165 protein-coding genes, 26 tRNA genes and 1 pseudogene (1 of these 192 cut by a window edge) are annotated in these 230,686 nt (G+C 69.2%); 115 read left to right on the top strand and 77 right to left on the bottom strand.

The genetic code is table 11. From position 1 onward, the window contains the following. Window positions 1-2,292 carry the 5' portion of an alpha/beta hydrolase-fold protein gene (locus tag QHF83_RS07465; protein WP_282417062.1) on the bottom strand. 687 nt of this gene lie to the left of the window's left edge, so only the first 2,292 of its 2,979 coding nucleotides appear in the window; it begins with the start codon at window positions 2,290-2,292; its stop codon lies off the left edge, out of view. 324 nt (window positions 2,293-2,616) lie between these two features. Between QHF83_RS07465 and QHF83_RS07460 the strand changes: the two genes are divergently transcribed. From QHF83_RS07460 to QHF83_RS07450, 3 genes are all read left to right on the top strand, one after another. Then, a complete protein-coding gene (locus QHF83_RS07460; RefSeq protein WP_282417061.1) occupies window positions 2,617-3,237 on the top strand; it encodes a hypothetical protein in 621 nt (206 codons plus the stop codon). Window positions 3,238-3,365: 128 nt separating this feature from the next. Continuing rightward, on the top strand, window positions 3,366-3,749 hold the full coding sequence (locus tag QHF83_RS07455; RefSeq protein WP_282417060.1) for a hypothetical protein: 384 nt from the start codon (window positions 3,366-3,368) through the stop codon (window positions 3,747-3,749). A gap of 92 nt (window positions 3,750-3,841) precedes the next feature. Further along, the gene (locus tag QHF83_RS07450; protein WP_282417059.1) at window positions 3,842-5,563 is read left to right on the top strand and encodes a hypothetical protein; all 1,722 of its coding nucleotides are present in this window, start codon (window positions 3,842-3,844) and stop codon (window positions 5,561-5,563) included. 6 nt (window positions 5,564-5,569) lie between these two features. Here QHF83_RS07450 and der read toward each other — a convergent pair whose 3' ends face one another. Together der and era are read right to left on the bottom strand one after the other, a co-directional pair. Then, window positions 5,570-6,970, bottom strand: coding sequence for a ribosome biogenesis GTPase Der (gene der / locus QHF83_RS07445; RefSeq protein ID WP_282417058.1), 1,401 nt, complete (start codon window positions 6,968-6,970; stop codon window positions 5,570-5,572). 2 nt (window positions 6,971-6,972) lie between these two features. Continuing rightward, window positions 6,973-8,580: a GTPase Era gene (era, locus tag QHF83_RS07440; protein ID WP_282417057.1), complete on the bottom strand. Its 1,608-nt coding sequence runs from the start codon at window positions 8,578-8,580 to the stop codon at window positions 6,973-6,975. A gap of 141 nt (window positions 8,581-8,721) precedes the next feature. Between era and QHF83_RS07435 the strand changes: the two genes are divergently transcribed. Both QHF83_RS07435 and QHF83_RS07430 read left to right on the top strand, forming a co-directional pair. Then, window positions 8,722-11,316: a glycosyltransferase family 39 protein gene (locus tag QHF83_RS07435; RefSeq protein ID WP_282417056.1), complete on the top strand. Its 2,595-nt coding sequence runs from the start codon at window positions 8,722-8,724 to the stop codon at window positions 11,314-11,316. Window positions 11,317-11,376: 60 nt separating this feature from the next. Further along, window positions 11,377-11,859, top strand: a complete 483-nt coding sequence (locus QHF83_RS07430; protein WP_282417055.1) for a TIGR02266 family protein — start codon at window positions 11,377-11,379, stop codon at window positions 11,857-11,859. Window positions 11,860-12,212: 353 nt separating this feature from the next. On the opposite strand, the gene QHF83_RS07425 is transcribed toward QHF83_RS07430, so the two are convergent. The 3 genes from QHF83_RS07425 to QHF83_RS07415 are packed head-to-tail and all read right to left on the bottom strand — an operon-like array spanning window position 12,213 to window position 15,749. Further along, window positions 12,213-13,985, bottom strand: coding sequence for a hypothetical protein (locus tag QHF83_RS07425; RefSeq protein ID WP_282417054.1), 1,773 nt, complete (start codon window positions 13,983-13,985; stop codon window positions 12,213-12,215). 53 nt (window positions 13,986-14,038) lie between these two features. After that, window positions 14,039-15,103 carry a tetratricopeptide repeat protein gene (locus tag QHF83_RS07420; RefSeq protein WP_282417053.1) on the bottom strand — a complete coding sequence of 355 codons (1,065 nt, stop codon included), beginning with the start codon at window positions 15,101-15,103 and terminating at the stop codon, window positions 14,039-14,041. 19 nt (window positions 15,104-15,122) lie between these two features. Then, window positions 15,123-15,749 carry an RNA polymerase sigma factor gene (locus tag QHF83_RS07415; RefSeq protein WP_272425093.1) on the bottom strand — a complete coding sequence of 209 codons (627 nt, stop codon included), beginning with the start codon at window positions 15,747-15,749 and terminating at the stop codon, window positions 15,123-15,125. A gap of 485 nt (window positions 15,750-16,234) precedes the next feature. Here QHF83_RS07415 and QHF83_RS07410 point away from each other — a divergent pair, with 485 nt between their 5' ends. The 10 genes from QHF83_RS07410 (at window position 16,235) to QHF83_RS07365 (ending at window position 30,878) form a co-directional block, all read left to right on the top strand. Then, entirely contained in the window at window positions 16,235-17,149 is a 915-nt protein-coding gene (locus QHF83_RS07410; protein WP_282417052.1) for a hypothetical protein, read from the top strand. A 22-nt stretch (window positions 17,150-17,171) separates the two neighbouring features. Continuing rightward, a complete protein-coding gene (locus QHF83_RS07405; RefSeq protein ID WP_282417051.1) occupies window positions 17,172-19,580 on the top strand; it encodes a tetratricopeptide repeat protein in 2,409 nt (802 codons plus the stop codon). Beyond that, window positions 19,577-23,971, top strand: coding sequence for a hypothetical protein (locus QHF83_RS07400; RefSeq protein ID WP_282417050.1), 4,395 nt, complete (start codon window positions 19,577-19,579; stop codon window positions 23,969-23,971). The genes QHF83_RS07405 and QHF83_RS07400 overlap by 4 nt, the downstream gene beginning before the upstream one ends. Then, complete coding sequence (locus tag QHF83_RS07395; RefSeq protein ID WP_282417049.1) at window positions 23,968-25,605, top strand: tetratricopeptide repeat protein; 1,638 nt, start codon at window positions 23,968-23,970, stop codon at window positions 25,603-25,605. Before QHF83_RS07400 ends, QHF83_RS07395 begins: the two co-directional genes overlap by 4 nt. 64 nt (window positions 25,606-25,669) lie before the next feature. Further along, complete coding sequence (locus tag QHF83_RS07390) at window positions 25,670-25,909, top strand: hypothetical protein (RefSeq protein ID WP_282417048.1); 240 nt, start codon at window positions 25,670-25,672, stop codon at window positions 25,907-25,909. Between the two features lie 22 nt (window positions 25,910-25,931). Continuing rightward, a complete protein-coding gene (locus QHF83_RS07385; RefSeq protein ID WP_282417047.1) occupies window positions 25,932-26,513 on the top strand; it encodes a hypothetical protein in 582 nt (193 codons plus the stop codon). A 97-nt stretch (window positions 26,514-26,610) separates the two neighbouring features. Beyond that, window positions 26,611-28,041, top strand: a complete 1,431-nt coding sequence (locus QHF83_RS07380; RefSeq protein WP_282417046.1) for an AgmX/PglI C-terminal domain-containing protein — start codon at window positions 26,611-26,613, stop codon at window positions 28,039-28,041. Window positions 28,042-28,235: 194 nt separating this feature from the next. Further along, window positions 28,236-28,814, top strand: a complete 579-nt coding sequence (locus QHF83_RS07375; RefSeq protein WP_282417045.1) for a hypothetical protein — start codon at window positions 28,236-28,238, stop codon at window positions 28,812-28,814. 37 nt (window positions 28,815-28,851) lie between these two features. Next, the gene (locus tag QHF83_RS07370) at window positions 28,852-30,288 is read left to right on the top strand and encodes a hypothetical protein (RefSeq protein WP_282417044.1); all 1,437 of its coding nucleotides are present in this window, start codon (window positions 28,852-28,854) and stop codon (window positions 30,286-30,288) included. After that, entirely contained in the window at window positions 30,288-30,878 is a 591-nt protein-coding gene (locus tag QHF83_RS07365; RefSeq protein ID WP_282417043.1) for a polysaccharide biosynthesis/export family protein, read from the top strand. Before QHF83_RS07370 ends, QHF83_RS07365 begins: the two co-directional genes overlap by 1 nt. Window positions 30,879-30,981: 103 nt before the next feature. Here QHF83_RS07365 and QHF83_RS07360 read toward each other — a convergent pair whose 3' ends face one another. Together QHF83_RS07360 and QHF83_RS07355 are read right to left on the bottom strand one after the other, a co-directional pair. Then, a complete protein-coding gene (locus tag QHF83_RS07360; RefSeq protein ID WP_282417042.1) occupies window positions 30,982-31,824 on the bottom strand; it encodes a DUF296 domain-containing protein in 843 nt (280 codons plus the stop codon). Continuing rightward, window positions 31,821-33,815, bottom strand: coding sequence for an OmpA family protein (locus QHF83_RS07355; RefSeq protein ID WP_282417041.1), 1,995 nt, complete (start codon window positions 33,813-33,815; stop codon window positions 31,821-31,823). Before QHF83_RS07355 ends, QHF83_RS07360 begins: the two co-directional genes overlap by 4 nt. A gap of 183 nt (window positions 33,816-33,998) precedes the next feature. On the opposite strand from QHF83_RS07355, the gene QHF83_RS07350 reads away from it, so the two are divergent. Beyond that, complete coding sequence (locus QHF83_RS07350) at window positions 33,999-34,616, top strand: Maf family protein (protein ID WP_282417040.1); 618 nt, start codon at window positions 33,999-34,001, stop codon at window positions 34,614-34,616. Further along, window positions 34,613-36,013: a hypothetical protein gene (locus QHF83_RS07345; protein WP_282417039.1), complete on the top strand. Its 1,401-nt coding sequence runs from the start codon at window positions 34,613-34,615 to the stop codon at window positions 36,011-36,013. The genes QHF83_RS07350 and QHF83_RS07345 overlap by 4 nt, the downstream gene beginning before the upstream one ends. On the opposite strand, the gene QHF83_RS07340 is transcribed toward QHF83_RS07345, so the two are convergent. From QHF83_RS07340 to QHF83_RS07330, 3 genes are all read right to left on the bottom strand, one after another. After that, window positions 35,997-36,308: a type II toxin-antitoxin system RelE/ParE family toxin gene (locus QHF83_RS07340; protein ID WP_282417038.1), complete on the bottom strand. Its 312-nt coding sequence runs from the start codon at window positions 36,306-36,308 to the stop codon at window positions 35,997-35,999. The two genes, QHF83_RS07345 and QHF83_RS07340, sit on opposite strands and share 17 nt — an antisense overlap. After that, window positions 36,286-36,537, bottom strand: coding sequence for an addiction module protein (locus QHF83_RS07335; protein ID WP_282417037.1), 252 nt, complete (start codon window positions 36,535-36,537; stop codon window positions 36,286-36,288). The genes QHF83_RS07340 and QHF83_RS07335 overlap by 23 nt, the downstream gene beginning before the upstream one ends. Window positions 36,538-36,638: 101 nt before the next feature. Next, window positions 36,639-37,334 (bottom strand): hypothetical protein, encoded by a 696-nt coding sequence (locus tag QHF83_RS07330; RefSeq protein WP_282417036.1) that lies wholly within the window; start codon window positions 37,332-37,334, stop codon window positions 36,639-36,641. A 483-nt stretch (window positions 37,335-37,817) separates the two neighbouring features. Between QHF83_RS07330 and QHF83_RS07325 the strand changes: the two genes are divergently transcribed. After that, on the top strand, window positions 37,818-38,081 hold the full coding sequence (locus QHF83_RS07325; protein WP_136931342.1) for a hypothetical protein: 264 nt from the start codon (window positions 37,818-37,820) through the stop codon (window positions 38,079-38,081). Window positions 38,082-38,205: 124 nt separating this feature from the next. On the opposite strand, the gene QHF83_RS07320 is transcribed toward QHF83_RS07325, so the two are convergent. Genes QHF83_RS07320 through QHF83_RS07305 form a run of 4 tightly spaced genes read right to left on the bottom strand, consistent with a single transcriptional unit; the run spans window position 38,206 to window position 41,037 of the window. Further along, complete coding sequence (locus QHF83_RS07320; RefSeq protein ID WP_282417067.1) at window positions 38,206-39,195, bottom strand: RluA family pseudouridine synthase; 990 nt, start codon at window positions 39,193-39,195, stop codon at window positions 38,206-38,208. Between the two features lie 13 nt (window positions 39,196-39,208). Next, a complete protein-coding gene (locus QHF83_RS07315; RefSeq protein ID WP_282417035.1) occupies window positions 39,209-39,808 on the bottom strand; it encodes an SMI1/KNR4 family protein in 600 nt (199 codons plus the stop codon). Between the two features lie 19 nt (window positions 39,809-39,827). After that, entirely contained in the window at window positions 39,828-40,853 is a 1,026-nt protein-coding gene (locus QHF83_RS07310; protein ID WP_282417034.1) for a lysylphosphatidylglycerol synthase transmembrane domain-containing protein, read from the bottom strand. Between the two features lie 13 nt (window positions 40,854-40,866). Continuing rightward, a complete protein-coding gene (locus tag QHF83_RS07305; RefSeq protein ID WP_282417033.1) occupies window positions 40,867-41,037 on the bottom strand; it encodes a hypothetical protein in 171 nt (56 codons plus the stop codon). Between the two features lie 86 nt (window positions 41,038-41,123). Here QHF83_RS07305 and QHF83_RS07300 point away from each other — a divergent pair, with 86 nt between their 5' ends. From QHF83_RS07300 to QHF83_RS07265, 8 genes are all read left to right on the top strand, one after another. Continuing rightward, window positions 41,124-41,969 (top strand): SDR family NAD(P)-dependent oxidoreductase, encoded by an 846-nt coding sequence (locus QHF83_RS07300; protein ID WP_282417032.1) that lies wholly within the window; start codon window positions 41,124-41,126, stop codon window positions 41,967-41,969. Between the two features lie 311 nt (window positions 41,970-42,280). Next, window positions 42,281-44,074, top strand: coding sequence for a hypothetical protein (locus QHF83_RS07295; protein ID WP_282417031.1), 1,794 nt, complete (start codon window positions 42,281-42,283; stop codon window positions 44,072-44,074). A gap of 92 nt (window positions 44,075-44,166) precedes the next feature. Beyond that, window positions 44,167-44,670: a YbjN domain-containing protein gene (locus QHF83_RS07290; protein WP_282417030.1), complete on the top strand. Its 504-nt coding sequence runs from the start codon at window positions 44,167-44,169 to the stop codon at window positions 44,668-44,670. Between the two features lie 43 nt (window positions 44,671-44,713). Beyond that, the gene (locus tag QHF83_RS07285; protein ID WP_282417029.1) at window positions 44,714-45,841 is read left to right on the top strand and encodes a hypothetical protein; all 1,128 of its coding nucleotides are present in this window, start codon (window positions 44,714-44,716) and stop codon (window positions 45,839-45,841) included. A gap of 120 nt (window positions 45,842-45,961) precedes the next feature. Further along, on the top strand, window positions 45,962-46,783 hold the full coding sequence (locus QHF83_RS07280; protein ID WP_282417028.1) for a carboxypeptidase regulatory-like domain-containing protein: 822 nt from the start codon (window positions 45,962-45,964) through the stop codon (window positions 46,781-46,783). Between the two features lie 190 nt (window positions 46,784-46,973). After that, window positions 46,974-47,921, top strand: a complete 948-nt coding sequence (gene cyoE / locus QHF83_RS07275) for a heme o synthase (RefSeq protein WP_282417027.1) — start codon at window positions 46,974-46,976, stop codon at window positions 47,919-47,921. Window positions 47,922-47,930: 9 nt separating this feature from the next. Beyond that, window positions 47,931-48,389, top strand: a complete 459-nt coding sequence (locus QHF83_RS07270; protein ID WP_282417026.1) for a DUF420 domain-containing protein — start codon at window positions 47,931-47,933, stop codon at window positions 48,387-48,389. Window positions 48,390-48,421: 32 nt separating this feature from the next. Then, window positions 48,422-49,105, top strand: a complete 684-nt coding sequence (locus QHF83_RS07265) for an SCO family protein (protein WP_282417025.1) — start codon at window positions 48,422-48,424, stop codon at window positions 49,103-49,105. A 9-nt stretch (window positions 49,106-49,114) separates the two neighbouring features. Here QHF83_RS07265 and QHF83_RS07260 read toward each other — a convergent pair whose 3' ends face one another. The 11 genes from QHF83_RS07260 to QHF83_RS07210 all read right to left on the bottom strand — a co-directional run bounded on the left by QHF83_RS07260 (window position 49,115) and on the right by QHF83_RS07210 (window position 65,626). Then, window positions 49,115-53,326 carry a sigma 54-interacting transcriptional regulator gene (locus QHF83_RS07260; protein ID WP_282417024.1) on the bottom strand — a complete coding sequence of 1,404 codons (4,212 nt, stop codon included), beginning with the start codon at window positions 53,324-53,326 and terminating at the stop codon, window positions 49,115-49,117. A gap of 111 nt (window positions 53,327-53,437) precedes the next feature. Then, entirely contained in the window at window positions 53,438-54,100 is a 663-nt protein-coding gene (locus QHF83_RS07255; RefSeq protein WP_282417023.1) for a DUF3105 domain-containing protein, read from the bottom strand. A 32-nt stretch (window positions 54,101-54,132) separates the two neighbouring features. Then, window positions 54,133-55,014: a hypothetical protein gene (locus tag QHF83_RS07250; RefSeq protein ID WP_282417022.1), complete on the bottom strand. Its 882-nt coding sequence runs from the start codon at window positions 55,012-55,014 to the stop codon at window positions 54,133-54,135. A 242-nt stretch (window positions 55,015-55,256) separates the two neighbouring features. Continuing rightward, complete coding sequence (locus tag QHF83_RS07245) at window positions 55,257-55,511, bottom strand: hypothetical protein (protein WP_282417021.1); 255 nt, start codon at window positions 55,509-55,511, stop codon at window positions 55,257-55,259. 174 nt (window positions 55,512-55,685) lie between these two features. Next, entirely contained in the window at window positions 55,686-57,098 is a 1,413-nt protein-coding gene (locus tag QHF83_RS07240; protein ID WP_282417020.1) for a cytochrome c3 family protein, read from the bottom strand. Further along, window positions 57,095-58,741, bottom strand: a complete 1,647-nt coding sequence (locus QHF83_RS07235) for a hypothetical protein (RefSeq protein ID WP_282417019.1) — start codon at window positions 58,739-58,741, stop codon at window positions 57,095-57,097. The genes QHF83_RS07240 and QHF83_RS07235 overlap by 4 nt, the downstream gene beginning before the upstream one ends. A gap of 203 nt (window positions 58,742-58,944) precedes the next feature. Continuing rightward, on the bottom strand, window positions 58,945-59,724 hold the full coding sequence (locus tag QHF83_RS07230; RefSeq protein WP_282417018.1) for a HEAT repeat domain-containing protein: 780 nt from the start codon (window positions 59,722-59,724) through the stop codon (window positions 58,945-58,947). Between the two features lie 234 nt (window positions 59,725-59,958). Continuing rightward, entirely contained in the window at window positions 59,959-60,891 is a 933-nt protein-coding gene (locus QHF83_RS07225; RefSeq protein WP_282417017.1) for a hypothetical protein, read from the bottom strand. Window positions 60,892-60,954: 63 nt separating this feature from the next. Then, window positions 60,955-61,926, bottom strand: a complete 972-nt coding sequence (locus QHF83_RS07220) for an outer membrane beta-barrel domain-containing protein (protein ID WP_282417016.1) — start codon at window positions 61,924-61,926, stop codon at window positions 60,955-60,957. 370 nt (window positions 61,927-62,296) lie between these two features. Further along, a complete protein-coding gene (gene ftsY, locus QHF83_RS07215; protein ID WP_282417015.1) occupies window positions 62,297-63,703 on the bottom strand; it encodes a signal recognition particle-docking protein FtsY in 1,407 nt (468 codons plus the stop codon). A gap of 129 nt (window positions 63,704-63,832) precedes the next feature. Beyond that, complete coding sequence (locus tag QHF83_RS07210; protein ID WP_282417014.1) at window positions 63,833-65,626, bottom strand: carboxypeptidase regulatory-like domain-containing protein; 1,794 nt, start codon at window positions 65,624-65,626, stop codon at window positions 63,833-63,835. Window positions 65,627-65,943: 317 nt separating this feature from the next. Here QHF83_RS07210 and QHF83_RS07205 point away from each other — a divergent pair, with 317 nt between their 5' ends. Beyond that, the gene (locus QHF83_RS07205; protein ID WP_282417013.1) at window positions 65,944-66,747 is read left to right on the top strand and encodes a HEAT repeat domain-containing protein; all 804 of its coding nucleotides are present in this window, start codon (window positions 65,944-65,946) and stop codon (window positions 66,745-66,747) included. A gap of 88 nt (window positions 66,748-66,835) precedes the next feature. After that, window positions 66,836-67,666, top strand: a complete 831-nt coding sequence (locus QHF83_RS07200; protein ID WP_282417012.1) for a HAMP domain-containing protein — start codon at window positions 66,836-66,838, stop codon at window positions 67,664-67,666. Window positions 67,667-67,732: 66 nt separating this feature from the next. Here the strand turns inward: QHF83_RS07200 and QHF83_RS07195 are convergent, their stop codons facing one another. After that, window positions 67,733-68,173 (bottom strand): YraN family protein, encoded by a 441-nt coding sequence (locus QHF83_RS07195; RefSeq protein WP_282417011.1) that lies wholly within the window; start codon window positions 68,171-68,173, stop codon window positions 67,733-67,735. Window positions 68,174-68,196: 23 nt separating this feature from the next. After that, window positions 68,197-68,856 carry a hypothetical protein gene (locus tag QHF83_RS07190; protein ID WP_282417010.1) on the bottom strand — a complete coding sequence of 220 codons (660 nt, stop codon included), beginning with the start codon at window positions 68,854-68,856 and terminating at the stop codon, window positions 68,197-68,199. A gap of 578 nt (window positions 68,857-69,434) precedes the next feature. On the opposite strand from QHF83_RS07190, the gene QHF83_RS07185 reads away from it, so the two are divergent. From QHF83_RS07185 to QHF83_RS07155, 7 genes are all read left to right on the top strand, one after another. Beyond that, entirely contained in the window at window positions 69,435-71,108 is a 1,674-nt protein-coding gene (locus QHF83_RS07185; RefSeq protein ID WP_282417009.1) for a hypothetical protein, read from the top strand. Between the two features lie 99 nt (window positions 71,109-71,207). After that, the gene (locus QHF83_RS07180; RefSeq protein ID WP_282417008.1) at window positions 71,208-75,053 is read left to right on the top strand and encodes a hypothetical protein; all 3,846 of its coding nucleotides are present in this window, start codon (window positions 71,208-71,210) and stop codon (window positions 75,051-75,053) included. Window positions 75,054-75,064: 11 nt separating this feature from the next. Further along, complete coding sequence (locus QHF83_RS07175) at window positions 75,065-76,540, top strand: hypothetical protein (protein WP_282417007.1); 1,476 nt, start codon at window positions 75,065-75,067, stop codon at window positions 76,538-76,540. 200 nt (window positions 76,541-76,740) lie between these two features. Further along, entirely contained in the window at window positions 76,741-77,013 is a 273-nt protein-coding gene (locus tag QHF83_RS07170) for a hypothetical protein (protein WP_281318204.1), read from the top strand. A gap of 210 nt (window positions 77,014-77,223) precedes the next feature. Next, entirely contained in the window at window positions 77,224-79,284 is a 2,061-nt protein-coding gene (locus QHF83_RS07165) for an AgmX/PglI C-terminal domain-containing protein (RefSeq protein ID WP_282417006.1), read from the top strand. A gap of 347 nt (window positions 79,285-79,631) precedes the next feature. After that, on the top strand, window positions 79,632-80,543 hold the full coding sequence (locus QHF83_RS07160) for a tetratricopeptide repeat protein (protein ID WP_282417005.1): 912 nt from the start codon (window positions 79,632-79,634) through the stop codon (window positions 80,541-80,543). Window positions 80,544-80,611: 68 nt separating this feature from the next. After that, window positions 80,612-91,885, top strand: coding sequence for a tetratricopeptide repeat protein (locus QHF83_RS07155; protein WP_282417004.1), 11,274 nt, complete (start codon window positions 80,612-80,614; stop codon window positions 91,883-91,885). A 381-nt stretch (window positions 91,886-92,266) separates the two neighbouring features. Here QHF83_RS07155 and QHF83_RS07150 read toward each other — a convergent pair whose 3' ends face one another. Continuing rightward, window positions 92,267-96,205: a serine/threonine-protein kinase gene (locus QHF83_RS07150; RefSeq protein WP_282417003.1), complete on the bottom strand. Its 3,939-nt coding sequence runs from the start codon at window positions 96,203-96,205 to the stop codon at window positions 92,267-92,269. A gap of 233 nt (window positions 96,206-96,438) precedes the next feature. On the opposite strand from QHF83_RS07150, the gene QHF83_RS07145 reads away from it, so the two are divergent. Further along, a complete protein-coding gene (locus QHF83_RS07145) occupies window positions 96,439-97,965 on the top strand; it encodes a hypothetical protein (protein WP_282417002.1) in 1,527 nt (508 codons plus the stop codon). 1 nt (window position 97,966) lies between these two features. Further along, window positions 97,967-98,893, top strand: coding sequence for a hypothetical protein (locus QHF83_RS07140; RefSeq protein WP_282417001.1), 927 nt, complete (start codon window positions 97,967-97,969; stop codon window positions 98,891-98,893). An 18-nt stretch (window positions 98,894-98,911) separates the two neighbouring features. Here the strand turns inward: QHF83_RS07140 and lpxB are convergent, their stop codons facing one another. The 6 genes from lpxB to QHF83_RS07110 all read right to left on the bottom strand — a co-directional run bounded on the left by lpxB (window position 98,912) and on the right by QHF83_RS07110 (window position 109,185). After that, window positions 98,912-100,054, bottom strand: a complete 1,143-nt coding sequence (lpxB, locus tag QHF83_RS07135) for a lipid-A-disaccharide synthase (RefSeq protein WP_282417000.1) — start codon at window positions 100,052-100,054, stop codon at window positions 98,912-98,914. Next, complete coding sequence (locus QHF83_RS07130) at window positions 100,051-101,295, bottom strand: HRDC domain-containing protein (protein ID WP_282416999.1); 1,245 nt, start codon at window positions 101,293-101,295, stop codon at window positions 100,051-100,053. The genes lpxB and QHF83_RS07130 overlap by 4 nt, the downstream gene beginning before the upstream one ends. Continuing rightward, complete coding sequence (locus tag QHF83_RS07125) at window positions 101,292-102,227, bottom strand: matrixin family metalloprotease (protein WP_282416998.1); 936 nt, start codon at window positions 102,225-102,227, stop codon at window positions 101,292-101,294. Before QHF83_RS07125 ends, QHF83_RS07130 begins: the two co-directional genes overlap by 4 nt. After that, window positions 102,205-102,813 carry a hypothetical protein gene (locus QHF83_RS07120; protein WP_282416997.1) on the bottom strand — a complete coding sequence of 203 codons (609 nt, stop codon included), beginning with the start codon at window positions 102,811-102,813 and terminating at the stop codon, window positions 102,205-102,207. Before QHF83_RS07120 ends, QHF83_RS07125 begins: the two co-directional genes overlap by 23 nt. Before the next feature lie 192 nt (window positions 102,814-103,005). After that, a complete protein-coding gene (locus QHF83_RS07115; RefSeq protein ID WP_282416996.1) occupies window positions 103,006-106,857 on the bottom strand; it encodes a MopE-related protein in 3,852 nt (1,283 codons plus the stop codon). Between the two features lie 228 nt (window positions 106,858-107,085). Next, window positions 107,086-109,185 carry an OmpA family protein gene (locus QHF83_RS07110; protein WP_282416995.1) on the bottom strand — a complete coding sequence of 700 codons (2,100 nt, stop codon included), beginning with the start codon at window positions 109,183-109,185 and terminating at the stop codon, window positions 107,086-107,088. A gap of 429 nt (window positions 109,186-109,614) precedes the next feature. Between QHF83_RS07110 and QHF83_RS07105 the strand changes: the two genes are divergently transcribed. Together QHF83_RS07105 and ileS are read left to right on the top strand one after the other, a co-directional pair. Then, window positions 109,615-109,899 carry a hypothetical protein gene (locus QHF83_RS07105; protein ID WP_282416994.1) on the top strand — a complete coding sequence of 95 codons (285 nt, stop codon included), beginning with the start codon at window positions 109,615-109,617 and terminating at the stop codon, window positions 109,897-109,899. Between the two features lie 72 nt (window positions 109,900-109,971). Next, window positions 109,972-113,727, top strand: coding sequence for an isoleucine--tRNA ligase (ileS, locus tag QHF83_RS07100; protein ID WP_282416993.1), 3,756 nt, complete (start codon window positions 109,972-109,974; stop codon window positions 113,725-113,727). 73 nt (window positions 113,728-113,800) lie between these two features. On the opposite strand, the gene QHF83_RS07095 is transcribed toward ileS, so the two are convergent. From QHF83_RS07095 to QHF83_RS07085, 3 genes are all read right to left on the bottom strand, one after another. Then, on the bottom strand, window positions 113,801-113,998 hold the full coding sequence (locus QHF83_RS07095) for a hypothetical protein (protein WP_282416992.1): 198 nt from the start codon (window positions 113,996-113,998) through the stop codon (window positions 113,801-113,803). 150 nt (window positions 113,999-114,148) lie between these two features. After that, complete coding sequence (locus QHF83_RS07090) at window positions 114,149-114,871, bottom strand: nucleotidyltransferase family protein (RefSeq protein ID WP_282416991.1); 723 nt, start codon at window positions 114,869-114,871, stop codon at window positions 114,149-114,151. Window positions 114,872-114,900: 29 nt separating this feature from the next. Next, on the bottom strand, window positions 114,901-115,623 hold the full coding sequence (locus QHF83_RS07085; RefSeq protein ID WP_282416990.1) for a tetratricopeptide repeat protein: 723 nt from the start codon (window positions 115,621-115,623) through the stop codon (window positions 114,901-114,903). Window positions 115,624-115,743: 120 nt separating this feature from the next. Between QHF83_RS07085 and QHF83_RS07080 the strand changes: the two genes are divergently transcribed. Continuing rightward, window positions 115,744-116,169, top strand: a complete 426-nt coding sequence (locus QHF83_RS07080; protein ID WP_282416989.1) for a tellurite resistance TerB family protein — start codon at window positions 115,744-115,746, stop codon at window positions 116,167-116,169. Between the two features lie 73 nt (window positions 116,170-116,242). Further along, window positions 116,243-117,103, top strand: coding sequence for a serine/threonine-protein kinase (locus QHF83_RS07075; protein ID WP_282416988.1), 861 nt, complete (start codon window positions 116,243-116,245; stop codon window positions 117,101-117,103). 4 nt (window positions 117,104-117,107) lie between these two features. On the opposite strand, the gene QHF83_RS07070 is transcribed toward QHF83_RS07075, so the two are convergent. Then, the gene (locus QHF83_RS07070) at window positions 117,108-117,644 is read right to left on the bottom strand and encodes an FKBP-type peptidyl-prolyl cis-trans isomerase (RefSeq protein ID WP_282416987.1); all 537 of its coding nucleotides are present in this window, start codon (window positions 117,642-117,644) and stop codon (window positions 117,108-117,110) included. A gap of 137 nt (window positions 117,645-117,781) precedes the next feature. Between QHF83_RS07070 and QHF83_RS07065 the strand changes: the two genes are divergently transcribed. Next, window positions 117,782-118,483 carry a hypothetical protein gene (locus QHF83_RS07065; protein WP_282416986.1) on the top strand — a complete coding sequence of 234 codons (702 nt, stop codon included), beginning with the start codon at window positions 117,782-117,784 and terminating at the stop codon, window positions 118,481-118,483. A gap of 4 nt (window positions 118,484-118,487) precedes the next feature. On the opposite strand, the gene QHF83_RS07060 is transcribed toward QHF83_RS07065, so the two are convergent. From QHF83_RS07060 to QHF83_RS07045, 4 genes are all read right to left on the bottom strand, one after another. After that, entirely contained in the window at window positions 118,488-119,405 is a 918-nt protein-coding gene (locus QHF83_RS07060; protein ID WP_282416985.1) for a hypothetical protein, read from the bottom strand. Window positions 119,406-119,461: 56 nt separating this feature from the next. After that, window positions 119,462-121,423, bottom strand: a complete 1,962-nt coding sequence (locus QHF83_RS07055; RefSeq protein WP_282416984.1) for a serine/threonine-protein kinase — start codon at window positions 121,421-121,423, stop codon at window positions 119,462-119,464. A gap of 180 nt (window positions 121,424-121,603) precedes the next feature. Further along, window positions 121,604-122,215 (bottom strand): Uma2 family endonuclease, encoded by a 612-nt coding sequence (locus tag QHF83_RS07050; RefSeq protein ID WP_282416983.1) that lies wholly within the window; start codon window positions 122,213-122,215, stop codon window positions 121,604-121,606. Window positions 122,216-122,322: 107 nt separating this feature from the next. After that, window positions 122,323-123,165 (bottom strand): hypothetical protein, encoded by an 843-nt coding sequence (locus QHF83_RS07045; RefSeq protein WP_282416982.1) that lies wholly within the window; start codon window positions 123,163-123,165, stop codon window positions 122,323-122,325. A gap of 201 nt (window positions 123,166-123,366) precedes the next feature. Between QHF83_RS07045 and QHF83_RS07040 the strand changes: the two genes are divergently transcribed. Genes QHF83_RS07040 through QHF83_RS07025 form a run of 4 tightly spaced genes read left to right on the top strand, consistent with a single transcriptional unit; the run spans window position 123,367 to window position 126,743 of the window. Next, window positions 123,367-124,362 carry a beta-ketoacyl-ACP synthase III gene (locus tag QHF83_RS07040; protein ID WP_282416981.1) on the top strand — a complete coding sequence of 332 codons (996 nt, stop codon included), beginning with the start codon at window positions 123,367-123,369 and terminating at the stop codon, window positions 124,360-124,362. A gap of 10 nt (window positions 124,363-124,372) precedes the next feature. Then, entirely contained in the window at window positions 124,373-125,221 is an 849-nt protein-coding gene (gene nadC / locus QHF83_RS07035) for a carboxylating nicotinate-nucleotide diphosphorylase (RefSeq protein WP_282416980.1), read from the top strand. Beyond that, window positions 125,218-126,075, top strand: a complete 858-nt coding sequence (locus QHF83_RS07030) for a biotin--[acetyl-CoA-carboxylase] ligase (RefSeq protein WP_282416979.1) — start codon at window positions 125,218-125,220, stop codon at window positions 126,073-126,075. Before nadC ends, QHF83_RS07030 begins: the two co-directional genes overlap by 4 nt. A gap of 14 nt (window positions 126,076-126,089) precedes the next feature. Then, the gene (locus QHF83_RS07025; RefSeq protein WP_282416978.1) at window positions 126,090-126,743 is read left to right on the top strand and encodes a radical SAM protein; all 654 of its coding nucleotides are present in this window, start codon (window positions 126,090-126,092) and stop codon (window positions 126,741-126,743) included. 343 nt (window positions 126,744-127,086) lie between these two features. Here QHF83_RS07025 and QHF83_RS07020 read toward each other — a convergent pair whose 3' ends face one another. The 9 genes from QHF83_RS07020 to hisA form a co-directional block, all read right to left on the bottom strand. Beyond that, window positions 127,087-128,037 carry a hypothetical protein gene (locus QHF83_RS07020; protein ID WP_282416977.1) on the bottom strand — a complete coding sequence of 317 codons (951 nt, stop codon included), beginning with the start codon at window positions 128,035-128,037 and terminating at the stop codon, window positions 127,087-127,089. Next, window positions 128,034-129,917: a protein-arginine deiminase family protein gene (locus QHF83_RS07015; protein ID WP_282416976.1), complete on the bottom strand. Its 1,884-nt coding sequence runs from the start codon at window positions 129,915-129,917 to the stop codon at window positions 128,034-128,036. The genes QHF83_RS07020 and QHF83_RS07015 overlap by 4 nt, the downstream gene beginning before the upstream one ends. A gap of 160 nt (window positions 129,918-130,077) precedes the next feature. Continuing rightward, on the bottom strand, window positions 130,078-131,406 hold the full coding sequence (locus tag QHF83_RS07010) for an MFS transporter (protein ID WP_282416975.1): 1,329 nt from the start codon (window positions 131,404-131,406) through the stop codon (window positions 130,078-130,080). Window positions 131,407-131,419: 13 nt separating this feature from the next. Further along, window positions 131,420-131,983, bottom strand: a complete 564-nt coding sequence (locus tag QHF83_RS07005; RefSeq protein ID WP_282416974.1) for a hypothetical protein — start codon at window positions 131,981-131,983, stop codon at window positions 131,420-131,422. Continuing rightward, a complete protein-coding gene (gene epmA, locus QHF83_RS07000) occupies window positions 131,974-133,245 on the bottom strand; it encodes an EF-P lysine aminoacylase EpmA (protein WP_282416973.1) in 1,272 nt (423 codons plus the stop codon). The genes QHF83_RS07005 and epmA overlap by 10 nt, the downstream gene beginning before the upstream one ends. A gap of 10 nt (window positions 133,246-133,255) precedes the next feature. Continuing rightward, window positions 133,256-133,636 (bottom strand): hypothetical protein, encoded by a 381-nt coding sequence (locus QHF83_RS06995; RefSeq protein ID WP_282416972.1) that lies wholly within the window; start codon window positions 133,634-133,636, stop codon window positions 133,256-133,258. Between the two features lie 13 nt (window positions 133,637-133,649). Further along, window positions 133,650-134,342 carry a CDP-diacylglycerol--glycerol-3-phosphate 3-phosphatidyltransferase gene (gene pgsA, locus QHF83_RS06990; protein ID WP_272425008.1) on the bottom strand — a complete coding sequence of 231 codons (693 nt, stop codon included), beginning with the start codon at window positions 134,340-134,342 and terminating at the stop codon, window positions 133,650-133,652. Beyond that, a complete protein-coding gene (locus tag QHF83_RS06985; protein ID WP_282416971.1) occupies window positions 134,332-135,669 on the bottom strand; it encodes a tetratricopeptide repeat protein in 1,338 nt (445 codons plus the stop codon). Before QHF83_RS06985 ends, pgsA begins: the two co-directional genes overlap by 11 nt. A 72-nt stretch (window positions 135,670-135,741) precedes the next feature. Continuing rightward, on the bottom strand, window positions 135,742-136,464 hold the full coding sequence (gene hisA, locus QHF83_RS06980; protein ID WP_282416970.1) for a 1-(5-phosphoribosyl)-5-[(5-phosphoribosylamino)methylideneamino]imidazole-4-carboxamide isomerase: 723 nt from the start codon (window positions 136,462-136,464) through the stop codon (window positions 135,742-135,744). 56 nt (window positions 136,465-136,520) lie between these two features. Here hisA and QHF83_RS06975 point away from each other — a divergent pair, with 56 nt between their 5' ends. Next, window positions 136,521-136,817 (top strand): DUF2288 domain-containing protein, encoded by a 297-nt coding sequence (locus QHF83_RS06975; protein WP_282416969.1) that lies wholly within the window; start codon window positions 136,521-136,523, stop codon window positions 136,815-136,817. A 402-nt stretch (window positions 136,818-137,219) separates the two neighbouring features. On the opposite strand, the gene QHF83_RS06970 is transcribed toward QHF83_RS06975, so the two are convergent. Both QHF83_RS06970 and QHF83_RS06965 read right to left on the bottom strand, forming a co-directional pair. Beyond that, window positions 137,220-137,744: a hypothetical protein gene (locus QHF83_RS06970; RefSeq protein ID WP_282416968.1), complete on the bottom strand. Its 525-nt coding sequence runs from the start codon at window positions 137,742-137,744 to the stop codon at window positions 137,220-137,222. Window positions 137,745-137,751: 7 nt separating this feature from the next. Beyond that, window positions 137,752-139,131, bottom strand: coding sequence for a hypothetical protein (locus tag QHF83_RS06965; RefSeq protein WP_282416967.1), 1,380 nt, complete (start codon window positions 139,129-139,131; stop codon window positions 137,752-137,754). A gap of 202 nt (window positions 139,132-139,333) precedes the next feature. Between QHF83_RS06965 and QHF83_RS06960 the strand changes: the two genes are divergently transcribed. From QHF83_RS06960 to QHF83_RS06950, 3 genes are read left to right on the top strand one after another with little or no spacing between them, the layout of a single operon-like run. Continuing rightward, entirely contained in the window at window positions 139,334-141,010 is a 1,677-nt protein-coding gene (locus tag QHF83_RS06960) for a DUF1592 domain-containing protein (RefSeq protein WP_282416966.1), read from the top strand. Continuing rightward, window positions 141,007-142,383 (top strand): DUF1552 domain-containing protein, encoded by a 1,377-nt coding sequence (locus QHF83_RS06955; protein WP_282416965.1) that lies wholly within the window; start codon window positions 141,007-141,009, stop codon window positions 142,381-142,383. Before QHF83_RS06960 ends, QHF83_RS06955 begins: the two co-directional genes overlap by 4 nt. Before the next feature lie 23 nt (window positions 142,384-142,406). Then, a complete protein-coding gene (locus QHF83_RS06950; RefSeq protein ID WP_282416964.1) occupies window positions 142,407-142,835 on the top strand; it encodes a nuclear transport factor 2 family protein in 429 nt (142 codons plus the stop codon). A 3-nt stretch (window positions 142,836-142,838) separates the two neighbouring features. Here QHF83_RS06950 and hisH read toward each other — a convergent pair whose 3' ends face one another. Together hisH and hisB are read right to left on the bottom strand one after the other, a co-directional pair. Next, the gene (gene hisH, locus QHF83_RS06945; RefSeq protein ID WP_282416963.1) at window positions 142,839-143,483 is read right to left on the bottom strand and encodes an imidazole glycerol phosphate synthase subunit HisH; all 645 of its coding nucleotides are present in this window, start codon (window positions 143,481-143,483) and stop codon (window positions 142,839-142,841) included. A gap of 2 nt (window positions 143,484-143,485) precedes the next feature. Beyond that, window positions 143,486-144,073 carry an imidazoleglycerol-phosphate dehydratase HisB gene (gene hisB / locus QHF83_RS06940; RefSeq protein ID WP_282416962.1) on the bottom strand — a complete coding sequence of 196 codons (588 nt, stop codon included), beginning with the start codon at window positions 144,071-144,073 and terminating at the stop codon, window positions 143,486-143,488. Window positions 144,074-144,121: 48 nt separating this feature from the next. Here hisB and QHF83_RS06935 point away from each other — a divergent pair, with 48 nt between their 5' ends. The 4 genes from QHF83_RS06935 to QHF83_RS06920 all read left to right on the top strand — a co-directional run bounded on the left by QHF83_RS06935 (window position 144,122) and on the right by QHF83_RS06920 (window position 152,132). After that, window positions 144,122-144,883, top strand: a complete 762-nt coding sequence (locus QHF83_RS06935; protein ID WP_282416961.1) for a hypothetical protein — start codon at window positions 144,122-144,124, stop codon at window positions 144,881-144,883. Window positions 144,884-144,949: 66 nt separating this feature from the next. Next, complete coding sequence (lon, locus tag QHF83_RS06930; protein WP_282416960.1) at window positions 144,950-147,349, top strand: endopeptidase La; 2,400 nt, start codon at window positions 144,950-144,952, stop codon at window positions 147,347-147,349. 20 nt (window positions 147,350-147,369) lie between these two features. After that, a complete protein-coding gene (locus QHF83_RS06925; RefSeq protein WP_282416959.1) occupies window positions 147,370-149,676 on the top strand; it encodes a hypothetical protein in 2,307 nt (768 codons plus the stop codon). After that, window positions 149,673-152,132 carry an ATP-binding protein gene (locus QHF83_RS06920; RefSeq protein WP_282416958.1) on the top strand — a complete coding sequence of 820 codons (2,460 nt, stop codon included), beginning with the start codon at window positions 149,673-149,675 and terminating at the stop codon, window positions 152,130-152,132. Before QHF83_RS06925 ends, QHF83_RS06920 begins: the two co-directional genes overlap by 4 nt. A 2-nt stretch (window positions 152,133-152,134) precedes the next feature. On the opposite strand, the gene QHF83_RS06915 is transcribed toward QHF83_RS06920, so the two are convergent. Beyond that, window positions 152,135-152,848: a hypothetical protein gene (locus QHF83_RS06915; RefSeq protein WP_282416957.1), complete on the bottom strand. Its 714-nt coding sequence runs from the start codon at window positions 152,846-152,848 to the stop codon at window positions 152,135-152,137. Window positions 152,849-153,224: 376 nt separating this feature from the next. Between QHF83_RS06915 and QHF83_RS06910 the strand changes: the two genes are divergently transcribed. Beyond that, window positions 153,225-154,223 carry a hypothetical protein gene (locus QHF83_RS06910; protein ID WP_282416956.1) on the top strand — a complete coding sequence of 333 codons (999 nt, stop codon included), beginning with the start codon at window positions 153,225-153,227 and terminating at the stop codon, window positions 154,221-154,223. A gap of 230 nt (window positions 154,224-154,453) precedes the next feature. Here the strand turns inward: QHF83_RS06910 and QHF83_RS06905 are convergent, their stop codons facing one another. Next, complete coding sequence (locus QHF83_RS06905) at window positions 154,454-155,734, bottom strand: hypothetical protein (RefSeq protein ID WP_282416955.1); 1,281 nt, start codon at window positions 155,732-155,734, stop codon at window positions 154,454-154,456. Between the two features lie 166 nt (window positions 155,735-155,900). On the opposite strand from QHF83_RS06905, the gene QHF83_RS06900 reads away from it, so the two are divergent. Both QHF83_RS06900 and QHF83_RS06895 read left to right on the top strand, forming a co-directional pair. Further along, window positions 155,901-159,887 (top strand): protein kinase, encoded by a 3,987-nt coding sequence (locus QHF83_RS06900; protein ID WP_282416954.1) that lies wholly within the window; start codon window positions 155,901-155,903, stop codon window positions 159,885-159,887. Between the two features lie 18 nt (window positions 159,888-159,905). Next, the gene (locus QHF83_RS06895; RefSeq protein ID WP_282416953.1) at window positions 159,906-160,784 is read left to right on the top strand and encodes a PAS domain-containing protein; all 879 of its coding nucleotides are present in this window, start codon (window positions 159,906-159,908) and stop codon (window positions 160,782-160,784) included. A gap of 6 nt (window positions 160,785-160,790) precedes the next feature. Here QHF83_RS06895 and QHF83_RS06890 read toward each other — a convergent pair whose 3' ends face one another. The 3 genes from QHF83_RS06890 to hisS are packed head-to-tail and all read right to left on the bottom strand — an operon-like array spanning window position 160,791 to window position 164,660. Then, window positions 160,791-161,609: a hypothetical protein gene (locus QHF83_RS06890; protein WP_282416952.1), complete on the bottom strand. Its 819-nt coding sequence runs from the start codon at window positions 161,607-161,609 to the stop codon at window positions 160,791-160,793. Window positions 161,610-161,661: 52 nt separating this feature from the next. Beyond that, window positions 161,662-163,374: a hypothetical protein gene (locus tag QHF83_RS06885; RefSeq protein WP_282416951.1), complete on the bottom strand. Its 1,713-nt coding sequence runs from the start codon at window positions 163,372-163,374 to the stop codon at window positions 161,662-161,664. Next, window positions 163,371-164,660 carry a histidine--tRNA ligase gene (gene hisS, locus QHF83_RS06880; protein WP_282416950.1) on the bottom strand — a complete coding sequence of 430 codons (1,290 nt, stop codon included), beginning with the start codon at window positions 164,658-164,660 and terminating at the stop codon, window positions 163,371-163,373. Before hisS ends, QHF83_RS06885 begins: the two co-directional genes overlap by 4 nt. A 158-nt stretch (window positions 164,661-164,818) precedes the next feature. Here hisS and ruvX point away from each other — a divergent pair, with 158 nt between their 5' ends. Beyond that, the gene (ruvX, locus tag QHF83_RS06875; protein WP_282416949.1) at window positions 164,819-165,313 is read left to right on the top strand and encodes a Holliday junction resolvase RuvX; all 495 of its coding nucleotides are present in this window, start codon (window positions 164,819-164,821) and stop codon (window positions 165,311-165,313) included. A 122-nt stretch (window positions 165,314-165,435) separates the two neighbouring features. On the opposite strand, the gene QHF83_RS06870 is transcribed toward ruvX, so the two are convergent. Continuing rightward, window positions 165,436-167,052, bottom strand: coding sequence for a serine/threonine-protein kinase (locus tag QHF83_RS06870; RefSeq protein ID WP_282416948.1), 1,617 nt, complete (start codon window positions 167,050-167,052; stop codon window positions 165,436-165,438). 288 nt (window positions 167,053-167,340) lie between these two features. Between QHF83_RS06870 and rpsO the strand changes: the two genes are divergently transcribed. After that, the gene (gene rpsO / locus QHF83_RS06865) at window positions 167,341-167,607 is read left to right on the top strand and encodes a 30S ribosomal protein S15 (protein WP_136933211.1); all 267 of its coding nucleotides are present in this window, start codon (window positions 167,341-167,343) and stop codon (window positions 167,605-167,607) included. Window positions 167,608-167,977: 370 nt separating this feature from the next. Next, window positions 167,978-170,257: a polyribonucleotide nucleotidyltransferase gene (pnp, locus tag QHF83_RS06860; RefSeq protein WP_282416947.1), complete on the top strand. Its 2,280-nt coding sequence runs from the start codon at window positions 167,978-167,980 to the stop codon at window positions 170,255-170,257. A gap of 101 nt (window positions 170,258-170,358) precedes the next feature. Here pnp and lysA read toward each other — a convergent pair whose 3' ends face one another. After that, window positions 170,359-171,663, bottom strand: a complete 1,305-nt coding sequence (lysA, locus tag QHF83_RS06855; protein WP_282416946.1) for a diaminopimelate decarboxylase — start codon at window positions 171,661-171,663, stop codon at window positions 170,359-170,361. 171 nt (window positions 171,664-171,834) lie between these two features. Between lysA and pyk the strand changes: the two genes are divergently transcribed. The 3 genes from pyk to QHF83_RS06840 all read left to right on the top strand — a co-directional run bounded on the left by pyk (window position 171,835) and on the right by QHF83_RS06840 (window position 176,337). Next, entirely contained in the window at window positions 171,835-173,256 is a 1,422-nt protein-coding gene (gene pyk, locus QHF83_RS06850; protein ID WP_282416945.1) for a pyruvate kinase, read from the top strand. Further along, window positions 173,253-175,205, top strand: a complete 1,953-nt coding sequence (locus QHF83_RS06845) for a serine/threonine-protein kinase (RefSeq protein ID WP_282416944.1) — start codon at window positions 173,253-173,255, stop codon at window positions 175,203-175,205. The genes pyk and QHF83_RS06845 overlap by 4 nt, the downstream gene beginning before the upstream one ends. 85 nt (window positions 175,206-175,290) lie before the next feature. Further along, window positions 175,291-176,337, top strand: coding sequence for a hypothetical protein (locus tag QHF83_RS06840; protein WP_282416943.1), 1,047 nt, complete (start codon window positions 175,291-175,293; stop codon window positions 176,335-176,337). Between the two features lie 152 nt (window positions 176,338-176,489). Here QHF83_RS06840 and QHF83_RS06835 read toward each other — a convergent pair whose 3' ends face one another. Next, window positions 176,490-177,122 (bottom strand): hypothetical protein, encoded by a 633-nt coding sequence (locus tag QHF83_RS06835; protein ID WP_282416942.1) that lies wholly within the window; start codon window positions 177,120-177,122, stop codon window positions 176,490-176,492. 194 nt (window positions 177,123-177,316) lie between these two features. Beyond that, the gene (locus QHF83_RS06830; RefSeq protein WP_282416941.1) at window positions 177,317-178,078 is read right to left on the bottom strand and encodes a class I SAM-dependent methyltransferase; all 762 of its coding nucleotides are present in this window, start codon (window positions 178,076-178,078) and stop codon (window positions 177,317-177,319) included. Window positions 178,079-178,205: 127 nt separating this feature from the next. Between QHF83_RS06830 and QHF83_RS06825 the strand changes: the two genes are divergently transcribed. Beyond that, a complete protein-coding gene (locus tag QHF83_RS06825; protein WP_282416940.1) occupies window positions 178,206-178,703 on the top strand; it encodes a hypothetical protein in 498 nt (165 codons plus the stop codon). Here the strand turns inward: QHF83_RS06825 and QHF83_RS06820 are convergent. Continuing rightward, a complete protein-coding gene (locus tag QHF83_RS06820; RefSeq protein ID WP_282416939.1) occupies window positions 178,700-183,595 on the bottom strand; it encodes a translocation/assembly module TamB domain-containing protein in 4,896 nt (1,631 codons plus the stop codon). The genes QHF83_RS06825 and QHF83_RS06820 overlap by 4 nt on opposite strands. Window positions 183,596-183,705: 110 nt before the next feature. Beyond that, complete coding sequence (locus QHF83_RS06815; RefSeq protein ID WP_282416938.1) at window positions 183,706-184,827, bottom strand: HAD family acid phosphatase; 1,122 nt, start codon at window positions 184,825-184,827, stop codon at window positions 183,706-183,708. A 130-nt stretch (window positions 184,828-184,957) separates the two neighbouring features. On the opposite strand from QHF83_RS06815, the gene QHF83_RS06810 reads away from it, so the two are divergent. The 3 genes from QHF83_RS06810 (at window position 184,958) to QHF83_RS06800 (ending at window position 189,527) form a co-directional block, all read left to right on the top strand. Then, complete coding sequence (locus QHF83_RS06810) at window positions 184,958-185,617, top strand: hypothetical protein (RefSeq protein WP_282416937.1); 660 nt, start codon at window positions 184,958-184,960, stop codon at window positions 185,615-185,617. Window positions 185,618-185,632: 15 nt separating this feature from the next. Further along, the gene (locus QHF83_RS06805) at window positions 185,633-187,939 is read left to right on the top strand and encodes a serine/threonine-protein kinase (protein WP_282416936.1); all 2,307 of its coding nucleotides are present in this window, start codon (window positions 185,633-185,635) and stop codon (window positions 187,937-187,939) included. 64 nt (window positions 187,940-188,003) lie between these two features. Next, entirely contained in the window at window positions 188,004-189,527 is a 1,524-nt protein-coding gene (locus tag QHF83_RS06800) for a tetratricopeptide repeat protein (protein ID WP_282416935.1), read from the top strand. Between the two features lie 81 nt (window positions 189,528-189,608). Here QHF83_RS06800 and QHF83_RS06795 read toward each other — a convergent pair whose 3' ends face one another. The 4 genes from QHF83_RS06795 to QHF83_RS06780 all read right to left on the bottom strand — a co-directional run bounded on the left by QHF83_RS06795 (window position 189,609) and on the right by QHF83_RS06780 (window position 193,367). After that, a complete protein-coding gene (locus QHF83_RS06795; protein ID WP_282416934.1) occupies window positions 189,609-190,085 on the bottom strand; it encodes a hypothetical protein in 477 nt (158 codons plus the stop codon). 276 nt (window positions 190,086-190,361) lie between these two features. Further along, complete coding sequence (locus QHF83_RS06790; protein ID WP_282416933.1) at window positions 190,362-191,192, bottom strand: hypothetical protein; 831 nt, start codon at window positions 191,190-191,192, stop codon at window positions 190,362-190,364. A 179-nt stretch (window positions 191,193-191,371) separates the two neighbouring features. Beyond that, complete coding sequence (locus tag QHF83_RS06785; protein WP_282416932.1) at window positions 191,372-192,790, bottom strand: NAD(P)/FAD-dependent oxidoreductase; 1,419 nt, start codon at window positions 192,788-192,790, stop codon at window positions 191,372-191,374. Between the two features lie 76 nt (window positions 192,791-192,866). After that, on the bottom strand, window positions 192,867-193,367 hold the full coding sequence (locus QHF83_RS06780; RefSeq protein ID WP_282416931.1) for a DUF2505 domain-containing protein: 501 nt from the start codon (window positions 193,365-193,367) through the stop codon (window positions 192,867-192,869). Between the two features lie 919 nt (window positions 193,368-194,286). Between QHF83_RS06780 and QHF83_RS06775 the strand changes: the two genes are divergently transcribed. The 29 genes from QHF83_RS06775 (at window position 194,287) to QHF83_RS06635 (ending at window position 200,972) form a co-directional block, all read left to right on the top strand. Beyond that, window positions 194,287-194,360, top strand: a tRNA-Lys gene (locus tag QHF83_RS06775). A 223-nt stretch (window positions 194,361-194,583) separates the two neighbouring features. Further along, window positions 194,584-194,656: transfer RNA gene (locus tag QHF83_RS06770), tRNA-Gln, on the top strand. Window positions 194,657-194,773: 117 nt separating this feature from the next. Further along, a complete protein-coding gene (locus QHF83_RS06765) occupies window positions 194,774-194,944 on the top strand; it encodes a hypothetical protein (RefSeq protein WP_282416930.1) in 171 nt (56 codons plus the stop codon). 106 nt (window positions 194,945-195,050) lie between these two features. Then, window positions 195,051-195,126 (top strand) — tRNA-Gln (locus tag QHF83_RS06760). A gap of 367 nt (window positions 195,127-195,493) precedes the next feature. Then, window positions 195,494-195,572, top strand: a tRNA-Tyr gene (locus tag QHF83_RS06755). Window positions 195,573-195,630: 58 nt separating this feature from the next. Continuing rightward, a tRNA-Lys gene (locus QHF83_RS06750) sits at window positions 195,631-195,701 on the top strand. Window positions 195,702-195,796: 95 nt separating this feature from the next. After that, window positions 195,797-195,869, top strand: a tRNA-Asn gene (locus QHF83_RS06745). A 9-nt stretch (window positions 195,870-195,878) separates the two neighbouring features. Continuing rightward, window positions 195,879-195,951 (top strand) — tRNA-Thr (locus QHF83_RS06740). A 72-nt stretch (window positions 195,952-196,023) separates the two neighbouring features. Continuing rightward, window positions 196,024-196,099, top strand: a tRNA-Glu gene (locus QHF83_RS06735). Between the two features lie 5 nt (window positions 196,100-196,104). Next, window positions 196,105-196,177 (top strand) — tRNA-His (locus QHF83_RS06730). Between the two features lie 138 nt (window positions 196,178-196,315). Then, window positions 196,316-197,974, top strand: a complete 1,659-nt coding sequence (locus QHF83_RS06725; protein WP_282416929.1) for a TROVE domain-containing protein — start codon at window positions 196,316-196,318, stop codon at window positions 197,972-197,974. Window positions 197,975-198,032: 58 nt separating this feature from the next. Next, a tRNA-Asp gene (locus QHF83_RS06720) sits at window positions 198,033-198,106 on the top strand. Between the two features lie 90 nt (window positions 198,107-198,196). After that, a tRNA-OTHER gene (locus tag QHF83_RS06715) sits at window positions 198,197-198,321 on the top strand. Between the two features lie 15 nt (window positions 198,322-198,336). Next, a tRNA-Ala gene (locus tag QHF83_RS06710) sits at window positions 198,337-198,407 on the top strand. A gap of 77 nt (window positions 198,408-198,484) precedes the next feature. After that, window positions 198,485-198,557: transfer RNA gene (locus QHF83_RS06705), tRNA-Ala, on the top strand. Window positions 198,558-198,566: 9 nt separating this feature from the next. Then, window positions 198,567-198,638 (top strand) — tRNA-Asp (locus QHF83_RS06700). Between the two features lie 9 nt (window positions 198,639-198,647). Then, a tRNA-Ala gene (locus QHF83_RS06695) sits at window positions 198,648-198,721 on the top strand. A gap of 6 nt (window positions 198,722-198,727) precedes the next feature. After that, window positions 198,728-198,798: transfer RNA gene (locus QHF83_RS06690), tRNA-Gly, on the top strand. A 5-nt stretch (window positions 198,799-198,803) separates the two neighbouring features. Further along, a tRNA-Glu gene (locus QHF83_RS06685) sits at window positions 198,804-198,877 on the top strand. Between the two features lie 45 nt (window positions 198,878-198,922). Further along, a tRNA-Arg gene (locus tag QHF83_RS06680) sits at window positions 198,923-198,994 on the top strand. An 89-nt stretch (window positions 198,995-199,083) separates the two neighbouring features. Continuing rightward, a tRNA-Pro gene (locus QHF83_RS06675) sits at window positions 199,084-199,160 on the top strand. A gap of 1 nt (window position 199,161) precedes the next feature. Beyond that, window positions 199,162-199,234: transfer RNA gene (locus QHF83_RS06670), tRNA-Leu, on the top strand. Window positions 199,235-199,239: 5 nt separating this feature from the next. Next, window positions 199,240-199,321, top strand: a tRNA-Leu gene (locus QHF83_RS06665). An 18-nt stretch (window positions 199,322-199,339) separates the two neighbouring features. Then, a tRNA-Pro gene (locus QHF83_RS06660) sits at window positions 199,340-199,416 on the top strand. Window positions 199,417-199,543: 127 nt separating this feature from the next. Continuing rightward, a tRNA-Leu gene (locus QHF83_RS06655) sits at window positions 199,544-199,630 on the top strand. Window positions 199,631-199,640: 10 nt separating this feature from the next. Further along, window positions 199,641-199,713, top strand: a tRNA-Leu gene (locus QHF83_RS06650). Between the two features lie 59 nt (window positions 199,714-199,772). Then, window positions 199,773-200,288, top strand: coding sequence for an HNH endonuclease (locus QHF83_RS06645; RefSeq protein WP_282416928.1), 516 nt, complete (start codon window positions 199,773-199,775; stop codon window positions 200,286-200,288). Window positions 200,289-200,709: 421 nt separating this feature from the next. Further along, window positions 200,710-200,795: transfer RNA gene (locus tag QHF83_RS06640), tRNA-Ser, on the top strand. 94 nt (window positions 200,796-200,889) lie between these two features. Then, window positions 200,890-200,972: transfer RNA gene (locus tag QHF83_RS06635), tRNA-Ser, on the top strand. A 102-nt stretch (window positions 200,973-201,074) separates the two neighbouring features. Here the strand turns inward: QHF83_RS06635 and QHF83_RS06630 are convergent. Then, entirely contained in the window at window positions 201,075-202,070 is a 996-nt protein-coding gene (locus QHF83_RS06630; RefSeq protein ID WP_282417068.1) for a hypothetical protein, read from the bottom strand. Window positions 202,071-202,165: 95 nt separating this feature from the next. Between QHF83_RS06630 and QHF83_RS06625 the strand changes: the two genes are divergently transcribed. From QHF83_RS06625 to QHF83_RS06615, 3 genes are all read left to right on the top strand, one after another. Further along, complete coding sequence (locus tag QHF83_RS06625; protein ID WP_282416927.1) at window positions 202,166-203,230, top strand: hypothetical protein; 1,065 nt, start codon at window positions 202,166-202,168, stop codon at window positions 203,228-203,230. Window positions 203,231-203,244: 14 nt separating this feature from the next. Continuing rightward, window positions 203,245-204,033 carry a hypothetical protein gene (locus tag QHF83_RS06620; protein WP_282416926.1) on the top strand — a complete coding sequence of 263 codons (789 nt, stop codon included), beginning with the start codon at window positions 203,245-203,247 and terminating at the stop codon, window positions 204,031-204,033. 245 nt (window positions 204,034-204,278) lie between these two features. After that, window positions 204,279-204,488, top strand: coding sequence for a hypothetical protein (locus QHF83_RS06615; protein ID WP_282416925.1), 210 nt, complete (start codon window positions 204,279-204,281; stop codon window positions 204,486-204,488). Here the strand turns inward: QHF83_RS06615 and QHF83_RS06610 are convergent. Together QHF83_RS06610 and QHF83_RS06605 are read right to left on the bottom strand one after the other, a co-directional pair. Beyond that, the gene (locus tag QHF83_RS06610; protein WP_282416924.1) at window positions 204,472-205,836 is read right to left on the bottom strand and encodes a pyridoxal phosphate-dependent aminotransferase; all 1,365 of its coding nucleotides are present in this window, start codon (window positions 205,834-205,836) and stop codon (window positions 204,472-204,474) included. The genes QHF83_RS06615 and QHF83_RS06610 overlap by 17 nt on opposite strands. 13 nt (window positions 205,837-205,849) lie before the next feature. Further along, window positions 205,850-207,790: a hypothetical protein gene (locus QHF83_RS06605; RefSeq protein WP_282416923.1), complete on the bottom strand. Its 1,941-nt coding sequence runs from the start codon at window positions 207,788-207,790 to the stop codon at window positions 205,850-205,852. Between the two features lie 353 nt (window positions 207,791-208,143). Between QHF83_RS06605 and QHF83_RS06600 the strand changes: the two genes are divergently transcribed. The 6 genes from QHF83_RS06600 to tssD (QHF83_RS06575) all read left to right on the top strand — a co-directional run bounded on the left by QHF83_RS06600 (window position 208,144) and on the right by tssD (QHF83_RS06575) (window position 213,144). Continuing rightward, window positions 208,144-208,719: a hypothetical protein gene (locus QHF83_RS06600; RefSeq protein ID WP_282416922.1), complete on the top strand. Its 576-nt coding sequence runs from the start codon at window positions 208,144-208,146 to the stop codon at window positions 208,717-208,719. Between the two features lie 697 nt (window positions 208,720-209,416). Beyond that, window positions 209,417-209,962 (top strand): hypothetical protein, encoded by a 546-nt coding sequence (locus QHF83_RS06595; RefSeq protein WP_282416921.1) that lies wholly within the window; start codon window positions 209,417-209,419, stop codon window positions 209,960-209,962. Further along, window positions 209,911-210,684, top strand: coding sequence for a hypothetical protein (locus QHF83_RS06590; protein ID WP_282416920.1), 774 nt, complete (start codon window positions 209,911-209,913; stop codon window positions 210,682-210,684). The genes QHF83_RS06595 and QHF83_RS06590 overlap by 52 nt, the downstream gene beginning before the upstream one ends. Next, complete coding sequence (locus QHF83_RS06585) at window positions 210,681-211,595, top strand: isoaspartyl peptidase/L-asparaginase (RefSeq protein WP_282416919.1); 915 nt, start codon at window positions 210,681-210,683, stop codon at window positions 211,593-211,595. Before QHF83_RS06590 ends, QHF83_RS06585 begins: the two co-directional genes overlap by 4 nt. A 436-nt stretch (window positions 211,596-212,031) precedes the next feature. After that, complete coding sequence (tssD, locus tag QHF83_RS06580) at window positions 212,032-212,535, top strand: type VI secretion system tube protein TssD (protein WP_281313448.1); 504 nt, start codon at window positions 212,032-212,034, stop codon at window positions 212,533-212,535. A 123-nt stretch (window positions 212,536-212,658) separates the two neighbouring features. After that, window positions 212,659-213,144, top strand: a complete 486-nt coding sequence (gene tssD, locus QHF83_RS06575; RefSeq protein ID WP_282416918.1) for a type VI secretion system tube protein TssD — start codon at window positions 212,659-212,661, stop codon at window positions 213,142-213,144. A 6-nt stretch (window positions 213,145-213,150) separates the two neighbouring features. Here the strand turns inward: tssD (QHF83_RS06575) and QHF83_RS06570 are convergent, their stop codons facing one another. Then, entirely contained in the window at window positions 213,151-213,915 is a 765-nt protein-coding gene (locus tag QHF83_RS06570; protein ID WP_282416917.1) for a crotonase/enoyl-CoA hydratase family protein, read from the bottom strand. 74 nt (window positions 213,916-213,989) lie between these two features. On the opposite strand from QHF83_RS06570, the gene QHF83_RS06565 reads away from it, so the two are divergent. From QHF83_RS06565 to QHF83_RS06555, 3 genes are read left to right on the top strand one after another with little or no spacing between them, the layout of a single operon-like run. Continuing rightward, window positions 213,990-215,183, top strand: coding sequence for an acyl-CoA dehydrogenase family protein (locus tag QHF83_RS06565; RefSeq protein ID WP_282416916.1), 1,194 nt, complete (start codon window positions 213,990-213,992; stop codon window positions 215,181-215,183). Window positions 215,184-215,190: 7 nt separating this feature from the next. Further along, the gene (locus tag QHF83_RS06560) at window positions 215,191-215,520 is read left to right on the top strand and encodes a hypothetical protein (protein WP_282416915.1); all 330 of its coding nucleotides are present in this window, start codon (window positions 215,191-215,193) and stop codon (window positions 215,518-215,520) included. Between the two features lie 43 nt (window positions 215,521-215,563). After that, window positions 215,564-216,766, top strand: coding sequence for a hypothetical protein (locus QHF83_RS06555; RefSeq protein WP_282416914.1), 1,203 nt, complete (start codon window positions 215,564-215,566; stop codon window positions 216,764-216,766). A 1-nt stretch (window position 216,767) separates the two neighbouring features. Here QHF83_RS06555 and QHF83_RS06550 read toward each other — a convergent pair whose 3' ends face one another. Further along, window positions 216,768-217,349: a hypothetical protein gene (locus QHF83_RS06550; protein WP_282416913.1), complete on the bottom strand. Its 582-nt coding sequence runs from the start codon at window positions 217,347-217,349 to the stop codon at window positions 216,768-216,770. A 118-nt stretch (window positions 217,350-217,467) separates the two neighbouring features. Here QHF83_RS06550 and QHF83_RS06545 point away from each other — a divergent pair, with 118 nt between their 5' ends. From QHF83_RS06545 to QHF83_RS06525, 5 genes are read left to right on the top strand one after another with little or no spacing between them, the layout of a single operon-like run. Beyond that, a complete protein-coding gene (locus QHF83_RS06545) occupies window positions 217,468-218,715 on the top strand; it encodes a serine/threonine-protein kinase (protein ID WP_282416912.1) in 1,248 nt (415 codons plus the stop codon). Further along, the gene (locus QHF83_RS06540) at window positions 218,712-221,798 is read left to right on the top strand and encodes a hypothetical protein (RefSeq protein ID WP_282416911.1); all 3,087 of its coding nucleotides are present in this window, start codon (window positions 218,712-218,714) and stop codon (window positions 221,796-221,798) included. The genes QHF83_RS06545 and QHF83_RS06540 overlap by 4 nt, the downstream gene beginning before the upstream one ends. Then, window positions 221,795-224,101: a cyclic nucleotide-binding domain-containing protein gene (locus QHF83_RS06535; protein WP_282416910.1), complete on the top strand. Its 2,307-nt coding sequence runs from the start codon at window positions 221,795-221,797 to the stop codon at window positions 224,099-224,101. The genes QHF83_RS06540 and QHF83_RS06535 overlap by 4 nt, the downstream gene beginning before the upstream one ends. Window positions 224,102-224,118: 17 nt before the next feature. After that, a complete protein-coding gene (locus QHF83_RS06530; protein ID WP_282416909.1) occupies window positions 224,119-226,425 on the top strand; it encodes an NAD(P)-binding domain-containing protein in 2,307 nt (768 codons plus the stop codon). Window positions 226,426-226,483: 58 nt separating this feature from the next. Beyond that, complete coding sequence (locus QHF83_RS06525) at window positions 226,484-228,037, top strand: VWA domain-containing protein (RefSeq protein ID WP_282416908.1); 1,554 nt, start codon at window positions 226,484-226,486, stop codon at window positions 228,035-228,037. A 334-nt stretch (window positions 228,038-228,371) separates the two neighbouring features. Here QHF83_RS06525 and QHF83_RS06520 read toward each other — a convergent pair whose 3' ends face one another. Beyond that, window positions 228,372-229,139, bottom strand: coding sequence for a hypothetical protein (locus QHF83_RS06520; RefSeq protein ID WP_282416907.1), 768 nt, complete (start codon window positions 229,137-229,139; stop codon window positions 228,372-228,374). 107 nt (window positions 229,140-229,246) lie between these two features. Here QHF83_RS06520 and mltG point away from each other — a divergent pair, with 107 nt between their 5' ends. Continuing rightward, window positions 229,247-230,491, top strand: a complete 1,245-nt coding sequence (mltG, locus tag QHF83_RS06515) for an endolytic transglycosylase MltG (RefSeq protein ID WP_282416906.1) — start codon at window positions 229,247-229,249, stop codon at window positions 230,489-230,491. Then, window positions 230,488-230,686, top strand: a pseudogene (locus tag QHF83_RS06510) (copper chaperone PCu(A)C); the annotation flags it as partial. The gene mltG and the pseudogene QHF83_RS06510, both read left to right, overlap by 4 nt.

Genomic DNA, 230,686 nt, shown 5'->3' with positions numbered 1-230,686 from the left:
ATCGAGGGCGAACGACTCCACGTTGCGGGTCTTCACCGTGATGCCGTCCGCCTTCGAATGGCGGGCGTCGATCTCGGCGAACTTGTCCTCGACCTCCATGCCGAGCAGGCGCACCCAGTGCGCCCGGTCGTACCGCCATTCGCCCGTGACGAACCGGACGCGCTCCGGGGCTTTCGGCCGGCGATGCGATTTCAGCCATCCGATCATGTCGCCGTCCTCGTAGCCGTAATCCCAGACGTTGTGGTCGAGATCCTCCTGGACGTCGAACTTGTAGGGATAGCCGAGGGAGCGATAGCGGTCGGCGACGAGCTGCGAGCGGGTGGGATCGTCCTTTCCGCCGTGGACGATGAAGAGCGGCACGTGCTGGCCATTCTCGGCCCAGTTCACGATGTACCGTTTGGCGAGGAGAACGTCCTCCCAGGGCGTGTGTGGGGCTTTTCGGATGCTCTCCCAGCCGAGCAGGTTCGGATAGCCGCAGAGCGGGGCCGAGGCGGAGAAGAGGTCCGGGTAATGGAGGGGGAGGTAAAACGCGACCGTGCCGCCGAGCGAGTAGCCGGTGAGGGAGATGCGGCGTTCGTCGATGGGGAAATGAGCGCGGACCTCGGAGACGACGCGGAGGACGTCGTCCTCGCCGAGGTGGCGCTGGCCCGCATTGCCGAATTGAAAGGGCGCGACGATGAACGCGCCGAGATCCGGCAGGCCCGGGAAATGGCGCGCTTCGAGCAGGCCATTGAAGCCAGCCTCGGGCGCCTCGCCGACGACGACCCGCAGCGCGATCTCCGGGCGATTGCCGAGCCCATGGGAGGCGACGACGAGCGGGAGCGGTTTGCCCCCGGGGCGATAAGCCCGCGGGACGTGGAGGACGTACGGCTGGAGGCGGCCGTCGAGCGGGCTGCGATAGGCGCGGCGCTGGATGCCGAACCGGCCGGCGTAGGGGTTTTCCCCCTTTTCGAGCGAGGCGAGGAGGGCCTCGGCTTCGTCGGTCTGGCGCTTGATCCAGGAGATGTCGGGATCATTTTGCGCGAGGTTCTCGACGAGGCCGTCGATATGGGCGAGGAGGCTGTCTTTTTCGCCGCGAGTGGCCGAGGAGCTCTCGATGGTCTCGCGTTTGCCCGCGAGCGAAAGGACGCGTTTTTGTAAGGATCCGCGGTAGACGAGCGGGATCTTCTGCTCGGTCCCGGGCGCCGCGCCGAGGCGGAGGCGGAGGTCGGTCGTCCCGGCTTTTTCGAAGGGAATGGGGAGGGAAAACCCGCCCTCGGGGGTGCCGAGCGAGGCGGCGGGCACGAGACCCTCGCCGAGCAGGCGGGGCTCGCTTTTTTCGGAGGCGAGCTCGGCGCGGTAGGGGAGATCCTGCGTTTTCCGAGGACCGAGGCCGATCCACGCGGGTCGCACGGAGACCTCGAATCCCGTGGCGGTGGGCTTTTTGTGGATCTCGGCGAGGAGGAGCTCGGCCGGCGTGCATGTGGCCTCGGGGGCCGTGGCGAAGAGCAGGTCCGGCGCTGGGCCGCCGGAAGGGGAGCGGGCGCGGAGCCAGAAGCCGGTGGGCGCAGGGGTCGGTTGCTCGACCTCGACGATGATTCGATGGGCGCCCCGATCGAGGTCGAGCGGGACGCGCATCTCGTCGCGGAAGGGCGGGGGATCGGCCTCGCGCGTGGCGTCGAGGATGCGCTTTCCGCCCACGGAAATCCGCACGTGGCCGGAGACGCCCGCGGCGAGGAGGATGCGCTGCGCGCGGCCCGAGACGAGCTGGCCCGACAGGACGAAATGGGTGGGCGGCTTCGGGCCTTTTTTGGCGTCGGCCTTCTCGTGGACGTCGACGTAGCCGTCCTTCGCGCAGATCGGGCGCGGCGAGGGCGGGGCGCCGGCGTCGGGGGGCGTCGTCGCTTCGCCTTCCGGTAAGGGTCCCGGCAGCGGACCCACGGCGGTCCACGCGTTGAACCAGCCTTCGCCCTGCGGCGCGAGGAGCGCCTCCCGAGCGAGCGCGACCGGCGGATTTCCTTCGGCGCGGAGGGAGACGCAGCCTGCGCCGAGGCAGGTCGAGCCCTCGCCGCAGCGCTCTTCCACCCAGCGCTCGCCGCCCTGGCAAACGAGCGCGACCTCCTCGGAGGTGCATCGCCCCTCACCGGGCGTGCAGACGGCACCGGGCACGGCATCCGGCGGCGCGGGCGCCTGCACGGACGGCTCGGCGCGCGGAGGCGGGCGCTGCTCGACGCCATGCTCGGCCGGCGGGCGGCAAGCCGGGGGGCCGGCGAGGGCGGCGAGCACGAGCGGGAGGAGGAGCCGAGGGCGCATCGAAGGTGGAAAAGGCCGCGTTCGACCGGAAAAGTCGGCCGTCCGCGCGAGCCGGCAGAGCTACCACGAGCCCCGCCCCGGACCAAGCCGGGCGCTCGCCCCCCGTCCCCTACGTACTGATTTCATCCTTCGTGCACTTTTGCCTGGTCACCAAAACTTCCAACGCGGCCGTGCGTCGAATGCAGTGACCGTCGCCATTCGGGCGGGGCAACGCACCCGACCCGTGAACGTGGAGAAAGCGAGAAACGAGCCATGAAGAGCATTCCTCGATCCAATCCAACGATGTCCTCGAGGGGGGCCCCGGGAACGCGTGAGGACGGCTCGGTGATGTTTTCGCTGAGCTCACTCGTGGCCCAGGCCTCGAACGACGCACCCACGACGAATCGAACGAGCGGGCGCTCCGACGACTCCGGCATCATCGATCTGAAGGCCCTCGCAGCCGCGGCCGAGGCGCAAAAGCCGGCCGCGCCCGTCCTGCCGCACGCGCCGATCTTCCCCTTCGGCGCGCCCGAGCCCGCCCCGCTGCCGGCGCCCGAGCCGCGCGCCGAGGTGGTCGAGACGCAGAGCCGCAAGGGGCAGTGGGCGGTCGCCGCCGTGGGCGCCATCCTGGTCTCGGCCATGGCGATCGGCGCCGCGAGCGCGCGCCCGAAGGCGGAGCCGATGACCCTGGGCGGTCGCATGTCGCCCCATTTCGAGGTGGCCATCAAGCGCGCCGCGACGCCGCCGGCTCCGACCGCCGAGGTGAAGGCGACGACGCCGTCCACGAAGGAGGCGACCGCGCCCGAGAAGACGAAGGTCACGCAGCGGACGGGCCCGAACACGAACGTGAAATCGACCGAGCCCAAGAAGACGGATCCGGTCGTGAAGGAGAAGCCGAAGCGAGAGACCTTGCCACTCGAGGTCTGCGACCTGATGTGCCAGATGCGGAAGGCGACGCAGAAGTAGCGAAGCGCGCGAGAAGGCATTGCGGCGGGAATGAGGCCACTCGTTCCCGCCGCGTGTTTTTTCGAGCCGCGCACTGCCCGCGCCGACGGCGCTTTACGATCGCGGCTCGCCTCCCCAGCCTTTCACCCATGAACATTCCTCGCAGGTGGCAACGCCGCGTCCGGGGAGCCTGGCGCGGCATCCAGCGCGCGGCCGGGCTCCTTTCGGCCGTGGCCGCGGCGGTCTGGTTCGTTCAAAAGGGACGTCTCGGGGGCTCCGGCAGGCGCGTGGTCCGCACGAGGCCGAAGCAGGCCGACGAGCGCACGATCCGGCGCATCGCCGAGGCGCAGGCGGGCGGCATCAGCAGCCAGGAGAGCGACGCCCGCTACGAGAGCGGCGAGCATCCGGGAGGACTGCACGGCAAGGCCGTCCGCCCGCCGCCGGACGCCGAGATCTACGAGATCGACGAGCCCAGCGATCGCACGCTCTCGCACCGCGGCTCGCGCCGGACGATGTCGTCGATGCGGCGCTGACGCGATTTCGAGCCGGGGAGGGGAGCGCGGGCAGGTACGATGCAGGCGGAGGTCCTGCTTTGCCCGATCCCGCGCCCCCCGCCGAATCGCCGGTGTCGCCGTCGCCGCCGACCCTGCGGCACGTGCCCGGCAAGAGCGCCGAGGCGGCCCGCACCCTCGTCACGCCGCCGCCTCGGATCGTCGAGGGCTTCGCCCCGTCCCACCCGGCCGAGCCCCGATCGGCGGTCCGCGGCGCGCTCGTGGTCGCGCTCCTCGTGATCGCGGCCTACGCCGGCGCGGTGATGTTCTTCCGGTATGTCGCGCCGAACCGCCCGCAGTACGTCGCGGAGATCGGATCGGGGCTCGCGATCGGTGTCGTGGTGTTCTTCCTGCACACGCTCATCGGCGCATCCTTCGCCGAGTCGATGCAGGCGGGTGAGGACCGCTTCCGCGCGCTGCTCGGCTTCCTCGCGCTCATCGCGCCGTCGTTCGTGCGGTGGATCATCTTCGCTTGCCTCGGCGGGATGCTCGCGGTCGCCTACCAGGATCTCGCGGAGTGGAGCACGTCGTCGATCGTGCGGCTGCGCGTGCTCGGGGCCTGCGCGATGCCGATGATCCTCGCGGTGTGCTCGGCCATGCTGGTCGAGCGTCGCTTCGCGCGCGGCGATTTCCGGCTGAAGGTGGGCTACGCGCCGGGCACGGCGACGCGGGATCGGCTCGAGCTCCGCGAGAAGGTGGAGCGCATGTGGGCCTACGAGAACGAGCTCATGCGCGAGTCGGTGCAGCGCATGGCGCGGCACGCGACGATCTTCGGGTTCATCGCGTCGGCGATCCTCATCGCTTGCGGGGTGATCCTGGTCCGATACGCGCGGACCGAGAACGAGCTCCGGCACCTCATCGCGCTCTCCGTGGGCGCAGCGTGCACGGTGTCGTTCACCCTGAACCTCGGGCAGATCCTGTTTCGTTCGGCCAGCAACGATTCGACTGCGCGCATGATGGCGTTCGCCGCGCGGACGCTGCTCATCGTGAGCGTGGCGACGCTTTTCCTCGGCGTGGCGCTGCTCGATGGCCCGGAGGCGGCGAGCTCCGCGGAGAAGGGATATCTGTTCCAGGGCTACAAGGGCGCGCTGATCGTGGGCGTGGCCGTGGCGCTGCTCGGCGAGCGCGTGCTGCGCGCGGTGACGGATCGGGCGGCGACGATGCTCGGCGTGGGGAACACGGCGCCGATCCGCGGCAGCGATCTCGGCATCATCGATGGGCTCAACGACGAGGACGTGGCGCGCCTCGCGGAGGAGCGGATCGACTCGGCGCACGCGCTCGCGTTCATGCCGACGCCGCGTATCTTCTTCAACACGACCTACAGCCTGCAGCGGATCTGCGACTGGCAGGATCAAGCGCTGCTCATCGCGCGGGTCGGCCGGACGAACGCGCAGCTCTTGCGCGAGCAGTACCTCGTGCGCGGCGCGATCGCGGCGCGGCAGCTCGCGCGCGAGATCGTGGGGCCGTCGCGGAGCGCGCTCTCGGCCTTGCGAGGGCACGCGGAGTCGCCGTCGGGCGAGGCGATCTCGATCCCCTCGGAGCCGCAAGAGAACGAGCAGGATCGGCTGCGCGCGCTGGCGAAGGCGCTCGGCTTCACGGGGATCAACCAGGCGGTGCTCGGCCTCAGGTGCCTCGTCGACGACGAGGAGATCGAGCGGCTGGAAGTGTTCAGCCGCTCGGTGCCGGTGTGGAAAGACGCGGGGACGGAGCACGTGCGCGACGAGGTGCCGCGCGTCGAGGTGCCGGTGAACGAGGGCCGCCCCTCGTCGGGGCGATCCTCGCACCGTGGAGACTGAGCCGCGTCACTCGCCGCGGCGGCGCCTCGCCTTGTACTTCACGCGGACCGGCACGCCCTCGAAGCCGAAGTTCTTGCGGAGCTGGTTCTGGACGTAGCGCTGGTAGCTGAAGTGGATTTTCTCGGGATCGCTCGCCATGACCACGAAGAGCGGAGGTGAGGTCTCGGCCTGCGTGACGTAGTAGAGCCGCGGCGCGCGTCCGCCGGACGTGGGCGGCGGGCGATTCGCGAGGACCTGCTCGAAGAAGCGGTTGAGCTCGCCGGTGCCCACGCGCGTGCGGAAGGCCTGGGCCACGCGCGTGATCGTGGAGAGCAGGTTGCCCACGCCGCGGCCCGTCTTGGCGCTGATGGGCACGATCGGGGCCCACGGCACGAACGAGAGCTTGTCCCGCGCGTTCTCCTCGGCCTTCCCGAACGACTTCTTGTCGAGGAGATCGGCCTTGTTGAGGCCGACGACGACCGCGCGGGCGCGATCGACGGCGAGGCCCAGGATCTTCGCGTCCTGCTCGGCCACGCCTTCGAACGCGTCGCTCAAGAGGACCACGACCTCGGCGCGCTCCATCGCGCGGATCGCGTGGAGCACGCTCACCGCCTCGACGACGCTGTCCTCCTTCGTGACCTTCGCCTTGCGGCGGATGCCGGCCGTGTCGATGAAGAGGAACGAGTGTTTGCCCTTCGTGATGCGCGTGTCGATGGCGTCACGCGTGGTGCCCGGGCGCGAGTCCACGATGAGGCGATCCTCGCCGAGCAGGCGGTTCACGAGCGAGGACTTGCCCGCGTTCGGACGGCCCACGATGGCGACGCGGATGGCCTCGTCCGGCGCCGCGCCTTCTTCCGGCTCGGGCGGGGGAGGCGGGAGCGCGGCCGCGATCGCGGACTCGAGCTCGTCGATGCGCCGGCCGTGGAGCGCGGAGAAGGGGATGATGTCCTTCGCGCCGAGGCGGTAGAGATCGGAGAGCTCCATCTCGGCCCGCTGCGAGTCGGCCTTGTTCGCGGAATAGATGACGGGCTTGCCCGCGCGGCGAAGCAGGTCGAGCTCGGCGTGATCGGCCGGGGTCGGCGGCTGGCTCGCGTCGAGCACGCAGACGATGACGTCGGCCTCGGCGATGGCGACGTCGATCTGGCGCTTGATCCCCTGGCGCATCGGATCGTCGCTCTCCGGATCGAAGCCGCCCGTGTCGACGAGCGTGTACCTTCGGCCGCGCGAGGTGACGTCGCTGTAGTGGCGGTCGCGCGTGACCCCGGGCTCGTCGTGCACGATCGCCGTCTTCTTGCCAACGAGGCGGTTGAACAGCGTGCTCTTGCCGACATTGGGGCGGCCGACGATCGCGACGATCGGCAGCGGAGCGCTCATCACCCGCGCGGGGGCCACGCCCTCGTCCGGCTGCTCGATATGGTCTTCTTGCATCGTCATTCCTCCTCGTCCTCGTCGGGCGTGCCCTCGACGTCGTCGTCGTCGTCGAGGTCCTCGTCGTCTCGGTCTTCGTCCTCTTCGCCCTCGTCGTCGAGGTCCTCGTCGTCTTCGTCGCCCGCGTCCTCGTCGTCGGCCTCGTCGGCTTCGGCGTCACGCTCGGCGACGATCACGTACTCGGCCGCGTCTGCCCCGCCGGCGCGCGCCTTGCCATAGCCGAGCTCTTCGAGGCGCGGCAGAGATTCGCGCCAGTCCGGCGTCACGCGTACCCAGAGGCGCAAGACCACCTTGCCGCCGACGAGCTCCTCGATGCGCTCGCGCGCGGCGATGCCGATGCGCTTCATCATCGCGCCGGCCGTGCCGATGAGGATCCGCTTCTGGCCCTGACGCTCGACGTGGATCGTGGCGTCGATCTGGACCGCCTGCCCCGGCGCCCGCGGCTCGGTGTAGCGGTCGATCGTGACGGCCGCGGCGTGCGGCACCTCGTCCTGCGTGGCGCGGAGGATCTGCTCGCGTACGTACTCGGCCGCGAAGTACCGCGCGGGTTTGTCGGTGACGTCGTCGACGCTGTAGCGGAACGGACCCTCGGGCAAGAAGCGCGCGATCTCGTCGAGCACGCGCGCGATGCCGTCCTCGCGTTGCGCCGAGATGGGCACGATCGCGTCGAAGTTCCGCACCTTCCCGTAGGCCTCGAGGAGCGGCAAGAGGTGCCGTTTGTCCCGGAGCAGATCGACCTTGTTCACGACGAGAAGCGCGGGCCGATCCGGCGCGAGATCCGCGAGCAGGACGAGATCGCCGGGATGCGGCAGGAGCGGCCGAGGCTCGATGGGCGTGCCGTCTTCCTTGTGCCTCACGGGGCGGGGCGAGACGTCCGTCACGAAGACGACGACGTCGGCGCGGCGCGCCGCGTCCCGCGCGGCCTCGTTCATCACGCGGCCGAGCTGCGTGCGCGGCCGGTGCAGGCCGGGCGTGTCGAGCAGCGCGATCTCCGCGGAGCCGTGGTGCACCACGCCGAGCAGCGCGTCGCGCGTGGTCTGCGGCGTCTTCGACACGATCGAGAGCGGCTGCTGGAGCGCCGCGTTGAGCAGCGTGGATTTGCCGACGTTCGGCCGGCCGATGAGCGCGACCGTGCCGCTCCGCGAGGGCCCGCTCGCTTCGGGCGCCGGGCGAGGCTCGGGGCGCGGACGCGGCGCCGTCCTCTCGCGACGCCCCTCGCCCGTACCGCCGCGCGGTCCACGCGTGAGATCGTCCGTCGTCGCCGGCCTTCCGCCACGCGGAGGCGATCCCGGCCGCGCCGCCGCGCCACGCGCGTCCGGCCGTGCTCCCTTGCCGCCGCCGCGCGCGGCAGGCGCCCCCTTCTTCGCGGGTCCCTTCCCGCGCGCCGCGCCGGGCCCTTGTCCTCGCGCTTCCTCCGCGCGCGGTTTTCCCTTCGCGCCGCGCGCCTCTTCGCCCGGCCGACCTCTGCGCGGGCCGCGCTCGGGCCTCGGCCCGCGCGCCTCCTTTCGCGGGGACGCGCCGGCTCGTTCGTCATCGGACGGCCTTTCGCGCGCGGTCTCGGGCTTCCGGCCAGGGCGCTCGGCGCGGGGGTCGGGTCTTCGGCTCTTCACAGCGCGGCGCGATAGCAGACAGCGAGGGAGGCCTCAAACGGCTTCTCACGGAACTCCACGCTGGGATGCCCGTCCGCCGCACTCGCGCCCGCGCCGCCAAACGCCTTTGGCTACCGGCCCGAGCAGGGGTAGAAGCCCCCCATGGAAGCCGTCCCCGAGAGCGCCCAAGGCGGTACGACCCGCGAGGCTCTGCCGAACCCTGCGACCGCCCGCACGTCTTCCCTCGCCGCGTGGTCCCGTCCGTTCGCCCTCGCGGTCGCTGCCCTCGTATTGTTCTCGACCCTCGGCAAGAGCGGGATCTGGGATCCGTACGAGCTCGACGCGGCCGATCTCTCGCGCCGCATCGCGATCCACGTCTTCCACGCGGACAAGCTGGCGCTCCCCGACGCCATCAACCAGATGCCCACGCTGAGCGATCTGCGCATGGGTGAGCTGCCGTTCACCTCGATGGCGCTCGGCTTCCGGCTCTTCGGGCTCGCGGACTGGACGGGAAGGCTGCCGCTCGCGATCTGGGCGTTCGTCGGCGTGGTCGCGCTGCACGAGCTGCTCGCGCGCCTCTCGGGAAAGCGGGCCGCGCTCTACGGCGCCGTCGCGCTCGCCACGACGCCGCTCTACTTCATGCAGGCGCGTACGATGCTCGGCGACATCGTCACGATGTCCTCGCTCTCGATCGCGTTCGCCGGCCTCGTGGGCGCGCTGTTCGATCGCGCGCGAAGCACGAAGGAAGGCGCCGAGGTCGAGGTTTCGGGCACGCGCACGTGGATCGTGAAGGGCGTGTGGCTCCTCGTCGGCGCCCTCGGCCTCGCGGCCGGCTACATGTCGCGTGGGCTCTTGATCGGCGTGGCGGTGCCTGCGCTTGCCGCAGGGCTCGCCTGGCTGGTGCTCGAGCTCGGAGGGTTTTCCGCGGGGAGATCCCCGGTCGAGCACGCGATCGGCGCGCTCTCGCTCGTCCTCGGGCTCGTGGCCCTGGGCCTCGGGATCTCGCTCCTGCTCCGCACCTCGCCCGACGCGCCGCTGCCGCGCGCGCTCGCGGTCGCGCTGACCAAGAAGTCGAGCGTGGAAGCGACGTTCGATCGGACGATCCGGCACCTCGGCCACGCGCTCTTCCCGTGGAGCGCGTTCCTGCCGTTCGCCCTCGGCAGGTTGTTCCGCGCGCCCGTGGAGCTCGACGTGCCTGCACGCAGGCGCGAGGTCGGCCTGCGTGTCGCGCTGCTCGTCGGCGCCGCCGTCGCGTACGCCGTGTACGCGGCGCTCACGCCGCACGTCATGTTCCTCCCGTGGAGCGGCGTCGCGCTGCTCGCGGGCGTCGTGGGGCTCGCCGTGGCGGACTTCGATCGCGGCGCGCCTCCGTCGCGCGCCCTCGCCCTCGGCGTCGCCTTGCTCGCGTTCGTGCTCTACCGCGACATGGTGCTCGAGCCCGGGCGCATGTTCAGCGTGTTCGAGGTCGACAAACCTTCGTTCCCGAAGAGCTTCGAGCAGGACGCGACGACGCTGATGCGCATCTCCGCCGCGGCCTTCGCGGCGCTCGTGGCGATCGCATGGTTCGAAGGGCGCGCGGACAAACCCGGCACGATCGACCAGTGGGCCGCGGGCCTCGCCGACGACTACCGCAAGGTGAGCCGCGAGCTCACCACGGTCTGGAACGGCAATCTTTTCTTCGCCGCGGTCGTCGTGGAGGCCGCGCTCGTCGGCCTCGGCGCGATGCTCTTCGTCGGCACGCGGCTCGGCTGGGCGTCCGTGCAGAGGCTGCCGCGCAACTTCATCGACGCCGGCTTGAACCTCTGGTGGGCGGTGCCGCTCGTCCTTGCCGTCGCCCCGATCTCGCTCGCGACGCTTCGCGACGGCTTCCGCGCCGTCCTCGGCCTCACGCGCCTTCCGCGCGGCGCCGGCGTGCTCCTCGCCGCGCTCGCCGCCGGCGCCGTGCTCTCGTTCGGCTACTACCCGGCGCTCGCCGCGCAGCTCTCGCCGAAGGAGGTCTTCGACGCGTACGCGCGCCTTCAGAAGCCCGGTGAGCCGCTCGCCCTGCTCGGCGTGCGCGCCCGCTCGATCGCCTACTACCACCACGGCGGCGAGGTCGCGCAGTTCAATGATCCCGCCGAGGCGTTCAAGTGGCTCACCGCGGGCACGGATCGCCGCTGGCTCATCGTCCGGGCCGAGGAGCTTCCGCGTCTCAACTCGCTCCACCGCAAGGAGAAGGGGTCGAACCTGCCCGTGCTCGACGCGCGCTCGAGCCAGATCCTGCTCGTGTCGAGTGATCTCGGAGGCCAGCGCAACGAGAACCCACTCGGCGCGCAGGTGATCGACGACCCGCTCCCACCCGAGCTCCGCGTCGTCGACGCCGCGTTCGAGGATCAGCTCGACGTGCTCGGCTGGGAGGTCCGCGACGGCGCCGGCAGGGTCGTGGACAGCGTGGTCCCGCAGCGGAAGTACCACATGCGGTTCTACTACCGGGTCGTGAAGCCCATCACCGGCTCCTGGAAGGCCTTCCTGCACATCGACGGCTTCCAGCGCCGATACAACGGCGATCACACCGCGCTCGACGGCAAATATGCGATGAACCTCTGGCAGCCGAACGACATCGTCGTGGACGACTACGTGTTCGAGCTCGAGCCGAATTTCACGCCAGGCGACTACACGGTCTATTTCGGCTTCTTCTCCGGAGACACGCGTTTCCGGGTGGCGCGTGGCCCGAACCACGAGAACCGCGTCATCGCCGGAGCACTCCGCGTGCGTTGATCGAAGCGCCCTGTCGGATCCCTTGGCGCCCGTGTGGAAAGCGGCTACGCGGGAGGTTCGATGGGTGAGCGTCACGGGAGCGATCCGGAACGCGGAGCGGTCGACGAGGCCGTCACGGACGACAAACCTACGTCGTCGACGCGCGAAGACGAGGCGTCGCATCCGAACCGCCCGAGCTGGTTCGAGCGGCGTTCCTCGGAGAGATTCGACGTGACGTGGTCGGTGGATTGCGAGACGGAGGAGACGTTCCTCTACGCCGCGATCACGAACATCTCGGAGCTCGGGATCTTCGTGCGCACGACGGATCCCTTACCCGTCGGCACGAGCCTCACGCTCCGGTTCGCCCCGCCCAACAGCGAAGATTCGTTCGTGCTCGAAGGAACAGTGCAGTGGATCAACGCGGTCCGCCCACTCCACGACAACCCGAACCCCGGCATGGGCGTGCGCTTCGTGCGCATCACAGCCGCCGAGCGTGAGCGCCTCGTCGATACGATCCGCACGATCGCGTACCTGCGCGAGGGCGCCGGACCCACGTCGAACTGAAGGCGCCGCGCCGGGGCGCCGCGCCGGGGCGCTGACCCGGACCCCGCGGGGGCTGTTCGCCCCTCGACCCGAACCAGGGCAAGCCCTGGACTCGAGGTGGAAGAACTGCGCTCCGCGCAGTTCTTCCAACGGGCCCGTTGGAAGACCAGGGACAGCGTTGCCCGTCGAAACGGCGGCGCGGCTGTCTTGTTTGGCAAGGTGGTGGGTGGTCTTGGCTCGGCCTGTTCGATGAACTGCGCATCGCGCAGTTCATCGACCCCGGGTCCAGCGCTTGCGCTGGTCCGGGTCCAGGGGTGGACAACCCCTGGTGGGGCCTGGGGCAACGCCCCAGCGCAGCGCCCCCAAGATGAGTCCTACAGCCCGATCGGGAGAGGGAAGCGGCGCGCGTACACGCCGAAGTGGGTCGGGCTATCGTCTTGCCAGCCGATGGCGACGAAGCCTGCGCCGCCGATCGCTACTGCGGGGCCCTTGCGGGAGCCGCTCGTGCCCTCGGGGTCGGGGATGTTCGCGACGAACGCGTCGTTCTGACCTGTGACGCTGTTGTAGCCGAAGCCCGACGTGCCTCCGATGAAGCGCGCGCCGATCGTGCCGCGCTCGTCCTCCCAGACGACCGTGAAGAAGCCGAGCCCTGCGGCAACCTTGGGGTTCTGCTGCGAGCCGGCGGTCGTGGTGTTCACGGCCTTCTGATCCTCGGTGCCGGGGACGCGGCTTCCATCCGCGTTGTAGCGCTGGAAGAAGATGTCGCCGCCCGCGTGCCAGACGACGATGAAACGGCCGTCGGGGAGCATCGCAACGTCGGGCTGATCTTGCAGGCCCATCGTCGCGTCGTTCACGAGCTCCGGCGTGCCGACCTCGCCGTTCGGCTTGATCATCACCATGACGATGCCGGCGCCGTCGCCGTCGCCTGCGCCCTGGTAGACCACGACCCAGCCGTCCTTGTTGCCTGCGACGCGCGGCGCAAAGCCGTTCGTCGCGATCGGGATCTCGCCCATCGCTGGCTCGAGCTCGCCTGTCTTCTTCCAGATGCGACCGAAGACGCCCGTACCGCGGTTCCACACGACGAGCGCCGCGTCCTCGGGCCCGCCTGCGACGTCGGGCCGGATCTGCACGTCGCCGACCTGCGTGCTGACCTTCAGCGGCGGCACGTCCGCGCAGCCCCACACGTTCTGGGCGTTCAAGTAGATGTGGTAGTTGTTCGTCGCCTCCTGATCACTCGCGTAGACGATCGCCACGTGGTTCAGGCCGACGGGCGCGAGCGAAGGATCACGCTGCACGAGCGGGGGGCCAGACGCAGGCAGGGTGGTGCAGCGCGCGGGGAGCTGGATCTGCTGCGCGAGCGGATAGGGCTTCTCGATCGGGTAGAGATCCGCGGCGAGGAAGCGCATCAGGATGTCGCCGCCGCCGCTGCCCGTGGTGCTCGTGTACGCGGTGCGCAGCGCATTCTTCGTCGCGTCGATGCCTGGGCAGAACTCCATCGCCAGGTGCGTCTTCGTGCCCGGCCCGTCGTTGTAGAGCTCCGGCTTCACCACGTTGTCCACGGAGAGCAGGATCTCCTGCGCGGTGCAGTCGCACCGACAAACCGCGTCCGGCGCGATGCCGCCGCACGTCTCGGCGGGGCTGCCGTCGCAGGCGAGCGCCTTCTCGGGCCCGAGATCGCACTGCTCGCCGGTCCCGATCGCGCCGTCGTTGCAGCACGCGGGCGGCGTGATCCGCTGGACCTTGATCGTCACCTCGAGCGGATCCTGATCGACCTTCTCCACGGCGCAGCCCTCGGCGAGCACGCCTGCGCTGCCCTCTGCCGTGACCGCGAAGATCTTCTCGGCGCCGTCGCGATCGAGCTCGATCTCCTTGCACCACGTGACGCCCTCGCCGCAGCTCCCTTTCTGCAGCTCGAAGGTCTGCACGGCATCGCCCGTGGGAGCGTTCTCGACGCGGCCCGTCGCGGGCGTGCAGGTCGCGTTGCCCTTGTCGAAGACGCGGAGCGTGACGCTCGTCGCCGTGTCGAGTAGCCCCTGGGGCGCCATCATGACGAGGCCCACGTTGGCGGGCGCCTCGGTGCAAGCGCCCACGGCAACGGCCACGGGCAGGGCAGGAACGAGGCCCAAGAGAAGGCGTGATCGGCGCATGCGCCGAGTCTAGCGGGTCGCGGCCCGGTTTCGGGAGGCCGTTGATGCCCCGATCAGTAGCCGGTGGCGTTGCTCGGGGCGGGCTCGTAGGAGCGCTTCGGCGCGGCGTTCACGTTGCGGCCCGGACCACCCCCCGGCGCGGCCTTGGCTTCATTGGCCTCGCTTTCCATGGGCGCGGCTGCCGCGGCCCTGCCGGCGGGCTTGCCCGCGACCGTCGTCGTCGCGGCCGGCGGCGCCGGAGCCGGAGCTGCGGCGCGGTTCGCCACGACGCCGCCCCCGGCGTTGTTCGTCTGCGTCTGCGCCTCGCTCTCCTTCAGCGCCTCCTCGGCGCGCGCCTTGTACCCGTCGCTCTGCTTGAGCGCGGAATAGAGCTCCCTCGCGCGATCCGTGTTGCCGAGGCTGCGCTGGCACTGCGCCGCTTCCCACATCGCGTCGGCGGCCTGCGGCGTGCCCGGGTAACGCGCGCCGACGTCGTCGTACAGCCGGAGCGCCGCGTCGCAGCCCGAGCCGTCGCGCGTGGCGCGCGCCTCCGCGAGCGCCTTCCCCGCGCCGTCCGCGTCCTTCGCCGCGGCCTTGTCCGCTGCGTCGTCCTTGCCCTTCTTCGCGGCCTCCGCGGGCTGCTCGGCGGCGGCGGCGAACGGCGTGGGCGCCGCGGCCATCGGCGGGGGCTGGGCCGGGGCGGCCGCTTGCGAGAGATCCCCCTCGTCCGGCGCGGGCACGCCGCGCTCGGTCACGCGTACCGGCGTGATCCCTACCGTGCCGGGTTTGGCGCGGAGCAAGAGCAGGCTCGACCCGATCACCAGGAAAAACAGCGCGGCCATCGCGAGCTGCGGCCGCATCGCGTGGCTGCCGGCCCAGGCGAGGGCGCGCAGGGCTTTGCGGTGCCAGGGCGTCGTGCGTTGCGCGTCCGTCACCGCGGCGAGGATGCGATCTTCGAGGCCGGGGCTCGGCTCTTCGAGCGGCAGCATCGCGACCTCGCGCGTCGCGCGGAGCCCGTTCCAGGCCTCGCCGCAGCGCGCGCAGGACTCCACGTGTCGGCGGAGCGCCGCGTACGTGAGCTCGTCGAGCTCCTCGTACAGCGCATCCATCACGACCTGGTCGAACTTCTGGCAATCCATGGGAGCACCTTGCCCGGCGTCATCGCAGGGCTCGAGCGTAGTCCTCGTACTCGGCGAGCGCTTCCTGCAAGCGCTCGAGGGCGTATCGCATCCGGCTCTTGACGGTATTTTCCGGTACCCCGGTGATCTCGGCGATGTCCTTGAACGGCACGTTGCCGATCTCCCGCAAGAGAAAGACCTCGCGTTGCTCGGGGGGCAACCGCTCGACGGCGTGGGTGATCCGATGCCCGAGCTCGGCGCCGATCGCGACCCGCTCGACCGAGGCCGTGGGGTGCGCGTCGGCCGTGCGCTCGGCGAGCGTCGGCCCCTCCTCGCCGCTTCCCGTGCTCGTGGCCTGATCCAGCGACGGATGCCGCCGGAGCGCGGCCTTCCGCAGGTGGTCGATGCAGACGTTCCGGGCGATCGCGTAGGCCCACGTGGAGAAGCGGGCCTCGTGCTTGAAGTCGGCCGCGTTCTGCACGATTTTGACGAACACGTCCTGCACGAGATCCTCGGCGATCTGGGGCGCGCGGACCTGGCGAAGGATGAAGTTGTAGACGTTCGTCTTGTGCCTGCGGACGAGACCGGCGAACGCCGCTCGGTCACCACCCTGGAACCGCATCATCAGGACCTCGTCGGTCACCTCCTCGCGCGAGATGCTCGCCATCGTCACCTCCTCGTTCCTCGCGCTCCCGCGGATGCGGAGGCGGGCGAAAGGGGGCCGTGGCGAAGAGCGAACCGGGGTTTGGGGCGAAGGGCGCCGTCAGGCGACCCGAAGCCCCAAGCGTCGAATCGGGGTTTGGGGCGAAGGGCGCCGTCAGGCGACCCGAAGCCCCAAGCGCTGAATCGGTCCATGGGACGCGCGACGGGGCCCGAAGTTCTGATCGGAGGGGGTCGTCGCTGCACGACGCCACCTTACCGGATCGGGACACCGGCGGAGCCGCGAAGTTTGGGTGGCGGGACGCCTTGGAAAGACCTCGCGCCAGGGCGGACACGGAGCGCCAGCAAATTCACGCCACGTCACGTCCCCGTGACGCGCAGGGTCCTCGGTTGCATCAGCGCGCTCCCGGAACGTACACTGCGAAGGCCGGCAAGCATGGCCGGGCGACAGCGTGTCCTCCCGCCTTCCTTCGACGATTGGGGTTGGTCTTCATGCGATTGCTCCCGAAGACGCTCGCCGTGACCTTCGCGGCAACCTGGCTGACCGTGGCGCCGGCGTTCGCCCAGGCCCCCACGGCGCCACCGCCGGCGGCCGGCCCCGGCGCGCTTCAGGCCGTTCCGCCCGGCCAAACCCCGCTCCCCGCGGCGCCGACGCAGCCCGGCATGCAGCAGCCGCCGATGCAGCAGCCGCCGATGCAACCCGGCATGCAACCTCAACCGCAGCCGGGCCTGCAGCCCCAGCCGCCGACGCAGCCCGGCATGCAACCCGCGCCTCCCACGGGAATGCCCGGCGCGCAGCCCGCGCCCGGCGCGCAGCAGCCCGCGCCCGGCATGGATGGCCAGACGTACGCCGTGCGCCTGCGGGATCTCGAGCAGCGCATCGACGAGCTGAAGGAGCACATCCGTCGCAGTCACACGCGGCTCTCGCTGCTCAGCGACACGATCCTGTCGAGCGGCGGCGCCGGCTCCCGCGCGAACCTCAAGTACACGAACGAGCTCTCGGGCGCCTTCAAGATCACGCGCCTGCTCGTCGTCCTCGACGGCGCCGTCCAGTACAACAAGACCGATCAGACGGGCGCGATCGCCGAGGCCGGCGAGATCCCGATCTTCAACGGCTCGATCCCGCCCGGTGATCACACCGTGCAGGTCCTCGTGAACCTGCAGGGCAACGGTTACGGCGTCTTCTCGTACATGCGCGGCTACCGGCTCGAGGTCCGCTCGAACCACTCGTTCACAGCGCTCGAAGGCAAGACGATGACGCTGCAGATCGTGTCGTTCGAGAAGGGCGGCGTGACCACGCCGATCGAAGAGCGCCCCGCGGTGCGGTTCGTCGAGAAGGTCACGCAAGGGCTCTCGGATCCGAACGCCCCCGCGGGCGCGCCAGCGCCGCAGGGCGTCGCCAAGTGAGCGATTTCCCGAAGGGGCACGCATGAACGGCACACGCGGTTTCCGCACGCGGAAGGCGCTCCTCGCGGGCCTCGTCGCGGCCTTCGCGGCCCTCGCGCCGAGCCTCGCCCACGCGATCGACCCCGAGCAGGCGATCACCGGCGCCTCGCAGCAGATCACGATCGCGTCGAACGGCCTGCGCGCGATCGAGGACGCGGTCCAGAAGTCGAAGGGCCGCGGGCGCACACCCGCGCAGCGCATCGCCGACGCCGTGCTCCTCGTGGGCTCGAAGGACTGGGAGCGCGCGGCGACGCTGCTGAACGAGATCATCGAAAAGTACCCTGATCACCCGACCGCGTACCCCGACGCGCTCTCGCTCCTCGGCGAGACCTACTTCCAGTCGCGTCAGTACCTCTCGGCGCGGCGCGTCTATTTCAAGATCACGGACCGCACGCAGGAGCCACGCTTCCTGTCCTACCAGAGCAAAGCGCTCGAGCGGCTCGTCGACATCGCGCTGCGCACGAAGGACTACCGGCACCTCGACGACGTCTTCGCCGCGATGAACCGCCTCCCGCCTGCTGCGGTGACGAGCGGGATCTCGTACGCGCGCGGCAAGGGCCTCGTCGTGAAGAAGGACTGGGCGGGCGCGAAGGCGGCGCTCGCGTCGGTCGATCCGAAGAGCGAGTACGCGCATCAGGCGGGGTATTTGCTCGGCGTCGTGGCCATGAAAGAGGCGACGCCGCCGCCGGTCCCCCTCGCCGAGGGCGAGGTGCCGCCGCGCGCGCCGCGGAGCCGCTACGTCGCGGCGATCGATCAATTCCGCAAGGTCACGCAGCTCCCCCCGGACTCGAAGGATCACGAGCGGGTGATCGACATGGCGTGGCTCGCGATCGGGCGGCTCTTTTACGAGTCCGATCAGTGGGCGCAGGCCGTGGATGCGTACAACCACATCGACCGCTCCTCGCCGGAGTTCGGGACGATGCTGTACGAGCTCGGCTGGGTGTACGTCCGTCTCGGCGACGTCGAGCGCGCGCAGCGGGCGCTCGAGGTCCTCTCCGTCGCGGATCCGAACAGCCAGAACATCGCGGACGGCTCGCTGCTCCGCGCCGATCTCATGCTGCGCGCGGGCCAGTTCGAAAAGTCGCTCAAGGTCTACGAGGGCGTCCGGGCGAACTACGATCCGATGCGCGCGCGCGTCGACGCGTTCCTCGGCTCGACCAGCGATCCGGCCGTCTACTACGACAAGCTGAGCCAGGAGCAGCTCGACGTCCTCGATTCGAGCTCCGGCTTGCCCACGCTGGCGATCCAGTGGGCGCGCGAGGCGGAGGACGGCCCCGCCGCGTTCGCCGTGATCGAGGGCATCGCGCAGTGCCGCGAGCTCATTCAGCAGTCGAACGATCTCATCGAGAAGCTGAATGCCGTCGTCGCCTCGACGAACCGCGTCCGCGCGTTCCCCGAGCTCAAGGCGGGCGAGGAGAAGGCGCTCGGGCTCATCAACCGCGTGGGCCTCGCGCGGCTCTCGATCGGACAGGGCATGGACGAGGTCGAGTCCTCGGCCCTCTCGGGCGAGATCGGACAGGTGCGCGCGCGCCGCCGCTCGCTGGAGAAGCGGCTCGGGCTCATCCCGGTCAACGACTCGGATTTCCAGGAGCGTGAGGGGCAGGCGCTCAAGCAGTGGAACGGCGCGTCGCAGTCGGTCCAGCGCATGACGCTCGAGGTGGACTCGCTCCAGGCGCAGGTGAACGGCCTCCGGCGCATGTTGCGCGAGGCGCCGCAGGCGGGCGTCGTGCGGGATCCGGCGGCGGTCGCGCGGTTCGAGCAGGAACTCGCCGCGCACGAGCGGGATCTCGCGATCTACCGCAAGCACATCGCGGATCTCCGCAAGCTCGTGGGCGCCGGCAAGATGCAGGTCGGCTTCGGCGATCAGCGCTTCATCGAGGATGCGCAGGTGCGGCAGGCGTACCGCGAGGCGATCGTACGAGAGGTTCAGCTCGCGATGGCGGGGCAGGGGGGCGCGTCGCTCGCCGCCTACGCCAAGCGCGTCGCGCCGCTCCTGCAGAAGGGCGACGAGACGGACGCGAAGGTCTTCGCGGCGCTGAGCGAGCTCGAGCGCGAGGTCGCGCGGAGGACGACGGACGTACGGGCGATCCTGGCGCGCGAGACGGCCGCGGTGGTGGGGTACGAGGTGGAGCTCGAGCGGCTCGACAAGGAGGCGCGCGGCGTCGTGGGCGAGGTGGCCATGCGGAATTTCGGCCTCGTGCGCGACCGGCTGCGGAGCATCGTCTTGCGTGCGGACGTGGGCATCACCGAGGAGGCGTGGGAGGTTCGCGAGGAGCAGATGACCCGCGTGCGCAGCCTGCGCGTCGAGCGAGCGCGCGAGGAGAAGCTCTTGCGGGAGGAGCTCGACGAGGTCCTCGACGACAGCGGCGCGCCCGAGACGGAGGGCAAATGAGCGTGCTTCGTCGTTCTTCGTCGCGGTCGGGTCGCGGCGCGTCGTCGATCCTCGCGCTCCTCGTGGCGACGTGCGTCGCGGGAAGCGCCGCGTCGCAGCCGCAGCCTTTTCCTCCGACGGCAGCGCCCACGGCGCCGCCCACCGCTCCGCCGACGGCAGCGCCCACGACGCCTCCGGCCGCGACGCCCACGGCCCCTCCGGGCGCGATTCCCACGGCGCCATCGAGCGCTGCGCCTCCCACCGCAGCGCCTCCGAGCGCGGCTCCCACGACGTCCGCGAGCGCGCCGCCCATCCCACCTCCGACGCCTGCGTTCAAGCCGCGCGTGCAGGCGCCGCCGCCTCCTCCTCCCACGCCCGAGCAGGTCGCGGTGCTCGCGGAGCTCGAGAAAGAGGCCGCGGTGTACGAGCAGGCCGCGCGCGACTACCGCTCCTCGATCACGCGGATCATCCAGCAGCACTACGAAGAGCGAAGGCGCCGCGTCATCGCCGCGCTCGATCGCGAGATCGACGTCGAGCAGAGGGATCTCCGGACGGCGCGCGAGGAGGCGATCCGCCGCCTCGAAAAGTTCGTCGAGACGTACAGCGGCCGGAACGCGCATCCCGAGAGCACGCCCACGGCCATGTTCCGCCTCGCGGCGCTCTACGAGGAGCGCGCCCGCGAGGACACGGACGTCTCCGACGATCTCGCCATCGGCCTCCGGCCCGCGATCGCGCTCTACAAGCGCATCATCCGCGAGTTCCCGCAGTACAAGGAGCTCGCCGGCGTCTACTACTACCTCGGCCACGCGCTGAACGACTCGGCGCGGATCTTCGAGGCGCAGCAGGTCTTCCGGTCGCTCGTCTGCCACGACCGCTACCCGTACCCCGTTCCTACGGATCCGAAGGATCCGACGCGCGACGTGGTCGGCAAGCTCCCGCAGGATCACGATCGCGACTACTGGCTCGGCTGGGAGGCGCGGCACCCGATCCCCATCGGCGAGGCCGCGAAACGCAAGGCGGCGCAGCCACCACCGAAGAAGACGAACACCAAGGGGAAGGGCAAGCAGAAGGAGCCGGAGCCCGAGCCGGAGGCGCCGGCGATCGAGGACGAGCTCGTCTTCGTCAACCCGTACCCCGACGGCTGCAAGCCGATCCCGCAGAAGGTCGCGGAGGGCGCGGAGCCGCGGTACCTCGCCGAGGTCTGGTGGCTCATCGGCGACTACCACTTCAACGAGATCGATCCCGGCGGCGGGCCCTTCAGCTTGAACCGCGCCGAGGTCGCGTACACGCGATCGCTCCAGTACAAGAAGCCGCCCGTCTACGGCGTCGCGATGTACAAGCTCGCCTGGACGTACTTCAAGCAGCTCCGCTACGAGACGAGCGTCCGGCAGTTCGTCGAGCTGCTCAAGTACACCGACGAACAGGAAAAACTCACGGGCGATCCGGGCACGGATTTCCGCGGCGAGTCGTACACGTACATCGCCGGCGCGCTCACGTTCCTCGACTTCACGGGACCCGCGGCCGACGAGCCCTTCGTCCCGCGCAGCGACATCCTCGACCTCGAGCAGGACCCTCGGATCCGCGAGCAGAAGATGCGCATCGCGATCGAGCGCGTGCAGAACGCGGCGCTCATCCCGCAGGATCGCAAGTGGACCGTCGATATCTACAAAGCGCTCGCGGCCGAGTTCAAGGAGCTGAACCAGTACCGCAACACGATCGAGGTCTCGGAGCTCATCCTCAAGAAGTGGCCGATGCACCGCGACGCGCCCGTCATGCAGGCGCAGATCGCGGACATCTACGACACGCTCACGGGCCAGTCGCGCGAGGGCACGGCCGAGCGCGCGGAGAACGCGGCCAAAGCCCTCGACGCGCGCACGAAGCTCGCGAACTACGTCGGCAAGACGCCGTGGGTCGAGGCGAACAAAGACGATATCGAGGCCATCCAGACCGCCGAGCGCCTCGTGCGCGGCGGCCTCAGGCGCGCCGCGGCCGATCACACGAACGCGGGCAGCTCGCTCGTGAACGCGGCGATCCAGAGCGGCGAGCAGGAGACGCGCACCAAGCTCTTCGAACGCGCGCTCTCCGAGTACCGCATGGCCGCGCTCGGCTGGCAGGGCGTCCTGCAGGAGGACGAGAACGCGCCTGACGCCTACGACAGCCGCTACTGGCTCGCGGACGCGAACCACATGGTCGTGGTGATCCAGGTGGCGATGGATCGCTCGCCGACGGCGGACGAGGTCGAGACCGCGCGGCGCACCGCCGTCGACGTCCGCGACTCGAACGAGGACGACAAGCACCTCCAGCCCGCGGCGTTCATGGTCGTCGACACCGCGTACCAGGCGCTTCTCGACCAGTACAAGCTCCACAAGCGCACCGGCGGGCAAGAGGGGATCGAGCAACGCACGGGGCTCAAGATCGTCACGGAGAACGACAAGCAGAAGGTCGTCACCGAGGAGCTGCCGAAGGTCATCAAGGACGCGGTCGCTGCGCGCGACGAGTACATCCAGCGCGTGCCTCCGGCGAGTGATCTCTCGACGCGGGATCCGCAGACGAACCAGGATCAGAAGAACAGCGATCTCTACGCCTACCAGTCGGCCGAGTTCTTCTTCCTCTACGGCAACTTCCCCGAGGCGCGCCGCAGGCTCGAGCCGATCTACGCCGAGCAGTGCGGCAAGACGCCGTTCGGTTATCTCGCCTGGGAAAAGCTCACGACGATGGCGAACCTCGACAACGACGTGCCGCGCTCGCGCGCGCTCGCCGAGGCCGCGATGACGAAGAGCTGCGCCGTGAGCGAGGAGCAGAAGCTCAAGGAGACGGGCATCGCCCAGCCCACGATCTCGCGCGGCTACTACGTCGACGCCGCGGCGAAGTTCGAGAAGGCCGAGAAGATGCCCGACGGCCCCGAGCGCGTGCAGGCATGGCGCGAGGCGGCGGCGCTCTACCGCGTGGCGCTCGAGAAGGCCCCGGCGCGGGACGAGGCGCCCGAGGCCGCGATGAACGGCGCGTACTGCTACAAGCAGGTCGGCGACTACGACCAGGCCATCGAGATGTACACGCTCTTCATCAAGGAGTACGGGAGCGAGGCGAACCTCTCGAAGCTGGAGAAGGGCGACGAGGCCGCGAAGCCGCCGAAACCCGCGGATCCGAAGCGCTACGCCGAGCGCGTGAAGTACCTGAAGCAGGCCTACGACGCCCTCAGCGCGGCGTACGTGCTCTTCTTCAACTACCGCGGCGCCGCCGAGACGTACGACACGATCTCGCGCAACGCCCGCTTCGAAAAACCGGCGCGGCGCGAGGCGGCCCGGAGCGCGGTGCTCCTCTACGCGAACGTGGGCGAGCGGGATCGCATGATCGCCTCGCGGAGCGCGTTCCTGAACCTCGAGGCGCCGATCGAGCAGAAGGCCGAGATCGACTACATCGTCGCCTCGGCCGACCTCAAGGCGTGGGACGAGAAGGGGCTCGACGAGGGCGCGAACAAGGCCGCGCGCGTCAAGGCCATGGACGCCATGGAGGGCTACTACGAGATGAACCGCCTGACGCCCGCGGCCACGCCGTTCCTCGTCCAGGCGGCCTATCACGCGGCGAAGATGCGCAAGGCGGCCGGTGATCCGAAGGCGTTCGAGTGGTGCCGCAACACCACCGGCGCGTTCGACAAGTTCAAGGCGTTCGCCGCCGTCGACGGCAAGAAGGCGCTCGGCACGATGCAGGCCGACATGGCCGCCGAGTGCGCCTACGGCGTCGTCAACGACCGGCTCCGGCAGTCGTGGGACTACGACGCCGGCCACCACCGCTACGCCGGCGTCATCGACAAGGTCGTCAAGACGTACTCCGACGACCTCAAGAAGGCGGGCGACACGCACTTCAACGACCTGCAGTCCGTGATCAAGACGTACGAGTCGCGCGCCTTGTCCGTCGCGGCCTTCGCGCGGCAGGGCTCGCTCTACGACTCGTGCCGCACGGGCCTCTACAACACGCGCCCGCCGGGCCTGAAGCTCTACACCGACCGCGAGGAGAAGCTCCTCAAGCTCGCGGAGACGAGCGATCGCGAGGACCTGCAGGAGACCGCGGACGCCATCCGCCAGAAGCGCCGCGAGCAGTGGCGCGAGGCGCGCGAGCGGCTCCTCAACGACGCCGACCGCGCGATGATCAAGTTCTACGTGCAGGCCGTGGTCTACGCGCGGGCGTGGAACGTGCGAAACCCCGAGGTCGACCACGCGATCCAGAGGCTCGCGTTCTTCACGGACATCCTCGGCGACGCGAAGATCCGCGACATGAGCCAGGGCATCATCGATCCCGAAACGGGGCAGCCGTTCCAGTATCAGGACGGCATGTTCCTGCGCACGCGGCCGGGCATGGCGCCCGCGCTCCAGCCCGACGGCTTGCCCGCGCCGCTCCCGGTGACGTTGCCATGAAGCGTTCGCCTCGCCTGGTTTTCGTGGCTCTCGCGTGCGCGCTCGTTCCGCTCGTCGCGGCCTCCTGCGAGGAGACGACCTCGCAGCAGAAGCCGCAGACGCCGCCGCAACCTTCGGCCGCATACCCGAATGGCCCGAACGGCATGAACCCGTGGGGCCAGCAGATGGGCCAACCCCCGCCGATCGTGGGCATGAACCCGACGCCGAGCGTCACGCCGAGCGCGCCGCCGCCGCTCACGGCTGCGCCGCCCACGCCCGCGCCGCTCCCGCCGGCCGCGGCCGGGCCTTATCAGCAGGGCATGGCCGCGTTCGCCGCGGGGGATCTCAACGCGGCGAAGGGCCTCTTCCAGCAGGTCATCCAGGCCGACGCGCGCGCGCCCCACGCGCACTACTCGCTCGGTGCCGTGCAGGAGCGCCTGCGTGAGCCCGAGGCCGCGGCGAGCTACCAGAAGGCCCTCTCCATCACGCCCGACTACGAGCCGGCGATCATCGCCTACGCGATGCTGCTCGCGCGGAAGGGCAACCTCGGCGAGGCCGAACGTCTGCTCACCGAGAAGCGCGCCATCATGCCGCGCTCGGCCGCGGTCGCGGCCACGCTCGCCGAGGTGAAGAGCCTGCAGAAGGACACTGGATCGGCGCAACGCCTCGCGCAGGAGGCGCTCAAGTTGAACCCGGATTACCGGCCCGCGATGGTCGTGATCGCCCGCGACCACTATCGCAACCGCAGGCTCGATCTCGCGCTCTACGCGCTCCAGGCGATCCTCGACGGGTTCGGCACGGACAACCCTCCGCGCGACAAGGAAAACCCCGAAGCGCTGCTCTTGCGCGGTCTCATCCTGCGCGAGCAATCCCAGCGCGCCGGCGCCATGGACAACTTCCGCCGCGCCGTGCAACGCAGGCCCGATCTCGTCGAGGCGCGCGTGCAGCTCGCCGCGATGCTGCTCGAAGCGGGCAACGGCCAGGAGGCGCTCCCGCTCCTCGAGGGCGCGGTCCGCTACGACGGCGACAACCTCCCCGCGCACCTCGCGCTCGGCGACACGTATCGCTTGCTCGGCCGTTACGGCGACGCGAAGCGCGAGTTCGAGTGGGTGCTCGCGCGCGACGCCTCCATGCCGCAGGTCCATTACGACCTCGCCTTGCTTTACCTCTTCGCGCCCAGCGTCCCGGGCATGTCGGCAAAGCAGCAGGTCGCCGAGGCGATCGCCGAGCTGAAGAAGTATCAAGAGCTCCGACGCAAGGGAGAGCGCGATGACTCCGAGGAGCTCCTCCAGCGCGCGAAGCTCAAGGAAGGCGAGCTCTCGGCCGCGGCCGCTGCTGCTGCCGAGGCACCTGCGCCCGTCGCTTCGCTCCCGAGCCCGGCGAGCGACGCGGATGCTGGCGCTTCCGATGCAGCCCCGCCTCCGCCGCCCACGCCGCCCGCGAACTCTGCAGCTCCGCCGCCTGCGAACTCTGCAGCTCCGCCGCCCGCGAACTCTGCGGCCCCGCCGCCCGCGAACTCTGCGGCCCCGCCGCCTGCGCCTTCGGACAGCAGCTCCGCCGCGCCCGCGCCGCCGCCCGCGCCGCCCCCTGCGCCGGCGCCCACGCCGACGAGCACCATCGTCGCGCCTTTCTCCACGCCGCCCCCGGGCTTCTAGGCACATGGACGGCGCGCGCCAGACGAGGCATCTTGTGGAACGGAGGTCGCGCATGAGGAGATCGATGCTGATCCTCGCTGGGCTCGTGATCCTCGGTTCGTCCGTACGAACCGCGGAGGCCCAGGAGAAAGACAAAAAACCTCGCGGCGCGATCACGCTGTCGGAGGTCACGATCACCGGCCGCATCGAAAAGCCGATCGCCGCGGTCGACGTGAGCCGCATCCAGCCCAAGCTCACGCTGGCCGAGCTGCGACAGCCGTTCCTCGATCGCATCGAGGAGGCCATCTTCAAGGATCCTTTCTGATGAAGCGATCCCGCCTCGACGCTTGATTCTCGCGCTCGGCGCCCTCATCGCCCTCGCCTCCGTGCTCCTCGCGTGGGCGCACCTCGCGCGCGTCCGGCGCGCGACCTCCGGCAAAACCGCCGAACTCCTCGTCGCGCTGAAGCGCATCCCCATGAACGAGCGCGCCGCGGCCCTCGCCGCGCGTGCGCCGGAAGGCAGCGCCGAGCGCCGCCTCGCTGCGGTGATCGAGGCGTCCGACGACACATCCGACGGCGCCCGCAGCGCCGCCGTCGACGAGCTCCTCGCCGAGATCGAGCTCGCCCTCGACGCGAGCGCATCCTGGCCCGGCGCCGCCACGCGCATCGCCGCCTACGGAGGCCTCCTCCTCGCGGTGATCACCGTCCTCCTCGGCCCCGGCTCGATCTCGTTCGCCGCGCCCGCGCTCCTCGTCCTCGGCCTCGGCGGCGCGGCCACCTGCGCGGCCCTGGGTCGTCGTGCCCGCGAGCTCGCCGACGAGCAGCGCAAAGCCGTGGACGCGCTCGTCGACGCCCTCGGCCTGCGCGAGCGCCTCGCCCCGGGCGCCCCCCCGCGAGCGCCCCGGCCGGGACGAAGACGCGGCGCGTGAGCCGTGTGCTTTACCGATCTCCCGCGCTTGTGTACCCTTCCGTTGAAACTTCCGTGTCGGCTGGGCGTCTTCATCGCCCCAGGCGGAGGCCCTTTTCATGACGCAGACGACGACGCAGACGGGGTCCGGGACGAAGCCCGGTCAGATGACCGCGGTCATGCGGGCCATGAACCAGGCGACGGGCCCCAAGGTCCTGCGCGTCGGGGTCGTCCAGGGCGGCAAGGTGATCGAGGAACGCATCATCAAGCAGCGCACCCACGTCACCATCGGCCCCAGCGAAAAGAGCATGTTCGTCACGCCGAGCAAGAACGTGCCGCCGAGCTTCCGGCTGTTCGAGCTCGTCGGGAACGAATACGCGCTGAATTTCCTCGATGGCATGGCCGGCCGCGTCGCCCTGAAGACCGGCGTGAGTGACCTCGCCTCGCTGAAATCGCAGGCGAAAAAGGTCAGCTTCGGCCAGGTGCAGGCCTTCCAGGTGCCGCTCAGCGACGACGCCCGCGGCAAGATCGTCGTCGGCGACACGACCTTCCTCTTCCAGTTCGTCGCCGCGCCGCCGCCCCAGCCGAAGCCGCAGCTCCCCGCCTCGGTGCGCGGCGGGTTCGTCCAGTCGATCGACTGGACCACCACGATCATCGCGGCCTTCTCGTTCCTCCTGCACTTCGGCGCCGTCGGCACCATCTACTCGGACTGGATGGATCCGCTCGTCAACGACGAGGTCGACGTCGCGCAGATCCTCGAGACCGTGCGCAGCTTGCCCCCGCCGCCGCCGGTCGAGCAGCCGAAGGAGACCGACACGCAGCCCACGCCGACCTCGACGGCGCCGGCCGAGGCGCCGAAGCCTTCGGCGGGCGCATCCGCGGCGAAGGGCGCGGGCGGCGGCAAGATCAGCGACACGCGCGCCTCGGCGATCGCCAACGAGCTGAACCAGCTCGACATGCAGATGCTCGGCGCCCTGAACGCCGCGGGCAACGCGACGGCCGGTGTCCTCGATCGTGGCGACGTCCCGCTCGGCCTGCTCGACAACGCCGCGGCCTCGGGCGCGGGCGCGGGCCTCGGCGGCATCGCGGGCTTGAACCTCGGGAATGCGGGCGGTGGCACCGTTCGCCCCGGCGCGGCCGGCGGCGGCGGCCTCGCGAGCATCGGCGACACGCAGGCGGCAACCGCGGCGAGCTCGCAGGGCGCGGCGAAGACCGTGAAGGGTCCGACGGGCAGCGCGAACGTCGGCGGCGCAGCGGTCTCCGGCGGCAACGTCGCGAACGCTTCGTCCGTCGTGGCCGGCATGGCCGCGGGCTTCCGCCGTTGTTACAACCGCGGCCTGCAGGCCGACCCGACGATGAAGGGCTCGGTGCGCATCACTGCGAAGATCGGCCCGAACGGCGAGGTCCTCTCCGCGTCGCCCTCGGGCGGCGGTGGCCTCTCGGGCGACGTCATCTCCTGCGTCGTGGCGCGCGTCCAGAGCGCGCAGTTCTCGCCTCCCGAGGGCGGAGGCGCGACCGTCGTCATCCCCGTCTCGTTCGTCAGCCAGTGATCGCGCGCCTCGATCCTGCTCGCGTCCAGGGCGCGTGAATGTTCCTCCCCCGCGCCGCAACAGAATGCCCGAGAGACCATCGCGGACCCGCCGCGCAAACGGCTGGATTTCCCGGGGTTTCTTCGCCTGCTCGCGTTGACAGGTGCGCTCGCCCGCTTCTATAGTGACCCCGTCTGGCCCTTCGGAGGACTTCGATGCAGCGAGAACGGATGCTCGGCTTCGGCGCGCTTTGCGCGCTTTCGCTGCTCGTTGCGGCCGGCATTGCGTCCGCGCAGGCGCAAGGCGCGCCCCCTGCGCCGCCCGACACGAACGCGGGATTGCAGCGTCAGGTCACGCTGACGCCCGCGCAGCAGCTTCAGGAGACGGACACGTACCTCGCCCGCATGGAGAGCGCGCGCAGCTCCGTGCGGCGCCTGCTCGAAGAGGCGCGGGCGCAGCGCGACGTGGTCAAGACGCTCTGCCTGAACGACAAACTCAACCAGATCGACGTGACGCTGCGCAGCGCGCGCGAGCGCCGGCAGTCGCTCGATCTCGCGGTGAAGCGCGACGACGCGGATCTGTCGTCCCACGAGTTCACGATCCTCGGCGTCCTGCGGCAGCGCGTCGAGCAGCTCGTCGCCGAGGCGAACCAGTGCATCGGGAAAGACGCCGACATCCTCGGCGAGACGTCGACCGTCACGCAGATCGATCCCGGGATCCCCGACGATCCGGCGTTTTACCCGCCTCCCATCATCATCCAGGAGCCGCCGCCCTCCGCGAGCGTGATCAAGTGACGCGTTTGTCCGGACCGCCTCAGCCTCACCTGATCCCATGAAGACGCGCGGCCTGTTCCAACGTTTGGGGCTACGGATCGCCTCTGGCGTCCTGCGCCCCAAGCCCCTGGCTGCGGCTCTCGCCCTCGCGACCCTCGCGCCCGCCACGGCGTTCGGTCAGGACCAACCCTGGCTCGCGGATCGCCGGTTCACCGTGGGCCCGGGCTACCGCGTCGGCGACTACGAGCTGCACCCGGGCGTGGCCCTCGAGTTCGGCTACGACTCGAACTTCTTCCTGCGCGCGAGCGAGGGCGACGCGGCGGGCGAGCCCGTGGGCGCGATGCGCCTGCGCGTCACGCCGTCGTTCTCGTTCTCGACGCTCGGCCCGCAACGCAAGGGCGGCTCCACCACGCAGGCCCCGCCCACGGCCGAGTTCTCGGGCGGGCTCTCGGTCACCTACAACGAGTTTTTCCCCGTCTCTGGCCCGGCCGAGGGCAAGGAGCGCATGTGGCAGCAGCGCAACCTGAGCGGCCTGTTCGACGTGCGCCTGAACATCCTGCCCTCGCGCCCCTGGTCCGGATCGATCTACGCGAGCGTCGGACGCCTCATCCAGCCCACGCAGGAAGGCGTCATCCGCGAGGATTTCTCCGAGAGCTACAACCGCTTCACGCCGAACGCGGGTGCCGAGCTCGTCTGGAACCCGGGCAGCGGCCTGCTCGATTGGCGCATCGGCTACAACTTCGCCGGCACGGTGTTCGAGTCGAACCGCTTCACCGGCCTGACGAACATCCACCACACCTTCCAGACGCGAGGCCGCTGGCGCTTCTTGCCGCGCTCCGCGCTCCTCTACGACGCCCGCATCGGCATCGTTCAGTACCTCGATCCGAGCGACAAAACGGGCTCGACGCCGCTCCGCGTCCAGATCGGCTACAACGGCCTCATCACGAAGAACTTCGGCGCGCTGCTCATGGCTGGCTGGGGCGCGAGCTTCTACGACCCGAGCTCCACCGAGACCGAAGAGACCGTCCAGGACTTCGACAGCATCATCGGCCAGGCCGAGCTCCGTTATTTCCTCACGCCGAACCCGAGCTCGGATCCGCAGGCCGCGAGCACGACGCTCTCGTCCGTCTCGCTCGGCTTCACGCGTGACTTCTTCGACTCGTACATCGGCTCGTTTTTCGAGCGCGATCGCGGCTACCTGAAGCTCACGTATTTCTTCGGCGGTCGTTTCGTCGTGATCGTCGACGCCGGCGTCGGCGCGCTCGTGAACCCTGCGATCAACACGCAGAGCATCCAGGAAAACCCCTGGACCGACATCCGCATCGACGCCTCGGGCTTCGCCGAATATCGCTTCAAGGACGCGTTCGGCATCAACACGACGCTGCGCTACAACACGCGCATCAGCGACAACTCTCTCACCATCCCCGGCATCGGCGAGGACAAGCTCCAGTGGCAGCAGTTCGAGGCCTACCTGGGCGCCCGCTGGCTCATGTGATGCGGAGGCGCGACCTCCTCGCGACGCTCGCGCTCGCTGCGATGCTCGTCGCCTGCGGCGGGCGTCCGCGCCCCGCGGATCTGCCAGCCCCCGTGAGCAACGCGACCATCGGCGTGGGCGACATGTTCGAGATGCGCATCGTGCGCGAGGACAACCTGCCCACGGCGTTCACGGTCGCGCCCGACGGCACGGTCGATCTGCCGTACATCAAGCGCCTCAAGGTCGCGGGGCTCGAGCCGCAGCAGATCGCCGAGGCCGTGCGCAAGCGGCTCATCGACGAGGAGATCCTGACCGATCCGATCGTGAGCGTGAGCGTGAAGGAGTACAACTCCAAGCGCGTCGAGGTGCTCGGCGAGGTGCAGCGCGCGGGCTCCTTGCGCTTCGAGCCAGGCATGACGCTGCTCCGCGCGATCTCGCTCGCGGGCGGCTTCAACCAGATGGCCGCCCGCGACAAGGTCACGATCCGCCGTCAGGTCGGCGACAAGACACGCGCCGCCGTCGTGAGCGTCGAGGACATCATCGACAACGCGATCCCCGACGTCCCGCTCCAGGCCGGCGACTCGATCAACATCCCCCAGCGCGTCTGGTAATTTGGTGGAGGGTGCGCCCTCGATGGGGCGCACCCTACGGCCCTCACTGCGCGAAGCGTAGGGAAGGCCTACCCGGCGTTCGGGCTGCTGTTTTTCTGGGGCGTCAGTGCTTGCGGGACAAGCGGAAGTGGCGCTTGCCCGTGGCGGGGTCGGTCGTCGGCGCCTCGATCTTGAGCATGCCGAGCGCGACCTCGCGGACGCGGCCGTCCTTCTCCTGCCGCAGCCGGATGCGCTCGCCGTCGGAGCTCATGACCTCGCACTCGCCGAAGTGGAAGTGGCTCACGAGGTCTCCCGTCTCCGGGTAGACCTCCACATCGTCGCGATGCTGCATCGGCCGCGCGGGCGGCGTCGGAGCCGAAGGCAGCTCGGCGGGCGCAGCGGTCGCGGTCGCAGGGAACGGGGCGGGCGCGCGGGGCGGCTCCGGGTGCGTGATGCGCGGGGCAGGCGCCGCAGCGCGCGCCGGGGGAGGGGAGGGCGCCTGCGGTTGTGCCTGCGGTTGCGGCTGCGCCTGCGGCTGCGACGACGCGGCAGCGGCGAACGAGCGATCGTCGCCCTGCCGCACGAGCGCGACGTCATCGAGCGCGGTCGCGAAAACCTCCAGAGAGAGCGCGCGCGCCGAGACGATCTCGCCGGCGACCGTCTGCAGGCCGAACGGGCTCTCCTGCACGAGCGTGGCGTAGAGCCGAACGCTCGCGGCCGCGCCGTCCTGTGCGATGTTGCCCGTGATCGAGACGGCCATCACGGGCGCGTCGATCCGCCGCGTCACGCGCGCGCCGTCCGCGTCCACGCTCGCGAGCTCGACGCTGTCGAGCACACCCGTTCCCGACAGCCGACCGGCCCTGGCGGAGGCCTCTTCGAGCGCCTGCGCGAGTGCGCGCGGCAGCTCCTCGCCGCTCTCGGCTCTCACGACGAGATGGCGAATTCCCTTCGATTCGACGACGTTCATCGACGCTTTCCTCGTTTGTCCCGCTGCACCGTGATCTCGAACTGCTGCACGGTCGCAGCGCGCTTTTCCCCCGAATCTCCTGTCGCCGCCGTGATGCGATCCGCCGGCAGGCCGGCGGCCACGAGCGCATCCTTCACCACGATCGCTCGCTTCTCGGCGAGCGAAAGGGCCTTCGGCGACTCGTCGCCGGCCCGGTCGGCATACCCCTCGATGACGATGGTGGCGAGGGGAGCGTGGCCGAGAGCGAGCTGCGCCATCTGCCGCAGCATCTCCTCCATCGGCTTCGCCAGATCCGCCTTGCCCGGGGCGAACCTTACGGGCGCGTCCGCGACGATGCGATCACCCGACCAGCGCACGAGCGACTTCGCGCCCGCTTCGGGGCAGCCGTCCGCGTCGTCCTTGCCGTCGATCGTCTCGGCCTGGAGCGGGCACTTGTCCGCCTTGTCGGCGACGCCGTCCTCGTCGTTGTCGACCTCGGGGCAACCGTCTTCGTCCTGGAAGCCGTCGAGGTCCTCGCGCGCGTCGGGGCACTGATCGGCCGCGTCGAGGACCTGATCGAGATCGTTGTCGGGATCGGGACAGCCGTCGTCGTCCTTGAAGCCGTCCTTGTCCTCGGCGCCGTTCGGGCAACGATCGACCTTGTCGAGCAGCCCGTCCCCGTCGTTGTCGGGATCGGGGCAGCCGTCGTCGTCCTGGAAGCCGTCCTTGTCCTCGGCCTCGTTACGGCACGCATCGGCCTCGTCGAGCACGCCGTCCTCGTCGTCGTCGGGATCGGGGCAGCCGTCGTCGTCCTTGAAGCCGTCGACCGTCTCGGCCGCGTCGCGACAGCGATCCTGCGTGTCGGGGATGCGATCCTTGTCGTTGTCGAGATCGGGGCAGCCGTCGCCGTCCTCGAAGCCGTCGCGATCCTCGGCGACCTTCACGCACTTGTCGTCGCGATCGAGCACGCCGTCGCTGTCGACGTCGCGGCCCGTGGGCGCGTAACGCGCGGCGAGGCCGAAGCGGAAGCGCGGCGTGGTGAGCGCGGCCTCGGACGAGAAGGGGATCGGGCCGCCGCCGGAGAGCGTGAAGGACATGTCGCCGCCGAGGAGCGGCGCCGTCGTCGCCGAGAGGATCCACTCCGCGGGCATGAACGCGGGGCTCTCGGGCTGGTCGGCCGTGCGCGCGGGCGGAGCCTGCGTGGCGAAGTTGTACAGGAGAAACGCCTCGCCGGCCGCGGTGAGCCACCCGTCTTGCAGGATGTCGAACGACGCGCCGAGCGAGCCGCCGAGCTGCGATCCGACGCGCGCGTTCACCAGGCGCGACTCGCCGCGGATGCGCGCGCTCGCCTCGACGCCGGCCTCGAAGCGGCCGCGGCGGTACGACGCGAGGACCGACGGGAACCACGTGATCGTCCGGCCGCTCGCGAACGCCTGCGCGTCGCCCGCGGGCAAGGCGATCTCGAAGCGGCCGACGACGCTCGCGCCGTCGGCGCTGCCCGAGCGAGGACGCGGCAGGATCGACGCGGCGAAGCCGAAGCGCACGTCGCGCATCGAGCTTCGGGGCAGCTCGTCGTCGCTCGCCGTCGCGATGCCGGCGCCCGTGCCGTCCTGGTAGAGCGTGATCGGCACGGCGGCCGTGATCTCGAGTCGATCGTGCACGCCGAACGACCACAGGAAGGTCGCGTTCACGGCGTTGTCGACGACGGGCACGATGGTCCCGTTGGGATCCGTCGACGCGACGCGCAGGCCGATCGGCCGCGAGAGATAACCGAGCGCGAGCCCGAACGAGGCCTTGCCGGAGGGCGCGAGCACGGGCGTGCCGAGCGAGAGAAATGGCCCTGCGCCCGCGTGCACCCAGAGGTTGTCCGCGTTGATGCAGCCGGAGAGCTCGGCGCGCGGATCGCACTGCGCGTGCGCCGCGTCGGGGGCGAAGGTCAACGCGGAGGCGGCCGCCACGAGCGAGCCGAGCAAGCGAAGGCGATGGGGCTTCTGGGCAGGAAGGAATGTCATGGCAGGTCGGTCCGGGCCCGGTCCCAGCGCCTTCCGCGCCCGCGGGAGGCGGACGCGTCCGGCGTACGGCGCGCTGCACGTCTACTCCTTTCCCGTCCGGAGTCAAAACGGCAAACGCGGCGAGCCTGCCATGTCGAAGAAGCCGTGGTAGGACAGGCGCGCCGCGAAGGCCCGGAACCCGCCATGATCGACGAAACGCACCCCTTGCTGCTGGGCTCGGCGTCGCCGCGGCGCCGCGAGATCCTCGGGACACTCGGCCTGCCCCTCCGGGTCGTGTCCCTCGACATCGACGAGCGGCTCTTGCCGGGAGAGGGGCCCGAGCCGTACCTCGAGCGGATCGTGGCGGACAAGCTCGCCCGAGCGGCGCACCACGCGGTGGGCGTGGGCGCGGTGCTCGTGGCCGACACGTCGGTGATCCTGGGCGAGAAAGCGCTCGGAAAGCCCGCGGACGACGCCGAAGCGCGGGCCATGCTCACGGCCCTCGCGGGACGCGAGCACGAGGTCTGGACCCGCTTCGCCATCGCCTCCGGCGCCGATCCCACGCGGGTCGTCCACGCCGAGACCGTGCGCACCCGCGTCTTCTTCCGCGCGCTCGACGCCGACGAGATCAAGGCCTACGCCGCGAGCGGCGAGGGCCTCGACAAGGCCGGCGCGTACGCGATCCAGGGCATCGGGAGTTTTGCCGTGGCGCGCATCGAAGGTTCGTACTCCAACGTCGTGGGCCTCCCTGCGTGCGAGGTGATCGCCGCCTTGCGCGGGGCGGGCCTGCTCGGGCGTTTCCCGCGCCCCCCGGTCGCGTGACGTCCGAGCGCGCCGCGCCCCGCTCGCGGGACACCTGGATCGTGCTCGCGGTCGCGCTCGTCGCGCGGCTCGCCGTCATCGCCTGGGCCGCGTCGCGCTTCCCAGAGGCCGCGGACGGCACCTTCTATCACCGCATCGCCGAGCGTGTTGCAGCAGGCCTCGGCTACACGTGGCTCTGGCCCGACGGCGTCGTCACGTATGCCGCGCATTATCCCGTCGGCTACCCCGCGCTCATCGGCGGAGCGTACGCGATCTTCGGCGCGCATCCGGGCGTCGCGATGGCGGTCAACGGCTTGCTCGGCGCGCTCGCGGCCGTCGCCGTCCATCGCCTCGCGGCGCGCGCGGCTCCGCCGGGCCCGGCGCTCGCCGCGGGCCTGCTCGTCGCGCTGCATCCCGGCCTCGTCGCGTACACGCCCGCGCTCATGAGCGAGGGCGTCACAGCCTCGCTCGTCGCGTGCGCCGCGTGGGCGGCCGCGTGGGTGCGTGATGCCGTGCCCCTCGGCGCGCGACGCACGATCGCTCTACGCACCGCTGTTCTCGGCATCGTCGTCGGCCTCGCCACGCTCGTTCGACCGCAGAGCCTCGTCTTCGCCCCGCTCTTCGCGCTCATCGCGGTCGCGCCGCTCACGGGACCTCGCGCCCGCGCGCGCACGCTCGGCTTCGCCGCGCTCGCCACGGCTCTGGCTCTCGCCGTGTGCGCGCCGTGGACGATCCGCAACTGCGAGCGCATGAACCGCTGCGCGCTCGTCAGCGTCAACGGCGGCTGGAACCTGCTCATCGGCGCGGATCCCGCGTCCACCGGCGCGTGGTCCCCGATCAAGGTCCCCGACGCGTGCCGCGAGGTCTGGGACGAAGCGGGCAAGGACGCCTGCTTCGGCCGCGCGGCCACGCTCTACATCGCCGAGCACCCGGGCGCGTGGCTCTCGCTCGTCCCGCGAAAGCTCGCCGCGACCTTCGACTACTGCGGCGCCGCCGGCTGGTACCTCCACGAATCGAACGGCGCGGCCTGCGGCGATCGCTGCAAGCTCGGCCTCGGCGTGGCCGAGACCCTCTACGAGCGCGGCGTCCTCGCCCTCTCGCTCGTCGGCCTCGCGCTCTCGGCGTCGGCAAGCCGCGCTCGCCGCATCGTCACCCTCGCCGTCGTGGGCCTCGGGCTCGTGTTCCTCTTCCAGGTGCACGCGTGGGTCGCCTACGCGGCCCTGGTCGTGGCGGCGCTGCTCGGCGGCCGCTCCTTGCTCCGCGGCCCCGTCCTGCCTGCTTCTGCGGTGACCGTCCTCGGCCTGACCCTGCTCACGCACGCGGTTTTCTTCGGCGCCGGTCGCTACGGGCTCGTGACGTTTCCGCTGATCGCGGGGATGGCGGGGCTCGTGTTCGCGCGGACTAAAACGCGCGCTTGAGCCAATACAGCGGGTGTCGTCGCGTGTGCGGGATGCCGAGCACGAGCACGCACTCGGCGTGAACCTCGAAGGCGACCGCGTAAGGAAACTGGTCGACGGGGGCTCTGCGAATGAGCGTGGGACTGCCTTCCGTGCCGGGCCAAACCGGAAACGACGCGGGGGCTTCACGCACGCGTTCGATCACCTGCGAGACTGCGCCGACGAACTCGTCCCCGAGCCCGGGATGCTGCTCGTCGTACCAGTGGGCTGCTGCTTGAAGCTCGCTCCGTGCTTCAGAGAGCAGCTCGACGCGCACGACGCTCCGCAAGCTCGGTGAGGAGTTCCGTCCGCGCGTCTCCCCACGCGATGGTTTGGGCCTTCCCCTCTGCGACCTGGCGCGAACGGCGCTCCAGCTCGGGCGCCCACGTCGCCGCGACTTCGTCTTCGTCGAGGATTTCCAGGCTGAGGAGAAGCGCCTCCGCGACCTGCACCCGCTCTTCGCGAGGGAGCTTCAGGACGTAGGCGAGCAGCTCTTGCGTGGACATGGGACAAAGGTAGCACGGCGCGGGCACGCCGGGCACGGAGGCGGGCGGCGCCGTCAGTCCGGGGCGTCGTCGCGTTCTTCTCGTTCGGCCGACCATCTGGCTCACGGCTGCTCCTCCTCCCCATTCCCACCGCGCGCCTTTCCTTCCTGCACCGTGAGATCCTTGAAGAACAGCCGAACCTCTTCCCCCCGCCCGAGATCGTTCAAGACCCCGCGCACGATCGGCTTCGCCACGTGGTTGTACACCTTCAGAAAGTGCGCCCGCGCGGCCGCGAGCCCCGCCGTCGCCGTCATCGACCGATTCGCCGCCCCGCTCTTGCCCGACAGCGCCGCGTCGAGTGCGGAGCGCGCCCCGGCGATCTCCTGCTGCCATGACACGAATGCATCGATCCCCGCATTCCGCGCGACGTCGAACCCCCGCAGCACATCGGCCGCCTTTGCCTTCAGATCCGAAGGCTTCAGCGCCGCGACCTCGCCCAGGTTCTTCCCCGGGTAAAACGCCTCGAAATCGAAGCTCGTCCCCTTCGGTAGCGAACGCAGATACGCGTGGAACCGCGTCACCACGTCGCGCACCGCCTCCTCTGCCTCGCTCGTCCCCCCGCGCTCCGTGCGAACTTCGCTCCGCTGGTTCCTCGCCTTCGCGACCTCCGTCTCCACCGCTTCCACCGCGCCGAGCACGCGCGTGATCAGCTTTGGAACGTCGACCAGCTCCGATGCCCCCACGAGCTTCTTCGCCTCCGTCGCGAAATGCCTGCCGTATTCGCTGACCTCGCCCTCGTCGATGTACCGATCCGCCATGCGCGCCTCCAGAAGCGGAAGGGCTAACCATGAGGGTCCCGCCTGACAAGGTCAGGACACCACCCGAGCAGGAACGAATACGGCCCTGTCTTGATCAGAACCTTGGGCATCGCACGCGCGAGCACCTCCGCCGCATGCAGAACCCCTCCCCACCGCGCCGGGATCCCCTTCTGCGCAACGCAGACATCTTCCAACGCACGCGTGCTCGACCCTCCGCGCCGCGCCGATCCACCTCGAACCCCGAGCGACGCGTCCTCCGCAGAGCACCAAGCCCTCGCCGATCAACCCCCGATGCACCTCTGCGCTCCGCAGATGCCCATTCCTGTGCGATTCCGCACGCTTCTGCGCGTTGCGCGGGCTCTCGCGGGTCTGCCTCCGACGGCCCGAGCACCGCGACTTTGACACGCTCGGCAAACACGAGCATTCTGGGGCCCGAGGGCTCTACCTGAAGCCCCCAGTTCGAGGTTCGGAGGAGACGACCCGATGCCGCTGATCGAGACCGAGGAGGCCGCCCGCCGACTGGCGCGCGCCATCGCGAGCGACCTCTCGCTCTACAACGAAGAGAAGATCGTCCAAGGGATCCAGAACGACGATCTCTTCACCGTCCTCGCCGAGGAGATCGAGGAGGGGCGCGCCCTCTACAAGAGCCGCGTCTCCCCCGACCTCTACGCCAAGAACTTCTACGACCGCGCCATCGTCGACATCCTCGTGAAGTCGAAGGGGCACGTGAAGTCGAAGATCTGGTAGCGACGCCGCTCGGGCCTGGATGAACTGCGCATCGCGCGGTTCATCCACCCTCGGTCCAGGCCGTGCCAGGCCCCTGGTCCAGGGGTGGACAACCCCTGGTGGGGTGAAGGGGCAACGCCCCTTCTCAGGAGGCTCGCCGCAGCGCCTCGATCGCGCGGGCCATGTCCGCGGGGATCGGGCTTTCGAAGTGCAGACGGTTCCCTGTCGCCGGGTGCTCGAAGCCGAGCACCCGCGCATGCAGCGCCTGACGCCCGAGCGACTCCGCGATCGCGCGGAGCCCCGGATCCCGGGGCGGCTTGCCGTACAGCGCATCGCCGAGGATCGGCGTCTTCCCACGCTCCGACAAATGCACGCGGATCTGATGCGTGCGCCCCGTCTCCAGACGGCACGCGACGAGCGTCGCCGGTCCGAGCCGCTCGAGCACGTGCACGCGCGTCACCGCGCGCTTGCCCTCTCGCACGTGCGTCGAAAACCGCAGCCGATCCGTCGGGTGCCGACCGTGCAGCGTCTCGAAGGTCGCTTCCTTCGCCTCGCCCACCACGACGGCCACGTACTCGCGCTCGATGTCGTGCTTCGCGAAGCGCTCCTTCAGCGCCTCGCGTGTCTCCGCGTCCTTCGCCACGACGAGCAGTCCACTCGTGTCCTTGTCGAGCCGATGCACGATCCCGGGACGCAGATGCCCCTCGGGATCCCGCGGATCGGCGCCCGCGCGTTCGAAGCCGCCGCGGCCGAGCAGCGCGTTGACCAGGGTCCCGCTCGCGTGCCCCTTCGCCGGATGCACGACGAGCCCCGCGGGCTTGTCGACGACGACGAGGTGCGCGTCCTCGTACACCACGGCGAGCTTGATCGACGCGTCCGGCTCCGCGCGCGTCGGCTCCGGCGGCTCCGGGGTCACGTCGATCCGCGCGCCCGCGGCGACGGCCATCGACGCGCGGCCCGGCTTGCCGTCCACGAGCACGCGCCCGTTCTCGATCCAGCGCTGCACCGCGGCGCGTGACGCGGCCGTGCCCGACGTCTCGAGCAGGCGCACGACGAGCTTGTCCAGGCGGTCGCGCGGATCGGTCGCGCTCGCTTCGAACGACGAGGTGACGAGGGGCTCGGGCGCGCGTCGCATCACGGACCGCGGATCAGTAGTCCGTGCTCTCGTCCTCGTCCTCTTCGCGCGAGTGGAGCTCGGGGTTGTGCGCGAGGTGCGAGTCGAGGTCGTCGAGCAGCGCGCTCTGGCGCAGCTTGAGCGCGCCGAGCTGGTGCGCGAGGTAGAGGTCGAAGGCCGTGTATCGCGGGAAGACGCGCACGTTCGTCTCGTCGTTCTCGAGGCCGAGGATCACGAGCTCGCCGTCGCGCCGCGCCTCGCCGAGGTAGAGCGCGTTCCAGGGCTGCCCCGGCTTGTTCGGCAAGCGCACGACCTTGCCGCGGATGCGCGAGTCGGTCCATCCGAGCTCGACCATCGCCTCGGCGAGCTTGCGGACCGAGGTGATCTTCGGCTCGGGCGAGCGAGGATCCGCGCCGAAGCGGTGCCGGCCTTTGAAGCGCTTGCCGAAGCTCGCGAAGGTGAAGTCGTAGGCGAGGAACGTCCGCAGCGAGGGCGGCAGCTCCACCATCAGCTTGGACTCGAGGGCGTCGAGCGCGGCTGGGCTCGCGCCGACCACGCTCGCTCCCTCCGGGCGCTTCGAAAGCTCCGCGATGACGCGCTGTACAAGCCCGATGCCTCGTTCGATGGTCGCCATGGCTCCGCGTAGCCGACCGTCAAGGCGTGCGCTCTGTCAAGAGATTCCGTTGATCTCCGGACCCTCGCGGCACGGCTTCGCCGCCGAGCACCGCCGCGCCGTGTTTGGCGCGGAGCAGCCCAAGCGCCGCGAACCCGACGGCGACGGCAAACCACAACGTGGCAAACCGCACGAGGATCATGGCCGCCGTCGATGTCGCCGCCTCCACGCCGCCGATCCGCGCCATCTGCTCTTCGAGCAGTTTTTCCGTCACGCCGAGCCCGCCCGGGACCGGCACGAGCGCGCCCGCGAGCGTCGCCGTCGAGTAGAAGAACATCGTGAGCGTCATCGACGCCTGCTCACCGAACCCGCGCAGGATCACCCAGAGCCCCACGCCTTCGAGCGACCACGCGCCGATCGAGAGCAACGTCGGCCACACGAGCTGCGCGGGCGAGACGATCGTGCGCAGGCCCGAGAGCGCCTCGTCGATCTTCGGCGCGACCTTGCCGCCCACACGTCCGAGCGGCCCCGGGAGCTTCGGCAAGAGCCGCACGACGGCGCCGCTCACCGCGGGGACCGAGACGAAGACGAGCAGCGCGACCACGGTGGCCGCGCCGATGCCGGCCCAGATCGCGCCGCCGGGGAAGCTCGCGCTGCCGAGGGCGATGATCGCGATCACGCCGATGAGATCGGTCACGCGCTCGGCGATGACGATGGGCGCGGTGCGCTCGATCGGCACCTTGCGGAGCTGGAACAGGATGAGCGACTTGAAGACCTCGCCGACCTTGCCGGGCGTGACCGTCAGGACGAAGCCCGACAGGAACACGAGCAGGCTCTCGAACTTGGGCACGCCGCGGATGTCGAGCCGGGCGAGGTAGTACTCCCACTTGAGGTAGCGCAGGAGGTAGTTGCCGAACGCGAGGGCGCAGGCGATCCCGAACGTGGACCAGGCGTACGTCGCGAGGCGCGCGGCGATGGTGTTCGCGTCGCGGTAGAGGACGAGGCCGCCGTAGAGGGCGACGCCGAGCAGCATCACCACCACGACGCGACGGACCAGCGTGTTCAAGAGTCCGCTCCGATCAAGGCGCTCTCAGGTTCTTCCGGGCGCGGCGGACGCGCACGACGAGGTAGATGATCGCGCCCAGCACCACAGCGGCGCCGAGCGCGGCGACGGCCCACTTGGGCGCGACCACGATTCCGCGGGCCAGGCCCTCGGGGGGCCGCTCCGTTCTCGTCTGCAGCGAGCTCACGCGCGCTCGTCGTTACACGGGCCTAGGGGGAAGGGCAAGAAGCGGTATTGTTCGCGCGCGACAAGCACGCGTGAAGGAGGCATGGGATGGGTCTGCTCGACGGCAAAGTGGCAATCATCACGGGCGCAGGCGGCGGGATCGGCCGCGCCGAGGCGCTGCTCTTCGCCCGGGAGGGCGCGAAGGTGGTCGTCAACGACGTCGGCGGCGCGCGCGACGGAACCGGCGGAAGTGACGCCATGGCGCGAAAGGTCGTGGACGAGATCACGGCCGCGGGCGGCGTCGCCGTCGCGAACTTCGACACGGTGGCGACGGCCGCGGGCGCGGCAGGCATCGTGAAGACCGCGCTCGATGCCTTCGGCCGCATCGACGTGCTCGTCAACAACGCGGGCATCCTGCGGGACAAGACGCTGCTCAAGCTCGACGAGGATCAGTGGGACAGCGTCGTCGCCGTGCACCTCAAGGGCACGTTCCTCGTCACGCAGGCCGTCGTGAAGCAGATGGTCGCGCAGGGCGGCGGCGGGCGCATCGTCAACACGACGAGCGTCTCGGGCATGGTCGGCAACTTCGGGCAATCGAACTACGCGGCCGCGAAGGCCGGCATCTACGGCTTTACGCGGACCGCGGCGATCGAGCTGCAGAAGCACAAGATCACGGTGAACGCGCTCGCGCCGGTGGCGAAGACGCGCATGACCGAGGATCTCCCGATGTTCCAGGCGGGCATGGAGTCGCTCACGCCGGAGCACATCGCGCCGGCGGCGCTCTTCCTGGGCTCTGATCTGTGCGGGGATCGGACGGGGCACGTCCTCGCCGTCACGGGCTCGCAGGTCTTCGCCTACAAGGTCGTGCAAAGCGCGGGAAAGTTCAAAGACGAGGGCGCGGCGTGGACGGCCCAGGAGATCGCCGACCACTGGGACGCGATCACGAAGGTCTGATGACGGGCGGGCGGCCGACGTTCTTCGCTGGTTTCCGCCCGTGCCTTGCGCCGAGGCTCACGAACGCGGCCCGTTCTCCGCTGAAGATCCCGCCCGGAACGGCCCGTTTCGGCCAACCCGGTCGTTGCTGGGCTCGGACACGGATGCTAGTTTCGATTTTCAGCGGCGGCCGTCGTGAGCTTTCGCTCAGGACTTCGTCGCTGGGTAACTCGTCGTTCGCCGGGTAAAGCCTCCCGGCCTCGTCGAATGGGTGGGTGCTGGGTTCATCCCCACGATCTGCCCCTTCCGCCCCGGGAGCCTCACGAACCGGCATGTCGCGCGAAGCCCACATCCCCCTGCTGCTCTGGATCTCCGCGGCCATCGTCGTCCACTGGGTGGGCGGCAACGGCGCCGTGGAGGTCGCGCAGGTCGTCGAGGATCGCGCGCAAATCCGGTCGCTGGTCGAGTCGGTGCGCGAAGGGCTGCGTCCGCAGGACACGGAGTTCGAGGTCCTCGTCGATGCGCCCGCGACGCCCTCGCCCGAGCAAGCGGAGCCGCCCGAGGAGAAGGCCGACGAGACGAACGACGACGAAAAGCCGGATCCGGACGCGGTGCCGGAGCCGCCGAAGCCGCCCAAGGTCAAGCCGCCTCCGCCGCCGAAGAAGGAAGAGCCGAAGGTCGAGCCGCCCAAGGTCGAGCCGCCCAAGGAGGAGCCGAAGGTCGTTCCGCCGCCGCCTCCGTCCGTGGCGCCGCCGCCGCCTCCGCCGCCGCCTCCGCCGCCTCCACCGCCGCCTGCGGAGGAGGTCGCGAAGCAGGAGCCGCCGAAGCCGATCGAGCCGGATCGCCGCATCGCCGTGCGTCAGCACGTCGATCCGAACCAGAAGGACAACCCTGACGCGAGCCGCATCGCGGATCAGGCGAACACCGTGAAGGAAGAGACGGTCGCGCGCCTCCGGTCGCACGATCAGGATCACGCCCAGACGAACGCAGGCGAGATGAAGAAGCCCGCGACCTCGGGCGAGGGGAACGACGACCACGAGAAGGTCGCCGACAGCGAGCAGAGAGCCGGTTCGGACAAGGCGCCCGGCGAGTCGAAGGATCGCAGCGAGAGCGCCGAGCATCACCACACGGCGAAGCCCGCGCCGCCCGCGGCCGCGATCGCGAGAAACTCGCCGCCGCCGATGGCGCCCGGCGGAACGACCGGCGGAGGCGCGAACGCGCCGAAGACGCCCGCAGCTCCGCCTCCGAGCCCCGGCGGCGCGGGCCCCGCGTCACCCGAGGTCGTCGCGGGCGTGGGCGCAGGCGGGTTCACGATGGATCCGGCGAACCCCGGCGGCGACGGCAAGAGCCGCAGGGCCGGAAAGAAGCGGCAACCGGCGCCTTATCAGAGCCCTGTGAAGGTCGGCTCCGTGGGCCTCGGCGCGCCCGGGATCGCAGGCGGGCCGAACCTGAACCTGTCGCACGCGGGCTTCGAGGCCTCGGTCGGCCGGGAAAAACTCGAGGCCGAGCGCGCGGCGGACGGCGCGGCGCGGCGCAGCGCGCACCGCGGCAAGTGGGAGAAGAACAACTTCGGCAAGTACAAGGCGGCGATCGAGAACTACGAGCCGACGGTGAAGGTCGGTAACCAGACGGCGCTGAACGCCGCGCAGTCCGCGTTCGCGACGTACCTGAACACGATCCACAACCGCCTGCACCCGATCTTCGCCGAGGAGTTCCTCGCGTCGCTCGACAACCTCCCGCAGGAGCACACGTTCAACAAGAACCTCGTCACGCACCTCGAGATCGTGCTGAGCAAGGACGAGGGCAAGATCGTGAAGATGGGCGTGACGAAGGCGAGCGGGATGACGGCCTTCGACATCGTGGCGCTGAACTCGATGAACCGCGCCTCGCCGTTCGGAAAAGCGCCCGACGCGATCGTGTCGCACGACGGCCGGGTCTATCTGCACTGGGAGTTCCACCGCGATCCGGTGGACGCGTGCAGCACGCGCAACGCCTATCCGTACCTCCTGCCCGAGCCGAAGGGCGGAAGCGGCGTCTCGCCGGTCGGTCCGCCGCGCGCGCCGACGCTCACCCCCTCGGATGAGCGACGCGGCCCACCACCGCTCCTTCCTGTCCCGACTCGTTGATCGCGCGGGGGTGTAAAGGATTGTGAAGGATGGCGGGTTTGTCTAGGACAACGCGAGACGGCCCGCCCCGAAGCTGGTAGCATCGCCCCCCGATGTCCAAGGACGCTGCATCCGCCGCTCGCGTGAGCATCGCGCGGATAGAGCAAACGCTCGCGGACTCGCCGGCTTTCGTCCGTGTCGAGCCGCGCTTCTACGTGGTCCGACAGGGGACGGCGTACATCTACATCCAGATCATCCCGTGGGAGCCCGACCGCGCCGTCGTGCGGTTCGTGGCTCAGCTCGTCCGCGGGGTCGAGATGACGCCCGACCTCGCGATGAAGCTGCTGCGCATGAACGCGCGCCTGCGGTTCGGGGCCTTCGGCTACGTCCCGCAAGGCGCATGTGTGGTCCTCGTGCACACGCTGCTCGGCGGCGAGACGCTCGATCCGGACGAAATCCTCGCCGCGCTGCGCGACATGTCGGTCATCGCCGACGAGTACGACGACCGGATCTTCGAGGAGTTCGGCGGGCATCGCATGCAGGACCTGATCGACGCCTCCGCCGCCTCGGCGTTCTTCGACGACACGGTCCCCCTCCGCGACTGGAGCGACGCGTGAGCCTGCGCCTTGCAGGGAGTCGCTCGCAACGAGCCCGACCCCGATGAGCACGGAAGGCGAAAGCACCGAAGCCCCCGAAGCGTCCGAAGCCCCCGAAGCGCCCCGATCCGCCCCGCCCGCGCGCCCCGCCGAAAAGCCGCCGACGAGCTTGGGTGTGCTCGGGTTCGTCCGGCCGCTCGCGGCGTTCGGGGTGCTCGCGATGCTGCTCGGACGTGCGTTCGGCCCCTCGGTGCGAGGCCTGGCCGTCGGGCTCGGCAGGACGGGCGACTACCTCGAGCTCGCGGGCGCGGCGATGTCGCAGTTCTTCCTGATCCTCGCGTCCGTGGGCGCCATGGCGCTCGGCCTGTCGGCGCTGCGCGCGGGTTTGCCAGCGGTGGTGCGTTTCGGCGCCGTGTTCGCGAGCGGGCTCGTCGTGCTGGTGTCGCTCTCGGCGTCGGCGTCGCGCGTGCCAGAGGCCTCGCTCGTGCTGGTCGGAGGCGTCGCGTGCGCGCTCGCGTTGCTCGCGGCGTGGGACACGATGCGGACGCCGTTCGCGCGGGCGACGGCGGTGATGCTGGGGCTGCTCGGGCTCGGCGGGCTCTCGCGGGTCGTGTCGGCGCTCATCATGATGCGCGACGGGGTCGCGCCGGAGGCGCTCGCGCGGATCGCGCGCGGCGTGTCGACGGTGGGCCTCGTGCTCGACGGCGCGGCGATGGCCGTGGCCGTGGGGGTCGTCGCGTCGCGCGGGAAGAAGCTCACGAGCCCGGCGACGCTCGCAGCGCTCGCGGTCGCGCTCTTCGCGACGCGGCAAGCGCTCGCCGGTACGTCCGACGAGGCGGCCGCGGTGAGCGTGCTGCTCGCGCGGGCCGCGAAGAACCTCGTCTTGCGGCCCGAGCCGTTCGCTTCGCCCGTGGTCGCCACGTTCGTCGCCTTCGCGGCGCCTGCGATCGCGGTCGCGGCGCTCTCGACGCGCACGCTCACGCCGGCGCTCTCGGGGGCGATCGCGCTTTTGCTCGTGGCGCGGGGCGCGCCGGACGTGCCGCTCTGCGCGCTCGCGCTCGTGCTCGCGTCGCTCGCGACGGTGCTCGCATCGCGGGATCATCGGGGGCTCTGGGCCGCGATCTCGCGCGCGGAGTCGACGTCGGACGAGGGCCCGGGGACGGGCGAGGCGAAGGGCGCGCGTCCGGGCTGAGGGGTATGGTTTTCTCGCGAAACCGGCGAGACGAACCCGCGCGCTCCGTTGACGTGCCGCGAAGCGTTCACTAGGACGCGGGGAGCGCCCGATCGGGCCCTCCCGCGGCGCATCACGAACATGACGTTGCATCGAACAGCCTGGATCGTTCCTTCGGTCGTGGCGCTCGTCGCCCTCGCGGCGGGCTGCCAGAATCAGAAGGAGACGGGGAGCTCGTCTTCGCCCGCGGCGTCCGCGGCGGCGAGCGCGGCGCCGGCGGGCAAGCTCGGCAGCGCCACGCTGCGCGGCGAGGTGCGCTTCACGGGACAGCCGCCCGAGATGAAGGTGCCCGCGAAGCGCGTGCAGGCGACCGACGTCTGCAAGGACAAACAGCTCGCCCACGACGCCGTGGTCGTTCAGGGGGGCAAGCTCCGGGACGTGCTCGTCCGCATCGCGCCGAAGAGCTTCGACGGGCGCTACGACGTGCCGCCGGCCGCGACCGTGGATCAGGTCGACTGCATATACGTGCCGCGGATCCAGGGCGTCCTCAGCGGGCAGGAGATCGTCGTGAAGAACAGCGACCGGACGCTGCACAACGTGCACACGTACCTGGGCGCCGAGACGGTCTTCAACGAGGCGACGGCGATGGGATCGCCGCCGATCGCGAAGCGCTTGCCGCCCTCCGGCATCGTACGGTTCGGATGCGACATCCACCCGTGGATGCGGAGCTTCGTCGTGGTCACCGATCATCCGTTCTTCGCGGTGAGCGGCGCGGATGGAGCGTTCCGCATCGATCGCGTGCCGGCCGGGAAGTACACGCTCGAGGCGTTTCACGCCCGGTACGGCGTGAAGACACAAGAAGTGACGGTGACCGACGGGCAGACGCTCGAGGTCGCCTTCTCGTTCGATGGCACCGAGCCGGAGCCGCCCGAAAATCAGGGCGAGCTCCAGGGACTTTGGTAGGCCCGACCCCGTTGTCTCGAACCCGGGTTGACCCCACGATCGCGCTGGGCTTTCCTCCCGCGCAACTCGCCACCGCGCTAGGCTCCCCCCGCTTCATGACGTCGTCCTGTATGGCCGCTGCTCCTCCTGCCGTGTTTCCTGGCCTCACGTGCGTGCCCCCGGGGGCTGCATCTGCTATCGAGGTGCGCGCATGACGATCCCCGCGGAGCCGCTCGGCGACGTGCACGTGAACCGACGTGATTCCGGGTACGAGCAGTCGTACGCGGCTGTTGCGCGAGATCTCGTCGCGCTGACCAAGCCTCGCGTCACGGTCATCGTGGTCGCGACGATGCTGGGCGGGGCCTGGGTCGCGAACCGTTACGCGCGCGAGCAAGGGCTCGCCGGGGTGTCTCCGGCGGTCGTCATGCTCTCGCTCCTCGCGACGGTGCTCGTCGTCGGCGGCGCGAACACGCTGAACATGTACCTGGAGCGCGAAACGGACGGGTTCATGGCCCGGACGAAGAACCGACCGCTGCCCGCGGGTCGGATCTCGCCGAAGCTCGCGCTCTGGTTCGGGCTCGCGATCTCCGCGCTCTCGCTCGTCTTGTTCGGGTTCGTGGTGAACATGACGACGACGCTGCTCGCGGCGTTCGCGTTGTTCTCGTACGTGCTCGTCTACACGCCGCTGAAGCGAAAGACGACGCTGGCGCTGCTCATCGGCTCGGTGCCCGGGGCGATCCCGCCGCTGCTCGGCTGGACGACGGTGACCGATCGCATCGACGGCCCCGGCGCGGCGCTCTTCGGCATCCTGTTCCTGTGGCAGGTGCCGCATTTCCTGGCGATCTCCATGTTCCGCAGCCGCGACTACCAGCGCGCGGGCCTCAAGGTGATGCCGGTCGAGCGCGGGGATCGCCACACGCGAAACCACATCGTCGGGTATCTCGTCGCGCTCGTGCTGGTCTCGCTCCTGCTCGTCCCGATGGGCGTCGCCGGACCCGTGTATCTCGCCTCGGCCGCGCTGCTCGGCCTCGGCTTCCTCGGCTTCGGCGCGTGGGGGCTACGCCCGACGGTGCTCGGGACACGATGGGCGCGCAGGCTCTTCGCGATCTCCATCGTGTACCTGATGCTGCTGCAAGCCGCGCTGCTCATCGGCGCGTGAGCATCCCCGATGAGCGCTGAAAGCATCGGTCGTCTCCTCGCGCCGCTGAACGCGCTGCTGAACGCGACCAGCGCGACGTTGCTCTTCGCCGGCTTCGTCGCGATCAAGCAGCGGAAGATCGAGGCGCACCGGCGGCGGATGCAGGGCGCGTTCATCGCGTCGGGCGTGTTCCTCGTGAGCTACGTGGCGCGCTTCGCGCTCACGGGGACGCATCGGTTCCCCGATGTCGGGGTCGTCCGCACGATCTACCTCGTGATCCTCTCGACCCACACGCTGCTCGCGATGGCGGCGCTGCCGCTCGTGATCGTGACGCTCCGGCTCGGCCGGCAAGGGCGCTTCGAGGCGCACCGCAAGCTCGCGAAGATCACGTTCCCGATCTGGGCGTACGTCTCGGTCACGGGGATCATCGTGTATCTCATGCTCTACCACCTCGCGCCGATGCTCGCGTCCGCGGCCCACGCGCCTTGACCGTGCGCGGAGCGCCGCCTACACCGCACGTCGTGACGTCGCGCGTGGAGGACAGAGGCGAGGGCGGAACGGAGGCGGGGGCCGCACCCTCGCAAGAGACACGACCGGCGGCGCCGCCCGCGCGCGCGAAGCGGTTTCCGTGGCTCGTCTTCGGGATCGTGTTCGTCCTGTTGCTGATCACGCGGATCGTGATCACGCCGCGCCCGTCGGCGCCGAAGCCGGTGCTCGAGCTGCCCGCGTACACGCTCACCGATCACCACGGGAAACCCTTCGGAGCCGCTGATCTGCGGGGCAAGCCGTACATCGCGGACTTCGTGTTCACGAGCTGCCCGAGCGTCTGTCCGCGCCTCACGAAGCGCATGGTCGAGGTGCAGAAGCGCACGGAGGATCTCGGCGAGAAGCTCCACCTCGTGACGTTCACGGTCGATCCGGAGAACGACACGCCCGAGGTGCTCGCCGCCTACGGTCGCAAGTACGGCGCCGACGACGCGCGCTGGACGTTCCTCACGGGTCCGCTCGGCGAGGTGGAGACCGTGGTCCTGCGCGGCTTCAAGATCGCGATGGGCAAGAAGGAGACGAGCGAGGGCATCCTCGAGATCTTCCACGGCGAGCGCCTCGTGCTCGTCGACGGCGAAGGCAAGATCCGCGGCTTTTACGATGCCGATGACGCGGGGATCGCGGGGATCGTGCGGGACGCGCGGCTTCTCTTGAAGTGAAGCGCTGAATCAAAACGAGACCGAGAGCCGCTTCATCATCTTCTGCAGGCCGAAGCGCGAGAGGCCGAGGAGCTTCGCGGCCTGGGTCTGGTTGCCCTTCGTGCGTTCGAGCGCCTCGCGCACGAGCTGTGCTTCGAGGGCGTCGACACGCGGGCGCACGCGCAAGCCGAGATCCACGGGGACGGGCGGGGCGACGTTCGCGATGTCGGGCGAGAGGTGCTCGCGTTCGATGATGCCGTCGCAGAGCAAGAGCGCGCGGCGGACCTCGTTTTCGAGCTGGCGGATGTTGCCGGGCCAGGGGAAGGCCATGAGTCGATCCATCGCCGCGCGCGTGACGCGCACCTCGGAGCGGTCGTATTTCGCGAGCAAGTGCTTCACGAGGAGCGGGACGTCGCTCGCGCGCTCGCGGAGCGGCGGGATCCGGATCGTGATGATGTTGAGGCGGTAGTAGAGATCCTCGCGGAACGTGCGCGCGCGGACCATGGCGTCGAGGTCGCGGTGGGTCGCGGCGACGATACGCACGTCGACCTTGCGCGCGCGCTCGGTGCCGAGCGGTCGGACCATGCCGTCCTGAAGGACACGCAGGAGCTTGGCCTGCATGCCGAGGCTCATCTCGCCGATCTCGTCGAGGAAGAGCGTGCCGCGATCGGCCGCTTCGAAGAGGCCGGAGCGAGGCCTGTCGGCGCCGGTGAACGCGCCGCGTACGTGGCCGAAGAGCGTCGATTCGAGGAGGCCTTCCGGGATCGCGCCGCAGTTCTCGCCCACGAACGGGCGCCCCGCGCGGGGGCCGTTGTCGTGGATCGCGCGCGCGACGAGCTCCTTGCCGCTGCCCGATTCGCCGTGGATGAGGACGGGAACGTCGGCGGTCGTGACGCGATCCACGAGCCGCAACATCGCGCGGACGGGCTCACTCTCGCCGACGATGGAGTCGTACTCGAAGCGGGTTTCGCGCGCGCCGCGGGTCCGGTTGAGCTCGCGTTCGGCGACGTCGAGCGCGGCTTCCCGCCTCGCCAGCGTCTCCTCGAGCGCCGCGCTCGCCCGTTTCGCCTTGCGCGCGGCTCGACGCAGGAGCGCTTGATCCCGCGCGTCGGCGATCGCCAGCGCCGCGAGCGTCGCCACCGTGCGGGTCCACGCGAGCTCGCGGGGACCGAACGCGCCGCGCCGCACGCGATCATCGAGGTAGACCACGCCGAGGGCCTCGCCACGCGCGACGAGCGGCACGACGAGCACGCTCCTGAGCTTGAGCGCATGCACGCTGACGTGCACCGCGGGCATCTCGCCGGCCGCGTCCACGGCGACGACGGGCTCCAGCGCCGCGAGCGCGCGCCGCGCGAGGGTCTGCGAGAGCGAGAGCTGCTCGTCGCGGAGATCGGCCCGCGCGAGGTTACGCGCCGCGCGCGCGACGAGACGACCGTCCGGCGCCCGCAGGAGGAGCAAGCCTCGCTCGACGCCGGTCCACAGCACGAGCGCATCGACCACACGATCGAGCAGCGAGCGGAGCCGCTCGCGATCACTCAGCGAGACGATGAGCTGCTCGAGCTCCCGCGCCTGCTCCGCGCGCATGCCTTCCTGCGGCGCGGCCGCGGCCTGCGCGACCCATGGGAGCGCACGGATCGAGGGCGCAAGCTCGGGCGAGGCGCGCGAGAGCAGATCACGCGCGACGTCGCCGAGGGACGAAAGGAGCCGGACGGCGACGTCGCCCCGACCGAGCCGAGCCGCGAGCGCATACCCGGCCGCGATCGAGGGACCTCGCGCCGACACGGGCGCGCGTGCATCCGAGAGCGCGACGATCGCGCCGAGCACGTGCTCCGCGGTGCGCGTCTCGAGCTCGCCCGAGGCCGCCAGCAGCACCTCGGCGCGCGCGCGCCACCAGTCGAGCCGCGCGCCCGCGGTGAGGCTCGGCGTGTCCGCGAGGCGATCGAGCTCGAGGCACGTCTCCGGATCGAGCGCCGCGTCCGCGTGATGCAACATGCGCGCGGAGGCGCGTAACTTGTCGTCTCCGCTCGCATCCGCGAGGAGAGCTCGAGCTTGCTCGGCGGCGCGTCGTCCCTCGGCGGCTCCACGCGTCGACACGTCCGCGATGGCCCAGAGCGCATACGCCTCCGCCCGCGTGTCACGGCCTTCCCGCGCCCGCGCGATCGCTTCCCGCGCGACACGTTCTGCCTCGTGCGCGACGCCCGCCGTCGCATGTGCCGCCGCGCGCGCGAGGAGCGCGCGGGCCGCGAGCGCCGGCCGGCCGAGGTGCTCCCAGAGCAGCGCTGCGCGCCGCGCCGTGGCGATCGCGCCGCCGAGATCCCCGAGATCCACCGCGGCCGCCGCCTCGCCCGTTCTGTACGTCGCCTCCTCGACCACGGCTCCGGCCCGCGTCGCATGCTCGACCGCCGCGGCGAACGCGCTCCGTGTGCGCGCCGGATCGCCGCCATGCTCCACGTATCCCCGGAGCGCCGCGATCCGCGCGTGCTCCTCGGCGCGACGCGCGATCGCCTCGCCGCGCGTGATCGCAGCGAGCGCTCGCTCCGTATCTCCCTTCGTCGCCGCGACGAGCGCCGCGACCTCGTACGCGGGCACGCTCGTCGCGCCCTGCACGAGCGTTTCGGCCTCCTCGTAGCGCCGCTCGTCGAACGCGATCCGCGCCAGGATCGCGCGCGCTTTCCCGTCGGGATCCTCGCCGCGTCGAGCCGCCTCCGCGGCGATCTCCCGCGCCGCGCCGAGCTCGCCTGCGCGCCGCAGGATCTCCGCCGCGAGCGCATCGGCCCCCTTCGCGCGACGCTCTCTCGCTCGCAGCGCGAGGCTCCGCGCGCGCCCGAGCTCGCCCGACAGACGCAGCGCATCCGCGGCTGCCACGAGCAGCGATGCGGGCGCGGTCTCCCCACGCTCCACGCGTTCGATCGCCATCGGATCCGGCGGCACCGCGGCGATCGCGATCGACAGCCGCGCCACCTCCTCGATGTCGAACGGCGCCGACGTCGGACGCTCGGGCGTCGTCGCTGTGGGCGTTCTTCCGAGCGCGGCGCCCTCCACGTCCGCGAACGTCCATGCCGCGGGCGGCAGCTTCCGCGCGAGATCCACGAGCGCTGCCCCGAGCGACGCTTCTCCGATCTTCCCGAGCGGCCCCGTGGGCCACGCCGCCGCCGGGCTCCCGACGAGCGACGTCATCCAACGCGCGATCCCTTCCGGACCGAGCGGGCCGATCTCACCCGCGCCCGCGTCCTCTGCGAAGGACGCCTCCTCGTCGACGAGCGATCGCGCGCGGCGCGCCCATGCCAGCGCATCGCCGAGCCACGGCGCCGTCCCTGTGCCGGCGGAGGAGCGTGTCGCGAGCTCGTCGCGTCGCGCCGACAGATACGCCGCACGCACGCGCCTCGCATCGCGCTCGCCGCGCTCTTCCCGCTCACGACCCGACCCCGCGTCCCGCGCCGCGAGCGCCGCCCGCGCCGTCTCCGCGACCCACGAAGCCGGCGGACGCGCGCCTGGGCTCGGCGAGAGCAGAGCCGCGCAGAGCAGCGCGATCGGCTCGGGCAAGCGCGCCGCGCGTGCCGCCTCGATCGGCTCCTCCGAAGCTGCCACCGCATCGTCCACGAGCTCCGCGAGCAGCGCGCCGAACGCCACGAGATCCCGCGCGCGCGCGTCTCCGAGATCCGCGTCTCCGCGCGCCAGATACCGCGGCGTTCCACCCTCGAGCCGCGCCGTGTACACCGGACACGCGAGCCCGAGATCGATCACGTGCGCGCGCCCGCCCCAGCCGAGCAGCACGTTCTCCGGCTTGATGTCTCCGTGTGCGAGCCCGACCTCGTGCAGATCCGAGAGCGCCTCACCCGCGTCGCGCGCCACCGCGAGAGCGAGCGTCGTTCGGTCCACGCCGACCTCGCGCGCCCGCTCCCGGAGCGTCGCGCCTTCGACCCAGCGCAGCGCCACGAACGCGAAGCGCTCGCCTTCGCGTTCGTCGCCCGCCTCGATCGCGCGCGCGATGTCTCCATCCCGCACGAACCACCCGACGTCGACGAGCTCGGGCAAACGGGGCGAGAGCGCGAGGATCGCGTGCCTCGCTTCCCGCGCGATCGCCGCGCGCGCTGCTGCATCACGCGCGACCTTCAGCGCCACGAGCGTTCCGTCGCGCCGCGCGCGCGCCCGCCACACCTCGCTTGCGCCGCCGCTCCCGGCCGGAGCGAGAAGCTCGAAGCTTCGCTCCGTCAACTCCGATGACGATCCGTGCTCGTTCATCGGGAATCGAGTGTTCGACCTCTGCCTCGAGGTGTCAACGTCGGTGGCATGAGCGCCTGCTCGACGCGCTGCCGGGGCAGGGGAGGGGAGGGCCGGGCCGCGAACGGAAGCTCAGTTCCCGGAGCAGGTCAGCGGGGCTGCCTCGATGTCGACGCCGTCGTAGCAGAGCGACTCGGGCCCCTTGCCGTACGCCTCCGCCACGAACGCCGCGAGCGACGGCGTGTCGATGCACGTCGCCGTGTAGGTCGCGCCCCACGCGGCCGCGGCGATCGGCGTGTCGAGGTCCTTGTCCGGCGTGAGCACGAGCCGCGCCTTGGGCCCCGCGCCGCCCGACAAGCACAGCGGATCCGCCGTGGCCTCGTCGAACACCTTCTCGAGCGCCGCCACGACCTCCGGACACGCGTCGTCGCAGCGATACGACAGCACCACGGCGCCGTGCTCCAGATCGTGCACGTACATCTCGCGCGGCACGGGCGTCGTGTACTTCTTGAACGCCGCCCACTGACCCCAGTGGTCTCCTCCGCTCGGCGGGTTCGTCTCGTACGAGACGTCCGTGCAGAGCTCCACGTGGGCCGCCGACGCGACCGGGATGTTCGTCGTCTTCACGACGCGGCACTCCGTCTCGCCGGGCAGCGGAGCCGCGTCCGGCCGCAGCACCTCGGTTTGCTGCGGCCCCGTCGGCCCCACCGGCGCGTCCTCGCCGCACCCCACGATCCCGAGCGACACGAAGACAAGCGCACAGGCGAGCGCGCCACGGAAAAGCTCGTAAGGCATGGCGTGACCCTATCACGCCGAAGGCGTCTGCTTCAGGGGCAGGCGGGCGTCTCGGCGCCCGTGGTGATCCACGCGCTGAGCGCCTCCAGGCTCGACTCCGGCGCGGCGTAGAGGTCGTACGGGGGCATCGGCAACCCCACCACGACCGACGCGCGCAGCCTGTCGATCTCGCCCGCCGCGAGCCCCTTCGCGGCGTCCATGCGCGCGTAGATCGGGCTCGCGAGCATCTTGTAGAGCAGGTAGCTGTTGCCCGCGTTGCCCGGGTCGACGTGCGGCATCGCCCGTCCGAAGCGGCGCGGCCGGAGGTCCACCTCGTCGGCCTGCTCGCCCGTCTGCGTCTGGTTCGCGACGCGTCCGATCATCGCCGGGATCCGCTCCGCGCCCGACAGATCGAGCCCCATCGCCGCCAAGCCGACCTCGAGCGGCCCGTGGCAGCCGCCGCAGCCGACCACTAGGCTCTTCGAGACGGGGCACTTGTCGATGCAGAGCTGATCATCCACGGCGCACGACGCCACGCACGCGCTCGCCGTGCAGAAGAGCTCCTCGGACGCCGCGCGCCGCGCTGCCTCGTCGAGCGCCGGATCCACGGGCCCGCCGGCCAGATCCATCGCGGCCGTGGTGAACTGCAGGACCACGTTCGCCTCGAGCGGCGCGCCGTCGAACGCGCGCACGCCGAACGGCGAGGCCTCGGTCGCCGCGAGCACCGTGAGCCAGTATTTCGTGTCGGGGACGAGCGCCGTCATCGCGGGCAGGCGGTATGTGACGCGCCGATGCACCGGGTCGTAGCTCGGCTCCAGGAACACTCCCTGCCTGCACTGCGATGCCGTCGGCACGGGCTCCGCGCTCGGCTGCAGGCAGATCGCTTGCCGGATCGCCTCGCTGGGCAAGAGGAACCGATCGAACGTGATGCGCACGCTCGTCGTCGAGAGCGCGCGGCTGTCGTCCGTGGGGGCGGGCGCGCTCGGCGTCAGCGTCAGCGTCGTCGGCTGACCGCCGGCGTCGAGCCCGGACAGCTCGACTTCGACCAGATGGACAGGGGGTGCGTCGATGGCCTCGCGCTCGGGGCTGCCTACGTCGCAACCGACGAGGGGCAGGGCGAGGGGGAGCAGGGCGGCGCGGAGGGCGCGCGGGGCGAAGGAAAGGCCTCTTGGGCGGATCAGCTCTCGGAGTAGGTCGAGAGCTGCTCCTGGATGACCCTCTCGTTCACGCCGGTCCGGATGTGCTCCCGCAAGCAGTCGGCCAGGGTGATGAGCATCTCGTCGACCCCCTTCTCCTCGATGAGCTTCGCGAGCAACTGCCGCGCTTCCCGGCCGTCGTCTTCTCGGAGGAAGCCCCGCACGGTCTCCAGCGTGATTTCGCCCTGGAAGTCGAGGTAAAGATTGTCGAGCAGGTACTTGATCAGCTCCTTCACACCCGTTCTCCTTGACGACGCGTGCGGCCACCGCGGGGGAGGAAGCGCACCGTCGCCCTTCGCTATACCCGTCGCCAGAAGGGCTGTGCAAGGAATATGTCGGAGGTTTCGGGAGCCGTGCCCCGTCCGGCGGACCGGAGACCTCGCGCGCAGACCACGACGGATGTTGGCCTTTCATTGGCACGCCCTCACGAGCGGGTCGCTCGACTGGTGGCAAACGAGGCACGGACGCGGGTTTCTCGCGAACGCAGCGCCGCATTTGTCCCGGAAACCGAGCGGGTGCGGGTTCACGCCATGCCCGCCGGAGAGGCCCTTCGTCGCGTGGCACGTCGCACAGTCACGCTCCGTGTGACAGGACACGCAGGCGTTCAAGTTCCGCATCGCCTCCCACGCGTGATGGTTCGGCCCGCGCGGCGCGGTCGTGAACTCCGCGGCGGGCGGATGGAAGCGGCGGCCCGCGAGGCGGTTTCCGCTCGCGGTGTCGCGCGCGACGCCGACGCGGCGGTGGCAGTCGGCGCAGAACGTCTGGGCCTGATGGCAGCTCGCGCAGCGCGGGTTGTCCTGCCGCGCGGACTGGGCGTGGATCGAGAGCCAGTCGTTCGGGTGGACCTTGCGGGGACGGACGCGGCCGTCGTGGCAGTCGGTGCACTCGTTCGTCGTGTGGCAGCTCCCGCAGAAGGCGCTGTCGTTCGCGGCGACCGCCTTGTGCCGCTCGATGAAGTCGGGCGTGTGCGCCGCGTTGTGCATCCACTGCGGCGGCACGAGGTTGCCCGTCGTGAAGCTCGTGATCATGCGGCCGTCGTTCCGGGCCGTGTGGCACGTCGTGCACGCGCCCTTCGCCTGGCCCTGCGCCGCGCCGCTCATGTTGTGGCAAGCAAAGCAGCCGGACATGCGCGGGAGCTGATCACGCGTCGCGAGCTCGAGCTCGCCCACCTGCCCGTGGCACTGCCCGCACTGGATGTTCCGGTCGAGGTGCTTCTTGTGCGTGAACACGAGGTTCGCGTTCGGCAGCACCATCGGCGCGACCGTGCCCTTCTCGCCCGCCTTGTCGCCGATGTGGCAGAAGACGCACTGCCCGTTCGCGTCCGTGCCGGCCTTCACGGCGTTGAGGTCCGAGTGATCGACGTCGTGACAGGCGTCGCACTGCTCGGCCTTCGGCATGAGCCGATCGGCGACCTTGTCGCTCGTGTACGCGGCCGCGTGGCACGACTTGCAGGTCTGCTTGAGATCCTTCGTGTGCTTCTTGTGGTTGAAGCGGATCGTGATCGTCTGCGGCGGGTAGATCTCCTCGCTCGGCACGGGGCTCGCCGCGCTGCCCGGAGGCATGAACGCGAGCGGCGTCTCCGCGTCGTTCGGCATCGGATGGAGCCCGCTCTTGTAGCCACCCGGAGGCGGCGCCGGGGGCGCGGCGGGCTCCGCGGGAGGCGCATCGTCGGCCGCTCGAGCGGACGCATCGGGCCCCACGAGGCCGAGGACGAGGGCCGACAGGCACGCTACGAAGGCGAGCCATCCCGGCAGCGGTCGGCCGTTCGGCCGCCGCGTCTTGCGTGCGCTCTCTGCGCGTCGCTTGGAGGCGTTCATCATCATCCGCCGAGCCTCAAGTTGAGGAGCGCCACGATGCGGAAGCGCTGCCCGACGAGCCGGTTCATGTCGTGCTCCCACTCGATCCGCAGGTCGGCTTGTTGCACGGGCCGGACGCCCGCGCCGAGGACGTAGCCGAACGACGTCGCGCCGCGATCGGGCCGCAGCGGGTCGTTCCAGTCGTAGAGCGAGACGCGCCCACCCACGCGATAACGCCCTCCGTCGAAGCGCTTCTCGCCCGAGAGATCCGCGCCTCCCGTGTGCCCACGCGCGCCTGCCTGCATCATGCCGCGCAGCCCCACCTCGCCCGTGCCGAAGCGATATCGACCGGACACGTTCGCGAGCGCGTCGATCGTCGACGAGGTCGCGCGGTTGTCAGGATCGCGGGTGAAGGTCTTCGAGTTCGCCGGATCGATCTCCTGATCGCCGCTGCAGAGCCCGGAGGCACGGCACTGCTCCGTGCCGAACGTCTCGGGATCGCCGTCGGCCATCCAGATGCGCACGCCGCCGTAGGCCGAGAGATCGAGCCTCTGCGTCGGCGCGACCCAGACGCGCGCCGTCGCCGTCGTGATGGGGCTCTTCGTGAACCAGTTGAAGATCGAGTCCGCGTCGAAGGTCGGCACGAAGTAGTCGATGTCCGCGCCCACGGTCGCGCGTTTGCCCAGGTACGCCTCGACCCCGCCGTAATACGAGCCGACGATCTGGTTGTAGAAGTCGTACGTGAAGCCGCCCTTGATCGCGCCGAGATCGCTCTTGTTGAGATCGAGCGCGTAGCCCAGCCGATCCTGCGACACGCGCAGCCCGTTCGCGGTGCGATAACCGCCCGTCGGATCGGGGAACTGCTGCGTCACCGACGTGCCCATGTTGTAGACGCGTCGATACGAGAGCCGCCCGTGGATCCAGCTCGGCCCGTTGCTCTCGAGCGCGACGCCGAACGCGGGCGCGGGCTGCGTGTACTGATACGAAGGGTAGTCCGTCACGCTCGGCTGATCGCTCGCGGTGCCGAAGCCCGCGTGGTTGCCGCGCCAAACGCCCGGCCGCTCGTAGCGCGACGTCGACAGCGGGAGCCCGCCGCGCTGCTCGAGCCCGCCGTAGAACTCGGCCTGCACGAAGTACGGCGTCGTCACGCGCGCGAGCGCGCCGTCGAACGACCACCAGCCGAGCGAGTCGACGACGTACTGCCGGCCCGCGCGGAAGCCGAGCCAGCCGTTCACGAGGTTTCGACCCTCGACGTACGCGTACATGAGATCGATCGGCGCCTGCTGCAGGCCCGGCACGAAGCGCACGCCGGGGCCCGCCTCGGTCAGGTAGCTCGTCTCGCCGCCGCGATCGGCGTCGCCGAGGTGGCCGTTGATCCCGAAGTCGGCGTCGAGGCGCACCCGGAGCACGACCGAAAAATCAGCGCGCCCCGGGACGTGGTCGCCCTGCAGGTTGTACACGCCGAGCGACAAACTCTGCATGAGGCGACGCCGATCGAGGATCGTATCGCCCCACGGGCTCGCGACTTGGTACGCCTGCGCTGCGGTGTCGCTCTGCACCTCGAAGTCGAGGGCACGCGCGTCACGCGGATGCACGGTGATCGCCGTGGCAAGAGCGGCGAGCCCGGATGCAACCACGTGCGGAAGGCGCGTCGATCGATGTCCCCTCACGCCTGGGATGCTCGCTTTCCGTCGAGTGGTGCCGGGGAGCGTGCGCGGTGTTCGCGCGGCTGCCGCTGGGCCGTCGACACACCCCGAACATGCCGGGGCAACGCGGATCCTCTTTCAGCGTGGCCCGCGCTGTCAACACGGACGAAGGGCGGTCTTGGTGCTCGAGCGCGCCGGGGAGGCGCGCAATCTGCTACGCGTTTGGATCAACCGAAGCGGAGCGAACGCTTCACGATCTTGCCGCCGTCGCCGACGGTGTAGCCGCCGGTGTCGCCGAGTGCGTCGGCGACGGCATCCCTACGATCCTCGGGGATCGCCCAGCCGCGCACGAGCAGGCCTTCGGCGACCTTGTTCTTCACGCGGACCGACTCCTCGTTCACGAGCAGCTCGATGAGCGGCTTGACGCTCTCGGGCATCGCCTGCGCGAACGTCGTCTGCACCGCGTGGAAGCGCACGGTCTCGTTGACATCCTCGAAGAAGCGCTCCACCGCCGTGCGCACGTCCTCGTGCACGACCTCTTCGAGCGCCTGGATGATCTGGATCTTCGGCTCGACGTTGCGCGCGTACTCGGTGTCGAAGCCCTCGAGCAGATCGAGCAGCTCTTCGCGGTACGCGTCATCGTCGAGCACGGCATCGAGCACCTTGAGCGGCCACGTCAGCGCCTCGGCCTTCGTGCAGAACTCGATGACCGCGGGCACGACGTCCTTGCCTGCGGCGACGATGCCCCGGAACGCGAGATCCTTCTCTTCGGCGTCGGTGATCGACGGATCGATCGTGAAGTTGAAGCGCTTGAGGAGCGCGGCGGCTGCCTCCGGCGTCTTCATGTCGACGAGGGCCTGAATGGCCTCCAGGCGGTCGTAGGTCTGGGCGCGTTTGTCCGCGACGACCTTGGCCGGCCCGGCGATCTTCTTGTCGACGGCGGGCGCGTTGCCCGACGGAGGCGCGCTCTTCGCGCCCTTGCTACGGAGGAAGTCGAAAATGCCCACCTCTACCTCGCGCTCCGGCCCGGCAGGGGGAGGGCTGGAGCAGGCTTCGCATAGGCCCTCGCCAGGGACAAAGCAAGTGCTCGACCTCTTGCCGAGCACGCTGCCCCTGCCAGCGGGGCTTCGAAAGCGGCACGCCCCGTGATGCTTGCGACGTCGCGGAGCTTTGGGTCTCCGTCTCGGCCGCCTGCATCCCGGGGCGTGTCATCGGCTGTGGTGCAGCCGGCTTCGTCTTCGTCAGTCGCTGTTCTTCACCTTCATGGGGAGGGAGAACATCAGGTTGACGGAGATCATGCTGTTCATGCGGAACTGCCGATCTTTGTTGTTGACCGCGGTGTCGGGGAAGGCCTCGTCGTTGCCCGCGCCGGCGTTGTCGAAGCCGGACGTGTTCCACGCGAAGGGCAGCGCCCTCCACTCCGCGCCGAAGCCGAAGAACGACGTCGGGTAGAAGTTCCAGCCGACGCCGAACGTGGGCGCGAAGGCGATGCGGCTCTCGAGCTCGAACGAGCCCTGGGACGCGCACGGGGTATCGGCGAGAGTGTTGCCGTCGTTGTCCTTGCCGCAGGGCTTGCGCTCCTGCACGCCGATGACCGCCGGACCGACGAAGAAGCTGATGTCGGTGTCGACGAAGAGCGCCGCGAACAGCGACAGCTTGCCGCGGAACGGAACGACCGTGATCTGCGGCGCCGCGACCCACTGCATGCGGCCGAGCTGATCCTGGGCGAGGTTGCCGCGGGTCAGGTTGACGGCCGTCAGCTTGCAGGCCGTATCGGTCGCCGTGTTCGAGTCCGCAGGGCAGTTCCGCTCGTCGATCGCCTTCACCTGCAGCTCGTCGGTGAGCGACGTCGTCGACTGGATGCCGTAGCCGCCCCAGAGGCCGACCCCGAGCCAGTCGGTCGGGTGGTACATCACGCGCAGACCTGGCATGATCGTGCGCTGGTACTCGTCGAGCAGTGTGAAGGAGGCGCTCGGCGTAATTTCGATGCGGCCCGCGCGATGCAGGCGCAACTTCCGTACGGCCGGGGCCCCCGCGAGGGGACCCGTGAGCTGAATCTCCTGCGCTTCGGCACCTGCGCTCATGGCGAGCGCTGCACATCCCGTGAGCGCCGCGAGCATGCCCCTGCGGAGCAGGCGAGACGCGCAAAGGCTATTCACGAATCGACGCATCATGCATGTCCCCGTACTTGGCTGAATCGTCCCGGATGTTCCTTGCACGCCTCGCTGCCCCTCGGCTCACTTGGGCAGCCGGTATTCCCAGCTGAACGGCAGGAAGACCGAAAACCCGACCTGTGCCTGGACGTTGTTGGTGAAGCTCGTCTCGGGCGCGGTCCAAGTCGTCGGATCCTGTGCTTTCGGATTGCCGTTGACGTCGTTGCCGATCGCGATACCCGGGTTCTCGAGCTCGTCGAAGAAGATGTAGTCGCTGAGCTCCGCCACGACCGCGAACCATCGGTTGAAGAAGATGCGGAGCCCGCCGCCGACGTGGAACGACAGCCGAGGCTTGAACTCGAACGTGCGGTTGTCGGGATCGACGACGGCGATCGGGCGCGTAGCGATCGCACCTACGCCACCGAGCACGTAGAAGTCGTAGTGGAAGATGAAGTCGCCGAACCCGGCGAACTTGCCGTACGCAGGCACGTACGAGAAGTTCGCGTTCGCGTTCCAGGCGTACTCCGTGATCGGAATACCGACGCGCGCCGCGCGGCTCGTCTGGAAGTTGAAGTTCGAGGGCGAGTTCAGTCCGGCGTAGAAGTTGCCGTTGACCCCGACCGCGAGCACGTTCGTGATGTAGAAGTTGAGACCGAGCCCGGGCGCGGGGTGCGCGACGAACTGGTCGTTCATCGTGATCCCGAAGTAGGGCGTGATCTCGAAGCGGAACCGGCGCAGCGCGTAGATCTGCTGCACCGCGTACATCTCAGCGTTGATGTCCCGCTTCGCGGCCTCATCCATGTTGATGCTCGGGCAGGCCGAGGGATCGATCTTACAGATGTCCCCGAGGCCTTCACCCTCGCCGCCAGGAGTCTCGCCCTCACCCTCGCCGGTGCCGGCAGCCTCGCCCTCGGCGGGCGCTTCAGCAGGCTTCTCGGCTCCCTCGTCGTCGAGGTTGATCTCCTTCGGTTGATCCTTCTTCGGTTGCGCTGCCGCCGTCAACGGCATGGCCAGCAGCGCAGCCGCCACGAGGAGCCCCACGCGAACCTGGTTCATCGCCATCCCTTCCGCAGTCCGTGCGACGTGAGCATCGATCGGTCCGGTCCGTCCGTACAAGTCTAACTGCGCGACTTCATTCAAAAAAACGGTCTACCGACAAGCGGGACGGACTATATCACGCGTAAAATCTGGGAATCAACAACCAAATCGGTTTCTCTTCCCGAGATCGGATCGGGCAGGACCGTCCCGGCTGCCAGCGCAGCGACACGATCCACGCCCATCCAACCACGAGACGCTCGCGAACGAGCAAGAAAATCAAACAATATCCGCAATTTTTGCGCCGTCCGTCCGAAACGTGCACGACGTGGCCCCGTCTCCGATCCCGGTCGGGGCCCCGTCGCGCTTGTTTCGTGCTCGGCGCAGAGGTTCACGCCGCCGCGTCCGTTGACTCGTCGGTCTGACCGAGCAGGGCTTCGACAAACTCGTCTGCGTTGAAGTCACGCAGCTCGTCGGGACGCTCGCCGATGCCGATGTAGCGCACCGGCAGCGCATGCTCCGCGCAGATGCCGAGCACGACGCCACCCTTCGCCGTGCCATCGAGCTTCGTCAGCACGATGCCCGAGAGCGGCAGCGCCTCCTTGAACATCGCCGCCTGTTGCAGCGCGTTCTGACCGTTCGTCGCATCGAGCACGAGGAGCGTCTCGTGCGGAGCTCCGGGCAGCGCCTTGTCGATCGTGCGCGCGACCTTCTTGAGCTCGTCCATCAGGTTTGTCTTCGTGTGCAAGCGACCCGCCGTGTCGGCGAGCACGACGTCGGCGCCGATCTCCGCGGCCTTCTGGATCGCGTCGTAGATGACCGCGCCCGGGTTCGCTCCATCCTTGCCGCTCACGACTTCGCAGCCGACGCGCTTGCCCCACACGACGAGCTGCTGCACCGCCGCCGCGCGGAACGTGTCGCCCGCAGCGAGCACGACGGTCCTGCCTTCGGCCTTGAGCTTGGTCGCGAGCTTGCCGATCGTCGTCGTCTTGCCCGCGCCGTTGACGCCCACGAACATCACCACCGTGGGACGCGCGGGGAACTTGATGCTGCCGCCGCTGCCACCGAGGAGCTCACGCGCGCGACGACGCAAGGCATCCCAGACCTGCTCGTCCTTGACGAGCTTCTTCTCCTTGATGCCCGTGCGGATCTCTTCGAGCAGCGCCTCGGTCGTCTTCACGCCGACGTCGGAAGTGAGAAGCACCTCCTCGATCTGATCGACGAGCCCAGGATCGACCTCGCTGCGGCCGACGAAGAGCGCCTTCAGGCGACCGAAGAAGCCCTCGCTCTCGCGCGCCTTCGTGAGCCCACGGCGCAGACCTTCGACGTCCTTCTTGCGCGGAGCCGACGGCGCAGGCAGCTCGCGCGCCGCGATCGACACGGGCTTGATCGCAGGAGCCTCTGCAGGCTTCGGCGCGGGCTCGGCGACGGGCGTCGGAGCTTGCACGGACGCGGGCTCGGGCTGCTTGGCCTCGGGCTCCTTCGCGACGGGCGCGGGCTCGGGCTGCTTCTCGACGACGGCCGGCGCAGGCTCGGCAGCCTTCTTCTCCTCCTTCTTGGCCTCCTTGGCCTCTTCGGCCGGCTTGGCCTTTGCCGGAGCAGCCTGCTTCGGCTCCTCCTTCGCGGGTTTCCCCGCGGCCCTGGCCGGCTCTTCACGCTCGGGCGCCTTTTTCTCCGGGAGCTTCTTCGGCTCCGGCGGCGTCTCGAGCTTCTTGGGCGCTTCCGGCTTCCTGATGAACAGGAAGTAAACGGCCAGCGCCACGACCACGAGACCGATGACGATGTAGAGGGGGTCCACGATGTGCGTTCTCCAGCGGTCCGCGAACTGGTTCGCGACTATATGGGACGGTACCCGTACGTCAACGTGTGTGCTCTGCACGCGAGGGCAAAGGGAGCGCACGGGTGGGGGAGGCGGTGGCGGTCCATGTCATCCCGCCGGCTTTCGGCCGCCTCTGGGTTCGTCGTTGAGGAGCGCCGCTTCGACCCCCTCGTCGACGACGGAGGAGCCGTAGGCAGCTTGCTCGAGGGCTCGCGCCCAGGACTCGATCTCCGCGTTGTTCGCGCGGAAAGCCGCCCGCCGTACGTGTCCGGGGGTCGGCTCGGGTTGCATGTCGAAAGGCGCTCCGGTGCGGCGCGCCCATTTCACGAGCCGCTCGAGCAGCGTGCGGCGGCGGGTGATCAGGGCGACGCGGAGCACCCCCGGCGGAGGGAGCGCCTGCTCGTACCTGCTGTGCTCGTCCGCTTCGATCACGAGGCGCGCATCGCTGCGATAGGGCACATCCAGCACGAAGGTTCCACGTTCGTCGGCGGTCGCGCGCGCGATGACACCATCGCCTTGGAACGCGGGCGCCACCACGGCGAGCCGCGCGCCGGCGATCGGGATTCCATCGTGCGCGTCGAGCACTGAGCCACGATAACCACCCTGTCCCGTCGACGCTCGTACGACTTCGACGCCGGCGCGTCCCGAGGGCACGGGATGCGCTTCGTCGTCCTCGTCCTTCTTCGGTGGCATCGGCGCGCGCCGCCAGCCGAAGACGATCCACGCCGTCACTGCGAGCACCACGATCGCGATCACGAGCTGCCGCGCGATGCCTGGCCCCTTGACGTTCACGTCGACCTGGAGGTTCGCCCCCGACTTGTAGAAAGGCGCGGCGGGCACGTACCGCAGCGTCAACGGCACGACGCCGGCACGCTCGAGCGCGAACGAAGCGATGACGTGCGCCTTGCCGCCCTGCACCGCGCCCGCGCCCACGCTCTCGCTCCCTCGCAGCGCCTCGACCACGCCGCCCGTCACCGGGCCTCGCGACGTCGTGACATCCACGTCGATCCCGACGCCGTCCTCCGGATCTGCCGCGTCGACGGGGTGCGCGAGCGCGAGCCGCACCTCGGCGCGCCTCACGATCGGCTGCGTCGTCGTCGCCTTCGCGAGCGTCGTCGTGCCTTCGAAGCGCAGGCGCAGCTCGCCCGATCCGGGACCGGGGAACGACGCGCTCGGGATCTCGAAGCGCACGCGTCCATCGCCGCCCGTCTGCCCCTCAGCGATGCGCTCGCCGCGTTCGTCCTCGAGCTTGATCGCGAGCCCCTCACGCCGCGTGGTGGTGGAGCGGGACGACCCGGTGCGATCGACGCGCAGCGATCCCGTGAGCAGTACGTTCTCGCGATCGAGATCGATCACGTCGGGCGCAGGTTCGAAGCGGAGGATCGTGCGCGCGAGCGGCGCGTCGGCTGCGTCGAGGCGGACCACGCTCTCGGCTGGATCGCGCAGCTCGTCGCCTTCGAAGCGGAGCTTGATCGACGCTTGTCCGATCGGCGCGCCGGCGCGCACGCAGAACGCTCCCCGATCGTCGGTCTGCACCTCGTAGGCGTCCGTGCCGATCAGGCGAACGGACCGTCGCGACCTTCGTGCCGTCGCGTCACACGTCGAGGGCGTCGGTAGGTTGACGGCCGAGCCGCCGTCTGCGATCGCGCGGAGCGTGATCGTCGCGCCGGCCACGGCGGCGCCTGCGTCGTCGAGCAGCTCGCCTCGGACGATCGTGCCGGACGGTTCGACCGTCGCGGCTGCGCTGATCTGCGCGCCGCCTCGCACCTGGATGCGAATCACGCCCCCGGATCCTCGGGTCTGCGCGATCGCGGACGCGGAGAGGAGCAGGAACAGCAAGGAGACGAGCGCGCACAGCGGGCGCGACGAGGCTCTCGCCTTGGCACCTCGGCTGCGGGACATCCCCTTCCTATATGCGGGATCGCCCCGCGCGACCAGCGCTTCCGCCGATGTCATGGTCAGGCCGCGCGTTGAAGCGAGCTCGGTCGAGGCACGTCCAAGCCTCCACGGTTCCTCCGCGCGTGACAGACGCGGCGGATCTCGAATGGTCGAGGTCGCTCCTTGGGTGGAGCGACCGAGTCGTGCCGCTCTGCGTCGAGGTACGGGTGAGGTGCAGGATGAAGAAGACGGGTGATCGCGTGCTCGAGAACTCCACGACCTCCGATTCGACGCCAGCTTTCTCCATTCGCCGGGGCGCATCGTGTATCTTCGGAGCTCGAATGCGAAAGAGCGTCCCCGTCGTCGCGGCCCTCTCGTTGTTCGTCCTGACCCCCGAGGTCGTGCGAGCGGATCCTCGTACCGGCTATCTCGTCCAGCAGCTCAAGACGAGTGAAGATTTTCGTGTGCGAACGCAGGCTGCGCTCGCGCTCGGCGCGTCGGGGGACGACGCCGCCGTCAAGCCTCTCTGCGACGCACTCGCGGACAGCAACGACTCGGTGAAGGTCGCCGCGGCGGCCGCGCTCGGCAAGCTCGGCAAGCCCGCGGGCCTGCCGTGTCTGCAATCTGCGATCAAGAACGAGAAGGTCGCCTCCGCGAAGACGCAGATGCAGAAATCGATCGACACGCTGAAGAGCGGCGGCGTGGCCGCGCCTCCGCCTCCCGGCCCCGACACGAAGTACTACGTGGCGATCGAGATCTCGAACAAGACGAAGCGACCCGCGGCCGAGATCGAGACGATCGTGCGCTCGGCGATGCAGACGAAGATCCTCGCCAAGTCCGGGTATGCCGTCGCGCCCAAGGGCGAGACGGCGGCACAAGGCGGCAAGGTCGTCAACGGCAAAAAGTTGAAGGGCTTTTATCTCATCGCCAGCGTCGAGCCGCCGGTGTACGAGAATGGAAACCTCACGCAGATCGTGCGCGTGAGCATGTGGACGTACCCGGGCAAGGCGCTTCAGGGCGAGTTCTCGCCGAAGCTCACGCAATCCGACACGCCCAAGACCGACGTGCAGAGCGAAAACGTGCTCATGAAGATGTGCGTGGAGAACGCCATCGACAGCTTCGCGAAGATCGTCGCGTCGCTGTGATATCGCAGCGAGAGGGGAGCGGATCCGGCGCGGCGCGACCCCTCGGGCAAACACCACGCGCCGTGCCAAGAGACGCGCAAGGTCCCCGATGAGCGAGGCTTCTGTCACCCCGCCCGCCGCCACGAGCGGCCGCCAGCAGCGCCGCATTCGCAACTTCCTCCTCGACAAGCGCTTCCAGCTCAAATACGCGGGCTTTCTCGCGGCGATCGCGCTCGTCGTCTCCCTCCTCCTCGGCGCGGTCCTGTGGTGGACGAGCAACAAGCTGATCGATCAGAGCCGCCAGGCCGTCGTGCAGCAAAAGGCGCTCGTCACGCAGGGGCAGGAGACGGTGAAGCGCGGGCAGCTCGCGCTCGCCGAGCGGAAGAAGAACGACGAGCTCGTCAAGATGAACATCGCGAAGGCGTACGAAGATGCGCCCGAGCTCGCGAAGCAGTTCGGCAAGGACGCGGAGAACGACGCGGCGAAGCTCAAGGAAGAGCAAGCGAGCCTCGAAAAGGACGCGGACTCCCTGAAGCAGCGAGCCGCCGAACTCGAACGTCAAGCGGCCGCGGTGGAGGAGCAGCAGCGCAATTTGATCCTCGGCCTCGTGCTCGCGCTCGGCTTCCTCGTCGCGTGCATCTGGGTCGCGGGGATCGTCGTCACGCACAAGGTCGCGGGGCCCGTGTTCAAGATGAAGCGCATGTTCGGTCGCGTCGGCGAAGGCCACCTCGCTCTGCGCGAGCGCCTGCGCAAAGGCGACGAGATGCAGGACTTCTTCGAGTCGTTCGAGCAGATGCTCGGAAACCTCCGCGAGCAGAAGACGCGCGAGATCGCGCAGATCGACGCCGCGATCGCGCGCATGGAAGCGGATGCTTCGAGTGACGGCGTGGCGATGTTGAAGAAGCTGCGCACCGAGATGCAGGCCCAGATCGACGGCTGACGTCTCCACGATTGCGCGTCGACGTGATCGCGCGGATCACGCGACGCCGCACTTCATACACTCCGATCAGAACGCTGCTTTGATGTGCTCGACGAGCGGATCGCCGTCGGGCGTGAACGTGACGGCGACCGCGTCGAAGCGCATGCGCTCGATCGTCTCGTCTCGGACAAACCTCGACGTCCAGAGCTGTTGTCCCGCAGCGCGAAGGCGCGCGCGCTTTCGTGCGTCGATGCTGTCGAGCGCGCGCTGGTAGCTGCGTGAACCACGCGTGCGCACCTCGACGATCATGATCACGACGCCGTCGCGGACGAGCAGATCGATCTCGGCGCGCCCCACGCGCACGTTGCGGCCGAGGATCGTGCATCCCATGCGGACGAAGTGATCCGCGGCCGCGTCTTCGGCGCGCGCGCCTACGCGATGACGCGCGTCGCGCGGCCGAAGGACTCGGACGTCAGGGGAAGGGGAGGCTGTGGAGGGAACGAGCGGACGACGAGGAGGACGCGTCACGGGCGTGCGCGTCGCGGCTCGTTTCAGCTATCGGTCGTGAAGCCGACGCCCTTGCACTGGGTCGCGTTGTAGTGACCCTTGACCGTGCCGCAGGTGCCTTCGGTGACGAACTTCGTGTCCTGCTTGATGCAGTACTTGCCCGTGAGCAGCGGGTCGCCGAGACCCACGTTCGGGCGGATCTGCTCGCACGAGTAGCCGGTGGGGCACTCGCAGAAGTTGAAGTTCGGATCCGGCGGCTCGCCATCGGCGACGCCGCATCGGCACGAGCAGTACACGGCTTGCGCCGCGTCACGCTGCGAGTCGGCCGCGCACTGACCGCAGACCTCGGCCTCGATCACCGTGTCGGTGCCGGGGATGCAGCAGGCCTTGTTCGCGTCGTCCGCCGTCGAGGTGGACGTCTGGCAGCCGTTCGTGGCAACGCCGCCAGCTGCGGGCTTCGTCTGCCCATAAGGGCAGCTCACGCGGCCCTGGAAGTGGTTCACGAGGCAGATACGGGTCTGGCACTGGAAGGAGCGCGACTCGATGTTCTCCTCGGTCACTTTGAAGCCGGCGAAGTCGGTTTTGTACTCGTCTTCGGGGATGCAGGGGTCCCCGACGCCGCCGCTCTGACAGGCGACCGGGAGGCCGCCCAGGGCGAGTACGCTGATCAGACCAAGCATGCCGGACAGGATCGAACGGGTCATCAGATCGTGCTCCTTGGGCCGGGGCGCCCCTGCTCCATGCGGGGCGCGCGAGCGCGACGCGCCGCCCGCGCGTCCGCATCGAGAACTCGGCGAACGACGCCAGCAGCGAGGACGCTAATCGAAGGGGCGACGGACCGTCAACCTCTCGATGCACAACCCGACGGACTACCGCCGGTTTTCGTCCATGGGGGGGTGTCGGTCCGGGCCTGGCCGGTGATCGACCCGGGATCCCGACGGGTCCTTGGCGCGCCCCAAGGCACTCCCTGGAGAGGTGTCGGAAGCGGCACCTGGACCGCGCAGCGCTAGGAAACCGCCGCTTGACAAGCCAACCGTCATAATTTTACCATCCGCGGCCAGACGCAAGTATCCGCTGATTCTCATTGAAGTTTTTGGTCATCGCTCCCGGTCACGGAACGCCGGGAGCCGCGACTGCGAAGGGCCCCGTCCACTGCGGATCCAGCCGCTCGACGAACGGTATTTGGGCCGGTTCGGGTCGCCTTCATCGACCTCAACCTCCGAACGACGAGGAACGACGAATGCGGAAAGGGCTGGCTACTCTCTGTCTTCTTGCATCTGCCATGCTCGCAGCGCCGACGGCTTTTGCCCAGCAGGGCAAGGCTCCGGCGGCGCCTGCAGCGAAGGCTGGCGACGCCAAGAAGAACGACAAGAAGGCCGCTCCGAAGGAGATCGAGCTCGAGGACGAGGCCGATGGCCCCGTGACCGCGGGCCAGATGACCGAGGAAGCGGCGCAAGCAAAGCGGCTGTTCGACGCGGAGCGATGGAGCGAATCAGCGCTGCTCCTGAAGCGCGTCGTCGACGGCGAGACGGGTGACGACGAGGGCAACAAGCAGATCGCGCAGTATCACCTCGCGATCGCGCTTTATCGCCTGCAGTTTTACCAGGCGAGCTACGCGATCTTCTCCGAGATCGCGGACAAGACGAATCACCTCAAGTTCAACGAGACGCTGCTCTGGTTGTCGAAGCTCGCCACGCAACTCCCCGAGCCTGCCGACATCATCGAGCGCGTCGGCAAGTACAAGAGCGAGCAGGTCGCGCGGTTCAACAACCCGCAGCAGCGTGATCTCTACTGGCAGCTCAACTACCTGCTCGGCCGGTACAAGTACCGCAACCGCAACTACGAGGAGGCCATCGGCCTCTTCGAGAAGGTCGACGCGAAGAGCAAGTACTACGTTCAGGCCCAGTTCTTCACGGGCATCTCGAACGTGCAGCTCCGCAAGTCGGTGCCCGCGGTGAAGTCGTTCCAGCAGATCGTGCGGGCGCTCGACGAGGGCGTGGAGGGCGTCGAGGACGAGAGCCGCATGCGCGATCTCGCGTTCCTCTCGATGGCGCGCACGTACTACTCGGCGTCGATCCGCCTCGACGACAACAGCGTCCCGAGGGTCGACGGCAACAAGCTCAGCGCGGCCGTCAAGTACTGGAACCGCGTCGACGTGGGCAGCGAGTACTGGCTCGACGCGCTCTTCGAGCAGTCGTGGGCGTACTTCATGGCCGGCGATTACCCGCACGCGCTCGGCAACATCCACACGATCGAGTCGCCGTACTTCCCGAACGCCTTCTATCCGGAGGCGGACATCCTCAAGGCAGTCATCTCGTTCACGATCTGCCAGTACCAGGATGCGACGACGATCGTGGCGCGCATGCGCAAGCGCTACGAGCCGATCAAGAAGGAGCTCGAGGCGATCCTCAATCGGTTCAAGGGCGAGGACGCGGAGACGAAGTTCTTCGACTTCTTGAAGGACGTGCGCGCGGGCAAGGCGGCGCTCTCGCCGACGGTCAAGCCGATCGTCGAGAACGCGCTCTCGGATCGCCAGCTCCTCCGCAACCTCGAGTACGTGCGCGTGCTCGACGAGGAGGACGCTCGGTACAAGAAGGCGCCGGCTGCGTTCCGCAACTCGCCCGTCGGTGGCGACGTGACGGACGCGCTTTCGCTCGCTCGTGATCTCGCGGTGCGCAACGCCGGCACCCTCGCGCGGGAGCGCTACCAGCGTTACCTCGACGAGCTCAACGAGCACCTCCGCGATGCCTCGAAGATCCTCATCGACATCACGGCTGCCGAGCGAAACAAGCTCGATCAAGAGGTCGTGAGCGGCCAGCTCACGAAGGAAGAAGCGCTCGTGTTCGGCGTCGTCAAGCCGGACGACGAGCACGTTCTGTGGCCGTTCAACGGCGAGTACTGGCGCGACGAGCTCGGTTTCTACCGGCAGGTCGTCACGTCGAAGTGCGGCAAGTAGCGGGAGGCCCGAGGGGGCGGCGACGAGTTGCGCCGCCCCGGGGGGATTGCGGCAAAGCCGCCTCCGGGTTGCGAGTTATCAGTTGAGGAGATGACGACGATGAAGCAGTCCAACGTGAGTGCGCTGCGGAGGCTCCGTCTCGTGACGGGCGCAGCAGCACTTTTCACCGCCGCCGTCGCGACGGGCCCGGCGTCGGCCGCCGATGAATGCATCACGCAGCAAGCCAAGGACTCGCTGGCGCAGTGCCCCGGCGGGTCGCTCAAGCAGAGCGCTGGCAAGAAGCCGGCGATGAGCTTCAAGTCGGCGCCGCAGGGCGTTCAGCTGAAGAAGCGGGACGACCAGCTCAAGCCGACGAATCCGACGGCGTCGATGAACGCCGCGCAGCGCGACGAGCGTCGCAACCGGCTGGCGGCGCGCTCGCGCCAGCTGCTCATCACCGAGATCCAGGGCCTCGAGAGCCTCTTCTCGAACACCCCGAAAAACGCGCCCGATCGCCCGAAGCTGATGCGGCGTCTGGCCGAGGGGTACGTCGAGCTCGAGTCGGCCGCGTTCCGCGACAAGACCGAGCAGAGCATCAACGCCGACGAGGCGAAGCGCAAGAACCCCAAGGCGGAGAAGGGGTTCCGTGACGAGGCGGCGAAGGCCGACAAGATCCTCGTCGCCGCGCGGCAGCAGGCGATCAAGTACTACACGCTGCTGAAGAACGGCTACCCGAAGTGGTGCCAGAGCTCGAACGCGCAGGATCCGACGAAGAGCACGGGCTGCACGGACGAGGTGCTCTACTACCTCGCGTACGAGTACGAGCAGGCCAACCAGCTCGATCAAGCGCGCAAGGTCTACTTCGAGCTGATCCAGAACTGGCCGCAGTCGAAGTTCATCCCGAACGCGTACCTCGCGTTCGGCGAGCTCTTCTTCAACGAGGCGCAGGGCGATCCCTCCAAGTGGCAGCTCGCGGAGCAGTCGTACCAGGAGGTCACGAAGTACCCGGCACCGGACAACAAGGTCTGGGGCTACGCGCACTACAAGCTCGGCTACGTGTACTGGAACCAGGGTGAGTTCCCGAAGGCGCTCTCCGAGTTCAAGAAGACCATCGAGTACGGCATGCAGTACCAGCAGCTGCCGAACGCGAAGGAACTCGCGAACTCCGCGCGGCGCGACATCATCCCGGTGTACGCGCTCGCGGCTGCGCCGAAGGCCGCGCACGACTTCTTCAAGCCGCTCTCGGGCGACACGGGCGTCAACAACGAGAAGACGCTCAAGATGCTCGACGATCTCGGCCAGAACTACCTCGACACCGGCCACTACAAGGAAGGCATCGAGCTCTACAAGGACCTCATGGTCCGCGATCGTGGCCCGAAGTTCTGCAAGTACCAGGGCCACATCACCGAGGCCACGCTCGCCATGAAGTCCGGTAACAAGGACTCGATCAAGGCCGAGCTCGATCAGATGCTCGAGGTGCACAACAAGTTCGTCGCCGAGGGGCACCCCGATGACATGAAGCTCAAGTGCTCGAACTCGACCGCGGGTCTTCTCACGGAGACCGCGATGGCGTGGCACCTCGAGGCCGTCGGCTCGGGTGGCGTGCGCGGCACGGGCGACAAGAAGACGATGACGCTCGCGACGCTGCTCTACGAGCGCGTCGTGCAGAACTTCAAGCAGGAGCAGTTCGCGCGCTTCGAGTTCCCGCGCATCGTCAAGGAAGACTGGCCGAACATCTTCAAGATCAAGTACGCGATGGCCGACCTCGCGTACTTCAACAAGGACTGGGCCAAGTGCGGCCCGGCCTTCGACTCGGTCGTCGCGGAGGATCCGAGCGGCCCGCTCGCGCCCGAGGCCGCGTTCGCTGCGGTGCTCTGCTACCAGAACATCTATACCGAGACGCACAAGGACGGCTCGGACAAGAAGGGCACCGGCCAACTCCCGAGCGCTGCGGACGGTGGCAAGAAGGGCGACAAGAAGTCCGAGAAGGCCAAGTACGCCCCGAAGGATTTCACCGACAACCAGAAGGGCATGCTGACCGCGTTCAACCGGTACATCTGCTACATCAAGCCGCCGGAGAACGACAAGGAAGCCCAGGAGAACTACGTCGAGGTCAAGTACGCGCGCGCCCGCACGTACTTCGAGGCGCAGCACTGGGAGGAGGCGGCGTTCGCGTTCCGCGACGTCGCGGTGAACCACTCCGACAAGGACGTGGGCATCTACGCGACGCAGCTCTACCTCGAGTCGCTCAACATCCTCGGCTCGAACTCCGAGCCGGCGCGGCCGTCCTGCTACGACAACATGGCAGAGGACGTGCCCAAGTTCATCGACCTGTACTGCAAGGGCGGCAAGGAGAAGGAGAACGCCGAGCAGTGCGGGATCCTCACGCGCATCCAGCGTGACATCGAGCGTCTGCGCGCGCAGAAGCTCATCGAGTCGGCGGACGCTGGTGGCCAGGGCGTCGACACGATCAAGATGTATGAGCGCGGCGCCCAGGCCTACATGGACCTGTGGAAGAAGTACGGCGAGGCGGCGTGCGAGAAGAAGGAAGCCTCCTGCGAGAAGAGCGAGGAGATCCTCTACAACGCGGCCCGCGCGTTCCAGGCTGCGCGCCTCATCGCGAAATCGATCACGGCGCGTCAGATCCTTTTGAACCCGAAGTACAACCTCGACAAGACCGAGCTCGCCAGGAAGTCGATCTACGAGATCGGCGGTAACTACCAGGCGATCGCGGTCTACGACGAGGCGGCGAACTGGTACGAGCGTTTCTCGCGCGAGAACCCGAAGATGGACAAGGCGGCCGAGGCGCTTCAGGACGCCGTCGTGCTCCGTCTCGGTCTTGGTCAAGAGGATCAGGCGATCAAGGACGCCGACCTCTTCAACAAGAACTACGGGTCGCAGAAGCCGACCGAGGCCGCGAAGATCGCGTTCGCCATCGGCTCTCACTACATCGACAAGGAAGACTGGGACGGCGCGCGGCGGCGGCTCAGCTCCGCGATGGGCCAGATCGATCGCAACGCGACGTTCGACGTGCAGATCCAGGCGCACGCGTTGCTCGCGCGGGTCTTCACGAAGATCAACAACCCCTCGAGCGCGGCGCCCGAGTACAACAAGGTCCGCGGTTACTGGAAGGATCCGCAGGCCGCGCTCAAGAAGCTCGACGCCATCGGCGGGAGCGAGGAAGAGAAGATTCGCCGTCTCGGCAAGTCGCTGACGGCCGTCGGCGAGGCGCTCTTCTTCTTCGCGGAGCTGAAGAGGAAGGAAGTCGATAAGATCCGGTTCCCCGAATACAAGGGCTCCGGCCAGCGTGACGATGTGATGAAGCACATCAACACGAAGGTCATGGACTGGATCAAGAAGAAGCGGCCGGCCATCGAGGAAGCCTCGAACGAGTACGTCAAGATCGTCAACCTCGAGCCGCTGCCTCCGCCTCGCTGGGTCATCGCCGCCGGTTCGCGCGTCGGTACGATGTGGAGCAAGTTCGTCGCCGAGTTCCGCGCCGCGCCCATCCCGAAGGAGTGGAAGGGCAACGGAATGGTGCCGGGTACGGACCTCAGCTACGCCGAGCTCCGCGGTGAGTACTACGCGAAGCTCGACGAGGCGAGCGAGCCGCAGAAGCAGTCCGCCAAGGCCGCGTTCAAGAAGTGCCTCGACTACTCGGTCAAGTATCAGTTCTTCGATGAGTACTCGCGTGCCTGCGAGGTGTGGCTGTCGAAGAACTACGGCGCCGAGTACCACCTCATCGACGAGTTCCGTGGTTCGCCGTCGCGGGTGAACTCGGGCCTCAGCGATCGCGCGCAGCCCGTGAACCTCGATGGTACGGCGTTCGCGCCGCCGAGCGACACGCCGCCGCCCGCCGAGAACAAGCCCGCGGCGCCGGCGACGGGTGACAAGCCCGCCGAGACGAAGCCGGGCACGTCACCCGAGAAGGCCGCCATCGAGGGCGCCACCACCAAGAAGAACTAAGGGAGCGAGCCATGAAGAGATTTTCAATTCTTGTGGCGACGGCTGCCCTCTCCGCCGCAGTTGGTTGCGGCGGCGGGGGAGGGGGAACGGGCGGCAAGCCCGCGGTGGATCCCAAGACCGGCGCGGCGATCGTCGACAGCAAGGGCAACGCGGTCTCCGTGGCCGCGGCGAACAAGTACAAGGACGGTCTCGAGGCCTTCACGAAGCACGACAAGGCCCGTGACTGGACCGAGGCCACTTGCCAGCAGACGGCGGAGATCTTCCTCGATGCCGCCGACGAGCAGAGCGGCAAGACGCTGGTCGAGGCGATCTACAACGCGGGCGTCTCGTATCAGCGCTGCAAGCAGGACGCGAAAGCGAAGGAGAATTTCAAGAAGGCGCTCGACGCGGATCCGAAGTTCCACCGCGCGCGGGTGCAGCTTGCGATCTACTCGTTCGCCGAGTCGCAGGAGAAGGCCATCGATCAGACGATCAATGAGCTTTATCAGGCGGCCGTCGTCGACGCGCGGTTCCAGAACGTCGAGGGCCTCGTTCAGCTCGGCATGTTGCACATGAAGCGCAACAACACGCAGGCGGACAAGGATGGTCGCACGGACCTGCAGAACGCGAAGCGCTACGCGCAGAGCGCGCTGGCCGTCGATGACGGGTATCTGCCGGCGTTCAATCTGCTCGCGCTGATCTACATGGAATCGGCGAAGGTGAAGGCGGGTCGTTCCTCCAAGAAGGGCGTCGCGACGAACGTCAGCAAGGAGAAGAAGATCGACACGCAGGCGCTGGATCTCGCGGCTCTGGTCTGCTCGCAGGCCATCCGCAAGAACCCGAACTACGCGCCGATCCACAACACGGCCGGCATGATCCAGGTCGAGCTCAGCAACCTGAACGGCGCGGTCAGCGCCTTCAATACGGCGCGTAAGCTCGACCCGACCTTCTACGAGGCGCAGATGAACTTCGCCGCCGTGAACCTGAGCTTCCGCGGGTTCGCGCAGGCGGAGGAGGCGTATCGCGCCGCGCTGAAGATGCGGCCGAACGACTACGACGCGCACCTCGGGCTCGCGCTCGCGCTTCGTGGTCAGATCGACGATACGAACTTCGACAAGATGGTCGCGGCGGCCGCGGCCGAGCTTGCGGAGGCGAAGAAGCTCGCTCCGGAGCGCGCGGAGACGTACTACAACGACGCGATCCTCACGCAGGAGTACAAGGCGAAGTCGGGCGGCAAGGACGCCGAGCCGATGCTCCTCGCGGCGAAGCAGCTCTTCGGCGAGTTCATCGCCAAGGCTGGGAGCGCGCCGGAGTATGCGGATGCGGTGAAGCGCTCGAAGGAGCGCATGGAAGAGATCCAGCAGATCATCGACTTCAACAAGCAGACCGAGGCGGAGCGCAAGGCGGCCGAGGCGGAGGCGAAGAACCGCGCCGCCGAGGCAGAGGCCAAGGGCACCGAGGAGGGCGGCGAGGCGAAGCCGCCCGAGGGTGGTACGCCGCCTCAGTGAGGGAGAGGCCCGCGGTGCCCGAGACGGCGCCGCGGGCTTTTTTTTGATCCTCCGGGAACCTTGGGTCATGCGGGGTGTCTTTTCGGGCCAGGACGAGAGAGTCTCGAACGAAACCTGGCTCGGATCCCGTTGACCACGTCCCTTCGGGGACGGTACGATGTGACTGAAAATACGGCGAAGACTTGCGAGGAGGCTTGAAGATGAAGAGGTCAACGCGTTTGGGTGCTGCGCTGGTCGCTGGTGTCGGCGTTCTTCTCGTGACGTCGTTCGCGTTTGCCCAGGGCAAGGCTGGCGGCGGTGGGAAGAAGGACGAGGGGTACGGCTACGAGTTCACCGACGATCCCCTCAACGCCGGTGGCTTCGGTCCGAACGACGCGACGATCCGCGTTCGTCCCGGTCCGGTTCGGACGACCCTGATCCGTCCGCGCACGTCGTTCGTGCCGGAGATGCTGAAGTCGGTCGAGAATCTCTGAGAAGGCTCGGGGGCTCGTGGGGGGGCTCGAGCTGCGGTTTCGAGCGGTCGCGGGAGCGCGATCGCGGGGCCGCAGCGATGAATCCAAGGACCCTATCGCCTTTCTGGGAAGGCGCGCGGGCCCCTGAGTAATATTCGATGCCCCGAACCCGGGGTTTCTGGTCGCCTCGGGCGACGGCGGGACGCAAAAGGCAGGGAAGGCTGGCTCACGATGGAAGGCAAGCAGAAGGTCGCGCTCACGTTCGCGCTCTACCAGAATGAAGCGCTCGTGCGTCGAGAGACGGTGACGCAGGACATCGTCAAGGTTGGAAAGGACCCGAAGAGCCATCTGCGCGTCGACGACGAGCTGGCCTCGCGCATGCACGCCGTCATCGAGGTGGCGTCGCCCGAGGACATCACGCTGATCGACCTCGGCAACGAGCCGGGGACGCTCGTGAACGGCGCCCGGGTCAACAAGGTCAAGATCAAGGCGAACGATCAGCTCCAGATCGGCGGCACGAAGATCGTGCTCGAGAAGGCCGAGCCGGTGGCGGTCGCGGGTGGCGCGGCGAAGGCGCCCGGTAATCCGTTTGCCGCGGCTCCGGCGGCAAACCCGTTCGGCGCGGCTCCGGCGGCAAACCCGTTCGCGGCGGCCGGCGGCAACCCGTTCGCGGGCGCTCCCGCGGCGGCACCGAGCCCGTTCGGCGGCGGCGGCGGCGACCCGTTCGGCATGAACAACCCCTTCGCGCAGCCGAAGCCGCCTTCGCACGATGATGTGCCGCACGATGCGCCCGAGGGCTCGTACACGTACCAGCTCGTCAAGAGCGGCCCCGACGTCCCGAACGAAGAAGTCGAGACGCCCTCCGCGTCCGTCGAAGTGATGATCATGTGGGATCAGATGATCCTGCACGTCTCGCACCTGACGCCGCCGCGCTCGTTCTACGTGGGCGAGGAGGAGAGCAAGAACTTCAAGTGCGATTACTTCGTGCCCCAAGAGAAGATCGGCACGACGCGCGCGCCGGTGGTGCTCGCGGACAAGGGCGGGTCGGTTTCGGTGGTGCTCCTGCCCCGCGCGAAGGGCACGATCGAACTCGCGGGCCAGCCGAAGATGACCGTGCAGCAGGCGATCGACAGCGGCAAGACGCAGCCCTGCTCGGAGCTCTCGGGCGCGTTCCAGGTCTCGCTGCCGCCGGGCTCGAAGGCGCGCATCGAGGTGGACGGCCTGATCTTCCAGGTGTCGACGGTGAACGCGGGCCGCGTGGTCGCGGGGCACGTGCAGCTCGATACGACGAACTACCTCTATCACGGCCTCTCGATGGCCGTGCATCTCGGGCTTCTCGCGGCGATGGCGTTCTTCATGCCGCCGCTCGGCGCCACGGACGAGGACGGGGTCTCGGACGATCAAAAGTTCATGATCCAGCAGTTCCTCAACGCGGCCGCCGAAAAGGAGATGGAGGAGAAGGAGACCGAGCAGGTCGCCGACAACGCCGCCGACAACAAGGAAGGCGGCACGGGCACGCGCGCCAAGGGTGAAGAGGGTTCCATGGGTAACCCGAACACCAAGGCGTCGGGCAATCGGTACGGCGTGCAGGGTCCGCAGGACAACGCCGATCCGCACATCGCGCGGCAGGCAGCGCTGCGTGACGCGGCGGAGTTCGGCATGATCGGTCTGCTCAACTCGGGCGCCGGTGGTGATCCGAATGCGCCGACGGCGCCCTGGGGCCGCGACGACTCGCTCGGCAACGACGCGCTGTCGGCCCGCGGCAACATGTGGGGTGACAACATCGGCGACTCGTTCGGCGCGGGCGGCCTCGGTTTGTCCGGTATCGGCGAGGGCGGCGGTGGCCGCGGCGAGGGTATCGGTCTCGGCTCGATCGGCACGATCGGCCACGGCGCGGGCACCGGCACGGGTCAGGGCTTCGGCTCCGGTCACGGCCGATTGTCGGGGTCGCACCGCACGAAGCCGCCGCAGGTGCGCATGGGCGCCACGAGCGTGAGCGGTCGCCTCCCGCCCGAGGTCATCCAGCGTATCGTGCGCCAGAACTTCGGTCGTTTCCGCCTCTGCTACGAGAACGGCCTGCGGAACAACCCGAACCTCCAGGGCCGCGTGGCGGTGCGCTTCGTCATCGGTCGTGACGGCGCGGTGTCGAACGTGGGCAACGGCGGCTCGGACATGCCGGATGGCGGCGTGGTGTCGTGTGTGGTCCGCGCGTTCTACGGTCTGTCCTTCCCGCAGCCGGAAGGCGGCATCGTGACCGTCGTGTACCCGATCATGTTCAGCCCTGGCGGCTGACGTCGGTCTGAATCGGAAGCGTTGCCCCGCGAGTCACGAGCTCGCGGGGCTTCGTGTTTTTGTCGACGAGCATCGGCGCTCGCGGGGGGAGCGTCCGGGCCTCCCGAGTACGCCTGGACGCTTGGCGCTTTGGGAGATGGGCACAATCCAACTGGACTTTCGTCGCGCCATCCGCCTATTCTCGGCGCGCAAGAGAACGTCTCGTCCTGTGCCTGGGCGGCAATTTGGGCTGCAAGTTCGAGGACTTATGTGCGTGCTTCGTGCGGGTGGGGCTGCCGTGGCCCTCTCCACGCGCGGGTGACGCGAGGAGCGGCGGAGCCGGCTCCGAGAGAAAGGTGAGCGAAGCAATGAAGCTTGGCGCAATGGTGATGGCGTCCTGTCTCGTGGTCTCGAGCATGTTGGGGCTCGGGTGCAGCCGGAACCGGCAGGAAGCCGTGATCCTCGCAAACCAGGCGGACAAAGAGGTCGCGCTGAACCCGGAGGGCGCTGCCACGAAGTACGAGCAGGCGACCAAGCTCGATCCCACGAACCATCGGATCTTTTACAAGCTCGCGATGGCCTACAAAAAAAAGGAGGAGTGGGACAAGACCGCGTCGACCTTGAGCCGCGCCACGCAGCTCGCGCCGAAGTTCGCGAACTACTGGTTCGAGCGCGCGTACGCGCTCGAGATGCAGGCGAAGAAGAAGACGATCTCGTACGACGAGGCGAAAGAGCCGTACCAGAAGTGCATCGAGAACGATCCGAACTTCGCTGACTGCTACCACCAGCTCGGCAACGTGTTCCTCTGGACCGACGACGAGCAGAAGGCGCTCGAGAACTACACCAAGGCGGCCGAGCACAATCCGACCGAGATCCGTTACTATACGGCGCTCGCGGATCTCTACATCCGCCTTGGATACACGAAGGAGGCCGAGCAGGTGCTCAAGGAAGCGAAGAACTTCGCGAAGCCCGGCGACAAGACTCTCTTCGGTGTGCACGTGCTGCTCTCGCAGGTTCACCAGGATCGCGGGTCGCTCCCGGAGATGGTGACGGAGCTCGAAGCAGCGAAGGCGGTCGCGGGCAACGAAGGCCCGGAGTCGGTGCAGATTCTCTTCAGCTTGGGCAGCACTTACGCGCAGCTCACGCCGCCGAGGACGCAGGAAGCCGTCCAGATGCTCAAGGGCTTCACCGCCCGGGCATGCAAGGGCGCGAAGGCGGCGAGCTTCAAGACCGAGTGCGAGACCGCGCAGACGCTGGTCACGCGGCTCGGTGGCAACTAGTCGGGGGCGCGGTTCGACGACGTCGTTTGCAAGGCCTTTTGTAGGTCAGGTCAGGGGCCGAGGAATCCATGGATCTTGCGCAGCGTCTGAAGCATCTCGAGTCGGTTCGTGAATGGCAGGGGCTCGCCGAAGAGCTCGAGAAGGGGCTCGCCAGCGAGGCGGATGCCACGGCAAAGGCCGGCTACCACCTGCGTCTGGGGCGGCTCCTCGAGGAGAAGTTCCTCCAGGGCGTCAAGGCACTCAAGCATTTGCAGGACGCCTTCAAGCTGAATTCGACGCTCACCGAGGCACTTCGCCTCGCGCGGCTCGTGTACTGGGACCTGGGCAAGATCAACATGGTCCAGAGGCTCCTCGAGCTCGAGCTGAAGGGGCTCGGGGACGGCCCCGAAGCGACCTCGCTGCTCGTGGAGCTCGGGGACGTGTACTGCGACATCGGCGAGAACGAGAAGGCCGTGTCGACGTACGCGCGCGCTCTCGGCGCGTCCGGGGGCACGAGCGAGGAGGCACGCGCCGGTCTCGCCGACGCGCAGGTCGAGCTGGAAGGCTGGGAGGCGCACGTCGCCGAAATCCTCCAGCGCGCGAACGACGCGTCGAGCGACGCGGCTTCGCGTGCGCGCCTGTTCCTGCGGGCCGCGCGGCTCGCGCGTCGCTTCGCGCCGGCGGAGGTCGATGATCTCCTCGGGAAGGCGTACGAGGCAAACCCGCTCGATCGCCAGGTGTCCGCGCTCTACGAGGGGATCCTCGTGGAGGAGGAGCGCTCGCAGGCGCTCGTCGATGCGCAGCGCCGCGTGCTCGACGCGATGCACGGTCGCACGCGCGCCGAGGCAGCGCTCCGATTCGGCACGCGCTGGGCGACGCGGCATCAGAACCCGGAGGTCGGCGCCAAGCTGCTCGAAGAGGCGCTGGCGCACGATCCCGAGGCCGAGGGCGCGTTCACGTACCTGCGTGATCTTTGGGGCGCCAAGGAAGGCGACTGGGAGCGCGTCGCGACGCTCGCCGAGAAGATCGCGTCGGACGGCGGCAACGGCTCGTCGTTCATGCTCGCGCAGGCCGGCGGGATCATCTGGCAGAAGCTCGGCAACGTGATCCGCGCGCGGCCCTGGTTCGAGAAGCTCTCGCAGGTCGCGCCGCAGCACCCCACGCTGCTCGCGTTCGAGACCCAGATCGGCGAGCGCCTCGGCGCGGCGACGTCCGTTCCCGTGGCTTCGGTGCCCGCGGCTTCGGTGCCCGTCGTGTCCGAGCCCGCGCCGTCTGCAGCTGCGCCCGAGGTCGAGACCGAGGTGTCGACGGAGGTCGTCGAGGAAGAGGTCGCCGTCGACTGGGCGAAGATCGAAGAGCTCAAGGCGAAGGCCCAGAAGCAGGAGCAGGCCAAGCGCTTCAACGAGTACGTCAAGACGCTCGTCGAGCTCGCGGAGGCGGTGCCCGACACAGCGGACAAGATCGCGTACTACCTGCAGGCCGCGGATCTCTACACGGGCAAGTTCTCGAACGCGGCCGAGGCCGTGAAGTGCTTCGAGGCGATCCTCGCCATCGATGGCGAGAACGCGCAGGCGATCGAGTACCTGCAGCAGAGCTACGAGAAGCGCCGCGACTGGGAGAAGCTCATCGGGCTGAACCGGCGCAAGGCGCAGATGATGCCGCCGGGGCCGTCGCGCGCCGAGAAGTTCCTCGAGATCGCGAAGCTCGCCACCGAGCGCGTCAAGAAGCCCGAGGTCTGCGTCGAGCTCTGGGACGAGGTCCTCGCCGACGATCCGGAGAACGTCGAGGCGCTGAACGCGCTGTCGGGTCTCCACGAGCGCTCGAAGGACTGGGACAAACTCGCCGTCGTGCTGCAGAAGCAGGTCGAGATCACGGCCGACTTCAAGGCGAAGGAGGCGCTGCTCGGCAAGCTCGGCGCGCTCTACGGCGAGCGCCTGAACAACGACGACGCTGCGATCGATGCGTGGGAGCAGCTGCTCACGCTGAACCCGAACGAGCGCAAGGCCCAGGAGGCGCTGAAGAAGCTCTACCTGAAGGTCGCTCGCTGGGAGGACCTGCAGCGGTTCTACGAAGAGCAGGGCAAGTGGGACGAGTTCATCCGCGTTCTCGAGTCGCAGGAGGCGAAGGAGACCGAGGACAAGAACAAGATCAGCTTGCTCATGAAGACGGCCCAGCTCTGGCTGGATCAGAAGGGCAAGCCCGATCGGGCGATGAAGGCCTACGAGAAGGTCTGGACGATCGACGCCGGGTACCTGCCGGCGGCCGAGGCCCTGATCCCGCTCTACACGCAGGCCAGCAACGCGAAGGGGCTCGCGGTCGCGATCGAGGTCAAGCTCGCGAACGATCAGGACGCCGACACGAAGCTCGCGCTCTACCGCGAGGTCGCGGGCCTCTACGAGGCGAAGCTGAAGGAGCCGCAGAAGGCGTTCGAGCGGTTCCTGTCCGCGTTCGAGCTCGCGCCCGGCGACGAGCAGTGCGTCGAGGACGTGGAGCGCGTCGCGCGCACGACGGGGAGCTGGGACAGCCTCATCGCGTCGTACGGCAAGACGATCGCGCGCGCGGACGAGGATGCAGATCGTGATCTCGGGATCGCGTTGCGTCTCCGGCTCGGCCGCGTCCTCGTCGACGAGGTCAAGCGCGTGGACGACGCGCTCGCGCAGTTCCGCGCCGTGTACGACACGGACAGCGAGAACGCCGCGGCGATCTCGGCGCTCGAGCGTCTCTATCGCGACACGGGTCGGTTCACGGAGCTCCTCGAGATCTACAAGCGCAAGCTCGAGCTGGCGCAGGACACCGAGGAGACGAAGAGCATCCGCTACGCGATCGCGCAGCTCTACGTGAACGAGATCAAGGAGCCCGCGAGCGCGATCACGACGTACAACGAGGTCCTCCAGGACGATCCGGCCGACGCGCCGGCGCTCGAGGCGCTCGATACGCTCTACCGCGAGCAGGAGCAGTGGGAGAGCTACGTCGACGTTCTCCGTCGGCGCATCGAGTTGAACCTGGGCGACGCGATCACGGTCGACCTCAAGTACCGGCTCGGCTCGACGCTCGAGAAGCTCGGCGACGCGCACGGCGCGCTCGAGAACTACCGGGAGATCCTGGTCCTCGATCCGGCGAACGACGGCGCACGCATCGCGCTCGAGAAGCTGCTCGAGAACGAGGAGCTCCGCGCCGAGGCGGCCGGTATCCTGCAGGAGATCTACGAGACGCGAGGCGACTGGGAGAAGCTCATCCAGTCGCTCGAGATCCTCGCGGGCGCGGAGGCGGACGTCGGGACGCGCGTGAACCTCCTGCGCAAGGTCGCCCGCACGGCGGCCGATCACCTGACGGATCTCGCACGGGCGTTCGAGGCGCAGAGCCGCGCCCTGAAGGACGATCCGTCGAACGGCGAGACGCGCGGCGAGCTCGAGCAGCTCGCGGCGCAGGCCGGCTCGTGGGACAAACTCTTCGCGGTCTTCAGCGAGATCGCGGGGGGCTTGAGCGACGAGCGACTCGCGCGCGAGTACTGGATGCGGCTCGCGGGCATCTCGGAGAAGCTCGGCAAGATCGAGGACGCGGCGAACGGCTACAAGCGCGTGCTCGAGATCGATCCGGCGGACGGCGAGGCGCTTGCCGCGATGGACGCGCTCTATCGCCGCACCGAGCGGTGGCAGGACCTCATCGAGGTCTTCCGCCGTCGGATCGCGCTCGCGCCGGAGTTCACGGATCGCGAGGCGCTCTTCGCGCAGATGGCCGAGGTCTACGAGGAGAAGCTCTCGCAGCCCGGTGACGCGATCGCGGCTTACCAGGAGGTCCTGCGCGAGGATCCGACGAGCCACGTCGCGCTCACGGCCCTCGACGGCCTCTTCTCGCGGCAGAGCATGTGGGAGGACCTCGCGGACAACCTGGAGCAGCAGCTCCGGTACGCCACCGAGGACGAGCAGCAGATCCGACTCATGCTCCGCCTCGCGGCGCTGCGCGAGTCGAAGATGAAGCTGCTCGAGACGGCGATCGAGGGCTACCGGCAGGTCCTCGAGCGCGAGCCCTCGAACGCGGAGGCGCTCGGCGCGCTCGAGCGTCTCGGCAAGTTGGCCGAGCACGAGGTGGCGATCGCCGAGATCCTCGAGCCGCTCTACAGGGCGTCGGGCGATTACATGAAGCTCATCGGCGTGCACGAGGTGCAGGTCCGACGGAGCGACGACGTGAGCCGCAAGGTGGAGCTGCTCCACCAGATCGCGACGCTCTACGAGGACGCCGGCGGTGATCTGAACTCGGCCTTCGACACGTACGCGCGCGCGCTCGGGCACGACCCGGCGCTCGACACGACGCAGCAGGGCCTGGATCGGCTGGCCCGCGCGACGGGAAGGTTCCCCGACTTCGCGCTCGTGCTGGAGAAGCTCGCGGAGCAGCAGCAGGAGCCGGAGCTCGCGAGCCAGCTCTACACGATGAGCGCGCGTGTCTACGAGTCGGACATCGGCGACATCGAGAGCGCGATCAAGCACTACCGCAAGGTGCTCACGATCGACGCGCGGAACCTCGGCGCGGCCGAGGCTCTGGAGAACCTCTTCAGGGCCGCGGATCGTTTCGAGGAGCTGTCGCAGATCCTGCAGCAGAAGGCCGACATCCTCGACGAGCTCGGCGAGAAGAAGGGCGCGCTCTTCCAGGCGGCGTCGATCGAGGAGGAGATCCTCCAGCGGCACGACGCGGCGATCGCGGTGTACGGCAAGATCCTGGAGCTCGATCCAGAGGATCTCGGCGCGATCGATCAGCTCATCAAGCTCTACCTCGGTTTGTCGCGGTGGGCCGACCTGCTCGCGGTCTACACGAAGAAGGTCGATCTCGTCGGCGATCCCGAGGAGAAGAAGAGCATCTACTACCAGATGGGCGCGGTCTACGAGAGCGAGCTCAAGGACGTGCCGGCGTCGATCGACACGTATCAGCGCGTTCTCGAGCTCGATCCGGACGATCAGCAGGCGCTCGGTCGGCTCGACGTGCTCTATCAGCAGGCCCAGAACTGGCACGAGCTGCTCGGCGTGCTCGAGCACCTCTCCCGCATCTCGGCCGATCCGGCGGAGCAGATCAGCTACAACTACCGAATCGCCGAGCTCTACGAGAAGCACCTCGGCGACGTGCAGCGCGCGATCGAGCTGTATCGCGATCTCCTGCAAGTGATGCCCGACCACGAGCCCACGCTGGTGGCCCTCGAAGGCATCAAGAGCAGCGGCGCGACGGCGGCGCTCGAAGCAGCCCTCGTGCTCGAGCCCATCTACGACACGGCGCAGCAGTGGGACAAGCTGATCAGCGTCCTCGAAGTGCAGGTCGCGAAGGCGGATGATCCGTACGCCAAGGTGGAGCTGCTCCACCGCATCGCGCGCCTGCACGAGGAGATGCTCGGCAACCACCAGGCGGCCTTCGACACGTACGCGCGGGCGGTGACGTTCGACATCGCGAACCAGGACTCGCTCGGCAACATCGAGCGGCTCGCGATGTACGTGACGCGGTGGAAGGACGTCGCGGCGCTCTACGATCAGGAGCTCGGCAAGCTCGGTGAGCAGCCGGATCAGTTCGTGGAGCTCGGGCTCCGCCTCGCGGGGATCTTCGAGACGCAGCTCGAGGACGTGGACAGCGCGGTGGCGCGCTACCGGCGCGTGCTCGAGGTCGACGCGGAGAACTGGACGGCGGTCTCCTCGCTCGACCGGCTCTTCACGATGACCGAGCGTTGGACCGATCTCGTGCCCGTGCTCGCGCGCGAGGCCGAGTCGTCGCCGAACCCGGAGGACTCGCTCGAGTTCAAGTACCGGCTCGGCCAGGTCCATCAGCTTCGCCTGAACGATCTGACGGCGGCGATCGGCGTCTACCGCGAGATCCTGAACGCGGCGCCCGATCACACGGCGACGCTGGAGGCCCTCGAAGGGCTCTTCGCGGCGGGCGTGAAGCAGCTCGAGATCGGCGAGATCCTGGAGCCGCTCTACCAGTCGTCCGGTGACTTCGAGAAGCTCGTGGGCGTCCTCGAGGCGCAGCTCACGCACCTCACGGAGCCCGCGGATCGGCTCGCCATGTACTACCGCATGGCGGAGATCCACGAGGAGCGGCTCGTGGCCCTCGACGGCGCGCTCGGCGTGTACGTCCGCGCGCTCAAGGAGTACCCGGCGGACGAGAAGACGCTCGAAGAGGTCGAGCGGCTCGGCGGCTCGACGGACGGCGGCTGGAACACGCTCGGCGACGCGTACGCCGACGTGCTCGGACTGCATTCCGACAAGGCCGTGCAGACGAACATCGGTACGCGGCTCGCGCGCGTGTTCGAGGAGGAGCTGCGCGACATCGAGAAGGCGGAGCAGACGTACCGCTACGTGCTCGGCGTCGATCCGCTCGATCCGAAGGCGCTCGCCGAGCTCGATCGGATCTACACGGGGCTCGAGCAGTACGCCGACCTCGCCGGGATCCTCGAGCAGCGCGTGAAGGTGCCGATGGAGCCTTACGAGCTCATCGAGCTCTACGGCCGCCTCGGCCAGGTGTACGAGGAGCAGCTCGGGCAGGTGGACGACGCGATCCGCGCCTTCCGCCGCCTGTTCGACGAGCTCGACGTGAACAACGAGGCCGCGATCTACGCGCTCGAGCGCCTGTACGGGAGCAAGGGCTCGTGGACCGAGTTGATGGGCGTCTACGAGCGCGAGCTCCAGATCACGGCGAACGAGGGCGACGTGCGCGCGAAGATGGCGCGCCTGCTCTCCGAGCCGGAGATGCTCAACAACATCCCGGCCGCGATCGACATGTGGAAGCAGGTCCTCGACATCAAGGGCGAGGACACGGAGGCGCTCTTCGCGCTCGCGAACCTGTACGAGCGCGAGCAGCGGTGGGCGGAGCTCTGCGAGGTCCTCGAGCGGCAGTTCGACGTCGAGCCGACCGACGAGGCGCGCGTGGCCGTGCTCCTCCGTCGCGCGAAGCTTTACAACGATCAGCTCACGCGCGACGACCTCGCCCTCGACGATTACAACCGCGCCCTCGACATCGAGTACGCGAACGTCGAGGCGCTCTACGCGATCGCGGACATCTGGCGGAAGCGCAACGATCCGAACGAGCTCGTGAGCATCCTCCACCAGACGGTGGATCGCGCGGGTTCGGTGCTGCCGGCCGAGAACGTGGTGGCCCTCTACCGCGAGCTCGGGACGACGTACCAGAACGTGCTCGTCCAGCCGTACGACGCGATCGACGCGTGGCGGAAGCTGCTCGCGGTCGACCCGCGCGACTTCGAGGCCATGGCGGCGCTCGAGAACCTGCTCCGCGCCGAGGAGCGCTGGGTCGAGGTGATCGACGTCAAGATGGGCCGCGCGGCCGCGTACGAGGACGGCGCGGAGAAGATCCGCGAGTACCTCGAGGTCGCCGACATCTGGGAGCACCAGGTCCAGGACAAGGACAAGGGCACGCCGGCGTACGAGAAGGTCCTCGAGATCGAGCCGACGCACGATCGGGCCTACCTCGCGCTCGAGGAGCTGCACGGCGCCGCGCATCGGGCCGAGCCGCTCATCGAGCTGTACCTCGCGCGCCTCGATACGCGCGAGGACACCGACGAGAAGACGGACATCCTCCGCAAGGTCGCGCGCGTGTTCGAGACCGAGCTCGAGGACCGCATGCAGGCGTTCGACGCGCTGCTCACGGCGTTCGAGCTCGACTTCGACAACATGGAGACGGTCCGTTACCTCGAGCGCATGGCGCAGGCGACGAACCGCTGGCCGGAGCTCGTGCAGACGGTGAACGGCTGGCTGCAGGCGCTGAGCCCGGAGAGGGATCCGCTGCGCACGATCCGGCTCTGCCTGCACCTCGCGAAGTGGTACGCGGAGGACCTCGGGCACCCCGAGTACTCGCAGCCGTACTACGGCAAGGTGCTGCAGATCGACCCGAACAACGTCGACGTGCTGCGCCAGATGGCGAACTTCCACAAGAAGGGCGGCCAGTGGCAGCAGCAGGGCCAGATGCTCACGCGGGCCCTCGAGATCGCCGTCAAGGACACCGATCGCAAGGAGATCCTGACGGAGCTCGGCGAGGTGCTCGAGAAGAACGCGGGCGACGTGGAGCAGGGCCTCTCGTTCTACAAGCGCGCGCTCGACGTGGACGCGTACCACCTGCAGGCGCTCGAGGCGCTCGACCGCATCTACACGGATCGCGGCCTGCTCCCCGAGCTCGTCGACGTCCTCACCCGCAAGGGCAAGGCGCAGACGGAAGCCTCGCAGATCGCGGCCACGAAGCTGCGTTGCGCGGGTCTCTACGAGAAGGACCTCGGCCAGATCGAGAAGGCGGGTCAGGTCTACCGCGAGGTGCTCGAGGTGGACACGGCCAACCTGCTCGCGATGCGCGGCCTCGAGCGCGTCTACAACCAGACGCACCAGTGGCCGGATCTCGTGGGCGTCCTCGAGATGCAGCTCGACGTGGTCACGACCGAGCGCGAGCGCATCGACGTGCTGCTCAAGATCGCGAAGATCCAGGAGGAGCAGTTCCTCAAGCCGGATCTCGCGGCCGCGAGGCTCGAGCAGGTCGTGGACATCGATCCGCACCACGAGGCGGCGCTCGATTCGCTGGAGCGTTGCTACCGCCGGCTGCGGCAGTGGCACGATCTCATCAACACCTACGATCGGCACATCAACGCGACGATCGATAGGCAGAAGAAGATCGAGCTCTGGTCGGCGACGGCGAAGGTGTACGCCGAGGAGGTCCAGGACTTCGACCGCGCGATCGACGCGTGGCTGAACATCACGGACCTCGACGACAAGCACATCCCGGCGCTCGAGGCGCTCGCGAAGCTCTACGAGAAGCAGGAGGAAACGTCGCGCGCCATCGACTACATGACGCGCGTCGCCGACCTGACCCCGGACGGCAAGCAGCGCGTCGAGATGTATTACCGGATCGGTAAGCAGCTCGACGAGAAGCAGGGCGATCGGATCGCAGCGCGCGATCGCTTCGAGATGGCGCTCGATCTCGATCCGGCGCACCTGCCGACCCTCGCCGCGCTACGCGTCATCGCGATCGACTCCGCAGATTGGGATACCGCTGCCCGGTACCTCGATCAGGAGCAGATGAACACCGAGGCGCCGCGCCAGCGCGCCAAGCTCCTGGTGGAGCTCGGCAGGCTGCGCGATCACCAGATCGGTGAGCACGATCTCGCGGTGCAAGCGTACGAGCTCGCGCTCCAGAGCGACGGTGACAACGAGGACGCGGCGATGCCGCTGCTCGCGGAGTACGTGAGCAACGAGAAGTGGACGAAGGCGGAGCCCCTCGCAGAGATGCTCGTCCGCAAGTCGGGCAAGCGCGAGAAGCCCGAGCAGCACCGGCTGCAGAACACGTTCGGCAAGGTGCTCGTCGCGGTCGGGAAGAACGAGCAGGCGCTCAAGGCGTATCAGGCGGCCTACGGGATCGACATGACGGATCGAGAGACCATCGAGGGTCTCGCCGACGTGTGCTTCCGACTGGGCGACTGGGCCGGCGCGCTGACGAACTACCAGAAGGTCCTCGGGACGACGGACGAGGCCGAGACCGAAGCGCGGGCGAACGTCTACTACAAGCTTGGTCTCATCAAGCAGAACCAGGGCCAAGCGAAGCAGGCGATCAACAACTTCGAGAAGGCCCTCGGCGTGGAGCCGGCCCATCGGCCGACGCTCGACGCGCTCGTCGCCGTCTACGACGGGCTCAAGGACTGGAAGCAGGTCGCGCACTACAAGCGCCAGATCCTCGACAACCTCATCGACGGCGCCGAACGCTTCAAGCTGCTCGGTGAGATCGCCGATACGTGGGAGAAGGATCAGAACCCGACGAAGGCCGTCGAGGCGCTCGAAGAGGCGATGGATCTGGAGCCCCAGAACCACGTCCTCCTCCACCGGATGCTCACGCTGTACCAGAAGGTCAGCCAGTGGGAGCGCATGGTGGACACGCTCCAGCGCATCGCGGACCTGGAGACGCAGCCCGGTCGCAGGTCGCGCTACTTCTTCACGATGGCGCAGATCTACCGCGACAAGCTCGAGGATCTCCCGCGCGCGGTGGATCTGTTCAACGACGCGCTGGACCTCGATCCGGCCTTCCTCGACGCCTTCGAGCGCATCAACAAGATCCTCACGGCGGGGAGAGACTGGAAGCAGCTCGAGCGCGCCTATCGGAAGATGCTGCACCGCGTGGCAGGCAAGGGGAACATCGACCTCGAGTTCACCCTCTGGCACGCGCTCGGCCTCATCTACCGCGACCGGCTCGAAGACGTGAACGCGGCAGTCGAGACGTTCAAGATCGCCGCGCGCCTGAAGCCGGAGGACGTGCAGGAGCACCAGATCCTGGCGCAGCTCTACACGGGCCTCGGGAACACGGAGGACGCGATCGCCGAGTACCAGTCGCTCGTGAAGATCGACGCGACGAACGCCGACTCCTACCACGAGCTCTATCGGCTCTACGTGGAGCAGAAGGCGTACGATCCGGCGTGGTGCACGGCGGCGGCGCTCGCGTTCATCCGCAAGGCCGACGAGGACGAGCAGCGCTTCTTCGAGGACTACCGTCCGCAGGGGATGTTGCAGGTCAAGAACCGGCTCGACAACGAGCAGTGGCTCCGGAACCTCTTCCACGAGGAAGAGAACCTCTACATCGGCAAGATCTTCGAGATGATCGCCTCCGCGGCGCTCAAGGCGAAGATCGCGACGCTGGAGGCGAAGAAGGAGAAGCCGGTCCTCGATCCGCGGTTCCGTCAGGATCCGGCCACGTCGACCGTCACGTTCGCGCGTACGTTCGGCTGGGCCTCGCAGGTGCTCGGAATCCCGTGCCCGGCGCTGTACGTGCGCAGCGACGTGCCGGGGGCCCTCGTCGCCGTTCCGGCCGAGCCGCCTTCGTCGGTTGCTGGTCAAACGGTCTTGACCGGGTTCTCGCCGCAGGAGCTGACGTTCATCATCGGCAAGCACCTCGCGATGTATCGCGGCGAGCACTACATCAAGACGCTGTTCCCGACGGTCACCGAGCTGACGGTGCTCCTCTTCGCGGCAATCAAGCTCGTCCAGCCGGACGCGCCCTCGCCGCCGGACATCGACAAGCAGGTGCTGGCGACGGCCCAGACGATCCGCCAGTTCATGCAGCCAATGCAGATCGAAGGTCTGCGGATGGTCGTGAAGAAGTTCGTGGCGGACGGCGCGAAGGCGAACCTGAAGCGGTGGTCGCAGTGCGTGGACATCACGGCGAACCGCGCCGGGTACCTGCTCTGCGGCGACCTCGAGATCGCGAAGAAGATCATCGCGGCCGAGCCGCAGCAGCCGGGTGATCTGCCGCCGCAGGAGAAGCTGAAGGAGCTGCTCCTGTTCTCGGTGTCGGATCAATACTTCGCGCTGCGGCAGACGCTGGGCATCGCGATCGGCGGCGAGTAACCCTCACCGCGCGGGCAAAAGCGAGCCGCCCTCCTCGAAAGGGGAGGGCGGTTTCGTTTGTGCGCGGGGCGTTGCCCCGCACCCCAGCAGGGGGCTGTCCGCCCCCTGCACCCCGGACCAGCGCAAGCGCTGGACCCGGGGTCGATGAACTGCGCGATGCGCAGTTCATCGAACAGGCCGCGGCAAGACCACGAGCCGACTCGCCAGCCGAGACAGCAGCGCTACGGCGCCTCGTGGGGACGTTTTCCCTGTCGACAGCGCGCATCGCGCGCTGTCGCCCCGTGTCCAGGGCTTGCCCTGGTCCGGGTCCAGGGGCGGACAGCCCCTGGTCGGGTCCGGGGTGAAACCCCGGCGCCACGCTGCGAAGCACCCTCTACGAGATCACGATTCGGACGGAGGGAGCGCGAGGACCTGCTCGATGGGCTTCGTGACGCAGCCGTAGGCCTCGGCGGCGGCGAGCAGGCCTGCGTTGTGCGGGAGGTTCACGAGGAAGGCGCGCGCGTAGGGCGTGCCTTCGAGGCCCTTCAGACGGCGCTCGAGGTGCGGGACGGCGCGCTCGATCGCGTCGCGGGCGCTCTTCAGATCGCCGATGTCGACGTGGGCGTCGTGTAGCGTCAGGTAGATCGAGGCCTCGTTGAGCAGGCTCGGGGCGCCGGATTCGACGAGGCGTGCGGCCTCGCAGGCGAGCTCGATCGCCTGGTCGGAGTTGCCGAAACGACGCTCCGCCTCGGCCCAGAAGCCGAGGGCGACGGGCAGGACGTCTCGGTTTTGCGACGCGCGGTAGGCCTCGGTCGCCGTCTTGAGCAGCGACCGCGCCCGCGGGATGTTGCCTGCCCCGTCGGTGCGCAGGAGCTCGCAGCCGCGGTAGAAGAGTGTCCCGAGCGTCACGCGGTCCTTGTGGAACCAGGCCACGGTCGCCTCGTCGGCGCTCGCGCGGGGCTCGGCGAGGGCCGTGTCGAGGCGGCTCTCGGGGCCGAACGTCGCGGCCCAGCAGAGCAGGTTCATCTGCGCGTTGCGCACCGTGCCGGGACTGCCGATCGCCGAGGCTTTCGCGAGACCTGCTTCGAGCTGGTGCAGGGCCTCGTGACGCGCGCCGATCGTGGTCAGGGCGAAGCCGACATTCGTGATGAGCATGGCCTCGCGCTCTTGCAGGCCTGCGCTCTTCGCGGCACGGGCTGCGTTGCGCCGGGCGTCGAGCGCAGCGCCGAGCTGACCCTGCGTCTGCCGCACGACCGCGAGAGCTTGCCAGGCGTCGACGGCGGCCCAGTCGATCGAACGACGCTCGGTGAGGTCGAGCAGGACACGCGTCTCGCGCTCGGCGAGATCGAGCTGACCTGCGTAGGCGTAGAGGTTCGCGAGCGACGCCGAGCAGCGCGCTTCTTCCTCGACGACGCCGAGCTTCGCGGCGCGGTCGCGGCACTGGATGAGACGGGCTTCGACATCGAAGCCGGCGCCGAGCACGTAGTCGTATCGGACGCGCGCGCCGAGGGAGCGGATCTCGCTCTCCTCGTCGTAGACGTTCTCGGCCATCGCGTCGATCGCCTCCTTGCGCTCGGAGGACTTCGCGTCGAGGCGGCTGTGGGCCTCGTCGAGCAGCACCGCGCGGCCGAACGCGGTGGGTTTGTCGTTGGCGAACATGAGCGCGCGCTCGGCCATCTTCACGGCCTCGCCGAGCGAGTTCGTGGCGAGGGCGCGGCGCGCGGCGGTCTCCCAGTGGACGGCGGCCTTCTCTTGCTGCGCGCCGAGATCGAAGTGCTGCGCGACGGTGGCGGCGTCCTCGCCCATGTGGGCGAGCCATTCGGCCGCGGCGGCGTGGATCTGCTTGCGGAGCTCCTCGCTCGCCGAGGCGTAGGCGACGTCGCGGACGAGGGCGTGCTTGAAGAGGAACTCGCGCGTCCCGGCGAAACGGCTCGCGCCGTGCTCGACCAAGAGCTCCGCGGCGATGAGCTTTTTCAGAGCGCCGTCCGCGTCCGCGACACCGACGGCGCTGATGCCCGAGTCCCACACGCTCAGACCGAGGACGCTCATGCGGACGACGGCCTCGCGGGTCGCGTCGTCGAGGGCGTCGAGGCTGACCTGGATCGCGGCCTCGATCGTGGCGGCCGTCGTGACGTCCTTGCCTGCGGCGATGACGCGCGCGAGCTCCTCGGCGAAGAGCGGCGAGCCGGCGGCCTGCTCGGCGACGCGGTTCAAGATCGCCTCGTCGGCGTTCTCGCCGATGATCGCGCGGGCGATCTCGCGCGTGGCCTTCTTCGACATTGGGCGCAGATCGATCCGCACGTGATCCCGGCCGACGAAGCGCTGGCCTTGATCGCGCCAGAAGGACGGCCGCATGACCATCATCACGAACAGGGGCAGGTTCGTGGCGCGGCCGAGGAGGTGCTCGATCCACGAGATGCTCTCGGGATCGGACCACTGCGCGTCCTCGAAGAGCAGGACGCAGGGGCCGGCGGAGGCGGCGCCGAGGGCGAGCTCGGTCATCGACAGGTAAAGCGAGTCGCGGGCGCCGCGCGGATCGAGGCCGTCGTCGAAGGGCTGGTTCGCGAGCAGACGCGAGAGCAACGTGCTGTCGCCGCTCCGGAGCTTGCGCACGCGCAGAGCTTGCTCGACCTGCTCGAGGCTCGCGCCTTTCGGCAGGCCGAGCAGGGCACGCAGGGCGTCCGTGGCGACGCCGAGGGCCTGGGCGCGGCCGAAGGACTCGCAACGCACGCGGACGAGCAGCGGGGGCTCGTCGCGCGTCGTGATGCGATTGACGAACTCGCGACCGAGGCGGCTCTTGCCGATGCCGGGCGGGCCCGAGATCGTGACGATGATGGGCGTGCGATCGTCGACGCAGCGCTCGTACTGCGCGAGCGCGTTGATGAGCTCGGCCTCGCGGCCGATGAACTGCTCAGTCTTGCGGCCCTCGGGCTTGGCCCGTGCGCCGACCTTGAAATGGCCGCCCGGCACGGGGTCGAACTGGAAGAAGCCCTTGTCGAGATCCTTCGTGGTGCTGTCGCAGAGCAGGTTCGCCTCGCCCGCCTTCCGGGCGAGGGCGCTCGCGCGATCGACGACGTCGCCCGCGGATTTGACGCGATCGAGCCGCGTGCGGCCCGTCGAGACCCCGACGCACGCGCCGAGCTCGGCGAGCCAGCGGCCGAGGTCGAGGGCGTTCGTGGCCTCGTCGCCGTGCGACTGGCGCATGCCGAGGTGCGCGACGATCGAGTCGGTGCCGAGGGGCAGCGCATCCGCGCCGCGCTCGCGCAGCCGCTCGAGGAGCTGCAGGCGTTGCTCCTTGCGCGAGCCGACCTGGAGCGCGACGAGCGTCGTGACGAGCCGCGTGTTCATGGGCGGCGGCTCGGTCGAGGTGGCGAGCGCGCGCGCGATCTCGGGGACGGACGGATCGCGGCAGAGCGCGTCGAGCTCGAGCGCGACCTCGCGCGACGAGGACGGGCGGTGCTCGCGCTCGGACATGAGCATGCGCGCGACGAGCTCTTCGAGGGCTTCGGGCACGTCGAGGAGCAGCTCGCTCAAGCGAGGCGCGGGGGTCGTGGCGAGCAGCGCGATCGTGGCGATCGAGTTCGAGCCGATGTGCGGGGGCCGTCCGGTGAGCAGCTCGAAGAGCGTGGCGCCGAGCGAGTAGATGTCGCTGCGCGCGTCGGCGATCGCGTCGCCGCGGGCCTGCTCGGGGGCCATGTACGCGGGTGTGCCGACGAAGATGTCGTTGCCGGTCAGGCGCATGTCGCGCGAGGTGGCGACGCCGAAGTCGACGAGCTTCGAGGTGAGCTGCTCGGGGGCGGGCTCGCCTTCGTCGCGGGTCCTGCGCGTCGTGCGCGTGGAGACGGGGGGCGAGTCGGGATCGGGGAAGCGGCTCGAGAGGACGAAGATGTTCGAGGGCTTGATGTCGCGGTGGACGACGCCGGCGTCGTGGGCGGCGGCGAGCGCGAAGGCGACCTGACGCACGATGTCGAGGGCCTGGCGCATGGTGAGCGCGGCGCGGAGCTGGCGCGTGAGCAGGTCCTCGCCTTCGAGCCACTCCATCGCGATGAAGGGCGTGCCCTCGTCGAACTTTCGGCCGAGCGCGGCGGTGTAACTCGAGTCGAGGGCGCCGTAGGCCACGACCTGGACGATCCCTGGATGATCGAGCTCGCTCAGGATCTTGCCCTCTTGCAGGAGGCGCGTGCGTTCGCCCGGATCCGACTCGCCTGCGGCGATGATCTTCAGGGCGACGCGCCGCTGGGAGACCGTGTCGAACGCGCGGAACACGATGCCGACGGCGCCGCGTCCGACCTCGCGCTCGACCTGAAATCGCCCGGCGATGAGCTGCTGGGTGCGTGCCATGCCTTGCTCGGGACTCCCTATCGCATCGCCGATTGCCGGCCGAGGGTGTACGTAGACCCGTGGTACGCGGGCCTGCCCAAGGGTACACAATCGTCGCACGAGCCAAAAGGCGGCAGGTGCAAAGGAGAGCGCTCGCTTGACGGTCTCGGGCCGAGACCCTAGCCTCACGGCCACGCGTCCGCCCGGATTCGTGTGAACCGGCGAGCGCACGAGACGCGAAGAGGAGCTAGCGCATGCTCGAGCGGGTCGCGGTCCACCAGACGAGGCTCCGCACACCGGGCCTCGGCCTGGACGCGCGCGGCGTCGCGCTCGGCGCGAAGGGCGTGGTCCTCTTGCCCTCGATCGATCGGCTCGTCGCGTTCCTCGCCCTCTACACGAGGCAGGGCTCGCTCGCCGACATCCTCCGGTCGCTCGCGATCGAGGTCGTGCGCTCGAAGCTCGGCGCGCGCGAGGTGACGCTGACCTTCGCGGCCGAGACGAGCGATCGCATGGATCGGATCGCCGAGATCGCGCGCCTGGCGGGCGGGTACACGTTCACCGGGACGAGCCGTCACTTCGTCCAGTATCGCGACGCGGCGGCGCCCTTCGGCTACGACGTCGCGCAGATCAGCGCGGGCGACGCGACGCTCTGGCTCTACCACAACACGTTTTCGCAGAGCTACGAGACGGAGCGGAAGATCGACGTGCGTTCGCTCGTGCTGCGCCTCGAGCCGCACGCGGATCCCTCGACGGGGCGTGAACCGGGGCCGCGCTGGCTCGCCGCGGAGGCGGGGCTCGGGCCGGCGCTGATTCACTACTTCGTGCGCTCGGGCGTGACGGCCGAGGTCGGCGTTGCCGAGTGGCCGCCCGCGTCGAGCTTCGACGATGGCCCGGTGGTTCGGTACCTCTTCCGCGTGCCCGAGCTGCCGGAGCGCATGATCCCGCTGCTCACGCGCACGCCGGGCCTCTCGATGTTCATGCCGGCCGCGCCGGGCACGGCCGTGGAGGTGGGCTTCCGGCACCCCGTGAACCTCCGCGCGTGCCCCGTCTTCGCGGAGACGGGCCTCGTGCTCTTCCGTGGTCATGGCCTGGATCCGCTGGAGATCCCGAAGCTGCCCGCGCTCGGCGACGTGCGCGCCTTCGCGCGCATGGAGATGCGCAAGGACGTGGCCGCCGCGCGCGCGAGCGCCCAGCCGACGACCTCGGTCTCGGTCGCGCTTCGCCTCGTGCCCACGCTCGATCCGTGGCGCCATGTCACGGCGACCTGGGTCGAGGCCGAAGACCTGCCCGTGCTGCGCCGCATCGCCTACGCGCTCGGGCCGGAGAGCCTGCGCGCGGCGCGCGTCGCGTTCACCGAGCGCGGCGCGATCGTCCGGCATCCGACGGGCATCGAGGGCATCCCCGTGGGCCAGTTTTTCCGCGAGGTCCACAAGCAGCTCTACGTGCCCGCAGGCTACGACGTGGTGCCCGCGGTCGCTCCCGACGTGCTCTACCGCTCGCTCGGCGCGCCGCCGGGGCAGGTGCTCTTCATCGGTCGCGACGGCACCGTGCTCGGCGTGCCCGAGGAAGGGTTCGTCTCGCTCGAAGCGGCCGTGCTCGAAGCGCAGGCGTGGCTCCCGCTCGCGGCCGATCGCTTCACGGACGCGCTCTCGTCGGCGCTCGCCACGGAGCTGCCCGAGGTCACGCTCGGCGGCGTGGGCCTCAGGCCGCTGCGGGACGTCACGGCGAGCGACGACGGCGCTCTTCCTGCGCTCCCCGGGGGCGCGGGCAGCGGAGGCTAGCTTGGCGAGCGACGACGAACGGTTCGAGGAGCTCGCCACGGGGATCGTCACGCCCCTCGTCCTCGGCGGAAAATTGCGCCTCGCGCGGCCGTTCGGGCAGCTCGGGACGAAGCTCGGGGAGGGGAGGCACATCGTCGACGCGGACGTGCGCTCGCGGATCGACGTGGCGCGTGTCAGGCGCGCGCGGCTCCTCGCACCGGTCGACACGTTGCCGGATCTCGACGCGCACGAGTGGGCCCTCGCCGCGGCGCTGAACGACATCTTGCAGGTGACGAACCACGAGCTCGGCGGGCTCTTCACGAAGGGGCGCTACATGCGCCTCGTGCGGAGCGTGTTCGATCTGTGTGGCCAGATTCCGCCGCCGCATGACGTGGGCGCGGCGCTCGCTCGTCACGCGACGTTCGCCCGCGTGATGGAGCTCCACCGCGCGGATACGTCGGTGCGCTGGTGGACGGGCTCGGCGAGCTTCCGCGGCGTGCCTCCGCCGAAGCGGCTCTTGATGTGGCAAAACCTGCGGCGCGTGCACGTGGATACGCAGCGGGTGCCATTGCACGAGATGTGCGACGGTCTCCCCTCGACGGTCGCCGAGGGCTACCAGATCGCGCTCGCCGCGTGGCTCTCGCGCTCACCGCTCACGGACCTCGGTTCCATCACGCGTGCGGCGCCGGCCTTCGCCTGGTCGCCGGCGACGATCGCGCTCATCGCGGTCCCCGCGGGGCGGATCCTCGCGTTCCGGGTGCTCTCGCGGCAGCGGGCCGAGCACGTGAGCGCCGCGCTGGAGAAGGCGCGCGCAGGGCTCGACGGCGGGCTCGCGACGCACCGCGCGGTGGTGGAAGAATTTTCCCAGGAGGTCGTGAGCGCCTTCGAGGCGATGCGGGCCAAGCCGGAGAAGCGGACCGCGTCGGGGACGTCCTTGCCGCGCACGTGATCGTTTGCGGTCAAAGGATCAGAGCCACGGATCGAGCAAGGCCGCGACGCGTGCGCCGAACGGACCCGGGGAAGGGGGCCGGAGGAGCGCATCGAGCGCGCCGGCGTCGGCCTTCGCGCGTGCCTTTGGCGCGTCGTTCGTCAGGGAAGCGGCAGCCCGGGCGAGCGAGTGGCTCGTGGCCGCGTCCTGGAGCAGCTCGGGGTACGCGCGGCGGCCGAGCAGGACGTTCGGTAGGCCGATGTGCGGGGTCCGCACGAGGCGGCGGGCGAGCGCGTAGGTGAGGGGATCGACGCGGTAGCCGATGACCGTCGGCAGCCCGGCGAGCGCCGCCTCGAGGCAAGCCGTGCCCGAGGCGCAGAGCGCGAGATCGAAGGCGCCGAGCAGCGGAGATGCGCCGTGCTCCGCGTCGGCTTCGGCGATCTCGACCCCGGCGCGGCGGGCCGCTCGTTCGAGCTCGCCGCGCGCTCGCGCGTCGAGCCACGGGGCCACGAGCACGCGCGCCTCGTCCGCGTCGCCGCGCGCCGTGAGCATCGCGGCCGCCTCGCAAAAGAGCGGCGCGAGGCGCGTGATCTCGCCGGCACGGCTGCCCGGGAGCACGGCGACGGCGCGCCCCTTCGCGAGCCCGAGCCGGGCGCGCGCGACCTCGCGGGGCAGGCGTGGCGCCTCGGCCGACGGATGGCCCACGAACCGCGCGTCGTACCCCGCCTCGCGCCAGAGCGGCTCCTCGAACGGCAGGACGACGGCGAGCCGATCGACGGCGTCGTGGAGCGCGTGGATCCTCCCGGCGCGCCAGGCCCAGACCTGCGGCGCGACGACCCAGAGCACGCGTGTTCCGCGTCGCCGGAGCGCCCGCCCGAGCCGCGCGTTCAGCTCCGTGAAGTTCACGAGCAGCGCGGCGCGTGGTGGGTCTTTCTGGATCCTGCCGATCAGCGCGCCGAGCGATCTCCCGAGCGCCGGCACCTTGCGCAGCACGTCGAGCGTACCCATCGCAGCGACGTCCGACGTCTCCGCGAGCGTCTCCATGCCCTGCGCCCGGCATCCGCGCCCCCCGATCCCGAAGGCGCGCACGGCCGGCCCGAGCGCGCGCAGCACCTCGGCCGCGATGCGATCCCCCGAAGCCTCGCCCGCGACGACGAGCAGCGGCGCGCCCGCCCCGCTCACGAATCCTCGCGCGGCGCGCTTCCTCGTGCCTGCGTGGACGACTCGCCCGGCGCCGAGAGCAGCGACGCCATGCGCTTGCCATACCGCTCGACCCGCTTCGCCCCGAGGCCCGGAATCGCGGCGATCCGCGTGAGCGTCGCTGCGGCATCCTCCCCGGCGGCCGTCAGCAGGATGCTCGCGAGATCCTGCGCGCAATGCCCAGGCAGCACGGCCTGCTCGTCGACGCCGCGGCGCTTCGCCTCGGCGCGCCGGAACGCGCTGATCTTCGCCTCGATCTCGCGCCGCCGCGCGATCTCTTTCCGATCGATCGTCACGACCTCGAAGTGCGCTTGCTCCTCGGGCGGCACGTCCCCTTCGGCGGTGCCATGCGCGATCGCCTCGAGCCACCGCGCCGCGTGCCTCCCCGAGCGACCCGAGAGCGCTCCTGGCACGCGGCCGAGCTCGGGCATCGACGTCGGACGCATCCGCGCGAGCTCGAGCAGGATCTCGTTCGTGACGATCTTGAACGGCGGCACGTCGGCGGCCTCGGCGATCACCTCGCGCGCGGCCACGAGGCTCCGGAGCGCAGCGCGGCCCGGACGATCGAGCTTCTGCGCGCCCTTGACCCGCACGTACGAGGGGCGCGTCTCCCGCGGCGGCGCGAGCGCCGCGCGAAGCTTGTACGCGCACTCCTCCTCGATCTCGGCCTCGATGTCGATCGCGGACGCCTTCGCGGCGAGCGCCCGATCGAGCTTCAGGAGATACGCGACGTCGTCCCCGAGGTAACGCCGCTCCGCCGGCGAAACCGGCCTCTTCGACCAGTCGTGCTGCTGAAACCGTTTGTCGAGCACGACCCCGAGCTCCGCCGCGAGCACCGACGCGAGCCCCGTCGCCTTCTGGCCGAGGAATCGCGCCGTGACCGAGGTGTCTCGCGCGCGCGCGAGCGGCGCGCCGAACTCGGCGAGCATGCGCGCGTCGAACGTGAGATCGTGCAGCACCTTGATGGGCCCCTCGGGGCCGAGGAGGGGGCCGAGCGCCGCCGCGCTCGTGGCGAGCGTGTCGACGATCAGGACGACCGTCGTATCCCCTTCTTCCCAGGCGATCTGCGCGGCGCAGAGGCGCGGGCGGTAGACGAAGAGGCCGTTCGCCTCCACGTCCACCGCGATCGCCTTGGCCTGCATGGCGCGCTCGAGCGCGCCACCGAGCGCGTGCGCCTCGTCGACCCAGAGGACCTCGTACGGCGGCGCTTCAGGGCTCGTCATGGACGCGCGCGCTCGGCGCGGCGCCTCGCCGCGAGGCCGAGGGCGAGGGCGAGGGCCGCGAGCGCGGTCCCGCCTGCCGATCGAGGCGTCCCCGGGGCCGTCGCGCAACAGCTCCCCCCGTCATCGGGTGGGATCGGCTCCGGATTGCACTGCGATTCGAGCCCGCGGCGTGGCGTTGGATCACACGAGGCGGGGATCGGATCGCCGGGTGGATAGGCCGCGCAGATGCCCTCGATGTCGTCGTTCTCCAGCGACCTGAGCTCCGTCGAGCCTGGCGTGTAGTCGGCGAACATCGTCGCCGTGCCGTCCGCGGAGTGCGACATGCCCAGGAAATGCCCCGTCTCGTGCGTCGCGATCGAGGGCAGGTCGTAGAGGACGTTGTCGATCCCGGTCGTGAACTCCACGTTCGCCCCGTTGAGCTCCATGTCGGCGTCGTAGATCTCGCCGGTGTCGACGTTGTACGTGACCGTGGTCAGCGCGAGCGTGCTCCCCGCGCCGGCGTGCGGCCACACGTCGTCGTGGAAGAGGATGACGTTCGCGTTGCCGGCCTTCTTGTTGTACTCGTGCGCGTGGCACTCCACGGGACCGAGGTTCACGGCCTTGATGCGCGGGTGCTTGCCGTCGCCGCAATCGGCGTCGGTCCACTTCTTGAAGGCTTCCTCGAAGATTTGCGTCGCGTCGTCGACATCGATCTGCACCGACGCGTCCCTCTGCATGTTGAAGCCGACGCACGGGCTCTTCCAGAAGAGCTCGACGCCGCAGTCGGTCGGGCGCACGGGCGTGCAGCGCGCGCCGGTCCCGATGCCCTTGCAGCTCGTCGTGCGGCAATAGGCCGACGCCGTCGGCGCGAAGAACGTCACCGCCGCGACGAGCGAGAGCCCGAGCGCGAAAGACGCGAGCCGTCCCCGATTACTTGCGTTCGCGTGGCGCACGTTTCACCTCCTCGATGGTCACGAGCGCGCGCGAAAGCGTCGCTCCCACGAGCAACTCACGCGCGCCGATGCTGGGCCCGGTCCGCGGCAGGATCGTCCCTGCGTCCGGACTCGGCGCGAGCTTCAGCACGCCCCCCTCCGTGGTGATCACGGGGTAATGCCCCTGCGCCATCGCGGTCACGACGACGGCGGCAGGCGTTTTGTGCAGAAACAAAAGCGAGCGCTCTCCGGGCTTGAGCACCGCCTCGCCCGAGACCCACTGCCCGACGTCCCCCACGACGCCGCCGAGCGTCCTCACCCACACCTGCGTCCCAGGCTCGCCGACGACGGAGCTCTCCACGTCGAGTCGCGTGTACGTGACGATCCGCCGGCCGCTCGGGGAGTCTTCCCACATGCTCTGTCGTTCGGCCGCCTTCGCGACGACGACGTACGACGAGCTCGTCACGAGCTCATCGAGCGAGACGACCACCGAGACCGCCGCCGCGGCTTCTCTCGGGCCCGTGTAGGGCGAGTGTGGCGATACGAACAGCGCCGCCGGCAAGGCAAAGGCAAGTGACAGCGCAAGCAGGGAGCCTCGAACGCGCATGCGGGGAAGGATACCACCATCCCCTCGACGGCGCTCCACGTGGGGGCGAGATGCGCGCACGCGCTCCCGCGTGCCGTCGGGACACGCGAGGTTCGCCCTCTCCAAAAACGAAGCGCCGCGGCCCTCGAAAGGACCGCGGCGCCTCATCACTCCCGTGCGCGGCCTTCCGCGCTCGGAGAGCTCCCTACGGCATCAGCTGCGCCGTCGGCGGCGGACGAGCGCCGTCCCCGCCGCGAGCGCGAGCAGGAAGCCCACGCCAGGCGTCGCATCGTTGCCGGGCCGCGCGGCGCAGAGGCCGTTGCCCGTCAGGACGATGCCCTCGGGGGCGTCGTCGACCGGATCGAGCGGATCGCTTTCACCCGGATCGACCACGCCGTTCTTGTTCGCGTCCTCTTCGCCGTCCTTGAGGCCGCCGTTGTCCGTGTCCGCGTCGAGCGGATCGGTCGTCGTCGCGCCCTTGTCCCCGTCGGGGATGCAGGTTTCGGCCGCGGCGTTCGTGGCCGGGTTCGAGCAATCCAGGCCGAGCTCGGTGCCGTCGAAGAGACCGTCGTTGTCGCTGTCCGGATCGAGCGCGTTCTTCTTCCCGTCGCCGTCCGTGTCGTCGCCGGGGCTCGGCTCCTGACCGTCGGGCACGCCGTCGTCGTCGGAGTCCGCGTCGTTCGGGTCGGTCCCGAGATCGGCCTCCTCGTCGTCCGTGAGCCCGTCGTTGTCCGAGTCCATGGGCGGCACGATGTTGTCGTCGGTCGCATCGTTCGGATCCCGCTCGTTCGGATCGACGACGCCGTCCTTGTCCGTGTCCTCGTCGCCGTCGTTCACGCCGCCGTCGTCGGTGTCGGGATCGACCGGCGAGGTCGTCGTTGCGCCGTTGTCGCCGTCGGCGACGCAGTTGTTCGCCGCCGTGTCCGTGGCCGGGTTCGAGCAGTTCTTGCCCATCTCCGTGCCGTCCTTCAGCCCGTCGCCGTCGCTGTCCGGATCGAGCGCGTTGATCTTCCCGTCGCCGTCGGTGTCGTCCGTCGGGTTCGGCTCCTCGCCGTCGATCACGCCGTCGTCGTCGGAGTCCGCGTCGTTCGGGTCCGTACCGATCTCGTTCTCGTAGTCGTCCGTCAGCCCGTCGCCGTCCGTGTCCGGCTTCGTGGTGTCGTCCGTCGGATCGTTCGGATCGAGCTCGCCCGGATCCACGGCGCCGTTGCGGTTCTCGTCCTCGGAGCCGTCGATGACGCCGCCGTTGTCGGTGTCCGCGTCGAGCGGCGAGGTCTTCGTGGTCGGATCCGCATCCGCGATGCACTTGTTCTTCGACGTGTCCGTCGCCGGGTTCGAGCAGTCCTTGCCGCTCTCGGTGCCGTCGAAGAGGCCGTCGTTGTCGCTGTCCGGATCGAGCCCGTTGATCAGGCCGTCGCCGTCCGTATCCGCGCTCGGGTTCGGCTCCTCGCCGTCGATGAGGCCGTCGTCGTCCGAGTCCGCGTCGTTCGGGTTCGTCCCGATCTGCTCCTCGAGATCGTCGCTCAGGCCGTCGCCGTCGCTGTCGGTCGGCGCGTTCGAATCGTCGGCCGGATCGTTCGGATCCCGCTCACCGTCGTCGATCTTGCCGTTGAGGTTCGTGTCCTCGTCGCCGTCGGGCACGCCGCCGTTGTCCGTGTCTGCGTCGAGCGGATCGGTCGTCGTGCTCGGATCGGCGTCGGCGCGGCAGCTTTGCGCGTCCGGATCCGTCGCCGGGCTCGCGCAGTCCTTGCCGAGCTCGGTGCCGTCGAAGAGGCCGTCGTCGTCGCTGTCCGGATCGAGCGCGTTGATGAGGCCGTCGCCGTCCGTGTCGACGTTCCACTGCGGCTCCTCGCCGTCGATCACGCCGTCGTCGTCGGAGTCCGCGTCGTTCGGATCCGTGCCGTTCTGGGTCTCCACGTCGTCGGAGATGCCGTCGCCGTCGGAGTCCTGGCAGTTGACGTCGGTCTGGCCGTCGCAGTCGTTGTCGATGCCGTCGCCACAGATCTCGGTCCCGGGCGTGCCGGGGACCGCGTTGCACGAGGACGCGCCCGACCCGTCGCAGGCGATGACGCCCGACGCCATGCAAGCGCCGACGCCAGCGGAGCACGCCATGCCGAGGTCGAAGCCGTCGTCCGTGACGCCGTCGCAGTTGTCGTCGATGTTGTTGCAGGTCTCGACGCCGGGCTCGTCCGGGAAGGCGTTGCAGGCCGAGGTGCCGTTCGGCAAGCACTCGAAGACGCCCGCGGTCTGGCAGGCGCCGACGCCGGCCGAGCACACCATGCCGACGTTGAAGCCGTCGTCGACGGTGCCGTTGCAGTCGTTGTCGAGGCCGTCGCAGATCTCCGCGCCCGTGGGCACGCAGACGCACGTGTTCGTCGCGGCATCACAGGTCGGCGTGGCGCCGCTGCAGTGCGTGTCCGTCACACACTCGACGCAGGTGTTCGGCGTCCCGGCCACGTTGCAGACGGGCGTGGGCGCCATGCAGTTCATGTCCGACTCGCACTGATCGATGTAGATCGGCGTCGGCGGCTCGTCCGGCGACGGACCGTTGCCGTCGGTGGGCGTGTCCTGGGCAGGCGCGCCGGTCTGGCCCGCGGCCGTGATGGTCGCCTGGTTCAGGATCGTGCCCGTCGCGTCCGGGTTCACGGTCACGCGGAACTTCACGGTCGTCGTGTCGTTGACGAGCATCGTCCCGCCGTTCGTGCCGTTCGCGCCCGTACCGAGCCGGATGAGCACCTCGTTCGTCGCGGCGTTGTACTCGCCCTGATCGTCGGCGAGCGCATCCGTCTTCGCGCCCGTGTTCGGGCCCGACACGACCTCGATCGAGCCCGGCACGTACGTCACGCCCATCGGGATCGGGTCCACCAGCACGGTGTTGATGGCCGTGTCGTTGCCGGTGTTCGTCGCGACGATCGTGTACTCGACGACGTCCCCTACGAGGAGCGCACCGCCGTTCACGTCGACGGCCGACTTCACAGACGTCGTGAAATCGGGCTTGAACGTGGGGATCGAGGTCACGAACCCGGCGAGCCAGTAGACGTCACCGGTGCTCGTCGCCGAGATCGGCGCGGACTTTTGGCCTGCGGTGAGCTGGCCCGTGATGTCCACGATGTCCATGTCCATGCCCGAGTAGCTGCCGGCCGTGCCGTCGAGCTGGGGCAGGTCACCCGCCACCGTCACGGCGGCCCCGAGGTTCGTCCGCGTGCGGTTGAAGAAGTTGGTCGCGGGGTTCAGCGCGTTCGAGAGCTGCACGTTGTTGAAGGAGAACGAGTCTCCCGAGACCGACGTGTCGCCCTCGAAGGCCACGACGCCGAGCCTCGCGTTCGCGAACGCGGGCGGCACGTTGAAGCCCGAGAGGGTCACGTTCTGCGGGTTGCCGTTGCCCACGGCGTCGAGCCCGTCGAAGATCGCCAGGTTGCGCGGCGGATCCGAGGCGCGCTCGTAGAGCACGACCATCCACCAGGCCGCGAACGTGGTCTCGTCGATGATGCCGTTCGTCGGCTCCACGTCGACGCCCGAGACGCGGTATGCGCCGGACCCTTCCGCCTGCACGATCGACGTGATGTCGACGACGCTCTGGTAGGAGTTGTTCGTCGACGTGTACGCCTGGCCCGCCGTCAGGTTCTGGCTGAAGCCGTTCGGGCGATCCAGCGTGGCCGTGGTGTCGGCGCCCGAGGAGCTGCGCGTCCCGCCCCAGTAGAGGTACGCGTGCGTGACCGTCGCGCCGGCCGGGATCGTGAGGATCGCGGTGCTCCGCGCCTGCGCCGCCGTGATCGAGGTGTTCGCGGACGCCTGCGTCGGGAGCGGCTCCTGCGACTGCCAGAGGAGGTCGATGCCGCTGTCGTTGTCGGCCGGCGTGTTCGTGCAGCCCGTGGCGACGTTCACGCCGGCGGGCAGGAGAGGCGCGGGGCCCGCGCAGTCATGCCCGAGCGTGTTGCCGATGAGGATGAAGTCGCCCTTCTGATCCACCTGCACGCGCAAGTTCGGCGCGGCAGCCGCGTCGCGGGCGCAAATCCCGAGCGCCGTCACGCTCGCGAGGCCCGCCAAAAGCAAATGTCTTCTCATGTCTGATCCCTTGTCGCAGTCCTTTGGTGTTCCAACGGATTGCTCGACGGCCCGACCGACCGTCTTTTGGTGAGGTGGCGCGGCTCTCTGAAGCCTTACGCCACGCGGATCTCGGCCCGACCTCAGGGGAGCGAGCCGAGGCGACGAAGCTAGGGACCCGGAGGCCCTTTCGAGCCTCCGGACCGTGGGTGAAACGGAGCGCCCGCCTTCGCGGACGCTCCGCTTCCGTCACTTCTTGGTGGGAGCCGGTGCAGCCTTCTTCGGCGCGGCAGGCGCGGGAGCAGCACCCTTCGGGGCCGGAGCCGCAGGCGCGGGAGCGGCACCCTTCGGGGCCGCAGGCGCGGGAGCGGCGCCCTTCGGCGCGGCCGGGGCAGCACCCTTCGGCGCGGCCGGGGCAGCGCCCTTCGGCGCGGCGGGCGGCGGCGGAGGCGGCGCGACGTTCTCGTACTTCTTGATCGAGCCGTCCTTCATCTTCTTCTCGAGGATGACGAACTGCACGCGGCGGTTCGCCTGGCGGCCCTCCTCCGTCGCGTTGTCGCCCACGGGACGATCCGGGCCGTAGCCCATCGTCGACATGCGATCCGCGCTCACGCCGCGCTTGGCGAGCGCGGCCTTCACCGCGTCGGCGCGCGCCTGCGAGAGCTTCGTGTTGAGCTGCTTCGAGCCGCGGCTGTCGGTGTGGCCCTGGACCTCGACCTTGATGAGCTCCGGGTGCTCGTTGAGCACGGCCGCGACCTCGTCGAGCAGCGTATCGCTGACCTTGCGGATCGTCGCCTTGGCCGTGTCGAACTGCACCTGCTGCAGGATGATGACCTCGGTCTCGGTGACGCGGACCGCCTTCGGGCAGCCGTTCTGCTTCGGATCCGGATCGGGCTTGCCCTTCTCGTTCGGGCAGGCGTCCTTGTCGTCGCGGATCGTGTCGCCGTCGGTGTCGCCGGGGCAGCCGTTCGTCGCCGGATCGTTCGTCTTGATGCCGGGGATGTCCGGGCACGCGTCCTGCGCGTCGTACACGCCGTCGTTGTCCTTGTCCGGCGGGCAGCCGTTCTTCTTCGCATCCGGATCGGACACGCCGGGCACGTCGATGCAGGCGTCCTGCGCGTCGATGATGCCGTCCTTGTCCTTGTCGGGCGGGCAGCCGTTGCGCGCCGGATCGGGATCGGACACGCCCTTCACGTCCGGGCAGGCGTCCTTGTCGTCGTAGATCCCGTCGTCGTCGCTGTCGGGCGGGCAGCCGTTCTTCTTCGGATCCGCGTTCGCCACGCCCTTGAGATCCGGGCAGGCGTCCTGCACGTCGAGGATCGTGTCGTTGTCGCGATCCGCCGGGCAGCCGTTCTTCGCCGGGTCGGAGTGCTTCACGCCCTTCACGTCGACGCAGGCGTCCTCCTTGTCGACGATGCCGTCGCCGTCCGTGTCCTTCGCCTTCCACTTCGGCGTGTACGCGAGCGAGCCGACGACGCGGAAGTCCGGCGTACCGATGCCGGAGGCGAGGCCGGGGCCGGCGGCGATGCCCGCCTCGAAGTTCTCCGCGAAGCGATACTTCGCGCCGACGAGCGCCTCTGCGTTGAGGCTTTGCCGCGTCGTGTCGCGCATCGAGGCGACGATGTTGAACTCGGGGCCGATCTGGAAGTTTCGCTCCTCGCCGAGCAGGAAGCCGATGCCGCCGCCCGCCACGAACGTCGTACCGAGCAAGACGTTGTTGAAGTAGTTCTGATCCGGGCGAATCTCCGGGCCGACCGCGACCGAGTACACGAACCGGTCGTGTTTACCGCCCACGATCACCTGCGGCAGGCCGCGCACGTTGCCGTCCGTCACGAACGAGCCGGTGCCCGTCGGCACCCAGACGTAGCCGCCGATGCCGAGCTGGAAGATGCTGTCGTAGTCGCCGACCACGCGCAGGCGAAGGCCGAGGCGCAGGTCGCCGAAATCGGCGCCGCTCGGCGAGCTGATGCCGAGCGTGTTCGTCGGATTTTCGCCGTTCTGGTAGAGGGCGACGGGCACGTCGACGTTGACGAGCAGCCGCTCGAACAGCGCAAACGATCCGTTGAGGTGCAAATAGAGCTGGTTGCTCACGACCGAGCCGAGCGACTCGTCGTCGCTCTGGCGACGCAGCACGAGGGGGTTGTGCGCGTAGTCGACGATGAGCGCGGCGTGCGGCGTGAGCTCGCCGGCCACGTAGGGCGACTGAGCGCCGAAGAACCGATCACCGGCCGGGGCGGGGTAGAACCGGTTGATGGCGAGATCGTCCGCACTTGCCGGCGCGGCGATGCCCGCGATCGACCCCAGCGCCGCCGCGCAGAGCAGCCACCTATGTCCCTTGGAAGTTCGCATCGCGTGATTGACCTCTCGAATTGTCGTGTCGGAGTCCGCCCAAAGGAAGGCTCGACGGAAGACGTCGCCCTGGAGTGACCCGAAGATGTCCGCCGCATCGCTGTATGTCTCCGGCGGCAGCAGACACGAGACCCTACCTATACACGGACTGTGCCGGCGACGGACCACAAACGATCGGGCCAAATCACGTTTGTCGCCTGATTTCAGTGAGGCTTGCGGGCAGCAACCCCGGGCCTCAACTGAGGTCTCCGCTCCTCGGATCGCGTGCCGCGCCATGCCGCGTGTTGCGTGCGTCGTTACGCAACGATCCGGAACCAGTCGCAATTTCAATGGTGGTCTCGCCGTTTGGCCTGACCACCTACCATCGTCCCTGCCGCACCCGCCTCACGGGATCGTTGACAGCGGAATCGGCCCGGCGACGATGCCTCCGTGCTCCTCCCGCTCCTCCGCGCGCCGATCGCGGCCCTCGCCCTCGGCGCCTTCGCCACCGCCCCCTTTCAATGCGCGCGGGATCCCGATCCCGAGAAGGCCATGGAGGAGCCGCCCGAAGACGCGCTCTATCAGCTCGCCGAGCAGTTCCGCGAGCGAGGCGACAAGGAGGCGCGCATCACCACGCTGCGCTTCCTCGCCACGCGTTACCCCTCGAGCCGCCACGCCGAGCGTGCCCGGCAGGAGCTCGCCGAGCTCGGATCGCCGCTCCCCGCACCCCCCTGAACGGCCTGGAAACGTGGGAAGCGGGCGTGCTCGACGCCCTTCCGGGGCGAAACGTGCTAAGCGCAGCCGACCATGTCAGGCCGCGAATCTTCCCGGAAAAACCTCTTCAAGACCGTAAGGCCCGAGCTCGATTTCCCGAGGGACGAGGCCGAGATCCTCGCGTTTTGGAAGAGGGAGGGCATCTTCCAGAAGACGCTCTCGGCCGAGACGCGCGCCACGGGCCCGTCGAAGGGCACGTTCGTTTTCTACGAGGGTCCTCCGACGGCGAACGGCATGCCGCACAACGGCCACGTCCTCACGCGCGCCGTGAAGGACGTGTTCCCTCGCTACAAGACCATGCGCGGCTACGACGTGCCCCGCAAAGCCGGCTGGGACACACACGGCCTGCCGGTCGAGGTCGAGGTCGAGAAAGAGCTGCGGATCCACGGCAAGGCGGACATCGAGAAGTACGGCGTCGAGCCCTTCGTGGCGCGCTGCATCGAGAGCGTGTTCCGCTACACGGATGCCTGGGAGAAGCTGACGGACAAGATCGGCTTCTGGGTCGACCTGCCCGACGCGTACGTCACGTACCACCGGAGCTACGTCGAGAGCGTCTGGTGGGCGCTGGCGAAGCTCTACGAGAAGGGCCTGCTCTACCAGGGGCACAAGGTTGTCTGGTGGTGGGCGCAGGGCGGCACCGCGCTCTCCAGCGCCGAGGTCGGTCAGGGCTACAAGCCCGTCGACGATCCGAGCGTCTTCGTAGCGTTCCCGTTCGTGGACGATCCGTCGACTGCGCTCTGCGTCTGGACGACGACCCCGTGGACCTTGCCTTCGAACATGTACGCCGCGGTCCGCGCGGACTTCGACTACGTGGTCGTCGACGCGGGCGATCGAAAGCTCGTCGTCGCCGCGGGCCTGCGCGAGGCGCTCGCGAAGAAGCTCGGCAAGGATCTGCCGGTTCTTTCGACCACCAAGGGATCGGCGCTCGTCGGCAAGAAGTACGTGCCGCCGTTCGATCTCTACGCAAAGGAAGCATCGGCGTACGAGGCCGTACACGCGGTCATCGCGGCGGATTTCGTCACGCTCGACGCCGGCACGGGCATCGTCCACGTCGCGCCCGCGTTCGGCGAGGACGACTACGGCGCCCACCGGCAGCTCCTCGCGGCGGGCAAGACGCCGAAGGATCCGTTCTGCGCCGTGAAGCCCGACGGCACGTTCATCGACGAGATGGGCAAGTACGCGGGCCGCTGGGTGAAGGACGCCGACAAGGGCTTGCAGAAGGACCTCGCGCAGGCGGGCAAGCTCGTGCATGCCGAGGTCTATCGCCACGAGTACCCGTTCTGCTGGCGCGCCGAGGAAGACCCGCTCATCCAGTACGCTCGCCCGGCCTGGTACATCCGCACGACAGCGCTGATCAACAAGGCGATCGAGAACAACCAGACGGTCAACTGGCTGCCCGAGCACATCAAGACGGGCCGGTTCGGCGACTTCCTCGCGAACAACGTCGACTGGGCGCTCTCGCGCGAGCGTTACTGGGGCACGCCGCTGCCGATCTGGATGAACGACCAGACGGGCGCGATGGAGGCGATCGACTCGGTGAAGGCGCTGCGCGAGCGGCCTGGCAACAACGTGGCCGAGGTCGAGCGCGAGCTCGCGAGCGCGCACCCGAAGACGGCCGAGCACCTGCTCGTGCACAAGCCCTGGATCGACAAGATCACCTACCAGAAGCCCGGCGAGCCCGGCACCTACCGGCGCGTCTCCGAGGTCATCGACTGCTGGTTCGACTCGGGCGCGATGCCGTTCGCGCAGTGGGGATTTCCGCACGCGGAAGGCTCGAAGGAGAAGTTCGACCGCGCCTTCCCGGCCGACTTCATCAGCGAGGCGATCGATCAGACCCGCGGCTGGTTCTACTCGCTGCTCATGATCTCGACGCTCGTCTTCGACGAGGAGACGCAGAAATCGCTGGGGCTCTCGCGCATCCGGAGCTTTCCGCACCCGTACCAGACCTGCGTGGTGCTCGGGCACGTCGGCGATCGCGAGGGCAAGAAGGAGAGCAAGCAGAAGGGGAACTACACGCCGCCCGAGGTGATCCTCGACCGCGTCAGCATGGAGTTCGCGGTCTGCTCCGATCAGGACGACCCGCTGAAGGATCAGCGCGACGTGCAGAAGGGCGTCGCCCGCATCGCGCGTGAGGACTACGAGGGCCTCGATCTGCAGGGCGACAGCACCAAGGTAAAACTCTATCGCGCCGATCGGCCGAACGAGGCGCTCGAGATCACGCTCCGACCGACGTCGGGCATGGGCATGTTCCCGCGCCGCATCATCGTGATGCACACGTCGGACATCGAGGCCCTCGGGCTCACCCCCGCCCGCGACGCGCTCCGCGTTTTGCCCAGGGACGTGCCGCGGCTCGCCCAGGAGAACCGCGTTTTCGTCGAAGATCCTTCGACGCCCGCGCCCGGCGCCGACGCGTTCCGCTGGTTCTTCTACGCGTCCTCGCCCCCGTGGACGAACACGCGTCACTCGCTGACGAACGTCCGCGCAGCGCAGAAGGAGTACGCGATCAAGATCCGGAACGTGTGGTCGTTCTTCGCGATCTACGCGAACATCGACGGCTTCGATCCGGCCCGCGGTAACCCCGACGCGAAGGGCGTCTCGCCCGCGGATCTCGCGAAGAGTGAGGGCTACCGGCCAGCCCGCGAGCGCAGCTTGCTCGATCGTTGGCTGCTCTCCGAGCTCGCCCTCACGACCCGCGAGGTCACGCAGCACCTCGACAACTACCGCCTGTACGAGGCGGCGCAGCGGCTCGTCGACTTCGTGGACGCGCTCTCGAACTGGTACGTCCGGAGGAGCCGCGCGCGCTTCTGGTCGCCCGCGGAGAACGTCTCGGCCGAGGCCCTCGCCGACAAGCGCGACGCGTATTTCACGCTGTACGAGGCGCTCGTGGCCATCGCGCACCTCACAGCCCCGTTCACGCCATTCATCGCCGAGGAGCTCTACCAGACGCTCGTCCGCGGCCCGTGGCCCACGTCCCAGCCCGCGAGCGTGCACCTCGCGAGTTACCCCGAGCCCGACCTCGCCGCGATCGACGAGGGCCTCGCCGCCGAGATGCGCGCCGTCCGCGAGCTCGTGAGCCTCGGCCTCCAGGTCCGCACGCTGAACAAGCAGAAGGTCCGCCAGCCCCTCGCGCGCGCCGACGTCATCGTCTCGAACCAGGCCATGCGGCGCGCGCTCGCGCAGCACGAGGCCCTCATCGCCGAGGAGCTCAACGTCAAGGAGGTCCGCTTCCTCGAGCCGGGGCAGGAGGGCGAGGCCGTTCGTTACGTGCTCAAACCGAACTTCCGCGCCCTCGGGCCGAAGCTCGGCAAGAAGGTGCAGCTCGCCAAGCAGGTCCTCGCCAAGGCGAACGCCGCCGAGCTCCGCACCGAGCTCGTCACGCGCGGCGCCATCGAGATCGAGCTCGACGGCGAGCGGGTCTCGCTCGGGCCCGAGGAAATCGAGGTCGTCGTCGAGGCCGGCAAGGACTTCGCGGCGGCCGGCGGCAAGGCGGGCGTCGTCGTGCTCCACACGGCGCTCACGGACGCGCTTCGCGACGAGGGCCTCTCCCGCGAGATCCTCTCGCGCGTGCAGGGCCTGCGGAAGGACCTGTCCCTCGGCTTCACGGACCGCATCGCGCTCGCCGTCGAGGGCAGCGAGCGAGTCCTCCGCGTCACGCGCGCGGCCCAGGACGAGATCGCCCGCGAAGCGCTGGTCCGCTCGTTCGAGATCGGCGCCTCCACCGTGTCCGGCGAGCGGCGCGAGCTCAACGTCGACGGCGAGGCGCTCGTCCTGACGATCGCGCGGGCCTAGACCCCGAAAAAAAGCCCCACGAAGCGGGCCGCCGCGGCTCGCCTCGTGGGGCGTGGGGAGGCTCCCGAAAAACTCAGCGGTTCTGGCTTCCGCGGCCGCCCTGCTGTTGCTGGCTGCCGCCGGACGACCCTCCGCCCTGCTCGCCCTCGGCCTGCTTGCCCTCCTCGACGAGCTCGCGCACGCGCTGGCCGCCCATCCGGCCGGCCTCTTCCACGGTCATCGAGCCTTTCTCCTCGGTGCCCTGGTTCCCCTGGTTTTTGTTCTGCGCCATGACGGACACTCCTCCCAGCGGGCGAGCTCCCGGGGGAAAACCCCGCCGGCCGCATCGCCGCCTCCACCCTTCACGTGGGGCCAGGCAGGCACGCGTCGAGGGGGCCGTCGAAGATTGGTTTGTCCGAGAACCTATGGCCGCGCCGGCCCGTCACGCCTTCGTTTCGGGCAAATAACGCAGGCGATTTTGCTCGAACTCCTCCTGCGCCTCGGCGAAGTCGTCGCTGCGCCCGATGTCGAGCCACTGCCCGCGGAACGGGTGCGTCTGGATCGGCTCGCGCGCGGCGAGCAGCGCGTGCATGAGCTGATCGAAGCCAAAAGGCTCGCCTTCCGGCACGAAGCGCAAGAGCGTCTCGCGGCTCATCGCGTAGATGCCCATGCTCACCCAGAACGAGTAGGTCGGTTTTTCCCGGAACCCCGTGACAGACCCCTCGGGGTCGAGCTCGAGCACGCCGAGGTCGATCTTGGTGGCGCGCTCGAAGACGCAGACCGTGAGCGGCGCGTTCGCCTCGGCGCTCTTCCGCGCGAGCTCGGCGAAATCGAGGTCGCAGAGGATGTCGCCGTTCATCACGAGGAACCGCTCGGGCAGCTCGTGGGCGATCGCGCGGAGCGGCCCGATCGTGCCGAGCGGCTGCTCCTCGCGCCGGTACGAGAGCTTGACGCCGTAGCGATTGCCCTCGCCGAGCACGGCCTCGATCAGGCCGGCCTGATGGCCCGTGCACAGGGTCACGTCGGTCACGCCGTAAAACGCGAGCTGGCGGAGGAGGATCTCCACGATGGTCTGGTCGCCGATCGGCATGAGCGGCTTCGGGATGAGCGCCGTGTACGGCTTGAGACGACTGCCCTTTCCCCCGGCGAGAACGATGGCCTTCATCGCCGGCGAACGTACCACGCGAGGGCGGTTCACTGACGCGGCGGCGCGACTTCCCCCGACGGATCGGCCGTGAGGCACCCCTCGTCGAGCCCGAGCTGACAGGCCTTCGTGAAGAGCGCCAGCGCGCGGGCCGGATCCTTGCGCACGCCGTGGCCGCGATCGTAGAGCCGGCCGAGCTCGAGGCAGGCCTCGGCGTTGCCGCGCTCGCAGACGCGGGTGAAGAGCGTCGCCGCGAAGACCGGGTCGACACCGACCACGCGCCCCTCGAGGTAGGCCTTGCCGGCCGCGAGGCAGCCGCGGTTCGCGCCGGCGTCGCAGGCCTTGCGGTAGAGCGTGACCTCCTCGGTCGGATCGTCCTTCAGCGTGCCGTCGTGGTAGAGGTCGCCGAGCTTGATGCAGCCGCGCGCGCTGCCGTTCGTGCAGGCGCCGCGGAAGAGGTCGATGGCCCGTGGCGGGTCGGGGCGCACGACCTCGCCGCGCATGTACATCGCGCCGAGCGTGACGCAGTCCTCGACGATCGCGTCGTTGCAGCCGTTCGTGCAGCCCACGAGATCGTTCTCGGCGCACGGCAGGCGCAGCTTGGGCGGCTCGGGCGCGGACGCGGGCGGCGCCGCCGAGGCTTCCATCTCAGCCATGTCCTGCGCCGCGAGATCCTCGCTCGGCGGGGCCTTCGGCGCGGGCGCGGGGCCGCAGGCGGCGAGCGCGAGCGCCCCGAGCGTCAAGAAGGCGGCGCCTGGGTGCAAGGGGCGCATCCACGAAGGATGACACACGGCTCGCCCTCGCCGGTGGTTTTCCTCGTTCGGGACGTCCGGGGCGTCCGGGCCCTTTGCAGCGGACTTTTGGCCTCGGCGAGGACGGTGTAGGAAAGGGGCATGGCGCCCATTTCCTTGCGATCCTCGCACACGCTCGACGAACCGAAGCTCGAGGCCCTCGTCGAGCTCATGTACCTCGCTGCGTACGCCGACGGCGGGTTCGGCACCGAGGAGAAGCGTCATTTCGCGCGGAGCGTGCAGTCGCTGACGGACCGCAAGGTGACGCCGGAGCAGCTGGAGCAGCTCATCACGCGGCTCGACGCGGCGCGGAAGGCCTCGGGCACGGCGGCGCTGCTCGAGGGCGCGCGGCAGACGCTCGGCAGCCCCAGCGCTTGCCGCGTGGCGTTGAGCCTTGCGATCGGCGTGATCACGGCCGACGGCGCGATCTCGAAGGCGGAGCGGGCCATGATCCACGAGATCGGCGCGGCGCTCGGGCTCGACCGTGAAGGGACCGAGGAGATGCTGCGCGAAGAGGAAGGCGCCTGACGCCCGCGCCGCCCTGGGCGCGTTTGGTGCGGAGGAGACCCGGGCGGCCTGATTCTTGTTAAATTGATGTCGCGTGAACTGGGCGAATCAAACCGGCTCGCATCTGATCCCGTTTCCGGTACCGGGGACGACGCTCACGTCCACCCGCGGCACCTACGTCGTCGGTGCGCTCATCGGCGACGGCCAGTATGGATCGGTCTACGAGTGCATCGGACCGTTCGATCAACGGTATGCGCTCAAAATGCTGCGGCCCGCGAACAAGTCCTACCAGGCGGTGAAGGACGAGTGGGCGCAGGAGCTACGGCGCCTCGAGCAGTTCCGCCATCCGAACATCGTCTACATCCACGACGCGTTCGAGAACAACTACCTCTTCTACCTCGCGCTCGAGCGGTGCGACACGAGCCTGCGCGCGCTGCTCGGGCGGCCCTTCTCGGACCTCTTGCTCGTGGAGCTCTGTCGCCAGCTGCTCATGACGCTGCAGTACCTGCACGACAGCGGCGTCGTGCACTCGGACCTGCACGCGGGCAACGTGCTCATCTCGCAGCTCGACCGATCTCCGATCGTCAAGCTGACGGACTTCGGCGTGTCGCATCAGCTCCAGGGCAGCACGCGCTGGTTTCGCCCACAGGTGGCGAACCCCAAGATCCTGACGCCGGAACTCGTCACCGCCGGATACACGACGACGCAGAGCGACCTCTACCAGTTCGGGCTCCTCATGTACCAGATGCACACGGGTCAGCCCGCGATCGACGTGGACGTCGCGTATCCGGAGATCACGCGGCAGATCTCCGAGGGCGCGCCGCGCAAGAAGGCCGAGGCCCTCGGCACGCCCGTCGGCAACGTGATCGCCAAGCTCCTCCGACGTCGCGACGCCTACCGCTACCAGTCCGCCCGCGAGGTCTGGGAAGACCTGCGCCAAGTCGCCTGGCGCTGACCGTTCACTTCTTCGGCGCGTCCTTCTTCGGTGCGTCCTTCGCCTTCGTGTCCTTGCCGTCCGCGGGGCCGCGGCTGGGCGAGACGACCTCGAGCAGCTCGACGTCGAACACGAGCGTCGCCTTGCCGGGGATCTTGGGCGGGCTCCCGTCGTCGCCGTAGCCGAGCTTCGAGGGGATCGTGAGCTTGCGTTTGCCGCCGACCTTCATGCCGGCGACGCCCTGGTCCCAGCCCTTGATGACCTCGCCCTTGCCGAGCTCGAACTCGAACGGCTCCTTGCCGACGGAGCTGTCGAACATGAAGTTCGTCTTGAGCAACCGGCCCGTGTAGTGGACCTTGACCTTGTCGCCTTCCCGGGCCTCGGGGCCCGTGCCGACGGTGATGTCTTCCTTGATGAGGTCCGCGGGCTCCGGCTTCTCCGGCTCGCGCGGCGCTGCGGCGCGAGGCTCCGCGGACGGCTCGGGGACCTTGTTCTCACAAGCGGCGGTGACGACGCCGAGGGCGACGACCGCGAGCGAACCCAAACGACGGATGGCCATCATGGGCCCCTCCTATTCGACGCAAGCCGCTCGATCAAGCGCCCCGCGCGGAGAGCCGCCGAGCGCGCTTCCGATCGTGGTACGTTCCGGCGAACGACCGAGCGCGCGGACGGCGCTCGGCGCGCTCGGCGATGACAGGCATGACGACCGCGCTTCCGCAGAAGCCGTTCGGCTCGACGGGGCTCTGCGTCTCGCCGCTCGGGCTCGTGGGCTCGGGCGGCATCGACGCGGACGCGGTCGAGCGCGCCTTTCACGAGCTCGGGGTGAACTACTTCTTCGCCTCGCCCCTGTGGCCCGCGCTCTCGGCGGGCGTGCTCAGGCTCGTGCGTGCGGGGCACCGTGATCGGATGGTGATCGCGTGCGGGGCGCACGTGCCGATCGGCGCGATGGTGCCGCGGGAGTGGGCGCTCGTGACGCGCGGGATGGGCGTCGGGCACGTGGACGTGTTCCACCTGCTCGGGGTGCGGGCGCGGCTCTGGGCGGCCGGGGAGACGTGGCCCGCGCTGCGGAAGCTCCGGGCCGAGGGGAAGGCGCGGGCGATCGGGATCGCCTGCGACGACGGCGCGCTCGCGGCGTCGCTCTGTGACGAGCTCGCGCCGGACGTGCTGACGATCCGCTATGAATCCTCGCGCCGCGTGATCGAGGCCGAGCTCTTCGCGACGCTCGCCGGGAAGCGTCCTGGCATCGTGGTGTCGCCTGCGCGGAGGGACGCGGTCGGCGCGCACGTGCGGTTCGCGCTGAGCCATCCGGTGGTGGACGTGGCGCTCTGCGCGCCGCGCACGTTCGAGGAGATCGCCGAGGCCGCGGCGAGCGTGCTGCTCGGTCCGCTCCCGGCTCCGTAGGACCTCAAAACGGTTTGGGGATGCTCTTCTTCGTCGTGGTCGTGGGCTTCGGCGACGGAGAGGACGTGCCGGGCAGCGAGACCGTCGGGCGCGTGGGCGGGCTCGTCGACGTGGTGGTCGTCGTCGGCTTGGGCGTCGTCCCGGTCGTGGTCGTGGTGGGGACCTGCGTCGGCGGCTTCGTCGTGCTCGTCGACGTCGTGGTCGCCGTGGGCTTCGGGGCCGGCGTGGTGGACGTGGTGTACACCGGCTCGGGCGCTGCGGCCGTGGCCTCGGGCGGCGGCGTGGACGTGTCGCCCGTCGCCGGGGGATCGGAGGCGACGGTCACGGCGCTCGGCGTGGTGATGGGCTCGAGCGGCGCGTCCTCGGCGGTGCTGCTCGAGCCGCCGCGCAGGAGGAAGTAGCCACCGAGCGAGAGGCTGCCGATCACGAAGGCGGCCCCGAGCCCGATCGCGACGAGCGGCGGGCCGCTGCTGCCGGAAGAAACGGCTCGAACGGGCGGCGGCGGCATGCCGTACGCGGGCGGCCCTCCCATGCCTGGGCCGGGCGCGCCGTAAGGGGCCGGTCCGGGGACGGGCGCGCCATACGGGGGCGGCGCGCCGTAGGGAGCCGGTCCGGGGCCGGGTGCGCCATACGGGCCTGCGGCGGGAGGCGCGCCATACGGCGGCGGACCGCCCACCTGGGTGCCCGATCCCCCGCCGAAAGGAGCGCCGGCGGGCGGCGCGGGGGCCGGGTAGACGGGGGCCTGTGCGGGGCCGGCGTCGACCATCGTGCTGGGCACGGGCGCGCCTGCGTGGGGCGCGGGCGCCGGGTAGACGGGGGCCGGCGCGACGCCCGGGCCTTCGGGGCCGAACAACGGCTCACCGACGATGGTTTTTCCAGGACCGTAGGGCCCGCCCGGCGGACCACCTTGCTGTTCGCTCATCTCGCCGACGTTCTCCTGGGCTCACGAGCTGCGGGCTGCATGCGGGGACGAACTCTTCAAGGGTTTTGCCCCGGGATCGGGATCCGGATGCGGGGCCGACCGCTGCCGCTGGTCGAGGGCCGCGGCGTCGGCGTGGTCGGCGTCGGTTGCGCCGTCGGGGCCGGCGTGGTCGGCGTCGGCTGCGTCGTCGGCTGCTGGCCCGGCATGGGGAAGGGGAGCGGGATCTGCGTGCTTCCCCAGGGGATCGGGATGCCGTTCGAGCCGAACGGGTTCGGAATGCCCGTCGGCGCGGTGCTCCCCGAGGCGGAGGGCTGCGGGGTCGAGGTCCCCGTGCCGCTCGTCGTCCCCGGGGGCTTCGTCCCGCCGACCGTGGTCGTCGTCTTCGGCACCGTGGTTTGCGGCACCGGCAGGTTCGTATTCACTGCGCCCGTCGTCTGGGTCGGCTGCTGCGCTCCCGGATCCGACGAGATGACCGTGGTGGGCGGCTGCTGGAGCGTGACGGGCTCGTTGCCGCTCTCCTCTTTGCTCGTGAGCTTCTGCCCGATGTACACGCCGCCGACGACCACGCCGGTCACGGCGGTGGCGAGCAGGAGCATCAGCGCGATCGACGAACCGCCGCTGCGCTTCTGCTGGGTCTGATGCGCGCGTGGTGCCCCGATCGGGTTCATCGGGGAGGTGGGCCCGTAGCCGGGCGGCGCGGGGTACCCGTTCGCGGGCGGATAACCCGCCGCGCCGTAGTTCGTCTGTACAGGCCCGTAGCCGCCGGCCGCTTGTCCGATCGCGGTGCCGCCGGGCCGCGGCGACATGTCGTACGCGCCCGGCGGCGCCGTATGCGAGGCGAGGGGCGCGGCGGGGGCCGTGGCGTCGTACCGCGGGCTCGGAGACAGGCTCTCGGCGAGCGGCTCGCCGATCGACGTGTGGGGCTGCCGGTGCGGCACATCGAACCCGCCGAGCGGCGTCGCGCCGACCTGCGGAGGCGGGATCGACGGCTCGCTGACCCCGGGCGGGGGTTTGTCGTCGGTGGGGGGCAGCGTCTTCGGGATGGGCGAGGCGCCGGCCCCTCCGGGCGTCACCGCGCCCGCGGGCGAGACGGCGGGCCTCGGCGTGACGCTGCCGGGCAGGGGCGTGGCGACGGCTGCGCCGCTGCGCGTGCCGACGGCGAACGGCTCGAGCGCGCTCCGGAACTCGGCGACGGAGTTGTATCGATCGGGCGGCTTCGGCCCCATCGCGCGGTGCACGACGCTCGCGAGCTCCGGCGGCACGTGGGGCGCGAGGTCCGTGAGCTGCGCGATCTGCCCCGTGAGATACGCCGAGGCGATCTGGTGCGGCTCGTCGCCGCCGACGGGCCTTCGACCAGCGAGCATCTCGAAGACCATCACGCCGAGCGAGAAGATGTCGGCGCGAACGTCGACCGCGTCCGCGGAGTAGGCCTGCTCGGGGGCCATGTACTCGGGCGTCCCCATGATCACGCCGGGCCGCGTGAGGCCACGATCGAGCTCGCCCGTGACCTTCAGCTTGGCGATGCCGAAGTCGAGCAGCTTGAGGAGCGGTTCGCCCTTGGACCCGCGGGTGATCATGACGTTGTCGGGCTTGAGATCCCGGTGCACGACACCCGCGCGATGGGCGGCCTCGACGCCGTCGAGCATCTGGCTCGCGTACTCGAGCGCGTCGGCGTACGAGAGCCTCTGGCCTGCGTGGTAGAGCTCCTCGTAGAGGGTCTGGAGGGTCTTGCCCTCCAGGTACTCCATCACGATGAACGCCTGCCCGGTCGACGTCTGGTCGACGTCGCTGACGCGCACGACGTGGGGGCTCTGGATCTGCGCCGACACGCGCGCTTCCTGGAGGAAGCGCTGCACGAGGCCTTGGCGTCGCGAGAGCTCGGGGTGGAGGAACTTGAGCGCCACGGTGGTGCCGAGCACCTCGTGACGCGCCTCGTACACGCTACCCATCCCGCCATCGCCGATGACGCGGACGAGCCGGTACTTGTTGTTGATGACCTGGCCGACCTGAGGGCGCATGGGGACCTGTGCGGCGCTACTTTGGACGCGGGAGAGTGTCACAGCCCTATGGACGAGCGACAAAGAATTTCGTCCTGTCGAACGACGCGTTCGTGATCCCGCGCTCCCGGCGCAGGGACGGGCGGGGCGGAAACGGAGACGGGCACGGAAATCGGGGGTGGGAGGTGAGCCGCGACGGGGTCAGAGGGCGGCGAGGTCGTCCTCGGGGTCGTCGGCGGTGACGTGGTCCACCTCGGACCAGAGATCGTCGAGGTCGAGGACGAGATCGTCGAAGCCCGGGACGGTCACCTGCCCGTAGGCGGCGGAGACGGTGCGGATCCACCGTCCTTGGGGCTCGAGGTCGAAGCACTCGACGATGCGGGCGGCGGGGTCGAAGAGCCAGTAAGAACGCACACCGAAGCGCGCGTACTCGCCGGCCTTCTCGAAGCGGTCACGGCGCACGTCGCGGGGATCGGGCGAGAGGACCTCGACGATGAGCCGCGGGGGCTTGCGTGACAAAGACCCCGCGCCGAGGCGCGTATCCGGCGGGTACATCGTGACGTCCGGCTTGCGCCCGCGCGTCGGCGCGACGCCGATCCTGTGCTCGGAGGCGAACACCACGCCCCGCCGAGGCCTCGCCCAGGACATGAGGACGAACAGGAGCCACGAGACGACCGCTTCGTGCGCATGATTGGGCACCTCTTCCTCCACGAGGTAGCCATCGACGAGCTCCCCCGGCTCGTCCTCGGCCATGTCGGCCCACTGCTCGAGCGACATCGGCGGCGGGATGGGCATGGTGGGTGCTGCAACCATGGGGGAAGCGTACCACGAGGCGGGCGCGGAGGCGGGCAGCGAAGCGGAGCGGTTGGCGCGATCGGATACGGAAGCAGTTATGGAAGCGGAGCCGGCGCTGCGCTCGCTCAGCGGTCCCCGTCCGCGGTGCTCGTCCGTTGCGCCTTCACGGTGCTGCCTCCGACGTCGACCATGGCGCCGATCGCGTCCCGGAGCGCGTCGCCCAGCGGGTCGAGCACGTCTTGCGCGCAGATCATCTCGTACTCCGCGGGGAGCTCCCCCGAGAGGAGCCACGCGCCGAGGTGAGCTTCGTCGTGCACCACCGAGATCACCTCCGGCTCGCCGTTCGTCGTCGTCACCAGCGCCCCGACGCTCGGGCCTTCGTGGAGGAGCTGCGCTTCCACCGCCGCGAGCCGCGTCGCCGTGAGCCGTGGTCGCTTTCGCGCGAGCGCCGCCCGCACGTGGATCCGAAGCGGCAGCTTCGTGTTCTTCTCGCTTTGCGGGAGCCTGTCGAGCAGCAGTGGCACGAGGCCGTCCGACGTGCGCAGCACGTGCACGAGACGGTTGCCCGAGGGCAGGAGCGTGACGCCTTCCAGATCCTCGTACGCGATCTCCACCGTCCCGCCGCGCACGAGCGGCAGCGCCGGGACCGTCAGCGTGCGCAGCCCGAGCACGATCGCGAGGTCTTGCCGAGCGCCGAAGCGCCTCGCCAGCACGCCCGCGTAGATCCCGCACGCGAAGAGCACCACGCCGAACCCGGCGAGCGCGAGGCCGGTCTTGTCACCACGCGTGAGCCCGACAGCGAGGCCGAGCGCGAAGCCGAGCACGAGGAGCACCGCGAACACCCAGAGCATGCGGGCGGGATTTCGCAGCGGCACGCGGAGCTCGCGCCCCAGACACGCCGCCGAAAGCTCCGCGCGCTCGCGCCGGAGCTGCTCTCGTTCTCGTACCTTCGCTTGGCGTTCTTCCATCGTTCGTCGCTTTCCTCCCAGAGCCGTCCGAGCATGACGGAGAACAGCCGCGAAATGGAGCGACGGAGCGAACGCGGCGCCGCAAAAAATCGTTCGCAGTTCAATGATGTGTCCGGTCGGTCGGACGTATTCCGTCCGCTGACGCACCGTGTCGGTCGTTATGCCTTTGATACCCGGCCGAGTCGCATTACGAGCCACGGAATGCGTTCAGCGATTCTGGGCGTCGGCCATTACGTGCCGACCAAGGTGGTGACCAACGACGACCTCGCTCGCATGATGCCGACGAGCGACGAGTGGATCCAGCAGCGCACGGGGATCAAGGAGCGCCGGTTCATCGAGCACGACGGGATCGGCGCGAGCGACCTCGCCGTGCCGGCCGTGCAGATGGCCCTCGAGCGCGCCGGTCGCAAGGTCTCCGACGTCGACATGATCATCTTCGCGACCCTGAGCCCGGATCACTTCTTCCCCGGCTCGGGTTGCTTCCTCGGCGAGAAGCTCGGCCTGCCCGGCGTGCCCGCGCTCGACGTCCGCAACCAGTGCTCGGGGTTCCTCTACGGGCTCAGCGTCGCGGACGCGTGGGTCCGCACCGGGGCGTACAAGAACATCCTCGTCGTGGGCGCCGAGGTGCACTCGACGGGCGTGGAGTTCACCGAGCGCGGCCGCGACGTGGCCGTGCTCTTCGGCGACGGCGCGGGCGCGGCGCTCGTGGGCCCGAGCCCGTCCGACGATCGCGGCCTGATCTCGATCCACCTGCACGCCGATGGTACGGGCGCAAAGGATCTTTGGATCCCCGCGCCCGCGTCGAAGCACATCCCGCGGATCACGCACGAGATGCTCGACAAGGGCGAGCAGTACCCGAAGATGATCGGCAAGCAGGTCTTCCGCTGGGCCACCGAGAAGATGCCCGAGGTCAGCCGCGAGGCGCTCGCCGCGGCCGGCATCGACATCAGCAGTATCGACCTGTTCGTCCCGCACCAGGCGAACATGCGCATCAACCAGTACGTGGCCGACAAGCTCGGTTTGCCGCAGGAGAAGGTCGTCCACAACATCGAGCGGTACGGCAACACGACGGCCGCGACGATCCCGATCGGCCTCAGCGAGTCCGTGGCCGAGGGACGCATCAAGGAAGGCACGACGGTGCTGACGGCCGCGTTCGGCAGCGGCTACACCTGGGGCGCGGCCGTGCTCCGGTGGTAAGAAGAGCCCGATGATTGCTCCCCCCATCCTCGACGCCATCGTCGATCGCGCGCTCGAAGAAGACCTCGCCGGCGGTGATCTCTCCGGCGAGGCCTGCGTCGATGCAGATACGCAGGCGGACGCCGCCGCCGTCGCGCGCAAGGCCGTGATCGCTTGCGGCGCGGAGGTGTTCCGGCGCGTGTTCACGCGGGTCGATCCGCGTTGCGTGGTGGAGACGCTCGTGCCCGACGGAAAAGAGGCGCCCGCCGGGACGACGCTCTGGCGCGTGCGAGGCCCCGCCCGCGCGGTGCTCGCGTCCGAGCGGACAGCGCTGAACCTCGTGCAGCGCATGACGGGCATCGCCACGGTCACGCGCCGTTACGTCGACGCGGTGCCGAAAGGCGCGCGGACGCGCATCACCGACACGCGCAAGACCACGCCGGGCCTGCGCGCGCTCGAGCGGTACGCCGTGCGCATGGGGGGCGGGATCAACCACAGGAACGATCTCGGCAGCGCGGTGATGATCAAGGACAACCACATCGTCGCGGCCGGCGGCATCACCCGCGCCGTCGAGCGCGCGCGGGCGCACGCGCCGCACTCTTCGCGCATCGAGGTCGAGGTCGACTCGCTCGTGCAGCTCGAAGAGGCGATCGCGGCGGGCGCGGACATCATCCTGCTCGACAACTTCTCGACCGAGGACGTCGCGCGCGCCGTCGCCCGCGCGGCGTCGCTCACGCCGCGGCCGATCCTCGAAGCCTCGGGTGGCATCACGCTCGAGCGCATCACGGAGCTCGCGCTCGCCGGCGTCGACGTGATCAGCGTCGGAGCCCTCACGCACTCGGCGCCCGCAGCCGACATCGGGCTCGATTTTCAGCTTTGAGCGACCTCGATCCTCTCCGCATCGAGGCCGAGCTCGAGAGGCTCGGCGCGAGCGTCGGCAAGCCCGTCGTCGTCGCCTCCGTCACGGCCTCGACGAACGACGACGCGCGCCGAGCTGCTTCCGGAGGCGCGCCCCACGGCGCGTCGTTCCTCGCCGACGCGCAGACCCAGGGGCGCGGCCGCAGCGGCCACGCGTGGCATTCGCCGGCCGGGGAAAACCTCTACCTCTCCGTCGTCCTTCGCCCCAAGCTCGCGCCCCAAGCGTTGCCACCGCTCGCGCTCGTTCTCGGCGTCTGCGTCGCGCGGGTCGTCGACGAGCTGCTCGGGGCGAGCGCGGCGAGCGGCCCGCGCGCCGGTGTCAAATGGCCGAACGACGTGCTCGTGGACGGCAAGAAGCTCGCGGGTCTGCTCGTCGAGACGGCCCTGCGCGGCGGCGCGATCGACGCCGTCGTCGCGGGGATCGGGCTCAACGTGCACGCCTCCTCGTTCCCCGAGGAGCTCGCCTCCCGCGCGACCTCGCTCCACGTGCTCGGCGGACGCGGGCTCGACCGCTCCTCGATCGCTGCGCGCTTGCTCGCCGAGATCGGCCGCGCCGTGCGCGTCTTCGAGGCCGACGGGCTCGACCCGTTCCTCGCCGAGCTCGACCACCGTGACGTCCTTCGCGGCGTGCCCATCGACGTCTCGGGCGTCTCGGGCACGGCCGCGGGCATCGATCGCGAGGGTTACCTCCGCGTGATCACGAGCGACGGCGCCACGCATCGCATCGGCTCGGGGAGCATCACGACGCACGGTCCGCTCGGCTCGCCAGGCGCTCGGGTTCGCGGCGGGCCTGGCGCGGGCGAGGCCGCGGGGTAAGAACGTCGCCGGCCGTGAAGGAAGACACCCTCGTCGTCCACGAGATTTATTCGAGCATCCAGGGCGAATCCACGTTCGCCGGGCTGCCGTGCACGTTCGTGCGTTTGACCGGCTGCAACCTGCGTTGCGCCTGGTGCGACACGACGCAGGCGTTTTACGGCGGAAAACGGATGCCGCGCAGCGAGGTGCGCGAGAAGGCGCTCGCATTCGGCACGCCGCTCGTCGAGCTCACGGGAGGCGAGCCGCTCCTGCAACCCGGCGCGATCCCACTCCTGCGCGAGCTCTGCGACGCGGGTCGGACGGTGCTCGTGGAGACGAGCGGCGAGGCCGACGTCTCTCGCGTCGATCCCCGCGTCCACAAGATCATGGACCTCAAAGCGCCCGGCAGCGGCGAGACCCATCGCAACCGCTGGTCGAACCTCGCGCACATCGGCCCGCACGACGAGATCAAGTTCGTGCTGGCCGATCGCGCCGACTACGAATGGATGCGCACCGTGATCCACGAGCGCGACCTCGCGCGGCTCGGCTGCACGCTGCTCGCATCCGCCGTCTGGGGCAAACTCTCCCCAAAGGATCTCGTGGCCTGGGTGCTCGAGGACAGCCTACTCGTGCGCGTGCAAGTCCAGCTCCACAAGGTGATCTGGGGCGCGGACGTGCAGGGCGTTTGAGGCTGGTGCCGTAGCGCCGGGGCGCTGCCCCGGACCCCGCGGGGGCTGTTCGCCCCTCGACCCGAACCAGGGCAAGCCCTGGACTCGGGGTGGAAGAACTGCGCGATGCGCAGTTCTTCCAACGGGCCCGTTGGAAGACCAGAGACAGCGTTGCCCGTCGAAATGGCATCGCGGCTGTCTCGGTTGGCAAGGTGGTTGGTGGTCTTGATCTGGCCTGTTCGATGAACTGCGCGAAGCGCAGTTCATCGACCCCGGGTCCAGCGCTTGCGCTGGTCCGGGTCCAGGGGCGGACAGCCCCTGGTGGGGCCTGGGGCAAAGCCCCAGCGCAGCGGCTTCGGATCGCTCAGCGGTGGAGCGGGCTGTTCTTGAACCGCTCGAGCAGCGCGTCGAGTGCTGCTTGATCCCCCGGGCGAGCGCTGCGCTTCGCGGCCTCCACGAGCGCTGGCGTCGACGGGTGATCCACCATCAGCACGGCCTTCGTGATGGCTGTACGCGCCTCGCCTTCGTATCGCAGGTACGAATCCACGAGCGCCTGCGACGCAGCTGCGCGCACGGCATCCTCCTCGCCGCTTGCCGCGATGATCGGCGTCTTCCAGGCCCACGCCGAGCCCACGTCGCCGAGCGATCGCGCCACGAGGATCGCCGTCTCTGCGTCCGGGTGCGCGCGCAGCGTGGATGCGAGTGCCTCGGCCACGACGAGCCTCCGGCAATCGCCCATCCCTGCGAGCACGCCCTTCTGCTTCGGGCCCTCTTTTTTCGCCATGCCGACGAGCTTCCGCGCTGCTGCGTCCGTGCCGAGCTTGCCGAGCGCCGAGGCTGCGGCTCGCACGAGATCCGTGTCCATCTCCGTCGTGTCGATGATCGCGAAGAGCACGGGCGCTGCGCGGCCGTCCCTGAGTGCGCCCACGGCTTCCACGAGGCCCACGCGCCATGCGTGCCACGCGTCGTCGGGCATGTCTCCGCGCGGCTTCGCGTCCACCGCGAGCTCGTTCAGCATCGGCAGGAGCGCGTCCTTGCCGAGGCCCTTCAAGATCGCCGCGACGGGCACGTACCGACCGCGCTTTTGCGCGTCGAGCGCCGGCATGTCCTCGCGCAGCCGCGCGAGCGTATCGAACGCCGTGGGGTTCTCCTTGCGCGCGACTCCGATCGCCTGCACGAGCGCCGCCCGATCCTGCTCCGCGATCCGATCCGGACCGATCCACACACCCTCGGCTGCGCTCGCCACGCCCGTGAGCGCCGAGAGCAAGAGCCCTGCTGCGACCAGGCCGATCCCCAAGACACGCTTCGCCTTCATAGAGCACCTCCCCACCAGGGGTTCGTTTCCGGCACGACCCGCGTCGTGTTCGACCCGCAATGCACCTCTCCGTCGTTGCGGTGGTAGAGGTTCCAGTTCTCGATGAAGCTCACCGTGATGCCGTAGGGCTTGAACGCCTCGATGAGCTGCGCCTCGAAGATGTCCTCTCCGTTGATGATCGGGCCGTGCGGCTTCGGCGCGCCGAAGACCGTGTCCGAGAGGTAGATCCCGTTCACCGTGCCCGGCTGGTAGGCGACCGAGTAGCCCTCCGCTGGCTGATGCAAGAACGGGATGCGGATGATCTCCGCGTCCGTGATGCCCGTCTCCTGCTTCAGCACCTCGAGCTGCCCGGCGACCTCGACCGCGGAGGATGCGCTCTCGTTCATCACGTCGGGGTCGTCCAGCACCTCGTCGATCGTGACCTCGGCGGGCACGTTGCCCCACCAGTATTGGCCGACGAACATGGGCACGTTGCCGTGCCCGGCCGCTTTCGCGTCCTCGAGCATCTGCTTCGCGAGCGCGGCGTCGTTCAGTCCGAGCGCCCAGCCGCGCGGCGTGTTGGCCTTGACGAACGTCGTCGTCTCGTCGACGTGACCGACCAGGAGCCACTCCGTATCGATGTAGATGATCGGCTGCGCGCCTTGCGCGCTCACCATGCGGTCGAAGCTCTTGTCCGGGTAGTACGAGGGCGTCGATCCGCGCAGCACACGTCCGTTCGGGTAGCTCTTGCCGTCGTGCGTGTAGGGCGGAACGGTCTCCAGATTGCCGAACGAGTTCAGCGAATCCATCTGGTTCGAGTGCGTTGAATCGAACTGCGCGAGACCCCCGACGTCCTTGCCGCGGAGCGCGAACACGATCCGGCCCGCGGGGCGCAGGTTGCCCGTGTGGTTCGCCGAGCGGAAGTTCACGTGCATCACCTGCTGCTTGCCGCCGGGGCCGGGCATCGAGGTGTACGCGGTTTCGAAGTAGTCCTGCGTCCACTGATCCGAGCTCGCGTGCTCGTAGAGCGGCTCGCTGAGGCCCGCGGTCTGCATGGCCGCCTTCAGATCGTTGCGGAACGCCGTCGACGACGACGACTGCCCTTGCACGTTCGCCGCGTAGATCGTGCGCGCCGGGTGCAGGTGGTGGCGGAAGAGCACCGGCGCCACGCGGAGCCGCACCGTGTCCTTCACCTCCGGCATCGGCGCGCCCGAGGAATCGGTGCTCGTCACCGTGAGCGAGACGTCGACGAACCCGTCCCACACCGTCTCATCGCGCACGATGTCGAGCGCCTCGATCGCGAACTCGACGCCGGCCGCGAGATCCGCCTGGCGGATCTTCGTCGCGACGTTGAAGACCTCGAACGACCCCAGCGCGGTCTTCCGGAAGAGCCGGACATGCTCCGGCGCGCTCACCGTGATCGTGCCCTCGGCATCGGCGTACGCCTCCGGCCACGGCGCGGCCACGATCCGCGCGAGATCCGCGAGATCATCCTCGCCGTTCACGATCGTGTCGGCGGCGTCGTTGCACGCGACGAGCTGTGAATCGGCCTGGCCGCTCGAGGGGCACTGCGCCTGATCGTCGTCGACGTTGGCGAGGAAGATCGCGCCGTGCGCGGCGTCCCACGTGTCCTCGCCTTGATCCTCGGTGGGATCGTCGAAATCGACGCTCCCGTTGCGGTTCACGTCGGCGCGTAGATCGACGGGGCCCTTGGGCCCTCCGCCGCCTTGGCCCGCGCCGCCCTGCGCGGCTCCGCCCTGGCCCGCGCCGCCTTGTCCTGCGCCGCCCCCGACGCCCGGGCCCGAGTTGAACCCGAGATCCTCGTCGGCTCCGCCGCACCCTGCCGCGAGCGCGGCTCCCGAGAGCGTCGCGGCGCACAGCCACGTCCATCGTCTACGCATTCGTTTCACCTCGAACGATTGTCGTCCCGCGTGAGGCATCGATGTAGGCCGATCGAAAGCCTCGCCGCAACGACCGAATCGTTACGAACTGTGTACGTTCACGTGAGGTGAGAATGTTTCGCCGTGTGTGCTCCGCGCGCGAAAACGCACACCGCGGAGCTCACACCCGTGTTGCAGTCTGCGCGTCTTTTTCGTCGCTGCGGAAGCGCGCCTCGGCCTTCTTGGGATCGCAGAGGAGCAGGAGCGGGATCGTCACGACCTGGACGATCGCGGCGATGAGAATCGCGCGCGCGTAGCCGAGATGATCTGCCATCCACCCGCCGTAGCGCGCCGTGAACGAGTAGCAGAGGTTCGTCATGGCCATGTAGGCGGTGAACTGCGTGGCTCCGACCGCGGGGTTCGTGAGCCTCATGAAGAACTTCAGCGCCGCCGCGCTGTAGAAGCAGATCCCGATCTGCAGTAGCGCCTGGTAGGCGACGAGAAACCCGTAACGAGGCCAGAGACCGGAGAGCGTCGCGAAGAGCGCCATGACGCCTCCGATCCAGGCCATGCCCGCGGCGATCGCCTTGTGCATGCCGAAGCGGTCCGCGAGCGCGCCGCCGACGAGCGAGCCCACGATGCCGGCGGGCGCGTCGATGACGTTCAGCAGGAAGAGCGCCTCCTCGGAGAGCCCGAGGTCCTTGCGGTAGAGGCGCGTCGTGAACGTACCGACGAGCGCGAAGCCGGCCGGCGCGAGGAACGCGATGAGGAACCCCGCGAGCGTCGAGGGGAACTTGAGCGTGCGGACGAGCTCCGGGACGTCGAGGCGCCTGCCCTCACGCCCGAGGCGCGTGTCCTCGCTCGGCGGCCGCTCCCGCACGAGCAGCGGCACGATCATGATGAGCCACACCGGCAAGGTCATCGCGACGAACGTCGCTTGCCATCCGATGTGCTTCGCGATCACCGCGCCGCTCGATCCGAGCGTCACGCCGAGGGTCTTGCCGGCCCACATGATGCTGTTGGCGCGGCCGGTCTCGTTCGCCGGCAGGATGTCCACCGCGAGCCCGTCCACGGCCAGGTCCTGCAGCGCGGCGAACGTGTTGTGCGCGAACAGCAGCACGTTGATCAGGCCGAGCCGGCCCGGATCCGCGGCCGCGAGCGCGAGCAGCGGCAGGCCCATGAGGATCTCGGCGAGGATGATGAACGGGCGCCGCCGGCCGAAGCGGCCTCCGCGGTATCGATCGAGCAGCGGCCCATAAAAGACCTTAAAACTCCAGGGCAGGTAGGCGATCCCCATGACCGTGCCGAGGGCTTCGTTGCTGAGGCCGCGATCGATCAGGAAGACGCGGTAGCCGCCCGCGAGGAAGCCCCACGGGATGCCCTGCGCGAGGTAGAGCAAGCCGAAGAAGACGAAGCGGAGGATGCGGCTGTCCGCGAGCGTCGTGCCGCGCCGCTTCGGTGGATCGGCCTCCGCGGGAGCCAGGTAAGGGTTCTCGGCCGGCTCGCTCATCGAGCCGAGGCTATCACGCCTCGTCGTCGCCCGAGGTCTCCGGGGTGCGGCGATCGCGCAGCCTCGGGAAGAGCGTCGCGCGGATCAACGAGGCCGGCTCGCCGAAGAGGGCTTCGAGGCGCGCGTAGACGACGCCCACGAGCCGGCCTTTCGGCGGGCGGAGCGCGGCGTGCACGAACGCCACGTCGACCTCGATGCCCGCGTACGACGACGCGTCTTCGGCGAGCTCGCTCGCCCGTTCCGCGCCGCGATCGCGGTCCTTCGTCGTGCGGATCCGGATGCGCAGGCCCGCGCGGAGCAGCGCGTGGTAGCTCGTCATCCATGCCATCCACGGCTCGATCGGTCCGACCGCGAGAGCTCTTCGCACCGCGGCGAGGCGCGCGTCGACGACGTCGAGCGGCAAGGTGTCGAGCTCGTGCAGCGCGCCCGGGAAGCGCTCGGCGAGGGCCTTGAACACGGCGCGCTCGGGGATCGGTTCGCCGCGATCCCGAGCGCGCCGGAGCTCCGCGATCTCGGCGTATTTGCTCTCGAGCGCAGAGAGCGCCTCGCGGCTCGGCGCGGGCGCCTTCACAGCCACGCGTACGGGAAAGCCGTGACGTCGCCGATCGCGTGCGCGCCGATGCCGAGCGCGACGAGCCGATCGATGCCGAGCGCGTTGCCGGCCGCGGGCGGCATGCCCTCCGCGAGCGCCGCGAGGAACCGCTCGTCGATCGGGTAGACGGGCTTGCCCTCGGCGCGCCGCTGCGCCTGATCCCGCTCGAAACGCGCGCGTTGCTCGATCGGATCCGTCAGCTCGCCGAAGCCGTTGCACACTTCCAGGCTACCCACGTAGAGCTCGAAGCGCTCGGCGACACGCGGATCGCCCGGGCAGAGGCGCGCGAGCGAGGCGAACGGGGCAGGGTATTCGACGAGGAAGACCGGCCGGCCGAGGCGCGCGAGGCGCGGCTCGACCTCCTCGACGAGCAGCCGGAAGAACCGATCCTCGTCCTCGCTCGCCATCGTGATCGCCTCGTCCGCGCTCGTGCCCGCGTACCGCGCGAACGCCTCGCCGACCGAGATCCGCTCGAACGGCGCCGCGAGATCCACGCGCGTCCCCTCGACCTCGATCACGCTCGTCCCCGCGAGCTTCGATACGACCGATCGCACGAGCTCTTCCGTGTCCGCGACGACCGCGTCCATCGGCGCGAAGGCACGGTACCACTCGAGCATCGTGAACTCGGGGTTGTGCCGGCTGCCGATCTCGCCGCGGCGATAACAGCGCGCGAGCTGGAAACAGCGCGGCACGCCGCCCGCGAGCAGGCGCTTCATCTGGTACTCGGGCGACGTGATGAGCCAGAGCGGCCGAGCCGCCGGAGCTCCCTCCACACCGAACGCATCGAGGTGCAAATCGAGGCCGGGGCAGGGGACCATCGAGGGCGTCTCGACCTCCAGAAAACCCCTGCGAACGAAGAACGATCGCACCTCGGCGAGCGCCTCCGCCCGGGCTCGGAGCGCGCGCCCCACACCTCGGAACACGAGCCGCTCGGTCTCGGTCTTCGGCGCCTCGCTCGCCGCGCCTTGCGACACGGCCGGCGCGTTCGGCGTGCGCCGCTCGAGCACGCGGCCCTGCGCGAGCTTGCCGGCGATGAACGAGGCCTCGACGACCGCGAGATCCGCGGGCGCGAGGGATCCTTCGGCGAGCGTGATCGTCACGCGCGCGAACGCATCGGCGACGACGACCTCGTCGTCCACGACCTCGAGCACCCGACCCGCCACGCGGATCGGCCCAGGCGCGCCCGCGAGCGTGTCGAGATCACTCGGCGCGAACGGGAGCGAGTGAGCTTCGGTCGACGTCGGCACGCGCTGGGCCCTAGCCCCCGCTGCCCCCGGCGCCGCCAGCACCACCCGTGCCGCCCGTGCCTCCCGTTCCGCCCGTTCCGCCCGTTCCGCCGGTGCCGCCGGTACCACCCGTGCCACCGCCCGCACCGCCCGCGCCGCCGGCGCCGCCGACGCCGCCCGTGAGCGCCCCGGGCGTGCACGCGGGTTCTTCACTGCCCGTCGGCGGGCAGCAGATGTCCGAGACGCCGAGCAGCTCGGTCTTCGACACGCACACGAGGCCGTCCTCGCAGTCCGTGTTGTTGTTGTCGATGCTGCAGGCCTGACCCACGCCCTGGTTCGAACACGCGGCGAAGGCGAGGCCCGCGGCGAGCGCAACCAGGACGAACCCCGGGAAGATACGGCGTGAAATCACGCCGGCTCTCTTATCATTTTTCCCGCGCCTGCTCTGGTCCCTCGTACGCCGCCTTGTTCTTCGCGTCGATGGCGTCCACGAAGAGGCTCATGTACCGGCCCGCGCTCCACAACGAGAACACGAGCGACGTGTAGATGAGCAGCCGCCCCACGTGCACGAGATCGACGACCCCGAAGTCGAAGATGCCGATCGTGAACCAGTACGGGTAGCCGAGGATCAGGCACACGATCCCGATCATCTGCAGCGCCGTCTTCGTCTTGCCGCCCTCGCCCGCGGCGATGATGATGCCCTCGGACGAGGCGATCGAGCGCAGCGCCGTGATCGTGATCTCGCGCGAGATCAGGAGCACCACGGCCCACGCCGAGATCCGCCCCATCGGAACGAGCCAGACGAGCGTGCCCGTGACGATGAGTTTGTCGGCGAGCGGATCGAGGAATTTGCCGAGCACGCTCACGAGGCCCTGCCGCCGCGCGAGCCATCCGTCGAGCATGTCCGTGATCGCGGCGAGCGCGTAGACGGCCGCGGCCCAGAAGCAGTCGTGGGGGCTGCCGCGCCCGAGCAGGATCAGCACGATCGGGATCATGACGATCCGGGCGAACGTCAGGAGGTTCGGGACGTTCCGCGCGTCCTCCCAGAGCGTCTTCCGTCGCGCGGCCTTGATCTGCCGCAGCGACGCCTTGTCCACCTTCGAGCCGCTAGCGACCATGGAGCAGCACCGTGCCCTCGCCACTGAAGACGACAAAACTCTTCGCGCCGGCGGGCGCCTCGCTCGGGGGCAGCGCGCGCGGGATCACGCGGCCCATCCAGCCGAGGACGCTCGGCGCGTAGAGCGCGGAGCTCTTGCCCTCGCGGACGTCGAGCGCGAGCATCGGCCCCTTGAGGCGCGCCACGAGCGTGCCCGGGCCGCGGAGCTGCACCATCCCGACCGCCTCGGCGTCACCCACGGGCATACGGCCGTTCTCGTAGCTCATCGCCCCCTCGAAGCCACCAAGCAGATCCTCGCGCAGGTAGAGCGGCTCTTCTTCGAGGCCGATCGACACGAGCTCGTGATCCGGCGGCGGCGCGAGGACGAGATCACCGCGCCCCTCGAGCTCGACGATCACATCACCCTCGCCGCCGAGCGGCTCTTCGAGCGACTTCCCGCGCATCCTGCGCATCAACGGCTTGTGACGGAGCCCGTTCGCGTACGCCATCGAGCGGACGAGCGAGGGTCGCACCGCAAAACCGTTCGTCGCCGCCACGAGCAAGACGCCGCCCGGGTGCGCCGCGATCTTCCCTTCCGCGGGAAACGTCAGCGTGTGTCGCCGGCCGAGATCCGTCGGCGAGAGCGGTCCGCGCGGCGGCGAGTCGGACTTCGCCGCGCCGTTCGTCGTCGCGTTCGCGGCAGGCGTCGCGCGGGCAGGGGGACCGTCCGCGGCGGCGAGCAGCGCGTCCCACCCCGCCGAGAGCGACTGCGGCAGCGCGCTCGAAGGGTTGAGGTCCATCGTGCGATCGAGCTCGGTGAACGATCCCGGCGGCATCGAGGGCTTGCGCTGTCCGTTCAGCGTCACACCGGTCGCGTCCATGATCCTTCGCGCCATCGCCTCGTGACCGCCGCGCGTGAACGCGTGGAGCGCGCGATCCGGGTCGCCGAGCGCCTGGTGCGCGAGGCCGAGGTAGCCCCACGCGCGCTGGTGGCCCGCGTGCTGCGCGACCACTTTTTCGAGCTCCTGCCGCGCTCGCGCGGGTTGCCCCGTCTTCAGGAAGCAGAGCGCGAGGTTCACGCGCGGCTCGAAGGGCTCCGGGTACGCCTGGACGAGCTTTTCGTAGAGCGCGACGGCCCGCGGGTAGAGGCCGAGCCGGAAGTAGACGACGCCGAGCAGGTCCTGGCCCTTCGGATCCGCGGGCGAGAGCTCGAGCGCTCGTTCGAGCTCGACCCGCGCCTCCGAGACGCGGTTGTCCTGCAGGAGCTCGCCGCCGCGGTACAGGTGGAAGAGAAAGTCCTCCCCGGGATCACCCGGAGGAGGGCGCGGCGGGGATGCTCGATCGGCCACGGCGCGAAGGGTACACGATGATCGCCGCAGGAAAAGGGCGGGCGCGGTGTTTCGCGTACCGAACCGGGTGCGTCAAGGAACGGAGGCCGCCGCGGCGATTGCCTCTTCCAGCGTGAAAACGCGCTCATACAGCGCGCGCCCCACGATCGCGGCGGCCACGCCCGGGACACGCGCGAGCGCGCGGAGGTGCTCGAGGGTGCCCACGCCGCCCGACGCGATCACGGGAAACCCTCCCTTCTCGGCGAGCGCCGCGGTGGCCGTGACGTTCGGCCCCGCCTGCGTGCCGTCGCGCGAGACGTCCGTGTAGAGCAGCGCAGCCACGGGCGCGCCCGCGAGATCCCGCGCCACGTCGAGCGCCGTGCGTGTCGACGTCTGCACCCACCCTTCCACCGCGACGAACCCGTCCTTCGCGTCGAGCGCGACCACCACGCGCCCGGGGTGCGCCGTCGCGAGCGCGCGCACCATCGCGAGATCGCGGATCGCCGCCGTGCCGAGCACGACCTTGTCGGCCCCGAGCGCGAGGTATTCCTCCGCGGTCTCGGCCGATCGCACCCCGCCGCCGACCTCCACGCCCGGCCCGAACGCCTGTACGACCGCGCGGACGAGCTCCCTCTGCACGGGACGACCTTCCCGCGCGCCCTCCAGATCGACCACGTGCAGCGTCTCGACCTTGCCCGCGAGCTTCGCCGCGAGGCCGACGGGATCCGCGTCGTAGACGGTGACGGCGTCATAGCGCCCTTGATGCAAGCGGACGGCCTTGCCCTCGAAGAGATCGATCGCAGGGAGGATCAACATCGCGACCCGTGGCCTACGATGGAACCAGGCCGAGGAAAAGCTAGGCTCTCGCCACCATGCGCGAACGCATCGCCGAGACCCTCGGAGACGTCCACTGGAGCGACCTCCGCGCGCACCTGGCGCGCGACGCCGTGATCATCGTCGACGACGCGCTCGATCTGCTCGACGTCGGCGTGGCCCTCGCAAAGAACGACGTGCCCTCCGTCGACGCGTGGATCCGCGCAGGCAAACTCCAGAAGCCCACGGCCGAGGAGCTCACGCGCTGGTCACTCGACGCGAGCACGCGCTTCCTCGCGGCCATCGTGCAGCCGTTCGTCTTGATCCGACGGCCCCCCGCGAAGGCTTTGTCTTAGAGGGGCCGTTGCGCCGGGGCGCTGCCCCGGGCCCCGCGGGGGCTATCCGCCCCTCGACCCGGACCAGGGCAAGCCCTGGACCTCAGGGGGAAAAACTGCGCTCCGCGCAGTTTTTCCCACAGGCCGGTGGGACGGCCCTGCCCGTCGCTGGCAGGGCCGTCGCCGGTCTTGAACCCCGGCTCGTTCGATGAACTGCGCGGAGCGCAGTTCATCGACCCCGAGTCCAGCGCTTGCGCTGGTCCGGGTCCAGGGGCGGACAGCCCCTGGTGGGGCCTGGGGCAAAGCCCCAGCGAAGCGGCTTCACCGAAAGTGGTGCTCGCCCACCTTCGCCGGGGGTCGACCCCGGGCGAAAGTGGTGCTCGCCCACCTTCGCTGGCGGTCGACCTCGAGCGAAAGGGGTCCTCACCCACCTCCGCCGCCCATGCCGCCGCCCATGCCGCCGGCGCCGCCCATGCCACCGGCGCCGCCCATGCCACCCATGCCGCCCGAGCCTGGGCCCGCGTTCGGATCGAGGCTCTCGATCCAGAGCTTCACGCAGTTGATCTCGAGATCGCTCATCGAACCGCCGAGCGGCATCTTCAGCCCGCACGGCGGCGGATCCAGGAGCTTCGCGTAGATCAGGCTGCCCGCCGCGTCGATCGGGTTCGCCAGGATCACGCTCCCGCATGACTCGGTCCCCGCGACGCTCACGAGCCGCGACTCCAGGTTCGGCGAGGCGAGGTCCACCGTCGTCGAGCCAGACGCGTGGCAGTTCGCCGTGCCGCATTTCGCCGCGAGCATGGCAGGCACGTCCGGGCAAGCGCCGCCGCCCTGGAAGATCGCCTTCTCCTCCTCGGTCAACGTGCCCGGACAACCGGCCGCGAGCGCGACGACGAGAGGCGCGCCGAGCGCCACGACGCAGATACGAAGGAAGCGCGCGTTCATCATCGTCTCCTCAATCCATGTAGGCCAGGCCGAGCCGGACGCCGAAATACTGGTCGAGCGCGCCGCCCGCCACGTACGCATCGCCGAGCACGGGATCGAAGTCCGAGAAGAACCGATCGTAGTGGCCCGTGAGCCGGATCTGCAGCCCCGACGCGAAGCGAACGGCGAGCCCCGCCGCCGCCGTGATTCCATGCACCTTCGGGCCCGAGAACCGATCGTACACCGCGCCCGTCGTGAGCGGCTCGAGCCACTCGAACCCGAGGATCGCCGCGACCGGCCCGATCGGGATCCACCCGTCGACGCCCGCGCGGATCGCCAGGTAATCCACGTTCGCCACCTGATCTCCGAGCGCGCCGGGTGCGTCGATCGCGAACGTCTGCCACCGGACCCCGCCGAGCACGCCGATCACCGGCCCCGTCGGCCGCGAGAGCGGGATCCGGTACTTCAGCGCCGCCGTGATCCGCTGGTAGACCGTGCTTACCGGCTCGCCGCCCTCCGTCGCGGATTGCAGCCCGAACGCGCGCGCGTACCCCGCCGAGATCCCGAGGTCACGCAGCACGGGAATCGTCGTCATCGCCGCCGGGAACACCTCGACCTGCACGGCCCCCACGGGCGCCCCGTACACGTCGTAACGCCGCAAGTTCCCCGAGATCCCGTCCGAGTACGTGAACACGCGCCCGCCGAGCTCGAAGCCGACCTCCGCCGACACGATCGACGATCCGGCTTGATGCCGCACGCGGCCCGAAGGCTCCTCTTCCTCCTTCGGCTTCGTCTCGCTCGAAGGAGGCGGCGCCGACTCCTGCGGCTCGGGCGGCGGCGCCGGCGCGTACGTCTCGACCGCGTTCGTGATCGCCTTGGCGATCGCCTTCCTCCGTTCGTCCTCGGAGCCCTTCAGCGACACCGCCTCGTCGACGGGCGTCGCGTCGTCCTCCGCGTTCACCCACACGAGGTGCACGCGCTTCTCGCCCCGCACCTTCTGCACGACGCCCACGAGCACCGCGCCCGCGCCGACGATCGACCCCGCTTGCTGCACGCGCGGCACGAGCCGGTCGCGTTGCTTCGCGTTCGTCATCGCGGCGCCGAGCGGTTTCGCCTGGCCTGCCTTCTTCAGCGCCGCCGCGAACTCCTTCGTCGGGGTCACGGCGATCCGATCCGGCAGCGCGGCCGCGATGTCCTCGCGCACCGCGTCCGCGTCCTGGCCCTCCACGTACACGGCCAGCACCTTCTTCGCCGCGGGCTCCGCGGCCGAGGCCGAACCCGGCGCGCTCGCCAGGACGAAGCCCAGGACCGGCGCCGCGAGGCGCGTCGAAAGCGCGAAGGCCCACGCCGCCGCTCGCGAGGATCGCGAGCGATTCGCCGCCTTTCGCGGCACCGCGTTCATCGGAAGCACGGCGTGAGCCTACAGGGGCCCCTGCCCGGGGGTAAAGCCCCCCGGAGGACCGTCCTTGACAGCAAAATCTAATCCCATTGCGAAATTCTTGTGGGCTCCAAGGGATTCGGCGGTCCCTTGGATCGGAAGCCGCGTTCGAGCGTTGACGCGCGTGGACACCCGGCATACCACCGTGATTGCCAAAGCCCTGGAGGTGGCCGGCATGGAGACTCTCAGCGCCCCTTCCTCCGTCATGCGCCGCATTCCGACGCTTTTACGCGCCGGAGCGATCGTCCTCGCTTGTCTCTTGCCTTCGTGCGTCGGGACGATTGGTGGCTCATCGGATGATCAAGCAGCCGTTCAATCGGTACCCGAGCGCAGCGCCTTCCCGCGCTTGACCCATGCGCAATGGGAAAACTCGACGCGTGATGTATTGCGCCTCGAAGAGCGCCCCGGATTTTCGGCGTCGTTCACCGGAGATCCGCTCGGCGGCGTCTTCGACAACAACGAGGCCGTTCTTTCCGTCACGCCGAACCTGTGGGCCGATTACCAGCGCGCCGCCGAGGAGCTCGCGGCCATGGTCGTCTCGGATCCCGCAAAAGTCGCGGCGCTCGTGCCGGCCGACGAGGGACAAGGAAATGAGGCCCGCGCCCGCGCCTTCATCGAGACCGTCGGCAAGCGCGCGTATCGCCGCCCCCTCACGGCCCAGGAGATCGACACGCACGTCGCGCTCTTCAACGAGGCCCCGTCCCTCATCGACGGCGATCCCTTCCTCGCCGGCGTCGAGCACGTCCTCTCGGCCTTCTTCCAGTCGCCGCATTTCATCTACCGCGTCGAGGGCACGCGCAAGCCGCGCCCCGATGGCCTCATCCCGCTCGCCGCCTACGAGCTCGCCTCGAGGCTCTCGTACCTCCTCTGGAACACGATGCCCGACGACGTCCTCCTCGAGGCCGCGGCGGCGGGCGAGCTCGACACGAAGGAGGGCCTGCGCGCCCACGCCGAGCGCATGCTCGCGGATCCGCAGGCGCGCGAGGTCATCCTCTCGTTCCACAGCCAGCTCTTCGACTGGAGGAAGTTCGGCGATCTCTACAAGGATCCGGCCGTCTTTCCCGAATTCGTCCCCGAGATCGGCCAGGACCTCATTCGCGAGGCCGAGCTCTTCGTCGAGGACGTGGTCTTCGAGCAGGAGGGCGGCTTCCACGAACTGCTCACCTCGCGCACCGCGTTCGTGAACGACAGACTCGCCCCGATCTACGAGGTCACCGCGCCGAACGGCGCCGAGTTCGGCAAGGTCGAGCTCGACGCCGAGAAACGCAGCGGCATCCTCACGCGCGCCGGCTTCCTCGCCGCGAACGGCACGGCCCGCGCGTCCGATCCGATCCATCGCGGCGTCTTCGTGAACCTGCGCGTCCTCTGCGCGCGTTTGCCGCCGCCGCCGAACAACGTGCCGCCGCTCCCGCCCGTCGAGGGCAAGACCACGCGCGAGATCGTCGCCGGCCACACGGGCAAGGGCACGTGCGGCGCCTCGTGCCACGGCACGCTCATCAACCCGGCTGGCTTCGCGTTCGAGAACTACGACGCGATCGGCCGCTATCGGTCCGAGGACAACGGCTTCCCGGTCAACGCCGCGGACGCCTATCCGCTCGGCGGCGGGATGGCGACGTTCAGCGACGCCCTCACGTGGAGCAAGCTCCTCGCGGAGAGCCGCGAGGCGAACGAGTGCTTCGCGAAGAACTGGCTCGAGTTCGCCTACGGCAGGGACGCCGAGGTCGAGGACGCCGCGCTCATCACGAAGCTCGGCGAGGCCTCGCGCACCGGCATGTCCGTCAAGGACCTCCTGCTCGAACTCGTCTCCTCCGACGCCTTCTCGACCCGCCGCCCCGTGGAGGTCGCGCCATGAATCGCCGTCATTTTCTTCGAGGTCTCTTCGGCGTCTCCCTCGCGCTCCCGTTCCTGGAGAGCTTCTCGCCGCGCAAGGCCGAGGCCGGCCCGGGTGACGTGCCTCCGTTCGCGATCTTCATGCGCCAGGCGAACGGCGTCGTGCAGAAGACGGACGACGAGCCGGAGATGTTCTGGCCGAGCCAGACCGGCGCGCTCACGACCGAGTCGATGAACGCCGAGAGTGATCGCGCGGTCAGCGAGCTCAGCGCGTATGCCTCGCGCCTCATCCTGCTGAAGGGCATCAACTTCGCGTTCCCGGGCAACGGCTGCGGCCACTCCGGCGGCGGCAACCAGTGCCTCACGGCGCAGAAGGTCTCGACGGATCCGGTCGGCAACGAGTCGCTTGCGATGGGCGAGTCGATCGACAACCGCATCGCGCGCGAGCTCAACCCCGCGGGCGTCGAGCCCCTCACGCTCTACGCGGGCAAGAAGGCCGGCTACATCAACGAGGTGCTCTCGTACCGCGACGCGAAGGTCATCCGCGCGGCCGAGCACAACCCGATCAACGCCTACCAGGCGCTCTTCGGCCTCTCCAATCTCGACCCGGAGGTCCTGAAGAAACTCGCCGCGCAACGCAAGAGCGTGAACGACCTCGTGCGCGAGCAGATGCAATCGCTCATGACGCGTGGTGATCTCGGCAAGGCCGACCGCGATCGATTGGACCTGCATTTCACGTCGATCCGGGACCTCGAGGTCGGGCTCCAGTGCGCGCTCACGAAGGAAGAGGTCGCGGCGATGGAGGCGATGAGCCCGGACGCGCGCTCGAACGACAACCTGGAGAAGGTCGCGCGGATGCAGATGGACATCATCGCGCTCGCGATGGCGTGCGGCACGACGCGCGCCGCGACGATCCAGATCGGCGACGGCAACGACAGCACCGAGTATTACATCAACGGCGTCCGGCAGAAGAGCTTCCACAAGATCTCGCACCGTATCGACAGCGACGGCTCCGAGGGCCCGCCGATCGAGGGCGCGTACCTCTTGCACCACGAGATCGATCGCATCCACGCGCGGCTGTTCAGGTACCTGCTCGACAAACTCGCGGCCTACGATCTCGGCTCCGGATCGCTCCTCGATTTCGGCGTCGCGGTCTGGCTGAACGACCTCGGGAACAAGTACCACTCGTACACCGACGTCCCGTACGTCCTCGTGGGCGGCGCGAACGGCTACCTGAAGACGGGCCAGTACGTCAACGTGAACGGCGTGCATAACGGCCGCCTCCTCGGCACGATCGGCGCGGCCCTCGGCTGCAAGAATGCCGCGGGAGGTCCGCTCGACGATTTCGGCGACCCCGAGCTGCCGAAAGGCTTGCTCACCGAGATCATCGCGTAACGCGAAATGGTATATCGGGCAGCATGCCCACGCTGCCCGAGCGCATCCTCACGCTCTTCGCCACCTACCACATTCGCCGCGAGAAGGTCCTCGCGGACCTCGACGCGATCTACGCGCCCGACGTCCGCTTCGTCGATCCGTTCAACGACGTCACGGGCAAGGACCGCTTCCTGCGCATCAACGAGAACCTCTTCAAGCGCCTTCGGGAAATGCGCTTCGACGACCTCGCGCTCGTCGGTGAGGAGCCCCATTTCATGCTCTCGTGGACCGCGACGATCGAGGGCCCGCTCGGCGTCACGATCACGGCGCCGGGCGTGAGCGAGTTCCGCTCCGAGAGCGGCGTCGTGGTCTACCACCGCGATCACTGGGACGTGCTCTCGTCCGTGGCCGCGAGTGTCCCCGGCGTGCGGAAGCTCTACCCGCTCCTCACCGCAATGCTCTTCGAGCGGTAATCGTCACGCCGCGACGAACGCCCCGAGCAGCGCGAGCCCCGCGCCCTGGCTCTTTTCGGGGTGGAATTGCACGGCCGTCACGTTGTCCCGCGCGACGGCCGCCGTGACCACGTTCGGCCCGTGCGTCACCGTCGCCACCACGATCGCCGGATCCTCCGGCACCGCGTGATAGCTGTGGACGAAGTACACGTGCGGCGCCTCTGATCCCCAGGCGGCGAGCGCTCCTTCGGGCGCGCGCTTCATTTCCAGCCGATTCCACCCGATGTGCGGGATCTTCACCGCGTCCGCGCCTGCTCCCGGATCGAGCCTTCGAACGGCGCCGCGGAACACCCCGAGCCCCGTGGCTCCCGGCGCCTCCTCGCTCGTCTCGAACAGCGCTTGCAACCCCAAGCAAATGCCGAGATACGGTGTTCCTCGACGAACCGCCTCTCGCAGCGCCTCCCCGAGCTCACCCGCGAGCGCCGCCGCGCAATCGCGGAAAGCGCCCTGCCCGGGCACCACGATCTTGTCCGCGCCGAGCACGTCCTCGGGCCGTCCGCTGCGAACGACCTCGCTCGCCACGCCACGATCCTCGGCCGCGCGCGTGATCGCACGCTCCACGCTGCGCAGATTCCCCATCCCTAGATCCACGACCACGACGCGCGCCACGGCTAGAGGCTCCCCTTCGTCGACGGCACCCCGGCCACGCGTGGATCGATCCGCGTCGCCCGCATCAGCGCCTTCGTGAAGGCCTTGAAGCTGATCTCGATGATGTGGTGCAGGTTCTCGCCCTCGTGCATTTTGAGGTGCAGGTTGCACTGCGCCGACCGGGCGAAGGCCTCGAAAAACACCGGCACGAGCTCCACGTCGAACGTCCCGACCTTCGCCTTCGGCAAGGGCACGCGAAACACGAAATACGCTCGACCCGAGAGATCGAGCGCGCACGTCACGAGCGCCTCGTCCATCGGCAACGTCGCCTCGCCGTACCGAGCGATCCCGGCCTTGTCTCCGAGCGCCTGCGCGACGGCCGTGCCGAGCACGATCCCGAGATCCTCGGTCGTGTGGTGCCCGTCGATCTCCACGTCACCCTCGGCCTCCACGGTCAGGTCGAAGAGCCCGTGCCGGGCGATCTGATCGAGCATGTGCGAGAGGAACGGCAGCGGCGTCGCGATGCGGCTCTTTCCGCTCCCGTCCAGATCGATCTCGACGGCGATGCGGGTCTCGTGGGTGACTCGTTCCACCCGGGCAGCACGCGGCATGGCGGGCATCGTAGCTCCTTTCGTCCGTAGATGTGTTATGCCCGCCTCGTGAAGCTCTCCGCCTGGCTCGTCGCCCTCGCGCTCCTCGGCGTCGCCTGCAGCCCGAGCACCCTCGTCCAGCAAGGGCCCAGCGACACGCTCCGCGCCTACGCGCGCGCGCTCGAAGAAGGCCACGTCGACGAGGCCTATCGCCTGCTCTCCGACGATGCCAAGCGCTCGATGTCCCTCGAAGCGTTCCGCCGCGCGGTGAAGGAGAGCCCGGACGAGGTCATCGAGATCGCCCGCGCCGTCTCGCGCCCCGCGAGTGATCCGCTCGTCACGGCCACCGTGAGCCTGCCGAACGGCGACGAGCTGCTGCTCGTCTACGAGGACGGCAAGTGGCGGATCGACGCCGCCGCGATCGACCTCTACAGCCAGGCCACGCCGCGCCAGGCCCTCGCGGGCTTCTTGCGGGCCTTCGAGCGCAAGCGTTACGACGTGATCCTCCGGTACGTCCCCGACGCGGAGAAAGAAGGCATCACGCTCGGCGAAGAGCCCGCGCCCGCCGCGCCCGCCGAGAACGCGCCGGCCGGAAAAACCGACGCGCCCGCACCCAAGACGACCGGCACGGAGCTCACGGCGGAAAAACTCCGCGCGGCCTGGGAAGGTCCGCAGAAGGACCAGATCAACCGGATCGTCCAGGCCATTCGAACTGCGCTCCCGACCGCCGTCATCGAGGAGACCGGGGACAGCGCTTCGATGTCCTACGGCGCCGGTGGTACGGTCGCTCTGATCCGCGAGCACGGGCTCTGGAAAATTCGCGACTTCTGACGCGGCCCGCATCGGACCTGCGCGTTACGAGCAGGTCCGCAAAAAATGTACTAGGGTGTCGCGCGTATGGCCTCGAACGGCGCGCCCCCCTCTCGACCGCCCTCTTCCTCGGGTGAGGATAGCGTCCCGATCCTCCCGCTGCGGAATTCCGTATTGTTTCCGATGTCGGTGGTCCCGATCAACGTCGGACGTCCTCGCAGCGTCCGGCTCGTCGAGGACCTCCTCGGCCGCGAGCGGGCCCTGGTCGGCGTCATCAGCCAGCGTTCGCCCGAGATCGACGAGCCCACGTTCAAGGAGCTCTACACGGTCGGGACGATCGCGCGGGTCGTGAAGGTGATCCGCCTCGGACCGAGCAACTACTCCGTCGTCCTGAACGGGCTCGGCCGCTTCCGCGTGAAGAACATCGTCGCGCTCGAGCCGTACATGCGCGCGAAGATCGAGCGCATCCCCGAGTCGCTCGTCCGCGATGTCGAGCTCGACGCGCTCGGCACGGGCCTGCGCGAAGCGACGCGCGAGGTCCTGCAGCTCATGCCGAACCTGCCGCGCGACACGGCGGGCATCCTCGACAACGTCCGCGAGCCCGGCGCGCTCGCCGACCTCATCGCCTCGAACTTTCCGCAGGCGCAGGCGTCCGTCGCCGACAAGCAGGAGATCCTCGAAGCCTTCGACGTGAAGGCCCGCGTGAGGCTCGTGCTCGCGATGGTCGGCCGCCAGCTCGAGGTGCTCCGCGTGAAGAAGGAGATCTCCTCCATGGTCCAGGAGGAGATGGGCAAGAGCCAGCGCGAGTACATCCTGCGCCAGCAGATGAAGAGCATCCGCGAGGAGCTCGGCGAGGCGGGCGAGGACGACGAGATCGAGGAGCTGCGCGAGCGCGTGCGCCGCGCGAAGGTCCCGACCGAGGTCGAGAAGGTCGTGAAGAAGCAGCTCGGCCGCATGCGCTCGATGGCGCAGCAGTCGGCCGAGTACAACGTCACGCGGACGTACGTCGAGTGGATCGCGGATCTGCCGTGGTCGAAGACGACGGTCGATCGCATCAGCGTGCAGGAGGTGCGCCGTTGCCTCGACGAGGACCACATGGGCCTCGAGAAGGTGAAGAAGCGCATCGTCGAGTACGCCGCGATCCGGCAGCTCCGGGCCGACAAGAAGGGCCCGATCCTGCTCTTCATCGGGCCGCCCGGCGTCGGCAAGACCTCGCTCGGCCGCTCGATCGCCCGCGCGATGGGCCGGCAGTACGAGCGCATCGCGCTCGGCGGCGTGCGCGACGAGGCCGAGATTCGCGGCCACCGCCGCACGTACGTCGGCGCGTTGCCGGGCCGCATCCTGCAGGCCTTGAAGAAGGCCGGCACGAAGAACCCGGTGCTCGTGCTCGACGAGGTCGACAAGATGGGCGTCGACCTCCGCGGCGATCCGGCGGCGGCGCTGCTCGAGGTGCTGGATCCCGAGCAGAACTCGACGTTCCAGGATCACTACCTCGACATGCCCTTCGACCTGTCGCAGGTGATGTTCCTGGCGACGGCGAACAACCGCGACACGATCCCGCCTGCGCTCTTCGACCGCATGGAGGTCATCGAGGTCCCGGGCTACACGCGCACGGACAAACTCGGCATCGCGCGCGAGTTCCTCGTGCCGAAGCAACTCTCGGCGCACGGCCTCACGGACGAGCGGCTCGAGTTCACCGAGCCCGGCATCGCCACGCTGATCGACCACTACACGCGCGAGGCCGGCGTGCGCGGGCTCGAGCGCGAGATCGCGGCGGTTTGTCGCGCGACGGCGGTCAAGCTCGCCGAGGGCAACGCGGTGCTCGAGGTCGTCTCGCCCGAGCACGTCGAGAAGGTCCTGGGACCGCACAAGCATCGTCCCGAGATCGCGGAGCGCGTGCTCGAGCCGGGCGTCGCGACGGGCCTCGCGTGGACGCCGACGGGCGGCGAGATCCTCTTCATCGAGGCCACGAAGATGCCCGGCAAGGGCAACGTCGTGCTCACCGGCAACATGAAGAACGTGATGCAGGAGTCCGCCACCACGGCCGTCTCCTTCGTCCGGAGCAAGGCGGGCGAGCTGCACCTCGATCCCGAGTGGCTGAAGAACATCGACCTGCACGTGCACATCCCGAAGCACGGCACGCCGAAGGACGGGCCGAGCGCGGGCGTGACGATGTTCACCGCGGTCTGCTCGCTCCTGCTCGGCTGCCCGGTGCGCTCGGACGTCGCGATGACGGGCGAGATCTCGCTGCGCGGCCGCATCATGAGCGTGGGCGGCGTGAAGGAGAAGCTGCTCGCCGCGCACCGCGCCGGCATCAAGCACGTCATCATCCCGGCGAAGAACCGCAAGGATCTCGAAGACGTGCCGCAGGACATCCTCGACGAGGTCAAGGTGACGCTCGTCAACGCGATGGATGAGATCCTCCCGCTCGTGCTCGAACCGCCGCGACAAACGTCCGTGAGCACGCCGCCGCCGCCCCTGGCGTGAAACTGCATCTCAAAGCATTCGTGAGCGCACGGCCGTCCTCGATCGGGATCGGGGCGGTCGTGCTGCTCGTGGGCGCGATCGGCTTCTTGCCGCTCTTCGACGGGCCCGGCTACGAGAGCGCGCTCGCCGCGGGCCTCGTCGTGCCGAGCGTCGCGGCGATCACGACGGCGCTCGAGACGAGCAAGGCGCGGCCGGCGCCGTTCGACGCGTTCGCCTCGGGGCTCGCGCGGGGCGCGCTCTTGGCGGGCGTCGCGTGGCTCGTGACGCTCGTCCACGGCCTGCGCGCGGGGTTTTGTGATCCGCTCTCGGGCTCGGTGCTGTTCGCCCTCGGCCCCGGGGTCGGCGCGCTCGTCGCAGGCGCCTCTGGCGCGGCGGCGGGCGAGATCGCGGGGCGCGTGAAGCGAAGGCGGCTCGCGGCGGTGCTGCTCGCGCTCGCGGCGCCGCTCGCGTCCGTCGGCGTCTCGCTCGTCCGCTTCTACACGAGCCCGATGGTCTTCGCGTACGACCCGTTCGTCGGCTACTTCAGCGGCAGCCTCTACGACACGGTCATCGACGCTTCGGGGCTCTACGCGTACCGCGTCGGCTCGGCCGCGACGCTTCTCGCGGGCGCCGTGCTCGCGGCGCACCTCGTGCGCACGGACGAAGGAAAGCTCGCGCGCCGCTCGATCAGCCGGCCGAGCGCGCTCGTGCTCGGCGTGTTCGCGGCCGCGGCGAGCCTCGGGATGACGTTCTTCGGTCATCGCCTCGGGCACTGGCACACGCCTGCGAGCATCGCCGAGACGCTCGGCGGCAAGGTCGAGAGCGAGCGTTGCGACGTCGTCTATCCGCGCGGCATGCCCCGCGAGGACGCGCTCCGCTTCGCGCGTGACTGCACCGCGCACGTCGTGGCGCAGGAGGCGTGGCTGGAGACGAAGGGGCCCGCGAAGATCACCGCCTACCTCTTCGCCGATCCCGCGCAAAAAGGCGCGCTCATGGGCGCGGCGGACACCTACATCGCCAAGCCCTGGCGGAGCGAAGTCTACGTTCAGCAGAACGGCTACCCGCACCCCGTGCTCGGCCACGAGATCGCGCACGTGATGGCCGGATCCTTCGGCCGCGGGCCCTTCCGCATCGCCGGCAGCCTCGGCGGCCTCTTGCCGAACCCCGGCCTCATCGAGGGCATCGCCGTCGCCACCTCGCCGCACGAGGGCGCGCTCTCGGCCCGCGAGTGGGCGAAGGCCATGAAGGACCTCGGCAAGCTGCCCAAGCTCTCGCGCCTCTTCGCGCTCGGGTTTCTTGGGGAAAACTCCAGCGTCGCGTACACGGCGAGCGGCGCGTTCGTGGGGTTCGTCAAGGAACGTCACGGCGCCGCGGCGGTGCGCGCGTGGTACGGCGGCGGATCGTTGCCGGAGATCACGGGCGCGAGCTGGGACGAGCTCGAACGAGCGTTCCACGAGGATCTCGATCGCGTGGTGCTCCCCGAGGCGGCCGCGGCCCAGGCGCGCGCGCGCTTCGAGCGGCCCGGGATCTTCGGCCGGCGCTGTCCGCACGTGGTCGACGCCTGCCGCAAGCGCGCCGAAGAGCAGAAGGCCCGCGGCGACGATGAAGGCGTGATCGAGGCGCTCCGCGAGGCCCTCGCGCTCGATCCGGGCGAGAGCGGCGCGCGCGTCTCCATCGCCCGCGCCCTCGTTCGCCTGGGCAAACCCGACGCCGGCAAGGTCGAGCTCCAGGCGATCGCGGACGACGCGCGTTTTCCCCGCCACGTCCGGGACCGCGCGCTGGAGGAGCTCGGCGACCTCGCGCTCGCGGAGGGCGATCACGAGCGCGCGATGGTGCATTATCGCGAGGTCATGTCCCGCACCGTCGAAGAGGATCAGCTCCGCACCCTCGACGTGAAGCTCGAAGCCGCGCAGGACCCGCGCGGCAAGGACGCGATCGTCGCGCTGCTCGTGGGCACGAAGGGCCGCGGGCCCGACAAGGTGCGCGCCGCGGAGGAGCTCGGCGCCTGGGCCACGAGCTCGGCGGACGACGGTTTGCCCGACTACCTGCTCGCGCGCGGGTACGTGGGCAGCGGTGATTTCGCCGAGGCCGCCCGGCGGCTCGATCGCGCGCTCGGGCGGCGGATCGTGATCGGCCGGGTCGCGGCCGAGGCCGAGCGCCTTCGCCTGGTCACGGCCTGCGCGCTCGAAGACCGCCCGACCGCCGAGCGGATGACGCTCGCCTACGTCGCGCGGAGAGACGTGCCACGCGCGCGCCGCGAGGCCGCGGCGAGCCTGTATGCTCGTTGCACGGGCGCACGCGCGCCGGCCGTCCCCGAGGCCACGAAGGCCGGGGACGCGCTTCCATGAGGGAGGGATCGGTGCCCGATCAGGACAAACTCGTCGTCCTCAACGCCGTGCTGCGTGTTGCGGCTCGTCATCCGAGCCTGCTCGCGCCGGCGGCGTTCGAGGACCTCTCGCGCGCGCTCGCGGCGCACATCAAGTTCGCCTCGGTCGCCGTGCTCATGCCGGACGACGAGGGCTACCAGCGCTTCTACACCGACCACGCCGATCCGAACCTGCCCGGCACCGTCCGCTTCGGCGCCCGCATCCCTTTCGATCCGAACTTCTACCAGCGCGTCTACGTCGAGGTTCGTCCGTACATCTGCGATGACACGCGCCTCGGCAACGAGATCGAGCGTTCGGTCGGCGAGGTCGGCTACCGGTCCTACGTGGCCGTGCCCGTGCGCTCGCCGGACGGCAAGCGGCCGCTCGCCTCGTTCTCCGTGACCTTCGCGGAGCCGGGCGCCGCGCGCCATGCGCCCGTCGACATCATCGAGGAGATCGCGGACATCATCGGCGCGAGCATCGAGCGTTCGCTCCGCTCCGCGCGGGAGCGAAGGCTCGCGATGATCCTCGACACCTCGGGGGACGCGATGCTCGCCTGGGATCGGAGCGGTCGCGTGACGGACGCGAACGCCGCCGCGCTCGCGCTCACGGGCCACACGCGCGAGGAGCTCATCGGCCGGAAGATCGGATCTCTCCTCGATCCGGAGCCCGATCCGGCCGTGGGTTTGCCGCAGCCCGACGCGCGCCTCGGGCTCGTCACGCGCACGCCCGCAGGCGAAGCACGACGTTTGCCCGTGGCCGCGACGATCACGGCCGTGGAGGACGATGCGCTCGTCGCCTGCCACGCGCTCTTGCGTGATCTCTCGGCGTGGGAGGCGAGCGAGCGCGAGGTGGTCGCGCACCTCGCGCGCATCCGCGAGCTCGAAGAGCAGCACCGCACGCTGCTCGACAACGCCCCGCTCGTGATCTTCCGGCTCGATCCGAGGACGCTCGAGCTCGTCTATCTGAACCACTGCGCCGAGCGTCTGCTCGGCGTGCCGCTCGACGAGGCGCTCGCGACGCCCGGGTTTTTGTGCGGCGTGCACGTCGATCAGGAGGGGGCCGCCGCGTACGACGAGGCCGTCCTCCGGGCCCGCGCGGGCATGCGCTCCTCGCCGTACGAGGCCCGCCTCGCGCGCCGCGGCGCGCACGCGATCACGGCGCGCGGCACGATCTACCCGCTCGTCGGCAAGGGCGGTGAGGTCGTCGCGATCGAGGGCCTCTTCATGGACGTGAGCGTCGAGCACGCCGCGCGCACGCGCCTCATCCAGGCCGATCGCCTCTCCACGCTCGGCACGCTCGCCGCCGGCGTCGCGCACGAGATCAACAACCCCGCCGCGTTCATCCTGCTCGGCCTCGACATGATGGCCCGCATGCTCGACGGCCCCGGCGTCGATCTCGGCCCCACCGTCTCCGAGCAAGTGCGCCACATGCTCGGCGAGCTGCGCGACTCCACGCGGCGCATCGTCGACATCGTCCGTGACCTCCGCATGTTCGCCCGCGCGCCAGCCGGCACGCGCCGTATCGCGGTCGACGTGAACCGCACCGTCGAGAGCGCCCTCTCGCTCACGCGGGGGCAGATCATCGAGCGCGCGCGGATCGTCCGCGACCTCGGCGATGTGCCGCCGGTCATCATCGACGAGGGCCGGCTCGGGCAGGTGCTCGTGAACCTGCTCGTCAACGCGGCGCAGGCGATCCCGCGCAACGCGCCCGGCGAGCCCGCCGTCACGGTCACGACGCGCAGCGAGGATCCACGCACGGTGGAGATCGATGTGCGGGACACGGGCGTCGGGATCTCGCCGGAGATCCTCGATCGCATCTGGGATCCGTTCTTCACCACGAAGGAGCCCGGCGCAGGCACGGGCCTCGGGCTCTCGATCAGCCGCGAGATCATCGAGCGCAGCGGCGGCCGCATCTACGTCGAGAGCCCGATCGAGGGCGAAGAGCCGCCGCGCGGCGCGCGCTTCGTGATCGTTTTACCTGCCGCAGGAAGAGGCGACTCGTCGATCCCGCCGATGCCGTCGACGCCGCCGCGCTCCATCAAGAGCGGCGTGCGTGTGCTGGTGGTCGAGGACGAGGCGCCGCTCGCGCGCGCGCTCGCGGAAGAGATCGGCCGTGTGCACGAGGTCTCGGTGGCGGGCGGGGCGCAGGGCGCGTTCGAGGCGCTCACGACGCAGCGGTTCGACGTGATCCTCTGCGATCTCAGGATGCCCGGGATGAGCGGCGAGGCGTTTTACGAGAAGGTCGCCGCGGACAAACCGGAGGTCGCGAAGCGCTTCGTGTTCATGACGGGCGTCGGCTTCGGCGCCGACGTGGAGCGGTTCCTCGCGGAGTCGGGGCGGCCGGTGCTGGAGAAGCCGTTCTCCGCGGAGGATGCGCTCGCGGTGATCCAGAAGGTCGTCACGAGGCACGGGCGGGCGCTCGGGCCGGGGCGGTGACCTCAGCCGCCGGAGGGGCCCCCGGGCGGCGGGGCCTTTCCGGATGGCTGCATCTCCTCGAGCGTGTCGAGGTACCCGAACACCTTTGCTTCGAGGTCCCGGGGCAGCGCCGGGTTTTTCTTGATCTCGCGGACCAGATCGTCTCGCAGTCGCCCGAGCACTCCGACGGCCGACGAGCGGAGCTGAGCGGCCTGTTTCCGGGCGGCTTTGGGCACGTCGGCGCGGTCGCTGAGCGTGAGATGGATCTGCTCGCCTGCTTCGAGGAATCCTTTGGCTGTGTCGAGCAACGTGCCGCCGTCCGCGAGGGGGAAACGTTCGAGGTCGGCTTTCATGGAGACGAGCAGGGGTTTTCGTTCGATGGCGCGCTCGGCCTGGACGGCGTAGGACGCGCCAAGATCGGCCATTTGGGGAATGAACGCGGCGCGGATCCGCTCGGCGGCGGCGACGGTCTGGGGGTTCGCGTCGGGCAATCGCAGATACACCTCGGTCGTGAAATAGATGGCGGCGCCGAATCCGTCGTGCGTGTCGTTGAGCGCGTCCAGCGTCGCCGCGTGGGGCGCGCCGCCGGTGAGCGCGGGCGGGAGCGTCTCGATCGCGGCGAGCTGCTCTTCGAGCTGGGGTTCGTAGTAGGTGCCGGCCTTCGAGAGGACGAGGTCCGGCCGGCGCTTGTCGAGCAGGTCGCGGAGACCGAGCTTGACGGAGGTGAGGGTCAACATGGGGCGGGAGTGTAAGCGAAGCGTGTGAGACGGACACCGGAAGATGAGGTCGGCGGCTTGCTCGGGCGACCGGGGGTGATGCTGGGGGGCGGTCGGCGGCAGGGGGGAGCGAGTCGGAGCAGCCTTCGGGGGCGGTCGGCCGCATGGGGGGAGCGACTCGGGGTAGGGTGGGGGCGCGGTCGACCGCGTGAGCGAGCGCCTCGGGGCAGGGGGCGGGGATGAGCGATGGAACGGGGGAGCGGCTCGGGGTTGCCGTCGGGGGCGGTTTGTGGCGCAGGCGAGCGGGGCGGGGTGACCGCGGAAGGTGGACGTCCTTGGAGCGACCCGCTAGCGTTCGTGTACAGGCCGACATCCGCCGAAAGCTGCGTGAATTCGTATGAGTGATCTCGAGGATTTCCTCCGTCACGTTCCCGAGGATGGCACAGCCATCGGCAACGCTACCCTCCAGCGACTGCTCAAGTGGCCGGAAAAAAAATACCTTGAAGTACGTGAACAGCTCCTAGCGAAGGGCCAAGTCTTCAAGAGCGCCGGTCGTGGCGGGGCGATTCGCCGTTCTGGCGCTGTCAAGGATGACGAACGCCTTCTCGCCCTTCTGCCTGTCGACGGATCGACAATCGGCAAGACCAGGCTGCTCGAAAAGTTGGGGTGGGACGAAGACCGTTACTTTGCGGCTCGAGACCGCTTGGTTGATACAGGCAAAGTCGTGCGCGGTGTCGGTCGCGGTGGCACGCTCCGCTTGGCCGAGACGCCGATCGATGCACCCGTGGCGATGCCCGCCCAGCCCGATGCGCGCTCGAATCGACGACCGCCGGTGAGCGATGCCGAGAGGGCGCCCGACAACAGGGAGGAGCGATACTATAAAGCTCTAGCCGAGACCCTTCGCACGCAGTGGGCAAAGGACCGCAGCTTCACTCGCGTTGAAGTCGAGATCACTGCAAAGCAAGGCAGAAGAGATACGGGGGGCAGATGGAGTCGCCCCGATCTCACGGCGGTATCGTTGACACGTTATCGGTATATCCCTGGTGTCTTCCTCGATGTCACGACCTTCGAGGTGAAAACCATAGAGGCGCTAGACGTTACCGGTGTGTACGAAGCGCTTGCGCATCGCCGCTCCGCGACGCGCGCGTATCTGCTTTGCGTGGCCGATGGCCCCCTCACGGACGGGCAGAAGGAGCGCATCATCCCGGTCGAGGAGGAAGCAGCCCGTCACGGAATCGGCCTCTTCGTGATCGACAACGTTCGCGACCACGAGACCTGGACCGAGCGGTGCGAAGCGCGCCGCTTCGACGCCGACCCTGAAAAACTCAACGATTTCATAGCCAGGCAGCTGTCCGGCGAGCTTCAACAGAACATCCTTGAATGGCTTCGTGGGTAACGTTGCGGACGTGCTCAAGGGCCTCGAGGATACGTGGATCGGGGGCCACGAGGATGCTCATGGCGATAAACGAGCTCGGGGAAGGATACCGAGGCGGCTCGATGGCCCGATTGTGGAGGGGAGAGCGTCGCTGAAGCGCAACCTGCGCGCGATGACCCCCGATATGTGCTCGATCCGGGCGTTCATCGCGGAGCCCGGTGGAGGACCCCGGAGCACCAACACGCAGGCGTTCAGTCCCCGCCCCGCCCCATCTCCTCCCACAACGCCGCATCCCCGAGCTCCGCCCCTCGCTCCGCGTCCGCTCTCGCCTCGTCCGCGCGCCCCATCCGCAGAAGCGCCCGCCCTCGCCACACGAACGCCGTCGCGTATTCGGGATCCAGCGCAATCGATTGCTCCGCGTCCGCGAGGCACGCCGCGTCGTTCCCCTGATCGAAATGCGCCTCCGCTCGATTCGACAGCACCCGCGCCGCCTCGGGCGCGAGCTCCAGCGAGGCCGTGTAATCGGCGATCGCCCCCTCCACGTCGCCCGCGAGGTGCCGCGCGATCCCGCGCGTATCGAACGCGTCCGCGTCCGGCTCCAGGTAAATCGCCCATGACGCGTCCGTGATGGCGCGATCCAGCTCTCCCGCTTCGAGCCACGCCGTCGCGCTCGCGCGATAGGCCGCCGCGATCGCCGCCGCGTCCCGCACGCCCCACGTCCACGCCCGCGCCTGCCGCGCGTCCGCGAGCGCGTCCGTGACCCGCTCCTCTTCGAGCGCTTGCAGCGCCGAATCCGCGTACACGGCGATCTGCTCGATCCGGGTCGCCTCCGGCGCCGCGAGCACCGTCGATTCGAGCCGGTTCATGAACCGCCGCGCCTCGCCTCCCTCGTCGAACTCGTAAAACACCGGCTCGTCCTCGACCGTGAACGCCGGCATGTCGTGCGCGACCGCGAACGCCAGCGCCGCGAGGCCGAAGCCGTGCGTCTCCGACAAGGCCGCCCGGAGCTGCCCGAGCCGCGTATCCCGATCGAAGATCCGATCCAGAAGCTCTTCTGTCGCCTCCGCCTGCAAAAACTCGAGCGAGAGCGATGTTCCCTCGGGCAGGGCCTCCTGGATCGTCGCGAGCAGCGCGCCCCACTCGTCCTTGCGCAGCTCCCACACGAAGGGGAGCGACCAGCGCACGCGCGCGCCTTCAAGGCCGCTGCCCCGCAGCGCGCGGATGCGTTCGTCCGCTTGCCTGACGCGCGCGAGCAGATGCCCGAGGACGAGGTCGAGATCCGCGGTGGAGGGCAGGCTGACGAGGTCCTCGCCGTACGGCAAGAAGAGCTCCGGCGCGGATTCGCCGAGCTCCGCGAGGAACGCGTCCTCGTCGTCGAGCGGCTCGCCCTCCGCGTCGACGAGCTCGAAGCGCGGCGCGCAGAACATCCGCCCGACCCCGAGGACGTGCTCGAGGAGCGGGAACGTCGCGAAGCTCTGGTACTCGAAATCTGCGTCACCGATGAGAAAATGGCCCATGAGCGCACGCATCATGCGCCGCCGGAAGGTGCGCGAGCAAGGGGGGGAGGCGCGCTTTCGCGGCGCGCTTGTCATGCAGTCGGCCCTGACCACGAGCCGCCCCGGTCGATCCGGTACGTGTACGGAGCGCCGCGAAATGACTTGGATGATCGCGCATCCGCCCGGATAGAATTCCGGGGCGATGTTGAAGCCAGGGATGCGGGTCGCCGCGCGCTTCGAGCTCGATGATCACATGATTTCGGGCGGGATGGCCACGATCTACCGCGCGCGCGATCTCGAGTCGGGCGCCGTGGTCGCGGTCAAGGTGCTCGGTGGACGCAACGTGCGCGAGATGGAGCGCTTCTCGGCCGAAGCCGTCCTGCTCGCCGAGCTCCGGCACCCAGGCATCGTCCGGTACGTGTCGCACGGGTCGCTCCCCGCAGGAGAGCTCTTCCTCGTCATGGAGTGGCTCGAAGGCGAGGATCTCTCCGACCGTCTCGCGCGCGGCCGCCTGCCGCTCGACGAGGCGATCCGGCTCGCGCGGCGCGTGGCCGACGCGCTCGGAGCCGCGCACGCGCGCGGGATCGTTCATCGCGACGTCAAGCCGAGCAACGTGTTCCTGCCGCGCGGCGACGTCGACGAGGCGAAGCTGCTCGACTTCGGCATCGCGCGCCTCGGCTACGGCCGGACGCTCGCGACACGCACGGGGACGCTGCTCGGGACGCCCGGGTACATGGCGCCCGAGCAAGCCCAAGGGCGCAAGGACGTCGACGCGCGCGCCGACGTGTTCTCCCTCGGCGCGATGCTCTTCGAGTGTTTGACCGGCAGGCCCGCGTTCGCCTCGGAGCAGCTCATGGCCACGCTCTCGCGCATCCTGTTCGAGGAGCCGCCGCGCGTGCGCACGATCCGCGGCGAGACGCCGGCCGCGCTCGATCTGCTGGTCACGGCGATGCTCTGCAAGGATCCCGCGGGCCGGCCGCGCGACGGATCGATGGTCGTCGCCGCGGTCGACGCACTCGGGCCTCTGCCCGGTGGGCCGCCGAGCAGCGGGCTCGTGAACTCGTCCGTGATGAGCCGGCCAGCGATCACGGTGCGCGAGCAGCAGCTCCTCTGCGTCGTGCTCGCGACGAGCTCGTTCTCGAAGACGATCGCGGACGGTGACGCCACCGAGACGGACGTGACGCTCACGCCGGGGATGATGGCCGAGGCGATCATGCGTCGCAGCCTGCCGAGCCTGAGCGGCGACGTGGTGAGCGGAACCGCGGGCACGCTCGATGATCTGAACGGCGTCGCGGCCGCGTACGGCGGCAAGCTCGAGCGGCTCGTCGACGGCTCCTTGCTCGCGGTGTTCACGGGCGCCGCGGCCGCGATCGATCTCGCGGCGCGGGCCGCGCGAGCGGCGATGGCGATGCGCGAGCTCTTGCCAGGCGTGCCGATCGCGGTGGCGACGGGGCGTGGCCTCGTGGCGCAGCAGCTCCCGGTCGGCGACGCCGCGGAGTCGGCCGCGCGTACGCTCTCGGCGGCGCGTCGGGACGGCGTGCGTATGGAGGGGCGGGTGTTCGTCGACGAGGTGACGGCGGGCCTGCTCGACGCGCGCTTCGACGTGCAGGAAGAGGGCGTCACGCGCGTGCTCGAAGCTGTGAGGGAGCGGGCGGATGCCGCGCGCACGCTGCTCGGGAAGCCGAGCCCGTGCGTGGGGCGCGAGCGCGAGATCGGCACGCTCGTCGCGCTCATGGAGGAGAGCATCGCGGAGCCGATCGCGCGCGTGTCGCTCGTGACGGGGCCCGCGGGCGTCGGCAAGTCGCGCGTCGCGACGGAGGTGCTGCGCAGGCTCGACGCGGCGGGGCACGATCCCGAAGTGTGGGTCGCGCGCGGCGATCCGATGGCCGCGGGCTCGACGTTCGGCATGCTCGCGCAGCTCGTCCGCGCCGCCGCGAACATCGAGGTCGGCGCGCTTGCGGCCGTGCAGGAGGAGAAACTCTTTGCGCGTGTCTCGTCGTGCGTCCCGGCCGACGACGTTGTGCGCGTGACCGTCTTCCTCGGCGAGATCCTCGGCCTGCGTTTGCCCGCGGAGAGGAGCCACCTGCTCGCCGCGGCGCGCGCCGACGCGATGCTGATGGGTGATCAGATGCGCCGCGCGTTCGAGGACTGGCTCTTCGCCGAGTGCACGAACAAGCCCGTGCTGCTCCTGCTCGACGATCTGCATTTCGGTGATCTGCCGACGGTGCGGCTCATCGACGCGGCGCTGCGCCACGCGCGGGAGAAGCCGCTCTGCGTGCTCGCGCTCGCGCGTCCGGAGATCTCGCGTGTCTTCCCGCGCCTCTGGGAGGAGCGCGGCATGCAGGAGGTCCGCCTCGGTGACCTCGGGCGGCGCGCGAGCGAGCAGCTCTGCAAGGTTTGGCTCGGCAACACCGTCACGCCGGAGCTCACGGCGCGCATCGTCGAGCGCGCAGCGGGCAATCCGTTTTACCTCGAAGAGATCGTGCGCGCGGTGGCCTCGGGCCGCGGCGACGCGCTGCCCGGCACGGTGCTCGCGATGGTGCAAGCGCGCCTCGAAGAGCTCGAAGCCGTCGAGCGCCGCACCCTCCGCGCCGCGAGCGTCTTCGGCGACGTCTTCTGGCCCGCGGGCGTGGCCGCGCTCGTCGGCGGCGAGAAGAAAGAGGCGTCGGTGCGCGATGCGCTCGGTACGCTCGTCGAGCGCGAGCTCGTCCTGCGCCGAGCCTCGCGCAGGTTCCTCGATCAGGAGGATCACGCGTTCCGCAACGCGCTCGTGCGCGAGGCGGCGTACGCGACGCTCACGGACGCCGATCGCATGCTCGGCCATCGCCTCGCAGCCGCATGGCTCGAATCGGTGGGCGAGACCGAGGCGATGGTGCTCGCGCAGCACCACGAGCGCGGCGGCGATCTGATCCGCGCGGCGTCGTGGTACGCGCGCGCGGCGGAGACGGCGCTCGAAGGCAGCGACTTCGAGGCCGTGATCGCGCGGAGCGAGCGGGCGATCACCTGCGGCGCGCACGGCGAGGAGCTCGGACGCCTCAGGCTGCGCCAGGCCGAGGCGTATCGCTGGCAAGGCAAGTTCGCCGAGGCCGAGGAGCGAGGCCTCGAGGCGATCCACATCCTGCCCGCGGGCAGCGATCCGTGGCTCTTCGCGGTCGGCGAGATGGCGAGCGTGTTCGGCAAGCTCGGCAGCGTGGAGCGCGTCGAGGTCCTCGGCGACGCGCTGCTCACGGTCGCGTGCGTGCAGGAGGCGCCCGCGAGCGACGGCCACATCGCGGCGCTCTCGCGCACCTCGACGGCGGCGCTCTTGCTCGGCAAGAACGAGCTCGCGGAGTCGCTGTTCAAGGAGCTCGAGAGGCTCGCGGGAGACTCGCAGCAGCCGCTCGCGGTGGGCTGGCGCGAGCGCGCGCGGGCGTTCCGCGCGCCGTTCGTCGGCGAGACGGGCGCGTCCGCGCGGTACTTCGCGCTCTCGGCCGAGGGGTTCGAGAGCGCCGGCGACGTGCGGAACGCGTGCCTGCAGCGCGCGAACTACGGCGCCTCCTGCCTCGAAGTCGGTGACTGGAGCGGCGCGGAGAAGGCGCTCGTTCCAGCGATCGTGGACGCCGAGCGCATGGGCGCGAAGCACATCGTCTCGTCGGCGCAGCGTGACCTCGGGTATGCGCTCGCGCGGATGGGCCGGCTCGAAGAGGCCAAAACGCTCGAAGAGCAGGCCGTCGCGGAGTTCGCGGCGCACGGCGATCGCCGGCTCGAAGGCGTGGGCCGCGACGAGCTCGCGACGATCCACCTGATGATGGGCGACCTCGTGGAGGCAGAGGCCGAGGCGCGGCGCGCGGTCGATCGGCTCGCGGTCGCGCCGCCGTACCTCTGCCACGGGCACGCGACGCTCGCGCGGGTGCTGCTCGCCGTGGGCAACGTGGAGGAGGCGCTCGCGAACGCGCGCGCGTCGCGCAAGCTGCTCGCGGAAGTGGGCGCGCTCGAAGAGGGCGAGGGGCTCGTGCGGCTGATCCTTGCGCGCGCGCTTCAGGCAGCTGGCCAGGTGGACGAGGCGCGCGCCGTGATCGTGGAGGCGCTGCAGGAGATCGAGCGTCGCACCGCGACGATCACGGATCCGGACGCGCGGCGGACGTTCGTCGCGATCCCCGAGCACGTAGAGACGCGCGAGCTCGCCGAGGCCTGGGGGATCACGGGCTGAAGGGGGGAGGGGGGCATCGTGAGCGGCGCGGCATTCCTCCTTCCGAGCATCGAGCGAACCGACTGGAAGACGTTCCTGCTCCTCCAGCTCGTGCTCGACACGATCCCCGATCCCATCTTCGTCAAGGACCGCGATCACCGCTTGATCGCCTGCAACCAGGGGTTTTGCCGCCTGGTCGGTCAGCCGTACGAGGTGCTGATCGGCGCGAGTGATCCCGACTTCATGCCGAGGGAACAGGCCGAGGTCTTCTGGCACTTCGACAATGTCGTGTTCCACAGCGGTCAGCCGAACGAGAACGAGGAGCTCGCCACGAGCTCGGACGGCGTGACGCGCACGATCTGGACGCGCAAGTTCCCGCTGCGGAACGTCGGCGGCGAGGTGGTGGGCCTCTGCGGCATCGTCACCGACATCACGATGATGAAGGAGCGCCTGCAACGGGCCGAGCGGCTCGAAGCGGAGAACCGCGAGCAACGCGTGGTCATCGAGGCGCAGACCACGATGCTCGACCGAATGAGCATGCCGGTGCTCCAGGTCGGGCGGGGCGTGCTCCTCATGCCGCTGGTCGGCGAGATCAGCGATCGACGGGCCGAACGCGCGCTGCAGACGTTGCTCGGCGCGATTCACGAGCGGGGGGCCGAGATCGTGATCCTCGACGTGACGGGTGTCCCGACGTTCGACACGTCGGTCGCGGCGCACCTCGCGCGCGCGGTGCAAGCGGCGGAGCTGCTCGGCTGCCAGTGCGTGCTCGTGGGCATCGGCCCGGAGGTCGCGCGGACGCTCGTGGAGCTCCAGGTGGATTTCGGGCGCATCACGACGCGGTCCATCCTGGAGGACGGGATCTCGTTCGCGATGAAACAACGCGTCCGGCGAAAGGGGCTGCCGACCGGGCGCGCTTGAATCGCGTCAGGGGCTGGGCGTCGACAACGGCGACCGCCGCGTGCTTGCCTCGTTTTTGGCCACCGGAGCGGGCGCGTTGCGCGTTGCGCGGAGGATCTTTTCGAGCTCGCCGGTGACGCCGTCCGCCCATTTCGTGGCAGCCTCGATGCCGGCCGGGAAAAATCCGTAATGCCAGCCGTCGCCGCCGTCGGGATAGGACGAGAGCTTGCGGCTGTCGATGAGGTGACAGGCGGGCGCGGCCTTCGGATCGTCCTCGGCGGCCTTGATGCCGGCGCGTAGCATCGCGTAGACCTTGTCGCCGAAGCCCGGCGACCATTTTCGCATCGAGGGCGGCCCGATCCAGATGCAGACGGTATTCGGGTGCGACTTGATTCGCCGGATCGTCTGCTCGACGCTTCCGACCTGGAGCGAAGGCTCCCCGGGCATGTTGCTGCCGAGCCCGACGAGCACGACCTGCTTTTCGTACGTGGCGGGCGGCGCGAGCAATTCGTCGAGCGTCGGCGCGCGCAGTTTGCGCTCGGGCAGCCGGACCCGCGCGAGGATCGGCGATTTGTCACAGCTATGGTAATGGTAGCCGCGCAGCGACACCTTCGCGGCGATGAGCCACTCCGTCGACGCGCCGCCGAGCGTGTAGCTCTCGAGCTCGGCGTCTTTTTGCGAGAGGAGCCAGCCGTCGAGCCGGTCGCCGAACGCCGTGAGGCCGTGCGAATCGTAGACCGTGACGAATCGGACCCGCCCGCACGGCGCCGCCTGCGCCTCCTCCCGGGTCACGAGGAGCGAGGCGACCGCGATTCCCAGCGTGAGCACGCGACGAAAAGCGAGCACACGCCTACGTTACCACGCCATTCGCAGCGCGGAAAGGCCTCGCGTGGCCGAGCTATTTGCTGAGCGTGATCGGGATATAGGCGAGCCGCATCTTGGACATCGTCCCCTCGCGCGTATACCCCGCCAAACCGTAGAGGACGTTCCACCAGTGGCCGACGGGCGATTGTCCGTACGAGAAGAACGGGAAGAAGTGGAATTCCCATTCGGAGCCGCCCGGGACCTTCTTCTCGCGATAGAACGTGTTCAGCGCGAGCTGCGAGACGCCGTCCTGGTCGGCGAAGCGGAAGAAGCCCGGGAGCACGACGGTCGCGCGCGACGTCGGCGAGGCGAAATCCCACACGAACGGCGCGAGCACGAGGTGCGACGATTGATTCGTGCGCCCCATGTGGAAGATGGGGAAGAAGTTCGCCGCCCAGCCCGTGGTGTCCGTGCGATAGCGGAAGAGAGGCGTGACCCAGGTCTCGTCGCTGAGGCCGTATCGCTGGAACCGGCCATAGAAGGGGAAGATCGCGAGCTCCTTGCCGCGCGGCGATTCGCCCTTGTAGAAGAACGGCAAGAAGAGCTTCCGATCGAGCCCGATGTCCGGATCACGATAATGCCAGTAGAGCGGCGTGATCATCTCGAGCTCGGTGCGGCCCTTGTAATGAGCATAGCCCCAGGTCGCGAACGTCTTCTCGCCCTTCTCGCCGCGCTCCCACCAGAAGAGCGGCGTCACGAGGCGCGAGGCGTTGCCCTCGTAGCCATAATGAAAGAACGGGAAGACCGTGAGGTGTTCCTTGTTCTTGCCCCACGTATGCCAGTAGAACGGCACGATGTGGCGGCTGTCGCCTTCGCTGTCGTGGCGGCGGATGTAGGGGCCCCAGACGTTGAGCCAGCTCTCGCCGATCTCGTTGTAACGATAGTAATGGAGGAGCGGCGGGATGACCTCGTATTCGGTCGTCTCGTTCCGGCCGTAGAAATAAAGGGGCGCGACGCCGAGGTCGATGTCGTCGGCGGTGCGCGTGTCGCACGCGGGGCCGCCCTTCCATTTGCAGAACATCGGGCCGACGATGTCGAGGCCGTCGTGATCCGTGTGCTGCGTGAACGTGAGCAGCGGCGGGATGTGCAGGTAGCTCTTCGTCCCCGTCTTCCCCTCGAAGAAGAGCGGGGGCAGGAGGTTCATGTGGCTCGCCGGCTGCTTCGCCGTGGCCTCGCGCTCCTGGTGCACGTACGGGCCGACGACCGTCGTGCGGGTCTGGCCGTCACGGAGGCGCCAGAACAGCGGGAAAAGGACGTCGGCGTCGGCCTTGGGGCTGCGACGGTTGTAATAAAAGAGGCCGAAGAGGCTGGCGCGGTCCTTCTCTTGCGGCTTTTTCCACTCGGCCCACAGGGGGAAGAGCGTGCGAAATTCGTATTTCGGGCTCTTCTCCGAATACCACAGGCCATAAAAGCGGCGCTCGGACGGCGAAAGCGGCGGCGTCGCCTCCGGATCGGTGCTCGTGCCGAGGCGCTTCGCCACGGCCGGCGGGACCGCCAGCGGATCCTGCGGAAGCGAAGGCTCCTGCGTCTGCATCTGCGGGGAGTCCTCGGCGCCGGAGGCGGCGTGCGTCTGCGGCTGGTCCGGCGGCGGCTGCTTGGGGCGGCCCTGCGACGGAGGTGGACCCCCAGGGCCCCCAGGGCCACCCGGGCCCATGCCGCCCTGCGCGAGCGCGACCCCAGGGACCGCGACGAGCGCCGCGATCAAGAGAGAGGCCAGCGAGGCGCCACGCCTTCGAAGGACGCTCACCGCGCCTCGCCCGGCGGAGGAGAAACCTCGGCCCGCGCCCGCGCCGCGAGGACGTCCGCCGCATCCGCGAGCGGTACCTCGTCCTGCTTGTGAGCCGCGAGCTCCTTGACCGACACGATGCCCCGTTCGAGCTCGCCGTCGCCGAGGATCACACAGAGCTTCGCGCCGAGCGAATCGGCGCGGCGGAGCATCGCCTTGAGGCGTCCGCCGCGTCCGTCGACCTCGACACGCACGCCGCGCGCGCGGAGGTCGCGGCCGAGAACGAGCGCGCGGCTCGTGCACGCATCCGAGAGCGGCGCGACGTAGATCGCAGGGCGCTCGCGCGAGGCCTCGCCGGGCATCAACGTGAGCAGCCGCTCGATGCCCATCGCGAAGCCGATCGCGGGCACGCTCGGGCCGCCGAGTCCCTCGACCATGTTGTCGTAGCGGCCTCCGCCGACGACCGTGCTCTGCGCGCCGAGATCGCCGGTGGTCGTGACGAACTCGAAGAGCGTGCGCGTGTAATAGTCGAGTCCGCGCACGAGCGTGGGGTCGACGACGTACCGCACGTCGAGCGCGTCGAGGTGGCGGCGCACGCCCGCGAAGTGCGCGGCGTCGGCCTCGTCGAGCAGCTCGAGGATCGAGGGCGCGCCCTTCGAGGCTTCGCGATCACGCGGATCCTTCGAGTCGAGGATGCGCAGCGGGTTCTTCTCCAGCCGGCGCTGCGAGTCCTCGGAGAGTTTGTCCTTCATCGGCGTGAAGTACGCGACGAGCGCGTCGCGATACCGCGCACGCGTGCCCGACGCGCCGAGCGAGTTCAGCCGCACCTCGATGTTGCCGATGCCGAGCCCAGTGCTCAGGAGCGAGAGGATCATCTCGATCATCTCGGCGTCGGCGAGCGGACCCGCGTCGCCGTAGAGCTCGCAGCCCGCCTGATAAAACTGCCGGTAGCGGCCCTTCGCGGGGCGTTCGCCGCGGAACATCGGGCCGAGGTAGTACCAGCGCGAGACGGGCTCTTTCGTGTGAGTCTTGTGCTCGACGTACGCGCGCGCCGCGCCGGCCGTGCCTTCGGGGCGCACGGTGAGCTCGTCGCCGTGACGCGCGAACGAGTACATCTCCTTCTCCACGACGTCGGTCGTCTCGCCGATCTGCCGCGAGAAGAGCGCGGTGTGCTCGAGGATCGGCGTGCGCACCTCGTCGTAGCCGTACCGAGCGACGTGCTCGCGGAACGCCTGCTCGAGGCGCTGCCAGCGCGCCGCCTCGTCCGGCAGGATGTCGTTCATCCCCTTGACCGCGCGAAGTTCCATGTCCGCCGCGGCTTATGGTCGGAGAGCCGATGAGGGTCAAGCTCTGCCGACCTCTTGACGTACGACGGGGTCTGTCCTCCCTTGTCTCGGGTATGGGAGAGCGTCCTGGCCGTCCCCCGAACCCGAACGATGGGGGCTCCGCTCCGGCAAGCGGAGCCGTGCCCCAAAACCCCCCGCGAACATGTGCGCTCGACCTGGGCAAGGCCCGGGTGGGCGTGGCGATCGCCGACGAGCTCGGCCTGCTCGCGCACCCCCGGCCCCCGCTCGACGGGCGCGACAAAAAGGCGCTGATTCGCGCCCTTGGCGAGCTCGCCCGCGAGGAAGGGGTGGGGCTCTTCCTGGTCGGCCTGCCGCTCGACATGTCCGGCGCGCACGGCCCGATGGCCACGCGCGCCGCGGACCTGGCCCAGGAGATCAGCCAGGCCACTGGCGTGCCCGTGGAGTTCTTCGACGAGCGCTGGACGACCGTGGAGGCGGCCCGGAAGCTCCGGGAGGGCGGCACCTCGGCCAAGCGGCAAAAAGGCGTCATCGACGGGATGGCCGCCGCCGTGATGCTCCAGGCTTACCTCGATCGCGCTCAGGGCCTCGGCAGCGTGGATGCGCTCGTCATGCCGCCGCCCCCGCCGCCCCGCGGACGTGGTGGCAGGCGTTAGCAGCCTATGGACTTATCTGCTGCGCGCCCCGAATCGTCGGTCGACATCGCTCGAAATCCTTCAGGATTCCTCGCTCCGTCGCCCTAGCTTCGGGGCGCTCGCGACGATAATTCCACAGGCCGCTAGACCGCCTTCTTGCTGTCGCCGTCGAGCATCAGGTGCGCGATCAGCGCCGCGAAGAGCGCGATGACGAGCAGGAGCACGTCCCACACGGGCCACGCCACGCCGACCGCGCGCCGGAGCAGCACGGACTCGATGAGCCGCACGAGCATCGAGCCGAACCCGTAGGCGCACAGGCCCACGACCACCGGTCGACGCAGCCGCCCGAGCAGCTCGATCGCCTTCACCGTGTTGGCCCAGACCGCCTTCCGCATGTGGCGGATGAACAGGATGATCGGCGTCGCGAGCGCGACCGGGATGAGGAGCAAGAGCAGGACGGACTCCGAGACCGTCAGGTTCGCCGTCGCGCCGCCGCCGCGCGTGATGCGGAAGATGGACGCCGCGGTCGTGATGAGGCCGCCGAGCGTGAAGAAGATGCCGAGCGCCGTCATGAGCACGAGCATCGGCCGCGCCATCGTGGCCTCTTGCTGCTGCTTGATGAAGAGCGCAGACGGGCGCGCCGCGGTGCCGGTCGCGGTCGCATCCCCGACGGGGACCATCGCGGCGCTGGCTGGCTCCTCCGTGTCCCAGGGCGCGAGATCGGCGTCGAGCTCGGCCATGCTCTGGTGACGAGCGTCCGGCTCCTTGGCCATCGCGCGCTGGATGACCATCTCCAGCGTCTCGGGGATGCTCGGCTCGAGCGCGCGCGGCCGCTGCGGATCCTCGGAGAGCACGGCCATGAGCGTCGCCGCGGGATCGCCGTGATCGAAGGGACGCTTGCCCGTGAGCGCGCAGTAGAGCATCGCGCCGACGGCGTAGATGTCGGCGCGGTGGTCGACGCGGTGACCACGCGCCTGCTCGGGCGCCATGTACGCGGGCGTGCCCATGATCATGCCCGTGCGCGTGAGCGCCTTGCCCGTCGCGTTGTCCTCGACCTTCGAGATGCCGAAGTCGATCACCTTCGCCGTAGGGCGGTTCAGGTCGCCGATGAGGAAGACGTTCTCCGGCTTCATGTCGCGATGGACGACGCCCTTCGCGTGCGCGGCGGCGAGCGCCTTGCAGACCTGGCGGACGATCCGCACCGCCTGCGGCACGGCCATCTTGCCCCTCTGCGTGAGCAGGTCGGCGAACTCCTTGCCGTCGAGCAGCTCGCTGATGATGAAGGGGCGCCCGTCGGCCGTGCGATCGATGTCGTAGACGTCGATGACGTGGGGGCTCTTGATCTGCGCCGCGGCCTCGGCCTCGCGCTGGAAGCGGGAGAGCACGTCGGGCTGACGCGCGTACTCCGGGTGCAGCATCTTGATGGCGAAGCGCTTCGAGCCGATGCGCGTGTGGCGCGCCTCGTAGACGCGGCCCATGCCGCCTTCGCCGATCACGCGGACGATGGTGTACGACTCGCGCAGGGTCTGGCCGACGAGCTCGTCCTGGTTCTCCTCTTGGAGCTCCGCGCCGTCCTTCGGGCAGACCTTGTACTCGCCCGGAAAGCGGCTGTTGCACGTCGGGCAGACGCGCTGGGCGGCGGCGACGCCCGCGACGAAGGAATCGGCCGATCCGTATCCGGTGGCCGCGGAGCCGATCCCGGTGAGGTTCGTCGTCGCGGGGCCCACGACGATCGACGGCTGCGCCGAGGACGCTGCCATGTGCGGAGAAGCCCCCGAATCGGGGGGCCGAACGTTACCGGCCATCGCGACGCAGACTAGCGGAAGTCGGCTTCCCGAGGGTGACAATCCCGCGGCCCACCCCGTCTGCCTACTTCCGGGCCGAACCGTCCGTTGACCGAACGGACGAGATGCGTATACTCCGCGTCCGTTTTTCGTTCGGCCCGATCACGTGGGCACGCGCCGCTCCGGGCGCGCGCTCGCCGTCGGGCGACGCCTGGACGACCCCGCGCTCGGCAGCGCCAGGGTACGCCGAGGAGTGCAGGACAGATGCTTCATCCGATTCACAAGACGACGATCATCGACAAGTTCCGTACGCACGAGGGCGACACCGGTTCGCCCGAGGTGCAGATCGCGCTCCTCAGCGAGCGGATCACGCAGCTCACGGAGCACTTCAAGACGCACAAGAAGGACCACCACTCGCGCCGTGGTCTCCTCAAGCTCGTCAGCCAGCGCCGCCGCCAGCTCGACTACCTGAAGCGGATCGACATCGAGCGCTACCGGTCGCTCATCAGCCGCCTCAACATCCGCAAGTAAGCGCACAGGCGAGCGCGACGAGAGGGTTCGTTCCCCGGACGGGGAGCGAGCCCTCTTCGCTTTTGTGCGTTTTGTCTGTGTAACTTATGGAAGTGCTTCCGGAAGAACGGGTCGCTGGTCCGCCGAAAAAAGTGGCGGGGCTCCGCCGAAGGCTCTACACAGAGAGCCGAAATACGTCGGTTTGGACAATAGAACGGGGCGCGGGGGCGTTCCCCGAGGCCGTGAGCGCTACGGAGCGTCTTCGTCTTCGCTTCGTGCCCAGCAGCGCTGCTGCTCCTGGGCAGGAATCGAGGAAGAAGATCCGCCTTGCGCTCGGATGTCAGGGTCTTCGGGAGCGCGATCGCGCGCCGTGAGAGAGAGCGCAAGACACATGTACGTTCGTGAATCCGTCATGGTCGGCGGTCGAGCCCTCACGCTCGAGACCGGCCGTCTGGCCAAGCAAGCCCATGGATCCGTCCTCGTCACGTACGGCGAGACGATGGTCCTCGTGACCGCTGTGTCGCAAGACGAGCGGCCCGGGCTCGATTTCTTCCCCCTCACCTGCGAGTTCGTCGAGAAGACGTACGCCGCCGGCAAGATCCCCGGCGGCTTCTTCAAGCGCGAGGCGCGCCAGCGCGACGAGGAGATCCTCGCCTGCCGCATCATGGATCGCCCGCTCCGTCCGCTCTTCCCCGAGGGCTTCAAGAAGGACACGCAGATCATCGCGACCGTCCTCTCGAGCGACAAGCAGAACAAGGCCGACGTCCTCGCGCTCACGGGCGCGAGCGCGGCGCTGCACATCTCGGACATCCCGTGGAACGGGCCCGTCGTCGGCGTGCGCGTCGGCCGCAAGGCCGGCGAGTTCGTGGCGTACCCGACGGCGAGCGAGATCGAGGAGTGCGACATCGACCTCGTCGTCGCCTGCTCGCGCGACGCGATCGTGATGGTCGAGGGTGGCGCCGCCGAGGCGACCGAGAGCGACATCATCGACGCGCTCATGTTCGCGCACGAGACGGCGCAGCCCGTGATCGACCTCATCGAGCGCGTCCGTCAGGCGGTGGGCAAGCCGAAGAAGGCGTTCCAGGCGCCGCAGCTCGACGACGCGATCAAGGCGCGCGTCGCCGAGATCGTGGACAACGATCTCAAGTCGGCGACCCGCGTGACCGACAAGAAGGCGCGTTACGAGGGCTACTCGGCGCTGAAGAAGAAGCTCGGCGAGGCGCTGCTCGCAGAGCTCGGTCCGGAGAAGTACCTCGCGAACGAGAAGCTCATCAAGGCGGAGTTCGAGGAGCGCAAGGCGCACGTCGTCCGCACCTACGTCCTCGACGAGGGCAAGCGCATCGACGGTCGCGACACGCGCACGATCCGGCCGATCATGTGCGAGGCGGGGCTGCTCCCGCGCGTGCACGGTAGCTCCCTCTTCCAGCGCGGCGAGACGCAGGCGATCGTGACGACGACGCTCGGCACCTCGACGGACGAGCAGAAGATCGACGGCCTGATGGGGGAGAGCTGGAAGCGCTTCTACCTCCACTACAACTTCCCGCCCTTCTCGACGGGCGAGACGAAGCCGATGCGCGGCCCTGGCCGTCGCGAGATCGGGCACGGCGCCCTCGCCGAGCGCGCTCTCTCCCGCATGATCCCCGCGCAGGAGCAGTTCCCCTACACGATCCGCATCGTGAGCGAGACGCTCGAGTCGAACGGCTCGTCGTCGATGGCGGCCGTCTGCGGCGGTTGCCTCTCGCTCATGGACGCGGGCGTGCCGATCAAGTCGCCCGTCGCCGGCATCGCGATGGGCCTCATCGCCGAGGGCAGCAAGTACGCGATCCTGAGCGACATCCTCGGCGACGAGGATCATCTCGGCGACATGGACTTCAAGGTCTGCGGCACGGCGCGCGGCGTGACGGCGATCCAGATGGACATCAAGATCGCGGGCCTGTCGCGGGCGATCCTGGCGCAGGCGCTCGATCAGGCGCGCGAGGGTCGGCTGCACATCCTCGGCAAGATGCTGGAGGCGCTGCCCGCGCCGCGGCCGGAGCTCAGCCAGTACGCGCCGCGCATCACGACGATCAAGGTCAAGCCCGACCAGATCCGCCTGATCATCGGCCCCGGCGGCAAGACCATCAAGGGCATCGTCGATCAGACGGGCGTGGCGATCGACGTGGAGGACGACGGCACGGTGAACGTGGCATCGGCGGACTCCGAGGCCGTGAAGAGGGCGCTCGACATCATCAAGGGCCTCACCGCCGAGCCCGAGGTCGGCGCGGTCTACAAGGGCACGGTCAAGCGCATCACGGACTTCGGCGCGTTCGTCGAGATCCTCCCGGGTACCGACGGCCTCGTGCACATCTCGGAGCTCGCGCACACGCGCGTCGAGCGTGTCGAGGATGTGGTGAAGGAAGGCGACACGGTCGAGGTGAAGGTCGTGAGCGTCGACCGCGAGGGCAAGATCCGCCTGAGCCGCCGCGAGGTGCTGCCGCTGCCCGAGGGGCAGGCCGGCGTGGAGGCGAAGGCGCGGCTCGATCAGGCCCGCGAGCGCGACGCGGGTGGTCCGCCGCCGCGTCGGAGCGATCCGGGTCGTGACGGCCCCCGCGGCGATCGTCCGCCGCGCGGCGACCGCGGTGATCGTCCGCCGCGCGATCGCGGCGACCGTCCGCCGCGCGATCGTCGCTGAGCCACGTGGGTCGACATGATCAACGTCGTCGACGTTGATCATGTCGACATCCGCAAAACAACGGGGGCGGGCCTCAAGGGGCTCGCCCTCTTCGTTTTTTGTCAGCCGAAGAGACGGGACGCGGCCCAGGCCGCTGCGTCACGCGAGCGATGAATCGTCGCAACGCGGCCGCCCGCGAGGAAGATCTCCGTCGGCAGCCCGCGCCCGTTGTACTCGCTCGCCATCACGAAGCCGTACGCGCCGGCGTCACGGAGGATCACGGCGCGCGGCAGCGGATCCGCGAAGGGATGCTCGCCGAAGTCGTCGGAGCTCTCGCAGACGGGCCCCACGACGCGGTAGCCGGGCGCCGCGCCTGCGGCCGGCGGCGGCGCGTCGATCGGCTCGATGCGGTGCTTGGCCGCGTACAGCGCGGGGCGGATGAGATCGTTCATGCCCGCGTCGATCAGGAGCCATCGCCGCGCAGGCTCGCCGCGCGAGCGCTTCGCCATCACCACGCTCGCGCAGAGCACGCCGTACGGCGCCACGAGCGCGCGCCCCGGCTCGACGACGATGCGCGTCCCGGCGAAGCCTCGCTCTGCGACGAGGCGCGTCGCCGCCCGCGCGAAATCCGCGGGCGACACGGGGCAACCCGCGCCGTAGTCGATGCCGTAGCCGCCGCCGAGATCGAGGTACGCGAGGGGCCTGCCCGCGGCGCGGCGTTCGGCCGCGAGATCGAGCACCACGCGCGCGCCCGCGAGGTACTCGTCCGTGCGCGTGAGCTGCGAGCCGATGTGACAGCCGATGCCCACGAGCTCGAGCGCGCCCTCTGCCGCGTCGACCGCTTCGTACGCGGCCGTAAGATCGGCGAGCGCGATGCCGAACTTCGCCTCGTCGTGGCCCGTCGCCACGTGCGCGTGCGTGTCGGCCTCGATGCTCGGGTTCACGCGGAACGCCACGCGCGCCTTGCGCCCGAGCGCGCGGGCGCGGGCCGCGGCGCGCCCGATCTCCTCGACGCTCTCCATCTGCAGCGCGAGGATCCCGCGATCGCCAGCGCCGATCGCCTGATCGATCTCGCGCGCCGTCTTGGCCACGCCGCTGAACAGGATCGAATCCGCGGGGATGCCCGCGCCGAGCGCCACGGCGAGCTCGCCACCGGAGACCACCTCGGCCCCGCAGCCGGCGGCGCCGAGCGCGCGCACGATGGGGCCCGCCGTGTTCGCTTTGATCGCGTAGGCGATCTGGTGCGGCGCGCCTTCGAACCCAGCGGAAAGATCCCGCGCCGCCTGCACGATCGCGTCCACGTCGTACACGTAGGCGGGGGTGCGCGGTCGATCCGTGCCTTCTTTGGGCTCCGTCCCGAGGTCGAGGAGGTCCTCGAGGCGGATGCCGCCCATCGTGGCGGCCCCGCGCGCGTCGCGTTTCAGCATGGGCCCTCGGGTAGCGCGGCGCGGGCAGCGGGTAAAGCCGGCATGGCGCGTGGCGTCGAGCGGACTCGTCCCCGCGACCCGGGAGGACCCCCCGCTCCACGTCGGACGGCTCACGGAGCTTCCCAGCGTAAGGCCCTGTTAGCGGCGCGGACGTCGTGCCATGCTCCGCCCGTGGTCGTACGTCGCGCGAAGATCGTCTGCACGATAGGCCCTGCATCCGAGCCCCAGCTCGAGCCACTCATCCGCGCCGGCATGGATGTGGCGCGGCTGAATTTTTCCCACGGCACACACGAAGAGCACGCGCGAAGGTTCCAGGCCGTTCGCGCGGCCGCCGAGGCCTGCGACAAACCCGTGGCGATCCTGCAGGACCTTTGTGGTCCCAAGATCCGCGCGGGCAAGTTCGAGGGCGGCACGATGGATGTGCCCACGGACGGTCAGGTCGTGCTCATCGAGGCCACGAAGGACCAACAGCACGGCGGGCCCGGCGAGATGCCGATCCTGTACGAGGGCCTCGCCGAGGATCTGCAGCCGGGCGACATCGTGCTCGTCGACGACGGACGCATGGTCCTCACGGTGACCAAGGTCGATGGCCGGCGCGTGCACGCCGTGGCCACGCAGGGCGGACAGCTCCGCGATCGCGTGGGCGTCAGCCTGCCGGCGCGGCGCGTGCGGCTCGCGGCGCTCACCGAGAAGGACAAGGCCGACCTCTCGTTCGGCCTCTCGCTCGGCATCGACTACGTCGCGCTCTCCTTCGTGCGCACGGCGGACGACATCCGGCTCGTGCGCGACATCTGCGAAGCGTGGGGCCGGCCGACGCCCATCGTCGCGAAGATCGAGACGCCCGCGGCCGTCGAGAACCTCGAGGCGATCATCCAGGCGACCGATGCCGTCATGGTCGCGCGTGGTGACCTCGGCGTGGAGTTCAACCCCGAGCGCGTGCCCGTGATCCAGCGCGAGATCCTCGGACTTGCGCGTGTGCATCAGAAGCCGGTCATCGTCGCGACCGAGATGCTCCAGTCGATGGTCACGAACTCGCGCCCGACGCGCGCCGAGGCGAGCGACGTGGCGACGGCGGTCTTCGAGGGGACGGACGCGGTGATGCTCTCGCAGGAGACGGCGACGGGCGCGCACCCGCCGCTCGTCGCGCGCGTGATGAGCCGCATCGTCATGGAGGCCGAGCAGAGCAAGTTCTTCCGGCCTCTCTCGAGCGAGATGCCCGGCGCGCGCGCGAACGTGCCCGAGGCCGTGGCGCGCAACGGCTGTGACATCGCGCGCGACATCGGCGCGCGGGTCATCGTGGCCTTCACGGAGAGCGGCTCCACGGCGCTCTACGCCTCGAAGCACAGGCCCGTCGTGCCGATCGTCGCGTTCTCGCCGAACGCGGCGACGCGCCGCAGGCTCGCGCTGCTCTGGGGCGTCGTGCCCTGGCCGCTCGACAAGGTCACGAGCGCGGACGAGATGGTCGATCGCGCGAGCATGATCTTGCTCGCGAACGGCTTCGTCTCGCCGGGGGACAAGTTCGTCGCGATCTTCGGCGCGCCGATCGGCGTGCGTGGATCGACGAACTCGATCCGCGTGAAGGTCGTGGAATGACGGAACCCTCCGCCCTGCCGGGGCTCCCCAGGCTCGCGAAGTACGAGCTCATCGAGGAGATCGGGCACGGTGGGATGGCGACGGTGTATCGCGCCCGTGACGTTCGTCTCGGGCGTGAAGTCGCCATCAAGCTCATCCACAAGCACCTGCGCGAGAACACCGAGGTCGCCGCGCGGTTCGTCGCCGAGGCGCGCGCGGCCGCGAAGCTCCGGCACCCGGGGATCGTCGAGGTGTACGACGTCTCCAGCGAGGAGGACGGCGAGCGTTATCTCGTCGTCGAGCTCTGCCGCGGCACCACGCTGCGGAAGATCCTCCAGCGCCACCGCGACATGCCCGCCGAGATCGGCGCGTCGATCGTCCTCGTGCTCTGCGAGGCGCTCGAGCACGCGCACGCGTGCGGCATCGTGCACCGCGACGTGAAGCCGGAGAACGTGCTCGTCGAGCTGCCCGCGGATCGCACGAGCGAGTCGCGCGCGCGCGTCGACAAGGTCGACGAGACGCCCGTTCCCGACGCGCCGCGATCGACACCACGGCCCGTGCCGAGCCGCGCCGGTGATCTCGGCGTGCTCATCAAGCTCACGGACTTCGGCATCGCGAAGATCCTCGACGCGCAGGGCGTGACGTCGACCGGGCAGGTGCTCGGATCGCCTGCGCACATGGCGCCCGAGCAGATCGAGGCGGGCGAGGTCGACGGGCGCACCGACGTCTTCGCGCTCGGCGTGCTCATGTACGAGTGCCTCGTGGGGCACCTGCCGTTCGAAGGGAAAAACCCGGCGCAGGTCCTGCGTCGCGTGCTCGAAAACGACTATCCGCGGGCGGATCACGAGCGGCCCACGGTCGGCGGTCGCTTCGCGCGCATCATCGACGGCGCCCTCGCGCACGCCGCGGCCGATCGCATCGCGGGCCCCGGCAAGCTCGGCGAGCTCATCCGCGCCGAGCTCGAGGTCCTCGGCATCACCGACCCGCGGCGCGAGATCGAGGCTTACTTCGAGGACCCGGCCGGCTACGCGGACGCCCTCACGACGCGGCTCGTGTCGTGCCTCGTCGCCCGCGGCGAGGCCGCGCGCAAGACGGGCGATCGCACCGGCGCCGCGGCCGACTTCAACCGCGCCCACGCGCTCGCGCCGAACGACCTCGCGATCCTGAAGCGCGTGACGAGCCTCTCCGCGAGCGCCGAGCGACAGAAGCTCGTGCGCAGAATGGCGGGCCTCGTCGCGGGCGCGCTCGTGCTCGGCGTCGGGGCCTTCGTCGTCGCGCGCCTGCGCAAACCCGTGGCCGCGATCGAGGCCGACGCAGGACCGAAGACCGACGCCACGACGGCCTCCACGGAGCACCCCAAGAACCCTTCCGCGCCCGACGCATCCGTGGATCCTCGGGCTCCGAGCACGGTCTCGTCATCGATCAACCTGGCCGAAACGCCGCGCAGCATCCGCATCAAGCTCCCGCTCAGCGCCCCGACGACCTCCGCCTCCACGGCTCCGCCCGCGTCCCCGAATGAGCGCAGGGTCGTCTTCCTCGTCAGCCCGCAAGGCGCGACCCTCGTCCTCGACGGCAAGGAAGAAAAGCATTTTTCGCGCGTCTTCAAGCTCAAGCCCGGCGCTCATGCCGTCTCGGCCCGCGTGAAGGATTCGAAGTGCTGCGGCACCTTCGATGGAACCCTCGTCGTCGAACCACCGCCCGAGAACGATCTCGACGATGTGCAGCGCTACCGCGTCCGGCTCACGCCGCTCCCGGCCACGGTCTCGCTCGGCCCGGCGCCTGCGAATGCGCAGGTGGTGTGCTCGGACATCAAACTGACGCTTTTTCCAGGTGCCACCCAGAAGGTACAGCTCGAGGAGATCACCTACGACAACAAGTGCCAGTTCACGGCGCCTGGGGAAGAGCCCTTCCGGAACAACGTGAGTTTGCGCGCCGGAGAGCACAACGTGGTGCCCTGGCCTGCGCGGTGAGGCGGAGGGCCTCGGTTCGCGGATAGCGGTCCCCACGACGCCCAAATTCCGGTAGAAGGGTCCCTCGGTTACTCGGTTACGGGGAATGACGGCGCGACCTCGTCTGCAGCGGGCTCTGCCCGGCGGGCTTCGGTTCGGGCGGGACCGCCGAGGCCCCAGGGCCAAGCGGCGCGCTTCGTTCGGGCCCACGGCGCTCGCGGCGGTGACGGGCCTCGCGCTCGCCCTCGCGACCCGCGCCGCGCGCGCGGACGATTTGCAGCAGTTCGAGCTCGGCAAGACGCGCTTCGACGCGGCCGAGTACGACGAGGCGGCCTCGCGCTTCACGGCGATGCTCGATCCCGCGCAGAAGCCCTGTGAGTCTGTCCCGACGAGCGGCACGGCGCCGTGTCGACTCACGGATCCGGACCTCATCCAGCGCGCGCGCACGCTCCGCGCGGCCTCGCTCATCGCGCTCAAGCGTTACGACGAGGCCGAGGCGGAGATCGCCACGATCCTGCGTCAAAACCCGAGTTATTCGCCCGACCCTGCGGTGTTTCCGCAGGAGGTCGTCGATCGTTTCACCGTCGTGCGTGGACGCCTGCGCGAGGAGCTCGACGCGGCGGAGCAGAAGCGCGCTGCGGAGGAGCGCGATCGGCGCATCGCGCAGCAGAAGGCGAAGGAAGAGGAAAAACGCTGGATCGAGTCGCTCGTGAAGGCGGCGTCCGAGCGGCAGATCATCGTGCAGAACTCGCGCATCGTCGCGGCGATGCCGTTTGGCATCGGCCAGTTCCAGAACGGCAGCCGGAAGCTCGGCTGGACCTTCGCCATCACGCAGGCGTTCACGGGTGCGACGACGATCGTCGCCTCGCAGGTCTTCAACTACTACGCGAGCTTCGATCAGACGCTCGCGATTAAAGCTGAGCGCGAGGAGCTCGTGCGTCGCCAGCAGATCACGCTGATCATCAACCAGGTCGCGTTCGGCCTTTGGGCTGGGCTCACCGTGGCGGGCATCGTGCAGGCGCAGATCGCGTACGTGCCGCAGAAGGTCACGATCGAGAAGCGACCCGTGCCGCCGCGCCCCGCGCTGCGCGTGGTGCCGACGGTCGCGGTGACGCCGGACGGGTTTGGCGTGGGCGTCGTCGGCGCTTTCTGATCGCTTCGACGCCGAAGGATCTCCACAGCCGATGCTCTTTTGCATCGACCGCATCGCGGTCGATGCACCAGAGGTCCAGGGCTTGCCCTGGTCCGGGTCCAGGGGCGGACAGCCCCTGGTGGGGCCCGGGGTGAAACCCCGGCGCTACGCTCTCAGGTGCTGCGGCTGCTCGTGGGCTTGACGCCTGGGGGGCCGTCGTTGTGCTCGCGGCAGCCGGTGCGCGACATCATCTTTGCGCGGAACGAGACGCGGCCGCACGTGTCGCAGACGCAGAGGTTTTGATCGTACAGGTTGCGGTTCGAGAGGATGTCTGCGGCGAACAGGCTGAGCACGATATCGCTCAGCGAGTCTTCCTTCTGCGGCCGCGCGATCCATGACACCTTCGAGCCGATGCCGAGCGGCTGCACGCGGCTCGACTTCGTTGCGATCTCGAGGAAGTTGTCTTCCGGTGGATCCGTGATGAGCCCGCGCAGCGTGAAGACCACGCGTGACCGCGCGCGGCCGAGGATCCGATCGAGCAGCGCCTTCGTTGCCGAGGGCGGCGCGCCCACGGTGTTCAGCGTGTCGAGCAGCAGCGTGCCTGCCATGGGCTCGGCGACTTGAACGGGGCGCTGCATGCGCCCGGCGCGCACGAGGTACTCCTCGATCCACGTCTTGAGCTCTCGCGCGCCCATCGCTCCGATGCCGACACCCTCGACGAATGCGAGCGCCCCGATGAGCGCGCCGCGATCGTTGTCCGCGCCGGTGAGGAGAGTCGGGATCGAGCTCGTGGACGTAGGAGGCATCGCGGGTCCTTTCAGCGACGACGGGCGCTCGGAGGGGGCCCTGCAACGTGCAGTATCGCTCTGCTTCGCGGCGGGGCCAACATCGCCGCCGGGGGGCGGGCATCCGCTGTCGGGGCGAGCGGAACCTCGAAGGCCACGAGAAGCAAAAATATCAGTGATTTCCGACCGGAACAACAGGGACGAGGACAGGCCCCTCAAAGCTTCTCGAGCGCGACGATCCAGAAACCGCCCAGGTGCCGGAGCGGGGAGTCGCAGAGCGCGTGCTCGGCGCGAACCAAGGCGCCGCGGAGGAGCGGCACGCGCATGACGGCGGCTGCGGGCGTGACGATACGCACGCCGCGCGACGCGCGGACACGCACGCCAGGCGGAAAAAGGCGGGCGGCGCCCCACGGGCTCACGAAGCGGGTGTAGACGGCGTCCTCCTTCGTGCGTGCGCTGATGGCGCCGGCTGGCAGGAAGCGCTTCACGAAGCCACGCAGGCTCACGGGGTTGTAGAGCTCGGCGAGGATCGTTCCGCCCGGACGAACCACGCGCGCCATCTCGGCGATCGCGCGCTCGAGCTCGCGGACGTGCGGGAGCACCTTGAAGGCGCAGGCGACGTCGAAGCTCGCGTCGGGGAAGGGGAGATCGGTCGCGCTGCCGACGGTGACGTCGAGACCCCGCGCGCGGGCTTTTTCCAGCATGCCGGGCGAAAGATCGACGCCGCGGGCCGTCCGCGCGAAGTCCGCGATGCGCCGGAGCAGGAGGCCCGTTCCGCAGCCCACCTCGAGCACGTCGCGGCCTTCGCCGAAGCGGCGGAGGAAGTCGATCTCGAGATCGTCGACGAGATCGTGGTAGCCCGAGGAATCCCGACCGTCGCGGCGGTCCTCGTAGCGCGCGGCGAACTCGTCGTAGTACGCGCGCGTCGCCTGGAGGTGGTCGTCGTGCGGGAGCGATTCTCGCGGCGCTTCGTTCATCGGGGCCGGTTGTAGCCCAAGGCGGACGCGATCGCAGCCCCGCTGCGCGTGTGGGGGCGTGACGCCGGTCGCCGCCGGCCCTATGGATCCCTTGCTGCCCGAACGGGCGGCCGGACAGGAGAGGACCATGAAGCCCGGCGATCACCCTGACTTCTACAAACTCGCGCCCCCGCCGGGCACGTCGCGTGAGAGCACGATCGTGCTCGATCGCGAGGGCCGCTTCTGGCACGACGGCGCGCGCGTGGACCACCCCGCCCTCGAGGAGGCGCTCCATCGCTGGATCGCGCGGCACCCGGACGATGGGCGGCTCATCCTCACGAACGGCTACGACTGGTGTTACTTCCGCGCCGAGGAGACGCCGTTCGTCGTGCGCGCCGTCCGCGTCGAGGACGAGGGGCAGAGGGCGCTCCTCGTGCTCTCGGACGGCACGGAGGAGCTGCTCGATCCGCGCGTGCTCTCGGTATCGAGCGACGGCGTGGTGATCGCGCGGGTGAAGGCGGGCGCGGAGGACGCGCGTTTTTCGCGGCACGCGCAGGCCGGCCTCGCGCCGCTGCTCGTGTCGGCGGAGCCCCCGATCGTGCGCGTGGGTGACGTGTCGGCGGAGCTCGCGACGCGCGCCGACTAGTAGCGGTACTGCCAGAACAGATCGAGACCCGAGCTCGGCTGCTGGTTGATTCCTCCGAAGCCGAACGATCCGCGCAGCGCCCAGTTGCGCTTGAAGCGCCAGTCGAGGTTCAGCTCCGTGCGGTTCTCCGTGCCCTGCGTCGTACCCGTGGGGCTCTGGATGCCTTCGAGGCGGCTCGACGCGGGCGAACCCTCGTAGCTCGCCTGCGCGGTCACGGTATCGCCGAGCTCGTAGATCACGGTCGTGCGGAGCCGGCCGGCCTCCGTCGTCCCGACGCGCGTGGACAGACCTCGGAGCGGCGCGATCTGCGACAGGATCGCGTTGATCTGCGCCGAGGCGATCTCGCCGCCCACCACGCCCGCCGCCACGTCCGTCGCGCGCGGTGACGCCTGCGCCGTCGCTTGTGACTGCGTGTCGGACTTGGACTCGGGTGATTCACCGATCAGGATCATCGACAGGATCGCTTGCTGCGACATCGGCGGGCTCGATCGGAACTTGAGCTTCTGCTCGGTGATCGGCTTCAGATCGCCGACGTAGTCCACGAACACGCGCGTGCCGTCGGGCGCGTCCCAGCGCGCCGTCACGTTGACGTAGGGGTTGCCCGCTTCTTCCGGCCGCAGACGCACGAGGCCCCGCTCGATCTCGAACTTCTTGCCGACGATCTCGAACGAACCGCGGCTGATCTCCACGTCGCCCGAGAGCCGCGTCTCGTCCGTGAGCGCGACGCGCGGCGGCGCGCTGCCGCCCGTGAGCTCGAGATCCGCGCCCATGCCTTCGATCCTGATGTCGCCGAGCTCGAACGTGATCAGGTACGCGAGCGCGTCCTTCGGGCGCTCCTCCTTCGGCGGGCCGAGCGGATGCGAGACCACGACGTCGGGGTTCGGATCGAGCGACTGCACGCCGCGCGTGCTCGACGCGGGCAATGCGAGATGAAGCCCGGGCACGCTCACCGTGAGCGACACCTCGCGCCCCTGCCTCTCCGCCGCGAGCACGATCCTCCCGTGCGCGTGCCCGAGCGGCACGCCCTCGAACGTCACGGGCAGCTCCTCGTCTCGATCGATGCGCAGCTCGCCGTGCGCCTCCTGGAAGGCGAGGCCCTTCATCTGCACGATCGCGGAACCCTCGACGGCGCCGCTGATGCCTTCGGCGCGGAGATCGTCGAAGCGCAGCTCGCCCTTGTACGTCGTGCGGATCGAGACGCGCGTGTTCTTGAACTCCTGTCCGATCTGCGGGACGTGGAAGACGCCGTTGCGCACCTCCATGTTCGCCTCGATGCGCCCGTCGTCCTCGCCGAAGCGATGCAGGCCCACGCGCAGATCGCCGTCGAGCGTGCCGTCGAGCCGCGAGAGCGTCCCGGAGACGAGCGGCGTGAGGCTCGCGAGGCGGAAGCGGTTCGCCTTGAGGAGCAGGTCCGCGGGCCGCGTCGCGTCGATCTGCGGGACGATGCCTTGCCAGTCGATGCCCGCGTATCCCGTCGCGTCGATGCGCCCGCCGCCGCGACCGACGAGCTCGAGCTGCGCCACGCCGCGCGCCGGCTTGCCCGTGCCGCCGGGGTTGCCGATCGAGAGCTCGAGCGTGGCGCGATCGAAGGACGACTGGCTGCCGAGCTCCAGGCCCGACACCTCGAGGCGCGCCGCGGCTTCGGGATTGTCACCGCGCTGATCGAAGCGGAGGACGCCGCTCACGCGGCCCGCGACGTCGCGATCCGCGAAGAACGGGATCAGCTCCAGCGGCAGATCACGCAGCGTGGCGCGCGCGCCGCCGCGGGGCTGGATGGCGCGGCCTGCGCGCAGCGCGGCGAGGTCGACGTCGACGTTCGCGTCGACCAGGGCGAGCTCGCGCGCGTCCTTGCGCACGGCCGCGCGCAACGTCGCCTTGCTCGCGTCGTACGTCGCGGTCGCGTCCACGTCCACGGGGAACGCCCAAGGGCTCGGGCCGAGCGTCCGCGCGTCGTGCGCGAGCCCGAACCCGCGCGCATTCACGCGGATCGCCGGCTTTTCGAGCGTCCCGCTCGCCGAGGCCGAGAGCGCGATCGCGCCCCGGATCGGCGGGATCGCGTCCCGTAGGACCGAGGGCAACGTATGGAACGAGCGCACCGTTCGCCGCGGGATCGTGAGCTCGGCCGTCCCGCGCGACGCGAGTAGCGAAGCGCGCCGCTTCTTCGGATCGTCGACGAGCGTCGGCAGATCGAGATCCACGTGGGTCGCGAGCTCGACCATCGTCGACGTGTCGAGGAGCGACAGCGTCACGTCCGTCGCGCCCGTCGCGCCGTTCAGCGAGCCCGAGACCGCGACGTCCATCGAGCGCGACTCCCATGCGGGTTTGTCCTCGCCGAACCCCACCGGCCCCGCGACCACGAGGCCGCGCGTGCGCACGTCGAGATCACGCACCGACACGAACCGCTGCCCGGCGGGCCGCTCGATCGCGAAGCTCGTGCCGAGGCGGCCCGAGACCTCGCTGAGGACGAGCGCGACCGGCAGGCGCTGCGCGATGCACCGCAGATCCCAGTCCGGCGCGTCCACGCGCGCCGAGCCCGTGAGCCTTGCCCACGTCGCCGGATCCAAGAGCGGCCCGCGCAGATTTCCTTCGGCGCCGGAGATTCGCACCTCCGCGATCGAACCGTTGCACGCGTCCTCCGTGCCGGACTTGTCGCGATCGACGAGGCGGAACGTGCCGTCCATCGTGGCGCGCGCGTCGTCGAACGTCGCCACGAGCGAGCCGCTCGCCCCCGTGATCGGCAATCCCCCGGCCGAGAACGTCCCGTCCTCGACCTGCAGGTGCACGTGCCCTTTGCGCCCGTCCTTCGTGCGCGTGAGCGCGACGTCCACGTCCGCGAGGCCTCGCAGGTTTCGATCGAGATCCAGCAGCCGACCGAGCCGACCGAGGTCCACGCCCTCGCCCTTGAGCTTGCCCGTGAGCTCGCGCCCGTCCACCGCGAGCGTCCCTCCGAGCGAGCCCACGCCCGGCCCCTCGGCCGTGAGCCCCTCGATCGCGAGCGCTCCGCCCTCGAGCGCGACGCGCTTCGCTTTGCCCTCGATCCGTTCGCCTTCGCGCGACAGCCGCAGCGCCACCTCGCGCGCGCTCTTCTCCTTCGTCTCGATCCGCGCCGACGCTTCGAGCTCGCCCACGTCGCCGCCTTCGAGCCGTGCTTCCACCTTCGGCGCCGTGACAGGACCACGCACGTGCGCCGTCACCTTGTCCGCGCCGCGCCCGCCCGCGAAAAATCCTTCGCCTTCGAGCGTGGCCTCGACGTCGAGTTTTTCGAAGGGCCCGCGAATGCGTCCTTCCACGCGACCTCGTTCGAGCGACACGCCGCCCTTCGCGTGGAGCTCGTACACCGAGCCCGTGGCACGCGCGTCGATCTTCCCCTCCTGGATCGCGCCCTTCACGTGCACGCGCGCGCTGCCCGTCGCGGGACCTGCGAGCCGCGGCGCCGATTCGAGCGACGCGACGAACGTCTCCGCCTCGAATCGCACGGCGCCGCCCGGGGTCACGACGAACGAGCCGGACGTCGGCGCGCCCTGCTCGTGCAACGTCACGCGGCCTTCGAGCTCGCCGTGATCGTAGACGAGGTGCACGTCGGCCGCCGGCACCGGCTGCTCTTGCACCACCATCGGCTCGGTCCTCGCCTCGGCCACGAGCCGCAGCCCGGGGTCCGTATCGAGGACGAGCCGCGCGTTCATGTCCACGTTCGCCTCGGGCAAACCGTCGACGAACATGCGCGGATCGACGTCGTCCGCGGTCACGTCGAGCGCGAGCCGCGCCCCGCGCGATACGTCGAGCTTGCCCCGCAGCGCGACCGACCCCGGCGATCGCTCCGCCGGCGAAACATCGAGCCGCCCCTCGACCTCGAATGAGGGCGCGTCTCCTTCGAGCGTGATCTTCGCGGAGACCCGCTCGCGCAGGGGCAAACCCGGCGCGAGCAGCCGCAGATCCGCGGGCTCGGCGCGCGGCAGCTCGACCGCCGCGGAGACGTGCGCGCCTTCGAGCGAAGCGCGCGCCAGCACCTCGACCGGCCCCGCGTGCCCGGCGAAGCTGCTCCACATCCGCATCGACGCTGCCGTGCTCTGCGGATCGGGCGCCGCGTTCGTCGTCGTCGCCTCGGGCGGCGTGTCGACGTGCAGGTGGTAATCGACCGTGCCCGCGAGCGGCACGTGCGCGAGCGTGCGCTCGCGAATGCCCGTCTGCTCCACATCCACGGCGAGCCCGCGCGGCGTCACGTGCACCGACGCGAGCAGGCGCGTCACGTCCGCGTCGAGCGCGCGCGGAGGCGCCACCTGACCACGCACGTGCGCGTGGCCGATCTCGATCCGCTCGAGCGCCACCGTCGTCGGCTGCTCGGCCGCTCGATCGACTTCACCGGGCTTCTTGGGTTTCTTGGGTTTCTTCGGCGTCGGCCGCGGGATGAACGCCGTCTCGATCCCGAGCCGCTGATCGGGCCCGCGCTCGAGCATCACCTCGGCCTCCTCGATGCGGATGTGGGGGAACACGAGCTTGCGTTCACCCGTGCCGAAGAGCGACGCGCGGGCAAACCCGAGGAGGTCGAAGCTGCCGTGAATGTTGTTCGCCCGGATGATTTCCGTGCCGCGCGGATCGAGCGTGACCGCCGATCGGACCGACACCTCGTCGAGCGCGAGGTGATCGATCTCCGCGATCACGATCTTCCCTTCGAAGAGAGAACCGAGCGCCTGGTTCGCCACATCGCGCGCGAGGCGGCGGAACGGGCCAACGTCGAGGTGGAGCCCCACGGCGGCTACGGCGGATCCGGTGAACACCACGAAAAGCCCGAGCGTGGCGGCGCCCGTGGCGAGCGCGCGGCGCACCCGCCCCGGCCGCCGCGGCGGCGCGGCTTTCGGAAGGGAATCACGATCGGCCGGCGCGCTCGGGGCCACGGCCGTAGCATAACGAATTACCGCCGGGTTTCACGGCCGGCGCGCCCCGCAGTTTCATGCTTTCGAGGACGGGCGGAAGTCCGCGGAGAATCACGATCCGCCCGCGGCGATCATGGGCAGAGGCTCGGCAGCGCTTCGGCCTCGGCGAGGAGCTCCGTGTAACTCTCGATCCTGCGCCCGCCGTGCACCGTATCGTCGAACTCGATGAACACGCGCCGCTCGTCGGGCTGCACCATCGCGTTGAAATAGGCCGCGGCGTCGGTGTCCGTATTGCCGAAGGCGTAGGTGGGGACCATCCCTTTTTGGGCGAGCATCGAGAGCTCGCCGGTCTTGTAGCTCGAAGCCTCGCTCCCGAGCGCGCCCGACTTCGTCAGCGTCGTGTGCACGATCCCGTGCGGAAAACCGTTTTGGTCGAGGAACGCCCGCGTCCGCGCCCCGAGCCATTCGGGCCGGGCGGTCATGTAAAACGGGTGATAGCCCTTCGAAACGAGCACGTCGAAGAGCTTCGCCGCGTCCTTTCGCACCTCGGGCAGCTCGCCTTGCGCGAGCGCGACGAACTCCTCCGTCTCGTAGGTCGTCAGCGTCCCGTCGATGTCGCTCACGAAGACCGGCGTCCCTTTCGGCACGACCTCGATGAAGAGGTCCGTCGTCGAGAGGTCACCCTTGACAACGAGATGAACCCTGTGTCTGCCGAGCCCGAGGGCCTTCTCCTCCGGGATCTGGAAGTAGACGCGCCCTCCCGTGTCCTCCACGCCCTCGACCGCCTGGTGCTCTTCATCCTCGGTCGTCGTCGCGGTCCCGAGGTGCTCCCACGTGCCTGCGCAGTCGCGCTGCACGTACACGTCGACGTACTCGCCCTTGATGTCGTCGTCGAAGGTGCCGTACGAGAACTTCGCCAGGATCCACTGCGGATCGCCGGGGTTCAGGAAGAGATCACGCCCGCGATGGTTCGGGTCTCCGATCGGCGGGATGATCGCGTTCCAGTCGATGGCCTCTCCCGGCGGCGGGGGAGGGGCATCGCAGGCCGGGATCGGCGTGCACCACGCCCCCGGCACGCTGCCCGATCCACCGCCGCCCGTCGCATCGCCGCCTGCGCCGCCCGCGCCGCCCGAGCCCCCGGAGGCGCCCGCGCCCGTCGTGGCGCCGTTCGTCACGACATCGACGCCGCCGCCGCTTCCACATGCGGCCATGCCCACGATCCCCGCCAAGAAGAAAGCGAACGTTCCACGCATGCCTCCATTGTGACCCCGATCGATCCGCAGAAGAAGCGTGTCGACGCGCTGCGTCCTTCATCGCCGCGACCCTGGCGTTCGCGCCCCTTGCGCGGACGAGCGCACCTCTGCGAAGGTTCTAACCCCCCGTATGCCCAAGCCTGATCCCCGCGTCCTCGCCCGCACCGCTGGAAACTATCTGAAAGAGCACCCCGAGGAGATCGTCCGCGCCTTGCGCAGCGCCCTCGGCCTGCGCGCTTCCATCCCCATGGATGCCCTGCGTTACCTCGCGCGCGAGTTCGTTCCGGACAACAAGAAAGCCCCGAAGGACATCGTCATCGAGGCCGCGCCGCCCGGCGTCCGCGTCGCCGCGACCGTCGACGCCATGGGCACGCCGCTGCGCGCCTCGCTCATTCTTCACATCGAGGAGATCGACATCTCCCTGACGGAGATGCGCATCGGGGTCCGCATCGAGGGCCTCACCCTCACCGTGCTCGGCGACTCGAGCTCGCCCCTCGCCGGCCTCTTGAAGTCCGGCGCGCTCGATCTGTCGAAGCCCGGCAACCTCGTCGCCTTCATGCCGAAGCGTCCGCCCATGCTGGTCGAGGCCAAGGACGATCGCCTCACGCTCGATCTCATGAAGGTGCCCAAGCTCGCGGAAAACCCCAAGGTTCGTCGTTATCTCTCGATCGCCCTGCCCGTCGCCTCGGTCCGTGCGATCCGTACCAAGGACGATCACCTCGACGTGCACCTCAAGGCAAACCTCGGCGGACTCCCGCAAGCGATCGCTGCGGCGCGGCAAACGGTTTGATACACTGACCCGCGAATGCCGCCGCCTCCTGGGCAAGACCCGTCCGCGCTCTCCTTCATGATGCTCGCGGAGATCGCGGCCGGGGAGTCGGCGAAGGTCGATCTCTGCCGCGTGACCCACGGCCCCGCCGAGGGTCGCCTCGTCGCCGTCAAGCGCCTCCACCCGCACCTCGCCAGCGATCCCGCGTTCGTCGCCCAGTTCCGCGACGAGATGTGGATGACAGGCGCGCTCCGGCATCCGAACGTGGTCGAGGTCGTGGGCTGGGGCAGCGACGATCAGGGCCTCTACCTCGCCGTCGAGCTCGTGCAGGGTGTCTCGCTCGCGCGGCTCATGAAGACGATCTTCGACACGGGCGAGGCCTTCACCGAGCGGATGGTCGTCTTCCTCGCGCGGCAGATCTGCCGCGGCCTCGGCACCGCGCACGCCCTGCGCGCGCCGAGCGGCGAGCACATGAACCTGGTCCACCGCGATCTCACGCCCGGCAACGTGCTCTGCTCGTTCCAGGGTGACGTGAAGATCACCGACTTCGGCCTCGCCAAGGCCAAGCAGAGGCTCACGCGCACGCTGACGGGCATGGTGAAGGGCCAGCTCGAGTACATCTCCCCCGAGCAGGCCACGGGCAACAACATCGACGCGCGCGCCGACATCTTCTCGCTCGGCGTCATGCTCTTCGAGCTCTTCGCGGCGCGCAGGCCCTGGGTCGCGCCGAACGACATGGAGCTCGCGCGCCTGATCATGACCGCGCCGCCGGCCGATCTCTTCAAGCTCCGGCCGAAGATCGATCGCGAGCTCGTCAGCATCGTGAGCAAGTGCCTCGAAAAGGATCCGAAGGCGCGCTTCCAGTCCGTCGTCGAGATCCTCGCGCGGCTCGACGAGTGGCTCAGCGCGCACGGGTACATGGAGGACAACGAGGAGGCCCTCGGCCGCTTCGTCCGCCGGAACGCGATGCGCCAGATGGCCTGGTTCGAGCGCGTGATCGCGAGCCAGACGCCCGAGGTCAAAAAGGAAAAACCCCGCCCGCCCACGTTCACCGGCGGCTCGGTCGTGGCCCCGCTCCCGAGAGACCCGCCGAAGCGGAGCGATTCACCCCCGCCCACCGAGCGCCCGGGCACGAAACGATCGACCGGAGCCAATGGCCCGCCGATCCCGGACGCGAACGAGCTCGCCGACGACACGACCGCCGAGGCCAAGGTCACGCCGCGGCGGATCGGCACGCTGCGCAACGCCCCGCGCATCGCCGATGGACGCGGCACGGGCGAGGGCGAGGTCGACTGGGGCGAGGAGGTCCCGACCCTCGTCAAAGGCACGCCCGAGCAGCTCGCGATGCTGCGGCAGCAGTTCAAGGGGGGCAAACCCTTCGATCCGAAGCTCGTCGCCCCCGACGTCGCCGCTGCGCGCCCGGCGCCCCCGCCCGAGGCCCCCGAGGACAAACGCATCGCGCTGCCGAGCTTCGCGACCGTCATCGAGGGCAAACTCCCCGCCGCGCCGAGCCGCCGCGATGATCCCGCCGACAGCGAGGATCTCGACGATCCCACCGCGCCCATCGGCGACATGCTGCGCAAGGTGCGCGCCGCGACGGCCGCGCGCGCCATGCCTCCGGCGCCGCCCGGTCAGATCGTCCCCGCCGATCCCTCCGTGCCCTTGCCGCCCGTCACGGCCCGCAGCGCAGGCTCGGCGCCTCCGCCCCCGCCCACCGGCGAGCCGAGCGGCGAGGATCGGCTGCGCGGCGAGGCCGAGCGTCTCTCGCTCGAGGCCATGCGCCTCGCCGAGGAGGCGAAAGCCGCGTACGCGCGCGCCGAGCGGAAGGCCGCGCTCGCGAAGGCCACGAGCGACGCGGCCGCGATCGCCGCGGAAGCGCTGCGGATCGGAAAAACGCAGGGCATCACGGACGGCCTGCGCCGGCTCGAAGTCGCGCTCGCGATGGAGCGATCGGCCCGCGCGACCGAGGGCGCCGCGGCGCAGACCGTGAGCGTGCCGCCTCCGGTGCTCGCGGCCATGGCCCCGCCTCCGATCCCGCCTGCGGCGCAGATCCCGGCGCTCGCCGCGGCGATTCCGTCCCCCTCGGCGCCGCCGATCGCGGGCCCTTCCATTCCGGCGCCGCCGCCCATTCCGCCCGCGCCGCCCGTGCCGGGTCGTTCGGTGCCGCCGGGCGCGACGCGCCTGCCGGATCGGCATGCTTTGCCCGCGCCCGAGCTCGACCCCGATGCGTTCACCACGCGCCTCCGGCCGCGTGTGCTCGGGCTGCAGACCCCGGTGCTCGTCGCCATCGGCGTCGGCGTGGTCGTCCTCGTGCTCGTCGTGATCGTGATCAGCTTCTCCTGACGCGCCGTGGCGCGAGCCTTCGGCGCTTGATCTCGGAAGCGGCCTTTCGCTACCGTGATCCGCGATGAGCAAAGACGAAGAATGGGTCATGATTGCCCTGGACCCGAAGATGTCTCGCCGCCAGGGGATGCCGCCGCAGCTCCCCATTCCCAAGAGCGAGTTCGAGGGTCTGGCCGACAAGGGCCTGTCCATCGAAAACGCCCGCAAGTGGATCAAGTCGTTCCTCAACGACTCGCCCGCGGGCAAGGATGGCAACTGGCGCAAGAAGAACAGCCAGCTCGTCTCGGCGCTGGAGGTCTTCCTCGACAAAGCGCCGCTCCTCGATCGCGCCCAGAAGGGCTTCGCCGAGAACGACTTCGAGAAGGCGCTCTCGGCGCTCAAGCGCATCGCCTCGATGGATCCCGACGATCACGCCGCGCGCCTGAACCTCGCCGCGGCGCAGACGGCTCTGCGTGATTACCCGGCCGCGCTGAAGACCTATCAGTCGATCCGCAAGACGTTCGAGGGCGACGCGGATTATCACGTCGGCCTCGGCCAGGTCCACGCGACCATGAGCAACAAGGACGCGGCGATCGACGAGTTCGTCCTCGCGCTCGAGGCGCAGCCCGACTGCCAGCCCGCGCTCGACGCGCTCGCCAAGCTCGGTGTCCTCGTGCCCGTCTACGAGAACCCGCGCGACGCCACCTCGCTCACCTACGTGCGCAGCGACAAGGTCGACGAGTACCTCGCCTCCGTGTGGGACGCCGAGGCGCGCGACGCCGCTTATTACCTCGAGCAGCTCGCGTATCACGAGCGCGAGGCCCGCCCGATCGTGGTGCTCGCGATCGCCGAGCGCATCATCAAGCTCGGCGACGCCGCCTCCGCCGAGCGCGGCGAGCTCGCGAAGATCGCGGCCCTGCGTGACCTCGGCCGTCGGGACGAGGCCCTCGCGGCGGCGAAGGCGTACGTCGAGAAGGCGCACTCGGCGGGCGCGTACGTCGAGCTCGGGCGCTCGCTCGCGGCCGCGGGCAATACGGACGAGGCGCGCGCGGCGCTCGACAAGGCGCTCGAGGCGGATCCGGGCGATCTCCTCGCGCTTCAGTATCGCTTCTGGCCCGCGGACGCGGCCACGAACATCCAGGGCGTCTCGAACGCGATCCCGGCGCTCGCGGCGTTCGCCGAGGCGCACCCGAACGCGGTGGGCGCGTGGCGCTCGCTCGCGCGGGCGAAGATCGCCACGGGCGCGAAGGACGAGGGCATCGACCTCCTCAAGAAGGCCGTCGCGCTTCGCCCGGAGGACGACGACCTCCGCGCCGAGCTCTGGACGCACCTCGGCAACGAAAAGCGCTATCAGGAGATCGTCGAGGACGCGGGCAAGCTCGAGAACCTGGCCAAGCGCGACTGGAAGCTCCGCTGGAACGAGGCGGAGGCCTATCTCGGCCTCGAAAAGAAGATCGAGGCGCGCGGCGCGTTCTCGGCCATCAATTTCGACGACTCACTGCACGTCGACATCCGCAAGCGCGCCAAGCGCGCGGTGAAATCGATCGACGAAGGCCTGACCCTCGGCGGCGTGATGTCCAATCCGGAGACGCCGCCCGCGGCGACCTGATTCTCGGCGCGAACGAGAAAAAGGCGCGCGCCCGTGAAAAGGGCCCGCGCCTTTTCCTTTTTGTTCTCCGCTCGACGCGAATCACTCGAGCGGTGTCGCCTCTTCGGTCGTCACGGATCCGTAGAGCCCCCCCACGATGGCGCCGAACACGAGGTGCGCGGCCACGAATGCGAGGATCCCGAGCCCGCCGTACTTCGACATGAAGAAGCCTGGCGCGGGCACGATCTCCGGCACGAGCGGGTGCATCAGCCCGAGCAGGCCCACGAAGATGCCCGCGAGCGCGAGATGCACGAGCGAGAGCTTGAGACCCGTCGCGGCGTCGGCGCTCCGCGTGATGGTCTCGAACACGGCGCCGTAGGCAATGCCGATGAGGCCCGACATCATGATGGTCACGAGGAATCCGACGAGCCACGTCATGCTGCTCGGCGGATGGCCGGGCAGCGTGCCGAGCATCTGCGCGATGTCCGCCGACGCGCCGGCCGCGCGCGCGGCCGTCATGATCAGCGTCATTGCGGCGCCGCCGACGATCCCTGCGAAAAACGCTTTACCGACCTTCATGCCCTCCCTCCTTTTCCCGTTCGGGGGCGCGGATCGGGTGAGCCGAGAGGCGGCCGAACGGGCGTCCCCGAGCATCCTGGGGCAAACCCGATGCCAGGCGGGCTCGTCCGCGCGCGGGAAGGCCATTCCCGAGTTCAATCGGGAAGAGCGGACGATGACGAAGGAAATGGGAGAGGAGGCGAGAATCGCTGGGATGTCACGAGGATCGTCCGTGCGCGGTGGACGCACGTGGGCAGGACGGGCGCACCGCGCCCTGGCAGGGCGGGCGCGCCTCGCTCAATCGGAGATGCAGGTGTTGAATGTGGAGAGGCACAGCTCCTGCGCGCAGCTCAGGCATGTCGAGCTGACGGGGTCCGCATCGCAGAGGTCCGCGCCCGTGGCGCAAACGTCCGCGCACGACACGCACGCGCAGTCGAGGAAGTCGATGTACGTCGTGGTCGACGTATCGCAGAGCGAGCCCGCGAGCGGATCGAGCACGTAATCGTAGCAGGTGAGGCACGTCTCGGCGGGACAATCGAGCGGATCGGAGCCCTCCACGCAGAGCCCGGTGCCCTCGGGTTCGTCGCAGTACCCGTCGCCGGCCGAGGGACAGGTCGGGACTCCGCAATCGATCGGGTCGGAGCCCTCCGCGCAGAGCCCGGTGCCCTCGGGTTCGTCGCAGTACCCGTCGCCGGCCGAGGGACAGGTCGGGATCGCGCAATCCTTCGTGTCCGATCCCACCGCGCAGAGGCCGTCGCCCTTCGGGGCGGGCTCATTGCAAACGCCGTTGTTCACGAGGTTGCAGGCCGGCGCGGGGTTCAGGCATGAATCGAGATCGCTCTCCTCGGCGAAACACACCGACTCGTCGTAATCGCCGTCGGAGCAGGCAGCGTCGCCCGTCAGGCAGGTGAGGTACGTCGAGTATTCATCCTTGCAATCGGCGTCCCCGGCCTCGTCCTTCTGGTTGATCTTGTCGTCGAGACAAGACGCCCGCTCGTCTTCCGTACACTTGTTGCAATCACAGCGCTGACTGCAATACTTCTCCTCGGGGGTCTCGGGTTCGTCCGCGCTGCAGGCGGCGAACAGGGTCGCGGCCGCCAAAAAAAGCAGGGTCAAGCCTCTGGCCATGCGCTCGTGGGTCATTGGTGCTCCGGCGAATGGGTTGGGGGCGCCGCGCGCCGGCGCCGCGAAAGAAAGGTTCGGCCTTCGCATGCTGGCGGAGACCTTTTGTGAAGGTTATCACGACGCTCGACGCGCGTCCAGGGCGGCCGTGGCCTTCCGCGTTCGCTCGGAGAATCGGGTGCCCTTCAGCGCTTCGACGCTGGCTCGGTCAGGGCCGCCTTCGGGCTGGATTCCGTGATGAGCCGCGCGCCGCGCTCGTAGGTCAGGTAGGAAAAGGCCCAATCGAAGAGCACGAGGAGCCGATTCCGGAACCCGATCAGGAAAAATACGTGAATCAGGAGCCACGCGAGCCACGCGACGAAGCCCGAGAGCTCCAGGCGCCCCAAGTCCGCGACCGCCGCGTTCCGTCCGATCGTGGCCAGCGTGCCCTTGTCGAGGTACCGGAACGGCTGCCGCGGCTCGCCTTGGATCGACCGCACGATGTTCCGCGCGGTATGGCGCGCCTCCTGGATCGCTGCGGGCGCGAGGCCCGGCACGGGGGATCCGTCCTGCTCCAGCGCGGCGAGATCGCCGATCACGAAGATCTCCGGGTGTCCGGGCACCGACAGATCCGGCGCCACCTTCACCCGCCCCGCGCGATCGAGCGGCGCGCCGAGGGCCTCGCCGAGCGGCGAGGCTCTCACGCCCGCGGCCCAGAGCACGGTCTTCGCGGCGATACGCTCCTCGCCGATCTGCACCCCCTCCGCGTCGATCCCCGTCACCCTCGCGTTCGTGCGCACCTCCACCCCGAGCCGCTGGAGCTGCCGCTCCGCGCGCGCCGAGAGCAGCGCCGAATACGTCGGCAACACGCGATCGATCCCCTCGATGAGCACGATTCGCGCGGCCGTCGGATCGATCACCCGGAAATCGTTTGCCACGGTATGGTGAGCGACCTCCGCCAGCGTCCCCGCGAGTTCCACGCCCGTCGGCCCTCCACCCACGATCACGAATGTCAGCCAGGCGGAGCGATCTTCCTGGGACGGCGCGCAGCACTCGGCCTTCTCGAATGCGAGCAGCACGCGGCGCCGGATCTCCAGCGCGTCCTCGAGGCTCTTCAGCCCCGGGGCCAGGGGTGCCCATTCCTCGTGCCCGAAATACGAGTGGCTCGCGCCGGTCGCGAGGATCAAGTAATCGTATCCGAACGTCCCGGCCGACGAGCTCACCGTTCGTTCTTTCGGATCGATGCCCGTGACCTCGGCCAGGAGCACGCGCACGTTTCGTTGATCGCGCAGGACACGCCGGATGGGCGCGGCGATCTCGGCCGGATTCAGCCCTGCGGTCGCGACCTGGTAAAGAAGCGGCTGGAAGAGGTGGTGATTTTTACGGTCGAGCAGGGTGATGCGCACGGGCGCGTGGCGGAGCGCTTTGGCGGCGTAGAGCCCGCCGAAGCCGCCGCCCACGATGACCACATGGGGCAGGTGCAGCGGCTCCTTGCGTGATTTCGGGGTACGGCCCGGCTCTCCGAACGTGATGGGGCTGCCGCGTTCGTCGGCGCGGCGCTGTGCGATTCGCGCGCTGCGCGGCGTCTGCTTCGGCCCCTTCGCTCGCCGTTTCGGACCTTTCATGCCCGGGGCGATGCAATCGTCGATCCAGGCGAGGTGGTCGGGCGACGCGGGCGGCCGTCCGGGGCCGGGCCCGGCCTCAGGAATGCGTCTTGATCCACTCGTTCATGAAGACGGCGCTGCCGTTCCAGCCTTCGCGGAGCTGCTTTTCGGCCGAGCTCTCGATGAGGCCCCCGACACCGAAGACCTTCGCCTCGATGATGAGGTCGGCGATGCGGCGGACCTTGTTGTCGCCGATCGGCTCGATACGCATCGTGCCCTCGTTGCGCAGCTTGTCGGCCAGGGTGCTGGGGGTCATCTTCCACGACCAGACCTTGGTCTTCTTGTCGAGCCGACCTTCCTCCGTGTAGCGGAAGCCCGAGCCGAGCAGCTTGGCCACCGGGCCGGGCATCTCCATCCTGGGCTGACCGGCGACCTTGCGGATGATTTCGGTGTCGCTGTCGCGCTGCTCGGTGATGATGAACTCGGGGAAGCCCAGGTGGTCCCTGTAGAGCTTCTCGTTGAATTCCTTGTCGAAGAAGATCTTCCAGAACGTTTCCTCGTTGCAGTTGATCTCGTTCGTGATGGTGAACTTGCCCATGACGTCTCCTGGTGTCTGCCCGGGGCCGATCTCGCGCCTCGCGGAGCTTCGTGGCCTTTCGGGGCTTGGAAGGGCGGCGACTCTACCAGCGAGGACCGTCGATCCATAGCCTCCCGGTGACGGCACTTTGCTGCGCCGCCCGGGGCGGTCTCCGCCCGTGGCATCCGCGATGCAGAGCGTCATGGGCCTCGTCAGCGGTGCGCATCTCGTGCTCGGTGCGTGTCCGGGGCGGGGGGCCGAAAGAAAATGAGATAAGCGGGAACTTTTTTGTTGCAAAGTCGATCCGAGAAGAGTATTCCTCGCCCGAGACTTTCCACATGTTGATCCGCCCTATGACCGACCGAAACCACGAACGCGCCGAGCTGACGGCAGCGGGCGTCGTGTGCGTGGCCTTCGGTTGGCTGCAGAGTGCGGGACAACTGGCGCCCAGGTCCGGCAAAACCGAGTCGTTTCGCGGGTATACGCTTCGTGATTCGCGGCAGCTCGGCAACCCGGCGGAGGGCACGTAGGCGGTAGAGCAAGCGTCATTCTGACGACTGCGAAGGCCGCCTCGGGAGATCCCAGGCGGCCTTCGGCGTTTTAGGCCTCCTCCACGACGTTTTTCTCTTTGGGGCGTCGTGGGGGTGGTGGAAGGGGAGTGTTTTGTCCTCGAATGGGGGCCTCGTATTGGGGCCCTTGGCGGGGAGAGGTGTATCGAGCGGGGCTTTCTTGGTCCTTTGCGTCTCGCGCAGCGGGGCGTGGGGCCTTCTTGGGCTTCGTGTTGAAGACCGAGCGTGAGGGCGCGTGACGCGCTCCGGGGCAGGCGTGTATCGATTGCATTTGCGTCGATTGTGCGCGCGTGTCGGGGGTGTGGTGTGTCCTCGGTGAGGGATTGCATCGACGAGGATGCGATGAGGCCCGAGGTGTATTCGCAGCACGCGGATCCGTAGTCTCAATGGGTAGAGCAGCCGCCTTTTAAGCGGAAGTGTGGAGGTTCGAGCCCTCCCGGATCCACCTCCTTATATAGATAGAAAGCTAGGCGATTCATTTTGAAGCGAACGGGGTGAAAGAGACGAAAATAAAATCGACGGTCGACCAAAACATTTTCTTGCCTCGAACGTCGAAATGGATGTACAACGAAACGCGAGGGGACGGGGAAGGGGCAGGGGAGAGCGCCTGTGCGTGAGTGCACGGGATGGTCTCACTCGCAGGCAAGTTCATCGACAGCCTGCTGCACGGATCCGTAGCTCAATGGGCAGAGCGTCCGCCTTTGAAGCGGAAGCGTGGAGGTTCGAGCCCTCCCGGATCCTCCGCGGCTGCGTGAATGTACAGCCGACGAACTGAAGAAAATAAAATCGACGGGTCGACGAATGAAATGGTTGACCGAACGTCGAAATGGATGTAGAGAGACGGGCGAGGGAATGGCGATGGGCAAGCATCTGTATCTCGAGAGCACGAAGGGCGACGCCGGCGAGCTGCCGGGCGCGTGCCTCTTCGGGATCTCGGGGCGGCAGAGCCTTTCGCGCGATCAGGCGGCGAGCGAATCGAGCTCGACGGCGAATCGTGGTCTCGAGCCTCTCGATACGGGTGGATCCTAGGATCGTCACGACGTGACGTGTCCGAGGAGGCCGCCCGGGAAAACCCTGGCGGCCTTCGTCGTTTTGCGCCTCGAGCGCGGCGGCGGGGGCGCGGGGATGCGGTTTTGGATCCGTAGCTCAATGGGCAGAGCGTCCGCCTCTGAAGCGGAAGCGTGGAGGTTCGAGGCCTCCCGGATCCTCCATCTGCCGAATCCGAATACGGCAGACGACGAAAATAAAATCGACGGGACGGCGAATAAAATGGTTGACCCGAACGTCGAAACAAAGTAAATGTAAACGGGGCGAGGGAATGGCGATGGGCAAGCATCTGTACGACGAGGACGCGAAGGGGAACGCTGGCGAGCTGCCGGACGCGGACCCGAGCGACCTCCTGCGGAGCCCTTCGCGATATCATGCGGCCAAGGAATCGGGCTTGGTGCGTGGTCTCGAGCCTCTCGATACGGGTGGATCCTAGGATCGTCACGACGTGACGCGTCCAAGGAGGCCGCCCGGGAGAACCCTGGCGGCCTTCTTGGTTTTGGGGCCACGGGGGGAACGAAAAAAGAGCTTGTGGACGCTGGGCATTGGTGAGCCCAGGTGGCTGTAAACCATCCGCGTTTGCTTGGAGGTTCGACTCCTCCCGTCCACACCGGCGCGTGAAGCCACGCGCGTGAGGAGACGTGCGCCCGAGGGGCGCCGTCTGCTTCGGATTCGTAGCTCAAGGGTAGAGCAGCCGCCTCTTAAGCGGCAGGCGAGGGTTCGATCCCCTCCGGATCCACGACGCATCCCACCTCTTCGGAGGCGGGACTCGTTCTATGACAATCGATTTCGATACACAACGCGATGCCGCAGGGGCACCTCGCCCCTGCGCGTTTCAACGTAGCTCAACTGGTAGAGCACTCGCCTGTTAAGCGAGGAGATGGGGGTTCGATGCCCTCCGTTGGAGCCGCCGTTTGCCCTCGTCGCTCGATGGTCGAGCGCCCTGCTTCGTATCCAGGGTCTCCCCGGTTCGATTCCGGGCGAGGGCTCCGCTTCTCTTGGTGGTGGGGTCGCCGTGCTCCTTGAAACGGGCCCGGCGACCCCGCCACCAACCCCCTCATGCCCCGTTCGTCTAGCGGTCAGGATACCGGCCTTTCAATCCGGTTGCCGGGGGTTCGACTCCCCCACGGGGCGCCATTGTGTGGGCGTTACTCATCTAGCTGAAGAGGGCAGGTCGTGACCCTGCGCAGGCGGGTTCGATTCCCGTACGCCCAACCGAGGGACGGGTCGGACGATCTCGGTTATCCAACTCTAAATTGGTGCAATAGCTCCGAGATCCAAACGCTCATCCGTCGCTCCATCTCTTGCTTCTCACTTTCTTTCGCTCGCCCGCAGCGCGGGCCGGAGGTTCCCATGGCCAACTACATCCAGCACTTCGCCGCGCTGTTCACCCGGCAAAAGGAGAAGGCGCGGCCCGATCAGGTCGAAAACTACGCAGGCGGCTTCGTCTTCGAACTCGACGACTGGGGCCGCCTCGACCGGTGGCTCGTCCTCGGCTGCGAGGGCGGCACCTACTACGCGACCGAGCGCGCCTTGACGCAAGACAACGCGCGCGCCCTTGGCCGCTGCCTCGACGCGGACGGCGAGCGGACGATTCGGCGGATCGTCGAGATCAGCCGCTCGGGCCGCGCGCCCAAGAACGAGCCCGCGATCTTCGCCCTGGCGATGGCCGCGGGGCACGCCCGCCCCGAGGTCCGCAAGTCCGCGCTCGCGGCCTTGCCGGAGGTTTGTCGCACTGGAACGGATCTCTTCCACTTCGCGCGAGCGGTGGAGGGCTTCCGGCGCTGGGGCCGCGGCCTCCGGAGCGCGATCGGCGCGTGGTACCAGGGCAAGAGCCCGGATGAATTGGCCTACCAGGCCGTGAAATATCGGCAGCGGGACGGCTGGAGCCACAAGGACCTCTTGCGGCTCTCGCACCCGACGCCCGTCACGGCCGAGCACGGCGCGATGTACCGCTGGATCGTCGGCGGTATGGACGCCCTGAAGAACGAGGCAGCCAAGGGCGGCGCTCTCGACCCCGAGAAGCTGCCGGCCCTCGTGCGGGCCTTCGAGGAGGCCAAGGACGCGCCGCGCGAGCGGCTCGTCACGCTCGTGCGCGAGCAACGGCTCACGCACGAAATGGTGCCCACGGAGTGGAAGAACGACCCTGCCGTGTGGGAAGCGCTGCTCCCCCACATGCCGCAGACGGCGATGCTCCGGAACCTCGGCAAGATGACCAGCGTCGGATTGCTCGCGCCCATGAGCGCGGCCGCGAGGCTCGTGGCCAGCCGTCTCACGGACGTCGAGCGGCTCCGGCGGGCCCGGATTCACCCGGTGAGCGTTCTCTCCGCGCTGCGCGTGTATGCGCAAGGGCGGGGCGAGCGTGCCCAGAAGCGCGAAAACGCGCTCACCTGGGAGCCGGTGCGCGAGATCGTGGACGCCTTGGACGAGGCGTTTTACCTCGCATTCCGGTCGATCGAGCCGACGGGAAAGAAGCACCTGCTCGCCCTCGACGTATCGGGCTCGATGGATTCGGGCACGATCGCGGGGATCCCGGGCCTCACGCCCCGGGTCGCGAGCGCGGCCATGGCGATGGCGACGGCGCGCATCGAGCCGTCGTTCAGCACGCTGGCCTTCGCCTCCGCGGGCGGCGCATTCGGCCCTCGCGGCTCGGGCGTCATGTCCTTGCCTCTGTCGCCGAAGCAACGCCTCGACGACGTGGTCGGCATGGTCAGCGGTTTGCCCTTCGGCGGCACGGACTGCGCGCTGCCGATGATCTGGGCTCAAAAGAACAAGGTCGAGGTCGACACGTTCGTCGTCTACACGGACAGCGAGACCTGGGCGGGTGAGATTCATCCTTTCCAGGCGCTTCGCGATTACCGTCAGGCGATGGGCCGTCCCGCAAAGCTCGTCGTGGTCGGCATGACCTCCACGGGCTTCACGATTGCCGATCCGCAGGACCCCGGCATGCTGGACGTCGTGGGCTTCGACGCGGCCGCACCGCAGGTAATGGCCGATTTCTCGAGGGCCTGAAGTTGCAGTCGAAGGACGAGGGCGCGCGTGCCTCCACACGCGCCTCCTCGCCCGGTTTGCTCCCGTATGCATTCTGGTGAGGCAGCCTGATTGTCGATCAGGTGAGGGCGGGTTCGAATCCCCCCGGGGGCGCTGGGACAATCGTCGTGTACATCCGTCATCAAACCCTCGCCCGGGGGCCGGGCCGAACGATGATGGTTATCGCAATTGTCCCACGTTTTTGCCGTCGTAGCTCAGTGGGTAGAGCACCTAAAATACCTTTTCCGACAACTCGTCCGAGTCGGGCCGGCAGGGGAAGGTTATCATTCGTTATGAGGCGGACACGGGTTCGAGTCCCGTCGGCGGCGCAGATTTCACGGTTCGGGGTGATGGTTCAACGGAAGAACACTGCCCTTGCACGGCAGGGATCGGGGTTCGAGTCCCCGTCATTCCACTCGTTCGCAGGAGTCGTTCGGAGGCACCATGGCCATGAGCGGGAGGCCAGGCGGTGTTTCTGGGCGACTCCCCTCTGGGGTCGTAGCTCAGTGGGTAGAGCACCTGGCTGGCAGTCAGGGGGTCGCCGGTTCGAATCCGGCCTTCTCCACTCTCGTTTGCCCTCGTATGCATCTGGTGAGGCAGCCCGATTGTCGATCGGGCGAGGGGAGTTCGATCCTCCTCGGGGGCGCCTTCGAATGGGGTGATGGTTCAACCTGGGTAGAACACTGCCCTCGCACGGCAGAGATCGGGGTTCGAATCCCCGTCATTCCACGAATTGCGGTGGTGGTTCAACGGCAGAATCCGAGTGTGCCATACTCGGGATGGGAGTTCGACTCTCCCTCACCGCGCTCATGCACCCGTATTGCTAGTGGGTCAGGCTGCTGGACTCTCAATCCAGTGACGCGGGTTCGATTCCCGCCGGGTGCGCAACGTTGCTGAGGGGGTGAGCTGCTGACTCGCCTCCTCTTTCTTCTCCCTGTCCTGGCGGCCAGGCGTCGGTCTACGAAGCCGACTGGCGAGGTTCGACTCCTCGCAGGGAGACCATGCCCTCGTCCTGCCGGTGATTGCAGGCGCGAGCCTCCGAAGCTCGACGTTCCAGGTTCGACTCCTGGCGAGGGTATGTCCGAATTCATCTGGGTGTGGCTCAACCTGGTAGAGCGCCGGCTCGGGGTGCCGGAGATCGGGGGTTCGAATCCCCCCACCCAGACCATGTCCACGTGGCGTAACGGCAAACGCGGCGGTCTTAGAAACCGTTTTTGGGGGGTTCGAATCCCTCCGTGGATACACATGTCATCGTGGCGGAATGGCATACGTAGCAGGCTGAGATCCTGTGCCCGAAAGGGCGTGTGGGTTCGACTCCCACCGATGACACCGAATTGGCAGTTTTATCTGGGTGTGGCTCAATCTGGTAGAGCACCGGCGTCGGGAGCCGGGGATTGGGGGTTCGAATCCCTCCACCCAGACCATACCTGGTTCATTGCGCTGTCCTTCTCAGGAGAGACAGCAGCCATGATCTGGGGTCGTCCCGAACGAAACGAAGTGGAGTGAGGGACGTAGGGGGAGCCCCATCGAGGGCTCCCCCTCCACAAAAATGTCCACGTGGCGAAACTGGCAAACGCAGCGGTCTCAGATACCGTGCCCGAGAGGGCGTTGAGGGTTCGATTCCCTCCGTGGACACCAGCATCCCGCTGCTCGGGTGACGAAATGGCAAACGTGGCCAGCTCAAACCTGGTCGATTGGGGGTTCGAATCCCCCTCCGAGCACCGGACATCTGCAGTTGGAGAAAGCCATGAAGAAGAAGAGGTAGACGGAGAGGTGGATCATGACCGCGCAAACGTTGCTGCTCACGCCTTGGATGGTGCCACATCAGGTCATCTCCTGGCAGACCGCCGTGACCCTGAGCTTTCTGGGTAAGGTGGAGGTGCTCGAGACGTACGAAGACGAGATTCGTTCGCCCACGATGACCATTCGCGCGCCGGCCGTCGTCCGGCTCAAGCGCCATGGGAATTCGCACAAGCGCGGCGTCAAGTTCTCCCGCACGAACGTGTTCGTGCGTGACGACTTTCGCTGCCAGTACTGCGGCGTCCAGAAGGACGCGGGCGAACTCACGTACGACCACGTCCTGCCGCGCGTGCAGGGGGGCCGGACGGTCTGGGAGAACATCGTCGCGTCTTGCCAGAGCTGCAATGCGAAGAAGCGCGGTCGCACTCCGGAGCAGGCGGGCATGAAGCTCCTGAAGAAGCCCGAGAAGCCCCGGTGGTTGCCCGCTGCCCCCGTCGTCCGGCTCGGCGCTCGCAGGATCCCCGACATCTGGGTGCATTACTGCGTTGCGAGCTGATGTCCCCCCCGCGCTTCGCGGCGGAATATGGGTCTCATCTGGAGCCGCTCCCCCGGGGCGCTGCCACGGGGGAGCGCGCCCGCGGGACCTTTGTTGATCAATCTCTCACTGAGGAGATAGTTGTGATGTTCGATACGAATCAAATGGAGGGCGTTCGGATTCGTTTGCCCATGGAGTCTGCAGCCGTCGCTGCAGTCGTGCTCGTTGGTGTCCTGTTGCTCGCAATCGCCTCGCGGATCGTCGAGACGAACGGGGCTTCATCGCCGGCAGGCGCGCGCTCGATGAGCGTGGCGTCGCCTTCCAACGGGCCCGACTCGGCGCAGTTGCTCGCGGATCGAGGACGCCCTGGGCGCCGGTTCTGAGCATGACCGTCCAACGAACTGCACCCCCGCGCGGCGCTGCGGCGCCGAGAGGGGGATTTGGAAGAAGATCTGATCAGGGATCAGGCCTGTTTGGAAAACAGTGCGCACCTTTTACGGGTGTGAGGTTCGAGTCCTCCTTCTTCCGCCGTGGAGAGCATTCCGGGTGTGGACCCGGCGCCGTTTTGAACACGGAGGGCAGCCTCGCTGCGGGGTTCGACTCCTCTGCTCTCTACCATTCTGGAAGACGAACTGATCAGGGATCAGACCTGTTTCGAAAACAGTGGGCACCTACGGGTGTGGGGTTCGAGTCCTCCGTCTTCCGCCGATCGTATCTGGAAGCGAGAATCGGCCGTGGGGCCGAGCCCGTTTGCTACTCGGTGCGTGCCATTGGCATGGTGTTCGACTCACCCCGCTTCCGCCGACGTCATTTCAGGAGAGGCTCGAGCTCCGAGAACACGAGCACCTTCATGCCCTCCTCCCCGAACGGCTCCTGGGGGCGGCCGGCCGCGAGGCTCCACCATGCGGAGACGCGTGGCCCCCTGCTGCTCCGCGCGTCGCGGAGGCTCGCTGCCTTCGTGATCCATTCGCCGCCGCCAGGGTTTGTCCGGGCGACCTCCACGAGCGCGGGCGTGAGCGCCGCGAGGAACAGCGTGGTCGTGTCCATCATCGGTGTTCGCTTGCCCTCGTCCTCGTCGTCGCCCTCGTACGCGTAGGGTTTTTCGAGATCGGCGTTCGCGAGGAGCTGGTCGACTGCCTCGATCGCCATCCGGCGCTCGTTTTCGACGATGACGGCCGGCGCGTCGAGATCCTTCAATCGACGGAGACGGTTTCTCCGGTTCACGATGCGCCGGTAGGCGTCGTGGAGCGTGCGGCCGGCGTCCATGAGGCGCTGAGATTCCTCCACGCTCGCCGCGCGCAAGGGGGCCGCGATCACGGGGATCGACCACCAGACGAGCTCGTTCGGGGACCAACCATTCACCCGCCGCCCCGCGGCCTCGGCCTCGCCGACGCGCGCGAGCAGCGTGGCGGGGTCCTTGAAGCAAAGCTCGAAGAGCTCCTCCTCGGTCATCGCGAGGAGCGGCGCGAGCAGTTGCCGCGCGGGCCAGGGGACCACGGGGTCGACCATCGCGACGTGCGCGTATCGGCGGAGATCGGGCGGATCTCCGAAGAGCTTCGGGCACAGCAGCCCGCCTACCTCGGGCTTTTTCTTGCGGAAGTTCCATGTCTCCGGACGCTCGACGTCACCGGCAGACCAGGAGGGCGAGCGCTCGGAGGCCCCTGTTTCGAGGGATAGATCGAGCGTACGGCCGCCGAGCGTGAGGCGCAGCCCGAGGACGCGGCCGAGCGCGCGGAGGCGCTGGAAGATCAGCGAGGAGGGCAGGTCCATCGACACGGTCACGGTGGCGGGTTCGTCGCGCATGAAGCGGCCTGTTTGCGTGATGCGTCGTCGTGCGTCAATGGCGGACGTCGGCCCGAGGCTTCCGTCGGGGGCGCTTTCCATGGTAAGAACGGCTCGTGATACGCAGCCTCCTCAGCACGGCGGCCTCGCGCTTCGATACCACCGTGGGTGGGGCCTTGCTCCTCCGGCGCAGTCGGCCCAAGGGGCAGCCGGATCCCGAGGCGCTCGGCCATGGAGCGCGCATGGAAGCGCTCGCAGAGCTCCGGCGCATCTACGATCGGCCCGAGCATCACGAGCTTGAGTTTTTCCCGACACCCGCGCCGATCACGCCTTCCATCACGCGTGTGCGGCCGATGGCCGGGCCCGAGCCGGGGACGGTGCTGGATCTGACGTGGCCGAGCCGGTTCGAGCCGCTCGCTGCGGACGTCCGCGAGAGGTACCTTTCGCACGAAGCGAATGCCACGGCGGCGGCGCGGCTCTTCTTGCATGCGGGGCCTGCGCGGCCGGCGGCGATTCTGATTCATGGATACCGTTGCGGCCAGTATCGCCTCGAAGAGCGGATCTGGCCCGTGCAATGGCTCTACGAGCGCGGCCTCGACGTCGCGCTGTTCGTGTTGCCTTTCCACGCCGTGCGCTCGCACGAATCGGCGCCGCGTTTTCCCGGCAGTGATCCGCGCGTCACGAACGAAGGCTTCCGCCAGACCGTGCTCGATCTGCGCGCGCTCGTCTCGTTCCTGCGCGATCGTGGCTCCGAGGCCGTGGGCGTCATGGGCATGAGCCTCGGCGGATACTCGACGAGCTTGCTCTCGACGGTCGACGATCGCGTCGCCTTCGCGGTCCCGATCATCCCGCTCGCTTCGATTGCCGATGTCGCGCGCGCCGCGGGCCGGTTCGTGGGAAGCCCCGAGGAGCAGCGCCGCCAGTACGAGGAGCTCGTGGCCGTGCACCGCGTCGTGAGCCCATTCGCGCGGCCCTCGCGGGTCCCTGCGGATCGGGTGCTCGTGCTCGCCGCGAGCGAGGACAAGATCACCCCCGTGGATCACGCGCGCCGCCTCGCGGAGCATTTCAACGCGCCGCTCGAGACGTTTCACGGCGGCCACTTGCTCCAGTTTGGCCGGGCAGACGCCTTCCGCGCCGTGGGTCGCATGCTCGGGCGTCTGGGGTTCTTCACGCGGCGGTAGAAGGGCGATCGACGATGAACGATCCGCGCCCGCCCGTGGTCTTCAAGCGCGTCACCGTGCACGAGCGCAGGTTGCAGCTCGCGCGATGGTTCGGCTGGGCGGCTTTCGTATCGGCGTTCGCGCCGCCCATCGTCGCCCTGACGCTCCAGACGTTGTTCGACGTCCTTCCCATCGTGTGGTTCCCGGAGGTCGCGCGCGTCCTCGCTTCCAGGTGGATCTACTTTTTCCTGCTCTGCCCCGCCCTGGTCGTCGTCAGTGGTACGATCGCGCGGCCCACGAGGTTCGGCTGGCGCGAACTCACCCGGATGGAGCTCGGTCCGAGCGGAATCTCATTCCGCAACAAGGAATACGAGCGGCGCATCGCGCGCAGCGAGATCACGGACGCCTTGGTCCAATGCGACCCGAGCGACGGCATCGAGGTGCACCTCGTGGGAGGCAATGTCCTCACCATCCACCTGCCGGACGAGGAGCAAGCGCGCGCCGCGGTGGATGCGCTCGGGTTCGCCGCGGACGAGCACCGCGTGACGATCCGGCTGGCCTCGCCTCAACGAATGGTGACGGCTGGATGCGTGGGATTGGCCGTTAGCTTTTTGCTGGTGGCCATGTTCATGGTCGCGCTCAAGATCGCCAGCATCAAGGGGTCATGGGTCGGCTTTGGGCTCGCGATGGGCACGGCGGCGTTGACCCTGCTCATCGTGCGCGCGTGGAAGCCCCCCGAGATCGTCGTGGGCACGGACGGCGTGCTCGTGCGACGTCCGTTCTCGAAGACGTACATGCCGTATTCGTCCCTCGATCACGTGTAGATGGACGGGGATCGATTGTGGTTGTTCCCGAAAAACCAGGACGACGCGGTGGTCCAGGTGAAAGGGGAGCCCGAGCTCGTCACCGCGGCGGCAAGCCGGATCGAGGAGGCGCGCGCGGCGGGAGGGGCCAGCGCCGCGCACGCGCGTGTCCGGGAGCTGCTCGATCGCAAAGGCAGGAGCCTCGCCGAATGGCGAACGGCCCTGACCGACCTGCTCCAGGGCGGCGATTATCGGAATGCGTCCGTGTGCTCCAAGATCCCGCCGAGGATCGGGGCCGCAGGATCGGAGCCGCGATGCTCCTGCGTGTGGCCGCGCCCGACGCGGCGCCGCGCATTCGTATCGCCGCCGAGACGAGCGCCGACGACGAGCTGCGCGCCGCGCTCGAGCGTGCCGCCGAGGAGGAGCTCGACGACGCCACGCTCGAACGGGCGCTCCGCGTCACGCGTGGCTCTTGATCATCTTCTCCAGCCGACCGAGCGCGCGCGTCAGCGACTCCTCGCCGGGGCCGAACGAGAATCGCACGTGGTGCCGGAACCGCGAGGCCCGGTGCGCCCGTCGTTTGCCCGGGTTCACGTCGAAGAACTCGCCCGGCACCACGATCACGCGGTGCTCGAGGGCGGCCCGGAAAAACGAATGCCCGTCGTTGATGCCGGGCGGCAGATCCGCGACCGAGCCGAAGCAATAAAACGTCCCCTCGGGCGCCACGTCGACCTGGATCCCGAGCTTCCTGAGGCCCTCCAGCATGAGGTCGCGTTTCTTCGAGAACGTCCGCTGGATCGCCGCCGTCTCGGCCCGCACGTGCTCCATGTCGAGCAGGGGCACGGCCGCGCGCTGCATCGGCTTCGAGCCGCCGCCGTCGAGGAAGCTGCCCGCGCTCGCCACCGCGTCGATCACCTCGCGCGGGCCCACGGTCCAGGTCACGCGCCAGCCCGGGTATCGCCAGTTCTTGGTCAATCCGTCGAAGATGACGACCGGGTCCTGATCGACGTCCTCCACGTACCGCGCCGCGCTCTCCATCGGCGCCGGCCCGCCGAGGCCGTAGACGTAATGCGAGTAGAACTCGTCGAAGAGCATCGTGCAATCGAGGTCGCGCGCGGTGCCGACCCACGCCGCGAGCTCCTCGCCCCGGACGTGTTTGCCCGTCGGGTTGCACGGGTTCGACGTGAGGATCGCGCCGAGGCCCCGGCCCTGGATCTCGCGCCGGAGATCGCCGACCGAGAAGGCGTATCCGCGCTCGCTCTCCAGGAGGATCGGAATGGGCGAGAAGAGGCGGAAGACGTCGAGCAGCTCCTCGTACGCCGTGTAATCGGGGAGGAAATGGCCGAGGTTGATCTGGCCGAGCGCGGCGGCCGCGCGCGTGAGCGAGGCGCGCCCGCCGCCGGAGACGCTCACGTTCTCGGCGCTGTAACGTGAAGGCATGCCCCGCCGGTAGGCACGATTGTAGAAATCGGCGATCGCCTCCCGCAATTCCCACAGGCCGGCGACGGGCGCGTATTCCTGATCGTCGCCGGCGATCGTCACGGCGTCGCAGCGCGGCGGCGCGCCCGGCAGCGGGCCGGTCTCGGGCTGGCCCTGGCCGAGGTTGCACCAGGCGTCCTCGCCCACGTCGACGCCCGGGCGATAGCCGTGCTTCGTGGCCTCGCCCATCACGTAAATCACGCCCGTCCGCGGCACCTTGCGGAATGCGCCGAGGGACTTTTCTTCGTTCGGCCCCCGCAGGATGGGCTCGCTGCGAAGCTTCGGCGCCGGAGCGATTTCGGTTTCGGCGGGCGGGGGCGTGTCGATCGTGTCGTTCGTGCTCATGGCGATGAATCCGTCAGGCCTTGGCAGGGGGCGTCGCGTCGGGCTCGTCCTGGAGAGGGACGATCTTCGGCTCCAGCGTCTTCGGCATGAGCGCGAGGAAGAGGCCGAGGCAGAAGGCGAGCGAGATCAGCGTGAGCGCCGTGTATTTGTCGTCGTTCCAGTAGGAGCTGATCCACACGAACTGGCTCAGCGCCGCGAGGCCGAAGAGCGGGGCCTCGAAATCCCTCCGCACTTTCGTGAGCGGCGCCGTGAGGATCATGAACGAGTAGTAATAGCAGGTGAGCTGGGACAAGAGGATCATCCAGACCTGCCCCAGGCATTGCGCGACCCAGAGGTTCTTGAGCCGGCGCTGCACGTAGATGCTCAGCGCGAGCGTGAGGCCGATGATCAGGTACGCGACGATCTTGTACTTCTTGTACCGCTCGTTGCGCATGTTCTTCCAGGTCTCGAAGGGGTCGATGAGCTTGACGTCCTTCGTGAACTTCATGCGCCCGGAGGCCTTGCTCGCGGCCTCCTTGTAATGGAACACGTCGCTGATCTTCTGGACCGTGTCCGGGCTCATGATGCCCCGGGCCTTGAGCCGTTCCGAAATGGGCGTGAGCGCCTCGCCGATCTGCGAGATCGCCTGCGCCTTCATGTCGTGCGCGACGAGGACGCGCAGGCCCATGTGGTTCGTGAGCGGCGTCTGGTCGTGGACCTCGAGCGTGTGCTTGTAGAAATCGTGGTACGAGCGCGGGCCCGAGACCGCGATGCTGAGCGGAATGAGCACCGCCGCCGCGGCGGTGCCGCCGAGGAGCATCTGTACCTGCTCGCGCGTCATCTTGCGTTTGCGCACGACACTCCAGCCGACCGTCACGAGCAGGCCGACCACGCAAAGGCCGGGGAAGATACGCAAGAGGCCGGCGTACACGAGCGAGGCGCCCGCGAGCTTCGGGTATTTCTTCCGGAGGAGGCAGACCGAGAGGACGAGGAAGAAGAGCCAGTCCTGCCGCAGGAACGCGCCGCCGGTCCAGTAGAACGGCGCGGACGACTGGCAGCCCCAGAAGATCGCCCCGACCGCGAAGACGCGCCATCCGAACGCCCACCACAGGGCGACGAACATGGCCAGCGTGTACACGATGTCGAGGGCCGAGAGGAGCTGGCAATACCACACGCTGGCCGGCTGCAATTCCGCGAAGAACCGACCCATGATGGTCCACACGGGCGGCGGGTTGTACCCGTGGTCCTTCTGCATGTCCTCCCAGTAGCCCTTGCCCGAGACGGCCCGGAAGAACTTGACGTCTTCCTTGAACTTCTCCCAGCGCTCCGGGGGGAAGTGGTTCTTGCACGTCTCGCCGGGGTTCTCGAGGAACTGCGCGGCGGGCAGGAGGAGGTTGTCGCCGCCGAGGTTCCGGATCTTCTTGTCCGGGTGGCGCACCTCCTTCGTCATGTCGATGCGCTCGACCCGGCCGTCCACGTGCTTGTAATTGACGACCCCGAGCTCGTCCTGCGCGATGAGCGAGCACTTGTAAAGGCCGTCGTACCCCATTTCCTTGAAGTACTTGGCCCCCATGTAATAGTGGAATTGGTCCCATCGGTGGTAATACTGCGGGTATCCGAAGCGGAACCCGTTGAAGTAAGCCACGATGGAGGCGACGGCGAGCGTCACGCCGATGTACTTCTTCCAGCGCTCGGAGACCGGGCGCTTCGTCGCCGCGCGGTGCTGCTCGTAGAAGACGCAGCCCGCCGCCGTGATGGCGAGCGCCGCCTTCATGATGTCGACGGTGCGGGCGTGGTCGTCGGTGAGCTTCGTGATCCCGAACGCGGCGAGCGCGGTCGTGCCGATCACCGCGAGGTACCGGAACCAGACGCGCACGCGCTCGTCGATGGACCGGTCCACGAACCACAGAAGGAAGAAGTAGAGGGCACTGACGAGGACGAGCAGAAATATCTGCGGGATGCTGAGCTGCTTCATTCGACGCTTCGTGCGAAAGGAGGGCCGCGCGCGCCGCCACGGACGGCAGAAGGCGAGAGCGGGCCGGACGTTCGGCGACACCTTAGGCGGACCTTGGCCGATTGCCTAGTGCGATGAGCCACGTCGCTTCACGCGGCGCGTCAGTTCCCCACGTTCGCCCGCCGCAAACGGCGTTTCGCAGCCTCGTCGGGAGACGCCCGAGGGGAGGAGCGGACAGGACCGGAGCGCTCGGCGGAGGCTCCCGAGAAGATACAGGAAGGGCTCGTCTTCCCGCCTCGGGCGGAGACGAAAGAGGCGCGGAACACGCACGAAATCCAGCGCGCTCCGGCGTCTGGCTCGTGTATCGTCGGGCCGTGGTCACGAAAGTGATTTCGCCATTCTTCGCGGTGGAGCCTGGGAGCAGCGGCAAGCCGTCGACGCGCGGTGATCAGAGTCCGCCGTCGCGGGTCGAGCGATCGGGGCGCGGCGAACGCGAGGAAGGGGAGATGGGCTTCGTGCTGCTGTCGGGCGACGCCGAGGGGCCGCTGCCCTGCAGGCTCGTGCTCGGCTTTCGCGAGGCGCTCTCGGCCGCGGAAGATCCGGCGGTGGCGATGCCCGCGCGGCTCGTGATCGTCGAGCCCGACGCGATGACCGACGACTGGCTCGCGCGCTGGTCCGAGGACGACGTGCAAGTGCGGCGCACCGTGACGATCTGCCGCACGCACGACGGCACGAAGGTGACGGCGGTCGTCACGCTCGCCTCGTACGGGCGTGGCACGGCGACGTCGCTCGCGGTCGAGTCGGTCACGCTCCCGCAGCGTCGTCGCATCGTGCGCAGCGGCGTGCATCCGAAGTCGTTCCTCGACGCGGTGCTGTCGCGCGTGCGGCAAGGTCAGGGCGGCGCGGGCGTCGCGAACTTCGAGCCGACCGACCCGTCGCCCGGCGCGTAAGAGAGCATCAAACCAGCGCGTCTCTCGTCCCGAGGGTGACGCCTCGCGTCCCCCTCTCGTCCGGGCGAAGCCCGGCCGATTCACCCCCCGAGGCGAGCTCGCTTCGCGATCTCGCAGAGCGCCGAACAGCTCGACGCGTAGAGAGCATCAAACCAGCGCTCGAACGCCTGGTTTTCTCGCGATTCGCGGTTTGCGCCGTGGACGCCGAGATGGTAGGGTCGAAGCAGTACCGGAGGGATTCACATCCGGGATTGGTCCTGCTGGGGAGCACCCTGGCGTCGGTACGAAACCACATCGTCGCGCCTCGAGCACGTCGATGCTTCGAACGAACACCCACGCCTGCCGAGCGCGCGAGCGCAGGCTCGGCAACGGGGTGCCGGCAAGCCGGAGGAGGGATGGTCACCATGCAGAATACCCGTGGCTCTAACCCGGAGGCTTCGGGCTACTGACCATCACGAGGTGCTCGTAGCGGCGTTCGCGTCGCGGGGCATCAGGTCCTCCGGCATGGAGGCGCCATAGGTCGCGCCTCTTCACCGGCGGGCCGGGTCAGAGTTGGCCTCCGCCTGGATCTCGACATCGACGGGAGTCGACGCGGATTTCCAGGCCAGGGATGTGGGGCCTGAGCGGGTCGGAGGGCAAAGCCTCCGGCCCGCTCTTTTTTTGTTCGCCACGCGCGCGGCGCGCCACGCTCACGGCGATGTCTCTCTCCACTCGAAGCACGCTCCTCGTCGGCCTCGCGGGGGCGCTCCTCGCCGGCTGCGGCGATGGCAAGGTCGATCCCCATCACCCCGGCGAGCTGCTCGGCACGTACGAGGTCTCCGCCACGCGCGAGACCACGACGTGCGGCGAAGGCGCGCTCGGCTCGACCGCGACCTGGGAGTTCGAGGTGCGCCTCTCGCGCGGCGACGGCGTTCTCTACTGGGACAGCGGCGCCGAGGTCACGGCCGGGACGCTCGGCTCCGACGATCGACGTTTCTCCTTCGATACGAGCCTCGTCGTCGACATGCGCGCGGGCGGGACGCCGAGCAACTTGCCACCCTGCACGATCGTGCGCGGCGATCGCGCCGAGGGGCTGCTCGACGAGGACGCGGGCGGTTTTTCGGGCGAGCTCGCGTATACGTTCACGCCGTCGCAAGGCTCGGACTGCAGCGATCTCGTGACGGGCCCGGCGCCGACCTTCGCGGCGCTGCCGTGCACGATGACGTACGTGCTCTCGGCCGACCGAACCGCCGCGCCGCCCTGATGCTCTCGGCCTACGACAGGAGCCTCGCGCGCCGCGCGCTCGGGATCGCCGCGCTCGTCGGGTGCGTCGTGCTGCTCGTCGTCACGGCGACGGACGAGGGCGGCGGTTTCGCGAAGAGGGCGGCGCTCTGCGCGGCGCTCGCGCCGGCGGCGGGGGCGCTCGGCGCGCTCGCGGCGGCGAGGATCGCTCGCGCGCGTGGGGAGTCGCGTGCGCTCGAAGCGCTCGGCGCGGATCCTGTTCGCGTGATGCGCGGGGCCGTCCTCGGCGGGGCGATCGTCGCGGCGATCGGGCCCGCGCTCGTGCTCGCACAGGTCGCCGATCTCGAACCGCTCTTCCCGAGGCCCGCGGCGCCGAGCGCGTGGATCGTCGAGCCGGACGGAGGCATGCGCGACCCGATCCGCGGCACGAGGCTCGGGCCGGGCGGCGTGCTCGAGGTCGCTCTGCGATCTCCGGAGGCCTTCGCGGGGGCGCCGATCGGAGAGCGCCGCGCGGCCGTCGGCATGGCGCTCGGGATCCTCGCGGTCGCCGCGCCGCTCGTCGCCACGCGAGACGGCGGTTCGTCCGGCCGCGCCGCATTCGCCGCGCTCCTCGTCGTCGCCATGATCGCCGCGTTTCAGCTCGTCGCTGCGGGCCGCGCGAGCGCGTTCGTCGTGTGCGTCCCGCCGCTCGTCCTGCTCGCGCTCGCGCTCGTCTCGCGCTACCGTGGCGCCCCTCCCCGATGAGCGAACCGATCGTATCGCAGGGCGGATTTCTGGGCCGGTTCGGCGTCGTCGTGCACGGCGGCGCCGGCAACGTCAAACCCGAGCGTCGCGCCAAGCACGCCGAAGGCTGCCTCCGCGCCGCGCGCGCGGGCCTGGAGGTGCTGCGGCAGGGCGGCAGCGCGCTCGACGCCGTGGAGCGCGCCGCGCGCGTGCTCGAGGACGACACGCTCTTCAACGCGGGCACGGGCGCGTGCCTCGACGAGGAGGGCCGCGTCGCGCACGACGCTTCGATCATGGAGGGGCGAGGCCTCGCGGCTGGCGCGGTGTGCGATCTGCGCGGCTTCGCGAACCCGATCTCGATCGCGCGCGTCGCGCTCGACGATGGTCGCCACGTGCTTTACGCGTCCGAGGGCGCCGCGCGGTTCGCCCGCGCGCGTGGGTTCGTCCCGGTCGGGGACGAGGCGCTCGTCACGGAGGCGTCGCGCGAGGCGCTCGCGACGGCGCGAGAGGGCGCGGCGCCGATGGGCTGGGCGGGCAATACGATCGGCGCGGTGGCGCTCGACGGCCATGGCTTGCTCGCGGCGGCGACGAGCACGGGCGGCGTGGTGAACAAGCGCGTGGGGCGCGTCGGCGACTCGCCGATCATCGGCGCGGGCACGTACGCCGACGACGAGGCCGGCGCGGTCTCCACGACGGGCCACGGCGAGGGCATGATCCGCCTCTGCATCGCGCGCACGGCCGTCGAGCACATGCGCGGGGGTCTCGCCGCGGAGGAGGCGGTCCGCCGCTCGATCGAGCATTTGCGGGCGCGGATTGGATCGACGGGCGGCGCGATCGCGATCGATCCGCGTGGCAACTACGGCCTTTCGCGCTCGACGGTGTCGATGTCGTGGGCCGCGACGTGGGCCGAAGGGGAAGCCTCGGGCTTCTAGATCCTGCGGTTCGGCGGGGCGATCGGCCCCGATGCACAACCGGCCCGCGCTCGTCAATTCTTTTGCAACGAAAGCCGGCCCCGTCCCTGCGTTTTCCCTGGATCCTTCGTGAATTCGGGGAGATCGGCGCGGGGACGTGGCCGGCTTTCGTTTTGTCGTCCTGGAAATATTATGCCCGTCGTGCACGTGCGCCGGACGGGGGAGAGCCGGGCAAAAAGAGGAGATGGGGCGAGCGAAGAAATGCTTGACGGCCGGGCAGAAACCCCGAACATACGGACCCACCACACGGTGACCTTCTCGGCGCCGTGAGGTCGCGGATTCGGCAACGGCTCAATCCGTGAACCATCGTTCCCGAGGGGTGAGATATCTGCCAGCGCGCAATGGGGCGTAGACTGAGTCCAGGTAGATTGCCGACGAAGGAACAGGTCAGGTCAACATGGCTCTCAATGCGTATCTCCGTCTGAAGGGGCAGAAGCAGGGCGAGATCAAGGGCTCCGTGACCCAGAAGGGTCGCGAGAACAGCATCATGGTCATCGCGGTCTCGCACGAGATCATGAGCCCCCGCGATCCGGCGAGCGGCCTGCCGACCGGCAAGCGCATGCACAAGCCCTTCATCGTGACGAAGGAGCTCGATAAGGCGTCGCCGCTGCTCTACAGCTCGCTCGTCAACAACGAGAACATCTCGGAGTGGGAGCTCAAGCACTACACCCCGCAGGTGAAGGCGCAGCAGGGCGTCGGCACCGAGGTGAACCACTACACGGTGCGTCTGATCAACGCGAACATCGCGTCGATCAACTTCCGTATGCCGAACAACCGGAACCCCGATCTCATGAAGTACGCCGAGTACGAGGAGATCGCGTTCACGTACCAGAAGATCATCTGGACGTGGACCGAGGGCGGCATCACGGCCGAGGACGACTGGGAGACCCCCCTCGTGTGATGTTGGGCTAACGCCCAGCGAAATCAGCCGGGCGGCCCACGTGCCGCCCGGTTTTCGTTTGTCCGTAGGACGGGGGCAGAGTAAGCTCTTCTGGAATTCGTGCCAAGGCTCGATGGAACCCCCATGGCCCTGAACGCGCACTTGAGAATCGTCGCGGAAAAACAGGGCGCCATCCTGGGCTCGGTCACGCAAAAAGGACGCGAAGGATCCATTCAGGTCATCGCGGCCATGCACGAGATCGTGAGCCCACGCGACCCCGCGAGCGGTCGTCCGACGGGCAAACGCGTGCACAAGCCGTTCGTCGTGACGAAGATCCTCGATCGGTCCTCGCCGCTGCTTTACAGCGTCCTCGCCCACAACGAGAACATCAAGAGCTTCGAGCTCCAGTTCTATATGCCGGACAAAACCGGCATCGAGAAGCAGCACTACACGGTGCGCCTCGAGAACGCGAACATCAGCTCGATCATCTTCCGGATGCCGAACACGCGCGGCAAGGTCACGTCGCAGCTCCCCGAGCGTGAAGAGGTCGCGTTCACGTACCAGAAGATCATCTGGACGTGGAATGAAGGCGGCATCTCCGCGGACGATGATTGGGAGACGCCGAGATAAAGGCGATTAGCCGACCGTGCCGCCGTGACGGCCCGCGCCCTGCGTGAAGCGGGTGGCGCCCGCGAGAGATTCTCCGCTCAATGCGGTGAGGCCGTGGCGGAGCTCGTTGCGTAATGCCTCGTCGAGGGGGAGAGCGAACTGCTCGTAGGCGCTCAGGCGGTCGCCGCGCATGCAGAGCTGCGGGAATGCGGCGAGCTCGTGCGCGAGTTTCTCTGCGGCCTCGCGCGAGTGGCCCTTGGGGACGACGCGATTCGCGAGGCCGATGCGCAAAGCCTCCTCGGCGTCGATCGGCCGGCCCGTGAGGATGAGATCGAGCGCGCGGCCGAGCCCGATGAGGCGTGGCAAGCGGACGGTGCCGCCGTCGATGAGCGGGACGCCGAAGCGACGGCAGAACACGCCGAGCACCACGTCCTGCTCGACGATCCGCAAATCACACCAGAGCGCGAGCTCGAGCCCGCCTGCGACGGCATATCCCGCGACCGAGGCGATCACCGGTTTTTGCAGGAGCATTCGCGTGGGGCCCATGGGCCCGTCGCCCTCCGCGTCGATGCGGTTCGGCGCGCCCGCGGCGATCGCCTTGAGATCCGCGCCGGAGCAGAACGTGCCGTGATCGCCGTGCAGCACGCCGACGGACGCGTGCGGATCATTCTCGAAGGCGCGAAACGCGTCGGCGAGCGCCTCGGCGGTTGCGCGGTCGACGGCGTTGCGGCTCTCCGGCCGGTCGAGGATGACGGTGGTCACGGGGCCCGATCGTTCGACGCGTACGCTCATGGAGCATGGTATGAAGCGTGCGACGCGCGCCGCAAGGCCGCGGGCGAGACCCGAGACGAACGGAGAAGGCGAGCATGAATTTCGATTTGGAGCCGGAAATCGCCGAGCTTCGGCAAAAGGTGCGGGCGTTCGTCGAGGCGCGCGTCGTGCCGAACGAGGCGAAGATCGTGGCCGAAGATCGCGCGGGCCAGCGCGATACCTTGTCGCGGCTGCAAGCGGAGGCGAAGGCGGAGGGCCTCTGGGTGCCGCATTTGCCGCCGGCGTACGGCGGCCGCGGGCTCGGCATCATGGGCATGTGCGCGCTGTTTCGCGAGATGGGCCGCTCGCCCGTGGGCGCGAAGGTGTTCAACTGCGACGCGCCGAACCAGGGGAACATGGATCTCCTGCTCGGCGTGGGCACCGAGGCGATGAAGGAGCGTTACCTGCGCCCGCTCGCGGACGGCGTGATCACGAGCGCGTTTTGCATGACGGAACCCGCGCCCGGCGCCGGCGCGGATCCCTCGAATCTGCGCACCCGCGCGGAGCGCGACGGGAGCGGCTGGGTGATCACGGGGCGCAAGTGGTATTCGACGGGCGGCCGGGACGCGTCGTTTCTCATCCTGATGGCGCGGACGAGCGACGATCCGAAGGGCGGGGCCACGATGTTCCTCGTCGATCGCAATGCCCCGGGCGTGGAGTACGTGCGCGACATCCCGACGATGTCCGAGCCGCTGCTCGATCACCGCGAGGGCGAGATCGCGTTCCACGCCGTGCGCGTGAGCGACGACGCGGTGCTCAAAGGCGTGGGCGAGGGTTTCCGGCTCGCGCAGCAGCGGCTCGTGCCGGCGCGCCTCACCCATTGCATGCGCTGGCTCGGCCTCGCCGATCGCACGCTCTCGATGTGCAAGCAGTACCTCGTGACGCGCGAGAGCTTCGGCAAGAAGCTCGCCCAGCACCAGCTCATCCAGCAGAAGATCGCGCACCACGCGCTCGGGATCCACGCGGGCAACCTGATGACGTACCATTGCGCGTCGATGCTGGAGAAGGGGCTCGACAAGGAGTCGCGCCCGTACTCCTCGATGGCGAAGCTCCACGTGGCGCGGCTGCTCTGCGACGTGCTCGACGACGCGATCCAGATGCACGGCGGGCTCGGGTACAGCGAAGACGTGCCGTTCTCGGCCTGGTACCGGTATGCGCGGAGCGCGCGGATCGCGGACGGACCGGACGAGGTGCACGAGGTCGTGATCGCCCGCGATTTCTTCACGCGCGGGCTCGAGCTCCTCGTGTAGGGCAGGTATGACCGGCAAGAAAAAGCCTCTTTCGCCGCGGGCGGCGCGCCGGGAAGCCGAGCGCGCCGCGGTCAAGCTCGCGCGGGATCGCGAGCGCCTCGCCTCGCTCGAGCCTGGCGGCTCCCCCGAACGGCCGATCGAGATCACGAGCGCCTCCGAGGTCGAAATCGCGGCGCGTGGGAAGCCTTGCGCGCGTTGCGGCGGCGAGGTGCGCGTCGATGAGCACCTCGCCGAGACGGTCGGGACATCGCGGCTCCGCATCGCGCGTGTCTTCTGTCCGGCGTGTGGCGCGCGGCGGTCGATTTACTTCCGCCTCGGCGCGGGTTTGCCCAATTGAGCTGCTCGGCCTGGCCTACACTCCACGGCTTGGAGGTGGGCCGATGAAAAGCCGAACATTCACATCATTTTTGCTGGGCCTCGCGCCGCTCGTCCTTGCCGCGTGCGGGGGAGGGGAGGCCGCTCCGGAGAGCCCGAGCGCCGGGCCGAGCGCCGCTTGTGTCGCGCTCGGTTGCGCGGCCAATCAAAAGATCTGCGTCGAGGACGGGGCCGGCGCGCGTTGCGAGGGGTGCCCGAGCGGCGAGTATGCCGCGTCGTCGGGGACGTGCGAAAAACTCTCCGGGACGCCGCGCGCGCATACCTTCGCCGAGTTCACCGTGGAGGCGGGCCAGGAGATCAAAGGGCTCTGCCAGAGCTTTACCCTCAACAACGCGACCGAGATCTGGGTCAACGCCGTCGAGCTCCAGCAGAACGAGTCCTCGCACCATTCCAACTGGACGTTCGTCCCGTCGGACAAATTCGACGGCCCGGACGGCGTCTGGAATTGCTGGGAGCGCGATTACGATCAGGTCTCGGCCGCGCTCGCGGGCGGCGTCATCTACGCGCAATCGACGCAGACCGAGCGCGAGGTGCAAAAATTCCCCGACGGCGTGGCGGTCCGCATCCCGCCGTATTCGCGCATCATCGGCGACGTCCACCTGCTCAACACGTCCCTCGCGCCCATCACGGGCACGCTCACGCTCACGCTGTATGGCATCCCGAAGGAGGAGGTGGCGCACAAGCTCACCCCGTTCCACCTCGACTACCACGGCCTCGCCATCCCGCCGCACGCGAAATCGCGCTTCTACGGCGAATGCGCGATGGAGGGCCCGTTCGCGGCCGCGGGCAATACGTTCGACCAGAAGGTCTATTACATCCTGCCGCACACCCACACGATGGCGAAGCGGTTTTTCCTGGAGATCATGGGCGGCCCGCGGGACGGCGAGAGCATCATCGAACTCGCGGGCTACAACGGCGAGGCGCACGGCCGTGTCTACGAGAAGCCGATCGACATGACGGGCGCCGAGGGCTACCGCTTCGGCTGCGAGTACGACAATCCCCGCGACGAGACCGTGGGCTGGGGCTTCGGGGATCAGGAAATGTGCGAGCTGCTCGGGTTCGCCGAATCGAACGTGGGCTTCGAGGCCGTGATCTCGTCGGCAGAGGAGGTCGGCACCGACGGCGATCTCCGGCTGTTTTCGGCCTCCTGCGTGACCTTCCCGTTCCCGTGGGACCACGACAAACCGGGCGGCCCGCCGCCGCCCTGAGTCATTTCGCCGATTGCAACATCGTCCGGAACGCGTCGCGCGCGGCCTGCACGGTGTCGCTCGGGCCGGACATCTTGAAGAACCAGGTGCCTCGATCCGGCGTCTTCACGGCCGCGCCGACGAGCCGGAAGTTCTCCTTCACCATCTGCATCGGCGCGCGCTTCTTCGGGCCCACGGGCGGGCCGAGCGCGATCTTGTAGGTCCCCGCGACCTCGACCGTCTCGACCTTGAGCGCGCCCACGTCGAAGCTCTCGCGCTTCGCCTCGGCCCCGACGTTCCCGTCGAACTGGTCGAACCACTCCTTGAACCGCTTCTCCGGATCGCCCGCGGCGCCCGTGCCGAAGAAGAAGACCTCGATGTCGGCCTCCTCCTTGTCGTCGCCGACCTTCGTCGTCTTGTAAGCGGCCTTCTTCGGCCCGTTCCTCGGCGGATCCTGCACCGTCCACGCCGCGGGCGCGGTCCACGTGAGGGGCGCGATGGTGGTCGTTTGGGGACCCGCGGACGGGGGCGGGTCGGGCTCCGCGGGGCTCTTGGAGCACGCGGCGAGCGAGAGGACGAGGAGGGTAGCGTACCGGGAAACCATGATAGACGTCGAAGGGGGCGCCTGGCCCATGGCTACACCATCCCGGGGAGATGCGCACGTACTGTAAGTCCTCCGGGGGGGTCATCCGTAGGTAAGTCCGGCGGATCGGAGACGCGTGATGGAGCAGCTCGGTGATTACCTCGTCCGGCGCCTGGTCGGCGAGGGGGGGATGGGCAAGGTCTACGAGGGCGAGGAGCGCCTGTCGAAGCGGCGCGTGGCCCTCAAGGTCCTGCACCCCGAGCTCGCGAGGAGTGAGACGGGCCGCAAGCTGTTCGTGAACGAGATGCAGATCCTCGCGCATCTCGAGCACCCGAACGTGGTGCGGAGCCTGGCCAGCATCGAGGCGAACGGCCAGCTCGCGATGGTGCTCGAGTACCTCGACGGCCGCACGCTGCGCACGGTGCTCGGCGAGGAAGGGCGGCTGCCGTGGACCGAGGCAATCCGCATCGTCGCGGCCGTGGCCTCGGCGCTCTCGGCGGCGCACGGGCAGGAGCCGCCGATCATCCACCGCGATCTCAAGCCGGAGAACATCATGATCCTGACCGACGGTACGGTGAAGGTCATGGACTTCGGCATCGCCAAGATGCTCCAGGCGATGAACCAGACGAACACGCAGAGCGTCGGCACGCTGCAGTACATGAGCCCCGAGCAGATCGACGCGCGGACCATCGATCACCGCGCCGATCTCTACGCGCTCGGGCTCGTGTTCTACGAGCTGCTCGCGGGAAAACCGCCGTTCTCGTCGGCCTCGCCGCGGCAGCTCTTGAACCTCCAGTGCACGGCGGAGCCGCCGCCGCTCGAAGCGGAGGTGCGGGCCGGCTTGCCGAAGGGCGTCGAGCAGCTCGTCTTCCAGCTCCTCGAAAAAGCGCCGGAGGATCGGCCGTACTTCGCGCAGGACGTGGTCGAGCGGCTCGAGCCGTTCCAGGTCGCGGCGCCCGCGCCCGCGCGCACGAGCCCCGGCCGCGTGAGCTCCCACGGCGCGACCACGCCGCACCAGAAATCCCCCACGCCCCGCACGATCCCCGAGGCGCCCGATTCGAACGACGAGGGCAAACCCGCGACGCGCTCGAGTGATCCGCGATCGGATCGATCGAGCGACGAGGCGAAGGCCACGCGGCGCGAGAGCGGCGGGGCGGGCGCGCGCAAGGACACGATCGCGCTCGTCGATCAGGTGGATCAAGGGCGCGAGGTGCCGACGAAGGTAGCGGTCGGGATCATCGTGGGGCTGTCGCTGCTCGCGGGGCTCGGCGCGTACCTCGTGCGATCGACGCAATCCGCGGAGGATACGTCCTCCACGGGCGCGCCCACGGCGACGGTGACGGCGACGGCGAAGAACACGGCGACGGGGAAGGTGCGGGGACGATGATGAAACGCGCGCGCCCCGAGGCGAGCGGGATCGAGGCCGGCGCGCCTTTGCCGCCGCTCGGGCGCGCGACGCGTTTCGCCTGCGAGGGCGGGCGCGAGCTGTTTCGTCTCCCTGCGTCGGACGAGCCCGCGGCGCGGCGGCTGCTCGGGTTCGGCGAGGCCTCGATCGGCGGGTTCACGCTCGGCGGCGTGGACGACGAGGGCGTGTGGATCGTGCGCCGGAAGCTCGGGACGCTCCTCGCGGAGCTTGTGCGCGAGCGGAAGGGGCCGTGGTCGTGGCGCGAGGCGCTCGGCATCACGCTCGCGGTCGCCGAGGGGCTCGCCGCGTGCGAGAAGGCGAGCCTCTTTCCGGGGCCGCTCTCGCTCGAAGCTGTGTACGTGGACGAGGAGGGCGCCGTGGTGGTCGCGGCGCCGCGGCTCGTGGGCGCGATCCTGGGCGCGCCGGAGGGCGGATCCCGCGGCGGATCGGCGGAGATCTCGCCGCGCTGGACGCCGCCCGAGCAGGCCGCGGGGGCGGTGTGGGACAGCGCCGCGAATCGGTATGTGCTCGGACTTTTGCTGTACCGACTTCTCGCGGGGGAACACCCGTTCGCGGGCGCGGGCCTGCGTCATGCGCTCGACGAGGCTGCGCAGCGCGAGGCGCCGCCGTTCGTGGACGCGGTGGCACGCGCGTTGCCGACGGGCTTGCAGAGCCTTTCCTTGCGGCTGCTCGATCCCGATCCGGCGCGTCGGCCGGATCGCGCCGTGTCGATCACGCAGGAGCTCGGGCGTTTTCTGCGCGGCGAGAGCGCATCCGCCGCGGCTCCGCGGCCCGCGCGTGAGCGGAGACCTGCAGAGACGCGCGCTCGGAAGGCGGAAGAGCCGAAGGACGCCCCGGCCGAACGGCCCGCGTCGGCGCAACGTGCTGTCGCGGGAAAACCGGCCCCTGCAAAAAATGCCTGGATCTCCGCAGGTTTGCCCATCGGCGCAGGTCTGCTCGTCGCGGCGCTGGCCTTCTCGCGCCTCGCGCCTGCGCCGGCGGAAGCGCCCAAGCAGGACATTTCGCCCCTCACGCCGATCTCCGTCGTCGGCACCACGAGCGAGGCCTGCGCCTCGTGCCATCCGCGCCAGGCGGCCGAGTGGCGCCGCTCGGTGATGGCGCACTCGGTGAAGAGCCCGCTCTTCAACGGCCTGGAGAGCCTCATCGAGGAGCAGGTCGGCCGCGACGAGGATTGCCCGAACGGCGCCGGCATCCTCCGTCGTGTCAATGCCTCGACTGCATGCCGCAATCGCCAGAGTGGTTTGCCCGTGACCGGCTCGGGCGGCGAGCACTGGTGCGTCAATTGCCACAGCCCTGCCGAGAAAATCGAGCGACCTTTGCCGGCCTGGGATGGCCGCGCCGGCGGCGATCCGACGACCCGCAAGCCCGTCCGTGACCTGCTCGGCGCGCAGGGCATCGAGGGTATTTCCTGCGTCTTTTGTCACACCGTGCACGGACCTGTCGGCGGTCGCGGCGGCGGTCGCGGCGTGTACGAGGGCAACCCCACCTGGACCTCGTTCGTCACGGGCGCCGTTTTTCCGGCCAGACCCGAGGACAACCGCGGCCTCTTCGGCATCGCCAACAGCGGCTACGATCTGCGAAACGAGGAGCTCTTCTTCGAGAGCTCGCGCGCGCCGCGCACCGTTGCTTCCGCGTCGACGGCAGCGCAGGGCAGCGTCGAACCGCTCGTTCACCGCCGTCCGAGCGAGAGCGCGAACGCGTACCTCCGCACGAGCGAGTTCTGCGGGAGCTGCCACGACGTGCGCCTCTTCGGCAGCGACGTCCTCGGCGTGCAGAAGGGCGAACATTTCAAGCGCCTGCGCAACGCTTACTCCGAGTGGGCCGCCTGGGCTCGCGACGAGGAGCGCCGCGGAAAAACCCCCGCGACTTGCCAGGACTGCCACATGAGCACGTACCCCGGCGTTTGCGAGCCGGGGCCACCCGCGAGCGGCGAGGTCGAGCCCGAATGCCCGCCTGGATCCCATTTCGTCGCGCGCGCGCCCGGCGTGTTCCCGACGGGGCGCTCCGCCGACAACTCGCCCAAGGCGACGAACGTCAGCACGCATTACTTCTCCGGCGTCGATCTCCCGCTCTCCGACGAGTTCCCCAATTCGCTCGTCGACGAGACCACGATCGACGTGCACGGCATCCCGCTCGGCGCGCGTCGCCGCCGCGACCTGCTCCTGCGCCACACCTTCCGCTTCGAGATCGACGGCGCCCGCCGCGGCGGCGCGGGTCTCGAGATCCCGATCGTCGTGGAGAACGTGGGCGCCGGGCACCGCGTCCCCGCCGGATTCAGCCAGGAGCGCGAGTTTTGGGTGCACCTCGTCGTGCGGGATCGCGACGGCAGAGTCGTCTACGAGGTCGGACGCGTGGGCCGCCCCGACGAGGATCTCCACGACAAAACCTTCGTCCGCGTGAACACGAACCCCTCGTCGCTCGACGAGCGCGGCCGCCCGATCGGCCTCTTCGGCGCCGACGTGAGCGATGGCCCCGACGTCCCGCGCTGGTCGCCCCCGCCCGAGCGCGGCGGCACCTCGTTCCGCGGCAAGGGCCTCGTCAACTTCCAGAACGGCTTTCTCCGCTGCGTCCGCTGCATCGGCGTGATCGGCCCCGACGGGCGCTGCGAGCCCGGCCCCGGGCAAGGGTTTTTCCGGGCCGATCGCTTCGACGACGGCGATTACGACATCGACACGGGCGAGTGCCGCTCGAACCTCTCGCTCGATCACGCGCTCTTCGAGACGTATTTCCCCGTCGGCGCGCTCGACGCGTCGCGGGGCCAGGTGCGCGGGCCCGACGCGATCGTCGACACGCGGTCGCTCCCGCCGAACGTGCCGATCCGCTTCACGTACGACCTCGACGCCGGCGCGCGCCGTGGGCCTTTCCGTGTCGAGGCGCGCTTGCTCTTCCGCGCCTTCCCGCCGTTCTTGATCCGGGCCTTCGCCGCGTACGAGCGTGAGCAGGCGCGGCGCGGCCTGCGCCCGAGCGGGCCGAACGTGACCGAGGACATGCTGCGCCGCCTGGAGATCGTCGAGCTCGCGCGCGCCGACGTGGAGGTGCCGTGACGTCGGGTACGCCCGCGGCTTCGGGAGAGCGCGCGGCGTGGCCTCCGGCGGTGTGGGAGACGCCGGTGTTTCGTGGCCTCGACGCGCGCGCGCGCCGCGAGATCGAGGACGCGGGGCGCATGCACTCGGTGGACGAGGGCGAGGTCGTGTTCCGCGCGGGGGAGGCGGCGGGCGCGTTTTACGTGGTCGCCGAGGGGATCGTCGCGCTCTCGGCCGTGCGTCGCGGCGAGGATCGGGAGAGCGAGCTGCGCGTCGCGGGCAAAGGCGCGTCGTTCGGCGAGGAGGCGACGGCGTTCGGGGCGCGCAGCGCGACGGCCACCGCGCGCGCGGCGTCGCGACTTTGCGAGGTGCCCGCGCACGTCTTTCAGCGCGCGGCGGCGCGCAGCGGCAAGGCCGAGGTCGCCGAGCGGCTCGAGCGAATCCTTCGCCGCGCGGCCACGCGCGACCTGCTCCACACGATGGCCTTCGCTCGCGCCCTCGATCCCGAGGACGTCGACGTCCTGCTCGACGCGGCCCGCTACCAGCGCTTCGAGCGCGGGCAGCCCATCTACCGCGAGGGCGATCCCTCGACGGACCTGTTCCTCGTCGCGGACGGGATGATCCAGATCCAGACCGACGACGGCGAGCGCCTGCGCGTCCGCGCCTACCTCGGCCGCGGCGATTTCTTCGGCGATGCGGAGATCGAGGCCGGAACGCCGCGCCTCGTGAGCGCCGTCGCGAGCGGCCCGTCGCTGCTCATCGCCATCGACGCGCGCACGCTCCGCGGCATCACGGCGCGCCATCCGGACCTGTTCGGCGCGCTCCGCCGCATCGCGCTCGATCAGCAGGCGTCGCAGCGCTCCGTGATCGGCCGCGCCGCGGAGAATGCCACGCAGCACGCGTTTCGGGATCTGTACCGGCTCAAGGTCGCGCGGTCGCTGCTCGTCATCGACCTCGAAACCTGCGTGCGTTGCGGTCATTGCGCGTGGGGCTGCGCGGAGCTCCACGGCGAGGCGCGGATCGTGCGGCGCGGCGACAAGATGGTCGCGCGGGTCGAGGCGCGATCCGACGCGCCACGCAGCCTGCTTCTACCGAACTCGTGCCAGCACTGCGCGAACCCGAGCTGCATGATCGACTGCCCCACGGGCGCGATTGGCCGCGAGCCGGACGGCGAGGTCTTCATCCGCGAGGCGCTCTGCACGGGCTGCGGCGCGTGCGCCAAGGCCTGTCCCTGGGACAACATCCAGATGGCGACCCGCCCCGCCGATTCTCCGCGCCCCGCGGGCGGCGCCTACCCCGACGTCGCCGTCAAATGCGACCTCTGCCGCGGCTACGAGGGCCCCGCCTGCGTGCAGGTTTGTCCCACCGGATCGATCTTCCGCATGAACCCGAGCGAGGAGCTCGCCGACGTGCGCGACCTCGTCCTCGGCGGATCCACGGCCCGCGCCGAGGTGCAGAAACAAGGCGCGAGCGCGACCGGCCTCGTCGCGGGCGGCGCGATCGCGGGGGCGGCGATCGGCATCGTCGGCGCGATCATGCACGCGCGCGGGCTCTGGCACGCGGACGTGGGCCTCGGCGGCGCCGCGGGCATCCTCGCGGCCGCAGGGTTCGTCCTGCTCGTGTTGTACGCCGTGCCGAAGCGCCTCGTGCACCTGTGGATGCGGAAGCGCGCGGGCGACGAGAACGCCGAACCACGCACGCCCGTCGCATCCCGCGTTCGTCCGCAGCTCGCGATTCACCTCGCGCTCGGCCTCGTCACGACGGGCCTCGTCTTCGCGCACGCGCCGATGCACCCGATCGCCCCGTCCACGGCCGGCGGCGCGCTCCGGCTCGTCTTCCTCGTGAGCGCGCTCGTGGGAGGCCTCTCGGCGCTCGCGTACGCCTGGATCCCACGCCGCATGGCCCGCATCGAGCGCTCGGCCGCGCTGCCCGAAGACTTCGCCGCCGCGCGCAGAGACCTCGTCGACAGGCTCTATCGCGAGGTGAGCGGCAAGAGTGATCTCGTGAAGAAGATCTTCGAGAAGATCCTCGTGCCCTTCGCGATGTCGACGTTCGGCCCGCTCGCCTTGCTCGCGAGCGGCCGGACCTTGCGGCAGGAGGAAGAGGTTTTACGAGCGCGGATCGAGCGGGTCCTCGAAGGGCGCGGCAAGGAGCGTTTGGCGGGGCTCGACGGCCTCGTGCGGATCGTCGTGGAGCTTCGCGCGCTGCCGGCGCAGAGGCTCCTTCTGCGGCTGCTCCGCGTGGGCCTGCCGCTCCACATCCTGACGTTCGGCATGGCGATGGCGCTGCTCGTGGTGCACGTGGCGGCGGTGATGAGGCGGTGAGGGGAGTCGATCGTTCCATGGCAGATCGCGATCGTCGGGACGAACCATCCGCGGGCAAACCTCCGGCCGCGTTGCCCACGCTTTACGCGTCGCCCCTCGGCGACGCCCGCGATCGTGCCGCCGTTCCGCGCGAGCTGCCCCGCGGGCGCGCGGCCAAGCGCGCCGAAAAGACCTCGGACGTCACTCGCTTCCGCGGCGTCCTCACGGCCACGGTCGTCGCCGCCGCCGCCGCGGGTCTCTCCGCCTTCCTCGTTCCGCCTCCCGGAGGCCACGCCTCGCCGGGCCCCCTCTCGCGCCCGCACGCGCGCGCGGCGAGCGTCACCTGCGCGAGCTGCCACGGCACCGCGGGAGCCGAAAAACGCCCCGACGAAGCCTGCGCCTCGTGCCACGGCGCGCACGCGCCGCGCCGCCGCCCGCACGAGCGCCTCTTCAAATCCGGCGCGCTCCGCTGCTCGACCTGCCATCCCATCCACCAGGCTGATCAGGGCGTCGCCTTCATCCCCGGCGAGCCGCCGATCCGCTTCGCCCCCGGCGTCGAGCGCGCCCTCGACGACGCCCCGCCCGCGCACCTCGAAGCCACGGTCCCGATCGTCACGGCCGCGAGCTGCAAGGGATGCCACGACCCGCGCTCGCCGCGTGATCCCATCTCCCGCTGCTTCGCCCCGGGCACCGAAAAACTCGGTCCCGACAAACCGTCCCTCTGCTTCGACGAACATCAAACGGCATTGCCTCCGGACACGCCCGATCGCCCCGGCTCCCAGAACCGCGGCCGCGTCTGCGCCGCGCAGCATGGCGACGATCGCCCCGTCGCCTGGGACGCCGCGCGCGACGTCGCCCTCACCGTCCCGAAGCTCGATCGCCCCGCGACGAGCGCGCTCTCGTGGCTCTGGCTCGGTACGGGCACGCTCGCGTTCGCGCTCACGCTCGGCCTCGTCCGCGGCACGGGCGCCCTCCGCGCGCGCCGCCGCAAGGTCCAGGACAAACCCCAGGCGACCGAGGCGCTCCTCAAGCCCCAGACCCGCGTCCGCCTCCCGCAGATCGACACCCAGACCTGCCTCGGCTGCTACGCCTGCGTCGACGCTTGCCCTTACGACGTGCTCGAAGTCCAGAAGTACGTCGCCGTCGTCGTGCGCCCCGAGGCGTGCTGCGGCCTCACGCTCTGCGAGCAACGTTGCCCGAACGGCTCGCTCCGCATCACCGACGGCGACACCATCGGCGACAGGCCACGCATCGACGACGCCCTCCAGAGCCAGGACACCCCGGGCCTCTTCCTCGCCGGCGACGTGACGGGCCTGCCGCTCATCAAGAACGCGATCCTCCAGGGCGCGCACGCCGTCGAGAAGATCGCCGCGAGCCTCGAAGCGGAAGGGCCGTTCGCGGGCCCGGCCGAGCGACCGAAGGACCTCGTCATCGTGGGCGCGGGTCCCGCGGGCATCAGCGCGGCGCTCCGCGCGAAGGAGCTCGGCCTCTCGTTCGAGGTCATCGAGCAAGGCTCGGTCGCCCAGAGCATCCGCAGCTTTCCTCGCGGCAAGCTCGTCTTCGATCAACCGCTCGACCTGCCCCTCACGGGCAAGCTCTGGCTGAAAGAATCCACGAAAGAAGAGCTCCTCTCGCACTGGATGCGCATCATCCGCAAGGAAGAGCTCCCCATCCGGCAAGACACGCGCATGGTGGCCGTCTCGCGCGAGGCCGACGGCAAGCTCTTCCGCGTCACGACCGAGTCAACGCTTGGGGGGGCCGCTCCGCGAGCGGAGCTTCCCCCTCAAACCCCCCCGCGCGAAGGGGGGCCGCCGCGGGACGTCCTCGCCCGCCGCGTGCTGCTCGCGATTGGCCAGCGCGGCACGCCTCGCCGTCTCTCCATCGAGCTCTCCCCCGACGTCGAGGCCCGCGTGCATTACCACCTCGCCGACGCCCGAAGCTTCGAGGGCAAACGAGTCATCGTGGTCGGGCTCGGCGACGTCGCCATGGAGATCGCCGTCGCCCTCGCTCGGCAGCCCGGCACCACCGTCATCGTCGTCCACCGCGGCCCGACCTTCACGCGTGGCAAGTCGCGCAACATCGACGAGGTCAAGCGCATGCACGCCGCCGGCCGCCTGAGCCTTCGCTTCGAGACCGAGATCGCAGCCCTCGACCCGGACATCGCCGCCCTCCGGACCCGCGGCCGGGACGAGCGCGTCCCTTACGACGCCGTCTTCGTCCTCATCGGATCCATCCCCCCCTGGGACACGCTCGAGGCCTGCGGGGTCCGGGTGGCCGCAGAAGCGCACATGGGACCAGATCGTTCTCCCTCGATCTTCGTCCAAGGACCCACCGGCGCACCGTAAGCTCGTGCTCGCGAGCTCCGTTGTTGCAGGCGCCGATGCTCGATACCCGGAGAGAGCCATGAAATCGTCCCGCGTCGCCGTCCTCGCCTTCGCAGGCATGCTGCTCACGAGCCTTTCCGTTTACTCGTTCACCCCTCCCGGTGGCCTGCCGTCCTCGCCGGAGCCGACGATCGGCGCCGAGGCGATCGAGGAAGATTCCACGACCGAAAAGACGACGGACGCGACGAACCAGGTCGAGCTCGCCCACTTCACCGCGGGCTCGACCGTGATGATCGACGGGCGCATGGGTCACCCGAAGATCCTCAAGAACCCGCGCGGCGAGACGTTCCTCATGCTCGAAGCCCGCGCAAACGCCGATGAGCGCGCCAAGGCCGCGGCCCAGGTGAACCTCTCCATCGTCATCGACCGTTCCGGCTCGATGAAGGGCACCCGCCTCCGCAACGCGATCAACGCGGCGATCGGCGCCGTCGAGCGTCTCCACGACGGCGACATGGTCTCGGTCGTCACGTTCGACACGCGCACGGAGGTCGTCGTCCCGGCCGTCGTCATCGGCCCCTCGACCCGCAGCTCGGTCGTCTCTTCGATCTCCGGCATCACGCTCGGCGGCGATACGTGTATCTCGTGCGGCATCGAGACCGGCATGGCCGAGATGAGCCGCGCGAGCGACGGCCGCATCAGCCGCATGATCGTCCTCAGCGACGGGGACGCGAACCACGGCCTGAAGGACGTGCCCGGCTTCCGCAGCCTCGCGCAGCGCGCCCGCGACCGCGCGATCGGGATCTCCACCGTGGGCGTCGACGTCGATTACAACGAAAAAATCCTCTCCGCGATCGCCGTCGAATCGAACGGCCGGCATTACTTCGTGGAGAACGACGCCGCGCTCGCCCGCGTTTTCGAGGGCGAGGCCGAGGCGCTCACGCAGGCCGTCGCGAGCGGCGCCGAGGTGGACATCGATCTCGCCCCCGGCGTGGAGCTCGATCGCGTCTTCGACCGCTCCTTCCGCCGCAGCGGCAACCGCATCACCGTCCCCCTCGGCACGTTCAGCGGCGGCGACGTGAAGACCGTGCTCGTGAAGCTCCGCGTGCCCGCGGGTTCGAATGGCGAGCTGTCCGTCGCGACCGTCGACATGCGTTACAAGGATCTCGTCAAGAACGAGGACGGCCGCTGCAGCGGCAAGCTCGGCGTCGAGGTCGTCGACGCAAACGCGAGTGATCTCGACGCAGTCGTCGCCGGTCGCGTGAACCGCAGCGAGACCGCCTCCGCGCTCGAAGAGGCAAACCGCCTGTTCGAGCAAGGCAAGGTCGCCGAGGCCCGCCGCCGCATCGAGAGCCGCGAACAAGCCCTGCGCGACTCGGCCGCAAAGGCAAAGACCTCCGCCCCCGCGACCCGCGCCGCCGACGTCGCCCAAGATTTCGATCGGCAGCTCGCCGTCGTGCAGCAAGCGCAATCCGGCTTCGCCGCGGCCCCAGTCGCCGCCGCTGCCGCGGAGCCCGCCGCAGGCCCGTTCGCCACGCCTCCACCCGCGGCTGCGCCGATCGCTCCCACGGAGACCCGTCAGGGCCGCAAGGCCGTCCGCTCCAACCAGGAAGCGGCGACGAACATGGGCTTCTGACGAACCTCAGCGTAGCGCCGGGGTTTCACCCCGGACCCGACCAGGGGTTGTCCACCCCTGGACCCGGACCAGCGCAAGCGCTGGACCCGGGGTCGCAGAACTGCGCGATGCGCAGTTCTGCGAACGGGCCGTGACCGCGGGGCTAACGAGTCTGTCGAGGGGGGCAGCGCTGCCGTCTCGGCTGGCGACGTGGTCCGTGGTCTTGCCACAGGCCCGTCGGAAAAACCGCGCATCGCGCGGTTTTTCCGCCCTCGGTCCAGGCCGTGCCTGGTCCGGGGTGCAGGGGGCGGACAGCCCCCTGCTGGGGTGCGGGGCAAAGCCCCGCGCGTCCCTCTCAGCCGTCCGCGCCGGTCTCTGCCCTCGTCGCTGCCAGCTCGAACTCGTTCGTCTCGCCTGGCTGCCGCACCGAGGGCTTGAGCCTTCCTGCGAGATCCTCCAGACCCGCCAGCGCGAACGTCGACGACAGCACGGCTGCCCCGCGGCTGAACGCGCGATCGTTCGCCTCCATCGCTGCCCGCTTCTGCCTGAGCGTCGCCTCGGCCTCGCGCGCCTCGCGCGCCACCGCTGCGAGCGCCTTCTCCAGCGGTGGAAGCTCGAGCTCGAGCTCCTCGGCGAAGGCCTCCCGATCGAGCGACAGCCCCCGTCGCCGTGGCGCTGGCAGCCGCACTGACTCGTCGCGCAGCGCGTCGAGCACCGAGCGCCCGATCGTCGCGAGCACCGAGGGATCCGTCGGCACCGCCTCGAGGAGGTGCAGCCGCGGCAAACCCGCCATCCCGCACGTCGTCTCCACCGCTGCGCGCAGATCCACCAGGATCCGCCGCACCTTCTCCACCGCCTCGTCTCGCGCCTTGCGCGGCGCGGCGTCGTCTGCGAGCTCCCGCTCGTGGGCCGCGTCGGCGCGCACGAGCGCCTCGTTCTCCGTTGCGATCAGGCGTCCCACGAGGCGCAGGAACAGCGACACGTCCGGCATCTCTTCGTCTGGCCGGAGGTGCGGCGAGAGCAGCTCGGCGACGTGCGTCGCGACCTCGTTTGCGTGCGTGTGAGCTGCCGCGGTCACGGCGCGCGCGGACTTCTGCCGATCGGTGACGGCCTTGGATGCCATGCGGGGAAAGGACCTCCTCGACTGCAACATCATCACCCTCGGAGCCGCCCCGTGGCAACGTTCGGCTTGACGCCCTTCGGCGTTTGATGCTTTGCACCACTCCTGCCGTGCCTACGAGAGCCCCGTCTTCCCCCGGGCGTCGCCGCCGCCGCGCGTCGCCCCAAGCGCCCTCCGAGGCCGGCGCGCGGAGCTCGTCGTCTTCGCCGTCGCCTTCGCCGCGGAAGCCCCGCCCGCGCCTCTCGCGGCGCGGCCGCGCGGCCCTCTTCGCGCTCGCGGGCGCGATGGGCGCGGTGGGCCTCTCCGTGCTCGCCCTCGTCCTCGGCTACGGCCACCTCCACGCGCCCGACGCGGGCTCCATGGTCGAGATCGACTGGCCGGCCGGCCTCGACAGCGACCAGGCCGCGGCGCTGCTCGCCCGGCATGGCCTCGTCCGGAGCGAGGGCGCGATGGCCATGTTCCTGCGCACGACCGGCGGCACGAGCGCCTTCGTCCCCGGCCCGCACCTCCTTGCGCAGGGCCTCGATCCCTGGGATCTTCGCCACCTCCTCGAACGTTCGCCCAAGCGCCCCACCACGCGCGTCACCATCCCCGAGGGGTTTCACCGGTTCGACATCGCGACGCGCCTCGAAAAACTCCGCGTCGCCGGCAAGAACGCCTTCCTCCGGGCGAGCGCCGATCCGCTCCTGCTCGACGAGCTCGGCATCGAGCGCAAGGGCGCGCTCGGGATCGAGAGCGCCGAGGGGTACCTCTTTCCGGCGACGTACGATTTCCCGCTCGACACCGATCCCCGAGAGATCGTCCGCCGCCTCGTCACGGAGGCCGATCGCCGCTGGGCTGCGCTCGCGACCCAGCACGCCGCCGGGTTCGCGTCGCTCCGCAATACGCTCGGGTATGGCCGCCGCGAGATCTTGATCCTCGCCTCGATCGTCGAGAAAGAGGCGGCCCAGCCGGACGAACGCCCGCTCATTGCCAGCGTCTTCTTGAACCGGCTGCTCGATCCCACGTTCAAGCCGAAGCGCCTGCAATCGGATCCCACCGCGGCTTACGCTTGTTTTTCCGAGCCCGACGTCGTCCCGGCCTGCGCCGGGTTCACGGGCAAGATCACCCCGGCCATCAACCGGGATTCGAAGAATCGATACAGCACGTACGTGAACGACGGATTGCCGCCTGGTCCCATCGCGAACCCCGGCGCTCCGTCCATCGAGGCCGTGCTCGCGCCCGCGGCGACGAAATACCTCTATTTCGTCGCCAAAGGAGGCGGCCGGCACACCTTCAGCGAGGCGCTCGACCAGCACAACGAGGCCGTCCGCAAGCTGCGCGCGACCACGACGAGCGCCGAGAGACCCGAATGAACCCCCTCGATCGAAAGCGCCAAACGTTCGTCTCGAAAAACATTCTGCGGCTCGCCTCCCTCGTGGCCGCGCCGCTCCTCGCGGCCTGCTCGGGCGCCACCGCCCCCGACGGCTCCGCGTCCGCGTCGACGACCACGACCGCCGCCGCGCCCGCGCCCGCGTCCGCGTCCGCCGTCGCGCCTGCGCCCGCGTCCG

It is taken from the genome of Polyangium sp. 15x6 (genome assembly GCF_029960785.1).
In the GTDB taxonomy this organism is placed as follows: domain Bacteria; phylum Myxococcota_A; class Polyangia; order Polyangiales; family Polyangiaceae; genus Polyangium.
Note: the sequence above shows the minus strand (reverse complement) of the source record. Positions and strands in the feature narration are given on the sequence as shown.

Bases quoted from the DNA above. Each gene is read 5' to 3' on its own strand.
- QHF83_RS07455 (WP_282417060.1), top strand. From the start codon at position 3,366: ATGAACATTCCTCGCAGGTGGCAACGCCGCGTCCGGGGAGCCTGGCGC.
- der (WP_282417058.1), bottom strand. From the start codon at position 6,970: ATGCAAGAAGACCATATCGAGCAGCCGGACGAGGGCGTGGCCCCCGCG.
- QHF83_RS07435 (WP_282417056.1), top strand. From the start codon at position 8,722: ATGGAAGCCGTCCCCGAGAGCGCCCAAGGCGGTACGACCCGCGAGGCT.
- QHF83_RS07430 (WP_282417055.1), top strand. From the start codon at position 11,377: ATGGGTGAGCGTCACGGGAGCGATCCGGAACGCGGAGCGGTCGACGAG.
- QHF83_RS07425 (WP_282417054.1), bottom strand. From the start codon at position 13,985: ATGCGCCGATCACGCCTTCTCTTGGGCCTCGTTCCTGCCCTGCCCGTG.
- QHF83_RS07420 (WP_282417053.1), bottom strand. From the start codon at position 15,103: ATGGATTGCCAGAAGTTCGACCAGGTCGTGATGGATGCGCTGTACGAG.
- QHF83_RS07415 (WP_272425093.1), bottom strand. From the start codon at position 15,749: ATGGCGAGCATCTCGCGCGAGGAGGTGACCGACGAGGTCCTGATGATG.
- QHF83_RS07410 (WP_282417052.1), top strand. From the start codon at position 16,235: ATGCGATTGCTCCCGAAGACGCTCGCCGTGACCTTCGCGGCAACCTGG.
- QHF83_RS07405 (WP_282417051.1), top strand. From the start codon at position 17,172: ATGAACGGCACACGCGGTTTCCGCACGCGGAAGGCGCTCCTCGCGGGC.
- QHF83_RS07400 (WP_282417050.1), top strand. From the start codon at position 19,577: ATGAGCGTGCTTCGTCGTTCTTCGTCGCGGTCGGGTCGCGGCGCGTCG.
- QHF83_RS07395 (WP_282417049.1), top strand. From the start codon at position 23,968: ATGAAGCGTTCGCCTCGCCTGGTTTTCGTGGCTCTCGCGTGCGCGCTC.
- QHF83_RS07390 (WP_282417048.1), top strand. From the start codon at position 25,670: ATGCTGATCCTCGCTGGGCTCGTGATCCTCGGTTCGTCCGTACGAACC.
- QHF83_RS07380 (WP_282417046.1), top strand. From the start codon at position 26,611: ATGACGCAGACGACGACGCAGACGGGGTCCGGGACGAAGCCCGGTCAG.
- QHF83_RS07375 (WP_282417045.1), top strand. From the start codon at position 28,236: ATGCAGCGAGAACGGATGCTCGGCTTCGGCGCGCTTTGCGCGCTTTCG.
- QHF83_RS07370 (WP_282417044.1), top strand. From the start codon at position 28,852: ATGAAGACGCGCGGCCTGTTCCAACGTTTGGGGCTACGGATCGCCTCT.
- QHF83_RS07365 (WP_282417043.1), top strand. From the start codon at position 30,288: ATGCGGAGGCGCGACCTCCTCGCGACGCTCGCGCTCGCTGCGATGCTC.
- QHF83_RS07360 (WP_282417042.1), bottom strand. From the start codon at position 31,824: ATGAACGTCGTCGAATCGAAGGGAATTCGCCATCTCGTCGTGAGAGCC.
- QHF83_RS07355 (WP_282417041.1), bottom strand. From the start codon at position 33,815: ATGACATTCCTTCCTGCCCAGAAGCCCCATCGCCTTCGCTTGCTCGGC.
- QHF83_RS07350 (WP_282417040.1), top strand. From the start codon at position 33,999: ATGATCGACGAAACGCACCCCTTGCTGCTGGGCTCGGCGTCGCCGCGG.
- QHF83_RS07335 (WP_282417037.1), bottom strand. From the start codon at position 36,537: ATGTCCACGCAAGAGCTGCTCGCCTACGTCCTGAAGCTCCCTCGCGAA.
- QHF83_RS07330 (WP_282417036.1), bottom strand. From the start codon at position 37,334: ATGGCGGATCGGTACATCGACGAGGGCGAGGTCAGCGAATACGGCAGG.
- QHF83_RS07325 (WP_136931342.1), top strand. From the start codon at position 37,818: ATGCCGCTGATCGAGACCGAGGAGGCCGCCCGCCGACTGGCGCGCGCC.
- QHF83_RS07320 (WP_282417067.1), bottom strand. From the start codon at position 39,195: ATGCGACGCGCGCCCGAGCCCCTCGTCACCTCGTCGTTCGAAGCGAGC.
- QHF83_RS07315 (WP_282417035.1), bottom strand. From the start codon at position 39,808: ATGGCGACCATCGAACGAGGCATCGGGCTTGTACAGCGCGTCATCGCG.
- QHF83_RS07300 (WP_282417032.1), top strand. From the start codon at position 41,124: ATGGGTCTGCTCGACGGCAAAGTGGCAATCATCACGGGCGCAGGCGGC.
- QHF83_RS07295 (WP_282417031.1), top strand. From the start codon at position 42,281: ATGTCGCGCGAAGCCCACATCCCCCTGCTGCTCTGGATCTCCGCGGCC.
- QHF83_RS07290 (WP_282417030.1), top strand. From the start codon at position 44,167: ATGTCCAAGGACGCTGCATCCGCCGCTCGCGTGAGCATCGCGCGGATA.
- QHF83_RS07285 (WP_282417029.1), top strand. From the start codon at position 44,714: ATGAGCACGGAAGGCGAAAGCACCGAAGCCCCCGAAGCGTCCGAAGCC.
- QHF83_RS07280 (WP_282417028.1), top strand. From the start codon at position 45,962: ATGACGTTGCATCGAACAGCCTGGATCGTTCCTTCGGTCGTGGCGCTC.
- cyoE (WP_282417027.1), top strand. From the start codon at position 46,974: ATGACGATCCCCGCGGAGCCGCTCGGCGACGTGCACGTGAACCGACGT.
- QHF83_RS07270 (WP_282417026.1), top strand. From the start codon at position 47,931: ATGAGCGCTGAAAGCATCGGTCGTCTCCTCGCGCCGCTGAACGCGCTG.
- QHF83_RS07260 (WP_282417024.1), bottom strand. From the start codon at position 53,326: ATGAACGAGCACGGATCGTCATCGGAGTTGACGGAGCGAAGCTTCGAG.
- QHF83_RS07255 (WP_282417023.1), bottom strand. From the start codon at position 54,100: ATGCCTTACGAGCTTTTCCGTGGCGCGCTCGCCTGTGCGCTTGTCTTC.
- QHF83_RS07240 (WP_282417020.1), bottom strand. From the start codon at position 57,098: ATGATGATGAACGCCTCCAAGCGACGCGCAGAGAGCGCACGCAAGACG.
- QHF83_RS07225 (WP_282417017.1), bottom strand. From the start codon at position 60,891: ATGATGCGTCGATTCGTGAATAGCCTTTGCGCGTCTCGCCTGCTCCGC.
- QHF83_RS07220 (WP_282417016.1), bottom strand. From the start codon at position 61,926: ATGAACCAGGTTCGCGTGGGGCTCCTCGTGGCGGCTGCGCTGCTGGCC.
- QHF83_RS07210 (WP_282417014.1), bottom strand. From the start codon at position 65,626: ATGTCCCGCAGCCGAGGTGCCAAGGCGAGAGCCTCGTCGCGCCCGCTG.
- QHF83_RS07205 (WP_282417013.1), top strand. From the start codon at position 65,944: ATGCGAAAGAGCGTCCCCGTCGTCGCGGCCCTCTCGTTGTTCGTCCTG.
- QHF83_RS07200 (WP_282417012.1), top strand. From the start codon at position 66,836: ATGAGCGAGGCTTCTGTCACCCCGCCCGCCGCCACGAGCGGCCGCCAG.
- QHF83_RS07190 (WP_282417010.1), bottom strand. From the start codon at position 68,856: ATGACCCGTTCGATCCTGTCCGGCATGCTTGGTCTGATCAGCGTACTC.
- QHF83_RS07185 (WP_282417009.1), top strand. From the start codon at position 69,435: ATGCTCGCAGCGCCGACGGCTTTTGCCCAGCAGGGCAAGGCTCCGGCG.
- QHF83_RS07180 (WP_282417008.1), top strand. From the start codon at position 71,208: ATGAAGCAGTCCAACGTGAGTGCGCTGCGGAGGCTCCGTCTCGTGACG.
- QHF83_RS07175 (WP_282417007.1), top strand. From the start codon at position 75,065: ATGAAGAGATTTTCAATTCTTGTGGCGACGGCTGCCCTCTCCGCCGCA.
- QHF83_RS07170 (WP_281318204.1), top strand. From the start codon at position 76,741: ATGAAGAGGTCAACGCGTTTGGGTGCTGCGCTGGTCGCTGGTGTCGGC.
- QHF83_RS07165 (WP_282417006.1), top strand. From the start codon at position 77,224: ATGGAAGGCAAGCAGAAGGTCGCGCTCACGTTCGCGCTCTACCAGAAT.
- QHF83_RS07160 (WP_282417005.1), top strand. From the start codon at position 79,632: ATGAAGCTTGGCGCAATGGTGATGGCGTCCTGTCTCGTGGTCTCGAGC.
- QHF83_RS07155 (WP_282417004.1), top strand. From the start codon at position 80,612: ATGGATCTTGCGCAGCGTCTGAAGCATCTCGAGTCGGTTCGTGAATGG.
- QHF83_RS07150 (WP_282417003.1), bottom strand. From the start codon at position 96,205: ATGGCACGCACCCAGCAGCTCATCGCCGGGCGATTTCAGGTCGAGCGC.
- QHF83_RS07145 (WP_282417002.1), top strand. From the start codon at position 96,439: ATGCTCGAGCGGGTCGCGGTCCACCAGACGAGGCTCCGCACACCGGGC.
- QHF83_RS07130 (WP_282416999.1), bottom strand. From the start codon at position 101,295: ATGACGAGCCCTGAAGCGCCGCCGTACGAGGTCCTCTGGGTCGACGAG.
- QHF83_RS07120 (WP_282416997.1), bottom strand. From the start codon at position 102,813: ATGCGCGTTCGAGGCTCCCTGCTTGCGCTGTCACTTGCCTTTGCCTTG.
- QHF83_RS07115 (WP_282416996.1), bottom strand. From the start codon at position 106,857: ATGAGAAGACATTTGCTTTTGGCGGGCCTCGCGAGCGTGACGGCGCTC.
- QHF83_RS07110 (WP_282416995.1), bottom strand. From the start codon at position 109,185: ATGCGAACTTCCAAGGGACATAGGTGGCTGCTCTGCGCGGCGGCGCTG.
- ileS (WP_282416993.1), top strand. From the start codon at position 109,972: ATGTCAGGCCGCGAATCTTCCCGGAAAAACCTCTTCAAGACCGTAAGG.
- QHF83_RS07095 (WP_282416992.1), bottom strand. From the start codon at position 113,998: ATGGCGCAGAACAAAAACCAGGGGAACCAGGGCACCGAGGAGAAAGGC.
- QHF83_RS07090 (WP_282416991.1), bottom strand. From the start codon at position 114,871: ATGAAGGCCATCGTTCTCGCCGGGGGAAAGGGCAGTCGTCTCAAGCCG.
- QHF83_RS07085 (WP_282416990.1), bottom strand. From the start codon at position 115,623: ATGCGCCCCTTGCACCCAGGCGCCGCCTTCTTGACGCTCGGGGCGCTC.
- QHF83_RS07080 (WP_282416989.1), top strand. From the start codon at position 115,744: ATGGCGCCCATTTCCTTGCGATCCTCGCACACGCTCGACGAACCGAAG.
- QHF83_RS07070 (WP_282416987.1), bottom strand. From the start codon at position 117,644: ATGATGGCCATCCGTCGTTTGGGTTCGCTCGCGGTCGTCGCCCTCGGC.
- QHF83_RS07065 (WP_282416986.1), top strand. From the start codon at position 117,782: ATGACGACCGCGCTTCCGCAGAAGCCGTTCGGCTCGACGGGGCTCTGC.
- QHF83_RS07060 (WP_282416985.1), bottom strand. From the start codon at position 119,405: ATGAGCGAACAGCAAGGTGGTCCGCCGGGCGGGCCCTACGGTCCTGGA.
- QHF83_RS07055 (WP_282416984.1), bottom strand. From the start codon at position 121,423: ATGCGCCCTCAGGTCGGCCAGGTCATCAACAACAAGTACCGGCTCGTC.
- QHF83_RS07050 (WP_282416983.1), bottom strand. From the start codon at position 122,215: ATGGTTGCAGCACCCACCATGCCCATCCCGCCGCCGATGTCGCTCGAG.
- QHF83_RS07045 (WP_282416982.1), bottom strand. From the start codon at position 123,165: ATGGAAGAACGCCAAGCGAAGGTACGAGAACGAGAGCAGCTCCGGCGC.
- QHF83_RS07040 (WP_282416981.1), top strand. From the start codon at position 123,367: ATGCGTTCAGCGATTCTGGGCGTCGGCCATTACGTGCCGACCAAGGTG.
- nadC (WP_282416980.1), top strand. From the start codon at position 124,373: ATGATTGCTCCCCCCATCCTCGACGCCATCGTCGATCGCGCGCTCGAA.
- QHF83_RS07020 (WP_282416977.1), bottom strand. From the start codon at position 128,037: ATGAAGGCGAAGCGTGTCTTGGGGATCGGCCTGGTCGCAGCAGGGCTC.
- QHF83_RS07015 (WP_282416976.1), bottom strand. From the start codon at position 129,917: ATGCGTAGACGATGGACGTGGCTGTGCGCCGCGACGCTCTCGGGAGCC.
- QHF83_RS07010 (WP_282416975.1), bottom strand. From the start codon at position 131,406: ATGAGCGAGCCGGCCGAGAACCCTTACCTGGCTCCCGCGGAGGCCGAT.
- pgsA (WP_272425008.1), bottom strand. From the start codon at position 134,342: ATGGTCGCTAGCGGCTCGAAGGTGGACAAGGCGTCGCTGCGGCAGATC.
- hisA (WP_282416970.1), bottom strand. From the start codon at position 136,464: ATGTTGATCCTCCCTGCGATCGATCTCTTCGAGGGCAAGGCCGTCCGC.
- QHF83_RS06975 (WP_282416969.1), top strand. From the start codon at position 136,521: ATGCGCGAACGCATCGCCGAGACCCTCGGAGACGTCCACTGGAGCGAC.
- QHF83_RS06970 (WP_282416968.1), bottom strand. From the start codon at position 137,744: ATGATGAACGCGCGCTTCCTTCGTATCTGCGTCGTGGCGCTCGGCGCG.
- QHF83_RS06960 (WP_282416966.1), top strand. From the start codon at position 139,334: ATGGAGACTCTCAGCGCCCCTTCCTCCGTCATGCGCCGCATTCCGACG.
- QHF83_RS06955 (WP_282416965.1), top strand. From the start codon at position 141,007: ATGAATCGCCGTCATTTTCTTCGAGGTCTCTTCGGCGTCTCCCTCGCG.
- QHF83_RS06950 (WP_282416964.1), top strand. From the start codon at position 142,407: ATGCCCACGCTGCCCGAGCGCATCCTCACGCTCTTCGCCACCTACCAC.
- hisB (WP_282416962.1), bottom strand. From the start codon at position 144,073: ATGCCGCGTGCTGCCCGGGTGGAACGAGTCACCCACGAGACCCGCATC.
- lon (WP_282416960.1), top strand. From the start codon at position 144,950: ATGGCCTCGAACGGCGCGCCCCCCTCTCGACCGCCCTCTTCCTCGGGT.
- QHF83_RS06920 (WP_282416958.1), top strand. From the start codon at position 149,673: ATGAGGGAGGGATCGGTGCCCGATCAGGACAAACTCGTCGTCCTCAAC.
- QHF83_RS06915 (WP_282416957.1), bottom strand. From the start codon at position 152,848: ATGTTGACCCTCACCTCCGTCAAGCTCGGTCTCCGCGACCTGCTCGAC.
- QHF83_RS06910 (WP_282416956.1), top strand. From the start codon at position 153,225: ATGAGTGATCTCGAGGATTTCCTCCGTCACGTTCCCGAGGATGGCACA.
- QHF83_RS06905 (WP_282416955.1), bottom strand. From the start codon at position 155,734: ATGATGCGTGCGCTCATGGGCCATTTTCTCATCGGTGACGCAGATTTC.
- QHF83_RS06900 (WP_282416954.1), top strand. From the start codon at position 155,901: ATGTTGAAGCCAGGGATGCGGGTCGCCGCGCGCTTCGAGCTCGATGAT.
- hisS (WP_282416950.1), bottom strand. From the start codon at position 164,660: ATGGAACTTCGCGCGGTCAAGGGGATGAACGACATCCTGCCGGACGAG.
- QHF83_RS06870 (WP_282416948.1), bottom strand. From the start codon at position 167,052: ATGGCAGCGTCCTCGGCGCAGCCGTCGATCGTCGTGGGCCCCGCGACG.
- rpsO (WP_136933211.1), top strand. From the start codon at position 167,341: ATGCTTCATCCGATTCACAAGACGACGATCATCGACAAGTTCCGTACG.
- pnp (WP_282416947.1), top strand. From the start codon at position 167,978: ATGTACGTTCGTGAATCCGTCATGGTCGGCGGTCGAGCCCTCACGCTC.
- lysA (WP_282416946.1), bottom strand. From the start codon at position 171,663: ATGCTGAAACGCGACGCGCGCGGGGCCGCCACGATGGGCGGCATCCGC.
- QHF83_RS06845 (WP_282416944.1), top strand. From the start codon at position 173,253: ATGACGGAACCCTCCGCCCTGCCGGGGCTCCCCAGGCTCGCGAAGTAC.
- QHF83_RS06840 (WP_282416943.1), top strand. From the start codon at position 175,291: ATGACGGCGCGACCTCGTCTGCAGCGGGCTCTGCCCGGCGGGCTTCGG.
- QHF83_RS06835 (WP_282416942.1), bottom strand. From the start codon at position 177,122: ATGCCTCCTACGTCCACGAGCTCGATCCCGACTCTCCTCACCGGCGCG.
- QHF83_RS06830 (WP_282416941.1), bottom strand. From the start codon at position 178,078: ATGAACGAAGCGCCGCGAGAATCGCTCCCGCACGACGACCACCTCCAG.
- QHF83_RS06825 (WP_282416940.1), top strand. From the start codon at position 178,206: ATGAAGCCCGGCGATCACCCTGACTTCTACAAACTCGCGCCCCCGCCG.
- QHF83_RS06815 (WP_282416938.1), bottom strand. From the start codon at position 184,827: ATGCGTGGAACGTTCGCTTTCTTCTTGGCGGGGATCGTGGGCATGGCC.
- QHF83_RS06810 (WP_282416937.1), top strand. From the start codon at position 184,958: ATGCCCAAGCCTGATCCCCGCGTCCTCGCCCGCACCGCTGGAAACTAT.
- QHF83_RS06805 (WP_282416936.1), top strand. From the start codon at position 185,633: ATGCCGCCGCCTCCTGGGCAAGACCCGTCCGCGCTCTCCTTCATGATG.
- QHF83_RS06800 (WP_282416935.1), top strand. From the start codon at position 188,004: ATGAGCAAAGACGAAGAATGGGTCATGATTGCCCTGGACCCGAAGATG.
- QHF83_RS06795 (WP_282416934.1), bottom strand. From the start codon at position 190,085: ATGAAGGTCGGTAAAGCGTTTTTCGCAGGGATCGTCGGCGGCGCCGCA.
- QHF83_RS06790 (WP_282416933.1), bottom strand. From the start codon at position 191,192: ATGGCCAGAGGCTTGACCCTGCTTTTTTTGGCGGCCGCGACCCTGTTC.
- QHF83_RS06785 (WP_282416932.1), bottom strand. From the start codon at position 192,790: ATGAAAGGTCCGAAACGGCGAGCGAAGGGGCCGAAGCAGACGCCGCGC.
- QHF83_RS06780 (WP_282416931.1), bottom strand. From the start codon at position 193,367: ATGGGCAAGTTCACCATCACGAACGAGATCAACTGCAACGAGGAAACG.
- QHF83_RS06765 (WP_282416930.1), top strand. From the start codon at position 194,774: ATGGGCAAGCATCTGTATCTCGAGAGCACGAAGGGCGACGCCGGCGAG.
- QHF83_RS06725 (WP_282416929.1), top strand. From the start codon at position 196,316: ATGGCCAACTACATCCAGCACTTCGCCGCGCTGTTCACCCGGCAAAAG.
- QHF83_RS06645 (WP_282416928.1), top strand. From the start codon at position 199,773: ATGACCGCGCAAACGTTGCTGCTCACGCCTTGGATGGTGCCACATCAG.
- QHF83_RS06630 (WP_282417068.1), bottom strand. From the start codon at position 202,070: ATGCGCGACGAACCCGCCACCGTGACCGTGTCGATGGACCTGCCCTCC.
- QHF83_RS06620 (WP_282416926.1), top strand. From the start codon at position 203,245: ATGAACGATCCGCGCCCGCCCGTGGTCTTCAAGCGCGTCACCGTGCAC.
- QHF83_RS06610 (WP_282416924.1), bottom strand. From the start codon at position 205,836: ATGAGCACGAACGACACGATCGACACGCCCCCGCCCGCCGAAACCGAA.
- QHF83_RS06605 (WP_282416923.1), bottom strand. From the start codon at position 207,790: ATGAAGCAGCTCAGCATCCCGCAGATATTTCTGCTCGTCCTCGTCAGT.
- QHF83_RS06595 (WP_282416921.1), top strand. From the start codon at position 209,417: ATGTCTCTCTCCACTCGAAGCACGCTCCTCGTCGGCCTCGCGGGGGCG.
- QHF83_RS06585 (WP_282416919.1), top strand. From the start codon at position 210,681: ATGAGCGAACCGATCGTATCGCAGGGCGGATTTCTGGGCCGGTTCGGC.
- tssD (WP_281313448.1), top strand. From the start codon at position 212,032: ATGGCTCTCAATGCGTATCTCCGTCTGAAGGGGCAGAAGCAGGGCGAG.
- tssD (WP_282416918.1), top strand. From the start codon at position 212,659: ATGGCCCTGAACGCGCACTTGAGAATCGTCGCGGAAAAACAGGGCGCC.
- QHF83_RS06570 (WP_282416917.1), bottom strand. From the start codon at position 213,915: ATGAGCGTACGCGTCGAACGATCGGGCCCCGTGACCACCGTCATCCTC.
- QHF83_RS06565 (WP_282416916.1), top strand. From the start codon at position 213,990: ATGAATTTCGATTTGGAGCCGGAAATCGCCGAGCTTCGGCAAAAGGTG.
- QHF83_RS06560 (WP_282416915.1), top strand. From the start codon at position 215,191: ATGACCGGCAAGAAAAAGCCTCTTTCGCCGCGGGCGGCGCGCCGGGAA.
- QHF83_RS06555 (WP_282416914.1), top strand. From the start codon at position 215,564: ATGAAAAGCCGAACATTCACATCATTTTTGCTGGGCCTCGCGCCGCTC.
- QHF83_RS06550 (WP_282416913.1), bottom strand. From the start codon at position 217,349: ATGGTTTCCCGGTACGCTACCCTCCTCGTCCTCTCGCTCGCCGCGTGC.
- QHF83_RS06545 (WP_282416912.1), top strand. From the start codon at position 217,468: ATGGAGCAGCTCGGTGATTACCTCGTCCGGCGCCTGGTCGGCGAGGGG.
- QHF83_RS06540 (WP_282416911.1), top strand. From the start codon at position 218,712: ATGATGAAACGCGCGCGCCCCGAGGCGAGCGGGATCGAGGCCGGCGCG.
- QHF83_RS06530 (WP_282416909.1), top strand. From the start codon at position 224,119: ATGGCAGATCGCGATCGTCGGGACGAACCATCCGCGGGCAAACCTCCG.
- QHF83_RS06525 (WP_282416908.1), top strand. From the start codon at position 226,484: ATGAAATCGTCCCGCGTCGCCGTCCTCGCCTTCGCAGGCATGCTGCTC.
- QHF83_RS06520 (WP_282416907.1), bottom strand. From the start codon at position 229,139: ATGGCATCCAAGGCCGTCACCGATCGGCAGAAGTCCGCGCGCGCCGTG.